The 215,891-nt window shown below is 66.3% G+C and carries 227 protein-coding genes, 7 tRNA genes, 1 pseudogene and 1 riboswitch (1 of these 236 cut by a window edge); of the genes and pseudogenes, 138 read left to right on the forward strand and 97 right to left on the reverse strand.

What is annotated here, in order from left to right; genetic code table 11:
• From recJ to ACR9FL_RS07795, 10 genes are all read left to right on the forward strand, one after another.
• A protein-coding gene (gene recJ / locus ACR9FL_RS07750) for a single-stranded-DNA-specific exonuclease RecJ (protein ID WP_436357915.1) crosses the window boundary here: on the forward strand, positions 1–597 show its 3' end. Its footprint begins 1,206 nt before the window's first position; the window shows 597 of its 1,803 coding nt (coding positions 1,207–1,803); its start codon lies beyond the left edge, outside the window; its stop codon occupies positions 595–597.
• 107 nt (positions 598–704) lie between these two features.
• A tRNA-Glu gene (locus ACR9FL_RS07755) sits at positions 705–779 on the forward strand.
• Between the two features lie 159 nt (positions 780–938).
• Positions 939–1,013: transfer RNA gene (locus ACR9FL_RS07760), tRNA-Glu, on the forward strand.
• 161 nt (positions 1,014–1,174) lie between these two features.
• Positions 1,175–1,720 (forward strand): cold-shock protein, encoded by a 546-nt coding sequence (locus ACR9FL_RS07765; RefSeq protein ID WP_436357916.1) that lies wholly within the window; start codon positions 1,175–1,177, stop codon positions 1,718–1,720.
• A gap of 26 nt (positions 1,721–1,746) precedes the next feature.
• On the forward strand, positions 1,747–2,217 hold the full coding sequence (locus ACR9FL_RS07770; RefSeq protein ID WP_436357917.1) for a DUF192 domain-containing protein: 471 nt from the start codon (positions 1,747–1,749) through the stop codon (positions 2,215–2,217).
• Positions 2,218–2,284: 67 nt separating this feature from the next.
• A tRNA-Pro gene (locus ACR9FL_RS07775) sits at positions 2,285–2,361 on the forward strand.
• 200 nt (positions 2,362–2,561) lie between these two features.
• Positions 2,562–2,939 (forward strand): hypothetical protein, encoded by a 378-nt coding sequence (locus ACR9FL_RS07780; protein ID WP_436357918.1) that lies wholly within the window; start codon positions 2,562–2,564, stop codon positions 2,937–2,939.
• On the forward strand, positions 2,936–3,379 hold the full coding sequence (locus ACR9FL_RS07785; RefSeq protein ID WP_436357919.1) for a phage pre-tape measure protein: 444 nt from the start codon (positions 2,936–2,938) through the stop codon (positions 3,377–3,379). Before ACR9FL_RS07780 ends, ACR9FL_RS07785 begins: the two co-directional genes overlap by 4 nt.
• On the forward strand, positions 3,372–3,968 hold the full coding sequence (locus ACR9FL_RS07790; protein WP_436357920.1) for a hypothetical protein: 597 nt from the start codon (positions 3,372–3,374) through the stop codon (positions 3,966–3,968). The genes ACR9FL_RS07785 and ACR9FL_RS07790 overlap by 8 nt, the downstream gene beginning before the upstream one ends.
• 84 nt (positions 3,969–4,052) lie before the next feature.
• Positions 4,053–7,016, forward strand: coding sequence for a phage tail length tape measure family protein (locus ACR9FL_RS07795; protein WP_436357921.1), 2,964 nt, complete (start codon positions 4,053–4,055; stop codon positions 7,014–7,016).
• Here ACR9FL_RS07795 and ACR9FL_RS07800 read toward each other — a convergent pair.
• Genes ACR9FL_RS07800 through ACR9FL_RS07810 form a run of 3 tightly spaced genes read right to left on the reverse strand, consistent with a single transcriptional unit; the run spans position 6,997 to position 7,737 of the window.
• Positions 6,997–7,281 (reverse strand): helix-turn-helix transcriptional regulator, encoded by a 285-nt coding sequence (locus ACR9FL_RS07800; RefSeq protein WP_436357922.1) that lies wholly within the window; start codon positions 7,279–7,281, stop codon positions 6,997–6,999. The two genes, ACR9FL_RS07795 and ACR9FL_RS07800, sit on opposite strands and share 20 nt — an antisense overlap.
• Positions 7,275–7,526, reverse strand: a complete 252-nt coding sequence (locus ACR9FL_RS07805; protein ID WP_436357923.1) for a helix-turn-helix transcriptional regulator — start codon at positions 7,524–7,526, stop codon at positions 7,275–7,277. Before ACR9FL_RS07805 ends, ACR9FL_RS07800 begins: the two co-directional genes overlap by 7 nt.
• Before the next feature lies 1 nt (position 7,527).
• A complete protein-coding gene (locus tag ACR9FL_RS07810) occupies positions 7,528–7,737 on the reverse strand; it encodes a hypothetical protein (protein WP_436357924.1) in 210 nt (69 codons plus the stop codon).
• Positions 7,738–8,135: 398 nt separating this feature from the next.
• Between ACR9FL_RS07810 and ACR9FL_RS07815 the strand changes: the two genes are divergently transcribed.
• Genes ACR9FL_RS07815 through ACR9FL_RS07835 form a run of 5 tightly spaced genes read left to right on the forward strand, consistent with a single transcriptional unit; the run spans position 8,136 to position 9,704 of the window.
• The gene (locus ACR9FL_RS07815) at positions 8,136–8,321 is read left to right on the forward strand and encodes a hypothetical protein (RefSeq protein ID WP_436357925.1); all 186 of its coding nucleotides are present in this window, start codon (positions 8,136–8,138) and stop codon (positions 8,319–8,321) included.
• Complete coding sequence (locus ACR9FL_RS07820; RefSeq protein WP_436357926.1) at positions 8,318–8,644, forward strand: hypothetical protein; 327 nt, start codon at positions 8,318–8,320, stop codon at positions 8,642–8,644. Before ACR9FL_RS07815 ends, ACR9FL_RS07820 begins: the two co-directional genes overlap by 4 nt.
• Entirely contained in the window at positions 8,641–8,886 is a 246-nt protein-coding gene (locus ACR9FL_RS07825) for a hypothetical protein (protein WP_436357927.1), read from the forward strand. The genes ACR9FL_RS07820 and ACR9FL_RS07825 overlap by 4 nt, the downstream gene beginning before the upstream one ends.
• Positions 8,883–9,131: a hypothetical protein gene (locus tag ACR9FL_RS07830; protein ID WP_436357928.1), complete on the forward strand. Its 249-nt coding sequence runs from the start codon at positions 8,883–8,885 to the stop codon at positions 9,129–9,131. Before ACR9FL_RS07825 ends, ACR9FL_RS07830 begins: the two co-directional genes overlap by 4 nt.
• 33 nt (positions 9,132–9,164) lie before the next feature.
• Complete coding sequence (locus ACR9FL_RS07835; protein ID WP_436357929.1) at positions 9,165–9,704, forward strand: hypothetical protein; 540 nt, start codon at positions 9,165–9,167, stop codon at positions 9,702–9,704.
• On the opposite strand, the gene ACR9FL_RS07840 is transcribed toward ACR9FL_RS07835, so the two are convergent.
• Positions 9,701–10,564: a KilA-N domain-containing protein gene (locus ACR9FL_RS07840; RefSeq protein WP_436357930.1), complete on the reverse strand. Its 864-nt coding sequence runs from the start codon at positions 10,562–10,564 to the stop codon at positions 9,701–9,703. The two genes, ACR9FL_RS07835 and ACR9FL_RS07840, sit on opposite strands and share 4 nt — an antisense overlap.
• Positions 10,565–11,170: 606 nt before the next feature.
• Between ACR9FL_RS07840 and ACR9FL_RS07845 the strand changes: the two genes are divergently transcribed.
• Entirely contained in the window at positions 11,171–11,371 is a 201-nt protein-coding gene (locus ACR9FL_RS07845) for a hypothetical protein (RefSeq protein ID WP_436357931.1), read from the forward strand.
• A 10-nt stretch (positions 11,372–11,381) separates the two neighbouring features.
• Positions 11,382–11,645 carry a hypothetical protein gene (locus ACR9FL_RS07850; protein WP_436357932.1) on the forward strand — a complete coding sequence of 88 codons (264 nt, stop codon included), beginning with the start codon at positions 11,382–11,384 and terminating at the stop codon, positions 11,643–11,645.
• Between the two features lie 53 nt (positions 11,646–11,698).
• Here ACR9FL_RS07850 and ACR9FL_RS07855 read toward each other — a convergent pair whose 3' ends face one another.
• The gene (locus ACR9FL_RS07855) at positions 11,699–11,947 is read right to left on the reverse strand and encodes a hypothetical protein (protein WP_436357933.1); all 249 of its coding nucleotides are present in this window, start codon (positions 11,945–11,947) and stop codon (positions 11,699–11,701) included.
• A gap of 185 nt (positions 11,948–12,132) precedes the next feature.
• Positions 12,133–12,522: a hypothetical protein gene (locus ACR9FL_RS07860; protein ID WP_436357934.1), complete on the reverse strand. Its 390-nt coding sequence runs from the start codon at positions 12,520–12,522 to the stop codon at positions 12,133–12,135.
• 438 nt (positions 12,523–12,960) lie between these two features.
• Here ACR9FL_RS07860 and ACR9FL_RS07865 point away from each other — a divergent pair, with 438 nt between their 5' ends.
• The 10 genes from ACR9FL_RS07865 (at position 12,961) to ACR9FL_RS07910 (ending at position 18,245) form a co-directional block, all read left to right on the forward strand.
• Positions 12,961–13,314: a hypothetical protein gene (locus tag ACR9FL_RS07865; RefSeq protein WP_436357935.1), complete on the forward strand. Its 354-nt coding sequence runs from the start codon at positions 12,961–12,963 to the stop codon at positions 13,312–13,314.
• Between the two features lie 13 nt (positions 13,315–13,327).
• Complete coding sequence (locus ACR9FL_RS07870; RefSeq protein WP_436357936.1) at positions 13,328–13,555, forward strand: hypothetical protein; 228 nt, start codon at positions 13,328–13,330, stop codon at positions 13,553–13,555.
• A 134-nt stretch (positions 13,556–13,689) separates the two neighbouring features.
• Entirely contained in the window at positions 13,690–14,391 is a 702-nt protein-coding gene (locus tag ACR9FL_RS07875; protein WP_436357937.1) for an SOS response-associated peptidase family protein, read from the forward strand.
• A 78-nt stretch (positions 14,392–14,469) separates the two neighbouring features.
• Positions 14,470–15,087: a hypothetical protein gene (locus tag ACR9FL_RS07880; protein ID WP_436357938.1), complete on the forward strand. Its 618-nt coding sequence runs from the start codon at positions 14,470–14,472 to the stop codon at positions 15,085–15,087.
• A 230-nt stretch (positions 15,088–15,317) separates the two neighbouring features.
• Positions 15,318–15,644 (forward strand): hypothetical protein, encoded by a 327-nt coding sequence (locus tag ACR9FL_RS07885; RefSeq protein WP_436357939.1) that lies wholly within the window; start codon positions 15,318–15,320, stop codon positions 15,642–15,644.
• A 736-nt stretch (positions 15,645–16,380) separates the two neighbouring features.
• Entirely contained in the window at positions 16,381–16,758 is a 378-nt protein-coding gene (locus ACR9FL_RS07890; RefSeq protein ID WP_436357940.1) for a hypothetical protein, read from the forward strand.
• Between the two features lie 2 nt (positions 16,759–16,760).
• Positions 16,761–17,384 (forward strand): hypothetical protein, encoded by a 624-nt coding sequence (locus ACR9FL_RS07895; protein WP_436357941.1) that lies wholly within the window; start codon positions 16,761–16,763, stop codon positions 17,382–17,384.
• Entirely contained in the window at positions 17,381–17,731 is a 351-nt protein-coding gene (locus ACR9FL_RS07900) for a hypothetical protein (protein WP_436357942.1), read from the forward strand. The genes ACR9FL_RS07895 and ACR9FL_RS07900 overlap by 4 nt, the downstream gene beginning before the upstream one ends.
• Positions 17,728–18,033, forward strand: coding sequence for a hypothetical protein (locus tag ACR9FL_RS07905; RefSeq protein ID WP_436357943.1), 306 nt, complete (start codon positions 17,728–17,730; stop codon positions 18,031–18,033). The genes ACR9FL_RS07900 and ACR9FL_RS07905 overlap by 4 nt, the downstream gene beginning before the upstream one ends.
• Positions 18,030–18,245: a hypothetical protein gene (locus ACR9FL_RS07910; RefSeq protein ID WP_436357944.1), complete on the forward strand. Its 216-nt coding sequence runs from the start codon at positions 18,030–18,032 to the stop codon at positions 18,243–18,245. The genes ACR9FL_RS07905 and ACR9FL_RS07910 overlap by 4 nt, the downstream gene beginning before the upstream one ends.
• A gap of 379 nt (positions 18,246–18,624) precedes the next feature.
• Here the strand turns inward: ACR9FL_RS07910 and ACR9FL_RS07915 are convergent, their stop codons facing one another.
• The 9 genes from ACR9FL_RS07915 to ACR9FL_RS07955 all read right to left on the reverse strand — a co-directional run bounded on the left by ACR9FL_RS07915 (position 18,625) and on the right by ACR9FL_RS07955 (position 30,249).
• On the reverse strand, positions 18,625–19,206 hold the full coding sequence (locus ACR9FL_RS07915; RefSeq protein WP_436357945.1) for a hypothetical protein: 582 nt from the start codon (positions 19,204–19,206) through the stop codon (positions 18,625–18,627).
• Positions 19,207–19,933: 727 nt separating this feature from the next.
• Complete coding sequence (locus ACR9FL_RS07920; protein WP_436357946.1) at positions 19,934–21,217, reverse strand: hypothetical protein; 1,284 nt, start codon at positions 21,215–21,217, stop codon at positions 19,934–19,936.
• 96 nt (positions 21,218–21,313) lie between these two features.
• Positions 21,314–23,926 (reverse strand): VapE domain-containing protein, encoded by a 2,613-nt coding sequence (locus tag ACR9FL_RS07925; protein ID WP_436357947.1) that lies wholly within the window; start codon positions 23,924–23,926, stop codon positions 21,314–21,316.
• 437 nt (positions 23,927–24,363) lie between these two features.
• Positions 24,364–24,933 (reverse strand): hypothetical protein, encoded by a 570-nt coding sequence (locus ACR9FL_RS07930; protein ID WP_436357948.1) that lies wholly within the window; start codon positions 24,931–24,933, stop codon positions 24,364–24,366.
• A 207-nt stretch (positions 24,934–25,140) separates the two neighbouring features.
• On the reverse strand, positions 25,141–25,368 hold the full coding sequence (locus tag ACR9FL_RS07935; RefSeq protein WP_436357949.1) for a hypothetical protein: 228 nt from the start codon (positions 25,366–25,368) through the stop codon (positions 25,141–25,143).
• Entirely contained in the window at positions 25,361–26,443 is a 1,083-nt protein-coding gene (locus ACR9FL_RS07940; protein ID WP_436357950.1) for a hypothetical protein, read from the reverse strand. The genes ACR9FL_RS07935 and ACR9FL_RS07940 overlap by 8 nt, the downstream gene beginning before the upstream one ends.
• Positions 26,444–26,868: 425 nt before the next feature.
• Positions 26,869–28,055 (reverse strand): IS3 family transposase gene (locus tag ACR9FL_RS07945; protein ID WP_138141362.1). Its coding sequence is split into 2 segments (ribosomal slippage): positions 26,869–27,794 and positions 27,794–28,055, totalling 1,188 coding nucleotides; the frame shifts between segments, so codons are not numbered across the junction.
• Between the two features lie 50 nt (positions 28,056–28,105).
• Complete coding sequence (locus ACR9FL_RS07950; RefSeq protein ID WP_436357951.1) at positions 28,106–28,987, reverse strand: hypothetical protein; 882 nt, start codon at positions 28,985–28,987, stop codon at positions 28,106–28,108.
• Complete coding sequence (locus ACR9FL_RS07955) at positions 28,984–30,249, reverse strand: tyrosine-type recombinase/integrase (protein ID WP_436357952.1); 1,266 nt, start codon at positions 30,247–30,249, stop codon at positions 28,984–28,986. The genes ACR9FL_RS07950 and ACR9FL_RS07955 overlap by 4 nt, the downstream gene beginning before the upstream one ends.
• Positions 30,250–30,711: 462 nt before the next feature.
• Here ACR9FL_RS07955 and ACR9FL_RS07960 point away from each other — a divergent pair, with 462 nt between their 5' ends.
• Positions 30,712–31,209 carry a lysozyme inhibitor LprI family protein gene (locus ACR9FL_RS07960; RefSeq protein WP_436357953.1) on the forward strand — a complete coding sequence of 166 codons (498 nt, stop codon included), beginning with the start codon at positions 30,712–30,714 and terminating at the stop codon, positions 31,207–31,209.
• Positions 31,210–31,307: 98 nt separating this feature from the next.
• Here the strand turns inward: ACR9FL_RS07960 and ACR9FL_RS07965 are convergent, their stop codons facing one another.
• Together ACR9FL_RS07965 and ACR9FL_RS07970 are read right to left on the reverse strand one after the other, a co-directional pair.
• Positions 31,308–31,721, reverse strand: a complete 414-nt coding sequence (locus tag ACR9FL_RS07965; protein ID WP_436357954.1) for a GFA family protein — start codon at positions 31,719–31,721, stop codon at positions 31,308–31,310.
• Positions 31,722–31,760: 39 nt separating this feature from the next.
• A complete protein-coding gene (locus tag ACR9FL_RS07970) occupies positions 31,761–32,480 on the reverse strand; it encodes a polysaccharide biosynthesis/export family protein (RefSeq protein ID WP_436357955.1) in 720 nt (239 codons plus the stop codon).
• 117 nt (positions 32,481–32,597) lie between these two features.
• On the opposite strand from ACR9FL_RS07970, the gene ACR9FL_RS07975 reads away from it, so the two are divergent.
• Both ACR9FL_RS07975 and ACR9FL_RS07980 read left to right on the forward strand, forming a co-directional pair.
• Entirely contained in the window at positions 32,598–34,043 is a 1,446-nt protein-coding gene (locus tag ACR9FL_RS07975) for a GumC family protein (protein ID WP_296172218.1), read from the forward strand.
• Positions 34,044–34,098: 55 nt separating this feature from the next.
• The gene (locus ACR9FL_RS07980; protein ID WP_296172219.1) at positions 34,099–34,800 is read left to right on the forward strand and encodes a hfsB; all 702 of its coding nucleotides are present in this window, start codon (positions 34,099–34,101) and stop codon (positions 34,798–34,800) included.
• On the opposite strand, the gene ACR9FL_RS07985 is transcribed toward ACR9FL_RS07980, so the two are convergent.
• Genes ACR9FL_RS07985 through ACR9FL_RS08005 form a run of 5 tightly spaced genes read right to left on the reverse strand, consistent with a single transcriptional unit; the run spans position 34,797 to position 40,420 of the window.
• On the reverse strand, positions 34,797–35,747 hold the full coding sequence (locus tag ACR9FL_RS07985) for a glycosyltransferase family 2 protein (protein ID WP_436357956.1): 951 nt from the start codon (positions 35,745–35,747) through the stop codon (positions 34,797–34,799). The two genes, ACR9FL_RS07980 and ACR9FL_RS07985, sit on opposite strands and share 4 nt — an antisense overlap.
• Positions 35,744–36,487 (reverse strand): polysaccharide deacetylase family protein, encoded by a 744-nt coding sequence (locus ACR9FL_RS07990; RefSeq protein WP_296172221.1) that lies wholly within the window; start codon positions 36,485–36,487, stop codon positions 35,744–35,746. The genes ACR9FL_RS07985 and ACR9FL_RS07990 overlap by 4 nt, the downstream gene beginning before the upstream one ends.
• The gene (locus ACR9FL_RS07995) at positions 36,484–37,416 is read right to left on the reverse strand and encodes a glycosyltransferase family 2 protein (RefSeq protein WP_436357957.1); all 933 of its coding nucleotides are present in this window, start codon (positions 37,414–37,416) and stop codon (positions 36,484–36,486) included. The genes ACR9FL_RS07990 and ACR9FL_RS07995 overlap by 4 nt, the downstream gene beginning before the upstream one ends.
• Complete coding sequence (locus ACR9FL_RS08000; protein WP_436357958.1) at positions 37,413–38,864, reverse strand: lipopolysaccharide biosynthesis protein; 1,452 nt, start codon at positions 38,862–38,864, stop codon at positions 37,413–37,415. The genes ACR9FL_RS07995 and ACR9FL_RS08000 overlap by 4 nt, the downstream gene beginning before the upstream one ends.
• Positions 38,864–40,420 carry an exopolysaccharide biosynthesis polyprenyl glycosylphosphotransferase gene (locus ACR9FL_RS08005; RefSeq protein ID WP_436357959.1) on the reverse strand — a complete coding sequence of 519 codons (1,557 nt, stop codon included), beginning with the start codon at positions 40,418–40,420 and terminating at the stop codon, positions 38,864–38,866. The genes ACR9FL_RS08000 and ACR9FL_RS08005 overlap by 1 nt, the downstream gene beginning before the upstream one ends.
• 136 nt (positions 40,421–40,556) lie before the next feature.
• On the opposite strand from ACR9FL_RS08005, the gene ACR9FL_RS08010 reads away from it, so the two are divergent.
• Positions 40,557–40,648: transfer RNA gene (locus tag ACR9FL_RS08010), tRNA-Ser, on the forward strand.
• A gap of 144 nt (positions 40,649–40,792) precedes the next feature.
• Positions 40,793–41,008 (forward strand): hypothetical protein, encoded by a 216-nt coding sequence (locus tag ACR9FL_RS08015; RefSeq protein ID WP_436357960.1) that lies wholly within the window; start codon positions 40,793–40,795, stop codon positions 41,006–41,008.
• Positions 41,009–41,020: 12 nt separating this feature from the next.
• Here ACR9FL_RS08015 and ACR9FL_RS08020 read toward each other — a convergent pair whose 3' ends face one another.
• Positions 41,021–41,245 carry a hypothetical protein gene (locus tag ACR9FL_RS08020; RefSeq protein WP_436357961.1) on the reverse strand — a complete coding sequence of 75 codons (225 nt, stop codon included), beginning with the start codon at positions 41,243–41,245 and terminating at the stop codon, positions 41,021–41,023.
• A 286-nt stretch (positions 41,246–41,531) separates the two neighbouring features.
• Here ACR9FL_RS08020 and ACR9FL_RS08025 point away from each other — a divergent pair, with 286 nt between their 5' ends.
• From ACR9FL_RS08025 to ACR9FL_RS08040, 4 genes are all read left to right on the forward strand, one after another.
• Entirely contained in the window at positions 41,532–42,929 is a 1,398-nt protein-coding gene (locus ACR9FL_RS08025) for an ammonium transporter (RefSeq protein WP_296172226.1), read from the forward strand.
• A gap of 129 nt (positions 42,930–43,058) precedes the next feature.
• On the forward strand, positions 43,059–43,736 hold the full coding sequence (locus ACR9FL_RS08030; protein WP_296172227.1) for a TorF family putative porin: 678 nt from the start codon (positions 43,059–43,061) through the stop codon (positions 43,734–43,736).
• Positions 43,737–43,854: 118 nt separating this feature from the next.
• Positions 43,855–44,157 carry an SCP2 sterol-binding domain-containing protein gene (locus tag ACR9FL_RS08035; protein ID WP_105562281.1) on the forward strand — a complete coding sequence of 101 codons (303 nt, stop codon included), beginning with the start codon at positions 43,855–43,857 and terminating at the stop codon, positions 44,155–44,157.
• A gap of 104 nt (positions 44,158–44,261) precedes the next feature.
• Positions 44,262–45,470: an acyl-CoA dehydrogenase family protein gene (locus ACR9FL_RS08040; RefSeq protein WP_296172228.1), complete on the forward strand. Its 1,209-nt coding sequence runs from the start codon at positions 44,262–44,264 to the stop codon at positions 45,468–45,470.
• Positions 45,471–45,537: 67 nt separating this feature from the next.
• On the opposite strand, the gene ACR9FL_RS08045 is transcribed toward ACR9FL_RS08040, so the two are convergent.
• Both ACR9FL_RS08045 and ACR9FL_RS08050 read right to left on the reverse strand, forming a co-directional pair.
• Positions 45,538–45,774: a hypothetical protein gene (locus ACR9FL_RS08045; protein WP_436357962.1), complete on the reverse strand. Its 237-nt coding sequence runs from the start codon at positions 45,772–45,774 to the stop codon at positions 45,538–45,540.
• Between the two features lie 60 nt (positions 45,775–45,834).
• The gene (locus tag ACR9FL_RS08050; protein WP_436357963.1) at positions 45,835–46,440 is read right to left on the reverse strand and encodes a sigma-70 family RNA polymerase sigma factor; all 606 of its coding nucleotides are present in this window, start codon (positions 46,438–46,440) and stop codon (positions 45,835–45,837) included.
• Between the two features lie 173 nt (positions 46,441–46,613).
• Between ACR9FL_RS08050 and egtB the strand changes: the two genes are divergently transcribed.
• Positions 46,614–48,761 carry an ergothioneine biosynthesis protein EgtB gene (gene egtB / locus ACR9FL_RS08055; RefSeq protein ID WP_436357964.1) on the forward strand — a complete coding sequence of 716 codons (2,148 nt, stop codon included), beginning with the start codon at positions 46,614–46,616 and terminating at the stop codon, positions 48,759–48,761.
• A gap of 69 nt (positions 48,762–48,830) precedes the next feature.
• Here the strand turns inward: egtB and ACR9FL_RS08060 are convergent, their stop codons facing one another.
• Entirely contained in the window at positions 48,831–49,061 is a 231-nt protein-coding gene (locus tag ACR9FL_RS08060) for a general stress protein (protein WP_296172232.1), read from the reverse strand.
• A 219-nt stretch (positions 49,062–49,280) separates the two neighbouring features.
• On the opposite strand from ACR9FL_RS08060, the gene ACR9FL_RS08065 reads away from it, so the two are divergent.
• Positions 49,281–49,556, forward strand: a complete 276-nt coding sequence (locus ACR9FL_RS08065; RefSeq protein ID WP_436357965.1) for a hypothetical protein — start codon at positions 49,281–49,283, stop codon at positions 49,554–49,556.
• 1 nt (position 49,557) lies between these two features.
• On the opposite strand, the gene ACR9FL_RS08070 is transcribed toward ACR9FL_RS08065, so the two are convergent.
• On the reverse strand, positions 49,558–50,259 hold the full coding sequence (locus tag ACR9FL_RS08070) for an MBL fold metallo-hydrolase (RefSeq protein ID WP_296172235.1): 702 nt from the start codon (positions 50,257–50,259) through the stop codon (positions 49,558–49,560).
• Positions 50,260–50,430: 171 nt separating this feature from the next.
• Here ACR9FL_RS08070 and tig point away from each other — a divergent pair, with 171 nt between their 5' ends.
• The 4 genes from tig (at position 50,431) to ACR9FL_RS08090 (ending at position 53,954) form a co-directional block, all read left to right on the forward strand.
• Positions 50,431–51,774, forward strand: coding sequence for a trigger factor (gene tig / locus ACR9FL_RS08075; RefSeq protein WP_436357966.1), 1,344 nt, complete (start codon positions 50,431–50,433; stop codon positions 51,772–51,774).
• Between the two features lie 109 nt (positions 51,775–51,883).
• Positions 51,884–52,804 carry a hypothetical protein gene (locus ACR9FL_RS08080; RefSeq protein ID WP_297933695.1) on the forward strand — a complete coding sequence of 307 codons (921 nt, stop codon included), beginning with the start codon at positions 51,884–51,886 and terminating at the stop codon, positions 52,802–52,804.
• A gap of 97 nt (positions 52,805–52,901) precedes the next feature.
• Positions 52,902–53,543, forward strand: a complete 642-nt coding sequence (locus ACR9FL_RS08085) for an ATP-dependent Clp protease proteolytic subunit (RefSeq protein ID WP_003165321.1) — start codon at positions 52,902–52,904, stop codon at positions 53,541–53,543.
• Positions 53,544–53,633: 90 nt separating this feature from the next.
• The gene (locus ACR9FL_RS08090) at positions 53,634–53,954 is read left to right on the forward strand and encodes a hypothetical protein (protein ID WP_436357967.1); all 321 of its coding nucleotides are present in this window, start codon (positions 53,634–53,636) and stop codon (positions 53,952–53,954) included.
• A 28-nt stretch (positions 53,955–53,982) separates the two neighbouring features.
• Here ACR9FL_RS08090 and ACR9FL_RS08095 read toward each other — a convergent pair whose 3' ends face one another.
• Entirely contained in the window at positions 53,983–54,630 is a 648-nt protein-coding gene (locus tag ACR9FL_RS08095) for an HAD-IB family hydrolase (protein WP_436357968.1), read from the reverse strand.
• A gap of 193 nt (positions 54,631–54,823) precedes the next feature.
• Here ACR9FL_RS08095 and clpX point away from each other — a divergent pair, with 193 nt between their 5' ends.
• From clpX to ACR9FL_RS08120, 5 genes are all read left to right on the forward strand, one after another.
• Positions 54,824–56,092: an ATP-dependent Clp protease ATP-binding subunit ClpX gene (gene clpX / locus ACR9FL_RS08100; protein WP_105562269.1), complete on the forward strand. Its 1,269-nt coding sequence runs from the start codon at positions 54,824–54,826 to the stop codon at positions 56,090–56,092.
• A gap of 146 nt (positions 56,093–56,238) precedes the next feature.
• Complete coding sequence (locus ACR9FL_RS08105) at positions 56,239–57,150, forward strand: intradiol ring-cleavage dioxygenase (protein ID WP_436357969.1); 912 nt, start codon at positions 56,239–56,241, stop codon at positions 57,148–57,150.
• A 175-nt stretch (positions 57,151–57,325) separates the two neighbouring features.
• Positions 57,326–59,725: an endopeptidase La gene (lon, locus tag ACR9FL_RS08110; RefSeq protein ID WP_436357970.1), complete on the forward strand. Its 2,400-nt coding sequence runs from the start codon at positions 57,326–57,328 to the stop codon at positions 59,723–59,725.
• 119 nt (positions 59,726–59,844) lie between these two features.
• Positions 59,845–60,120 (forward strand): HU family DNA-binding protein, encoded by a 276-nt coding sequence (locus tag ACR9FL_RS08115; RefSeq protein ID WP_105562267.1) that lies wholly within the window; start codon positions 59,845–59,847, stop codon positions 60,118–60,120.
• Between the two features lie 41 nt (positions 60,121–60,161).
• A tRNA-Val gene (locus tag ACR9FL_RS08120) sits at positions 60,162–60,238 on the forward strand.
• A 222-nt stretch (positions 60,239–60,460) separates the two neighbouring features.
• Here ACR9FL_RS08120 and ACR9FL_RS08125 read toward each other — a convergent pair.
• Positions 60,461–60,691 carry a hypothetical protein gene (locus ACR9FL_RS08125; protein ID WP_296172253.1) on the reverse strand — a complete coding sequence of 77 codons (231 nt, stop codon included), beginning with the start codon at positions 60,689–60,691 and terminating at the stop codon, positions 60,461–60,463.
• A gap of 883 nt (positions 60,692–61,574) precedes the next feature.
• On the opposite strand from ACR9FL_RS08125, the gene ACR9FL_RS08130 reads away from it, so the two are divergent.
• Positions 61,575–62,075, forward strand: a complete 501-nt coding sequence (locus tag ACR9FL_RS08130) for a pyridoxamine 5'-phosphate oxidase family protein (protein ID WP_436357971.1) — start codon at positions 61,575–61,577, stop codon at positions 62,073–62,075.
• A 189-nt stretch (positions 62,076–62,264) separates the two neighbouring features.
• Here ACR9FL_RS08130 and ACR9FL_RS08135 read toward each other — a convergent pair whose 3' ends face one another.
• Positions 62,265–63,104, reverse strand: a complete 840-nt coding sequence (locus tag ACR9FL_RS08135) for an AraC family transcriptional regulator (protein WP_436357972.1) — start codon at positions 63,102–63,104, stop codon at positions 62,265–62,267.
• A gap of 125 nt (positions 63,105–63,229) precedes the next feature.
• On the opposite strand from ACR9FL_RS08135, the gene ACR9FL_RS08140 reads away from it, so the two are divergent.
• Positions 63,230–64,465, forward strand: coding sequence for an MFS transporter (locus ACR9FL_RS08140; RefSeq protein ID WP_436357973.1), 1,236 nt, complete (start codon positions 63,230–63,232; stop codon positions 64,463–64,465).
• Between the two features lie 204 nt (positions 64,466–64,669).
• On the opposite strand, the gene ACR9FL_RS08145 is transcribed toward ACR9FL_RS08140, so the two are convergent.
• Positions 64,670–64,885, reverse strand: a complete 216-nt coding sequence (locus tag ACR9FL_RS08145) for a DUF6894 family protein (protein WP_436357974.1) — start codon at positions 64,883–64,885, stop codon at positions 64,670–64,672.
• A 235-nt stretch (positions 64,886–65,120) separates the two neighbouring features.
• Between ACR9FL_RS08145 and ACR9FL_RS08150 the strand changes: the two genes are divergently transcribed.
• From ACR9FL_RS08150 to ACR9FL_RS08170, 5 genes are all read left to right on the forward strand, one after another.
• Positions 65,121–65,699, forward strand: a complete 579-nt coding sequence (locus ACR9FL_RS08150; RefSeq protein WP_436357976.1) for a DUF4142 domain-containing protein — start codon at positions 65,121–65,123, stop codon at positions 65,697–65,699.
• A gap of 4 nt (positions 65,700–65,703) precedes the next feature.
• Positions 65,704–66,159 carry a hypothetical protein gene (locus tag ACR9FL_RS08155; protein ID WP_297934775.1) on the forward strand — a complete coding sequence of 152 codons (456 nt, stop codon included), beginning with the start codon at positions 65,704–65,706 and terminating at the stop codon, positions 66,157–66,159.
• A gap of 70 nt (positions 66,160–66,229) precedes the next feature.
• Entirely contained in the window at positions 66,230–66,442 is a 213-nt protein-coding gene (locus ACR9FL_RS08160) for a hypothetical protein (protein WP_296172084.1), read from the forward strand.
• A gap of 151 nt (positions 66,443–66,593) precedes the next feature.
• Positions 66,594–66,833, forward strand: a complete 240-nt coding sequence (locus ACR9FL_RS08165; protein ID WP_296172082.1) for a hypothetical protein — start codon at positions 66,594–66,596, stop codon at positions 66,831–66,833.
• Between the two features lie 80 nt (positions 66,834–66,913).
• A complete protein-coding gene (locus ACR9FL_RS08170; protein WP_296172080.1) occupies positions 66,914–68,998 on the forward strand; it encodes a catalase in 2,085 nt (694 codons plus the stop codon).
• Positions 68,999–69,010: 12 nt separating this feature from the next.
• On the opposite strand, the gene ACR9FL_RS08175 is transcribed toward ACR9FL_RS08170, so the two are convergent.
• Positions 69,011–69,514 (reverse strand): DUF4126 domain-containing protein, encoded by a 504-nt coding sequence (locus ACR9FL_RS08175; RefSeq protein ID WP_296172079.1) that lies wholly within the window; start codon positions 69,512–69,514, stop codon positions 69,011–69,013.
• A 143-nt stretch (positions 69,515–69,657) separates the two neighbouring features.
• On the opposite strand from ACR9FL_RS08175, the gene ACR9FL_RS08180 reads away from it, so the two are divergent.
• Positions 69,658–69,873 carry a hypothetical protein gene (locus tag ACR9FL_RS08180; protein WP_207821867.1) on the forward strand — a complete coding sequence of 72 codons (216 nt, stop codon included), beginning with the start codon at positions 69,658–69,660 and terminating at the stop codon, positions 69,871–69,873.
• 124 nt (positions 69,874–69,997) lie between these two features.
• On the opposite strand, the gene ACR9FL_RS08185 is transcribed toward ACR9FL_RS08180, so the two are convergent.
• Positions 69,998–70,843 (reverse strand): Crp/Fnr family transcriptional regulator, encoded by an 846-nt coding sequence (locus ACR9FL_RS08185; protein ID WP_436357977.1) that lies wholly within the window; start codon positions 70,841–70,843, stop codon positions 69,998–70,000.
• Positions 70,844–70,983: 140 nt separating this feature from the next.
• On the opposite strand from ACR9FL_RS08185, the gene ACR9FL_RS08190 reads away from it, so the two are divergent.
• Positions 70,984–71,754, forward strand: a complete 771-nt coding sequence (locus tag ACR9FL_RS08190) for a Crp/Fnr family transcriptional regulator (protein ID WP_296172075.1) — start codon at positions 70,984–70,986, stop codon at positions 71,752–71,754.
• 261 nt (positions 71,755–72,015) lie between these two features.
• Here the strand turns inward: ACR9FL_RS08190 and ACR9FL_RS08195 are convergent, their stop codons facing one another.
• Both ACR9FL_RS08195 and ACR9FL_RS08200 read right to left on the reverse strand, forming a co-directional pair.
• Positions 72,016–72,759, reverse strand: coding sequence for a Crp/Fnr family transcriptional regulator (locus ACR9FL_RS08195; protein WP_436357978.1), 744 nt, complete (start codon positions 72,757–72,759; stop codon positions 72,016–72,018).
• Between the two features lie 263 nt (positions 72,760–73,022).
• A complete protein-coding gene (locus ACR9FL_RS08200) occupies positions 73,023–73,196 on the reverse strand; it encodes a DUF1328 domain-containing protein (protein ID WP_296172073.1) in 174 nt (57 codons plus the stop codon).
• 384 nt (positions 73,197–73,580) lie between these two features.
• Here ACR9FL_RS08200 and ACR9FL_RS08205 point away from each other — a divergent pair, with 384 nt between their 5' ends.
• From ACR9FL_RS08205 to ACR9FL_RS08255, 11 genes are all read left to right on the forward strand, one after another.
• Positions 73,581–73,877, forward strand: a complete 297-nt coding sequence (locus ACR9FL_RS08205; RefSeq protein WP_296172071.1) for a hypothetical protein — start codon at positions 73,581–73,583, stop codon at positions 73,875–73,877.
• A 3-nt stretch (positions 73,878–73,880) separates the two neighbouring features.
• Entirely contained in the window at positions 73,881–74,699 is an 819-nt protein-coding gene (locus ACR9FL_RS08210) for a TIGR02587 family membrane protein (RefSeq protein ID WP_296172069.1), read from the forward strand.
• A 2-nt stretch (positions 74,700–74,701) separates the two neighbouring features.
• On the forward strand, positions 74,702–75,085 hold the full coding sequence (locus ACR9FL_RS08215) for a hypothetical protein (protein ID WP_296172068.1): 384 nt from the start codon (positions 74,702–74,704) through the stop codon (positions 75,083–75,085).
• A 218-nt stretch (positions 75,086–75,303) separates the two neighbouring features.
• Complete coding sequence (locus ACR9FL_RS08220) at positions 75,304–75,651, forward strand: hypothetical protein (protein WP_105562249.1); 348 nt, start codon at positions 75,304–75,306, stop codon at positions 75,649–75,651.
• A gap of 26 nt (positions 75,652–75,677) precedes the next feature.
• Positions 75,678–76,322 carry a hypothetical protein gene (locus ACR9FL_RS08225; RefSeq protein WP_207821852.1) on the forward strand — a complete coding sequence of 215 codons (645 nt, stop codon included), beginning with the start codon at positions 75,678–75,680 and terminating at the stop codon, positions 76,320–76,322.
• A gap of 212 nt (positions 76,323–76,534) precedes the next feature.
• A complete protein-coding gene (locus tag ACR9FL_RS08230; protein WP_207821849.1) occupies positions 76,535–76,840 on the forward strand; it encodes an energy transducer TonB in 306 nt (101 codons plus the stop codon).
• A 146-nt stretch (positions 76,841–76,986) separates the two neighbouring features.
• Positions 76,987–80,409: a response regulator gene (locus tag ACR9FL_RS08235; protein WP_436357979.1), complete on the forward strand. Its 3,423-nt coding sequence runs from the start codon at positions 76,987–76,989 to the stop codon at positions 80,407–80,409.
• Complete coding sequence (locus ACR9FL_RS08240) at positions 80,406–81,242, forward strand: CheR family methyltransferase (protein WP_296172061.1); 837 nt, start codon at positions 80,406–80,408, stop codon at positions 81,240–81,242. The genes ACR9FL_RS08235 and ACR9FL_RS08240 overlap by 4 nt, the downstream gene beginning before the upstream one ends.
• The gene (locus ACR9FL_RS08245) at positions 81,239–81,814 is read left to right on the forward strand and encodes a chemotaxis protein CheB (RefSeq protein ID WP_296172060.1); all 576 of its coding nucleotides are present in this window, start codon (positions 81,239–81,241) and stop codon (positions 81,812–81,814) included. Before ACR9FL_RS08240 ends, ACR9FL_RS08245 begins: the two co-directional genes overlap by 4 nt.
• Positions 81,811–82,950: a hybrid sensor histidine kinase/response regulator gene (locus ACR9FL_RS08250; protein ID WP_296172058.1), complete on the forward strand. Its 1,140-nt coding sequence runs from the start codon at positions 81,811–81,813 to the stop codon at positions 82,948–82,950. Before ACR9FL_RS08245 ends, ACR9FL_RS08250 begins: the two co-directional genes overlap by 4 nt.
• A gap of 114 nt (positions 82,951–83,064) precedes the next feature.
• Positions 83,065–83,727, forward strand: a complete 663-nt coding sequence (locus ACR9FL_RS08255) for a hemerythrin domain-containing protein (RefSeq protein ID WP_296172056.1) — start codon at positions 83,065–83,067, stop codon at positions 83,725–83,727.
• A 121-nt stretch (positions 83,728–83,848) separates the two neighbouring features.
• On the opposite strand, the gene pdeM is transcribed toward ACR9FL_RS08255, so the two are convergent.
• Complete coding sequence (gene pdeM / locus ACR9FL_RS08260; RefSeq protein ID WP_207821841.1) at positions 83,849–84,568, reverse strand: ligase-associated DNA damage response endonuclease PdeM; 720 nt, start codon at positions 84,566–84,568, stop codon at positions 83,849–83,851.
• Positions 84,565–87,027, reverse strand: coding sequence for a ligase-associated DNA damage response DEXH box helicase (locus ACR9FL_RS08265; RefSeq protein WP_207821839.1), 2,463 nt, complete (start codon positions 87,025–87,027; stop codon positions 84,565–84,567). Before ACR9FL_RS08265 ends, pdeM begins: the two co-directional genes overlap by 4 nt.
• 72 nt (positions 87,028–87,099) lie before the next feature.
• Here ACR9FL_RS08265 and ACR9FL_RS08270 point away from each other — a divergent pair, with 72 nt between their 5' ends.
• From ACR9FL_RS08270 to ACR9FL_RS08280, 3 genes are all read left to right on the forward strand, one after another.
• The gene (locus ACR9FL_RS08270) at positions 87,100–88,314 is read left to right on the forward strand and encodes an NAD(P)/FAD-dependent oxidoreductase (protein ID WP_296172053.1); all 1,215 of its coding nucleotides are present in this window, start codon (positions 87,100–87,102) and stop codon (positions 88,312–88,314) included.
• A 73-nt stretch (positions 88,315–88,387) separates the two neighbouring features.
• Positions 88,388–88,654, forward strand: a complete 267-nt coding sequence (locus ACR9FL_RS08275) for a SemiSWEET family sugar transporter (protein WP_409450305.1) — start codon at positions 88,388–88,390, stop codon at positions 88,652–88,654.
• Between the two features lie 223 nt (positions 88,655–88,877).
• Positions 88,878–89,069 (forward strand): DUF3008 family protein, encoded by a 192-nt coding sequence (locus ACR9FL_RS08280; RefSeq protein WP_105562386.1) that lies wholly within the window; start codon positions 88,878–88,880, stop codon positions 89,067–89,069.
• Positions 89,070–89,316: 247 nt separating this feature from the next.
• Here ACR9FL_RS08280 and ACR9FL_RS08285 read toward each other — a convergent pair whose 3' ends face one another.
• Together ACR9FL_RS08285 and ACR9FL_RS08290 are read right to left on the reverse strand one after the other, a co-directional pair.
• Positions 89,317–90,939: a cisplatin damage response ATP-dependent DNA ligase gene (locus tag ACR9FL_RS08285; RefSeq protein ID WP_314429802.1), complete on the reverse strand. Its 1,623-nt coding sequence runs from the start codon at positions 90,937–90,939 to the stop codon at positions 89,317–89,319.
• Positions 90,939–91,958, reverse strand: coding sequence for a ligase-associated DNA damage response exonuclease (locus ACR9FL_RS08290; RefSeq protein ID WP_207821829.1), 1,020 nt, complete (start codon positions 91,956–91,958; stop codon positions 90,939–90,941). The genes ACR9FL_RS08285 and ACR9FL_RS08290 overlap by 1 nt, the downstream gene beginning before the upstream one ends.
• 200 nt (positions 91,959–92,158) lie before the next feature.
• On the opposite strand from ACR9FL_RS08290, the gene ACR9FL_RS08295 reads away from it, so the two are divergent.
• Positions 92,159–93,052 (forward strand): SDR family oxidoreductase, encoded by an 894-nt coding sequence (locus ACR9FL_RS08295; protein WP_296172046.1) that lies wholly within the window; start codon positions 92,159–92,161, stop codon positions 93,050–93,052.
• An 18-nt stretch (positions 93,053–93,070) separates the two neighbouring features.
• On the opposite strand, the gene map is transcribed toward ACR9FL_RS08295, so the two are convergent.
• From map to ACR9FL_RS08315, 4 genes are all read right to left on the reverse strand, one after another.
• The gene (gene map / locus ACR9FL_RS08300; RefSeq protein WP_314429798.1) at positions 93,071–93,841 is read right to left on the reverse strand and encodes a type I methionyl aminopeptidase; all 771 of its coding nucleotides are present in this window, start codon (positions 93,839–93,841) and stop codon (positions 93,071–93,073) included.
• Positions 93,838–94,074: a ParD-like family protein gene (locus ACR9FL_RS08305; protein WP_296172043.1), complete on the reverse strand. Its 237-nt coding sequence runs from the start codon at positions 94,072–94,074 to the stop codon at positions 93,838–93,840. Before ACR9FL_RS08305 ends, map begins: the two co-directional genes overlap by 4 nt.
• A gap of 97 nt (positions 94,075–94,171) precedes the next feature.
• Positions 94,172–95,002 (reverse strand): metallophosphoesterase family protein, encoded by an 831-nt coding sequence (locus ACR9FL_RS08310; protein ID WP_207821820.1) that lies wholly within the window; start codon positions 95,000–95,002, stop codon positions 94,172–94,174.
• Complete coding sequence (locus ACR9FL_RS08315; protein ID WP_207821818.1) at positions 94,986–95,765, reverse strand: hypothetical protein; 780 nt, start codon at positions 95,763–95,765, stop codon at positions 94,986–94,988. Before ACR9FL_RS08315 ends, ACR9FL_RS08310 begins: the two co-directional genes overlap by 17 nt.
• Before the next feature lie 264 nt (positions 95,766–96,029).
• Between ACR9FL_RS08315 and ACR9FL_RS08320 the strand changes: the two genes are divergently transcribed.
• From ACR9FL_RS08320 to ACR9FL_RS08335, 4 genes are read left to right on the forward strand one after another with little or no spacing between them, the layout of a single operon-like run.
• Positions 96,030–96,452: a DUF2231 domain-containing protein gene (locus ACR9FL_RS08320; protein WP_296172041.1), complete on the forward strand. Its 423-nt coding sequence runs from the start codon at positions 96,030–96,032 to the stop codon at positions 96,450–96,452.
• Positions 96,452–97,759 (forward strand): PQQ-dependent sugar dehydrogenase, encoded by a 1,308-nt coding sequence (locus tag ACR9FL_RS08325; RefSeq protein ID WP_296172039.1) that lies wholly within the window; start codon positions 96,452–96,454, stop codon positions 97,757–97,759. Before ACR9FL_RS08320 ends, ACR9FL_RS08325 begins: the two co-directional genes overlap by 1 nt.
• A 57-nt stretch (positions 97,760–97,816) precedes the next feature.
• Positions 97,817–98,548 (forward strand): cytochrome c oxidase assembly protein, encoded by a 732-nt coding sequence (locus ACR9FL_RS08330; RefSeq protein ID WP_296172037.1) that lies wholly within the window; start codon positions 97,817–97,819, stop codon positions 98,546–98,548.
• Complete coding sequence (locus ACR9FL_RS08335; RefSeq protein WP_296172035.1) at positions 98,545–99,279, forward strand: cytochrome b; 735 nt, start codon at positions 98,545–98,547, stop codon at positions 99,277–99,279. Before ACR9FL_RS08330 ends, ACR9FL_RS08335 begins: the two co-directional genes overlap by 4 nt.
• On the opposite strand, the pseudogene ACR9FL_RS08340 reads toward ACR9FL_RS08335, so the two are convergent.
• Positions 99,275–99,961, reverse strand: a pseudogene (locus ACR9FL_RS08340) (c-type cytochrome); the annotation flags it as partial. The gene ACR9FL_RS08335 and the pseudogene ACR9FL_RS08340 overlap by 5 nt on opposite strands.
• 9 nt (positions 99,962–99,970) lie before the next feature.
• Here ACR9FL_RS08340 and ACR9FL_RS08345 point away from each other — a divergent pair.
• From ACR9FL_RS08345 to ACR9FL_RS08375, 7 genes are all read left to right on the forward strand, one after another.
• Positions 99,971–100,351 (forward strand): c-type cytochrome, encoded by a 381-nt coding sequence (locus tag ACR9FL_RS08345; protein WP_436357980.1) that lies wholly within the window; start codon positions 99,971–99,973, stop codon positions 100,349–100,351.
• Positions 100,352–100,361: 10 nt separating this feature from the next.
• A complete protein-coding gene (locus ACR9FL_RS08350; RefSeq protein ID WP_296172033.1) occupies positions 100,362–101,291 on the forward strand; it encodes a cytochrome c oxidase subunit II in 930 nt (309 codons plus the stop codon).
• Positions 101,288–103,834 carry a cbb3-type cytochrome c oxidase subunit I gene (locus ACR9FL_RS08355; protein ID WP_296172032.1) on the forward strand — a complete coding sequence of 849 codons (2,547 nt, stop codon included), beginning with the start codon at positions 101,288–101,290 and terminating at the stop codon, positions 103,832–103,834. The genes ACR9FL_RS08350 and ACR9FL_RS08355 overlap by 4 nt, the downstream gene beginning before the upstream one ends.
• Positions 103,831–104,130 (forward strand): hypothetical protein, encoded by a 300-nt coding sequence (locus tag ACR9FL_RS08360; RefSeq protein WP_296172031.1) that lies wholly within the window; start codon positions 103,831–103,833, stop codon positions 104,128–104,130. The genes ACR9FL_RS08355 and ACR9FL_RS08360 overlap by 4 nt, the downstream gene beginning before the upstream one ends.
• A gap of 55 nt (positions 104,131–104,185) precedes the next feature.
• A complete protein-coding gene (locus tag ACR9FL_RS08365; protein WP_296172030.1) occupies positions 104,186–105,427 on the forward strand; it encodes a putative DNA modification/repair radical SAM protein in 1,242 nt (413 codons plus the stop codon).
• Complete coding sequence (locus ACR9FL_RS08370; RefSeq protein ID WP_296172029.1) at positions 105,427–106,872, forward strand: UdgX family uracil-DNA binding protein; 1,446 nt, start codon at positions 105,427–105,429, stop codon at positions 106,870–106,872. Before ACR9FL_RS08365 ends, ACR9FL_RS08370 begins: the two co-directional genes overlap by 1 nt.
• Positions 106,873–107,254: 382 nt before the next feature.
• A complete protein-coding gene (locus ACR9FL_RS08375; protein WP_296172028.1) occupies positions 107,255–107,593 on the forward strand; it encodes a hypothetical protein in 339 nt (112 codons plus the stop codon).
• A gap of 208 nt (positions 107,594–107,801) precedes the next feature.
• Here the strand turns inward: ACR9FL_RS08375 and ACR9FL_RS08380 are convergent, their stop codons facing one another.
• The 3 genes from ACR9FL_RS08380 to ACR9FL_RS08390 all read right to left on the reverse strand — a co-directional run bounded on the left by ACR9FL_RS08380 (position 107,802) and on the right by ACR9FL_RS08390 (position 112,208).
• Positions 107,802–108,731, reverse strand: a complete 930-nt coding sequence (locus tag ACR9FL_RS08380; RefSeq protein ID WP_296172027.1) for an NAD(P)/FAD-dependent oxidoreductase — start codon at positions 108,729–108,731, stop codon at positions 107,802–107,804.
• Positions 108,732–108,836: 105 nt separating this feature from the next.
• A complete protein-coding gene (locus ACR9FL_RS08385) occupies positions 108,837–110,825 on the reverse strand; it encodes an AsmA family protein (RefSeq protein ID WP_296172025.1) in 1,989 nt (662 codons plus the stop codon).
• 279 nt (positions 110,826–111,104) lie between these two features.
• Positions 111,105–112,208 carry a winged helix-turn-helix domain-containing protein gene (locus ACR9FL_RS08390; RefSeq protein ID WP_314429784.1) on the reverse strand — a complete coding sequence of 368 codons (1,104 nt, stop codon included), beginning with the start codon at positions 112,206–112,208 and terminating at the stop codon, positions 111,105–111,107.
• Positions 112,209–112,296: 88 nt separating this feature from the next.
• On the opposite strand from ACR9FL_RS08390, the gene ACR9FL_RS08395 reads away from it, so the two are divergent.
• Positions 112,297–112,881 (forward strand): hypothetical protein, encoded by a 585-nt coding sequence (locus ACR9FL_RS08395; RefSeq protein ID WP_436357981.1) that lies wholly within the window; start codon positions 112,297–112,299, stop codon positions 112,879–112,881.
• Positions 112,882–112,989: 108 nt separating this feature from the next.
• On the opposite strand, the gene ACR9FL_RS08400 is transcribed toward ACR9FL_RS08395, so the two are convergent.
• Positions 112,990–113,871 (reverse strand): hypothetical protein, encoded by an 882-nt coding sequence (locus tag ACR9FL_RS08400; protein ID WP_296172022.1) that lies wholly within the window; start codon positions 113,869–113,871, stop codon positions 112,990–112,992.
• Between the two features lie 237 nt (positions 113,872–114,108).
• Between ACR9FL_RS08400 and ACR9FL_RS08405 the strand changes: the two genes are divergently transcribed.
• Complete coding sequence (locus ACR9FL_RS08405) at positions 114,109–114,255, forward strand: hypothetical protein (RefSeq protein ID WP_207821783.1); 147 nt, start codon at positions 114,109–114,111, stop codon at positions 114,253–114,255.
• A 123-nt stretch (positions 114,256–114,378) separates the two neighbouring features.
• On the opposite strand, the gene ACR9FL_RS08410 is transcribed toward ACR9FL_RS08405, so the two are convergent.
• The 4 genes from ACR9FL_RS08410 to ACR9FL_RS08425 form a co-directional block, all read right to left on the reverse strand.
• Positions 114,379–114,528: a hypothetical protein gene (locus ACR9FL_RS08410; RefSeq protein ID WP_207821782.1), complete on the reverse strand. Its 150-nt coding sequence runs from the start codon at positions 114,526–114,528 to the stop codon at positions 114,379–114,381.
• Positions 114,529–114,661: 133 nt separating this feature from the next.
• Positions 114,662–117,919, reverse strand: coding sequence for an error-prone DNA polymerase (locus tag ACR9FL_RS08415; RefSeq protein WP_296172019.1), 3,258 nt, complete (start codon positions 117,917–117,919; stop codon positions 114,662–114,664).
• Positions 117,916–119,445: a Y-family DNA polymerase gene (locus ACR9FL_RS08420; RefSeq protein WP_296172018.1), complete on the reverse strand. Its 1,530-nt coding sequence runs from the start codon at positions 119,443–119,445 to the stop codon at positions 117,916–117,918. Before ACR9FL_RS08420 ends, ACR9FL_RS08415 begins: the two co-directional genes overlap by 4 nt.
• A complete protein-coding gene (locus tag ACR9FL_RS08425; protein ID WP_296172017.1) occupies positions 119,360–120,118 on the reverse strand; it encodes an ImuA family protein in 759 nt (252 codons plus the stop codon). Before ACR9FL_RS08425 ends, ACR9FL_RS08420 begins: the two co-directional genes overlap by 86 nt.
• A 145-nt stretch (positions 120,119–120,263) precedes the next feature.
• On the opposite strand from ACR9FL_RS08425, the gene ACR9FL_RS08430 reads away from it, so the two are divergent.
• The 4 genes from ACR9FL_RS08430 to ACR9FL_RS08445 all read left to right on the forward strand — a co-directional run bounded on the left by ACR9FL_RS08430 (position 120,264) and on the right by ACR9FL_RS08445 (position 122,531).
• Positions 120,264–120,500, forward strand: coding sequence for a DUF5961 family protein (locus ACR9FL_RS08430; protein WP_207821776.1), 237 nt, complete (start codon positions 120,264–120,266; stop codon positions 120,498–120,500).
• A 92-nt stretch (positions 120,501–120,592) separates the two neighbouring features.
• The gene (locus ACR9FL_RS08435; RefSeq protein ID WP_296172016.1) at positions 120,593–121,453 is read left to right on the forward strand and encodes a Ku protein; all 861 of its coding nucleotides are present in this window, start codon (positions 120,593–120,595) and stop codon (positions 121,451–121,453) included.
• A 125-nt stretch (positions 121,454–121,578) separates the two neighbouring features.
• A complete protein-coding gene (locus ACR9FL_RS08440) occupies positions 121,579–121,785 on the forward strand; it encodes a hypothetical protein (protein WP_225910225.1) in 207 nt (68 codons plus the stop codon).
• 269 nt (positions 121,786–122,054) lie between these two features.
• A complete protein-coding gene (locus tag ACR9FL_RS08445; protein WP_296172015.1) occupies positions 122,055–122,531 on the forward strand; it encodes a hypothetical protein in 477 nt (158 codons plus the stop codon).
• Between the two features lie 232 nt (positions 122,532–122,763).
• On the opposite strand, the gene ACR9FL_RS08450 is transcribed toward ACR9FL_RS08445, so the two are convergent.
• A complete protein-coding gene (locus ACR9FL_RS08450; protein WP_296172014.1) occupies positions 122,764–123,243 on the reverse strand; it encodes a thermonuclease family protein in 480 nt (159 codons plus the stop codon).
• Between the two features lie 148 nt (positions 123,244–123,391).
• On the opposite strand from ACR9FL_RS08450, the gene ACR9FL_RS08455 reads away from it, so the two are divergent.
• From ACR9FL_RS08455 to ACR9FL_RS08465, 3 genes are all read left to right on the forward strand, one after another.
• Positions 123,392–123,991 (forward strand): JAB domain-containing protein, encoded by a 600-nt coding sequence (locus ACR9FL_RS08455; protein ID WP_436357982.1) that lies wholly within the window; start codon positions 123,392–123,394, stop codon positions 123,989–123,991.
• The gene (locus ACR9FL_RS08460) at positions 123,988–124,260 is read left to right on the forward strand and encodes a hypothetical protein (protein ID WP_314428910.1); all 273 of its coding nucleotides are present in this window, start codon (positions 123,988–123,990) and stop codon (positions 124,258–124,260) included. Before ACR9FL_RS08455 ends, ACR9FL_RS08460 begins: the two co-directional genes overlap by 4 nt.
• Positions 124,261–124,333: 73 nt before the next feature.
• On the forward strand, positions 124,334–124,654 hold the full coding sequence (locus ACR9FL_RS08465; protein WP_436358133.1) for a helix-turn-helix transcriptional regulator: 321 nt from the start codon (positions 124,334–124,336) through the stop codon (positions 124,652–124,654).
• A 250-nt stretch (positions 124,655–124,904) separates the two neighbouring features.
• Here ACR9FL_RS08465 and ACR9FL_RS08470 read toward each other — a convergent pair whose 3' ends face one another.
• From ACR9FL_RS08470 to ACR9FL_RS08500, 7 genes are all read right to left on the reverse strand, one after another.
• A complete protein-coding gene (locus tag ACR9FL_RS08470; protein ID WP_436357983.1) occupies positions 124,905–126,302 on the reverse strand; it encodes an amidohydrolase family protein in 1,398 nt (465 codons plus the stop codon).
• 39 nt (positions 126,303–126,341) lie between these two features.
• Complete coding sequence (locus ACR9FL_RS08475) at positions 126,342–127,133, reverse strand: MerR family transcriptional regulator (RefSeq protein WP_436357984.1); 792 nt, start codon at positions 127,131–127,133, stop codon at positions 126,342–126,344.
• A gap of 254 nt (positions 127,134–127,387) precedes the next feature.
• Entirely contained in the window at positions 127,388–128,134 is a 747-nt protein-coding gene (gene arsH, locus ACR9FL_RS08480) for an arsenical resistance protein ArsH (protein WP_296174417.1), read from the reverse strand.
• Entirely contained in the window at positions 128,131–128,571 is a 441-nt protein-coding gene (arsN2, locus tag ACR9FL_RS08485) for an arsenic resistance N-acetyltransferase ArsN2 (RefSeq protein WP_207821721.1), read from the reverse strand. Before arsN2 ends, arsH begins: the two co-directional genes overlap by 4 nt.
• Positions 128,568–129,653 carry an ACR3 family arsenite efflux transporter gene (gene arsB, locus ACR9FL_RS08490; protein ID WP_296174420.1) on the reverse strand — a complete coding sequence of 362 codons (1,086 nt, stop codon included), beginning with the start codon at positions 129,651–129,653 and terminating at the stop codon, positions 128,568–128,570. Before arsB ends, arsN2 begins: the two co-directional genes overlap by 4 nt.
• A complete protein-coding gene (arsC, locus tag ACR9FL_RS08495) occupies positions 129,653–130,075 on the reverse strand; it encodes an arsenate reductase (glutaredoxin) (protein ID WP_207821717.1) in 423 nt (140 codons plus the stop codon). The genes arsB and arsC overlap by 1 nt, the downstream gene beginning before the upstream one ends.
• Before the next feature lie 7 nt (positions 130,076–130,082).
• A complete protein-coding gene (locus ACR9FL_RS08500) occupies positions 130,083–130,418 on the reverse strand; it encodes an ArsR/SmtB family transcription factor (protein WP_207821715.1) in 336 nt (111 codons plus the stop codon).
• A gap of 429 nt (positions 130,419–130,847) precedes the next feature.
• Between ACR9FL_RS08500 and ACR9FL_RS08505 the strand changes: the two genes are divergently transcribed.
• Positions 130,848–131,258, forward strand: a complete 411-nt coding sequence (locus tag ACR9FL_RS08505; protein ID WP_105564496.1) for a DUF2177 family protein — start codon at positions 130,848–130,850, stop codon at positions 131,256–131,258.
• On the opposite strand, the gene ACR9FL_RS08510 is transcribed toward ACR9FL_RS08505, so the two are convergent.
• From ACR9FL_RS08510 to ACR9FL_RS08520, 3 genes are read right to left on the reverse strand one after another with little or no spacing between them, the layout of a single operon-like run.
• Positions 131,255–132,058, reverse strand: coding sequence for a DUF1295 domain-containing protein (locus ACR9FL_RS08510; RefSeq protein ID WP_105564497.1), 804 nt, complete (start codon positions 132,056–132,058; stop codon positions 131,255–131,257). The genes ACR9FL_RS08505 and ACR9FL_RS08510 overlap by 4 nt on opposite strands.
• Positions 132,055–132,693: a cadmium/peroxide/UV radiation responsive anti-sigma factor ChrR gene (locus tag ACR9FL_RS08515; RefSeq protein ID WP_296174428.1), complete on the reverse strand. Its 639-nt coding sequence runs from the start codon at positions 132,691–132,693 to the stop codon at positions 132,055–132,057. The genes ACR9FL_RS08510 and ACR9FL_RS08515 overlap by 4 nt, the downstream gene beginning before the upstream one ends.
• Positions 132,690–133,394, reverse strand: coding sequence for a sigma-70 family RNA polymerase sigma factor (locus ACR9FL_RS08520; protein ID WP_436357985.1), 705 nt, complete (start codon positions 133,392–133,394; stop codon positions 132,690–132,692). Before ACR9FL_RS08520 ends, ACR9FL_RS08515 begins: the two co-directional genes overlap by 4 nt.
• On the opposite strand from ACR9FL_RS08520, the gene ACR9FL_RS08525 reads away from it, so the two are divergent.
• Genes ACR9FL_RS08525 through ACR9FL_RS08545 form a run of 5 tightly spaced genes read left to right on the forward strand, consistent with a single transcriptional unit; the run spans position 133,393 to position 137,851 of the window.
• Positions 133,393–134,718, forward strand: a complete 1,326-nt coding sequence (locus ACR9FL_RS08525; protein ID WP_105564500.1) for an NAD(P)/FAD-dependent oxidoreductase — start codon at positions 133,393–133,395, stop codon at positions 134,716–134,718. The two genes, ACR9FL_RS08520 and ACR9FL_RS08525, sit on opposite strands and share 2 nt — an antisense overlap.
• Positions 134,715–135,518: a DUF1365 domain-containing protein gene (locus ACR9FL_RS08530; RefSeq protein WP_105564501.1), complete on the forward strand. Its 804-nt coding sequence runs from the start codon at positions 134,715–134,717 to the stop codon at positions 135,516–135,518. The genes ACR9FL_RS08525 and ACR9FL_RS08530 overlap by 4 nt, the downstream gene beginning before the upstream one ends.
• A 53-nt stretch (positions 135,519–135,571) precedes the next feature.
• On the forward strand, positions 135,572–136,795 hold the full coding sequence (locus ACR9FL_RS08535) for a class I SAM-dependent methyltransferase (RefSeq protein ID WP_428980001.1): 1,224 nt from the start codon (positions 135,572–135,574) through the stop codon (positions 136,793–136,795).
• A 20-nt stretch (positions 136,796–136,815) separates the two neighbouring features.
• Complete coding sequence (locus tag ACR9FL_RS08540) at positions 136,816–136,998, forward strand: lipocalin family protein (RefSeq protein ID WP_105564503.1); 183 nt, start codon at positions 136,816–136,818, stop codon at positions 136,996–136,998.
• Between the two features lie 52 nt (positions 136,999–137,050).
• Positions 137,051–137,851, forward strand: coding sequence for a DUF3313 family protein (locus ACR9FL_RS08545; RefSeq protein ID WP_436357986.1), 801 nt, complete (start codon positions 137,051–137,053; stop codon positions 137,849–137,851).
• A 228-nt stretch (positions 137,852–138,079) separates the two neighbouring features.
• On the opposite strand, the gene ACR9FL_RS08550 is transcribed toward ACR9FL_RS08545, so the two are convergent.
• From ACR9FL_RS08550 to ACR9FL_RS08570, 5 genes are all read right to left on the reverse strand, one after another.
• Positions 138,080–139,615: a tyrosine-type recombinase/integrase gene (locus tag ACR9FL_RS08550; protein ID WP_314428913.1), complete on the reverse strand. Its 1,536-nt coding sequence runs from the start codon at positions 139,613–139,615 to the stop codon at positions 138,080–138,082.
• A gap of 303 nt (positions 139,616–139,918) precedes the next feature.
• A complete protein-coding gene (locus ACR9FL_RS08555) occupies positions 139,919–140,941 on the reverse strand; it encodes a DUF2891 domain-containing protein (protein WP_436357987.1) in 1,023 nt (340 codons plus the stop codon).
• Between the two features lies 1 nt (position 140,942).
• Positions 140,943–141,908, reverse strand: a complete 966-nt coding sequence (locus ACR9FL_RS08560; protein WP_436357988.1) for a DUF979 domain-containing protein — start codon at positions 141,906–141,908, stop codon at positions 140,943–140,945.
• Positions 141,905–142,639: a DUF969 domain-containing protein gene (locus ACR9FL_RS08565; protein WP_436357989.1), complete on the reverse strand. Its 735-nt coding sequence runs from the start codon at positions 142,637–142,639 to the stop codon at positions 141,905–141,907. Before ACR9FL_RS08565 ends, ACR9FL_RS08560 begins: the two co-directional genes overlap by 4 nt.
• 45 nt (positions 142,640–142,684) lie before the next feature.
• Positions 142,685–146,311 (reverse strand): hydantoinase B/oxoprolinase family protein, encoded by a 3,627-nt coding sequence (locus ACR9FL_RS08570; protein WP_436357990.1) that lies wholly within the window; start codon positions 146,309–146,311, stop codon positions 142,685–142,687.
• Between the two features lie 461 nt (positions 146,312–146,772).
• Between ACR9FL_RS08570 and ygiD the strand changes: the two genes are divergently transcribed.
• A complete protein-coding gene (gene ygiD, locus ACR9FL_RS08575) occupies positions 146,773–147,528 on the forward strand; it encodes a 4,5-DOPA dioxygenase extradiol (RefSeq protein WP_436357991.1) in 756 nt (251 codons plus the stop codon).
• 21 nt (positions 147,529–147,549) lie between these two features.
• On the opposite strand, the gene ACR9FL_RS08580 is transcribed toward ygiD, so the two are convergent.
• A complete protein-coding gene (locus tag ACR9FL_RS08580; protein WP_436357992.1) occupies positions 147,550–147,909 on the reverse strand; it encodes a DoxX family protein in 360 nt (119 codons plus the stop codon).
• 167 nt (positions 147,910–148,076) lie between these two features.
• Positions 148,077–149,633, reverse strand: coding sequence for an AMP-binding protein (locus tag ACR9FL_RS08585; protein WP_436357993.1), 1,557 nt, complete (start codon positions 149,631–149,633; stop codon positions 148,077–148,079).
• Positions 149,634–149,830: 197 nt separating this feature from the next.
• Between ACR9FL_RS08585 and lipA the strand changes: the two genes are divergently transcribed.
• The 16 genes from lipA (at position 149,831) to gcvA (ACR9FL_RS08665) (ending at position 163,827) form a co-directional block, all read left to right on the forward strand.
• A complete protein-coding gene (gene lipA / locus ACR9FL_RS08590; protein ID WP_296174457.1) occupies positions 149,831–150,802 on the forward strand; it encodes a lipoyl synthase in 972 nt (323 codons plus the stop codon).
• 7 nt (positions 150,803–150,809) lie between these two features.
• Positions 150,810–151,262, forward strand: a complete 453-nt coding sequence (locus ACR9FL_RS08595; protein ID WP_296174459.1) for a type II toxin-antitoxin system RatA family toxin — start codon at positions 150,810–150,812, stop codon at positions 151,260–151,262.
• A gap of 5 nt (positions 151,263–151,267) precedes the next feature.
• Complete coding sequence (locus ACR9FL_RS08600) at positions 151,268–152,386, forward strand: NAD(P)/FAD-dependent oxidoreductase (RefSeq protein ID WP_436357994.1); 1,119 nt, start codon at positions 151,268–151,270, stop codon at positions 152,384–152,386.
• A complete protein-coding gene (locus ACR9FL_RS08605; RefSeq protein ID WP_436357995.1) occupies positions 152,383–152,943 on the forward strand; it encodes a sugar O-acetyltransferase in 561 nt (186 codons plus the stop codon). Before ACR9FL_RS08600 ends, ACR9FL_RS08605 begins: the two co-directional genes overlap by 4 nt.
• 122 nt (positions 152,944–153,065) lie before the next feature.
• Positions 153,066–153,248 carry a 50S ribosomal protein L32 gene (rpmF, locus tag ACR9FL_RS08610; RefSeq protein ID WP_105564516.1) on the forward strand — a complete coding sequence of 61 codons (183 nt, stop codon included), beginning with the start codon at positions 153,066–153,068 and terminating at the stop codon, positions 153,246–153,248.
• 116 nt (positions 153,249–153,364) lie between these two features.
• A complete protein-coding gene (locus tag ACR9FL_RS08615; RefSeq protein ID WP_436357996.1) occupies positions 153,365–153,979 on the forward strand; it encodes a hypothetical protein in 615 nt (204 codons plus the stop codon).
• Positions 153,980–154,076: 97 nt separating this feature from the next.
• Complete coding sequence (gene eno, locus ACR9FL_RS08620) at positions 154,077–155,354, forward strand: phosphopyruvate hydratase (protein WP_105564518.1); 1,278 nt, start codon at positions 154,077–154,079, stop codon at positions 155,352–155,354.
• A 148-nt stretch (positions 155,355–155,502) separates the two neighbouring features.
• Positions 155,503–155,823, forward strand: coding sequence for an FtsB family cell division protein (locus tag ACR9FL_RS08625; RefSeq protein WP_436358134.1), 321 nt, complete (start codon positions 155,503–155,505; stop codon positions 155,821–155,823).
• Positions 155,824–155,937: 114 nt separating this feature from the next.
• Complete coding sequence (pdhA, locus tag ACR9FL_RS08630; RefSeq protein ID WP_105564519.1) at positions 155,938–156,969, forward strand: pyruvate dehydrogenase (acetyl-transferring) E1 component subunit alpha; 1,032 nt, start codon at positions 155,938–155,940, stop codon at positions 156,967–156,969.
• A 3-nt stretch (positions 156,970–156,972) separates the two neighbouring features.
• The gene (locus ACR9FL_RS08635) at positions 156,973–158,310 is read left to right on the forward strand and encodes a pyruvate dehydrogenase complex E1 component subunit beta (protein ID WP_296174470.1); all 1,338 of its coding nucleotides are present in this window, start codon (positions 156,973–156,975) and stop codon (positions 158,308–158,310) included.
• Positions 158,307–158,624: a DUF5076 domain-containing protein gene (locus ACR9FL_RS08640; protein WP_296174472.1), complete on the forward strand. Its 318-nt coding sequence runs from the start codon at positions 158,307–158,309 to the stop codon at positions 158,622–158,624. Before ACR9FL_RS08635 ends, ACR9FL_RS08640 begins: the two co-directional genes overlap by 4 nt.
• Entirely contained in the window at positions 158,621–159,904 is a 1,284-nt protein-coding gene (locus ACR9FL_RS08645) for a pyruvate dehydrogenase complex dihydrolipoamide acetyltransferase (RefSeq protein ID WP_436357997.1), read from the forward strand. The genes ACR9FL_RS08640 and ACR9FL_RS08645 overlap by 4 nt, the downstream gene beginning before the upstream one ends.
• 16 nt (positions 159,905–159,920) lie before the next feature.
• Positions 159,921–160,400, forward strand: coding sequence for a glutathione peroxidase (locus ACR9FL_RS08650; RefSeq protein ID WP_296174476.1), 480 nt, complete (start codon positions 159,921–159,923; stop codon positions 160,398–160,400).
• A 2-nt stretch (positions 160,401–160,402) separates the two neighbouring features.
• The gene (lpdA, locus tag ACR9FL_RS08655; protein ID WP_436357998.1) at positions 160,403–161,809 is read left to right on the forward strand and encodes a dihydrolipoyl dehydrogenase; all 1,407 of its coding nucleotides are present in this window, start codon (positions 160,403–160,405) and stop codon (positions 161,807–161,809) included.
• Positions 161,810–161,875: 66 nt separating this feature from the next.
• Complete coding sequence (locus tag ACR9FL_RS08660) at positions 161,876–162,880, forward strand: cysteine synthase A (protein ID WP_436357999.1); 1,005 nt, start codon at positions 161,876–161,878, stop codon at positions 162,878–162,880.
• Positions 162,877–163,827, forward strand: coding sequence for a transcriptional regulator GcvA (gcvA, locus tag ACR9FL_RS08665; protein ID WP_296173761.1), 951 nt, complete (start codon positions 162,877–162,879; stop codon positions 163,825–163,827). The genes ACR9FL_RS08660 and gcvA (ACR9FL_RS08665) overlap by 4 nt, the downstream gene beginning before the upstream one ends.
• Positions 163,828–163,832: 5 nt before the next feature.
• Here the strand turns inward: gcvA (ACR9FL_RS08665) and ACR9FL_RS08670 are convergent, their stop codons facing one another.
• The 3 genes from ACR9FL_RS08670 to cobU all read right to left on the reverse strand — a co-directional run bounded on the left by ACR9FL_RS08670 (position 163,833) and on the right by cobU (position 165,182).
• Positions 163,833–164,294, reverse strand: a complete 462-nt coding sequence (locus tag ACR9FL_RS08670; protein WP_436358000.1) for an OB-fold nucleic acid binding domain-containing protein — start codon at positions 164,292–164,294, stop codon at positions 163,833–163,835.
• 176 nt (positions 164,295–164,470) lie between these two features.
• Entirely contained in the window at positions 164,471–164,632 is a 162-nt protein-coding gene (locus ACR9FL_RS08675; protein ID WP_436358001.1) for a hypothetical protein, read from the reverse strand.
• A gap of 31 nt (positions 164,633–164,663) precedes the next feature.
• A complete protein-coding gene (gene cobU, locus ACR9FL_RS08680; RefSeq protein WP_436358002.1) occupies positions 164,664–165,182 on the reverse strand; it encodes a bifunctional adenosylcobinamide kinase/adenosylcobinamide-phosphate guanylyltransferase in 519 nt (172 codons plus the stop codon).
• Positions 165,183–165,221: 39 nt separating this feature from the next.
• A riboswitch (cobalamin riboswitch) is annotated at positions 165,222–165,430 on the forward strand.
• Between the two features lie 132 nt (positions 165,431–165,562).
• On the opposite strand from cobU, the gene ACR9FL_RS08685 reads away from it, so the two are divergent.
• Genes ACR9FL_RS08685 through ACR9FL_RS08740 form a run of 12 tightly spaced genes read left to right on the forward strand, consistent with a single transcriptional unit; the run spans position 165,563 to position 176,841 of the window.
• Positions 165,563–167,521 carry a TonB-dependent receptor plug domain-containing protein gene (locus tag ACR9FL_RS08685; protein ID WP_436358003.1) on the forward strand — a complete coding sequence of 653 codons (1,959 nt, stop codon included), beginning with the start codon at positions 165,563–165,565 and terminating at the stop codon, positions 167,519–167,521.
• A gap of 4 nt (positions 167,522–167,525) precedes the next feature.
• The gene (gene cobD / locus ACR9FL_RS08690; protein ID WP_436358004.1) at positions 167,526–168,536 is read left to right on the forward strand and encodes a threonine-phosphate decarboxylase CobD; all 1,011 of its coding nucleotides are present in this window, start codon (positions 167,526–167,528) and stop codon (positions 168,534–168,536) included.
• Positions 168,533–169,381, forward strand: coding sequence for an ABC transporter substrate-binding protein (locus ACR9FL_RS08695; RefSeq protein ID WP_436358005.1), 849 nt, complete (start codon positions 168,533–168,535; stop codon positions 169,379–169,381). Before cobD ends, ACR9FL_RS08695 begins: the two co-directional genes overlap by 4 nt.
• Positions 169,378–170,361, forward strand: a complete 984-nt coding sequence (locus tag ACR9FL_RS08700; protein WP_436358006.1) for a FecCD family ABC transporter permease — start codon at positions 169,378–169,380, stop codon at positions 170,359–170,361. Before ACR9FL_RS08695 ends, ACR9FL_RS08700 begins: the two co-directional genes overlap by 4 nt.
• Positions 170,358–171,134: an ABC transporter ATP-binding protein gene (locus ACR9FL_RS08705; RefSeq protein ID WP_436358007.1), complete on the forward strand. Its 777-nt coding sequence runs from the start codon at positions 170,358–170,360 to the stop codon at positions 171,132–171,134. Before ACR9FL_RS08700 ends, ACR9FL_RS08705 begins: the two co-directional genes overlap by 4 nt.
• Positions 171,124–172,068 (forward strand): adenosylcobinamide-phosphate synthase CbiB, encoded by a 945-nt coding sequence (cbiB, locus tag ACR9FL_RS08710; protein ID WP_436358008.1) that lies wholly within the window; start codon positions 171,124–171,126, stop codon positions 172,066–172,068. Before ACR9FL_RS08705 ends, cbiB begins: the two co-directional genes overlap by 11 nt.
• Positions 172,056–173,531, forward strand: coding sequence for a cobyric acid synthase (locus ACR9FL_RS08715; RefSeq protein WP_296173774.1), 1,476 nt, complete (start codon positions 172,056–172,058; stop codon positions 173,529–173,531). Before cbiB ends, ACR9FL_RS08715 begins: the two co-directional genes overlap by 13 nt.
• Positions 173,528–174,571 carry a nicotinate-nucleotide--dimethylbenzimidazole phosphoribosyltransferase gene (gene cobT / locus ACR9FL_RS08720; RefSeq protein WP_436358009.1) on the forward strand — a complete coding sequence of 348 codons (1,044 nt, stop codon included), beginning with the start codon at positions 173,528–173,530 and terminating at the stop codon, positions 174,569–174,571. Before ACR9FL_RS08715 ends, cobT begins: the two co-directional genes overlap by 4 nt.
• Positions 174,568–175,335: an adenosylcobinamide-GDP ribazoletransferase gene (locus ACR9FL_RS08725; protein ID WP_436358010.1), complete on the forward strand. Its 768-nt coding sequence runs from the start codon at positions 174,568–174,570 to the stop codon at positions 175,333–175,335. The genes cobT and ACR9FL_RS08725 overlap by 4 nt, the downstream gene beginning before the upstream one ends.
• Positions 175,332–175,859 (forward strand): tyrosine phosphatase family protein, encoded by a 528-nt coding sequence (locus ACR9FL_RS08730; RefSeq protein ID WP_436358011.1) that lies wholly within the window; start codon positions 175,332–175,334, stop codon positions 175,857–175,859. The genes ACR9FL_RS08725 and ACR9FL_RS08730 overlap by 4 nt, the downstream gene beginning before the upstream one ends.
• Positions 175,856–176,464 (forward strand): cob(I)yrinic acid a,c-diamide adenosyltransferase, encoded by a 609-nt coding sequence (cobO, locus tag ACR9FL_RS08735; RefSeq protein ID WP_436358012.1) that lies wholly within the window; start codon positions 175,856–175,858, stop codon positions 176,462–176,464. Before ACR9FL_RS08730 ends, cobO begins: the two co-directional genes overlap by 4 nt.
• Positions 176,464–176,841: a DUF1636 family protein gene (locus tag ACR9FL_RS08740; RefSeq protein ID WP_436358013.1), complete on the forward strand. Its 378-nt coding sequence runs from the start codon at positions 176,464–176,466 to the stop codon at positions 176,839–176,841. Before cobO ends, ACR9FL_RS08740 begins: the two co-directional genes overlap by 1 nt.
• Here the strand turns inward: ACR9FL_RS08740 and mazG are convergent.
• Entirely contained in the window at positions 176,838–177,626 is a 789-nt protein-coding gene (gene mazG / locus ACR9FL_RS08745) for a nucleoside triphosphate pyrophosphohydrolase (RefSeq protein WP_436358014.1), read from the reverse strand. The genes ACR9FL_RS08740 and mazG overlap by 4 nt on opposite strands.
• Positions 177,627–178,991, reverse strand: coding sequence for an MFS transporter (locus tag ACR9FL_RS08750; RefSeq protein ID WP_296173782.1), 1,365 nt, complete (start codon positions 178,989–178,991; stop codon positions 177,627–177,629). It abuts the gene before it with no gap.
• A gap of 113 nt (positions 178,992–179,104) precedes the next feature.
• Between ACR9FL_RS08750 and ACR9FL_RS08755 the strand changes: the two genes are divergently transcribed.
• Positions 179,105–179,992, forward strand: a complete 888-nt coding sequence (locus ACR9FL_RS08755; protein ID WP_296173783.1) for a D-alanyl-D-alanine carboxypeptidase family protein — start codon at positions 179,105–179,107, stop codon at positions 179,990–179,992.
• A complete protein-coding gene (locus tag ACR9FL_RS08760) occupies positions 179,967–180,431 on the forward strand; it encodes a hypothetical protein (RefSeq protein WP_436358015.1) in 465 nt (154 codons plus the stop codon). The genes ACR9FL_RS08755 and ACR9FL_RS08760 overlap by 26 nt, the downstream gene beginning before the upstream one ends.
• Before the next feature lie 46 nt (positions 180,432–180,477).
• On the opposite strand, the gene hmpA is transcribed toward ACR9FL_RS08760, so the two are convergent.
• Complete coding sequence (gene hmpA, locus ACR9FL_RS08765) at positions 180,478–181,683, reverse strand: NO-inducible flavohemoprotein (RefSeq protein ID WP_436358016.1); 1,206 nt, start codon at positions 181,681–181,683, stop codon at positions 180,478–180,480.
• Between the two features lie 233 nt (positions 181,684–181,916).
• On the opposite strand from hmpA, the gene ACR9FL_RS08770 reads away from it, so the two are divergent.
• Positions 181,917–182,375 (forward strand): RrF2 family transcriptional regulator, encoded by a 459-nt coding sequence (locus ACR9FL_RS08770; protein WP_296173791.1) that lies wholly within the window; start codon positions 181,917–181,919, stop codon positions 182,373–182,375.
• A gap of 6 nt (positions 182,376–182,381) precedes the next feature.
• On the opposite strand, the gene ACR9FL_RS08775 is transcribed toward ACR9FL_RS08770, so the two are convergent.
• From ACR9FL_RS08775 to cysG, 10 genes are read right to left on the reverse strand one after another with little or no spacing between them, the layout of a single operon-like run.
• Entirely contained in the window at positions 182,382–183,797 is a 1,416-nt protein-coding gene (locus tag ACR9FL_RS08775; RefSeq protein ID WP_436358017.1) for an FAD/NAD(P)-binding protein, read from the reverse strand.
• Positions 183,794–184,822, reverse strand: a complete 1,029-nt coding sequence (locus ACR9FL_RS08780; protein WP_436358018.1) for a sulfate/molybdate ABC transporter ATP-binding protein — start codon at positions 184,820–184,822, stop codon at positions 183,794–183,796. The genes ACR9FL_RS08775 and ACR9FL_RS08780 overlap by 4 nt, the downstream gene beginning before the upstream one ends.
• Before the next feature lies 1 nt (position 184,823).
• Positions 184,824–185,690 carry a sulfate ABC transporter permease subunit CysW gene (gene cysW / locus ACR9FL_RS08785; protein ID WP_436358019.1) on the reverse strand — a complete coding sequence of 289 codons (867 nt, stop codon included), beginning with the start codon at positions 185,688–185,690 and terminating at the stop codon, positions 184,824–184,826.
• The gene (cysT, locus tag ACR9FL_RS08790) at positions 185,687–186,532 is read right to left on the reverse strand and encodes a sulfate ABC transporter permease subunit CysT (RefSeq protein ID WP_436358020.1); all 846 of its coding nucleotides are present in this window, start codon (positions 186,530–186,532) and stop codon (positions 185,687–185,689) included. Before cysT ends, cysW begins: the two co-directional genes overlap by 4 nt.
• Positions 186,529–187,554 carry a sulfate ABC transporter substrate-binding protein gene (locus tag ACR9FL_RS08795; RefSeq protein WP_436358021.1) on the reverse strand — a complete coding sequence of 342 codons (1,026 nt, stop codon included), beginning with the start codon at positions 187,552–187,554 and terminating at the stop codon, positions 186,529–186,531. Before ACR9FL_RS08795 ends, cysT begins: the two co-directional genes overlap by 4 nt.
• Positions 187,554–188,573, reverse strand: coding sequence for a cysteine synthase A (locus ACR9FL_RS08800; RefSeq protein ID WP_436358022.1), 1,020 nt, complete (start codon positions 188,571–188,573; stop codon positions 187,554–187,556). Before ACR9FL_RS08800 ends, ACR9FL_RS08795 begins: the two co-directional genes overlap by 1 nt.
• 58 nt (positions 188,574–188,631) lie before the next feature.
• Positions 188,632–189,708: a phosphoadenylyl-sulfate reductase gene (locus tag ACR9FL_RS08805; RefSeq protein ID WP_436358023.1), complete on the reverse strand. Its 1,077-nt coding sequence runs from the start codon at positions 189,706–189,708 to the stop codon at positions 188,632–188,634.
• Positions 189,695–191,362: a nitrite/sulfite reductase gene (locus ACR9FL_RS08810; RefSeq protein ID WP_436358024.1), complete on the reverse strand. Its 1,668-nt coding sequence runs from the start codon at positions 191,360–191,362 to the stop codon at positions 189,695–189,697. The genes ACR9FL_RS08805 and ACR9FL_RS08810 overlap by 14 nt, the downstream gene beginning before the upstream one ends.
• On the reverse strand, positions 191,362–191,646 hold the full coding sequence (locus tag ACR9FL_RS08815; protein WP_296173805.1) for a DUF2849 domain-containing protein: 285 nt from the start codon (positions 191,644–191,646) through the stop codon (positions 191,362–191,364). Before ACR9FL_RS08815 ends, ACR9FL_RS08810 begins: the two co-directional genes overlap by 1 nt.
• Complete coding sequence (gene cysG, locus ACR9FL_RS08820) at positions 191,643–193,046, reverse strand: siroheme synthase CysG (protein WP_436358025.1); 1,404 nt, start codon at positions 193,044–193,046, stop codon at positions 191,643–191,645. The genes ACR9FL_RS08815 and cysG overlap by 4 nt, the downstream gene beginning before the upstream one ends.
• 130 nt (positions 193,047–193,176) lie before the next feature.
• Here cysG and gcvA (ACR9FL_RS08825) point away from each other — a divergent pair, with 130 nt between their 5' ends.
• The 5 genes from gcvA (ACR9FL_RS08825) (at position 193,177) to fdxA (ending at position 198,301) form a co-directional block, all read left to right on the forward strand.
• Positions 193,177–194,106 (forward strand): transcriptional regulator GcvA, encoded by a 930-nt coding sequence (gcvA, locus tag ACR9FL_RS08825; protein ID WP_296173812.1) that lies wholly within the window; start codon positions 193,177–193,179, stop codon positions 194,104–194,106.
• 118 nt (positions 194,107–194,224) lie between these two features.
• On the forward strand, positions 194,225–195,031 hold the full coding sequence (locus ACR9FL_RS08830; RefSeq protein WP_436358135.1) for a ferredoxin--NADP reductase: 807 nt from the start codon (positions 194,225–194,227) through the stop codon (positions 195,029–195,031).
• Positions 195,032–195,140: 109 nt separating this feature from the next.
• The gene (gene cysD / locus ACR9FL_RS08835) at positions 195,141–196,085 is read left to right on the forward strand and encodes a sulfate adenylyltransferase subunit CysD (RefSeq protein ID WP_436358026.1); all 945 of its coding nucleotides are present in this window, start codon (positions 195,141–195,143) and stop codon (positions 196,083–196,085) included.
• Entirely contained in the window at positions 196,085–197,935 is a 1,851-nt protein-coding gene (gene cysC / locus ACR9FL_RS08840) for an adenylyl-sulfate kinase (RefSeq protein WP_436358027.1), read from the forward strand. Before cysD ends, cysC begins: the two co-directional genes overlap by 1 nt.
• A 27-nt stretch (positions 197,936–197,962) precedes the next feature.
• The gene (gene fdxA / locus ACR9FL_RS08845; RefSeq protein ID WP_296173820.1) at positions 197,963–198,301 is read left to right on the forward strand and encodes a ferredoxin FdxA; all 339 of its coding nucleotides are present in this window, start codon (positions 197,963–197,965) and stop codon (positions 198,299–198,301) included.
• A gap of 81 nt (positions 198,302–198,382) precedes the next feature.
• Here fdxA and ACR9FL_RS08850 read toward each other — a convergent pair whose 3' ends face one another.
• Complete coding sequence (locus ACR9FL_RS08850; RefSeq protein ID WP_436358028.1) at positions 198,383–201,694, reverse strand: autotransporter outer membrane beta-barrel domain-containing protein; 3,312 nt, start codon at positions 201,692–201,694, stop codon at positions 198,383–198,385.
• 303 nt (positions 201,695–201,997) lie between these two features.
• Between ACR9FL_RS08850 and ACR9FL_RS08855 the strand changes: the two genes are divergently transcribed.
• Positions 201,998–203,248 (forward strand): glycosyltransferase, encoded by a 1,251-nt coding sequence (locus ACR9FL_RS08855; protein ID WP_296173824.1) that lies wholly within the window; start codon positions 201,998–202,000, stop codon positions 203,246–203,248.
• A gap of 50 nt (positions 203,249–203,298) precedes the next feature.
• On the opposite strand, the gene ACR9FL_RS08860 is transcribed toward ACR9FL_RS08855, so the two are convergent.
• The 4 genes from ACR9FL_RS08860 to ACR9FL_RS08875 all read right to left on the reverse strand — a co-directional run bounded on the left by ACR9FL_RS08860 (position 203,299) and on the right by ACR9FL_RS08875 (position 206,502).
• A tRNA-Asp gene (locus tag ACR9FL_RS08860) sits at positions 203,299–203,375 on the reverse strand.
• A gap of 189 nt (positions 203,376–203,564) precedes the next feature.
• Positions 203,565–203,641: transfer RNA gene (locus ACR9FL_RS08865), tRNA-Asp, on the reverse strand.
• Positions 203,642–203,740: 99 nt separating this feature from the next.
• Positions 203,741–204,283 carry an N-acetyltransferase family protein gene (locus tag ACR9FL_RS08870; RefSeq protein ID WP_436358029.1) on the reverse strand — a complete coding sequence of 181 codons (543 nt, stop codon included), beginning with the start codon at positions 204,281–204,283 and terminating at the stop codon, positions 203,741–203,743.
• Positions 204,280–206,502, reverse strand: a complete 2,223-nt coding sequence (locus ACR9FL_RS08875) for a S9 family peptidase (RefSeq protein WP_296176359.1) — start codon at positions 206,500–206,502, stop codon at positions 204,280–204,282. The genes ACR9FL_RS08870 and ACR9FL_RS08875 overlap by 4 nt, the downstream gene beginning before the upstream one ends.
• 65 nt (positions 206,503–206,567) lie before the next feature.
• Here ACR9FL_RS08875 and ACR9FL_RS08880 point away from each other — a divergent pair, with 65 nt between their 5' ends.
• Positions 206,568–207,386 carry a trypsin-like serine peptidase gene (locus ACR9FL_RS08880; protein ID WP_436358030.1) on the forward strand — a complete coding sequence of 273 codons (819 nt, stop codon included), beginning with the start codon at positions 206,568–206,570 and terminating at the stop codon, positions 207,384–207,386.
• On the opposite strand, the gene ACR9FL_RS08885 is transcribed toward ACR9FL_RS08880, so the two are convergent.
• Together ACR9FL_RS08885 and ACR9FL_RS08890 are read right to left on the reverse strand one after the other, a co-directional pair.
• Positions 207,353–208,120: an energy transducer TonB gene (locus ACR9FL_RS08885; protein WP_436358031.1), complete on the reverse strand. Its 768-nt coding sequence runs from the start codon at positions 208,118–208,120 to the stop codon at positions 207,353–207,355. The genes ACR9FL_RS08880 and ACR9FL_RS08885 overlap by 34 nt on opposite strands.
• A 75-nt stretch (positions 208,121–208,195) precedes the next feature.
• Entirely contained in the window at positions 208,196–209,980 is a 1,785-nt protein-coding gene (locus ACR9FL_RS08890; RefSeq protein WP_436358136.1) for an acyl-CoA dehydrogenase, read from the reverse strand.
• Between the two features lie 123 nt (positions 209,981–210,103).
• Between ACR9FL_RS08890 and ACR9FL_RS08895 the strand changes: the two genes are divergently transcribed.
• Both ACR9FL_RS08895 and ACR9FL_RS08900 read left to right on the forward strand, forming a co-directional pair.
• Positions 210,104–210,655, forward strand: a complete 552-nt coding sequence (locus tag ACR9FL_RS08895; protein WP_436358032.1) for a cytochrome b — start codon at positions 210,104–210,106, stop codon at positions 210,653–210,655.
• Positions 210,652–211,572, forward strand: a complete 921-nt coding sequence (locus tag ACR9FL_RS08900; protein WP_436358033.1) for an L-threonylcarbamoyladenylate synthase — start codon at positions 210,652–210,654, stop codon at positions 211,570–211,572. The genes ACR9FL_RS08895 and ACR9FL_RS08900 overlap by 4 nt, the downstream gene beginning before the upstream one ends.
• Positions 211,573–211,584: 12 nt before the next feature.
• Here the strand turns inward: ACR9FL_RS08900 and ACR9FL_RS08905 are convergent, their stop codons facing one another.
• The 4 genes from ACR9FL_RS08905 to ACR9FL_RS08920 all read right to left on the reverse strand — a co-directional run bounded on the left by ACR9FL_RS08905 (position 211,585) and on the right by ACR9FL_RS08920 (position 215,872).
• On the reverse strand, positions 211,585–212,610 hold the full coding sequence (locus ACR9FL_RS08905) for a patatin-like phospholipase family protein (protein ID WP_436358034.1): 1,026 nt from the start codon (positions 212,608–212,610) through the stop codon (positions 211,585–211,587).
• Positions 212,611–212,737: 127 nt separating this feature from the next.
• On the reverse strand, positions 212,738–213,535 hold the full coding sequence (locus ACR9FL_RS08910) for a 3-hydroxybutyrate dehydrogenase (protein ID WP_296176374.1): 798 nt from the start codon (positions 213,533–213,535) through the stop codon (positions 212,738–212,740).
• A 65-nt stretch (positions 213,536–213,600) separates the two neighbouring features.
• On the reverse strand, positions 213,601–214,374 hold the full coding sequence (gene yaaA, locus ACR9FL_RS08915; protein ID WP_436358035.1) for a peroxide stress protein YaaA: 774 nt from the start codon (positions 214,372–214,374) through the stop codon (positions 213,601–213,603).
• A 94-nt stretch (positions 214,375–214,468) separates the two neighbouring features.
• Positions 214,469–215,872: an FAD-binding oxidoreductase gene (locus ACR9FL_RS08920; protein ID WP_436358036.1), complete on the reverse strand. Its 1,404-nt coding sequence runs from the start codon at positions 215,870–215,872 to the stop codon at positions 214,469–214,471.
• Between the last annotated feature and the right edge of the window lie 19 nt (positions 215,873–215,891).

The raw sequence follows: 215,891 nt of genomic DNA on the forward strand, positions 1-215,891 counted from the left end.
GTCATCGTCATCGGGGTGGACGCCGTCAACGGCGTGGGCAAGGGTTCGGGTCGGTCGCAGCCGGGCATGAACCTGGGGCGGGCTGTTCAGGCGGCGTGGAACGAGGGCGTGCTGATCGCCGGGGGCGGGCACGCCATGGCGGCGGGCCTGACGGTCGCCGCCGACCGCATCGACGAACTGAGGGGCTTCCTCAACGACCGCCTGTCGGGCGAGCGGGCCGAGGCCGTGGCCCAGGACTGGGTCGAGGTGGACGCCCTGATCGATCCGCGCGCGGCGACGCGGGACCTGTTCGAGGCCTTCGAGCAACTGGCCCCCTATGGTCCCGCCAATCCCGAGCCTCTGTTCGCCTTGCAAGGGGTTCAGGCGCGCGAGCCGGTCGCCATGAACGGCGGCCATGTGCGCTGCCGCTTGGTCGGGCCGGACGGGGCCTCGGTGCGGGCCATCGCCTGGCGCTGCGCCGACCTGCCCGGCGGCAAGGCGCTGCTGGCGGGGCAGGGCGGGTTGAACCTGGTCGGACGGCTGAAGGCCGACGACTGGAACGGTCGTCGCGGGGTGCAGTTCGAGATCGAGGACGTGGCCGACCCGCGCATGGCCTGAGGTTTGGGCGTTGCCGAGCGCAGGTCTTTGAAAAAGTCGCACAAACTGCACAGCAGGCGCTTGCAAGCGGCGGAATCGACGGCTATTACCCCGGTCCTCCGCGCAGCGGTCCCTTCGTCTATCGGTTAGGACGTCAGGTTTTCAACCTGAAAAGAGGGGTTCGACTCCCCTAGGGACTGCCACGCGGAGCTATTCTTTTCCCTGACATCGACAGCCTGCATCCGCCCGCCGAGGGCTGATTTCGTGTGCGATACACGACTGCGAAGTCTTTGTTCGGAAAGTTGAAAAACAGGCTTGCAACATCCGGGGGGCGGGGGTATCAGACCGCTCCTCCGCGCAGCGGTCCCTTCGTCTATCGGTTAGGACGTCAGGTTTTCAACCTGAAAAGAGGGGTTCGACTCCCCTAGGGACTGCCACGCGGAGCTATCCCCCACATCGTGAGCCGAAATCGCCCCTCAGGGCGAAATGTGCGCTTTTGTCGATTGATGGGCTTAAAATCGTCATTTTTGTTTTTCAGGACCTCACAGAACCGTGTTAATCATAGCCTCTGCACGCTTTGCAGGCGGGGGTTTGTGAGTTGTCGGACTACGATGAGATTGAAGCGCCGGACGTCGTTCTGATCGCCGGCACGGTGAAATGGTTCGATCCGGGCAAGGGCTATGGCTTCATTGTGCCCGATGAGCCCGACCTGACCGAGTTGAAGGACGTGCTGCTGCACGTCAGCAGCCTGCGCGACGGGGGTCACGAAGCCGCCGCCGAGGGCGCCGCCATCACCTGCGAATGCGCGCGTCGGGCCAAGGGCTGGCAGGTCGTGCGCGTGCTCGACCTGGGGCAGGGCGCGCCCCTGCCGATCCGCCGCGAGGCCCCGCGATCGACTTCGCCGCGCGCGATCCCGGAACTGACTGGCGGCGGGCCGCTGGAGACGGCCGTCGTCAAATGGTTCAATCGCACCAAGGGCTATGGATTCGTGGTGCGCGACGGCGCGGCCGGCGATATCTTTGTCCATGTGGAGACGCTGCGGCGCTGCGGGCTGGATGATCTGGTGCCCGGCGACGCGGTGCAGGTGCGGTTCGCCGATGGGCCCAAGGGCCTGGTGGTCGCCGAGATCAGACCGGGCGAATAGGTTTTCGCCCTTGAGGGGGCGAAGTCATGGGTTTCTCGCGTCGTATGTTGCTGGCCGTCGCCTTCGCGCTCGCGGCCTCGGCCTGTGCGCCCAAGGGGCCGGTGGATGCGGCGGGCCAGCCGTTGGAGCCGCTGAGCATCGTGACCTCTTCGGGCGAGCACAGGTTCATGGTTGAGATCGCCGACGACGACGCCGAGCGCGAGCGCGGCCTGATGTATCGCCCGCCGCTGGACGACGACCGGGGGATGCTGTTCCAGTTCCCGGCGGCCAGCGAGCAGAGCTTCTGGATGAAGAACACGCCCAGCTCGCTGGACATCCTCTACATCGACCCGCAGGGGCGCATCGTCTCGATCGCCAGCCACGCCACGCCCTATTCGGAAACGCCCCTGCCGTCGAACGGCGCGGCCAACGGCGTGCTGGAGCTGCGCGCCGGCCGGGCCGACGAGATCGGCGCCAAGCCCGGCGACCAGGTTCGCCACAGCTTCTTTCGTCCCTGACGGAGATTAAGGCGTTCAATGCGTTGCGGTGCGACGCCGCCCGTGCCATGAGGGCGCTCCATCGGATCGGGGTGTAGCGCAGCCTGGTAGCGCATCTGGTTTGGGACCAGAGGGTCGGAGGTTCGAATCCTCTCGCCCCGACCATGGAATTCAATGACTTAGCGCGCAATTGCGAGAGGCTTCTGCCCCTTGAGTCGCCACCGAGTCGCCACCAGCGGCAGGCAGTGAGAGCGCTGCAATCGCAGGTACCACCAATGATCCGCTGTAACCGAGACCGTTGCCCGATGGGGTAAGCGGTTACAGCCGTTTGCCGCACCGTCCTCAGGAAATCCTGTGGAGACGATATGGCAGCCTCAACCGATCCCACGAGCTTTGATTCGCCAAGCGAGGCCGTGCGCTTCCTCGTGGAGTGGGCCGTTCCGCACGCCCATGAGTTTGGGCGCGTGATCGACCAGTTCGTTGTCAGGCGGCCTGGCGGCGGATTCGATCTGCCCCAGGGCCGGGAAGCTGCCCTAAATCAAGCAATCAGTGGGGCGTACGCCCGCTTGGCCGCTGCCGGCCCGTTCACGGACGCCTTCGCAATCATCATGGCGGCCACGGCGATTGCCGACAGCCCCGCTGACAAGGCCTTCCTGACGGAACAACTAGCGATTCTCGCCGCCGGTGAGAGCGTCACTGCCGCGGCGACGCTCGCCATCACTGACGTGGGGGGCACCGCATGAGCGCCGCCAGCATGATCAGCACCAAGCGGATCGTGGTCGGCCAGGACGACGAGGGTGTGGAGATCGCCTTCGTCGTTCGCGGCCTGAGCCTCGCCGACATCGCTGCAGTGATGCGGGACGATGGCGGCGTGGCTCTGGCGGCCGTCTACACGCAGGCCCGGTCGTCCGGCTTCGGCGCAGACGCCGTCTCCGAAATGGCCGGTGACCTGCTGGAGGCGGTGCCGGAACTGGTGGCCCGCATCATCGCCCGCGCTGCCGGTGTGCCCGACCAGTGGGAGGACCTGATCGACATCAGCATCGGTCACAGCCTCGACCTGATCGACGCCATCGTCGGCCTGACCTTCACGTCGGACCGCGTCGTAAAAAAAGCGCTGGAGGTCGTCCGCCGATACGCCAAGGGCGCCTGGCCACACCCGATGACGGGAGCCGGAAATGACTGACGACGTCCAATACGTCTACGTGGTCGAGGGACTGGACCTCGACCTGGCTGACAAGGTGCCGGGGCAGGTCCGTAAGGCCGCCATGCGCGCCGTCAACTATGCATCGGCGAAGGGGCGCACTGCGTCAGGCCGCGCCATCCGCAACCACGCAAATCTACCAGCCGGTTACCTGACGGGCGCCGACGGACGCCTGCAGCTGTCGAAGGCGGCGTCAGCAGGCAACCTTGAGCGCGACATAACCGCCCGACGCCGGCCTACGTCGCTGGCCCGCTATTATAGCGGCGGCTCCAAGGCGCGCGGTGTCCGTGTGACGGTGAAGCCCGGTCACGCGAAATATCTTCGGCGCGGCTTCATCATGAAGCTGCGCTCCGGCGCGTCGGAGTCGAACAATAAAGGGCTCGCAATCCGCACGGACGGTGGCGCCCCCGCAGGTTCGTTCAAGGCCAAGAAGATCAACGACAACCTGTGGCTGGTCTACGGCCTGTCCGTCGACACGCTGTTCCGCCGCGTCATCGACGAAGTGTCGCCCGGCATTGCCGACGACATGGAAGCCGAGTTCTGGCGGCAACTGAACCTGGAAGGAGCTTGACCCATGGCGAATAACCGCGACGTCAAGCTGAAGGTATCTGCGGTCGACAACACTGGACCGGGCCTCAAGAAGGCCGAGGCCGCGATGCGCCGGTTCGCCACGGCTGCACAGGCGACGCAGGCTCGCCGTGCCGGTCGCGCTGCCGCAGACAAGGCCGCCGAGGAAGCCGCCGCCGCCTACGCCAAGGCCACGGCCGAGGCCACGAAGTTCGGCCGCCAGTTGAAGCAGATCGAGAACTGGTCGTGGTCTTCCGAGGTCGTCGAAGCCCCAGAGCAACTGGCCGAGAACTTCGAGCGCGCGCGCGAGGAAGCCCGCCGCACCAAGATCGAACTCGACAACGCCCGCGCTGGCGTCAGCCGGTTCAGTCAGGCCGGCGGCGGGCTGGCGGCGTTCGAGGCCAAGCTGGCGAACATCGGCGGCGAAGCCCGTCGCACCGACGGCGCCATCGACAATATGCGGACCGGCGTCGACCAGCTTACGGCTGCGCAGCGCAACGCCGTGGGGCAGGGCAACCGACTGGTCGACGTGATGCACCGTCAGGCCGCCGCCGCGCGCTCGGCAGGTTCTGCATCTCGTAGGGACGCAGGTCTCGCTGGCAAGGTCACCGACGCATACGCGACCCGAAACCAGCGCGGACCGCTCGGCCTGCGTCCCTACGAGATGCAGAACCTGGGCTACCAGGTGAACGACCTGGTCACACAGATCGGCAGCGGCACGCCCGTAATGCAGGCGTTCGCGCAGCAGGGCGGCCAGATCGCGCAGCTGTTCCCGAAGGCCACCATGACGATCCTGCGCATGGCCCCGGCCATCGCGCTCGTGGCCGCCGCCGTCGCCCCGTTCATCTCGGCCATGAACAAGGCCAACAACGAAGCCGCACGTCTGTCGGCCATGGAGACGCTGCTGAAGCGCTCCGGCAACGCCGCGTCCTACACGGCCCCGCAACTGGCTCGGGTCGCCAACGAGATGCAGGGGCTCGACGTCAAGGCCGACGAGGCGAACGCCGCCGTGTCGCTGTTCGTCCAGAAGGCGGTTGACCCCGCCTATCTGGATCGGTTCGCCAAGGCCACGGTCGACACCGCCAAGGTGTTGAAGATCGACATGGCCGACGCCGCCGAGAAGGTGACGACCGCGTTCACCGGCAACGCCGATGCCGTGATGGCGCTCGACGACGAAGTCGGGTTCCTGACGGAGTCCGAGCGCAAGCACATCGAGAAGCTGAAGGAGTCCAAGAAGGACGCCGAGGCGCGCACCTACGCGTTCGAGATCTTCGCCAAGAAGTACGGCGCGATTTCGGATGACATGGATGGTCCCTGGAAGCGGACGCTCGAAAACCTGAAGAACGCCTGGGGCGGCTTCGTCGACTTCGTGAACTTCATCGACTGGTCGAAGCTAAAGGGCGAACTGAACTGGATCGCCAGTAAACTGGCGGAGATCACGTCGGCGCTGCCGGGCGCCCGCAGCGCATCGGTTGACGTAGTCAATGATGACGTCTCGAAAGCCTACGCCCGCGTCGCGCAGAACTCGGCTACCGAAGCCCGACTGCGAGCGCAAGGTAACCGGCTAGGGGCAGATCAGGTCGCCCGCTCCATCCAGCAGGATCGCGGCGTCATCGCACTGGGCGAAACCCGCCTCGCCGGCATGAGCCTGATCAACGGCACCAGCGAACTGACGCGCCCACGAACCGCCGCTGACACTACCACCCGGCCGCCGGCCAATGCGAACACCTCGTCGCCCAAGGCCGACCGCAGCGGAGCGGACGACACCCGTCGCAAGGCGGACGAGCAAGCGAAGTTCGTGGCCTCGCTGCTAGAAGAGAACGACGCGCGCGCCTTCCAGATTTCGCTGATGGATGAGACCGAGCGTCGCCAGTTGGTGATGAAGGCGATGCGCGACGCTGAACTGGGCGCCGCCGCCGTCGGGCTCGAACTGACGCAGGCGCAGCGCGACACCATCGAGGAAGGCGTCACGCGCCTGTATGATGAGGGCAAGGCGCGCGAGGCGATCAAGATCATCGACCAAGCTCGGCTCGACCTGGCGACGGCCAAGGGTGAGATCGAGACGCGCGACGCCTTCATCCAGCGCAAACTCACCGAGGACCTGGCAGGCGCGACGGAGGACCAACGTGCGACCTATGCTCAGATCCTGGGCCAGAACTACGACCTGGAGGCGTCCAAGCGTCGCCAGAAGGAACTGGAAGAGGGCGTCACGGCGCTCGAACAGCAGCGCGCCGAACTGCAACGCCAGATTCTGTTCGCGCAGGAGACGGGCGACACGGCCGGCGCAGCCAGCCTGCAGATACAGTTGGAAGGGGTTAATACAGCCCTGCTTACAGCGATCCAGCGCATGCGCGAGTTTTGGATCGCGACAGGCGGCCCCGAAGCCCAGGCAGCACTCTTGGCACTGGATGGGGTTGAGCGGCGGATAAAGGGAACCGGCGGGACCGCCATCGTCACGGGTAAACAGATCAACGATGCTTTCGCGGGCACTGCGACATCGGCCCTCGATCAGTTCGCTCAGAACCTTGTCGATACGGGCAACCTCTTCGGATCGCTTCGGGACGCCTTCCTGCAGTTCGCAGCCGACTTCCTGCGCCAGATCGCGAACATGATCATGCAGCAGGTCATCCTAAACATGGTCGGCGGTGGATCGGCTGGTGGCGGGCAAGGCGGTCTCGGCGGCTTTATCGCGGGACTTGTGAGTGCGCCGACCAAACACACCGGCGGCCCGGTGAACAGCGGCGGTGGGCTACGAACGGTCGGCCCTTGGGATTTCGTCGGCGCTATGCGTTATCATGCGGGCGGCATCGCGGGCCTGGCGCCTGACGAGGTCCCGGCCATCCTGCTCCGCAACGAGGAGGTCCTGACCGAGGACGACCCCCGTCACCGCGCGAATGGCGGCCTGGGCGGCGGTGGCGGCAGCGTCAAGGTGACCAACGTCTTCGATCCGGGCGACATGCTGGACAAGGCGCTGTCCACGGAGGCCGGCGAACGTACCTTCCTGAACTTCGTCGGACGCAACAGCGGCGCGTTCAAGGCGGCCATCGGCTAGTCGGTCCCGAGGATGATTTGGGTGCAATCTGGTGCTGGCCTTGCGAGGGTCGCTTGCTGAGAATCCACTCCTCAACATCGGCCTCGAGCCACACCGCAACACGGTGCGAAATGCGACTCTGTCGAGGAAAAAATCCCTCCTGGATCCACCGATACAAGGTGCTCCGAGCGACCCCCACGCGCGTAAGCACCTCTGATATCCTTATGAGGCGATGTCGTAGCGGAGGCTCTGTCATTCCATTTCGGGCCCGCATGGGGGTCACCATGCAGGTGGTCTAGTCTGGCTGCGATAGCGTTGACATCGAGGTGCCCGAGCGTTCAGGCAAAGGCGCAGCCACTCCTCGACCTCGGCTTCAATCCAGACAGATACTTTGTATGAAACGCGTATCTGTTTCGGAAAGGTGCCGGCACCGATCCAGCGATAGATTTGCCGCCCGCAAACCCCCGTGCGCCTCGCCACCTCCGGCAACCTGATAAAGCACGGTGGCGGTGGCGCAGGAGGTTTTGCCATCTCAGATTCCTTTCATTGCCGCCTCTGCAAGGCGGAAAACAAACCCAGTCGTGTGGCCCAGTGTCATTCCGTTCTCGGACATCGCTCTGAGGCGACCGATGAGCAGCATAGGGTTTTCCGTGTCACGAGCTTCCGTGATCAGTCGGGTTGCTTCGTCATCGCCTTCGGCATTCTGTTCGGCCCAGGACTTGCTTGAGTTTTGAATGATCATGACTTCCTCGTTTTGAAAGCCGACCATCAGTCTTCGAACCTGGTGGCCGGGCGCTAGCGTGTTCGAAGACTGCCGAGGAAAGGCAGCGGGCAAAGCCCCACACCAGCACCCGACCATAGAGTCAGCCACTAAATCCTCCATCGCGTCTTCGAACGCGCCCACAACTGCTGTTGCGGTAATCTGATAGTCTCAGAAATCGCCTATTTGCGTCAATGATTATTTAAGTCTATTTAAACGTGACATTTGTTTATTTAGTATGTCTCAATTTTATTCGTGCGTGATGAATGGAGCGTCTTCCGTCGGTCCTGGACGTAAGAGACCAAGCCGGCGGCGCTATGGGCCGTTTGACGGGTGGCATCGCATCGAAGATGCTATTCGCAGTCTCGGGGGAGGGACCGATGACCGACGAGAACGACGAGAACGAAGAGCTGGACGAGTTGGATAAGCTCCTGGCCGATGCGCTGGAGCCGCGGGACGACTTGCCCATCCCGCCGCTGGATATGGAAGCGCTCGGGAGGGAGCTCATGTCCAGGGCGCGGCCGCCTGCACGGGACAACAAGGGCGGGGGCCGGAAGGGCGAATGATGAACGTCGCAGCAAACGCAGCCACTAACGTCGCCATCATGGCCGCTGTGATGCGCAAGCGGATGATCCAGCACTTCGAGAAGGCCGGAGCGTTCAGTGCTGAGACCGCGATTCCGTTGCCGCCGAAGCACCCGCGCTCCACGGTGAACGCCCTGATCAAGCACAAGGTGATCGTGCCGGCGGGGGAGGGCCTTTTCTACCTGGATCGCGAGGCAGACGCGCGGTCGCTGCGCGAGCAGGGCAAGGCCGCCATGGCTGTCCTTGGGATGCTGGTGCTGATCGGATTGATCGTCCTCGGCATGGTGCTGGTCGGGCGGGGATGAACCGCAAGCTCCTCCAACGCGAGGCGAAGAGCCTGCTTCAGCACATCGCGCAGTCGAAGCCGTTCGATTGGATCGCGACCGGCGCGCTCGTGATCATCCTGGCGTGGCCGAAGAAGGTGATCTGGCGCCCGTGGCCGGAATGGCTTGTGGTGACGGCAATGGTGATCGGCGTGGCGTTGGTTGCCGTTGGGGTGGTCAGGTGGCTGCTGAGCTTGAGAGCGGCGAAAGACTTAGAGCGATGACAGAGCCAAGCCGCGTAGCGGGGTCGAAATCGGCCATCCTCGCTTACGTCAACGAACTCAAAGCCGACAGGGACGCAGCGCGAGCAGCGCTGCACGCGATGATCAGCGGCGTCGAGTTGGTGCCAATGACCTCACCCGCTGACGCGGTGAAGGCAGTTGCCGAATACGAGAACCGCATCGCCACCTTGGACAAGCTGATTGCGCAGTATGAAGTTGAACTGGCGGCAGGCCGGTACGTCGACTAGCCGTTGATGGCGGATAACCTCGGGGGAGGAGTGATGAACGCAGCAGAGTTCAAAGAACTGGAGGGGCAGCGCATCCAACAGGTTTTGGGCGCGATAGGCGCGCTTCCGGCGGCCATGCTCGTCTTTGGTGATGGGCCTAGCACGGCAGCTGCAGGGGCTCCGCTATTTGTAGCGGCAATCGCGCTAATCGTTGGGTCGATCATGCATTGGAATTACACCGATGGCGCCTACCATTTGGACACCATCGAACACGATGTCCGATTGGTAGATCAGCCGAAGGTAGATCTGTGGCAGGAAGACCTTGAGCGCGCAGGGTATTGGTTCCAAGGCCTTACTTACTACTACGGCATTTCTAGCCTCATTTGCTCGGTTGCTGGGGTCGCAGCCGTATATTCGACGATCCGGCTCAGCGTGAGCGTTGAAATAGGTTTCTTAGCCGCCGGTGCCGTAACAATTGCCGTTTGCACTGAAATCGTTCTTTCGGGCAGACGTCGGAACCAGTTGCTCAAGCGCTGCCGGATACTCAACGGGCTGCCAAAGGGCGGAGAGGCCGAAGCCTCCCCTGGTGGTTAGGCGGCCGTTGGAATCGAACGAACGCGATCACGCTGTTCGAGGGCCGCAATGGCTCCGCTGGCTTCCGAGGCGCTGATAGCGTTCTTGGCCACGAGGCGTTTCAGGTATTCCGGCAGTTTGGTCGGAATGTAGATGTCTCGCAGCCAACGCCGGAATGCCGGCCAGCTATCCTCATGGTAGCAGAGGGGTGTTTGAGGGTTAGAGATCGCCTGAGCATAGAAGCCGGGATAAAAGTGTTCAAAGCGAAGCTCAGAACCAAACTGTTCCGCTAGCTTTTCAGCGCGCCAATGACGGGCCCAAACCTTCCCCACACTTATGTCGATTAGGATTTTGAGGCCGGGGTTAATCCCGCCGCGAATCAGGGCTGCATACAGATCCGCTGTTTCCCGGAACACGCAAAAATAACCCATCGGGACTCGGTCGTGGATTAGATCCAGACGCTCATTGAAAATTCGCCAGGCGCGCTCTGCGCGGTCGGCGCCTGTCATCCAATCTAGAACCCAGCGCGAAACCATGACCGCAAATCGTGCCGATGCCCATTGGGCCAAATGGGTGGATACCTGAGGGTGAACCCATGTCCCTCGCAGCTCGTTCGGACCGACCATGTTTTTGGAAACTAGGAGGTCTATGGGAATTCCCATGGACCCCGAGAGTTCGACCAAGAACTCTTGGGTAGAGGTCAAGCGCTCATAGTCAGCAAAGGCCTTGCCGGCAGCCTTGCACATCGCCGTCGCGTTAATGTAGCCGTCCGTAGCGCGCTGGGCGATGATCTCGCCACGGTAGTCGTGTGGAATGAGGTCGAGCCTCGGCTGAGCGTTGGCGGCGGGATTTTTCTGGACCGAGTCCGTGTTTTCAGACATGAGTGCGTGACACCTCGTGATGGCCAATGGCCGTTGCAGATGGACGGGCAGAGGGGCGCTCGACTGGTAATCAGTCCCCTCTGCTCGACTGCTGTTCGTCTTGTATGTGAATGAGAACGAAAGCAGCACGCGCAGTAGACGCAGAGCCGTGCTGCGGCGCAAGTGCAACCCAGTCCCTTATCCGACGCGAAATGACATAGGGCCTGTGGATAACGGGGGCAGCGCCCCGCTTGATCTCACCGAGCGTGGTTTTTGCTGTCCCGTTCCAGCGAGTCCGCCTCTTCGCGATACCGCTCAGCGATCCGTCCGAACCTATCCCGATCAGCTTTGAAGGGTGAAAGCCTGGCCATGTTCTCGGCGTTGCGCTGGAGCTGGCGGAGGTCGGATACGCGAGAAGTACGGGTCACTTTGATACTGAACTCGGAAACTGCGGTCGGGCGCAGGCCTCGGAGCAAGCCCTGAGCCTGTCGCCGATACGACCCGTCAGAGGGCTTGGATGACCTGCCAGTTCCGTCAGGCGTTTCAACAATATCGTGTAGCGCGGCCTTAGGAACGGCCCTGCACCCGAACGCCTGGTTTCCTGTAACCAAAATCAGAGAGGCCGATATGACCGACGTCCAACCAGAGCGCGATCAAGAGCAAGATCCGAACGCCACGACGCCACAGCCTGATGAGAACCCACAGCAGCGGGAGAACCTTCGAGACCAAGCCCAGCGTCAGCCCGGCAAGGGTGATCCGGTGCCGGCAAGCGGCGGCGATGGTGCGGCCGGCGCGGGTGGGCCCGGCGGCTTCGGCACCGGAAGCTGAGGGCTGAGTTATGACTGATACCCGACCCGACCCCGACCGTGATCCAAACCGGGCTCCGCCCGGGAAGGTGGATCAAGGCCGCCTGGGGCAAGGCGAAGACAGTCTGCAGAAGCAGGCCGCTCGCGAAACCACGCTGGATCAGAGCGGCGACAAGCAGTCTGCTGACTTCCTCTCGGACGAAAACGGCAACTTGACCAAGATACGAGCCGACACGGTTTCGGAGGGCGATCCGCAGGAGGCCAATCGTGGCAAGGGGCAGGAAATCCCCTCCTGAACTTCCGAAGCCCCCTCGCTATCACCCCGTCCGAAAGGGCGGGGTTTTTGCTGTCAGTCCTCATCCTCATCGTCTTCGTCATCGTCAGCGCTCAAGTCAGCGAACACTAGCTGCATCTCGACCCGCACCTCATCCATGGTCTGCTGAACCCATGCATGGAGCGCGCGAACCGTCTTGTCTGGGGACATGGCGTCAGGCGAGAACAGCCGCTCCATGACGTCCGTCAGCGCCTGGTTGCGACCCATGAGAACGCCCGCGCGGTAGATCGGATCGTCTGAGGCGTCGATTTCGTCGTCGTCCATGGCGGTGTCTCGGCAACTTGCGGGTGGCGCGCGCCCATCATAGCCTAAACACATTCCTTCGGGGATCAGCGGCCTGGCTTGTAGAATGATCCCCCCCCGGACGTTCTCGCCGGGCCGTTTTGCTGTTCAAATGAAAACGGCGACCCCAGATGGAGCCGCCGTTGCCGTCAAGATGTCGTGGTGGATCACTCGCCGGTTGCGATTGGTGCCAGCAGGAAGCTCGGGACCTGGAAGGTAAGGTTGGCGTTGGCCGGGTTGTCGCACTGCTTGGCGTCATAGAACGACATGAGGTGCACGCGCCGCTGCTCGACTAGCTGTTGAGCATCACGAGCGTTCAGATAGTTGCCGGCGGCGGCCGGCCAGAACAGGAGCACTGCGGCGACGTTGGCGCCGTTTACGCCCTTGTCGCTGTCCGCATCCCGCTTGATGGCGTCGAGTTTCGCGAACTCTTCTTTGAGCTGCGTGCAGTTCATCGCGCGGTCGCCCGGCTGCATGACGCTGACCTTCTCCGTCGTGGTGCATGCGGTGAGGCTTAGGCCAGCGCAGAGCGCGGCCGCGATAACGGTCTTTTTCATGAGATCCCCCCAGGATCGTTTTCCGTTCAACCCTCCGTCGAACGATAACCATGGCATATCACGACGTTCGCTAATGTCGAGTTAGGGCTACGCTGTCTTTGGCCGACGCTGTCCGTCAGAGCAGGTCACGCGGCCTTAGCGGCCACTGTTGATCGTGGAATCAGTTGTGTGGATAGAACGAACAAAGCATGAACATTGCACTAGGCGTGGCCGTAATCGGCGCCTTAGAGGTCATTCCGGGTCGGCAACCTTGGAGGATGAAATGCAGCATGAACAATTCCCGGCTCGTCCCGTCGAACAGCATCGGCTCATGGAGCGCATGGCTTCGGCCCGGATCAGCGATGAACAGGCGAGAGCGATCCTGACAAACCGCGAGGCGCACAGGGCTTTCATCGCGGGCTTGTGCTCTGGCATGTCTTACCCAGCCGGAAAACGGCCGTGAGCCGGTACAAGGGGCAGTCCAAGAAAGGTGCTATCGACGCTGCCGATCTGCGCGAAGTGGCGGACTGCTACCGCCGCGTTACCCGCATCCATGCGAGCCTGAACCCCGTCAGCGATCAGATCTTTCCGTTGATGGCTGCCTCGGCAACGCTGAAGGCCTGTTGGGCTGAACTGAGCGGCGCCGGGGGCATGGCGTGGACCTATCCTGGGGATGGTGTCCCGTTGGATGGCCTGGCCCCCGGTGCTGATCGGTCAGGCAAGCCGCGCGAGGCCACGCACATGTACCGCTTCGACTTGGATGATCGCCCGGCAGGGGAACCAAAGCCTGCGGCCAGTCCTGAATCCGCCTGATCAGGAGGATGCCATGAAGAAGCTTGTTCGAGCACAGGCGGGCGTGAAGCTGGAGCGGATCGAACGCCTGGCAGGGCGGCAGAGGGAAGTCTCGTTCAAGCTGTCAACGCATCGAACGGGCCAGCCCAGATTGATCATCGGAGAGGATGAGGCTCAGCGTGCTTTTGCGCGTGAGGTCGCGGCCTCTCTGGAAGACACGGTCGTTCAGGGACTGATCGAGCAGGGCGCTTTCGATCACTGACAGAAAGAAGCCCCCGCCTGAGAGGTCGGGGGCAAGGAGAGGGGTCCACGAAGAGCGGCGCCGATTGCCGGGCCACCGCTCATACAGCCGGCACTGCGATTGATGAACGGCGATTGTCGTGGGAGAGTTCCGGCATGTGCAATCTCTACCGACAGCGCAGCGGGCCCCAAGCGATCCTCGACCTGTCGCGCGCCATGCGTTCGGATGTCGGCAACATGGAGCCGCGCGACATCTACCCTGACTACGCGGCGCCGATCGTGCGCTGGGAGGGGGAGGATCGCATTATGACGACGGCGCGCTGGGGCATGCCCTCGTCGCGCAAGGCGCTGATGGATGCCGCGACCAAGAGGGCGGACAAGCTGCGGGCTAAGGGAAAGGACGTGGACTTCCCCAAACTGCTGGAGTTGCAGCCCGACAGCGGGACCACGAACGTCCGCAACACATCATCATCGCACTGGAAGCCCTGGCTGAAACCGGAGAACCGCTGCCTGGTCCCGTTCACGGCCTTCAGCGAGCCGGGCAGGGACGCCGAGGGCCGCTATCAGCCGGTCTGGTTCAAGCTGGCTGCCGATGATCCCGAGCCGCTCGCCTTCTTCGCCGGCGTCCACGTCCAGGACTGGACGTGCGTGCGCAAGGTAAAGGACGGCCCCGTGACCTGCGACCTGTTCGCCTTCCTGACGACCGAGCCAAGCGAGCCGGTGAAGTCGGTGCACCCCAAGGCCATGCCGGTGATCCTGACGGAGCCTGGCGAGATCGAAATGTGGATGTCGGCGCCGTGGGAGATCGCGAAGGAGCTGCAGCGGGCGCTACCAGACGCCGCGCTTGTGGTCATCTAGCCTGGCGGCTCCGATTTTGCCGATCAGGTGATGTGTGAGAGGCTCCGGGCGATGCCACAACCGCTTTTAAGGAAATACATGCTGGTGCGCTTCAATAGTGCAGCCATCGAGAACCGACCAGCAATTGGCGCGGCGATGATGGTGGTGGTGATTAAGTGGTCTGAGCTTGAGCACCGCTGGGGCATTTTGCTTGCGGAAATCCTCGGCGCCGAAGCGGCAGCCGGCGTGGCAATGTTCAATGCCGTCGAGAACGAATCCTCTCGCCGGCACCTTTTGACCGCCGCCTCAAACAAAAGACTATCTCTGAAATATCGCGAAGAGATGGATGCACTGATCAACGATGTACGAAAAGGTGCCAAACTACGAAACGATATAGCCCATGGGCAATGGGGGGCTGCCGACAACGATCCTGATGGTGTCGTGCTCGGCGATGGACGGTCTGCGGGTGAGGGCGTGGCCCGCTCGCACGCGGTTGAACATGGAATTGAAACGCTTCTCGGATCTGCGAAAGTCCCTCCGATGTTAATGCGCTACGATATACGCGACTTCCAGCAGGAGGCCGCACGGATCGACATCTTGATTGGTCGACAGATCGCTCTAACGGCGTCGATAAGAGCGCATCGTGAGGCGGCCAAAGCTGAGCGGAACCTCATTTTCGGTGTATTAGATGCCGTCGAGCAAAATTCGCTGCCCTAGCCCGGCAGTAATGGCCGCCACCACGTCCGCTCGGTGTTAGCCCGGCTTCGGTCGGGACTCCGCAGGACAGTACAGCCCCTTCAATCCATCTCCTCGAAGAAGCAACAGGGGCGATCCCCTCGGCCGCTCTAAGCCGGAGAGTTCAGCAAGCCAGGGAGACCGTTGGCGTTAGGTAGTGTTGCGGTCGCGGCTTTTCACCCCGAGACCGCCGTGCCAGTCTGCTTCTCCCGATGTCCGAGGGCCTGGCAATGCCGCGTAAAACGCGAACTGTCGAAAGTACCGAAGAATTCTACGAGCTGTTGCAAGGTCCGACGGGAACAGCGTTGCGAGCCACCGGCGTATTCCTCGAACGGAAGATGCGGGTGGCCAAAGTCACATGGGCGGATCTTAGCGATCAGGAGGTCGCGGACCTTTTCTTGGCCGCGTTCGCCGAGGCTGCGCCGCAGGCGTTTGACCATGTCGATCGGGCCACGGTCGATGAGGCTGTAGCGATCATGGCGTCCACGGTCGCTATGGAGATGGCCGCCACGGCTGACGGCAACGACACGATGAACTAACCACGCAGCTTGCATTACGGATGGCCCACACCATCTAAGGCTTGAGCTTCGGCTCGTTGAGCCCGTCTGAGTCCCAATGTGGCAGGCGGGCTTTTGCTTGTTCGACGGCCTCTATTCCTTGGCTGTCACGCCCAAACGCTTCGCCTCAGACGCAGCAATCGCCGCTAGGCCGTTCAACCCGGTGGATAGCTCAGCCAGGGCAGCTCTAGCCGCTGGATACTCGCGCCCTTCCGTTGCGGCGGCTTTAACTCGCAGCAATGTCCTTTGGTTGATGCCGGTAAGCCGGGACATAGGCGCCCCCCATTCACTTCCGAAAAGGCGTTCGCCGATGTCCGCGACCGACTGAGATGCGTACTGCGTGGCCAATGGGTTTCTCCGCCTGCCGGTGTCTGTATTGCAGACACTTAGTGCGCGCGAAGAACGTGTTCCGCAAGCACGGTTTCTTCGCGCCGCAAAACCCACCTGGATTATCTGGTCGCTCGAGGTCGCCACGAGTCTGATTTTCTTCGCGGGCGGAAGGGTTGGGCGGACCGAGCATCAATGCTCTGGGCGCGTCAGAGTTTCCTCGCGTGGGAGGAGGGCTCGGTCACCCCGGCCGTCGACCGGAAACGGGCGATCTATCGGCCGGCCGGCTAGGTCATCCTGCCAAGTGTCCGCTTGACAGACAGATGACGGTGTCTGATATTCAGACAGCTCTGGCGCTGTGCCGGGGCTTCAATCGGAAAGTACCGAGCCCATGACCGATATTTACGAACAACACGCCGCCGCCTTCTCTAAAGTCTCGGCGTTCGTCATCCTGGATCTTGAGGGCGAGCGCGTCGCAACCGTCGCCATCAAATACCCGCGCGACGGCGCCGGCCGCCTGTATGCCTATGTGCACCTGATCGGCGTCGAGATGGTCCGCGGTCACGCCAACGGGTACGGCTATGACAAGCGTTCGGTGGCCGTGGCGGCTGCTATTGCCAAGATCAAAGAGCCCGAAGGCCGTTCGGAGCATGACCTGCAGGTCAGCGGCTATCATGAGCTGATCACAGACGCCGCGCCGGCCATGGACTCCCGTGACTGGACCCAAGCAATCGAAGCCGCCGGCTTCCGCGTCCTGCAGGCGGTGTGATCATGCCGCAGTTTCAACTCAACACGTCGGGCGCCGTCGTCGCGCCGATCGGTTCCCACAACGCCAATACAGGCCCGCTCGCCTGGGCCAGTCTCGACGCCTTCACGCAGGGCTATATCGAGGCGCTGTTTTTCACGGAGGAGGAACAGCTTTGCGAGGAAAGCGACGGCGCCCGCAACATGCCGGACGTTGCTATCAACACGGCGACGATGGAGTCGCATTTTGTCGGCGGCGACTCGTTCGGTTTCAGTGACCTGGCGCCGGGCGCCCTGGCCCGCATCATTGCGGATTGCGAAGCCTTCCAACGCGTCAACGCCGCCGCGCTCGCCGAGGCATACGCCCGCGACTATGATGCGGAACAGGCCGGCCGCGACTATTGGTTTACGCGTAACGGGCACGGCGTCGGGTTCTGGGACCGTGACGCGCTCGAGCCTGACTCGGCTGAATATGAAGAGGCGACGGCCGCCATTGTCGCCGCTTGTCATGACAGCGTGGCATGGGGCCGCGCCGTTGACGCCCGCAACGTTCTGAAAGCCGAGTCCCTGGGCGAGCGTCTTAGCGCCGCCTGCCGCTATCAGGGCGTAGACGCGTACCTCGGCGACGACGGCAAGGTGCACCTGTCATGAGCCGCGCCCCTGAAACCCTGCCCGTCATCTTTCGGGCCGAATGGAATAGCCGGGAAAGCGGCACCGTTCACGTCACGGCCGTGTTTCCGACACTGCCCGGAACGTCAGACCCACACACGGCGACGTGTTACGCACATTTCGGGCAACACTCGGCCTGCAGCCATGGTTGGTACGCCATGACGCGCGCCGCGACGCCGGCCGAATATGCGCCGCTATTGCGTGAGCTGCAGGGCATTTATGAGCAAGGCGACGACGCCGTGTCGCTCAAAGTCGTCAAGCGCTGGACTCGTAACCATGACGACGCGCGCCGGGCTGAACTGACGCGCAGCAGGAGGGCTGCAGCATGAGCGCCCCCATGATCACCGGGCCTGACGGTAACGATAGACCCGCGCGCCTGGGCCTGACGGCTCGCGCCCTCGCCATGCCGCTCGAACGCGTCGCGGAAATCCTGACGTGGTGCGATGAGCCGGACCTGATCAGCGTGACCGGCGAACCGGCGCCGTGTTTCGACCCGCTCGACATCGCGGCGGCGCGGTTAGCTGGCGCACGGGACGTTGCTGAGCAGATGGCGTCGCCATCCTGGGCCATGGGTGAGGCCGCGCAAAACTCGATCAACCGCGCCATGGCGCAACTGGAGTCGGTGACATGAGCCGTCACGAATATTACAATCGCGAGCACTTCCCGCGTTTCATCGTCAACAATGGCAAATGGGACATTTGCGCCAATGAGACCGGCCATTGCGCCGCCATCCCTACGCCAGACGCGGAGGCGCGCGGATGCAAGGCGACCCATTTTGGTGATGCGCGATATGTAGCCGTGACCCTGGGTGTCACCGTCGAAACCCAAGCGGCTGCATCATGACACCCAACGCGTTCCGCGCCGCCGTAGAGGCCGATCTACGCCAAACGGGCCTGCCGATCACGGCCACCTATCGCGAGGGCAATGGTTACCTGGCGGCCTTCACGTCGCCGGACCTGGGCGGGGCGTTCGTGTCATACCGTGGCGGGCCTATTGAATGGACTCCCGCCGTCAACGTGGCGTCGGCCATGGGGCTCCAGCGAGACGGTTCGGCGCGGCGGCCTTACGGGGCGTACCTGCGGCGCCTGATGCTATGGGGATCTGCCGCCGTGCTGGCGTTCTGGGCCATATGCGCGGCGCTACCTGGGCCGTGATCTAGGGTTACAATCGAAGCTGTTTAGGGGGCGCCTGTCATGGGCGGCCCTTTTTTCGTGGATGGCGATCACGCAGCCGGACGGGGCCATTCTAGGCCGGCCGTAGGAAACTCAATCACCTGATCACCATCACGATAGATCGTGACCTGAACGCGCGTAACGTCTGCTGCCTTCGCGCCTGCTACCAGGCGGGCGGGATTGGTGAAGAAGAACATATTGGTCGAGCCGTCGCCGGCCCCAATGCCTCCGAACGACTGAGCCGGGCCGTCGCCGAAACGCACGGGGATCGCGCATTGTTCGTATGAGCGGCAAAGGATTTGCCCGTCACCCTTCAGCGTCACATATGCGTCGAGACCTTCGCCAGGCATGTCGCGGATACACAGTTCCGCTTGCACATCCGCATAGGGTGACGACTGGCGGACCCGATTGGTTGAGAGCGTGCAGGCGTACCGCCTCGCTCTGTCTGTCATGGGGTCGGCAGTCTCGCTGTAGGACCATGCCGCAGCAGGCGGGGGAGGGTTGCCGTACTCGACGTGCTCCACGCTTTCGGCAATGCGGCGCTGCGTGTCGCTGTATCCCGCGTACTTGTCGGGCGGCGCCTCAGTGCAGCCGGCAGCTACTAGGGCGATCAGGGCTAGGGCGCGGTTCATGGTGCGAACTATGGGCGAACGGCGTCATGTGAACAAGCCTGCTGACTGGCCACAGGTCACGCCCCGCCAGTGCGCACACGTCAAGGACGCACGCGCTATTTGGCCGCGTGGTCGCGCCTGGGCTGGGCGGCGACGTGAGAAGGCATAGGGGGCGAACGTCGCATACGATCTAACATCTGAATGATGCGATAGGATCTATGATTATCCACCTTGCGCCACGGTGGACACGAAAAGCCCAATTAAATCAATGGCCCGTCTGGCTTAAGGTACTCCCCAGATCAACGGCCGAGGGGGCGAGCGGCAAGGACCGCAGTTTTAGAGGGTTTTCAAAAGAAACTATAGCACTTAGCGACTCGCCCAATGTGCTTGAGCGGCTTTGCGGTGACTACACAGTGAGTTTTGTAGTCGGTTTTGTAGTTATGACGATGCTTCTGATTTAAAAGGGTATTTTTCCTAAAACTACAGAAACTACAGAAACTACAAAGTCTAGGGATAGGGAGAGCAGGGAAGGGGCTAACGGGCAGGCAAGTGGCAAATACCCCCGTAGCGGTAGAGTCTTAGAAAGGCGTGTAGTTTTGTAGTTCTGTAGTTTTTCTACATATTTTGATGGAAAAACAATAAGTTATGCCAACTACAAACTTCGGGCCTTTGTAGTTGATTTGGTTCAACTTGGTCGAACGGCACCCCCGCTGGAGATGCATGGTCAAAACCGCTGCCTGTCGACGTTCTAGCGGTTCAGCGAAGCCACGAGGAATCGGCCGAGCCGAGTCCAATACGCCCTGATCTCGCTCTCCATTGGTGCAAAGTCGGGCGAGTGAACATACCGCTGCATGCTCGCGACGGATATCAACTGATCGTTTTGCCTGAGGCGTTCCAGTTCGTCGAAATAGTCCTGGTCGATCATTTCTCGTTCAAGCAGGTGGCGTGCGACGGCACCAAGCTTGCGTGCCAGTTTGTCCTCCGCCCGTAGATCGTGCTCGGCCATGTAGCTTTCTACGGCGAGTTCCAGCAGAATCCTCATCATTGCAGAGATGGCGTTGGGATGGTCGGCGATCGTGAGAGTCTGGAGCTCTTCCCATATGGCCCTAACGCGCTGCTGAGCGGCGATCCATTGAATGTGGGCTGCGTTCTGGGGAATGAAGGTCGTCTGGGGCGGCGGAGGTGGTGGATTGCGACGGGGCCTGGGTGCCGCCCTATCAGCCGCCTCCTGTTCAGGTAGACGCGCAGGTTCTCTCGGCAACACCCCCTCGGCCTCGAGCTGATTCAGGTATCGGCGTTTGCCCTCATTGTTCCATAAATGGCCGAGGGTGACGCGCTGGTTCGCGAGGTCGCTGGTGATCCGGTGCAGCGCGTCGACCACTGCGCCGCCTTCGTGCGTGATGTGAAAACGCCGGCCGGCGGTGCTGATGCCGGTCCTATTGCGAAACTCTTCGGAGGATAGAAGCCGGGTCAGTGTCGACCAGGGAATGTTCCCCTCGGGAAGGCGGTCGTTGCCTGCGAGCAGGTTTTCGACTTCGGCAGCAACGTTGATGCCGCCACCTTGCCCGGTCCGGTCGACAAAGTTCAGCTTCGCGCGATCGTTCCAGCCCAACTGGCCGACCCCTTTTTGCGAGCCCGTGTGCCGGCGATAGATGATGTTGTCGATTACGTTTCGATCAGACTCAACTTGGCACGTAAGTTCGATCGCAATCGGTCTTTGGGCCTCGTTCCGCAGATCGGCGAAGAATGTGCGTAAGTCGGCCGACGGTGCGCGGTCCGGCTCAATCAGCAGTTTGAGGCAGGTGACGCGGCGGTTGCCGTCGAATACGACGTAGACGTCGTCCATCTCCATTACCAAGGGCGGATCGTACACCTTGCCGACTGAAGCGATGTCGGTAGCAAGGTTTCGCATCTGGACGTCATGAAGACGGAAAAGCTCTGCGATCGCGAGATCCTCATTCAGGACCTCGCCGTGGCGGTCATTGGCTCTGTTAACTCTAAGTCGTCCGACTTCAATGTTTTCGTATGCCACTATCACCCCCGCCCACCATTTCACCTCTAGGTGTAGACGGGTGACGAGGGTGCTGGAAAGCGCAACTTGACGTTCGTCGAGCGGAGGTCTCGCCCGTTAGGCCGCCTCAGGCAACGCGAGGCTTGTCACCCGCCGGTAAAGTCGCTGGTTGCCCCAGCTTTTAGTCGCGCGAGGCGTGGGTAGAGCCATCCACCCCGAGAGGCGTGACAGGGCTCGACCAATCTCGCGTGACTCTCTGCCACTTGCGGTGCCTCGCATGTTGCCGAGCATGGTCACCCAGATGTCGAGCACGCACACCTCATCGCGAAGGACAACATCATCGCCTGAGTGGCCATCGAAGCCCGTCTCTGAGCCAACGGGTTCTTCAAGCCATGCTTGGATCTGCCCCAGCAGCATGTCCTCACCGCCCAGTTCGCGCCGGCTTTCCTGCAGATCCTTTGCATAAGCCGCAGCAACCGGGTTCTTCATGTAGAGGGGGAGGGTGCCGGTCGGGTGCTCTTGACGCATGTGATCGTACATCGCCTTGGCCTCGGCCCAGATCTGATCGACCTCACCGGCGAGTCTGTCTGTGTCGATCTCCTCCACGCTGCAGGCGATCGGCCAGAACCGCCGGCCGCCTGTGTTGTCGCGCAGGTATTCGGTCTCGTTGGTGGAGCCCAGGAACACGCATTGTCGCTGAAATTCGGTCGCACGGCGGTCATAGGCCATCCGCACCTTGTCGGTCTGCCGGCTGATGAAGCCCTTTATCGTGGTGACCTCGGCCTTCGAAAAGCCGGACAATTCGGCCAGTTCCAGCAGCCAGGCACCCTGCATCCGCTCGACCATGCCCTTGGCGTCGTGGAAGTCGCCTTCGAGTTCGGCGAACCAGTGCTTAGCCAAAGTCCGGATGAACGTAGACTTACGTTTGCCTTGCACGCCCTCGAGGATGGGCACGAAATCGAACTTATGGCCGGGCTCGAACACGCGCGTCACGGCGCCAAGCAGGAAGAGCAGGGCGGCTTCGCGATGATACGGGTTGTCCTCGGCACCGACGTAGTCGACGAACAGGGTGGCCACTCGCCGCTGGCCGTCCCACTCCAGCCCGTTCAGGTAGTCGCGGATCGGGTGGAAGGCGTGCAGGTATGACACCTTGTCGACCGCCGCCTTGAGATCGCGATCGCTGGTCTTGAGACCGTAGCCGCCCTGACGATCGGGCGCCTCGAGGATCAGGCGAATATCGCTGTCGTGAGCATCCTTCCAATGGTCGCCGTTGATGGGGTCGCGCAGCCGCCAAATCGCGCCCTCCAATTGGCGCACTGGCTTGGGCGACTCCTTGCGCAGCTTCTGCCGCTTGGGCGTTCCGACCTGAACGACCTCTTGCGTGAACTCATTGAAGCCAATGACGCCGCGCAACCTTGCGTCGTGACGCAAGATTATCTCGACGTTGTGGAGGGTCGGCTTCGGGTGACCCTCTTCGTTGAGTTGCAGGAATGACTTCCACTCGGGGTCGTACTCGACAGGGGAGGGTTTTGTCGCCTCAGATACGCCCGGCGTGATCGGACTGGCGGTGATCGGTCCCAGCAGATCCTCGATGTCGTCAGACGGCGTCGGCGTTACCGACGGCACCAGCGCGACCGCCGTCGACGGCTCATCCGCCAGCAGATCCTCGACGTCATCGAAGCCGTCGTCGTCCATGAAGTCGTGCGCCTGGGCTAGGCGGTTCGTCGCCGCAGCCTGGATCAGCGACGCCATGCGAACGGGGTTGGCGTTCGGTTTGCCGAAGGACTTCCAGACGGCCTCCTGGTCCTTCATGTTGAACTTGTTGGGGTCGACCTCGACGACCTGGCGGGACCATTCGCACCAGCGATCGAAGCCGGCGTCGTCGCCGACGTACTCGTGGTGCAGCGCCATGCCGACGCGATACCAGCAGTCGCGATCCATGAGCCAGTCTTCGGGGAGGTCGGCCAACGTGGCGTCGATCTCGGCCGCGCTCAGGCCCATGGGCTCGGCGCGGAACATGGTCATCAGGTCGTCGTCATCGTCCGCGGCAGCAGCCTCGCCGACGCCCCACGACGCCACGACGTCAGACGGAATGATCGGGCCGACGCCGAGTTCGAGCAGATCGACTTCGATCTCACGACCCCAGATGTAGCGTTCGCCGGTATCGGGATGGATGGACGGCGGCAGCACAGCCTGCTTGGGGGCGCCAAACAGTTCGACCTCCCAGTCGTGCTTCTTCACCTCGCGGCCGAGGCGCGCGTCGAAGACCATGGAATAGCCGACAGACTTCGCCAGCTTCTTGGAGCGGAAGGGCTTGTCGGTGACGAAATAGAGGTGACGGCTCTCACCGCCGCTGCCGGACACCACGAAGGGCGCCGACCGGGCCGCAGGCCAGCGCTCGAGCAGGGCCGCCCAGGCGTCGTCGGCCTGTGCAGCGTCACGGATGTCGAGGTCGATAAGCGTCAGGTAGCCGCCAGCCACGCGGCTGTGTTCGCCGGGGCGGATGCCGAGATTGAAGTTGCGCCGATAGGCGGCGGTCAGTGACTCCATCGTATGAACGGGAGCACTGGACCACTCGTCGCCGACGGGGCGCTTGGAGCGCGGGTGTAGCCAGTGGACAGCGACGCCGGCCGCGATCAAGCGGCGAGCGGCGTCCAGCATCTCCCGGCGACCAGGCATGGGGGATTGGTCGGCCGCCGTAACGCGACCGTCGTCCTTGGCGGAAGACATTGGATTTTCCTTAGTGCTTGGACTGGCCGCTATGCGCCATCATGGATTCGACGGCTTCATGCTGCTCAGGCGGTACCAAATCCCAGTCGCCCACGATGGCGAACCGGGGTTCTGGGCCGTCTGTGATGACCAGCTCCGCAGCCATGGCAGCGACGGTACCCACGGTTTCGGCGATACGGCGACGTCCTTTGGTCTCACGGGCCGCGAGCAGGGCTGCTGTTGATAGAGACAGCCCTTGATCGACTAGCTCGCGGCGCCGGTTGGAACGCCAGTGACGCCATTCTGATGGGAGAGCCATTATCTGGTCACGAAGCTGATTTGGGCGACGACCTTCTTGGCTCGTTTGATGCCAGTACGCCGCAGTCGTCCTTTGAGGAGCGCGCGCTTCATTACGAGCGTAAAGGTCCGGCGACGCCAGCGGTGCAGAGCGGGAATCGTCACAGCGTAGCACCGGCAGCGTCAACGGCACGGAAGACGGCGTCGCGATGCTCAAGTCCGATATAGGATTCGTTCCGCCGCTTTGACAGAGAAGGCGCGAGCGAGGTCCTGAAGGCGGTGTCGCTGCTGGCACGTCGCAGAAGACTGAGCCTCGCGTCATTGACGGTTCCTCCCGCCGCCAGGACAGTGCGAGCAGTTTCCACCGCCTCCTGCGACAGTGGCGGTTCCACCGAGTTACTACGTTGCGCTACCTTTTCAGCCACGGGCTTGGGCGCAGACAACGCTGGCAGATCGTCTTCCGTGGAGGCGACTGTAGGCTTGGCGGCGGCGGTCGGTTCAGTAGGCGTCACACAGGCTACGCCAAACGATTGTTCGATTGCAGCATCCTCTAGCGACTTGAGCACACGCGCAGGTTTGTCCGAAAGCTTCATGTCTGCGAAGGACTGGTCAAGCGCCAACTCGTCCGGCGACCTATTTGCGGAGATCACTGCGGCAGGGTGCTTCTCGCCGACGTGCCTGGCGAAGGACTGATCGATAGCGACATCTTCAGCAGATTTGGCGTTGATCAAGAGTTTCTCTCCTTTTGGTGGGCCGGTGGGGTTTCTCGGCTTGGGAGGGCTGGTGCCTGTTGCCGCGAAAAGCGACGAGCCAGAACTCGGTCGGCTTTGCCGTTGACACCGAGTTCGCCTGGGCGGGTAAACTGAACCATGAAACCGGTCATGACTGTTCCGATGTGAGTGGTGGCAGTGCGCCGCTGAATCGACGGCTGCGGAAGATCAGTCCTCGAAAAGGCGAGCGTCGCGGTAGTCGAGATCTCGTGTAGCGGCATCCAACTGGACCAAGCGGTCGACCTGGTCATCGGGAGCCTCAAAGACTTCGCCCGGTTCGACGTAGATGACACGCGCTTTGGTCTTGGGCATGCCGTCGTCGTCGTAACCGACGATGTCTACAGCACCCGTGGGGTCGCCCAGCTGGACGGAGCAAAGCGCTAGAAGCTTAGTCATTATGAACCTCAACAGTTTCGGTGGAAGTAGTGGTGATTGCTGAGCTAACCGTCGCTTCGAAAGCGGAGGGGTTCAGCTCGGCGGGCGTGAACAGCGGCGGCAGTTCGCGCAGAAGGCGGCGCACCATCCGGCCGGGGGCCCGCAAGCCGGGATGGTTCACATCGGCTGCACTGAACTCTGAGCCGAGGACGCGCTCGCGTTCTGCATCGATAGCAACCAGCCTAGCCAGCGCCGGAGCCAGAGCGGCGAACTCCTGACGTACGCTCGTGATTGCAGCCAGATGGTGGGCGGCGGTCCGATCAAGCGTCGCAGCGATTAAATCCTGACGGGCGCCTTGAAGCGCCAAGCTGCACGCCTCGTGGCCGTTAGCAGCCAAGGGTATTGCCCGCTCTGTGGCGTCTATCTTCAGCCTGAGCTTGCGGATTTTCGCAGCCTCGGGCTGGCTGTCGCCAACATCGCCGCCGGCCAGAACGACCTCCGTTAGTCGCACGGCCATGGCTCCTTCGAACTTTCTTAGGGCCTCGCGATCTTTGGCAAGTGAAGATTTCAACTGCTGAACACGTACCGTCACGGACCCCGCTGCAGCCTCTGCAGCCTCGACGGCCCATAGCGCAGCCTCAAGATTTGTTTCGGCGTCGGCGATCGACAGCGCGACGTAAGGCTGTTTCTCGACAAGTTCAGCGGCTTGCTTCGACACCGGAGCCGCCGCCGCTACAGCATGTTGCAGCGAGACCTTGGTCACCGTTCTCCACGGTATGACTGCGCCACTCGACACGTCGATACTGAAACGAGAGACACCGCCACGACGGCCCTTGATATCGAACATGACGGTGTTCGCATCAGAACTGGCGGTCTGCCCGGACAAACGGCCAATGTCGGTTGTGAATTCAGGCACAATAGGACGGGTTGATCCGCGAGCCAGCATCGGCGACGTCGAGAAGCCGGACTGTAGACCGAACCATGTCGGGTGCCCCATCACGGCAATCGCAGCTGCCCGTTCGCCCAGCGTTGCTGAGACCGGCAGACTCTGAAGCTTGGACTGCACTGCCTCCAGAATGTCTCGCAGATCGGTCACGAATTTGTCCTCGCATTTTGGAGTCGCTCTAGAAGCCAGCTTTCAACCGAGTGGGGGCCGGTCATCGGGTACAGAATCTTGCGACCTAGCCGCAGGAACGGCGGGCCTTTTTCAGGGGTGTAAATCCTGATCTTCTTGAGGAAACTGGCAGAGACACCGGCTGCTTGGGCCGCGTCTCTCGTGGTGCCAAATGTCGCTTGCATATCCATCTCCAATCTCGTCTGGAGAAACATGCAGCGGTGGCCTGTAACGGCGAACGGGCTGCCGTCAGGAGCCCGTTACAGCGCCGCGCGCGGGATAGCCGTGTAGCTAGCCACGTGCCTGCGGTTCCGCAGAGGCGTGATTACGAGGACCGCATCGAGGCAAGGTGACGGCCCCATTTCATCCGAAATGATCCCGTTCAGCTGTGACGTGCCCCTGAATTTTCATCCAGCGGCGACCAGAGTCCTTGGGTTAGTTACGCCTCGCAGCGTGGGATGAGCAACAGGCCGGACCGCGCAGCTTTCATCCTGCGCAGCGGGTCGGCCTGTTGCGGTCAGACTGGCGGCAAAAGCCTCCGGGGTGAGGTAGCCGATCGATGAATGCGGCCGGCGGGTGTTGTAGTCCAGCGCCCAGGCGGCGACCTTCTGGCGGGCGTGGTCGAGGCCGAAGAACAGGCTTTCGTTCAACAGTTCGTCGCGCATCCGCCCGTTGAAGGATTCCACAAACCCGTTCTGGGTCGGCTTGCCCGGCGCGATGTAGTGCCAGTCGACGCCTTGATCCTGCGCCCAGGCCAGGATGGCCGTGGACGTAAACTCCGTGCCGTTGTCGCTGACGATCATGGCAGGACGGCCCCGCCGAGAGATCAGCGCTGTCAGCTCTCGCGCGACGCGGCGTCCCGAGATCGAGGTGTCGGGGATCGCCGCCAGGCACTCGCGGGTGACGTCGTCGACCACGTTGAGAATGCGGAAGCGGCGGCCCGTGGCGAACTGGTCGTGCACAAAGTCCAGCGACCAGCGGGCGTTCGGCCTGGCCTCGACCAGGATCGGCGCCCGCGTGCCTATGGCGCGACGACGTGAGCGGCGCTTGCGCACCGTCAGGCCTTCCTCGCGATAGAGCCGGTAGATCCGGTTCTTGCCCGAGGCCTCACCCTCACGTCGCAGCAGCACGAACAGCCGCCGATAGCCGAACCGTCGCCGCTCCACAGCCAGCGCGCGTAGCCGCTCCCGCAGCGCCGTGTCCGGCTGACGGCAGGAGCGATAGCGCACCGATTTGCGATCGGCCTTGATGATGGAGCAGGCCCGCCGCTCGCTGACGCCGAACGCCGCCTTCAGATGGGCGACGGCCTGGCGCATCGCCGCGGGCCTTACCACTTTTTTGAGAGCAGATCATTCAGCGCCGCCTTGTCGAGCATGGCGTCGGCCAGCAGACGTTTCAGCCGGCCGTTCTCGTCTTCCAGGGCGCGCAGGCGCTGGGCGTCCGACACGCTCATCCCGCCGAACTTGGCCTTCCAGGCGTAGATCGTGCCCTCCGACACGCCGTGCTTGCGCGCCAGCTCGCCCGCTTTGGCGCCGGCCTCGTTCTCCCGCAGGATCCCGATGATCTGCTCTTCCGTGAATCTCGCTCGTTTCATTCCGTCCGTCCTTTCAAGGGCCGGACTCTAGCTCCGCGTGGAGGAAATTCTCAGGGGCACGTCAGCTGTACTATCGTACCGCAGTCCCATGCAGCGCGAAATTCGACGCTCTCTCGTTCGTGCATACAGTCGCCTGCCAGTTGCGGTGCCTTGCCGCCCGAGTCCTGCTGAAGGCTGCATTCGAAATCTGTGCCGAGACAATCGACGCGTTCCCTTATGTGTGCGCATTCGTCCGGCAAAAGCAGTTCGTCGCGAAACCCGCCACCGACAACCTCCTCACGGATGAGGAGCTTAACAGCCGCCATGTGGCGCCCCTCCAGTGGGGCGACATTTCTTGGTTGGCTCCGAGCGGAACGCCGGATGACAATTCCCATAATTGCGCGTCGGTCGTCGACTGGCACGGGATTGGGCAGGAGGTACTTACCGCTTACATCATGCGTGAGATGGCGAGCTGCTCGTTCGAGGGAGGCAAGGAATGCGCTGTCTAGTCTTGCCTGCCCAGTCATGGTGTCTGGTGCCAGGAGCGCCACCTGCGAAGCGCTGAGCTGGCCATCTTTAGAGGCACCCACTGAACGCAATTCATCGTCGCTCCACCGGCCTGCCGCCTGAGCCTCGCGAGCTTGCCTGGCTGAAGTCGAAGCTTGAACTCGCAGAGACTCTGCTTCGCGCCGATCATCGCCGTGCCGACGAAGCCAATCAGCGTTGGATTGGGCGGCAGCGGTTTTCGATTGGGCACCGCCATTCCGAGCTGCCTCTTCGATCAGCGCTTGGAACTGATGCTCGATCCTGACCGCGGGCACATATTTCGGACGTTCAATCTTCTTAGCTTCGATGGCGAGAAGTATCGCCAGGCGCCGCCAGCCGTCCTCGTTTTCACTGCATCCGTAACGGTCCAAAAGATCCGCCAGGGTCTCATGCGCCGCGCTGATCATGACGCTATTCCCTTATTCAAAGCCAACTCTAGAGTCGTCGCAATGTGATCAGTCGCGGCCCTTTGGGGGTCATTGGCCAAATGAGCGTATCGAGCTGTGGTGGCAGCATGCCGATGCCCGAGCAGAGCCCCGATGATCGGCAATCCGATATTCGACGCCACCCCTACAGACGCGAATGCGTGACGAAGATCATGCAGACGGACGTCGGCGAGGCCGGCATGCGTTCGAAGTCGCGCCCAAGGCCGCTGGAGATCAGCACGGGGCTGGTCGTCGACGGAGCCCTCTGCGTACGCGCCCGCGATGACGAAGGTGCCTTTGCGGGGGAGGCCACTAAGCAGCTCGAGGGCGGGGGAGGAAAGCACGATCGTTTTCGCACCAGTTTTTGAATCCGGCAGACGAAGGACGCCTCGCTCGATATCTACTTCCGACCATCTAAGGTGAAGGATCTCCCGCAGTCTCGCCCCCGTAAATATGAGCAGTCGCACGGCCGCTACCGCGTACGGATCGAGGGAGGCGGGGGCTTTGGGAGCATGCTTAGAGGGCTTAACCGGGTTGATCCGGCGAGGCAGGCCTGTCGTCTCGGCTAGCCTTAAACTGGCGCCCAGCCTCGCGAGTTCGTCACTGCTGAGCAAGCGTTCGCGTGGCTTCTCTTTGAAACGTTCGATCCCGGCGGCGGGATTTTCATGCCGCCTCGGGAGAATACCCGTCTTGATCGCGTGTGCCCAAGCGGCACTAATCAGCTCGACGGATCTGTTCGCAGTCGTTGGGAGCCGCTTGCCGGTAAGTCTGTGCAGTCGCGCCACATCACCGTGCGTTATGCTGATCGCCTGGCGGGTGCCGATCTGGGGTTTGATGTGCAGCCTGGCAAGCAGCTCGAATGACTGCAGAGACTTTGCCTTGCGCTTCGGCCGTATGTGCTCACTCAGATACGCCTCGATGATCTCGGCCACTGTTTCAGCGCTACGCTGATCCGATTTGTCGCGCGCCGGATCTGCCCCCTGCGTGACGCGAGCAAGTTCGATCTTCGCCATGCTGCGGGCGACGTCGGCCTTGAGCGTTTCGGACACGCGGCCCAGCGTGAGGCGCTTCTTCGCAACTCGCCGTCCACCGGAGCCGGGCCGGTATTCTACAATCCAAGACTTCGCACCAGACGGGAACACGCGGACGCCGAATCCTTGCAGCTTCTCGTCGAAGTACGTCTTCACTTTGTGTTCTGGCTGGAGCGCCTCAACGCTCCGACGATCGATCTTGATGATTGCCAAGCGGGGCTCCTGAGTCGCCACCGAGTCGCCACGGCGCTGGGAAACGCCGGGACCCGTGGGGTCTCATGAGAATACTCAGGGAACGTCAGAACGCGAGTCGAAAGATCAAGAATCTGGTGTAGACTACTGTTTGGACTCGATTTTTGGGACGTATTGGGACCCATAGGCACTCATAGGGACTCATGGTCCCCAATCGACTTGGTTGTGGATAAATCTGGTTTGGGACCAGAGGGTCGGAGGTTCGAATCCTCTCGCCCCGACCATGGATTAGCCCGTTTGGGCCTGATCGGTTTTATAGCCGGTTTTACTGCGGGCGTTCGTGTTCTGGCCTCGTCCAGACGACCGATGCGGTCTGGCAGCCGTTCGTCTTTCTTGACGTATTTGCGGATCATCGCCGCCACCTAGTTCTCGGACCAATCGCTCAGCTCGCGGTAGAGCGGGATCGCCCGTCTCGAATGGTCATTGTCAGCCGCCGATGCCAGTATCGGGCGCTTGGTTCATTTAGGGGAGATTGCGATGGCGGCGTTGTTGGCTTTGTTCGGCGCGCTTTCGATCAGCTCGGCGACGGTTCAGGACGACTGGTCAGACGTCGATTGCACGAATGCAGGCTCGACGCTGGAGCAGAACGTCTGCGCAGGGCGCGATGTCAGGGCCCTGGAGGAGAACCTGCGCCTATACACCGACACCGCCTATGCGGTCCTGCGGGAGAACGACGAAAGAGATTCCGAGGCCTTGATAGCGGAAATCCGTGAAGGTGAGCGGCTGTGGCGGGCCTATGTGGAGGCGGCGTGCGGCGCCGTGGACACCTATTGGAAGCAGGGCACGATCCGTACAGTCATGGCCGCCAGTTGCGAGATGGAGCTGATCCGGGAACGCACCCACCACATCTGGCGCGAATATCTGACGCCGATGGAAGGGATGCCCCGCCTGGCCGAGCCGCCGCGCAGCGGTTTCCGCTGAGGCGGCGGGCGCAGGGCAAGGCGGCGCGAACGACTAGCGTCCACAACGTGTCGTGAGCGGTCATGACGAGAGCGAGCGTCGTGTTCAGGTAGATCAGTTCACGGCGCGTCTTCGTCGGTGGGAAGATCGGCGCCGTGGCGATACCAGGGGGCGCGGGAGGACCAGCATTCATGCAGGGAGGCGGTCACGCCGGGGTCGTCGTCGAACGAACCGCCTGGAATGATGACTTGTCGACCGCTGCGCGTGAAATGGGGCAGGGGCGAGCCGCAGGTCCTGCAAAATGCGGTCGCGAAGCTTCTCGCTGAGGGCAGGTCAAACCGAGCCGTCTGATCCTGGCCTCGGGTCCACCTGAAGGCGTCAGGGGCGACGACGGCGTTGGTGGTGAAGGATGCGCCGCTGGATTTTCGGCAGCGCGAACAGTGGCAGTTCACGAACATCTCGAACGGCGGCGAGACCTCGTAGGCGACCTTGCCGCATAGGCAACTGCCGCGAATGGCTGATTCTGATCTCATCGCACGAGGTTATCCGTGCGGCGGATTTCATCAATGCGGTCAGGTCGAGGCGTAGCCGCCGTTCAAGGCGTAGCTGAAGCCGATCGGCAGGGCGGAGCGGAACAGGGTGAAGAAGGCCGCCAGTTCGCCCAGGGTCGAGCGGGGCAGGAAGATGATGTCGCCGCGACGCAGGGCCACGACCTCGCTCTGGCGCGGGCGCAGATCGACCACGCGCATCATGCGCACGCCGCCGGGGCCACGTCGGATCAGGGCGGCCTGCTGGGCCTTGGCCGAGGGCAGGGCGCCGCCGGCCATGATGACCGCCTGATAGGCGTCGATGTCGCCCGGCATGTCGAAAACGCCCGGATTGCGAACCTCGCCGTCCACCCAGACCTTGAGCGGGCCGGCCAGACGCAGGGTCACCTCGACTTCGGGGCGTCTTAGCTGCGTGGCGTAACCCGCTGAAATATCGGCCTCGAGTTGTGACAGGGTGCGGTCGGCGGCCATGACGTGGCCGAGCAGGGGCAGGGAGACGCGGCCGTCGGGGCCGATCTTGAGCTGGCGCGTCAGCTCCGTGGCGGTCGGCGTCGCGACCTCGATCTCGTCGCCGGGATAGAGCAGGTATTCGGGCTCGATATCGGTCCAGTCGGCGAAGGGGATGTCCGGGAACTGATCCGCGCCCACGCCGTGGACCCGACGCCCATCATGCGCTGAGGCGCTGGCGCAGCCGGTCAGGCCGGCGGCGAGGCCCATCAGGACGAGACGACGATCAGGGATCATGGAGGTGATGACCAGGATTGAATTCGGATTAAGCTTAGGCTGAACGGTTATGGGTAACGGGTGGTTAACGTGCCACCGGCAAAGGTGTGCTCGACGATTCCAACGGATTGCCGGTTCATGCGTTCGACAGCCTATGCAGCCTCCCGACCGCGTTACGGCGTCCTCGACGTCGTGGTGCTGCTGTTCCGCGAGCTGTGGCTGATGATCTTGATCTTCGCCATCCTGTTCATCATCGGCGCCGCGGCGGCTCTGACGCTCAAGAAGACCTATACGGCGGGCGCCAGCCTGTTTGTCGGCGTGGGTCAGGAATATGTCTATCAGCCGCGCGTGGGCGCCACGGACCGCGGCGCGCCGCCCGCCGCCGGCGAGGTGGCGCAGTCGGAAGCCGCCATCCTGAACAGCCTCGAGGTCAAGCAGCGCGTCGTCCGCGCCCTGGGCGTCGAGACCTTTCAGGACGGCAAGCCGGCCACGGGCACGCCCGCTGAACAGGAGGCCGCCGCCGTGCGCGCCGTCAGCGCCGGCCTGGACGTGTCGGCGGCGCCGCTGAGCCCTGTCGTCGGCCTGACCTACAAGAGCGATGATCCCGACCTGTCGGCGCGGGTTCTGAACACGGTGATCGACCAGTATCTGACCTATCGTCGCGAGGTCTTCCAGGATCGCGCCACCCCGGCCATCCAGACCCAGCGTCAGACCTTTGAAGGCGAACTGGCGGACGCCGACCGGGCCTATGAGGCCTTCCTGAGCAGCAACAATATCGGCGACTTCGCAACGGCCAAGGCCACGCTGGCGGGCACCTATCAGTCGATCTTTGCTGAGCGGATGAATGTGCAGGCGCAGCTGAACCAGGCTTCGCAACGACTGGCGACCCTGGTGGCGCAGCAGAACCGGACGCCGGCGGAAATCGCTCTGCAACAGGACCTGAACATTTCGGCGCAGGACCAGATCCTGCAACTGCGGACCCAGCGCGAAACCCTGTTGTCGCGCTATCAGCCCGACGCCCAGCCGGTGCGCGAGATCGAGAACCAGATCGCCCAGCTTCAAGCCTATGTCGGCACGGGCACCGCCGTCGGCGCCAAGGAGGTCCGCACGGGCCCCAACCCGATCTGGGTCGAGCTGGAAACCACCCGTATCAACGCCCAGGCCGAGCGGGACGCCCTGGCCGCGCGCTTGTCGGTTCTGGACCGTCAGGTCGTCGATCTGCGGGCGCGTCAGGCCCGGCTGACCGAACTGGAATCGCGCAACGCCACCCTGTCCGGCAACCGCGAGGTCCTGTCGGCCTCGATCCGCGAGTTCCAACTGCGCGAGACCCAGAGCCGCGCCGACAACGAACTGGTCAAGGCGGGGGCGGACAATGTCACCGTGATCGAGCGCGCCCAGCCGCCGTCGCGGGGCAAGAGCATGAAGGCCGTGCTCTTCATCGCCGCCTTCCTGTTCGCCGGGTTCACGGCGCTGTGCGTCGGTCTGGTGCGGGTCTTCCTGCGCAAGGGCTTCTCGATGCCGTCGACCGCCAGTCGGACCCTGCAACTGCCGGTATTGGCCGTCGCGCCGATGAAGCGCGCCTGATCGCCGAATGGTCATGCTAGGCTGACGGCTTAGGGATGAGCGCGTAACCGATTCGATGGTCGATCTGACGACGGAAATGGCGGGACTGTGGGCGGCGCTGGGACCAGCGTCGGCCCATCGCGGTCGCGTGATCCAGTTCGTTTCGGCGACCAGCGGCGAGGGGACCTCGACCGTGGCGCGCGAGTTCGCGCGGCTGGCGGCGGTGCGCGCCAGAAAGCCCGTCTGGCTGATCGACGGCGACCTGGCCCAGCAGGGCCAGTTGGACGCGATCGCCGCGGAACCCGAGCGGTTCGGGCGCCTGGCGGCGCCGGTGAAGGCTTCGCCCGACGGTTCAGCCTTCTACGCCGTGACCCCGCCGATGCGCGGCCGAGACGGATTGCCCGTGCCGCCGGCGCGTCTGATGACGGCGCGAGCCTGTCTGGGCGGACGGTTGTTCGTCACGCGGTTCCATATGGAGCTGACCCGCGCCGGCCAACGGGTCGAGCCGCTGGGCGAGGCGCGCTACTGGGCGGCGCTGCGTCGCCACGCCGACACCGTGGTCATCGACACGCCCGCCGCCGACCGCAGCGACATGGCCATCACCCTGGCGCCCTTTATCGACGCCACCATCCTGGTGGTTGCGGCCGAGACCACGGCGGCTGGCGAACCGGTCGCTCTGAGGGACGAGATCGACGCCGTGGGCGGCCAGATCGCCGGGGTGGTGATGAACCGCTCGACCTGGTCGCCGCCCGCGATTCTGAAGCGCCTGGCGGGCTAGGTCGACTGCCGGTTCAGGCGGTCCAGTTCACGAGCGCCGTAAAAATGCGGCTCGAAACCCTTCATCCAGAACAGTTTTCCTAGGCCGCGCGCGCTGCGATCCAGCATGTCTGCGCGTTGCGGGCTAGCGATCAGCGTCAGGCCTGCGGCGGCGAGGGACCAGACGCCGGCCTGGACCGCGCCAATGACCATCCAGCGGGCGACGCTGGGCCAGTCGCGCGCGGCGGCGGCGGTCTGGCTGGGGCCTTGCCCATAGGCGAAGGCGCGGGTCAGGGCGTAGCGCAGCGTGGCGCGATGCGGAGGCGCGAACTCATCCACCCAGGCGTCGGCGGCCCAACCGAAACGACCGCCGCGCGAAGCCAGGGCTGCGAACAGGACGTCGTCCTCGCCGCCTGACTGGTCTGCGGCGGTGTTAAAGGGGGCGGCGCCTGGCAGGGCCGTCGCCCGCACCAGCAACGAGTTGCCGCAGCCGTGCGGGATGTCGATGAGCCCGCTGGCGGCGGGGCCTTCGCGGCCGAAGAAGCGTTCCAGATAGGGCGTGGTCCAACCGGTTCCGTCCGGCACGCGCCCGCGAATGGGACCGAAGACGGCGTCGGCTCCGGTTGCTGCCTGGGCGGAGAGCAGGGCGGCCAACCAGCCGGGCGAGGCGGCCTCGTCGTCGTCGAGGAAGGCGATGAGGGGGGCGGTCGTGGCGGCCAGGCCTTCGTTGCGCGCCGTAGCGACGCCGGGACGCGGAGCGTGACGCCAGACCAGCGGAAGCGAGGTTTCGGCGGCGAGGCGCGCCGTCAGTTCGCGCGAGCTGGCCTGGGGGTCGTTGTCAACGACGATGATCTCGCGCAGGCGATCCGTAACGCCCGCCTGGGCCAGAACCGACCGGACGGCGCGCTCCAGGCTGTCGGGCCGCCGCAGGGTAGGGATGATGACGGCGACGTCGGCCGAGGCGTTCATGCGGCCAGAACCTCGCCGACGGTGCGGATGTCGCAGCCGGCCGTTCGGGCGTGGTCGATCAGGCGATCAAGCGCGTCGGGCGTGCAGCCCCAGGGCGACGGGGTTTCGCGCACGTCGTGGGTGTAGAGGATGAGCCAGGCTCGCTCGGCCACGGCGCGGTCGATCCAGGCGCGGGTCAGCGCCTCGCCGTCGGGGCCTTCGATGCCGACGCCGGGCAGTTGGTTGCGGTCGCCGCCGTCATGGACCAGGGCCTTGTGCACCCCGCGCAGCGAGGCGTAGCGGGCGCCCAACTGCTTCTTGGCGCGGGGCGAAACCTCGCCATAGGGATAGGCGAAGTGAAGCGGGGCGGCGCCGAGGCCGCGCAGAGCGAGGTCGTTGGCGTCGAGATCCGCTTCCAGAGCAGCCGGGGCCGTGCGGTGGCAGTCGACGTGGTCGAGGGTGTGGCCGGCGACCTCATGTCCCTGATGGATCAGGGCGCTGATTTCGGCGGCGTTGGCGAAGCGCCCCATATGACCGTCCCGTCCGAACAGGCCGGCGCAGACGTAGAAGGTGCCGCGCGCGCCGTGCTTCTCCAGCGCCTGAGCCCCCGCATGGGCGGCGCTGGCGGGAATGTCGTCGAAGGTGAAGCTGACCACGGGGCGGTCCAGATCGAGCCGGGCGGGGCGTCGATGGGTCAGGCGGGCCAAACGGCGGCGCAGCTTGCCCTTCAGGCTGACGTCGGGGGTATAGGGCTGGATCATATCGCCTCCGCATAGAGGGCGACGCGGTAGAGCCGCAGGCTGAAGGCGCGAAGGCGGACGGGCAGGACAGAGGTCTGCGCCGCCCGCCGGAAAAGGGGGCGGATCGTCTTCAGGCCCGGCACGGCCTGCAGGCGGCGCGCGACGCGGTAGCTGGGATAGGCGGAGACGAAGTCGGGGTGCTTGGCCACGACGCGAGCGAAGTTGGGCGCCGACTGCTCGTACTTGGCGGCCAGGGTCTCGACGGTGTCCAGACCCATGTGGGTGGCGGGGTTGTCGATATGCTCGACCTTGAACCGGCGCGACACGCGCATGGCCCATTCCACGTCTTCCCAGCCCCAGCCGCTGAAGCCGGGGTCGAAGGCCTCGGTCTCGAACACGTCGCGGCGGACCAGAAGGTTCGAGGTGAAGACGTATTTTTCGGGCTGCAGGGCGCGCTGGTCGGCGGCGATGCAGTCGGATCGGGCGGCCATGTTGCGATGAACCGCGAAGCGGGCGTCGTCGGGAGCCTGCAGCAGGGAGAAGCCGCCGAAGGCCACGGCTGTTTCGCCCGCGCGGGCCAGATCGGCCCAGGTCTGCACGAAGCGGTCGTGATCCGGGCGCATGTCGCTGTCGAGGAACAGGAGGCTGGACCCCCGCGCGGCGGTCGCCAGCCGGTTGCGTCCGATGGAGCGGCCCTCGTTTCGTGACAAGGAGATCAGGCGGATCGGCAGGGCGCTGGCGTTGATCCGAGCGATCAGCCGAGCCGTCAGGCTCGCGTCGCCGGTGCCGTCGTCCAGCAGGATCAGCTCGGCGGCTCCGTCCAGCCCGTCGGCTTCACGGTCCAGGAGAGCGATCAGGGCGTCGGGATCGTCGCGCAGGAAGGGCACGAGGATCGACAGGGCCGGGCGGGCGGCTTTCCAGGCCGAGTTGTCGTGAACAATGGCGGTCATGCGGTCGCCCTGCGAGCCTGAATGGCGCGCAGCAGTCTTTGGGCCAGCTCGCGCACGCCGCCCGCGTTCAGTGCGAAGGCGCAGACGCCATAGACGGTCGCGCCGACCGAGGCGTCCAGCATCAACTCGGGGAAGCCGCCGATGGGCGGCAGGAACCAGACGGCCAGGGCCATGACGCCGCAGCACAGGGCGCACTGAGCCAGGGTGGTCCAGGGCGTCGGCAGGGGCAGGATGCGGCGCCCCATGGCCCAGGAGGCGACCAGGCCGACCGCGAAGCTGGCCGCGGTGGCCCAGGCGGCGCCCAGAACGCCAAACGGCGGGATCAGGACGATGTTGAGGATGACGTTGGAGATGGCCGGCACGCTCATGGCCGCCAGCAGCCAGCCGGTGCGACGGCCGAGGGTGAAGGCCTGATGGAAGTAATAGACCGTCATGCCGGCCAGCAGCGACGACAGGGCGATCCAGGGCGTGACCAGGGTGGCGGCGTGACGCAGGTCCTCGCCGATCATGAACTCCGACAGGGGGCGGGCGACCAGGGCCACGCCGACGGCGGCGGGCAATCCGATCAGGATCAGGGTCGAGGCCTGCTCGCGGGCCGCGGCTTGCAGTTGCTCGCGTCCGCCGCGCTCCAGCGCCATCACCAGGGCAGGCGTCCCTGCGGTTCCCAGCCAGATGAAGAGGACGTCCAGGGTGCGGTTGGCGATGCTGTAACCGGCGTGATAGGCGCCGACCGCCGCCTCATCCATGAACATGGCCAACAGGAAGCGGTCCGTCGACGCCAGCACCAGGGCCAGGCCGAGAGAGGCGGCGATGGGATAGCCGTAGACGGCGTAGCTTTTCAGCCGTTCGTGATCCACGACGCCGCTGCGCGCCTCGCGCAGTTCGCCAGGCAGGATGAAGGGCAGGGCGAACAAGGGGGCGATCAACAGGCCCGCCAAGGGCGAAGACGCGCCCCCGCCGGAAAGGGCGATGGCGGCGCCGACGCCGAAGCCGGCCAGGGTGTTCCAGATGTCGAGGCTGGCGGCCTTGCGCACCTCGCCCGCCGCCCGATAGCGCTCCTGCGCCAGCTTGGTCAGACAGCAAACGGGGATGCCGAGCAGGGCCACGCCGATGGGCAGGCGGAAGCTGTCCGGCATGGGCCAGAGCCAGATCACCAGAGCCGCCAGCGGCAGGAACAGGGCGGTCATGATGAAGGCTGTGCGATACAGGCTGGCGAAGTGGCTGGCCATGTCGGCGCCGTCGCGCTGGGCGGCCCAGAAGCGGGCCATGGCGGCCTCAAGCCAGCTGAAGGTCGCCACATGCGCCAGGGTCATGACCGAGAAGGCCAGGGCGTAGCGGCCGAAATCCTCGGCGCTGAGCAGGCGTGTATAGACGACGACGGCCAGGAAGCCGACGACGCCCTGAATGATATTGGCGGGCAGATAGCCCAGCACCCCACGCCAGAACATCAGCGCACCGACATCCGGTCGCCGAGCAGGACGGGGATGGTGACGGCGATGATCCAGAGGTCGAGCCAGAAGGACTGGTGCTCGATATAGTCGATGTCCAACTGGACCCGGCGTCGCACGTCGGGCGCGGTATGCATGGGGCCGCGCGAACCCTTGACCGCGGCCCAGCCGGTCATGCCGGGCTTGATCCGGTGGCGATGGGCGTAGTCGGCGACCAGGCGGGCGGACTCGATCTCGCCGGTCTTCATGCCGATGGCGTGAGGGCGAGGGCCGACCAGCGACATTTCGCCTCGCAGCACGTTCAGAAGCTGCGGCAGTTCGTCCAGGCTGGTCGCGCGCAGGAAGCGCCCGATGCGGGTGATGCGGTCGTCGTCCGCCGTCACCTGCCGGCTGGCCGTGGCGTCGGCGTCGGCGTGGCGCATGGTGCGGAACTTCCACACCACGATTTCTTCCTGATTGAAGCCGTGGCGGCGTTGTCGGAACATGGCCGGCCCGGGGCTGTCGAGGCGCACCAGCAAGCCGATGAGAAGCAGCAGGGGCGACAGCAGAATCAGGCCGACCGACGCCAGAACCATGTCCTGCAGGCGCTTGTTGAAAGCGCGCCGTTCAGGATCGACGGGACCCTCCAGCGGGGCCATCGGGGATTGCGCCAGCTTTTCGAGCGCGGCGTTGCGCTGCTCGGCGGTCTTGGGGTCGATCAGCAGGGTCAGGCGAATGGGCAGGGCGTTCAGGCGGGCGGTCAGGTCGCGCACGCGCGCCTCGGCCTTGGGGTCGATCGCCAGGACGATCTGGTCGATATAGGGGGTCAGCCGATGGTTCAGCAGGGCGTTGGCCTCGCCCAGCACCGGCACGCCCTCGACGGCGTCGGGCGAGCGCGCCAGGCGATCGTCGAAGACCCCGAGGACGTTGAGGTCGCGGCGTTGCAGCGCCTCCCGGATCAGGCGCTCGGCATGACGGGTGGCGCCGACGACGGCGATGTTGGGGGTTAGCGCCCCCTTGCGTCGCCAGTCGCCGACCAGAAGGCTCCAGACGGCGTGCAGAGCCAGCATCAGGCACAGCAGACCGAGGCTCCAGCGACCATATTCGGCCCAGGGCGCCGCTTCACCATGCAGGATTAAGCCGGTCGCAAAGGTCGCGGCGACGCCGCAGGCGACAACGGCGGCGACCGACGCCAGATGCGACAGGAGGCCGTGGCTCTTGTCGAACCGATAGAGACCGAGGGACCGGAGCAGGCCAAGCACGGCCAGGCCGCCCAGTATCAAGGGGATCGCGTCCGTCAGCCGGGCCGACAAGAAGGCTCCGCCCGACACCTGGGCGACGCCGACGGCCGTGGCGGCGATGAGACCCGCAATGTCCAGCCCGCGGAAATAGAAGACCCGAAGCCGGGTGGCGTTGCGCTGGCGCGTGTTGAGCCAGATGTCCGGCCGGAAGGGTCCGCGCCGCGCCCGGCCGGGAGCGGCGTGCGAATCACGCGCGACAGCAGCCGAATCGCGCGCTTGCCGCGTTCTGGCGCTGGGCGCGTCCGCTGCGGGAAGGAGGGTGTCTGCCGGCGACATGAGACGAACGTTGTGATCCTAGGCGAAGATTAGGGGCTATTTCCTTGCACGGCGGGTGTCTATCCCCCGTTAACGTGATTGATTGCGCTTAGCTTGTTGCGCGCCGTCAAATGACGGGCTATCCACGCCGCCTGCCGGAGACGTGGCCGAGTGGCTGAAGGCAACGGTTTGCTAAATCGTCGTACCCTGTAAGGGGTACCGAGGGTTCGAATCCCTCCGTCTCCGCCAGAAACCCCGCCTGGGGTTTCAGCCATCCCCTTCAAGCAAACTCAGAACATCGGACTTCTTGCGAGGGCCAGGTCAAAGGCTGCGCGGGAGCGCGTGACGGTTTGTCTGGCGATGCTAGGGTAAGGCTCCGTCAAAGGAGGTCTGATGCCCCGTCGCGCCCTGAAGATCCTGACTGTCCTTGCTGCCTGCTTCATGGTTTCGGGCTGCTATTCCTGCTCTCTCAATGGGGGATGGGAGGGGCAGATGAATCCATTCTGCGTTGAGGCGGGCTCCCTGGTTGAACCGATTGCGCTGCCGGACAGCGTGGCAAGCGCGTCGAGTGACGAGAGCCTGATCCGGGGGCGTCGAGGCGCCGCCTGATGTCGAGCGTATTCAGGCTTGGGATTTCTGTCGGCTCGCTGACCGCGCGTCGCCTGGAGCGGGCGAAGGGGCGGCCGAGGCGTCGAGGGGCTGGGCCAGGTCCCTGGCCGATACTCCGTTCTGACGCAGGATGCGGCGGGCGATATCGGGCGCGCCGATCAGGGGCATGGGCTGGCCGAAAGTCTCACGCCACAGGCGATTCAGATGGGCGTCGTCGGGGGACAGCTGGGGTTTCATGGCGCGCCTCGCGTCGGTGTTGCGCGGCATCCTAGACAGGAGCCGGGGCTCGCCGTCGTAAATGGCTGTAAAATCGCTGATCGTGGGTCGTTCTGTCGCATCTGGAGCTTGGTTTTTAGAGAAAAATTTCAAAATCGCTCAAGAATTCTCCATCCCGTTTCTAGATGGCGTCAATGGATGGTGACTTGTGGGTTAAAAATTCTCTGAGCGCTGCATTTTTCCTCTTGTCGATCTCGCAGATGCAATAAACAGTTCGCAACTGCGAAACGCATGAGGGGATACGCGCATGACGCAGTTCAAGAACAGCTTACCGGGGCTTGTCGCCCTGCTTTGTCTAACCGGCGGATTGTTCGCGGTGGGAGCGGCGCTCGCAGCGCCCGACGCCGCCGCCGTCGCCAATATCGCCAGTGCCGCTGTAACAGCGTCGGAGCCTGCTCCGGCGCTGTTTTCACATCAGGTTCCGCTTGAGCTCGATGCGGCGGGCACGGCCTGGCTGGGGACCTCCACCGCCCTGGTCCTGCTGATGACTCTGCCGGGTCTGGCGCTCTTCTACGGCGGCATGGTGCGCCGCAAAAACGTGATCGCCACCATCACCCAGTCTGTCGCCGCCTTCGCTGTGGTGTCGCTGACCTGGTTCATCGCCGGATACACTATCGCCTTCGGCACGAACGGCGACGCCGGGGTCAATCAGTACATAGGCAGTCTGGACGCCCTGTTCCTGAACGGGGTGACGGTCGATACGGCCCACAGCCTGCTGCCGGGCATACCGGAGTTCCTCTGGGTGTCGTTCCAGTTGACCTTCGCCATCATCACCCCGGCGCTGATCACCGGGGCCTTCGCCGAGCGGCTGAAGTACTCGGGCATGCTGCTGTTCACGGCCCTGTGGTCGCTGGTGGTCTATGCGCCGATCGCCCACTGGGTCTGGGGCGGCGGCTTCCTGGGCGCGCAGGGCGTGCTCGACTTCGCCGGCGGCGCGGTGGTGCACGTCAACTCGGGCGTGGCGGGCCTGGTCTGCGCCCTGTTCCTCGGGCCGAGGAAGGGTTACGGCGTCGAGCCCATCACGGCGCACAACCCGGTTCTGACGATGATCGGCGCCTCGTTGCTGCTGGTCGGCTGGATCGGCTTCAACGCCGGTTCGGCGGGCGCGGCCAACGGCCTGATGGGCGCGGCCCTGATCAACACCCTGCTGGCGGCGGCTGCGGCCTCGCTGGCCTGGAAGTTCGTCGAGGTGGTCTACAAGAAGAAGTGGTCGCTGATCGGCGTCCTGTCGGGCGTCGTCGCGGGTCTGGTCGCCATCACCCCGGCGGCAGGCTTCGTCGATCCCAAGGGCGCGGTCATCATCGGCCTGATCGCCGGTCCGGCCTGCTACGTCTCGTCGGTCTGGCTGAAGAAGCTGCTCAAGTATGACGACAGCCTGGACGCCTTCGGCCTGCACGGCGCGGGCGGTCTGGTCGGCGCCCTGCTGACGGGGGTCTTCGCCTCGACGGCGATCAACAGCCTGTCGGAAGGGGCCAATATCGGCGCCCAGGCCCTGGGTCTGGTCTGGACCATCCTGTGGAGCGCGGTCGGCACTCTGATCATCCTGCTGATCTGCAAATACACCACGGGCCTGCGCGTCACGGACGAGCAGGAAACGGAAGGCCTGGACGCCCACCTGCACGGCGAAGTGCTGGACGGCGTCTGAGGCTAGGGGGCGGGACGCGGCGCCTCCCCGCCGCGTCCCATTCCCCGACAACCGAGGCCCGGTCGCGCTCCATCAGCGGCCGGATGAGTAGGCGTAGCCAATAACAATCAGACTTTGAGGGGATATGTCATGAGAGTTGCACTTGCTTGCGTTTCACTACTGGCCCTGACCGTGGGGGCGGGTGCCGCTCAGGCGCAGTCCGCGCCGGAGGTGGCCTTCAATATCGGCGTGGTCAGCGACTACGTCTTCCGCGGGGCCAGCCAGACCGATGAGGACCCGGCGATCCAAGGCGGGATCGACGCCACCTTCGGTAGTTTCTACGCGGGAACCTGGGCGTCCACAGTGGACTTTGGCGACGATACCGACGCCGAGGTCGATCTGTATGGCGGCTATCGCACCGAGGCGGCGGGCTATGCGCTGGACTTCGGCGTCGTCGGCTACTTCTACGTCAATGAGCCGAGCGCGTCGGACTACACCTATGTCGAGTTCAAGGCGGCCGCGTCGCGGGCCATCGGGCCGGCGACGCTCGGCGCGGCGGTCTATTATTCGCCTGACTTCTTCGGCGTGGACGACGAGGCGACCTATCTGGAGGCGAACGCCGCCTATGCTCTGGCGGACAAGTGGACCGTGTCCGGCGCGGTCGGCCATCAGTGGCTGAACGTCACCGACGACTACACCACCTGGAACCTGGGTCTGGCCTATGCCCTGACCGACAATCTGGCGGTGGACGTGCGGTATCATGACACGGATGTGGACGGGCCGCTGACCGACGACCGCTTCGTGGTGGGGTTGAAGGCCGCCTTCTAGGGATCGGCAGGGGCGGCGACGCGGCGCGACCGGTCGCCGCTTTCCCTAGCGTGATCTTGGCGCCGCCTTCACAGCGGGCTACGCCTGCGCCTCAATCTTGCTCTTGGGAGAGACGCACATGGACCTGACCACCGTCACTGAACACATCCGCGGCGCCGTCGGCGACAACTCGGGTCTTGGCAAGACTGTCAAGCTGGACCTCGGCGACGTCGGCAAGATCTTCATCGACGGCGCTTCGGTGCCGAACTCGGTGTCGAACGACGACAAGCCCGCCGACGCCACCGTCTCGATGAAGTGGGACGACTTCATCGCCCTGTCGGAAGGCAAGCTGGACCCGATGATGGCCTTCATGCAGGGCAAGCTGAAGATCGCCGGCGACATGATGATCGCCCAGAAGCTGGCGCCGCTGCTGAAGCGCTGATGCGTTTCTGAGGACCAGAACAAGGACGGCGCGGCTCCATCGGGGCCGCGCCGTTTTGCTATCGGCGCTCGCAGAAGCGCGGTGAAGAGTTTGAGGACACGATCATGGATTTCGCCCCCTCCGAACGCGGCCTGATGTGGCGTGAGCGCCTGTCGAGCTTCATCGACGCCCATGTGGTTCCGGCCGAGGCGGAATACCGCGCCCAGGTTCACGCCAATCCCAAGGTCCAGGCCCCGGTCATGGAGGCGTTGAAGGCCAAGGCGCGCGAGGCGGGGCTGTGGAACATGTTCCTGCCGGGCGAGCACGGCGCCGGGCTGACCAATCTGGAATACGCGCCGCTCGCTGAACTGATGGGGCGGCGGCTGTGGTCGGCCGAGGTGTTCAACTGCAACGCGCCCGACACTGGCAACATGGAGGTCCTGCACATGTACGGCGACGCCGCGCAGCAGGAACGCTGGCTGAAGCCGTTGATGGCGGGCGAGATTCGTTCGGCCTTCCTGATGACCGAGCCCGAGGTGGCGTCCTCGGATGCGACCAATATCCAGACCAGCATCGTTCGCGACGGCGACCACTATGTGATCAACGGTCGCAAGTGGTGGTCGACCAACATGGCCCATCCCAACGTCGCCGTGACCATCGTCATGGGCAAGACCGACCCTGAGGCGGCGACGCACCAGCAGCAGAGCCAGATCATCGTGCCGACCGACACGCCGGGTTTCCGCGTCGAGCGGATGCTGTCGGTGTTCGGCTACGACGAGGCGCCGATCGGCCACGCCGAGGTGGTGCTGGAGAACGTCCGGGTGCCGGTCGAAAACCTGATCGCGGGCGAAGGACGGGGCTTCGAGATCGCGCAAGGGCGGCTGGGGCCGGGCCGCATCCACCACTGCATGCGCGTGATAGGCGCGGCGGAGCGGGCGCTGGAGCTGATGGTCGAGCGACTGTTGAGCCGCACCGCCTTCCGCAAGAGCCTGGCCGAGCATTCAGTGTGGGAGCAACGCGTGGCCGAGGCCCGCACCAATATCGAGATGTGTCGCCTGCTGGTGCTGAAGGCCGCCTGGATGATGGACGAGGTGGGGGCCAAGAACGCCAAGTCCGAGATCGCCCAGATCAAGACGGCGGCGCCGAAGATGGCGTTGCAGGTCATCGACGACGCCATCCAGGCCTTTGGCGGGGCCGGCGTGTCCGGCGACACGCCCCTGGCGGAGCTTTACGCCACGGTGCGGACGCTGAGAATCGCCGACGGTCCGGACGAGGTGCACAACCGCGCCATCGCGCGGCTGGAATACGCCAAGCACGGCGGGCTGCGCCGCTAGATGACAACGGGGCCGTGGCGGTCGCCAGGGCCCCGTTGTCATGCCGCCTGGATCCGGTCCCAGGCCGCTACTGCCGCTTGTCGGGCCGGAACACCTGATGGCGATGGTGCGAGCCGATGCCGCCTTCGGTCACGTCGCTGATGAAGAAGTTTTCGCTGTGGCGATGGGGCGGCTCGGCGCCGAAATGCTGGCTGATCCAGCGAGCGAAACCGGTCTTCTTGACCTGTGGCTCACTCGCCTGGGCGGGCGACGGCGCTTCTGGATCGACGGGGTTTCGGACTTCATTTTCCATGGGGTTCATCATGGTCGACTCTCCCGGTTTCTGAAAAAGGGAACCGAGAAAACGAGGGGTCGTTCCTCCTGCCTAGCTGTCGCCGTGGATTACATTTTGGTCAGCTTTGACAGGGGGTTCCATCTCCAGCAATAGGGCCAGACGATGGCGCGCGCGATTGACGCGGCTCTTGATGGTGCCGACCGCGCAGCCCGAGATATCGGCCGCTTCCTGATAGGACAGGCCGGCGGCTCCGACCATGACGATGGCCTCGCGATGCTCTGGCGGAAGGGCGTTCAGCGCGGCCTGGAGCGAGGTCAGTTCGGCGCTCCATTCCTGGCTGGCCTCGGCGGTCAGACTGGCGGCGTAGCGGCCCTCTTCGTCGGGCACTTCGCGGCGGCGTTTGGCGGCGCCGGTGTACCAGCTGTTCCTCAGGATGGTGAAAAGCCAGGCCCGCAGATTGCTGCCCGGCTCGAACCGCGCCCGGTGCGCCCAGGCCTTTGTCAGGGTCTCTTGCACCAGGTCGTCGGCGTCGGCGGCGTTCCGCGACAGGGTGAAGGCGAAGGCGCGCAACGAGGGCAGGAGGTCGGTGATCGCATGACGCCAGTCGACCGGATCTACGATGCCGATGGGGCGGCGAGAGGCTGCATAGCTCGGGCCATTGTCCTGCGGCCCGTCAGGCACGCGAACATGGGGCATGCAACGGGAATCCTGAAGCCGGGCGGCGCGATCCGACAGTGGAGGGCGCGTGGCGGAAACGCGGGCTCTGCGCGACCGTTCCGCGCGGCGACGCCCCTTGAACACACGGAACCGCGTGCGTCAGGCGGCATTCAAAAGAGCGGATGGATCAGCTTTCAGCGAGCATCGAGCGAATGAGCCACCCTCTCAGGGCTTCCCGGATCGTGGAGCAGGACGCGGCGGTCTATCGGCGAGTGAGGTCGCGGTTGCGGCGTCTTGCCGAAGGGCTGACGGCGGAGGACCTGGCGGCCCAGTCCATGCCGGAAGCCAGTCCGGGCAAGTGGCATCTGGGCCATGTCAGCTGGTTCTTCGAGGCGATGATCCTGGCGCGGCGGTTGGACTATGTTCCCGTTGATGAGCGCCTGAACCGGCTTTTCAACTCCTACTACGAGGCGTTGGGCGAACGGGTGGAGCGGGCCGAACGGGGGCTGATGACGCGGCCCTCGCTGGATCAGGTCATCGCCTATCGTGATGAGATCGACCGTCGCATGGAGGCGAGACTGGCCGAAGGCCTGGAAGACGATCTGGAACGCTATCTGTTCGACCTGGGGCTGCACCACGAGCAGCAGCATCAGGAGTTGTTCCTGATGGACATGCTGAACCTGATGTCGCGCTCGCCGCTGGACCCGGCGGCCTATGCGGTCGAGCCGCGAGAGAGCGTGGTCGAGGCCTGCAGGGGCGGCTGGGTTTCGTTCGAGGGCGGGTTGAGCGAGATCGGCGCCGGGGAAGGGGGCTTCGCCTTCGACAACGAGCGGCCGGCGCACAAGGTCTGGTTGGAACCCTTCTCGCTGGCGGCGGATCTGGTGACGAACGCCGACTGGATCGAGTTTATCGACGACGGCGGCTATCGGCGGGCCGAGTTCTGGCTGGCGGACGGTTGGGCGCGGGTGAAGGCGGAAGGCTGGACGGCGCCCCTCTACTGGCGCGAGGAAGTGGCCGGGTGGAGCGCCATGAGCCTGAGCGGGCGGCGGCCCGTTGATCCGGCGGCGCCGGTGCGGCACGTCAGCTTCTATGAGGCGGACGCCTTTGCCCGGTGGTCGGGGCGACGGCTGCCGACCGAGGCGGAGTGGGAGCATGTCGCCAGGACCGATGCCGGCGCCCTGTCCAACCTGACGGGCGAGGTCTGGCAATGGACAGCCAGCGCCTATGCCCCCTATCCGGGGTTCCGGCCGACCGAGGGGACGGCGGCGGAATACAACGGCAAGTTCATGGCCAATCAGATGGTCTTGCGCGGCGGGGCCTTCGCCACGCCAGAGGGCCATGCCCGTCCCAGCTATCGCAACTTCTACTATCCGCATCAGCGCTGGATGTTCGCGGGCGTGCGGCTGGCGACGGACGGGGCGCAGATCGAGGACGAGGGTGCGCATGACGCCTTTCGCCAGGATATGATCGACGGCCTGTCGCGTCGGGTGAAGGCCCTGCCGCCCAAGTGGTTCTATGACGCAGAAGGCTCGCGGCTGTTCGAGGAGATCACCCGCCTGCCCGAGTATTATCCGACGCGGCAGGAGGCGGCGCTGCTGCGGCGTGTTGCGCCTGAGTGGGCCGCGTGGTTCGGGGCAGGCGCGGTGCTGGTCGAGCTGGGGTCGGGGGCCAGCGAGAAGACGCGCATTGTGCTGGATGCGGCGACGGCCCTGGCGGCCTATGTCCCCATCGACATCAGTCCCACGGCGCTGAACGAGGCGGCCCTACGCATTCGCGCCGCCTATCCGGGGCTGAAAGTCCTGCCGGTGGTCGGCGATTTCGAGCATTTGACCCCGCCGCCGGCCGAGGCGGGGCCGGGGCGTCGGATCGGCTTCTTTCCCGGATCGACCATCGGCAATCTGACGCCAGAGGCGGCGGTCGCCTTGCTGCGGTCGGCGCGGGCGGTTTTGGGGGAGGGCAGTCTGTTCATCCTCGGCGTCGATCTGGTGAAGTCGCCTGAGATTCTGGTCGCGGCCTATGACGATGCTCAGGGGGTGACGGCGGCCTTCAACCGCAATCTTCTGGTCCGCGCCAATCGGGAGCTGGGCATGGATTTCGAGCCCGAGGCCTTTGCCCATGTCGCCGTGTGGAACCCCGAGCATTCGCGGATGGAGATGCACCTGAAGGCGACCCGGCCGATGACGGTGCATCTGGGCAAGCTGGCCTTCCGCTTCAACGGGGGCGAGACCGTCCACACTGAAAGCTCGCGCAAGTTCGACCAGGCGTCAGTGGCGGCGCTGGCTCAGGCGGCGGGTTGGGAGTTGGAAGCCTTCGAGGTCGGTCCAGATCCGGCGGTTGGACTGGCCCTGCTGACGGCCTGAGTCGGCCAGCGCGCAGCAAAAAGGCGGCGCAGCTTTGGACTGCGCCGCCTCAATGTCAGACGGAAAGGCTCAACCCTTGGGCGGGGCGTCGCTGTCGGTCTTGTTGCGCGAGCCGTGCGAGGCCTCGCCGCCCTTGCGGCCGGCCTGGGCCGCCAGGCTGCGATCCTGAGAGAAGCTGCGCTTCTCGCTGGGGACGCTGGCGCCGCCCTTGCGGGCGATCTCGCGCTGGCGTTCGGGGTCCATCGAGGCGAATCCTCGTTTGGAAACACCCGACCCGCGGGTGGGCTGACCTTCGGCCATTTCGGCTGTTCCTTTCAAAGACGGTGGCGCTTGCCGGAAAGAACCCGGCGCCGTCGATGCGGTTCCGAACAAGAACGATTTCCTTGTTCTGTAGGCGGCTGGTTTGGCGCGCGTGCGGAGGCGGCGTGGCGAGCGGGCGATCAGAGAGGCGCGTTCGATCAGGAACCCGCGGGACGTCGACGGGTTGAAAAACGACCCCTCAAAATCCGGAGATCGCTCATGGCAGAACCTCGCACATCCGCCTTGCCCGAAGACATCGTCAACGGCGCCTCGACCGAAGGGCTGAGGCTGGAAGAGGCGGCGGACGCCATCATCGCCAGAGGCGCCCAGCCGCGCCCGATCCACGAGGCGGTCCGCGAAGATGCGGCGGAGGCGCGCGCCTGGGCGGACCGACGAGTCAAGCGGGCGCGCGACGCCATTCGCGACGAGCCGATGCGAGCTTCGCTCTATGCGTTGGGAATCGGCGTGATTATCGGCCTGCTGGCCGCGCGCTAGATCAGGAGGGGCCTGACGCCGGTCGGGCGATGGGCGCGCGCGACATGGCCTGATCCGAGACATAGGGATTAGTCCGACGCTCGGCCCCAAAGGTCGAATGCGGGCCGTGGCCCGGCACGAAGGTCACGTCGTCGCCGAGCGGCCACAGCTTGGTGGTGATGGCGTGCAGCAGGGCGGCATGATCGCTGCGTGGGAAGTCGGTGCGGCCGATCGAGCCCTGGAACAGCACGTCGCCGACCTGCGCGAAGCGAGCCTCGCGGTTGAAGAAGACGACATGACCGGGCGTGTGGCCAGGGCAGTGGAGGACCTCCCAGGTCGTCTCGCCCAAGGTCAGCGTCTCGCCGTCGGCCAGGAAGCGCGTCGGGGTGAAGGTGCGGGCCTCGGGCAGGCCGTATTTCTGACCCTGGGTGGGAATCAGGTCGATCCAGAACTGGTCCTCGACATGGGGGCCAATGATGTCGACGCCGGTTTTTTCCTGCATGTCCGCCGCGCCGCCGGCGTGGTCGAGGTGGCCGTGCGTGATCCAGATAGCGTCCAGCGTCAGGCCGCGGCGCTTGATCTCGCCCAGAATCGCATCCGCCGAGCCGCCGGGATCAATGACGGCGGCCTTGTTGGTCTTGGTGCACCAGACGGTCGTGCAGTTCTGCTGCAGCGGCGTGACGGGCGTGATGAAGACGCCGATAGGGGCAGGGGACTGGCTCATGGCCTTTCAGATAGCGAGGCGGCGGCGGCAAAGGAACCCGCGCGCGTTGACCTTTCGGCCCCTTCTCGACATAAGGGCGGGCTTCGAGGCGCCGCTCCAAAAGGGCGGCCCTATTGCTTTATCCACCGCGCGCGCCGTTCGGCGTCGCCACAGAGCGTCAGAATCCCGACCATGCAAGTCGTCGAAAAGTCGAACGAAGGCCTCAGCCGCGTGCTCGCGGTGACCATCCCGGTAGCCGAGCTGAACGAAAAGCTGGAAGCGCGCATCAAGGAAGTTGCGCCCCAGATGAAGCTCAAGGGCTTCCGTCCGGGCAAGGTGCCGGCCGCGCACGTCAAGAAGACCTTCGGTCGTGACTTCATGGGCGAAATCATCAACGCCTCGCTGAACGAAACCAGCCAGAAGGCCCTGGACGAGGCCAAGCTGCGCCCGGCCGCCCCGGCCGAGATGAAGCTGATCTCGGACATGGACAAGGTCATCGCCGGTCAGGAAGACCTGGCCTATGAAATGTCGCTGGAAGTCATGCCCGACTTCACCCCGGTCGACCCCAAGACCCTGAAGCTGGACCGCCCGACCTACACCGCTTCAGACGAAGATCTGGACGAAGCCCTGAAGGAACTGGCCTCGCAGGCCAAGTCCTATGAGGACAAGACCGGCAAGTCGGTCAAGGCCGCCGAAGGCGACCAACTGACCATCGACTTCGTCGGCAAGCTGGACGGTGAAGTGTTCGAAGGTGGTTCGGCCGAGGACGCTGACCTGGTGATCGGCTCCAACCGCTTCATCCCGGGCTTCGAAGAGCAGCTGAAGGGCGCCAAGGTCGGCGAAGAGAAGACCATCGAGGTCACCTTCCCGGAAGAATACCAGGCCAAGAACCTGGCCGGCAAAGCCGCCACGTTCGACGTCAAGGTCAAGGCCATCAAGGCCGAAGCCGAAGCCAAGATCGACGACGAGTTCGCCACCCGCATCGGCCTGGAGTCGCTGGACAAGCTGAAAGAGCTGCTGAAGGCCAACCTGGACCAGCAGTACGCCGGCGCCGCCCGCTTCAAGCTGAAGCGCGCCCTGCTGGACCAACTGGACGAAGCTCACGACTTCGCCCTGCCGCCGAAGATGGTGGACGCCGAGTTCGAAGGCATCTGGGCCCAGGTGTCGGCTGACAAGGACGCCGGCCGTCTGCCGGAAGAGGACGCCAAGAAGTCGGAAGACGAACTGAAGGCCGAGTACAAGAAGATCGCCGAGCGCCGCGTGCGCCTGGGTCTGGTGCTGGCCGAAATCGGTCGCGCCAACAACGTCGGCGTGACGGACCAGGAACTGTCGGGCGCCATCATGGCCGAAGCCCGCAACTACCCGGGCCAGGAGAAGATGGTTCTGGACTTCTATCGCCAGAACCCGAACGCCGCCGCCCAGCTGCGCGCGCCCATCTATGAAGAGAAGGTCGTCGACCTGATCGTCGGCATCGCCGAGGTCACCGACACCCCGATCTCGAAGGAAGAGCTGCTCAAGGAAGAAGACGAGGGTTGATCGTCAAAAAAGAACCGCGTTACGGTTTTTTGATTCCGATCCAGACTACTGGAGTCGCATGATGAAGGGGCCGCGCAAGCGGTCCCTTTTTCTGTTGGCGGGATAGGTCATGTATTCGGCTCTCATAGCGGTTATGGCCGCAGCGATCTTGGGAGGGGCGCAGCGCGATGCGGCGGTCGTCTCCATGCCTCAGGAGGGGACTGAAAGTCCGACGGTGCTCAAAGATGTCGAGGTCCGTGCCGGCGAACTGCAAACGCGAGCGGAGAATTTTGTCGCTTCGGTCGCAGCCCCTCCTCGGAATATGACGCTGGGACGCTGGAGCGAGGAGGTTTGCATCGGCGTGGCCAATGCGACTCCGGAGGCAGCTCAATACGTGATTGATCGTGTTTCCAGTCTGGCGCTGGATCTCGGACTCCGCATCGGCCAGCCGGGGTGTCGGGCGGACATCATGATCGTGTTTGCCGACGACGCCTCGGCTGTGGCGCAGAAATTGGTGCGAGAGAATCCGCAGGGGTTCCGACCGCCAGGCGTTCTCGCAACCTTGAGCGAGCCTGCGCTTGAGGCGTTCCAGGTCCGGGAAAGACCGGTGCGCTGGTGGAATGTCAGCTTGCCGGTGGAGGCGGACACGGGAAACAGTCCTGTCGTGATGACGGTCGGCGAGCATGGTAGCGGCTTCGAGGTTCCCATCTTGCACGTCCGAAGCATGTCGCGTCTGCGGAGCGGGTTGCGCAATGACCTGAAGCGCTCCGTCGTGATTGTGGACGCCTCTCGTTTGGAAGGGCGGAGTTTAGCCAGCGTCACCGACTATGTCGCCTTGGTCGCCCTGGCCCAGGTCAATCCAGATGTCGATGTGACGGGGCAGGACAGCATACTGACCCTCTTTGATGAACGATCGGCCGCTGACCGTTTGACGGAATGGGACATGAGCTATCTGCGCGCCCTCTACAGCGTGGATAGAGATCGTCGAAATCCGTCTCATGAACAACGGGAGATCGGCCGTGAAATGGTCTTGAGCTACGCTGGTCGCTAGGTTCGGTCGCCTCGCGTCTTGCATCACCCTGTCCTCGACGCGATATGATCGAGGCTAAGCGGTGCGACTCATGCGCGCCATGTATCCGAGAGACCCCATGCGCGATCCGATCGACTACATCTCCAACAACCTGGTGCCGATGGTGGTGGAGCAATCCAGCCGCGGCGAACGGTCGTTCGACATCTTTTCGCGCCTGTTGCGCGAGCGGATCATCTTCCTGACCGGTCCCTTCGAGGACGGCATGGCTTCGCTGATCTGCGCCCAACTTCTGTTCCTGGAATCGGAAAACCCGAAGAAGGAAATCAGCATGTACATCAACAGCCCCGGCGGTCAGGTGACCTCGGCGCTCGCGATCTACGACACCATGCAATACATCAAGTCGCCGGTCTCGACCGTGGTCATGGGCATGGCCGCCTCTGCCGGTTCGCTGATCCTGACGGCCGGTGAAGCCGGCCAGCGCATCGCCCTGCCGAACGCGCGGGTCATGGTCCACCAGCCCTCGGGCGGTTTCCGCGGCACGGCTTCGGACATCGAGCGCCACGCCGAGGACATTATCGCCACCAAGCGTCGCCTGAACGAAATCTATGTCCAGCACACCGGCCGGACCTATGAGGAAGTCGAGCGCACCCTGGACCGCGACCACTTCATGACCGCCGAAGAAGCCAAGGCCTGGGGCATCGTCGACCACGTCTATGACAAGCGCACGCAGGCCGACGACGACGGCGTCAAAGCGCCCTGAGCCTGACGTTTAGGCTCTGAGATAAACGAGGCGGGGTCCGGCGACGGGCTCCGCCTCGAATCGTTTCAAGGCCCGTGCTATCAGGCCTTCATGCAGTACACGCGCGATTCCAAAGGCACGATCGAAGTCGACGGTGACATCTATGAGTGGGAGATTCGCCGCCAGCCTCAGCCCAAGTCGGGCGGGGTGTGGGAGGGAATGGCCGTCACCCTGCGCCTGGTCGACTTCAAGCGTGAGGCCATCATCCAGTTTCCGCCGCCGCTGCGTCCCAATGGGCGACCGGACGTTGAAAAGCAGCGGGTCAATGTGGATGCGGTGCGCAACGCCGTGGTCTCGGCGACGGAGGCGGGCTGGAACCCGACCTCGCGCGGCCGCGCCATGGTCTTTGACGTGGACGTCGACGGCCACTGACCGCCGGCACTGAGCGCCCGCTGATCTCTCAGGGTCGGCTGGTGAAGACCCGGAAGCCCTTTTCCTCGGCGATGGCGATCATTTCGGTGTCGCCGGAGGTGTCGCCGTAGGCGGCCGCCAGCATCATGTCGTCGCCGTAGGCTTCGCGAAGACGGCGCACCTTTTCCTCGCCCCGGCAGTTCGCGCCTGCGAAGGCGCCCGTGACGCGGTCCTGGGCGTCAAACACCAGTTGCGTGCCCAGCAGTCCCTCAGCGCCGAGTCTGCGGGCGAAGGGGGCGACGGTCGTTTCCGGCGAGGCGGTGACGATGACGCGGTGCGCGCCTTTCTCGCCCCAGGCCTTCCAGCAGGCGAGGGCGTCAGGACGCATGAAGCGGTCCCAGACCTGATCGGCATAGCGTTCTGCCTCGGCCTCCAGCGTCGCGCGCTCCACGCCGTGCAGGAATTCACGCACCGAGGCGGCCTTGATGCGTCCCCGGTCGCGGTCGCCCACATAGGCGGCGAGGGCGGGCGCCATCTTCGCCAGTCCGACGGCCCAGCCCGCTGCTCCAGCTCGCCAGCGCAGGAAGGCGGTGAAGCTGTCGCGAATCGTCAGGGTGCCGTCGAAGTCGAAGGCGACGATCTGGCGGTCCCCGACGAGGGACTGGCGAAACGATTGTGCGGCGCCCATGTCAGACATTAGCCTTGATCCCCTTAGAAACTGTCCTGTCCGTCCCTGTTCGTGCGTTGTCGCGTCGCAACAGGGTTGTGGCGGAACGTGTGATGGGTGATTGTCTTTTTTTGAAGACCTTCGTGCATAGATTCACGGATCAATGACGAGGTAAGCGCCTTCCGTCCCATGTCGGGCCGGATCGCGGGAGTGAGAAGGGTCTATGACCAAAGCCGCCGGCACCGACGCCAAAAGCACGCTCTATTGCTCGTTCTGCGGCAAGAGCCAGCACGAAGTCCGCAAGCTGATTGCGGGACCAACGGTGTTCATCTGCGATGAATGCGTCGAACTGTGCATGGATATCATCCGCGAAGAGCACAAGATCGCCTTCAAGACGACCAAGGACGGGGTTCCGACTCCGAAGGAGATTCGCGACGTCCTGGACGACTATGTGATCGGCCAGAGCCACGCCAAGAAGGTGCTGAGCGTCGCCGTCCACAACCACTACAAGCGCCTGAACCACGCGACGAAGAACAACGACGTCGAACTGGCCAAGTCGAACATCATGCTGATCGGGCCGACCGGCTCGGGCAAGACGCTGCTGGCCCAGACGCTGGCGCGCATCATCGACGTGCCCTTCACCATGGCCGACGCCACGACCCTGACCGAAGCGGGCTATGTCGGTGAAGACGTCGAGAACATCATCCTGAAGCTGCTTCAGGCCTCGGACTACAACGTCGAGCGTGCCCAGCGCGGCATCGTCTATATCGACGAAATCGACAAGATCTCGCGCAAGTCGGACAACCCGTCGATCACCCGCGACGTGTCGGGCGAGGGCGTGCAGCAGGCCCTGCTGAAGATCATGGAAGGCACCGTCGCCTCCGTGCCTCCGCAAGGCGGCCGCAAGCATCCGCAGCAGGAGTTCCTGCAGGTCGACACCGCCAACATCCTGTTCATCGTCGGCGGCGCCTTCGCCGGCCTTGAAAAGGTGATCTCGGCCCGTGGGGCAGGGGCCTCGATCGGCTTCGGCGCCAAGGTCAAGGAAATCGACGAACGCCGCACGGGCGACATCCTCAAGGGCGTCGAGCCGGACGATCTGATGCGTTTCGGTCTGATCCCCGAGTTCATCGGCCGTCTGCCGGTTCTGGCGACGCTGGAAGACCTGGACGAGGCGGCCCTGGTCACCATCCTGACCGAGCCGAAGAACGCCCTGGTCAAGCAGTACAAGCGCCTGTTCGAGATGGAGAACGTGACGCTGACCTTCACCGACGACGCCCTGTCGGCGGTGGCCAAGAAGGCGATCACCCGCAAGACCGGCGCCCGCGGCCTGCGTTCCATCCTGGAAGGCATCCTGCTGGAGACCATGTTCGAGCTGCCCACGTTCGAGGGCGTGGAGGAAGTCGTGGTCAACGCCGAGGTGATCGAGGGCCGCGCCCAGCCGCTGCTGATCTACTCGGAAGCCTCCAAGAAGAAGGCTGACGGCGCCGCCTGATAGGGCGCTCCTTAAAGCCTGAAATGAGCATTCGGCCCCGGAACACGCTTCCGGGGCCGTTTTCTTTGGTGATTTCCTCCGTCGGCGCGGCGGAAAGGGGCTGGATGGGCGTTGCAGGAGTCTCACAGGCGCATCAGGAGGCCAGCGTGACGAGCGACAGCCGTATTTCGATCCTTCCCAGCTCCAGGCTGACCCGCCGCATGGCGCTCAGCGGGGCCTTGGTCGGCGGCGTGGGCCTGAGCAGCGCCTGTCGCGGTCAGGAGCAGGCGGTCGAGGCGGCGACCGCGACTGGCATGTGCCGCGTCACGCCTCAGGTCACCGAGGGGCCCTACTGGATCGATCCCAAACTGGAGCGGTCGGACATCACCGAAGGCCGGGCCGGCGTGCCGCTGCGTCTGGCGATCACGGTGCTGGACGCCGCCACCTGTCGTCCGTTCGAGCGGGCGCGGGTCGATATCTGGCATTGCGACGCTCAGGGCGTCTATTCCGGTTTCGACAACCAGCCGGGTTACGGCTCGACCGTGGGGCAGACCTTCCTGCGTGGGCATGTCTTCACCGACGCGGACGGGGTCGCGCGGTTCGGCACCATCTATCCTGGCTGGTATCGCGGTCGGACGCCCCATATCCACGCCAAGGTCTTTCTGGACGACGGCGGGGTAGAGAACCTTCTGACCTGTCAGCTGTTTTTCCCAGACGCCTTGAGCGAGTTCATCTTCGTCAATGAGGCCGCCTACAAGCGGGACGAGGCGCGCGACACGCTGAACCGCTATGATGGGATCGCCCAGCAGCAGGGCTACGCCAACTTCGGTGCGATCAGCGAACAGGCTGACCATTACGCCCTGAGCCTGACCTTGGGCGTTGATCGCACGGCACGCAGCACCGAGACGCACATGGGCCCGCCGGGCGGCCCGCCGCCGGGAGGGGCGGGGCGAGACCGTCCGCCAGGCCCCCCGTCGGGCGGCGCAGGCGGTCGCATGGGCGGTCCTTCGGCCCAGACCCTCACCGAGGAGCAACGGCGTGACGCCCTGGCGCCGCGCGCCCGGAATGACGGCGCCTGATGCAGTCATATGTGGGCGGTTCCCTGGCGACGCTTGAACCGGGCGTCGTCTGAACCACATACTGAACGAAACGCCGCCGGAATCGGCGGGTCGTGTCGAGGGGCCAAGGCATTCGCGCCAGGGCGTTTCGGGACGACGGGCTGGAGATCCACGAAAGCCCTGGAAAGTACGCATCATGACCGAGAGCAAAATCCTCCCCGTCCTGCCGCTGAGAGACATCGTCGTCTTTCCGCACATGGTCGTGCCGCTGTTTGTCGGCCGCGAGAAGTCCGTGCGGGCCCTCGATGAGATCATGAAAGGCGACAAGCAGATCCTGCTCGCCACCCAGAAGAACTCTGTCGACGACGATCCGGCGGCGGACGCCATCTATCAGACCGGGGTTCTGGCCACCGTCCTGCAACTGCTGAAGCTGCCCGACGGCACCGTGAAGGTGCTGGTCGAGGGCAAGGGCCGCGCGCGCCTGGTCCGTTTCACTGATCGCGAGGACTACTACGAGGCCGAGGCCGTCGAGATCGCCGACGAAGAAGGCGACGCCTCGCAGAGCGAAGCCCTGCTGCGCGCGGTGATCGAGCAGTTCGAAAACTATGTGAAGCTGAACAAGAAGGTCCCGCCCGAGGCCCTCAGCTCCATCCCGCAGATCAACGACCCGTCCAAGCTGGCGGACAGCGTGGCCGCCCACCTGTCGGTCAAGATCGCCGACAAGCAGGGCTTGCTGGAAACCATCGAGGTGCCGGCGCGCCTGGAGAAGGTCTATGGCCTGATGGAGGGCGAGATCAGCGTCCTGCAGGTCGAGAAGAAGATCCGCTCGCGCGTGAAGCGCCAGATGGAGAAGACCCAGCGCGAGTATTATCTGAATGAGCAGATGAAGGCGATCCAGCGCGAGCTGGGCGAGACCGACGACACGCGCGACGAACTGCTGGAGCTCGAAAAGCGCATCCGCAAGACCAAGCTGTCCAAGGAGGCGCGCGCCAAGGCCGAGGCGGAGCTGAAGAAGCTGCGCAACATGTCGCCGATGTCGGCGGAATCGACCGTGGTGCGCAACTATCTCGACTGGCTGCTGTCCGTGCCGTGGGGCAAGGCCAAGACCAAGCCCATCGACCTGCAGAAGGCCGAGGACATCCTTGAAGAGGACCACTACGGCCTCGAGAAGGTCAAGGAACGGATCATCGAGTATCTGGCCGTCCAGGCGCGCACTGGCAGCCTGAAGGGCCCGATCCTGTGCCTGGTCGGACCTCCCGGCGTCGGCAAGACCTCGCTGGCCCAGTCCATCGCCAAGGCGACGGGGCGTGAATACGTTCGCATGTCGCTGGGCGGCGTGCGCGACGAAAGCGAGATCCGCGGCCACCGCCGGACCTACATCGGCTCCATGCCCGGCAAGATCATCCAGTCGATGAAGAAGGCCAAGACCACCAACGCCTTTGTCCTGCTGGACGAGATCGACAAGCTGGGCGCCGACTGGCGCGGCGACCCGTCCTCGGCCCTGCTGGAAGTGCTGGACCCGGCCCAGAACTCGACCTTCGGCGACCACTATCTGGAGGTCGACTATGACCTGTCGCAGGTCATGTTCGTGACCACGGCCAACAGCCTGAACATGCCGCAGCCCCTGATGGACCGGATGGAGATCATCCGGGTCAGCGGTTACACCGAGGATGAGAAGGTCGAGATCGCCAAGCGCCACGTCCTGCCCAAGCAGCTCAAGGACCACGGCCTGAAGGAAGGCGAGCTGATCGTCCCGGAAGAGACGATCCGGGAGCTGATCCGCTACTACACGCGCGAAGCCGGCGTGCGTTCGCTGGAACGCGCCCTGGGCGGTCTGGCGCGCAAGGCCGTGCGCGAGATGGCCAAGACCAAGGCCGTCTCCATCACCGTCGATGCGGCCAAGCTGGCCGAGTATGCGGGCGTGAAGAAGTTCCGCTATGGCGAGACGGGTTCCGAAGATCAGGTCGGCATCGTCACCGGTCTGGCCTGGACTGAGTTCGGCGGCGACATCCTGACCATCGAGGCGATCAAGATGCCGGGCCGCGGCCGCATGACCGTGACCGGCAACCTGAAGGAGGTGATGAAGGAGTCCATCTCCGCCGCCGCTTCCTATGTCCGCAGCCGTTCTCTGGCCTTCGGCGTCAAGCCGCCGGTGTTCGAGAAGACCGACATCCACGTCCACGTGCCGGATGGCGCCACGCCCAAGGACGGTCCCTCGGCCGGCGCGGCCATGACCGTGGCCATGGTCTCGGTGCTGACGGGCATCCCGATCCGCAAGGACATCGCCATGACCGGCGAGATCACTCTGCGCGGCCGGGTCACGGCCATCGGGGGCCTGAAGGAGAAGCTGCTGGCGGCGCTGCGTTCCGGCGTGAAGACAGTGCTGATCCCGCAGGAGAACGAGAAGGACCTCGAGGAGGTGCCGGAGAATGTGAAGTCGGCGCTGGAGATCATCCCGATCTCGACCGCCGACGAGGCGCTGAAGTGGGCCCTGACCGGCACGCTGACGCCAGTGGAATGGGACGAGGCGGCCGAGCCCTTGCTGCCCACGCCGCAGGCCGCGCCGACCCAGGACGGGACCGCCGTCAGCCACTAAGGCCGACGACATTCGGATCGAAAGCGCGCGGCCTGGGGAAACCCAGGCCGCGTTGCTTTTGACGTTCGCGTCAGGAAGGCCTTAAGTGCGCCCCTGGAATTTGCTGGGGAGCAGAACCAATGAACAAGACCGAGCTGATCGGCGTCATGGCCGAAGCGGCGGGCATTAGCCGCGACCAGGCCAAGCTGGCGCTGGAAGCCTTTACCGACAATGTGACCGCATCGCTGACGAATGGACGCGACGTGCGGCTGGTCGGCTTCGGCAGCTTCATCGCCGTCGAGCGCAAGGCTGGAACCGCTCGCAACCCGCAGACCGGCGAGGCCATCGCCCGCCCGGCGTCCCGCACCGCCCGATTCCGGGTTGGGGAAGGATTGAAAAGCGCCTTGAACGGCTGAACAGACACAGGCATGAAGCGCGTCTGACGCACGCGTCAAGAGGGCGGCTAGCTCAGCTGGTCAGAGCATCTCGTTTACACCGAGAGGGTCGGCGGTTCGAACCCGTCGCCGCCTACCATTTTCCCCTATAAAGTTCAGCGAGTTGCCGGAAATCGCGTAACGCCAATTGCTCTGAGTACGGAGCAATTTGAGGCAAGGGGGGCAATAGGGGGGCAGTTTCTGCGGATTTCGTTGAAACGTCCTGAAAGGGTTCTGGCCCCTTGGGTCCCGTTCGGACCCCAAGCAATTACCGCTTGAAGATAGTTTGCATGATCGGCGGGGGATGTTGTTGAGGCGCCGACTAGACGCCCGAGCCTGATCCATCGGCCCCGTCGAACCCAGTCGTGGCGATTGCTGCAGGGATTGAGGCCACGGTTTCATCGCCGTGGATCACATGCACCATGACGGCGCTAGCGTGCCGCGCCATCAGTTGCTTGGCTTCGCTGGTGGCGGCCTGGGCGCATTCGGCGTCCAGGACCTCGAGGTGTGAGGCGGTCGGGCCGCCAGTTTCGATCAAACAGAAGTAGACCACGGCAATCCTCTCAGACCAAAAGGCGGGAGTTTGCGGCGTGCGCCACCGGTCTCTTCCAGTTGCAGGCGCCTGGATGATCACGGCCCGCAATGCACCGAGGCTACACTGAAGAACGCTTGTGCGTCCTAACCTATGTTGGTCGCCAGATTGCGCTTTCGTGTTCCAGTGCCATTGTGAAGGTTGGGGTCGGTTTCCAGGCTCGGCGGTAGGACCTCTCCCCAACCCCTTTGCGCTATTCGCAATGCTTCAGGAGTGTCGATGAAGCGTTCTGGATGCAAGCTGCTGATCCTTATGATTTGCGCCACCGCCATCTTCACTCTGGTGAGCCTTGGCGTCCTCGCCCAAGGCATTATTGCGTTGGGATGAGAACCGCACCCGTCATACGGGCGTCGCTGGCTCCGGGACGCACAAGAGTATCCATCCGGTCATTTCGGAACGTCAGGATGACGATCGACGCTAATCCCCTATGACGGACCGCATTCCTGCCGATCAGGCTCGCAAGTCCACTCACTGGCAAAGGGGGAGGATGCTCATCCAACTCCCGTTTCGATTTGGAGATGACCGATGAACTTCGTTCTCTTCGGTCTTGGTGTTGTGTTCACCGCTATCGCCGTCGTCGCCATAAGACGGAGCAGGCGCAAGCCAGTCACGCCCAATCGCGATGAAGGTGACGACGACGGGGCGCCTGCGTCCACAGGGGACGACACCTGAAGTAAGGCCGAGGTGTATCGTCGAACCTCGCGATCTTATCTGCGCCTTGGCTGTGCCTTGAAAGCGTTTGATGGCGTATCCGCAGCGCCGGGTAGAGGCCGCTATGCCGCCTTATGTGCTCAGGAACCTGTTTCAGGCCGATCGGTTGATCGCTGACAAAAGGAGACGTTTCATGAGTGATCATCTGACTCCAGCCGAGGCGGAGACGGCGTTCTGGAAAAGCCTCAAGCAGTCCAATACGGGCATGCTCGGGATCGACCGACCAGGGTATCATCACCAGCCGATGACTGGATTTGGCGAGCCCGAAACCGGGACGATCTGGTTCTTCACACGCAACGACACGGACTTCGCTCGAGACGTCGCCGCCGGCGGTCAGATGGGAATGTTCTGCTACCAGGCCAAGGACGAGAAGCTTCAGGCCTGTATTCACGGGAGGCTGGCGATCGATCTGGATCGCGAGCGCATAGACCGCTTCTGGAACCCGGTCGTCGCGGCTTGGTATCCCGATGGAAAGGCCGATCCTCATCTGACCCTCATACGCTTTGATGCCGATGACGGGCGGGTCTGGGTTTCGGACACGGGCGTGCTCGGCTTCGGCTACCAGATTCTCAAGGCGAACCTGACTAAGAGCACGCCTGATGCTGGCGGCGTCGCGGACGTCAATCCGGGCTGACAAACCGTCGCAGGTGCCGCGAGAGAGTCCGATAGTTGGGCTTTCGACACAGAGGTCTGGTCCGCCCGCAGCCACTCGCGCGGCCTTGGCGACGGCGGGACAGGCTGAAGCGGCGCGCAGGAGCTTCAGCGCCGCATCTCGGATGGACCTGAGCCCGGCGGACCGGACCGCCGTGACGTCTCTACTGAACTAGGCGTCCGCCTCGGCGAGCTTTCTACGGGCTCGGGCTTGGGGGGCCGCACGTCCGGTCCGAACACTGGGGCCGGAATGGGGGAGATAGAGGCTCGGGGCGACCCCCACCTGGCGCTTGAACATGGTCGAGAAGTTGCCGGCTCCCTCGTAGCCGAGGTCAAGCGCGATGGTTGTGACGGCTTCGCCCGCCGCGAGCCGAGGCAGGGCGACGGCGAGACATGCCCTCTGCCTCCATTCTCCGAAGCTCAGTCCCGTCTCCTGTCGGAACAGACGCGTGAAGCGGCGCCGATTCATGGCGAGGCGGTCGGCGAAGCCGTCGATGGTGGCGTTTGCCTGGGGCCTGTTCAGAAAGGCCTGGCAGAGCTCGGCCAGGGCGGCGTGAGACGGGAAGGGGACGGCGAAGCCCGCCGGAGGCGCCTTGTCGATCTCGGTCAACAGCAGGCTCATGACGAGGCCGTCGCGGCCCGCGAGGTCGTATTCGGTGGGTACGTCGAAGGCTTCCAGAAGAAGCTGGCGCAGCAGCGGCGAGACGGCGACGACCTCGCAGGTCCTGGATCGGGCGGCGCATGCGCCGGCCTCGATCAGGACGCTGCGGGTTTGCACAGAACCGACCATCTTCACGGCGTGGGGCGTCTCGCCAGGTATCCAGACGCCGCGTTCCGGAGGCGCCACCCAGGCTCCGTGAGGCGTGCTGACCACCATGACGCCGCTGGCGGCGTAGAGAAACTGGGCCCGGCGATGGCGGTGCTCGCCCAGCTCGAAGGCGGGCGGGTATAGGCGGCCCAGAGCCACGACGGCTCTGGGGACTTCGTCCATGTCATCGCGTTGGAGCACCATGGATGGATTGTCCCAGACTCAGAACTGAATGTCTCGTCTATCGAAGTGGGATGCAGGTCAACTTGCTATAGCGGTCCATGAAGGGGTGGACGCGGGGCGTCGGCCCGATTGTATCGAGCGCGCTGATGACCATTCCGACAGACCTGACAGACGCCCAGCCGGTCCCCAATATGGCGACCTCGCCGCGTTTTCTGATCGGGATCGTCGGCGCCGTGGCCTTCGCCCACCTCCTCAACGACCTCATTCAGGCGGTCCTGCCCGCCATCTATCCGATGCTGAAGACGAAGTTCGCCCTGAGCTTCACCCAGATTGGCCTTGTGGCCCTGGTTTACCAGTTCACGGCGTCGCTGCTTCAGCCCTGGATCGGCATCTATACGGACAAGCATCCCAAGCCCTATCTGCTGCCCTGCGGGATGTTCGCCACCCTGATCGGGATCGGCCTGCTGACTACCGCCGGCAGCTTCGCCATGCTCCTTGTCGCCTCAGCGGTGATCGGGGTGGGGTCCGCCACCTTCCACCCGGAAGCCTCGCGTGTGGCCCGTCTCGCCTCCGGCGGACGGTTCGGCACAGCCCAGTCGACCTTCCAGGTCGGCGGCAACACCGGGTCGGCGATCGGGCCTCTGGTGGCCTCGCTGATCATCCTGCCCCTGGGCCTTACCGCTGTGGGATGGCTGGCGTTCGCTGCGGTGACGGCGATCTGGGTGCTCTTCGGCGTGACGCGCTGGCGGATCTGCAACCCCCACGCCATGGTCGCGGCCAAGACCCTGAGCGAAGGTCCCCAACTGAGCCGGGGCCGGATCATCGGCGCCCTGGCGGTCATCGCCGTGCTGATGTTCGCCAAATTCATCTACATCGGCGCCTTCACCAACTACTTCACCTTCTACCTCATCGAGCGGTTCGCCGTTTCGGTTCAGGATTCCCAGTTCCACCTGTTCGCCTTCCTGGCGGCCGTGGCGGCGGGAACCTTCGCCGGCGGCCCGATCGGCGACCGGATCGGCCGAAAGGCCGTGATCTGGCTCTCCTTCCTCGGGGCCGCGCCCTTCGCCCTGCTGCTGCCCTACGTCGATCTGGGGTGGACGACCGTCCTCTCGATCGCCATCGGCTTCATCATGTCCTCAGCCTTCGCAGCCCTGGTCGTCTATGCGCAGGAACTCGTCCCCGGCCGCGTCGGCCTGGTGTCAGGCCTGATGTTCGGTCTCATGTTCGGCATCGGTGGCATCGGCGCGGCAGGCCTCGGCCTGCTCGCGGACGCCAACGGCATCGTCTGGGTCTACAAGCTTTGCGCCGTACTGCCGCTGCTGGGCCTGATCACCGCCCTGCTTCCCGACATGAAGAATCTGGGAGCGGCGGGCCGAAGCTAGGAACGGGGCGAGCCTGGGCGTCCCTGCCTGAGAGGGGCCTATGTCGTCTTTCAGACATAGGGACCTGCGGGAGGTGAAGGACGTTAGATCTTTGCACTCTCCCTGGGAGGAGTCTGCAGGCGGCCGGCTTCGTGATTGCCCCCCTTTGGCGTAACCGGCCGCCTTCCTCCCGAAACTCCCGCTTTGCCGCGGCTGAGTGCGAGGTCAGGAAACCGAGGCCTCCACTCGACAGATTTCTCGCCCTGCGCATCTGACCACGACCTCGAGTGCGAAGGCTCCGCCGTCCCGGATGGGCTGCTCCCGCATCATCTCCGACAAGAACATGATGGCCTCACGGCGCGCGTCCCCGTCTGTTGCGGATACGCCCTGGAGGACCATTTCGGGCTCAGGCCCTCGAAGCGTGTAATCATAGGTCGCCATCGAAAAGCTCTACGCGCCGCGCGCCAAACCGTTCGTGGATGGCGGCTACCCGACACAAGGCCGAGAAGGCGTTGGAGCGTTGAGCGGCTCCAGGCTTCACTCAGGTTCCTGTGTCCTCTTCCCGACACAGGCTCCATCGCGGCGGGGCGGGAGTGAGAGAGGCGGACGGCCCTGAGGAGGAAACCCGATCGCCTGCGAGGCGCTTGAGGGATCACACATTCAGGAGATCACCATCATGCGTCGCGCCACGACCCTCGTCGCCTTTGCCGCTTTGGTCGCCGCCTGCAGCCCGCAGGGCGGGGAGAAAGCGGTCGACAAGGCCCAGGACGCTGTGTCCGCTCCTGTTGGACAGACGTCCGCCGCCACCATGGGGGCTAACCTGGCGAGCGCCTATGCGCCGTCCGCGGCCATGGGCGACATGTATGAAATCCAGGCGGCGGACATCGCGCTCGAGCGCGCGAAGCGAGCTGACGTCAAGGCTCTGGCGAGCATGATCAAGACCGATCACACAGCCGTCAGCACGGCCTTGAAGACAGCGGTCACGGCGGCGGCGCCTGATATCGTTCTCCCCACAGAGCTGGACCAGCGCCGCAAGGGTCTCCTCGACAATCTTCGCACCGCCGGCGTGAACGACTTCGACAAGGTCTATATCGATCAGCAGGTGGCGGCCCATGAGGAAGCCGTGACCCTGAACCGGGGCTTTGCGGACAATAGTGATGCGCCGGCCCTGGCGGCGCACGCCCGCACCGTCCTTCCCAAGATCGAGGCCCACCTTCAGAAGGCGAGGGATATCCAGACGGCCATCTCGGGATAGGCCAATGGCCCCGCGGCTGAAGGTCTTTGAATGGTCGGACGGCTTCCATCGCTTCACGGTGGCGGCTTCATCCCGTTCGAAGGCGCTGGCCGCATGGGGCATCCAGCAGGACATCTTCGCTTCAGGACTGGCGCGCGAGGCGGTGGAGACCGAAGACGAGGCTGCGGCGCGCGCCCGCCCGGGGACGGTGATCGAGCGAGGTCTCGCCGTGGACGTCGAGCAGATCGGCTCGCGACGGCCCCGCAGACGCGCGCCCGCGGGGCCGTCGCCGGCGCAAACACGGCGGATCGAGACCCTGGCGGTCGCGCTGCGGGACCTTGAGACATCCCATGCCGCGGCCTGCGCCCGGCTTGAGGAGGAAAGACGCAGGATCGAGGCCGAGTCGGGGGCGGCTGAGCAGAGGTTCAACAAGGAAAAGGCGGAACTCGTCCGGAAGCTGGAGGCCGCCAGAAAAGCCTGAGGAGTCCGCCGGACCCCGCGCTTCCCACCAGGGGAGCGAACTGCAGGGGATCCGGCGCCCGGAAAGCGCCATGCCCTATCTGGTCAGCTATGTGTGCAAGAATAACGACATGGCGACGAGCGTGTCAGACGAGGCGGCCGCCTTGCGACTGGCCGTAGCCTTCGAGGCTCAAGGCCTGGCCGGGGTCGCGATCCGGGACAGCCGCAGCGGGGAGGTCTACTCGATTCAGGCCTTCAGATCGTCCCGGCTTCCGGGCGGGTCGGGCAAGGCTCCCCTTGGCTGATCCTTCGTTTGCGGCCGCTTGTCGGGTCCCGCGAGGGGAGACGCGCTGCGGGCTTTGACTTCAGACGAGATCCGACGCCGCGCGCCGCCTCGGCCTCAGGGCTGGTGCAACGCCCCATCCGCCTTGCCGTTGTTCCTCCAGGGAGAAAGACATGAAGCATCTGACTGCGATGACGATCCTGGCCGTGCCGCTTCTCGCCCTCGGCGCTTGCGGAAGCCGCGACGCGGAGCGTGCGGCCCCTGAAGCCTCCTCGCTGGAGGCGGACGCGACGAGCGGCGTGGCGGGCGCAAATCCCGGTTCCACCCCGTCCACGGGGGTTGCCGACACCCCGGCCCGGCAAGTCGACCAGGCCGGGCAGGAGGGGGCGGTTGCACCGCCGCCGCAAAGATAGACGGGCGCTGGCCGCCTCCGCGCGCCCGCTCTTGCGGGCTTTCAACCCTGTCGCCGGACAACCTGACCGAAGGAAACCCCATGCCCAAGTCGCCCGTCGCAGACGCCCGCCCCGGTGAGGGCGGCGAACTCCACCAGACCGCCTCCACGCCTGAAGCCCGCCTTACGACAAACCACGGCGCGCCGGTCAGCGACGACCAGAACTCGCTCAAGCTTGGGCCCCGAGGTTCGACCCTGCTCGAGGATTTTGTGCTGCGTGAGAAGATCCAGCACTTCGACCATGAGCGTATTCCGGAGCGGATCGTCCATGCACGCGGATCGGCCGCCCATGGCTTTTTTGAACTCACCGAGAGTCTGGAAGACTACACAACGGCCAAAATCCTCACCGAGGTCGGAAAAAAGACAGAGGTCTTCACGCGCTTCTCGACGGTCGCCGGCGGCGCCGGTTCAGTGGATACGCCGCGCGACGTCCGGGGCTTTGCCGTCAAATTCTATACGTCCGAGGGCAACTGGGATCTGGTGGGCAACAATATCCCCGTCTTCTTCATCCAGGACGCGATCAAATTCCCTGATCTGATCCATGCCGTGAAGATGGAGGCGGACCGCGGCTATCCTCAGGCGGCCAGCGCCCATGACACCTTCTGGGACTTCATCAGCCTGATGCCGGAGAGCACCCATATGGTGATGTGGGCCATGTCCGACCGGGCCATTCCGCGATCGCTGCGCATGATCGAGGGCTTCGGCGTCAACACCTTCCGGCTGATCAACGCCAAGGGGGAGGCGACCTTCGTCAAGTTCCACTGGCGGCCCAGGCTTGGGACCCAGTCCACCTGCTGGGACGAGGCGGTCAAGATCGCCGGGGCCGACCCGGACTATCATCGGCGCGATCTGTTCGAGGCCATCGATCAGGGCGACTTCCCTGAATGGGAGTTCGCCGTCCAGCTGCTGAACCAGGCCGAGGCGGACGCCTTGCCGTTCGATATTCTCGACGCGACCAAGCTGATCCCGGAAGAGGATCATCCTCTGCGGGTCATCGGCCGCATGGTGCTGAACCGTAACCCTGACAACTTCTTCGCCGAGACCGAGCAGGCGGCCTTCCTGCCCACCAACATCGTGCCGGGCGTCGACTTCTCGGAGGACCCTTTGCTGCAGGGGCGGCTCTTCTCCTATCAGGACACCCAGCTGTCGCGGCTGGGGACCGTCAACTTCCATCAGATCCCGATCAACCAGGCCAAGGGCTGTCCCTTCCAGAACTTCCAGCGCGACGGCCATATGCAGACCCAGGTCTTCAAGGGGCGCGCCAACTACGAGCCGAATAGCCTGGCCGAGGCGGGAGAGGAGGGCGGGCCGCGCGAGGACCCGAAAGGCGGCTTCCGCACCGCCGCCGTGCCGATGGAGGGCGCGAAGGTCCGTCTGCGCGCCGAGAGCTTCGCCGATCACTACAGCCAGGCCCGGCTCTTCTTCCGCTCGCAGACGGAGATCGAACAGGCCCACCTGGCCAGCGCCCTCGTATTCGAACTGTCGAAGGTGACCCTCGAGCACGTCAGGGCGCGCGTCCTGGCCAATCTCCGCAATGTCGACGAGGATCTGGCCAAGCGCGTGGCGGGGGCCATGAACCTGCCTCTGCCCAAGGCGTCCGCGCCGGCCGCGACGCCCATCGACCTCGAACCCTCGCCGGCCCTCAGGATCGTCGGCAAGTATCCGGACAGCCTGAAGGGCCGCAAGGTCGCGATCCTGGTCGCTGACGGCTCTGACGGCGCGATCGTCGCGGCTGTCCGCAAGGCGGTGGAAGGCGACGGCGGCGCCGTCTTCATCGTCGCGCCCAAGATCGGCGGGGCGAAACTGGCGGACGGATCCCTTCTTCCCGCTGACGGCCAGTTGGCGGGCAGCCCGTCTGTCCTGTTCGACGCCGTGGCCGTCATCCTGTCGGGAGACGGATGCGCCCAGCTTCTGAAGGAGGGCGCGGCGGTGGACTTCCTCAGGGACGCCTTCGGTCACCTCAAGGCCATTGGCCACACGCGCGAGGTCGGCCCTCTTCTGGATCGGGCCGGGATCAAGTCTGATGAGGGGGTCGTCGACCTGTCTGCGGCCAAGCCGGGGGACTTCCTGCCGCCGGCCCGCACCCGGCAGTGGGCGCGGGAGCCAGCCGTTCGTACCCTGGCCTGATCCCTTTTCTGTTCAGGCGGAGGGCGGGTTTACCACCTCCCGCTGGACAGACGGCGTTCGACGTTTGGGACCTTCGCGAAGAATGAGGGTGGTTGCGGCCAGGGTCAGGAGGTCTTCGGCCAGGCCACTGCGTGTCTGGCCGAAACGGCGCATGGCGCGCTTGCGAAGCGCCAGGCCGGCATAGCCGCCCAGGATTGCGCCCGCGGCGCCCAGGGCAGCGGCGGATGCGCGTGAACTGCGAGGCGCCAAGGCGGCGCCCGCTATCCCTCCGGCGAACAGCCTGGCCGCCAGCCCGGGAGGGACGGTCCTGTCCGGTGCAGACCGCATCTTGTCGCCGAGCATTTCCCCGATCGCCAGAGCGCTGGCGGCGATCGCAGCGGACCTTTTGCCGATAACTGCTGGAGCGCCATTGTCGCGGGCGAGGCTGCCGGAACGCGCCGCCAGCGCCACGGCGGCGAGCGGCGTCATGGAGCGCTGGCCGGCGACCAGTCCGATAAGCAGGGGGCGAAGGTTCAAGGCGAGCTCCTTTTCGGTTTGGAGGGCCAGCGCCCGCAACGCCTGTGGGTTCCAAAGGCCCTGGACCTGACTTTGCGGCTCTGCGTCATCCGCTCAGGGAACCGTAGCCGTCGGCTTTCGCTCTCTCTTGCCACGGAGGAAACATGAACCAGATCCACGTTATCGAGCGCGCCTTTCAGATCGCCGACGAGAACCGCGCCTGCCTCAAGATTTCTGATCTTCAAGAAGCCCTGGCCCGCGAGGGCTACACGCTGAACGATTTCGCGCATCTCGACGGCTGGACCATTCGCGAGCAGTTGCGGGCTCGGATGAGGGCGCGTGCGGAGGCTCGCCCGGAGCTGAGAACCGCCCCCGCCTGACGTCGTTTCGCTCGGGCGGCGAAGGCCGTGGGCGCCAATCCAGCCCTCGAGGCTGGAAGGTCTGGGGACGTTGATCAAACGGGGGCTGGAGCCAGGCCTTGTAAGATTAGAGTCTGGCTGGGCCCTAGCCTGCGCGCGCCAATGGAGCCGAGGCGACCACGCCCTCCGGCTCGGCGACGTCGCGAGACGGTGAACCGGGATGCGCAGGCGACCAGGAGGCCGCTTCCGTAGCGAGACCTGTGCTCCGCACCGCCGACCGGGGTGTCGCTGAGACCGGCGCGACAGCTTCGCCGCAACCGCAGGAGGCCTGACGCAGGCCGACGAGATCGAGCACCTGGACCTTGCCTCGCCCGAAGCGCACGAGGTTCTGGCCCTGGAGACGGGCGGCGGCGGCGTTGACGCTGGTTCTCTGGACCCCAAGCATCCCCCCGAAATCAGCCTGGGTGAGAAAGAGCGGCGCGCCGTTTCCGCCGCAGTGGAGCCGAACCAGCCATTTGGCCAGCCTTTCGGGCACCAGGTGAGAGGCGTTGCACGCCGCCTCCGTCGCCAGGGCGTCAAGACGGGCGGTCGCATGACGCGCCACGAGACGGGTCAGCCATTCCCGGCCCATGGCCTCCACGAGGGGAGCGGCGGCGGCGCGGCAGACGACGGTGTCGATCAGGGCTCGCGCCTCCGGGCGACGGGCGCCCGGTTCAAGAGCCTGGTCCCAGCCGTGGACGGATCCGGCTGTCACCGCGGCCACGCAGATGCGGCCGCCGCCCGGGAAGAGGCCGACCACGCCCGAGAGGATGAAGTAGAGCCCGCCGTCGTTCGGCAGGACCTCGCCGGCCGCCAGCGACGCTCTGTGACCACAGGCCTCTATCCGGGCCTGAGCGTCAGCGGGCAGGGCCTGGAAGACCGGGTGATCCTGAACCTCAAGGCGAGAGCGAGGGGAAGAGGCCATGGCTGCTAGGCCGGTCGTGGTCTGCATGTCGCACTCCTAAGAGGGGGAGTGTGGCCCATGGCGCGGCGGTCGCCACTTACATGGGTTAGGAGGCCGGGGGCCGGTGAAACGCGTACGCGCGGCCGGGCGACACAAGGCCTACGGCGGAGGAACCGGGCGAGGGCTGGATGGTTTTGCAAGCGTTGCCGCAGTGGGCGGCGCGGAAATTGGAGGTCATCCTGATCAGTCCCCTGATCGACAAGCTGTCGCGTCGAGATTTCATCTCTGACGAGGAAAAGGCCGTTCTGGCGGACGTGGTCGCGCCGCCGGTCACCTTGAAGGCCGGCGACAACATCGTCGAACAATATGACCGCCCGTCCCGAAGCACGCTTCTGCTCGAAGGCTTCGCGGCGCGATATGTCGTGCTGATGAACGGCGCACGCCAGATCACGGAACTCAACGTCCCGGGCGACTTCGTCGACCTCCATAGCCTTCTCATGAGCCCGATGGATCATGGCGTGGTCTGTCTGACCGACTGTAAGGTGGGCTATTGCCCCCATGAGGCCCTGCGTTTCATTTCCCAGACCCAACCCCACCTGACGCGCCTGCTCTGGTTGGAAACCCTCATCGACGCCGCCGTGCACCGCCAATGGCTGGCGGGTTTGGGGCGGCGCACGGCTTTCGGGCGGTTCGCCCACTTCCTGTGCGAGGTCTATCTTCGTCTGGCCTCCGTGGAGCGAGCGGAAGGACATCGGATGGAACTGCCTCTCAGCCAGGCTATCCTCGCCGACGTGCTTGGCCTCTCGGCTGTCCACGTCAACCGATCCGTGGCCCAGCTCCGCGCCGACGGCCTTGTCGAATGGAGCGGACGCAACATCAGGATCCTGGATTGGGATCGGCTGGTGCGGGTGGCGGAGTTCGATCCGACCTATCTGCGCCTGGGACGCGATCCGGTCTGAGCCTGTCCGGGCCGCAGCCTCAGGGACGCCCGGAGCGCCGGGGCCAATGAGGATGGGGCAGGCGTCGGGACGTCCGCATGGCGGGTGTCCGGCCTAGCAAGAAGGCGACGAGACGCCGCCAGAGCTCTTCAGGTCGAGGCATGACCAGCCTCCTCGGCAAGGGCGCATTCTGATCCTGCTCCGGGCAAGATCAAACAACATGGGTTAACCCGGCCTCTGGCGGACGCGAGGTTCTCTCGTCCGCCGCGGCGAAGCCCGCCGTCAGAGGCTTGGACCGCAGTCGGCGCTCAGGTTGGCGGCCTGGGCCAGGCTCGTGAGGTTCTGCAGGACCGCCCGCCCGGCTCTGTAATCGACCAGGGCGTTGCGCCTGAGCTGCTGCAGGGTTCGGTTCATATGCACCGCGCTGAGGCCCAGGATGTCGGCAAGAATGTCCTGGGTCAGCGGCAGATGGAGCACCCCCGCCACGACGGGACCCAGACGCGCCTGGCGTTCGTGGAGCTCCAGCAGGAGATGGGCTGTGCGTTCGTAGGCGTTGAGCCGACCCAATCTTACGACCTGGCGCGCCATGCGCAGGCGTTCGGCCGTGCGGTAATGCCTCCAGGCTTCCAGCAGCGGCGGACTCTGCGTCCGCAGCTCGGACATGCCGGTCCAGAAGGCGGTGCCGTCGATCGTGACGACGTCCGTCAGGGCCCAGACCAGCATGTCGGTGTCGACCGCGCCGGATGCGACAATCATCTCGCCGGGCAGATTGAGGCCCACGATCTGGCGACGTCCGTCCTCCAGCATGGCGCCGCGTGCGGCCCAGCCCTTGAAGACCAGTCTTGCTTCATTGCGCTCCGGAGCCAGGATGACCGGGCTTCCCGCCGCATGGGTCTGCAGCACCCCGGTGAAGCAGTCCCGGATATAGGCGATGTCGTCGGCGCCAAGCGGCCCGAAACTGGACAGCATCCGCTCAAGCGATGCGGTGTGCCGGGTTTCGTGATGGGTTTCCGACTGATTCTTCATGGCCTTAGACCAACAGCATGGCTTCGGCGTTTTTGTTCTTCACATAGGTTGGTTTCGCGCGACTTGGCGCGCGGTTCTGAAGGCCCCGGACCCGATAGCCGGGCCCTCCTGTCTCAAGCGCATGTCGGCTCTTCGCGCCTCCGCTGTGAGACGGCGGGCAGGAAGACGGACGCCGCGACGTCTCCAGGGAGGGCCGCGGACTCGCCTGGCCGCCGTGTCCCCGAGGCGATCGGGAGGTTAGCCGTCGGCGGCCAGGCTCTCCTTCAGGTGATCTTCTTGGCGGCTGCGAAGCCCAGGAAGAGGAAGACCACGAAGACGATCAAGGCGAGGACGGCTAGGAATTTGGCGATCCCCGCAGCGGCGCCGGCGATCCCGCCGAACCCGAGAAGGCCAGCGACGATGGCGATGACCGCAAAGATAAGGGCCCATTTCAGCATACAAATTCTCCTTAAGCGCCGGAGCGAGCCCAACGTCGCCCCGTCACTCAGGGTTCCAGAGTTTGGCCAGGGGGCCGCGGGACCCGGCGCTTGGTCCAAGGTAATCCGGACCTCATGGCTCGAAGCGAGCGATGTCAGAAAAGCCCTGGGTCGGATTCCCGACCCAGATGACCGCCGGCGGAACCGGCGCCATGGCGGGCTGTTGGCCTCGATGCGGTCTCCCGGGGGGGAGGCCTGCTTGACGGCCCGGTTTGTCGTTCGCCCGCTGCGCGACAGATCGGGTCGCTTCAATCCGGCGAGGCTGCAGGTCCATCTGCTCGCGGGGGCGGCGAGGAACAGCCAGGCTGAGCCGGCGTTGCCCTATTGAGCCGTTTGAGAGGTCACATGATCCCCGAAGAAAGCCGCCGTCACGCCAAGGCCGCAGAAGCCGTCCGGGAGGGGCGCCCTGTCGCTGCTCGTTATGTCCGGGGCGGAAGGCGCGGAGCCCGGGTGCTCGCCATACTGGTCGCTTCCACGGCCGCGGTCGCCGTCCTGCTGCTCGCGATCTGGGCCGCAGCCAACGGCGTCTTCATCAATCAGAATCCGACAGACGCCCAGCAAGCGGCTGACGCCCGAGCCTTCGACAATGCAGGCCCGCCCGCGCCGGATGTTGCGACGGCTGCAGCGGCTGTCTCCGACTAGACCATGAGCGCCGTCGCCGCCCGCAAATCCCAGGAGGCCGGCTATGTTCGGGACCTGGGCCGCGCTTTCGGCGGCGCGCTGTTGTTCAGCTTGCCGCTTCTCATGACGATGGAGATGTGGGCCCTGGGGCACGCCGCGACGCCCGAGCGACGCCTGGCCTTTGTCGTCGTGTCCTTGCCTGTGCTTTTCGGGCTGGCCCATTATGCAGGCTTCTCCGCGCGTCGCGGGGCCTTGAACAACCTCCTCGACACCCTGACGGCGCTCGCGGCGGGCTTTGTCACAGCCGGCGGGCTGCTGGCCCTCTTCAATGTTCTGGACCACAGTTCCCTGGCCTCAGCCGTCGGTCAGGTCTCGCTGCAGGCCGTCCCGGCCGCGCTTGGGGCGCTTGTGGCCCGACGTCAGCTCTCGAACGGAGGGGGGGAGGGTGACGAGGATCAGGCCTCCTACCCCGGCGAGCTTTTCCTCATGCTGGCCGGCGCCCTCTACTTCGCCATGAACCTGGCGCCGACGGAAGAGATGCGGCTGATCGCCTATCGCACAACGCCCCTGGGGGCGCTCGGCGTCCTGCTCCTGTCCATAGTTCTTCTGCATCTCATCGTGTTTGAGGCGGGCTTCGCCGGTCAGGAGGAAAAGGAGTCTCCGCTGCGCGCCTTCATTGATTTCACTCTGCCAGGTTACGCCCTGTGCCTCGTCGCCAGTTTCGCCATGCTGTGGACCTTCGGCGGTCTCGACGGCCACGGGCTCCAGTCGCTGGTCGCCAATGTCGTCATTCTCGCCTTTCCCGCCGCCATAGGCGCGGCGGCGGCGCGGCTTCTGGTCTAGCCATGTCCAGCCGCAAGCTCTCTTCCAGCGCTTCGCAACCCTCGCGTCTTCAAGGCCTGTGCGCCCTGATCGGCCTGGCGGTGATCCTCGGCGTCATCGGGACCCTCGCGCGGGCCGTCGTGGTCGAGGCGAGGCCGCCTGACCTCATTGTCCAGGCAGAGTCGGTTCGAAGAGGCGCGGGCGGCTGGGTCATGGACGTGACCGTGGTGAACCGGGGCGACCTGACCGCCGCCGCCGTGGAGGTTGAAGGCGTAAGCGGGAGCGAAACAGCCAAGGCCACGCTCGACTATGTGCCCGGTCATGGGAGCAAGGCTGCGGCCCTGGTCTTCACCGGGGACGAGCGCCCGCGTGCGGCCTTGCGCGTCCTCGGCTGGTCGAGCCCGTGAGGGCGAGCGCCGTGCCCTGAGGTCGAAGGCGGCCGGCTTCCCGTGAGCGGCGTCATCCCTCATGGCCCCCCCTTGTGTCGGATAGAGGTCACATCCCGCTCCAGGCCAGGCGTGGCGGCGATAGCGAGCGATCAGGGCCATGAGGGGGGCGAAAGCGGTGGAACCCTCTTCCGGACGGGGGGCTTGTTTTTTCGCCATCACCAAAAAGGACAAGCCGAATGACGAGAGCGATCATCGCCTTGGGCGCGACAGTATTCCTGTTGGCTGCCTGCGGAGACAACAAGGCGGACGAGGGCCGTGTCGAAGGGCCGGTCGTTTCGGAATCCGAAGCCCCGCGCAATCCCGCCGTCGACACCGCGCCAGGCGGAGACGCGGCCCTGACGCCGGGCGCCAACTCCTTCACCGAAGCCCAGGCGCGCTCGGCGATCGAGAAGCAGGGCTATGCCGTGGTGGGGCCGATGAGCCAGGACGCCCAGGGCATCTGGAGCGCTACAGCGACGCGCAATGGCGCCGAGAGCAAGGTGTCGGTCGACTACAAGGGCGCGGTCAGCGCCTCCGCCAACTAAGAAACTAGATAAAGAAGGAGCTTCAAATGGCCGTGGTAACGCGACTTTTTGACAATCACAATGATGCGCTTGAAGCCGTGTCCGCCCTGGAGCGGGCCGGCGTCGCCTCCGACCGGATCAGCCTTATCTCCAATAATTCCGATAACTGGCATGACGGTCATGCCCATTCGGGAGACGGGCGCCGGTTCGGCGACATGAACGGCGACGGCGAGAACGACGTCGCCGAGGGAGCCGGGAAGGGCGCCGCGACCGGGGGCGTTCTGGGCGCCGGGGCGGGCGTGCTCGCCGGGCTGGGGATGCTGGCGATTCCTGGCCTGGGCCCCGTGGTCGCCGCAGGCTGGCTCGCTTCGACCGCGGTGGCGGCTGCGGCGGGCGCTGCGGTCGGCGGCGCCGCCGGCGGCTTGCTGGGCGCGTTGAAGGAGGCCGGCCATGACGAAGGCGAGGCCCAGGTCTACGCCGAAGGCGTCCGTCGCGGCGGGACCCTGGTGAGCGTCAGGACCGAGGAGTCTGATCGGGTCCGTGTCGAGACGCTTCTCAACGACCGGCGGGGGTTCGATTCCCTGTCGCGCGGCGCGGCCTACCGCGAGAACGGGTGGTCGGGGTTTGACGCGGCCGCTGAGCCCTGGAGCGCTGAGCAGATCGCCGAGGAAAGGGCGCGCTACAATCGATAGGGTTTGTCCAACGCCCTATGGAACCGATCGAGCCTGCTGAGCGGTGATGCGCTGCTTCAGGATCGAGGCCGGCCCCTCGTCGCAGGACGGGGGGCCGGCTGCCGTAAACGCCCGGTCGCAAGAGGCATCCAACCTCGCCTTGTTCGCCACAAGCGGCCGCGCCGTTGGAACAGATCGCGACCCGCCCGGTTAAGGAAACGGAGGGTTTTGCAATGATGATCCTGGCCTTGACCGCGGCCATCCTGCTGGATGCGTCGCCGAAGATCGACCGTCTCCCGAAGGTTGAAAGATCTGCCGCAGCCGCGCAGCATGAGGCGCCGGCCCCGCTTCTGACTGTGGCGGTGACCCTCGAGTGCACCGCGCGGGCCGCCGGGCGGGTCGAGGATTGCCGCGTCCTGGGCGAGACCCACCCCGGTCTGGGCTTCGCTGAGGCGGCCATCGCCCTGATGCGCGACGCCGAGGTCGAGCCGGGCCGCAAGGATTATCAGTTCGCCCGCACGATCCAGTTCACGCCCTGACATGATCGTTTTGCCGGCGTGCGCCGCTGGGGCGTGCGACCCATGGCCTCGGCCCAGGCCGAGAAAAACCAGCACAGGTTATTGCGCTGACGGCTCCGCCCTCTAGGCAGGGAGGTTCCCGTCGCTCACCCGAGGTCAGACTGCTGATGATGTTGTTCCGTCGCCCGCCCGCGGGCTCGAAGACCGAAGCCTGGTCCGCAGCAGGACTGGCCCTGGTTCTGGCCTTCTTTCTGGCGACAAGCGGGGTGGCCTGGTTCAATGTCCAGGTGCTGAGGGCGAATAATCAGCAGATCATTCACACCCATCAGGTGATCGTCGCCGTCGACGACCTTCTGTCGACGGTCCAGGACGCCGAGACCGGCCAGCGCGGCTATCTGCTGACGGGCAATCCTCTCTACCTGCAACCCTACGACATGGCTGCGGCCGCCGTGGAGCGGCGTCTGGAGGATGTGGCGCGCCTGACCCGGGACAACCCGGTGCAGCAGGCCCATCTGAGCCAGGTCCGCAGACATGTCGACGCCAAGATGACCGAGCTGGACGCCACCATCCAGGCGCGCCGAAGCGAGGGTCTGCAGGCCGCCGTGTCCAGGATGAACACGGATCGCGGCAAGGCGGAGATGGACGCCATCCGGAGCGAAGTGAATCTGATGAGGCAGGAGGAGCAGAAGCTTCGCCTAGCGCGCCTCGAGGAGATGGACGCCGCCTATCGCACAGCCCTGGTCAGCGGCGTCCTGTCCGGCCTGCTGGGCGCGGGCCTGACCCTGGGCATCTACGCCCTTATCCGGCGCAGCGCGCGTCAAAGGGCCCGCCAGGAGTGGATCCACAAGGGCCAGGTGGGGCTGGCGGACGCCATGATGGGCGATCAGTCCGTAGAACAGCTGGCGGCCAGCATCCTCGCCTATCTGGCGCGCTACGCCGATGTTCAGGCCGCCGCCCTCTTCAAGGGCGAGGGCGGCGTATTCCGGCGTGTCGCGGCACTCGGCGTTCCCGCCGACGCGCCTGTCCCGGAGCGCTTCGGTCCGCGCGAGGGCCTGCTGGGGCAGGTCGCCGCCGAAGGGCGCGCTCTGACGGTGCCCGAGGTGCCGGACAACTATCTGACGATCGGCTCGGCGCTGGGACGCTCCAAGCCCCGGCACCTCGTCATCGCCCCGGGCCGCGCTGACGGCGAGATCAACGCCGTTCTGGAACTGGGCTTCCTTCGTCTTCCCGACGAGCGTCTCCTCGCGCTTCTGGAGGAAACCGCGCCGCTGATCGGCACGGGATTGAGATCGGCACGCTACCGGGCCCGGTTGCAGGACATGCTGGAGGAGACCCAGCGGCAGTCCGAAGAACTGCAGGTCCAGAGCGAAGAACTGCGGGTCTCCAATGAGGAGCTGGAAGAGCAGGGGCGGGCCCTCAAGGAATCCCAGGTGCGTCTGGAACAGCAGCAGGCTGAACTGGAACAGACCAACAGCCAGCTCGAGGAGCAGGCTCAGGTGCTGGAAACCCAGCGCGATGATCTGGAGCGCGGATCCGCAGCCCTGGGGCTCAAGGCGAGGGAACTGGAGCGGGCCAGCCAGTACAAGTCCGACTTCCTCGCCAACATGTCCCATGAGCTGCGCACCCCGCTCAATTCCCTGCTGATCCTGTCGAAGCTCCTGGCCGACAACCCCGACGAGACCCTGTCGGAAGACCAGGTCAAATACGCCCGCACCATCCAGTCTTCGGGCAACGACCTGCTGACCCTGATCAATGACATTCTCGACCTGTCGAAGATCGAGGCCGGCCATATCCAGGCCCGTTCGGAGGCTGTGTCCCTGCAGCGCCTCGGCGATGACATCCGCCAGATGTTCCAGCCGGTGGCCGACGATCGCGGCCTCGCCTTCGAGATCGACCTGGGATCGGGCGATGACGGGCTCGAGACGGATCGCCAAAGGCTTGAGCAGATCCTGAAGAACCTTCTGTCGAACGCCTTCAAGTTCACCGAAAAGGGCAAGGTGATCCTGTCGATCTCGGAGGCCGGGCCGGACGAGGTGGCCTTCGCGGTTTCGGATACGGGCATCGGCATCGCCCCGGACCAGCAGGACAGCGTATTCGAAGCCTTCCAGCAGGCGGACGGCACCATCAGCCGCCGTTACGGCGGGACCGGCCTGGGCCTGTCAATCTCGCGCGAACTGGCGCGCCTGCTCGGCGGCCGTATTGGTCTGGAAAGCCGGGCCGGCGAAGGCAGCGTCTTCACCCTGATCCTTCCTCGGACCTATGACGCCTCGCGCGTGGCGCCCAGAGAAGCGCCTTCCGGCGTGGCTCCGATCCCGGCGGCCCGGGCTCCGACCCCTCGAGCGGCGGAGGCGGCGACGCTCGCCCGGGCCCTGGACGATGACCGCGATCATCTGGCCGGGACACGTCGCCTGCTTCTGGTCGTGGAGGACGACGATCGCTTCGCCGCCATTGTCCGGGACCTGTCGCGCGAGATGGGGTTCCAGTGCATTCTGGCCGGGACGGCCCAGGAGGCTCTCAAGCTCGCCAAGCGCTATCGGCCCAACGCCGTCGTGCTGGACATCGGCCTGCCGGACCAGTCCGGCCTCACCGTCCTCGACGTGCTCAAGCGCGACGACGACACCCGCCATATTCCCATCCATGTCGTCTCCGCCGACGATCATAGCCAGACCGCCCTGTCTCTGGGGGCCGTCGGCTATGTGGTGAAGCCCGTGGGACGCGAGGCCCTGGCCGAGGTGCTGCGATCGCTCGAGGAGAAGCTGACGCGAACCGTGCGGCGCGTCCTCATCGTCGAGGATGACGTGGTTCAGCGCGAAGCGGTCAGCAAGCTGCTGGAATCGGGTGATGTTGAGACCGTGGGCGTCGGCACGGCTGCGGAGTGCCTCGAGCAGCTCAAGAGCCAGACCTTTGACTGCATGGTCCTCGACCTGACCTTGCCGGACGCGTCCGGCTTCTCCCTGCTGGAGACCCTCAGCCGCGAGGGCGGGCAGGGCTATCCGCCGGTCATCGTCTACACAGGCCGCGACTTGTCGCCGGAGCATGAGCAGCAACTGCGTCGCTATTCCAACTCCATCATCATCAAGGGCGCCAAGTCGCCTGAACGGCTGCTCGACGAGGTTTCCCTCTTCCTTCACCAGGTGGTCTCGGAGCTGCCGCCCGAGCAGCAGAAGATGATCCGCAAGGCCCGCCATCGCGACGCCGTGCTGGAAGGGCGACGGATCCTCATTGTCGAGGACGATGTTCGCAACATCTACTCCCTGACCAATGTCCTGGAGCCGCGCGGCGCCCTTGTCGAGATCGCGCGCAACGGCAAGGAGGCGATCGAGCGCCTGGAGCAGTCCGCCGAAGATGCCGAGCAGGCGATCGATCTGGTCCTGATGGACGTCATGATGCCGGTCATGGACGGCCTGGCCGCGACGCGCGAACTCAGGAAGGATCCGCGCTGGCGCGACCTGCCCGTTCTGATGCTTACGGCCAAGGCCATGCCCGACGACCAGGAGCGCTGCATCGCGGCGGGCGCGAATGACTACATGGCCAAGCCGCTGGACGTGGACAAGCTGCTCTCGCTCGTGCGCGTCTGGATGCCCCGTTGAACGCCGTCGCGCCCCATGAGGTGGAGGACATAGAGATCCAGCTGCTGCTGGAGGCCCTGTTCCAGCGCTACCACTACGACTTCCGTCACTATGCGCGGGCCTCGATCAAGCGCCGCCTGCTCCAGGCGCGCAGCCATTTCGGTCTGCCCAGCCTGACGGCCCTTCAGGAGCGGGTTCTGCATGATCCGGAGATGTTGCCGCGGCTGCTGGGTTTCCTGACGGTCCAGGTCAGCGAGATGTTCCGGGACCCGGCCTATTTCCGGGCCCTGCGCGAGCAGGTGCTGCCGCACCTGCGGACCTATCCCTCCCTGAAGGTGTGGATCGCGGGATGCAGCGCCGGCGAAGAGGTCTATTCGCTGGCCATCCTGTTCCGGGAGGAAGGCCTTTTCGAACGGACGATGTTCTACGCCACGGACATCAATCCCGATGCGCTGCGAGCGGCGGAGGCGGGGGTCTATTCTCTGGATCGCATCCGCAAGTTCACCGAAAACCACCAGAAGTCGGGCGGGCGAACCTCGCTGTCGGACTACTACACCGCCGACTACGGCCGAGCGGTCTTCGACAAGTCCCTGCGGGCCAATGTCGTCTTCTCGGACCATAGCCTGGCGTCCGATGCGGTTTTCGGCGAAATGCAGCTGATCTCCTGCCGCAATGTGATGATCTATTTTGATCGCCCGCTACAGGACCGCGCCGTCGGCCTGTTCAAGGACTCGCTGGCTCGCAACGGCTTCCTGGGCGTCGGATCCAAGGAGAGCTTGCGCTTCTCGCGGCACGCCGGCGCCTTTGCCGACTTCGTGCCGGAAGAGAAGATCTATCGCAGGCGCGAGCCATGACGCCTCATCCCGCCCGCGCTGTCGTGATCGGCGCCTCGGCCGGAGGCGTGCAGGCTCTGCTCGCCCTCCTGCCGTCGCTTCCCGCCGACTTTAACCTGCCGATCCTGGTGGTCCTGCACGTGCCCGCCGACCGCAGCAATGTGCTGGCGCCCCTGTTTGCGTCCAAATGCGCGCTCACCGTGAAGGAGGCAGAGGACAAGGAGCCGGTGGAGCCAGGCGTGGTCTATTTCGCCCCTTCCGACTATCACCTCCTGGTCGAGGCGGACGGCGCTCTCGCCCTTTCGTCCGACGAGCTGGTCAACTACTCCCGCCCCTCCATCGACGTCCTCTTCGAAAGCGCCGCTGACGCCTACGGCGCCGGTCTGGTCGGCCTGGTCCTGACAGGGGCCAATGAGGACGGAGCGGCGGGACTGAAGGCGGTCGCCGCCGCCGGCGGTCTGACCTTCGTCGAAGACCCGGCCACCGCCCATGCCCGCCCCATGCCGGAAGCCGCCCTGCGCGCCTGTCCGGTCGCCCAAGTGATGTCGCTCGCGCGCATTCTCGAAGTTCTGAAAGGTCTAGGCCAGGCATGACGAGCCCTGACAAGCCGATCCATCTCCTTCTCGTGGACGATCTCGAGGAGAACCTCCTCGCCCTTGAGGCCCTGCTGAAGCGCGACGGCGTCGCCTGTCTCAAGGCCCGCTCCGGCGACGAGGCGCTGGAGCTTTTGCTGGTGCATGACGTCGCCCTCGCCCTGGTCGATGTGCAGATGCCGGGGATGGACGGTTTCCAGCTCGCGGAGTTCATGCGCGGCAACGCCAATGCGCGCCACGTGCCGATCATCTTCGTCACCGCCGGCAGCGCCGATCAGCAGCGGCGCTTCAGGGGCTATGAGGCCGGAGCGGTGGACTTCATCCAGAAGCCCGTCGAGACGGACATCCTGAAGAGCAAGGCGAACGTCTTCATCGAGCTCTACCGCCAGAGGCAGGAGATCCTGTCGCATCGGGACGAGCTCAAGGCCTATGCGGCGGCCCTCAGCGCCGCAGACCGGCGCAAGAACGACTTCATCGCCATGCTCGGACACGAGCTGCGCAATCCCGTCATGGCCTTCCGGGCGGGGCTCCAGCTGCTGGAGAGACAGAAGGATCCGGAAAAGAGCGCGCTGATCCACGCCCGAATGGAGGTTCAGGCCCACCATCTGTCGCGGTTGATCGAGGATCTGCTGGACGTCGCCCGCATCGACCAGGGCAAGATCTCGCTTCAGCGCGAGCGGGTGACGGTGCAGAGCATCATCGACTCGGCGGTCGACACCAGTCGACCCAAGATCGACGCGGGGCGCCACGACCTCACAGTCGAAGTTCCGGGCGCGCCGATCTGGCTCGACGGCGACTTCACCCGCCTCTCCCAGGTGGTGAGCAATCTGCTGACCAATGCGGCCAAATATACGCCGTCGGAGGGGCGGATCCAGGTGTCGGCCAACCGGGTCGAGGACCGGGTGCGGATTGATGTCGCGGACAACGGAGTCGGTGTGCCGCAGGAGATGCAGGTCCGGGTCTTCGATCTCTTCACGCAGTCCAAAGGGCCGGACGACCGGTCGCGCGAGGGTCTGGGGATCGGCCTCGCCTTGGTGCGCCAGCTGGTCGAAATGCATGAGGGCGCCGTCGAACTGGAGAGCGCCGGGGCGGGGGCGGGGAGCCGGTTCACGGTCTGGTTCCCGGTTGTCGGCTAGGCAGGCTGCGCCGGCTTTCGGACAGTCGGGAACCGGCTGATCGCCGAAAGGTTCGTACTGCGAATGCAGAGCTTGTCGGCCTCCGGGGGCGACGGCTCGAGAAAGGAGCAGTGCATGCGCAAATGGGTCTTGGGGAGCGAGATACGGGCGAAAGCCGGTGGAAAGGAACAGCGGGCGCAGGATCGCGTCCGGCCTGTGGCGCCCCGGAAGGCCAGGGCTGACGCCGTCGCCAAGGCGCGGGCTGTAGCGCCTGACCTGGCCGCGCGGATCGGCAGCACGCCCGCCACCAAATTCAGGGGGGATCCCGACATCTTCGGTCGGCTGGTCGAGGACCATGATCGCCATCGCGCGCTCCTGGCCATGCTGGAGGAGACGAAGGGGAAGTCTCCCGACCGCGAGCGCCTTTTTGTGGAACTGGTTCATGAGCTGAAGGCGCACGCCGCGGCAGAAGAACAGGCGCTCTGGTCCAGCGTGCTGAGAAACCCGGACACCACGGACTTCGCCCGCCACGCCATCGCCGAACACAAGGAGATCGATGACCTTCTCGCGGATCTGGCCGCGCGGGACATGGCGTCTCCCGGATGGATCCGTCGTTTCGCCGCCCTGCGAGAAGAATACCTCCATCACATCCGCGAGGAGGAGCAGGAGCAGTTTGTCGCCGCTGAAGAGGTGTTGAGCCTTGCGGATCGCCGCTTCATGCGGACGGTCTTCAACCGGCGCAAGCAGGAAGAGAAGGCGGCCGCCGAGGTCGAGAAGAAGATCCGCTTCAAGGCCTGAGATCGGTAATCCGGGGGGCGTCGTGGCGTGACATTGCAACAGGGACTGGCGTTCGGCCTCGTTGCGCTGACCTTCGGCGCCTCTATCTGGCGCCGGTTTCGCTATGATTTTGTAGCGGCGCTCAGCTAGCCAGGGACCTCTGATCGGGTCGCATTTTGTCAAAGGGGACCGCCGCAACGCGCCGCGCCAGGAGGTAGCCTGTGGGAGGAAGGCGAAAGAGGCCGGCGAAGGCTGGATCGCGCAGGTTGAGCCCCCCGGCATAGGCGCCGAAGGCCGGCAGGATCAGGCGGTTGCCGTCCGATGCGAAGCAGGGGCGGCGAACAGAGCCTGCGGCGCCCTTGACGCGTGCGCAGGGATGAAGGTGTCCCGCGACCTCGCCCTCCACGGGGCCAGGGCTGGGCTCGTGGCGAAGCGAAAGGCCTGCGACCTCGACCACGTCCGCTGTTTCGCCGCCCAGGTCGCCTGCGCCTTCGGGGTCGTGATTGCCGACGACCCAGATCAGCCTGACCCTTTCCGCCAAGGCCCTGAGGCGCGCGCGCTCTTCCTCGCCGATACGCGTCGGAGCCCCACCGTCATGGAGGGTGTCGCCGAGCAGGACGACGGTTCGGGGGGCGAGGATCGCGACCTCCCGCTCCAGCCGGTTGAGGGTTTCGCGCGTGTCATAGGGGGGCAGGAGCTGTCCGCGCGCGGCGTAGGCGGATCCCTTTTCGAGGTGCAGGTCGGCGACGACCAGGGTGCGTTCCGCCGGCAACCAGAGGGCGCCGGAGACGCGAAACACGACGTCGGTGCCGGCCAGTCGCGTTGCGAAGGCGCCGTCGTCGGCCAGGCTTGAGACGTTCAAGACATGGCCTCGTCAATCAGGGCGGCGTCCTCCAGCATCATGTCCGCGGCGGTGGTCCCAGGCGCACGCTCCTTGCCGATCTCCATCAGCAGGGGCACGGCGAAGGGCGAAACATGCGCAAGGCGCTCGACCCCGATCCGGCCCGAGATGCGTGTGAGAAACTCCCCCAGTCGCGCCAAGTCGAGAAGTCCGCGCGCCGCATCCTCGCGCGCGCAGGACAGGAGAAGGTGATCCGGATCATGTCGGCGCAGGGTGTCGTAGATCAGGTCGGCGGAGAAGGTCACCTGCCGTCCGTTCTTCTCGTGGCCGGGCATGCGGCGCTCGATCAGGCCGCTGATCAGCGCACATTCCTTGAAGGCGCGTCTCACCATGAAACTCTCGTCCAGCCAGGCTTCAAGATCATCACCCAGCATGTCCTGCTGGAACAGGGCGTCGAAATCGAGGCTGTCCATGGGCCGCAAGGACCAGACGCAAAGCGCATAGTCGTTGGCGAGGTAGCCGATCGGCCCGACCCCGGCCCGGTCCAGCCGACGTGTGATCAGCATGGCCAGGGTGGCGTGGGCCAGTCGGCCCTCGAAAGGATAGCAGACCATGTAGTGCCGTTTGCCGCGCCTGAAGGTCTCGACCAGGAGATCCTCTTCCCCGGGAATGCTTGAATGCGACTGCTGGGCGAACAGCCATTCGCAGACGTCGGGCGGCAGCCGCGACCATGAGGACTGGTCGCTGATCATCCGCCGGACCCGCCTGGCCAGGAAGGTGGAAAGCGCAAATCGGGAGCCGCCCCAGCTGGGAACCTTGGGCTGTTTGTCGTTCGAGCGGGTGACGATCGCATCCGTCGCCCTGACCCCTTCGAAGCGCCATATCTCGCCAGCGAAGAGGAAGCTGTCGCCCGGGGTCAGCTGTTCGAAATACCACTCCTCGGCCTGGCCGATCTTGCGCCCGGCGCCGCGTCGGCCCGCAAGCCGGATGTTGAGGGTCTGGGCGGCGACGATGACGCCGACATTCATCCGGTGGCGTCGCGCCGTCTCCTCATTGAGGACGCGCCAGCGGCCGTCGGGACCGCGTATGATCCTGCGGAAGCGATCATAGTTTCTGAGCGCATAGCCGCCTGTCGAGACGAAATCGACGACCTGCTCGAAGGCCTCCCAGGAAAGGCCTGCATAGGGCGCAGCCCGGCGCACCTCCTCATAGAGGTCCACAGGGTCGAAGGGCTCCGAACAGGCGCAGCCCATGACGTGCTGCGCGAGGACGTCTCTCGCCCCGATCCTGGGCGGATCCCCGTCGAGGGCGTTTTCAGCCACCGCCTCCGCCGCCGCCTGGCACTCCAGCATCTCGAACCGGCTGGCGGGAACCAGAATCGCGCGGGAGGCCTCGTCCAGCCTGTGGTTGGCGCGTCCGATCCTTTGCACCAGCCGCGAGGCGCCCTTGGGCGCCGCAAGCTGGATGACCAGATCGACTGCGCCCCAGTCGATGCCCAGATCCAGCGTCGAGGTGCAGACCACTGCTCTCAGTTCGTGGCGCGACATCGCCGCCTCGACCTTGCGGCGTTGCTCGGCTGAAAGGCTGCCGTGATGAAGGGCGATCGGCAGGTTGTCGTCATTGAGCCGCCATAGCTCCTGGAAAGCGAACTCCGCCTGCCAGCGGGTGTTGACGAAGACCAGGGTGGTGCGCGCCGTCTTTATGGTCTCATAGACTTCGGCCATGGCGTGCTGGGCGGTGTGACCGGCCCAGGGGACCCGGTTCTGCGACAGCAGAACCTCGAGCCGGGGGGGCGCCCCGGCCTGGCCAAGGATGATGTCGTCGCCTCGGTCCGACAGCCAGCGTCTGACGCGGGCCGGGTCGTCCACGGTGGCCGACAGACCGACGCAGCGGACGCCGGGCGCAAACGTCCTCAGCCGCGCCAGCCCCAATGAAAGCAGGTCCCCTCGCTTGGACCCGTGGATGGCGTGGATCTCGTCGATGATCACGCACTCCAGATCCTGGAAATAGTCGCGCGCGCCCTTCCAGGCGCAGAACAGGGCAAGCTGTTCCGGCGTGGTCAGTAGAATGTCCGGGGGGGATGTCCTCTGACGCTGGCGCCGGGCCTGGCCGGTGTCGCCCGTGCGTGACTCCACGAGGATGGGGAGATCCATGTCCCGGACCGGCATCAGGAGGTTCCGTTCGACATCGACCGCCAGGGCCTTGAGGGGGGAGATGTAGAGGGTGTGAAGGATCTTGCGGCCCTTGCGCGGGCCGCGTTCGGCGAGTTGCAGGAGGCTGGGCAGGAAGCCCGCCAGGGTCTTGCCGCCGCCTGTCGGCGCCACGAGCAGGACATCGGCGCCGGCTTTCGCCTTGTCGATCATGTCCAGCTGGTGGGGGCGCAAGGTCCAGCCGCGGTCCACGAACCAGTCGCGAAACGGCGCTGGAAGCTGGCGGGTCGGATCCGTTGCAGACGTCGTGATCCGGTGAGGCTTGGCCATGGTTTGAGCAACCCTCCACAGGAGCGCGCGTTCCCTGAAGCGGAGGCGCAGGCTGTGCGTGTCGGGGGTTGAATGGCGAGGTTGACACAGAAGCGCGACCTGAGAAGCGGGCGATCTCTCTGGGCGGACAGCCCTTTTACAGGGGCGCCGGTTCGCCCTCTAAAGCAGGCCGTTTCGGTCGATGTCGCCGTCGTCGGAGCCGGGATCAGCGGCGCCCTGATGGCGCACGAGCTGTCGCGCGACCACACGCTGGCCGTCCTTGATCGCAGGGCGCCTCTGATGGGATCGACCATCGCCTCGACCGCTCTGTTGCAATGGGAGATCGATCTTCCACTGGAGGCGCTTGGGAGGCGCATAGGCCGGCCGAAGGCGCAGCGGGCCTATCTGCGCTCGCGGCGCGCGGTCGATGACTTGAAACAGATCATCGCCCAGGAGGGTATCCGTTGCGGCTACCGGGATCGCGACGCCCTCTATCTTGCGGGCGACGCCTATGGCCGCAGAGCCCTCGAAAGCGAGGCCGCAGTGAGGGTCGACGCCGGCCTGGAGAGCTGCTTCCTGCCGGCGGATCAGGTTCGTGATCGGTTCGGGATCGACCGAACCGGCGCCATCCTCAGCGGCGGATCGGCCAGCGCCGATCCTGCTCAACTGACGGCGGGACTTCTACGGCGCGCCCAGGCCCGGGGCGCGAGGCTCTTCTCACCGGTCGATGTGATCGAAGCCGTGTCGGACCCCGACGGGGTGACCTTGCTGACAAGCACCGGTTTCGCTGTACGGGCTTCAGCGGTGGTCTTCTGTTGCGGTTACGAACGCCCCAAGGGCGTGACTGCGCCGGACTCCAGGGTGGTCTCGACCTGGGCGCTTGCGTCAACGCCCGGCTTTGCCGGTCCAGCCTGGCTGCGAGACACCCTCGTCTGGGAAGGATCAGACCCCTATCTCTACATGCGCACGAGCAACGACGGGCGATTGATCGTCGGCGGCGAGGATGAGGATTCTCCCACCGCCCATGCCAGCAGAGCGCTTCTGGAACGCAAGACGGCGCGCATCCTGGCCAAGCTGAAGGGCCTGCTTCCCGAGGTCGCGCTGGAGGTCGACTACGCCTGGGCCGGGGCCTTCGGAGAGAGCGCCAGCGGCCTGCCCCATATCGCGCCCGTACCGGGAATGGCCCACGCCTGGAGCGTCATGGGCTTCGGGGGCAACGGCATCACCTCCTCGGTGATCGCCAGCCAGGTTGTGGCGGCCTGGGTGAGGGGTGAGACCGACCCGGACGCGGACCTCTATCTTGCCTGACAGGGAGCCCGCGGGGGGCCGCGGCGTTAGGCTGACTCACTGCGGCCGGACCGGTCGAGTTCGGGACTGACCTATGATCTCCATGGCCGATGTGGTCGGCGTCGCCGCCGCCCTGTGCTCTGTCAGCAGTTTCGCGCCCCAGATTTACAAGATCTGGAAGGAGCGCGACGCCTCAAGCGTCTCGCTCAAGACCTACGCCCTGACCGTGAGCTGCTTCATTCTATGGGTATGCTACGGCCTGCTGACCGAGGCATGGCCCGTGACCCTCGCCAACGGCTGCGCCCTTGTCATGGCCAGCGGCGTCCTGATCATGAAATGGCGCTTTGAACGGAAGGGCTAGGGAGGGCCAACCGCGCTGGATCAATCAAGGTCGCGCGGCGGCTCGCCGCCTTCTGTCCGGTATCGGACTCTTGGGTCCTTATGCGCCATACCGCTACCGCGATCGGTCGGGTCGAGCCGGCGCAGCCCCTCAGGAACCCGGGTTTCGGGGGCGGGTTGAAAGAAGGCGTCTGACCGGCCTTTCGCTCGATCCGGCGATGATCTGACATCAGGGAGATTTCGACATGCCCGCCAAATCCGCAGCCCAGCAGAAGGCGGCGGGGGCCGCCCTGGCCGCAAAACGGGGCGATGCGCCGAAAAGCAAGCTTCGGGGCGCCTCGAAGTCCATGGAGGAAAGCATGACCCGCAAGGAGCTGGAGGAAATGGCTTCGACCCCTCGCAAGGGCAAGCCGGAGCACACGGGCAAGTCGGCGTGATCCCTGGTTCCTTTGACCTCTTCGCACACCTGGGAGACGCCTGATGACGCAACCGGACAAACCGGCCGAACGCACCGGCCGCGAGGCCGAGAATGAAAATCTGCGCCCGCCGGAACGGGCCGGACAGCCTCCGCGGCCGGCGACTGAACCCAGGGGCTCCAAGGCCTCCGGGCTTTCGACCGAAAGCCGGACGGATCCGGGCTCGGGCGAGCCCAATCCCCGAGACAAGGACAGCCGCTAGCCCAAGTCAGGGGGCGGCCGAGGGCGCATCGAGCATGGCTTCGAGGGTATGCAGCTCGTCCGCCTCCCTGGCCGGCTTGTCCCAGCGGATGCGGCTGATGCGGGGAAATCTCATGGCCACGCCGGACTTGTGGCGTTTGGACCTTTGCAGGCCCTCGAAGGCGACCTCGAGCACCAGCCCGAACTCGCGCGTCGCCGTGACGGAGCGGACGGGGCCGAAACGCTCGACCGTGTGCTCGCGCACGAACCTGTCGAGCTGTTTCAGTTCTTCATCGGTGAAGCCGAAGTAGGCCTTTCCTACCGGGGTGAGCACGTGGACGCCGTCGGCGTCCTCGGTCCAGACCCCGAAGGTGTAGTCCGAGTAGAAGCTGGAGCGCTTGCCGTGACCGCGCTGGGCGTACATCAGGACGGCGTCGATCAGATGCGGATCGCGCTTCCACTTGAACCAGGGGCCTCTGGGGCGGCCGGCTTCATAGACGCTGTCCAGCCTCTTCAGCATCAGCCCCTCCGCCGACTGCGGATCGCCCGGTGGCGGATCGGCGCGACGGGCCGCCAGGTCTTCCCAGGTCCGGAAGGGAACCAGGGGCGAAAGGTCGATGCGGTCTGAGCCGATTTCGGCGACGAAGCCTTCCAGGCGCTTGCGGCGCTCGGCGAAGGGCAGGGCGCGCAGGTCTTCCCCGTCGGCGGCCAGAAGGTCATACGCGCGCACGCCCGCCGGGTGACTGATCATCAGCCTGGCGTCCGCCGTCTTGCGGTTCAACCTTTGCTGCAGATCCCCGAATGGAGCGACCCGACCGTCGCGCAGCACCAGGAGCTCGCCGTCGATGACCCCCTCATAGGCCAAGGCGGCCACGACATCGGGAAAGGCGGCGGACACATCCTCGCCGGTTCGGCTGTAGAGGCGTTTGACGCCCCCTTCGCTGACCGCCTGGACGCGGATGCCGTCCCACTTCCATTCCGCGGCGTATTCGCCGGGGTCCAGCCTGGGCAGGTCGACGGCTTCGTCGATCGGTTGCGCCAGCATGACCGGGCGAAAGCGGCCGTGCGCCATGGCCGAGGGGCGCTCGGTCCTGCCGTCCAGCCAGGCCAGAAGGTCGGCATAGGGCGGGCTCTGGGCGTGCCAGACCTCCTGGATGTCGGCGACCTCGACCCCGCCGAAGTCCGCCGCCGCCTGCCAGGCCAGTCGCGCCGAGACGCCGACGCGCAAACCCCCGGTCACCAGCTTCAACAGAGCCCAGCGCCCGTCGGCGTCCAGGGCGTCCAGCCAGCCTTCCAGCAGGCCCTGAACCTCGCCGCGTTTGGCGGCGCTCAGGGCGTCGATCACCTCGGACAGTTCCGGCTCGCGGTTGGCGCCGTGGCGGGCCGGCCAGATCAGGGCGACGGTCTCCGCCAGATCGCCGACATAGTCGTAGGACAGGCGGAAGAGTTCGGGATCGACCCGCCCCTCGACGACCTGACGGATGACGGCCGGCTTGGCGGCGGTGAAGGACAGGGCGCCCGTCAGGGCGGCCAGGGCCCAGCCCCGGTCGGGATCGGGGGCGTCGGCCAGGTGGTCGCGGATCAGCCGGAGCTTGGCGTTGCGCGAGGCCGTGAAGGACAGCCGGTCGAGCAGGGCGGCGAAGGCGCGCATCAGTCGTCGTCCTCGTCTTCATAGCCGACCAGATGCAGGGCGCGCGCCGTCAGGCCCTGCAGTTCAGCCCAGCGGCGCAGGGCGTCGTCGCGGCCATGGGTGATCCAGGTTTCCTGGGGCGACAGTTCGGTCAGGGTGGCGGTCAACTCGTCCCAGTCGGCGTGGTCGGAGAGGATCAGCGGCAGCTCGACGCCGCGCTGGCGCACCCGCGCCCGCACGCTCATCCAGCCCGAGGCGAAGGCCGTGACAGGATCCGGGAAACGTCGGCTCCAGCGGTCGGCGATGGCGGAGGGCGGAGCGACGATGATGCGCCCGGCGAAGTCGGCCCTTGATCCCGTAGCCGGAGCCAGCGGTCCCAGGTCGACGCCGAAATGCTCATACAGCCGGTTCAGCCGTTCCAGGGCGCCGTGGACATAGATGGTCTCGTCATAGCCCGCCTCGCGCAGCAGCCGGATGAGGCGCTGCGCCTTGCCGAGCGCATAGGCGCCGACGAGATGGGCGCGTTCGGGGAACTGCTGCACCGAGCGCAGCAGCCGTCCGATCTCCTGCGTGTCCGGCGGATGGCGAAAGACCGGCAGGGCGAACGTCGCCTCGGTGATGAAGACGTCGCTCGGCACGGGCTCGAAGGCGGCGCAGGTGGGATCGCGGCGGCGCTTGTAGTCGCCGGAGGCGGTGATGGTCAGGCCGCCCTGACGGACGGTCGCCTGGGCTGATCCCAGAACATGTCCGGCCGGAGCCAGGGAGAGCTCGACGCCGCCGACCTTGAGCCGCTCGCCATAGGAGAGGGCCTGGGTGCGCCCGGCGAAGTCCGCGCCATAGCGCTCGCCCATGATGGCCAGGGTCTCGACCGTGGCCAGGACGGCGCCATGTCCCGCGCGGGCGTGATCGGCGTGACCATGGGTGATGACGGCCCGGTCCACCGGGCGCGGCGGGTCGATGTAGAAGTCGCCCCCCGGGCACCACAGGCCGGCGGGGGTGGGCTGGAGGACAGAGGCGAGACCTTGGCCGGGCGTGGGCATGCGCTTTCAGGCGTCTCCTGGTGACGGCCGTCGGCTGCGGCGACAAGCGCGCCGAGGACGGCAAGGGAGAACGCGGCGGGCCCGTCAGCGTTGCGAGGGTCGGGTCGGCGGCCGGGTGGAACGTCGCGAGGGACGAGGACATTAGATCGGCATCCCTGCGCCGCTCCTGGCCGGGACAGGCGCCACAACGAGGAAGACCCATGTCCGATCGCCTCGCCATGCAGGATCCGCGCAACCAGTATCCCCGACCGCCCTTTCCACGTCAGCCTCAGGCTGAACCCGGCCTGGCGGGCCGGATGATCCCTCGGCCCGACCATGGCGAGGACAGCTATGTCGGACATGGCCGTCTGAAAGGACGCCGGGCCCTGATCACGGGCGGGGATTCCGGCATCGGCCGGGCGACCGCCATCGCCTTTGCGCGCGAAGGCGCAGACGTCGCTATCGGCTATCTGCCGTCCGAGGAGGCGGACGCCGCAGAGGTGGTCGCCCTGATCGAGAAGGCCGGGGTGAAGGCCCTGGCCCTGGCCGGAGACGTCAGGGACGAAGCGTGGAATGCGGCCATGACGGCCCGCGTCGTCGAGGCGTTCGGCGGCCTGGACATCCTCGTCGTCAACGCCGGCCACCAGCAGTACCGGGAGGCGGTGTCGGAGGTCTCTACCGAGGATTTCGATGCGACGCTGAAGACCAACCTCTACGCGCTTCACTGGCTCTGCAAGGCCGCCGAGCCCCATCTGCCGCCAGGCGCATCCATCATCACCACCGCCTCGATACAGGCCTATGAGCCCTCTGACATCCTTCTGGACTACGCCACGACCAAGGCGGGGATCGTCGCCTACACCAAGGCCCTGGCCAGGCAGATGATCGAAAAGGGCGTGCGTGTGAACGCCGTCGCGCCGGGGCCCTTCTGGACCGTGCTTCAACCCAGCGGCGGTCAGCCCCAGGAGAAGGTCGAGCAGTTCGGGGCCCACAGCGCCTTCGGTCGGCCGGGGCAGCCGGTGGAGATCGCTCCGGTCTATGTCCTGCTGGCCTCCCAGGAAGCCAGCTTCGTCACCGGAGAGGTCTGGGGCGTGACCGGCGGGGCCGGGGTCGGCTGATCGACAGCCCGCCTGAATTCAGGCGGGCTGCCGCGCTTCGTCCGGTCGAAGGGTCAGGACCCGGACGCCGTCGCGGGTGACGGCGACGGTGTGTTCGAACTGGGCGGAGAGCTTGCCGTCGGTGGTGACGACGGTCCATCCGTCGTCCAGGGTCTCGACAGTGCGGCGGCCCTGGTTGAGCATGGGCTCGATGGTGAAGACCATGCCTTCGCGCAGCCTCAAGCCGCTTCCGGGCTTGCCGAAATGCAGGACCTGAGGCGCTTCGTGCATTTCGCGGCCAATGCCGTGGCCGCAGAAGTCGCGGACGATGGAATAGCCGTTCTTCGTCGCGTGCCGCTCGATGGCGTGGCCGATGTCGCCGAGCGTGGCGCCGGGGCGGACCGCGCGGATCCCCTTCCACATGGCCTCATAGGTGGTCTGGACCAGGCGGCGGGCGGGGCGGCCGACCTCGCCTATGAGATAGGTCTTGCTGGAGTCGGCGATGAAGCCGTCCTTCTCCAGGGTGATATCCAGATTGACGATGTCGCCGTTGAGCAGGATCTCGTCGGCGGACGGCACGCCGTGGCAGACGATCTGGTTGCGCGAGCTGTTGAGCACGAAGCCGTAGCCGTACTGGCCCTTGCTGGCCGGGCGGGCCTTCAGGTCATTGACGATGAAGGTCTCGACCAGGGCGTCGATCTGCAGGGTGCTCATCCCCGCCAGCGTCAGACCGTTCAGGTAGGTGAAGACCGAGGCGAGCAGGCGGCCCGCCTCGGCCATCAGTTCGATTTCGGCCGGGGTCTTGGTCATGCGGCGGCCGTCAGGCTGGAGGGAGCGAGGCCAGAGGCGTTGATGTCGGCGCCGACGCCGGCGGCCTTGAGTTCGCGCGCGGCCAGTTCCTGAAAGGACAGGCCCGGGTTCAACTCGCCCAACATGCCGATCCTGATCCAGAAGGCGGCCTGGGCGTTGATGGACCGGCATGAGGCCTTGCTGGCCCGGCGCAACTGCTCGTGCAGTTCGTCCTCGATGTTGACGATGCCCATGGGCTGATCCTCAATATATGTTTCGTATATGAAGCATATATTTAGGTGTCGGGAAGGGCAAGCGCGCGCGGTGATCCGCCCGCGCGACCCGGGCGCTTCAGACTTCGAAGACGCGGTAGGGCTTGTCGCCGAGGGTGCGCAGGACGGGCAGGGCGACATTATAGACCGGCACCCCGCGCGCGGTGCGGCCTTCCGGGGCGCCGCGGTGGGCATGGCCGTGGACCACCAGCTTGACGTTGTCGTAGCGGTCGACGACCTCGCCGAGACGCGAGGAGCCGAGGAAGGGGTGGATTTCGGGCGGTTCGCCGACCACCGTATCGACGACAGGCGAATAGTGGAGCAGAACCACGCTGCGTTCGGTTCGCAGGGTGCGGATCGAATTCTCGATCAGATTGGCGTCTTCGACGGCCTCCTGGACGAAGTGCTTGATCGAGGCCTCGCCGAACGGGCTGAGCATGTAGCGGCCGAAGCCGCCGACGAAGCCCTTGCCGCCGGCGAACCCCACCCCCTCGATCTCGTAGGACTCTCCGGTCAGCATCTTGACCCCGGCCTCCGACATCAGGCGCGACACCTCCTGGGGCTGTCCGCACTCATGCTCATGATTGCCCAGGACGCCGACCATGGGGATGCGGCAGGCGCGCAGGTCTTCCAGCAGGTTCTCGACCTCCGCGGTCTTGCCGAAATTGACCAGGTCGCCGCACAGGCACAGGACGTCGGCCTCTTCATGGACCTGGTCGAACAGGTCGCGGTAGACGCGGTGCGAGGTCTCGCCGACATGCAGGTCGCCGACGGCGGCGATGCGAAGCTTCTTGCCGGGGCCGGCTTCCATGCCGGGCTGCGGCGTCTGGGCGTCTGACGTCTTGGGGTCCGACGTCTGGGGGTCCGACGTGGGGGCCTCCGCTTTGGCGCGCTCAGTAGACGGGGTCATGGCGTTCCTCCAGGCCCTTGCCCACCACGTCGCCGAAGCCCCATTCGGTGATGTCGGCGATATAGTCGCGAGGGCTGAACAGACGCCCGCGACACACCCTGACGCGCGGCGCAGGCAGGTCGACCTGGGCTTCCAGCCGCTCCAGAAGTTCGGTCATCAGCCAGGCCGGCACGAGGCCGCGCTCGGTGGGATAGGCGAAGCGGAAGTTGAGCAGGTGGGCCATCAGGACCTCCCAGTAGAGGTCCATCTGGTCCAGCATGGACTTCCAGTCGATGGCGTCGGACTGCTTGAGGATGACGTGGTTCACATCGGCCCCGTCATAGCGATAGCGATCCTGGATGAAGACCTTGGACAGGATCAGGGCCGTGGGCGGGGTGATGGTCACCTCGTGGCCGTAGACCGTGATCCGGTCCTCGCCAAACCAGCTGTCCGACACCGCGATGGTCCCGTTCGACATGGCGAAGATGACGTCGAAGAAGTGTTTGTCGTCCTTCCACACCTTGGCGATCCAGCGCTCGTCCTCGACATCCGTCCGATAGCCGCGGGCCTGGAAGTAGGCGAGGATACGCGGGTAGTCGCCGGGTTTGCAGAAGACGTCCAGGTCCTTGGTCGGACGGCGGATGCCGGTATAGGCCGTGACCGCATAGGTGCCTGAAAGCAGGAAGGGCACGCCGGATTCCTTCAGCAACCTCAGGCTTTCCTCGTAGAAGGCCATGGCCTCGGGCGGCGGTTCAAAGGCGGGATCGGCGACCGTGTCGGACATGTGAGCGTGGGTTCCTGAACAGGGCAGGGGAACGGAGCCACGAAGGCTTGGGTTCCGCCGCGCCCCGTTGGGAACGGAGTTGAACAGGTCGATCAGGGCCCCGCGGCGAACTGGCTTCCCCTGTCGCTGCAAGGGAGCCTCAGCCTGGCGTAGCGTCGGTAGGGCGCGGCCGTCCGATCGAAACGACGCTGCACGGATGGAAGACGTGTGAACCATCTCACGGCCAGGCAGTTAGCCTAAGCTAGGCATTAGGGAGAGGGTGGCATGAGCATCCATGGACTATCGCGCGGATGGGGTCGACCTCTGCATCGTCTGCTGCTGGCGTTTCCGATCGGCCTGTTCACCTTCGCCCTGTTTACGGACATCGCCTATCTGAAGACCGCCGAGATCCAGTGGACGAACTTCTCGGCCTGGCTGATCACCGGGGCCCTGGTGTTCGGCGGGATCGCCGGCGTCTTCTCCATCGCCGATTTCGTTCTTGGCGCTCGTCGCCGTGGATCGCGCCGGGCCCTGATCCATCTGGCCGCGCTCGCCCTGGCCTGGGTGCTGGGGCTGTTGAACGCCTTCAAGCACAGTCAGGACGCCTGGAGCTCGGTCGGCGCCTTTGGCCTGACCCTGTCCATTCTTTGCACCCTGCTGGTCCTCGTCGCCGGCTGGATCGCCTATTCCGCGCGGGAGACCCTCTGATGAAAAAGACCCTCCTGGCCGCCGGCGTCGCAACGATCGCCATCTCGCTCGCCTTGGCCTCCTGCGGAAACTCCAGCGATCCGAAGCTGAACCAGACCGGCGCCGCCCCCGACCTGCCCAGGATCAACGAGACCCTGGTGCCGGCCATGAAGATCAGCCCGCCCGCCGGCTGGAACGGCGAGACGCCGACCGTGCCCCAGGGCTTCACCGTCAGCGCCTTCGCGACCGATCTGAAGATCCCGCGTCAGATGCTGGTCCTGCCGAACGGAGATGTCCTGGTCGCCGAGGGGCGCGGCGGTCATGCGCCGCGCCTGCGCCCCAAGGACGTGATCGCCGGCTTCATCAAGAAGCAGGGCAACACCAAGATCAAAGGGGGCGACCGCATCACCCTGCTGCGTGACGCCGACAATGACGGTGTCCCCGAACTGCGCTCTGTCCTGGTCGAGAATCTGGATGCGCCCTATGGTCTGGCCTATGTGGACGGCTACCTCTACGTCGCCGAACAGGGCGCGCTGACCCGTTTCGCCTTCCAGCCGGGGCAGACCGGCATCGCGACGCCGGGCGAGCGCGTGACGGCCCTGCCGTCCCGCATCAACCATCACTGGACCAAGTCCCTGACTGTCAGTGCGGACGGGACCAGGTTCTATGTCGGCATCGGCTCCAACTCCAATATCGGGGAAAGGGGGCTGGCTGTGGAGGAGGAGCGGGCGGTGGTCTGGGAAATCGACCGCGCAACCGGGGCGCGTCGCACCATCGCCACCGGCATCCGCAACCCGACCGCCCTGGCGATCGAGCCCACGACCGGTCTTGTCTGGTCGGTGGTCAATGAGCGCGACGAACTGGGCCCGCAGCTGGTGCCCGACTATCTGACACAGGTGCGCGACGGCGCCTTCTATGGCTGGCCCTACAGCTACTGGGGTCAGAACCTCGATCCGCGCGTGAGGCCGCAGAAGGCGGACATGGTCGCCAAGGCCGTCAAGCCGGACTACGCCCTGGGGTCTCATGTCGCCGCGCTCGGTCTGGATTTCGCGCGAAGCGGGGGCTTTGGCGGCCAATACGCCGACGGCGCCTTCATCGGCATGCACGGCAGTTGGAACCGCCAGGACCCCTCCGGCTACAAGGTCGCCTGGGTTTCGTTCAGCGGCGGTCGCCCGGTCGGTCGGCCCGTTGATTTCGTCACCGGCTTCCTCAAGGGCGGCGAGGCGCGCGGCCGCCCTGTCGGCGTGGCCTTTGATCCGTCCAAGAGGATTCTTCTGGTCGCCGACGACCTGTCCAACACGGTCTGGCGGGTCGCGCCCTCGCGCTGACAAGGCCAGGATCGCCGGCATGTTTGAACCGTCGCCGTCCTGGGTCGTTAGCCGACCATGACGATCACGCCCTGGACGCCCTACTGCGGACCCGCGCCCGACCCTGCGGATGTTCTGGGACGTTGGAACGGCGATCCCGTACTTCTCACGGGTCTGGGACTTCTCGTCGCGTGGGGCGTGTTTGGGGCGATAAAGAACCGTTCCGGGGCGCGCGCCCTGCTGGGGGCGGCGGGCGTCTTGGTCGTCGTCTTCATCTCGCCCCTCTGCGCCCTGAGTTCAGCCCTGTTCGCGGCGCGCACCCTGCACCACCTCCTGCTCCTGCTCGCTGCGGCGCCCTTGCTGGCTTTGAGCCTTCCCCGCCTGAAGACGCCCCGCCTGGGGCTGGCGACGGCGGTTCAGGCCATGGTCTTCTGGGCCTGGCACGCGCCCGATCTCTATGCCGCGGCGCTGTCGAGCGACGCCGTCTACTGGCTCATGCAGGTGACGGTCCTCGGCAGCGCCGTCTGGTTCTGGGCGGCGGTGCGGGCCTCCAACGCTCCCGCCGCTGTCATGGGGCTATTGGCGGCCATGCTGCTGATGGGCTTGCTGGGAGCCTTGATCGTCTTTGCGGGGGAGCCGCTCTACGCGCCGCATTTCGCTTCGACCCTGGCCTGGGGCATGACGCCGCTGGAAGACCAGCAGGGGGCGGGCCTGATCATGTGGGCGCCGGCGGCGGCGGCCTATCTTCTGGTCGCCCTGTGGCGGGTCGCCGGCCTGTTTGACGGCAGGGAGGCGGCGCGTCCGGCATGATCGACCGGCTCGTCGCGCAGGCGCTGGAGTGGGCGGCCGGCCATCATGACGAAGGTCGCTATTCGCCGGTCGCCATCCTCTTCCACTGGACCATGGCGGGCCTGGTCGTCTTCCAGCTCGGGTGGGGCTGGTGGATGGGGCGGTTGCCCGTCGGCGGCGCCAAGGCGGCGGCCTATGAGGTGCATTTCGCCATCGGCCTGCTGATGCTGCTGCTGGTCATCGGTCGGCTGTCCTGGCGGCTGGTCGCGCCCAATCTGATCAATGACGCCGACAAGCCGGGCTGGGAGAGCGTAGCGGCGCAGGTGACCCACTATGTCTTCTACATCTGCCTGTTCGGCCTGCCGCTGTCAGGATGGGCCATGGTCTCGGCCACAGCGCGCGACACGCAGCTGGCGGCGGCGGGCCTTGTCCCATGGCCCTTGCTGCCGATGCAGGATGTCTCGAACACCCGGCTATGGGCGATAGAAGCCGTCGCGGAATGGATGCACTGGGCCATGGTGGCGGCCTTGTTGCTGATGATCCCGATACACGCCGGGGCCGCCCTCAAGCACCATCTGATCGATCGGGACGACGTGTTTCACGCGATGCTGCCGGTCGCGCCGCAGCTGCGGCCGAAACGGACGCGGTGGCAGCGGCGCTGGCGGGCCCTGGAGAAACGGGTTGGTCGGACAGCCACCGGGCTATGGCGCGCGCTTCTGCGTCCGTCAGCCTCTGGACAGCGGCGGCCATGACGCCGCGAGGATCGTTGCGGCGCTTGCCCGACTTCCAGCGGTCGATCTGCTCCAGCGTATAGGCGGTTGGCTGGCCCGCGACGGCTGGCTGGCCTTCGCCGGCGCCCTGGCCGCTGGGGCCGTGACAGGATGCGCAGGCCGTGATCCCGCGCGAGAGGTCGCCTGTCCGCCAGATCGTCGGGGACGCGGCGACGGAAAGGGAGGCGCTCCCTGGCGGCGAAGTGGGCAGACCGGCGTAGAAGCCGGCGACGGCGCGTCGGCTGTCGGCGTCCAGATCCCTGGCTATGCGGGTCATGAGGTCGTCGGGCCGCAGGCCGCTGGCGTAGTCCTCCATCTGTTTTTGCAGATAGCCGGCGTCCAGTCCGGCCAGACGGGGCGTGGAGACGCCGTCGCCCTGACCCTGCAGTCCATGACAGGTGAAACAGGCGTTCGTCGCGCCGCCCGCGCCGCCGCCCATAGCGATGACCTGTCCGGTGGCCGAGAAGGCGCGGTCGGTCTCGCCCGGCGCGGCGTCGCACGCGACCAGACCGGGGCCGGCCAGGACGAGAGCGATAAGAGCGAAGGAAGGGAGGGCGCGCACCCCTTCCCAACACCGCCTTATGGCCCCGGTTCCAGGCGGGAACCCCTGAGGCTGCGACGGATTGGGTTCTGGTGAAGCTGGAAAGGGGCGGGATGCGATCATGTATGGACGATGCGGACCATAGGGGCCTTGCTGCTGGCGGGGGGGCTGTGCGCCGCCGCGACGGCCTGCGCCGACAAGGCGAATGCGCCGCGCGCCCTGGCCCAGGCCGACGACGGGCAGGGGCTGGCGCTGATCGAACGTCATGGCTGCGCCGCCTGCCACGCCATCCCCGGCGTGCGCTGGCCGAAGGGTCGAACGGGGGGCGATCTGGCGGGCGTGGGGGCGCGACCGATGATCGCGGGACGTCTGCCCAACCAGCCGGCGGTGATGACGGCCTTCGTGCGGGATGCGCCGGCCCTGCTGCCCGACACGGGAATGCCGCCCATGCCCTTGACCGACGCCGAAGCCCGCGACGTGGCGGCCTATCTCTATACGCTCGATGACGAGTGAGACGCCCGCCATGCTGAGCGGCTGGCCGCCCCCGGTGCTGGATCCGGCCGGCCCCTTCGCCGGGCCCGTGACGACGGTGGCCTGGGTCCTGTTCGTCATGGGGGCCGTGGTGCTGACCCTGGTGCTTATCGCCCTGGGCGTCGCCCTGTTCGGCCCTCGTCGCTGGAAGCGTCGCGTTGCGGGCGAGACGCTGGTCTGGATCGGCGGACTGGCCCTTCCCGTCGTCGTGCTGAGCGGCCTGCTGGTCTACGGGCTGAGCGTCACCGCCCGGGTGGCCGACGCGCCGCGACCGGGGGAAATGCGGGTGCGCGTCACCGGCGAGATGTGGTGGTGGCGGGTGGCCTATCTCGATGATCAGGGACGCGAGATCGTTCAGGACGCCAATGAGGTCCATATTCTCGCCGGCCGCCCGGTGGTGCTGGAGCTGGAGAGCGCGGATGTGATCCACAGCGTCTGGATCCCGCGCCTGGGCGGCAAGACCGACATGATCCCCGGGCGGCGCAACTTCATGCGCCTGCAGGCCGACGAGCCGGGCGTCTACGCCGGCCAGTGCGCGGAATACTGCGGCGGTCCCCATGCTCTGATGGGCCTTGTGGTGGTGGCCCATTCGCCGGCGGATTTTGCGGCGTGGCGTCTCAGGCAGGCCGCCCCGGCGACGGCGTCGACCCTGCCCGGCGCGGCGGTCTTCTCGGCCTCCGGCTGCGGCGCCTGTCACACCATCAGGGGCACGGAGGCCAATGGTCTCGCGGGGCCCGACCTGACCCATGTCGGATCGCGCCAGACCCTGGGGGCCGGCATCCTGCCCAATAACCAGGGGACGATGGCGGGCTGGATCGCCGACAGCCAGGGCATCAAGCCCGGCAATCGCATGCCCGCCTATCCCGTCCTGAGCGGGCAGGAACTGCGTGAGGTCGCCGCCTACCTGGAAAGTCTGAAATGACGTCGGAAACAGGCTTCGACGTCGCAAAATTCGACCGCTTTCCGACCACGGAGCCCAGACCCGAGGGCGAGCTGGAGCAGCTGGAGCAGGCCTGGTGCGGACCGCGTTCGCCCTGGGAATGGATCACGGCGACCAACAACAACATCATCGGCGTCTATTACGTCGGCGCGGCCATGCTCTTCTTCGTGCTGGCGGGGGTGCTGGCCCTGCTGATGCGGACCCAGCTGGCCCTGCCGATGACCGGCTTCCTGGCCCAGGAGACCTACAACCAGATCTTCACCATGCACGGCACGGTGATGATGTTTCTGTTCGCCGTGCCGGCGGTCGAGGCCCTGGGCGTCCTCTTGCTGCCGCAGATGCTCGGCGCGCGCGACCTGCCGTTTCCGCGGCTGGGGGCCTATGCCTTCTGGGCCTATCTGATCGGGGGGCTGGCCTTCTTCTGTTCCCTCTTCTTCGGCCTGGCCCCGGACGGCGGCTGGTTCATGTATCCGCCCCTGACCAGCACCACCTACTCGCCCGGGATCAACGCCGACTTCTGGCTGCTGGGCATCGGCTTTATCGAGATCTCGGCCATCGCCGGGGCCATAGAGATCATCGTCGGGGTGCTGAAGACGCGCGCGCCCGGCATGACCCTGGACAGGCTGCCGATCTTCGCCTGGGCCATGCTGATCTTCGCCTGCATGATCATCATCGCCTTCCCCTCCATCATCCTGGCCACCCTGCTGCTGGAGCTGGAAAGGGCGCTGGGCTGGCCCTTCTTCGATCCACTCAAGGGCGGCGACCCCATGCTGTGGCAGCACCTGTTCTGGTTCTTCGGCCACCCGGAGGTCTACATCATCTTCCTGCCGGCGGCGGGGGCCATGTCGACCATCATCCCGGCCATGGCGCGCACGCCGCTGGTTGGACACCCCCTGGCGGTCATGGCCATGCTGGCGACGGGCTTCATCAGCTTCGGCGTCTGGGCCCACCACATGTTCACCACGGGCATGCCGCAGATCTCGATCAATTACTTCAGCGCCGCCTCCATGGCCGTCAGCGTGCCGGCGGGCATCCAGGTCTTCGCCTGGATCGCCACCATGGCGGCGGGGAGGATGCGCTTCTCCACCCCGGGTCTTTTCGCCACGGGCGGGCTGGTGATCTTCGTCATGGGGGGACTGTCCGGCGTCATGGTGGCCATGGTCCCCTTCGACTGGCAGGCCCACGACAGCTACTTCATCGTCGCCCACCTGCATTATGTCCTGATCGGCGGGATGGTCTTCCCCCTGTTCGCGGCCATCTACTACTGGCTGCCCATGTCCAGCGCCCGGCCGCTGAGCGAGCGGTGGGGGCGTTGGATCTTCTGGCTGATGTTCGCCGGGCACAACATCACCTTCATGCCCATGCACCTGACGGGCCTGATGGGCATGCCGCGGCGGGTCTACACCTATCTGCCGGACCGCGGCTGGGACCTGCCCAACCTCGTCTCCACGCTCGGGGCCTTCATGTTCGGGCTGGCGGTGCTGCTGTGGGTCGTCGACATGGCCCGCAACTACCGACCCTTTGGCTCGCGTGAGGCCGGCAATATCCACGGCGGTCCCGGTCTGGAATGGCTTCCCAGCGGCTTCTATTCCGTGCGCTCAATCCCGGTGGTGAAGAGCCTCTATCCTCTGTGGGAGCAGAAGGGGCTGGCCAAGGACGTGGCGGCGGGCCGCTACTTCCTGCCGGGCGCGGCCCGGGGCGAGCGCCAGACCCTGGTCACCAGCCCGCTGAACGCCGAGCCGCAGTATGTGCTGCGGATCCCGAGGCCATCGGCCTGGCATGTTTTCGGGGCGGTCTTCACGGCGGGCTTCTTCCTGATCCTGACCATCCAGGCCTATGCCGCCGCCGTCGTCAGCGGGGTTCTGGCCATCTACTGCATCATGCGCTGGTGCTGGTTCCTGGACGCGCCGCATGCTCGCAAGACGACCGACATCGGGGCGTCGATCCGCGTGCCCAACTATGTGTCAGGTCCGTCCAGCCACGGCTGGTGGGCCATGGTGATCGTCCTGATCGTCGGCGGCATGGTCTGCCTGCTGGCCGGCTTCTCCTATGTCTTCCTGTGGAGCCGACGGCCGGACCTGTGGCAGGCCCCGCCGGCGATCAGTTCGCTCATGGCGTCCGTCGGCCTGCTGGTCGTGGCCGGGCTTTGCGCCGTCGCGGCGCCGCGGGCCGTGCGAATGGCGCGCGCCGGGTCGGTTTCGGCGGCGGCCGGCCTGCTGGTGCTGGCCTGCGTGGCGGCGATCGCCGCGATGTTCCTGGAGGGCAGGGCGTGGTGGGCGAGCGGCCTGCGGCCGGAGGCTTCCAGCCAGGGCGCTTCGGTCTACGCCCTGCTCAGTTGGGCCGGGACCTTCGCGGCTATCGGCGGCTTGATGGGCCTCTATGTCATGCTGAGGCGCTTGTTCGGCCGTCTGGCGGCTGAACGCCCTTCGACGGTGGACCTGATCAGCCTTTTCCTGGCCTTCACCGCAGCCCAGGCGATGGGCGTCATCCTCCTGGTCCGCCTCTTCCCGGGCGGCGGGGCATGAGGCGCTGGTTGAGGATGACCGGCGGCCTGCTGATATGGGCCCTGCACTTCGTCGGGGTCTATCTGATTTCCAGCGCCGCCGACGTCTGGTCGTCCAGCGAGGTCGGGAGCGCGCGCTGGACAGGACTGGCCTTCAGCGTGGGCTGTCTGCTCTGCGTCATCGCCCTGGCGGTCTGGCTCGACAGGGGAAGGCGCGAGGGCTCCCGCGCTGAGGCGTGGGAGCGTCGCGTGGGCCTGACGGGGGCTCTGGTCGCCGGGATCGGCGTCCTGTGGCAGACGGCGCCGCTGGCCTTCTGACCCAGGGTTTACGGCCACGCTGTACCTTGTCGAGATTGGAACGTATCATGAACAAATGGCGCGTATCGAACTTCGACGAAAGCTCTCCATCCTGTCCGATGCGGCCAAGTATGACGCCTCGTGCGCGTCGTCCGGCGCCCCCAAACGCAACTCCCTCGACGGCAAGGGGGTGGGTTCGACCGAGGGCATGGGGATCTGCCACGCCTATACGCCGGACGGGCGCTGCGTCAGCCTGCTGAAGATACTGCTGACCAACTTCTGCATCTACGACTGCGTCTACTGCATCAATCGGTCGTCTTCGAACGTCGAACGGGCGCGGTTCACGGTCGACGAGGTCGTCGACCTGACGCTGGCCTTCTACAAGCGCAACTATATCGAGGGGCTGTTCCTCTCATCCGGCGTCGTCCGCTCGGGCGACTATACGATGGAGCAGCTGGTCGAGGTCGCGCGCCGTCTGCGCGAGGACCATGATTTCCGGGGCTATATCCACCTCAAGCTGATCCCCGAGGCGGACGAAAGGCTGGTGGCGCTGGCGGGGCGTTACGCCGACCGTCTGTCGGCCAATATCGAGCTGCCGCGCGACGAGGCGCTTGGGCGACTGGCGCCTGAAAAGGATGCCCGCCTGATCCGCAAGACCATGGGACAGGTGCGGCTGAGGCTGGACGCGGCCAGGCCCGAGAAGAGGGACCGGGTCCGTCCGCCGGCCTTCGCGCCGGCGGGCCAGTCGACCCAGTTGATCGTCGGGGCGGACGGGGCGCCGGACACGGAAATCCTGGACCGCAGCGCCTCTCTCTATGGCGGCTACGGCCTGCGCCGGGTCTATTATTCGGCCTTCAGTCCCATTCCCGACAGTTCCAGCATCCTGCCGCTGTCGAAACCCCCGCTCATGCGCGAGCATCGCCTCTATCAGGCCGACTGGCTAATGCGCTTCTACGGCTTCACCGCGCCCGAGATCGGGGAGGGGGCGTCGGACGGCATGCTGGATCTGGGGGTCGATCCCAAGCTGGCCTGGGCGCTGAAGCGGCGCGACGTCTTCCCGACCGACGTCAATCTGGCCCCACGCGAAGACCTGTTGCGCGTGCCGGGGCTGGGGGTGAAGGCGGTGGATCGCATCCTGTCGGTGCGGCGCTACCGCACCCTGCGCCTGGAGGACGTGGCGCGCCTGACGCGTTCCATAGACAAGGTGCGCCCCTGGATCGTCGCCCTGGACTGGACGCCCGGAGGATTGACGGACGCCGCCGACCTTCGCGCCCGGCTGGCCCCCCGGCGCGCGCCGGAACAGTTGAGCCTGTTCTGATGCGCACCATCAGCCTGGCGAACGAGACGGACTTCGCTGGATGGAAGGCGGCTGCGCGCCGGCTGCGCCTTGCCGGGGTTGAACCCGCCAGCGCGCGCTTTGTCACGGCCGGATCGGTCCAGGGCGGGCTTTTCGACGCTGATGAGGGGCCGGGCGCGGTCGCCGTGGACGACGCCTTCGTCGTCCCTCGGGCCTTCATGGAAACGGCAGGCGACCTGATCCTGCATCGCGCGCCGGACCGGTTCGACCTGATGTACCGTTTGCTGTGGCGGCTGCGGGACGAGCCCGATCTGATGCGGGTGGTCTCCGACCCTGATGTCGCCGCCGCGGCCGAGCGGGTGAAGAACGTGCGCCGCGCCAGCCACAAGATGAAGGCCTTCGTCCGGTTTCGCGAGACAAGGGATGCGCAAGGCGACCGCTGGGTCGCCTGGTTCGAGCCGGCCCATCGCGTTCTGGAGAAAACCGCCCCCTTCTTCGCGCGACGCTACAGCACGATGCGATGGAGCATTCTTACCCCGGACGGGACCGCTCACTGGGATGGGGACGGGCTCGCCTTTGGCCCGCCGGGACGACAGGAGGAGGGGCCGCAAGACGACGAGGTCGAGGATTTCTGGCTCACCTACTACGCCTCGACCTTCAATCCGGCGCGTCTGCGTACGCGCATGATGCAGTCGGAGATGCCGAAGCGGTATTGGAAGAACCTCCCCGAGGCGTCTCTGATCCCCGAACTGGTGGCCTCTGCGGCGATCCGCACCGAGGTCATGGTCTCCGAACCTTCCTCTCTTCCCAATGAGAAGTTTCAGCGCCTGCGCCCGCCGACCGTAGATCGGACGTCGACCGATGAGCTTGTCGCTTTGGAACCGGCGGACCTGGAGCGAGGCGTGCAGAACTGCCGTCGCTGCCCCCTTTGGCGGGATGCGACCCAGGGCGTCTGCGGACAGGGACCGCGCGAGGCGCGTCTGATGATTGTGGGCGAGCAGCCGGGCGATCATGAAGACCTGGCGGGACAGCCCTTCCTCGGGCCGGCAGGGCAGGTTCTCGACGCCGCGCTCGCCGAAGCGGGCGTCCAGCGCGCAGAGGTCTACCTGACCAATGCGGTCAAGCACTTCAAGCATGAGCCGCGCGGCAAGCGCCGCCTGCACAGGACGCCCCACGCGGGCGAGGTCCAGGCCTGCCGTTGGTGGCTGGAACAGGAGCGAAGGCTCGTCCAACCGCGGCTGATCCTCGCCATGGGTGCGACGGCGGGGCTGGCGGTCCTGGGGCGAAAGCCCTCCATCATGGCGGAGCGGGGCGCGCTGGTTGAAACGCCGGATGGCGGGCGCGTCCTGCTGACGCTCCATCCCGCCTTTGTCTTGCGTGTGCCCGATCCTGAAGCCCGTCGCCGCGCCCATGCGACCCTCGTCGAAGACCTGAAGATGGCGAGGAGAGAAGCGGGGCTGGCTTGATGCGGTCCTGGGTTGTCCGCCCTCCTTCCAGGGGGCGGAGGCAGGATCGCGTCCTGGTCTTCTCTGCAGGCCAGCTGCTCCTGGCCGGTCGAAGACTGGGGGTGCAAAGGGCCAGCTTGATCAACTCTTCCTTCTCGTGGCGAACCTATGCGCTTGCCCCTCACCCTAGATGGTGGGGGGCGTTTTTTTGGATCAGCGATCAAGCGTGCGACCCCTGAATCTAACGGTCGAAGGATCGAACCTGGCTCCATAATCTGGGGGACGGTAGCGCCGCGCCCTTATGATCACCATCTATCTCAGGCCGACGCCCGGAAGGTGACTTTCCTTGACACGGGCTTTGACCTTTGCGGCAAGCCGTTCGGCCGCTTCCTTAAGGTACAACATGATAGAAGACGCCTACGTTCGACTTTACGCCCATGACTTTGTGCAGATGGCTGGCCGCTCCGAACTCGGCCAGAACGTACAGGGTGATGTCGAAAAGAGGCTGTCCGACGCTCGCGCTCACGCCGTCATCATGGATGATCGCAAGACTCCAGGCCATCTCAAAGCTCTGGTGGAACGATTGCGAGAACTCGCGCCCGAATTCTCAGGCCGCGTCATGTTGAAGGGCGCCAATCTCGAAGACGCTGCGGAGCGGCGGCTCGTCTTTCTGAACCGTATCGCCGATGCATTGGCTGGCGCTGCGCCTGCGTCGTCCTCGCGTGTGATCGCAGTCTCATAAGCGAGCGGGCTCGCGTTGTCGCTAGGCGCAAAGCTGGTGATGGAGCAATGGACGTAGCCGACCCGACGAAGTTCGCAACAAGTTCGCTCATGGGGCCGCAACGTGGCGGCTGGGCCGCCGTTCCTCTGAGTTCAGGAGGGCGCAGAGGAACTCGATGGCGGCATGCGCCGCCGCCGAGTCCGGCGCGGCCGTTGAGAAGCTGGCGGCTCTAATCCTTGTTCTGGAGCGTGTCCTGGTCCTGTTCACGCAGCCAGTTGTGGGCCTTGGTCGCCGCCACGGCGCCGTGGCCCATGGCGACGCTGATCTGGTCCAAGCCTTCCACGACGTCTCCGGCGGCGAAGACGCCGGGAACCCCGCTGTCGGCGACGCAAGCGGCCGTCACGCAACCAGCCTCGGTAAGGTCGATCCCGAGTTGCTGCGCCAGGCCTGAACGTGGCCGACACCCCAGCGCGGGATAGATGACGTCGAACTCCAGACGCGCGCGATCCTCGAGCAGGACGCCGATGTGATCTGGTCCGGGCGCCACAGCGATCAGGGCGCCCGTTTCCACCTTGATTTCGGCGGCGGCCAACTCCTGGACCTGGGCAGGGGCGAGTTCGGAATGGCTGAGCGGCATCAGGGTGATGTCGTTCGAGTATTGTCGCAGGAAGAGGGCCTCGCTGGCGCCGTTGGTGTCGCAACCGATCACGCCGATCCTTTTGTCCAAGTGCTCATATCCGTCGCAGACGGGGCAATAGCGAAGCACCCCCGCTCGGATCGCCGCCTCATGAACCGCGTCCGGCAGATCGACCTGGTTGAGATCTATCCCCGTAGCTAGAATGACGGCCCGGCTCTCTCGGGTCGAGCCGTCCTCAAGATTCAGGCGAAACCCGCCGGATATCGCTTCGACTGTAGTCACCTTCGCCTCTTCCACGACCGCGCCATACTGGACAGCATGGCGCGTCATGCGCGCGATCAGGTCGGGTCCCCGAACACCATCGGGAAATCCTGGAGCATTGTGCGTGAGGGGAATCCGGAGCGCGCGGCTGGACCCGTCGTGCAGCACGAGCGGGGCCCGACGGTATCTCGCCAGGTAGAGGGCTGCTGTCAGGCCTGCGGGCCCGGCGCCGATGATGACGATATCGCGTCCAGAGATCATTTCTTCAGTCACCGCCAGGAGACCATTTCGAGCTGTTGCGCCGTGCGAACAAATCGCGCGGGGCTGGGTTCCGTTTCTGGCGCGAGAGCCGGCGGGGCCATCAGTTCAACGGGCGCTGGCGATCAAGGCGCCGCAGTCGGCGTCTTCCGCCAGGCCAGGATCGATGAAGCCCAGCAGCGCCGCAACGGGGTTGACCAGGGTCGCCAAGGCGCCGACCAGGCCGCCCTGCGTCGCCACCGCTGAGGCGTCCACGCCAAGGCGCGGGGAGGCGAGGGGGCCACGGACCGTGATGGGCGCCCAGACCCGCAGAAGCCGCGGCTTCTTGGTTTCGCCGTCGAGCCTGAGGTTCAGCGTCTCTGCCCCCAAGTCGATGGTCCCTGTGCCCTGGGCCAGGACGACATCCGTGTCGATCACGAAGGTGCGGGAGGTGGCGACGCCGCCGACGACCGTGAACTCCGCCACGGCGCAGCGGATGTCGGAAGTCGACTGATCCCCCGACAGCAGCTTGCGCACGCCCGCGCCGACATTGATGCCCAGCAGTTCAGCGAAGGCAGACCGCATGCGTCCCTGGGGAACGACCAGGCTTATGGTCCCCTTGGAATTGGCCGCCAGCTCATGGATGGAGGCGCCGGGGCCTTCCAGCTTCGCCCGACCCAGGGCGCGGCCGGTCACGGTTGGCGCGCCGTCCCGCCCGGGAATGATCGACTCGAGCGGATAGCCGCTCAGACGGAAATCGATCGCGCTGTAGGGGGTGGACCGGTTGGCGTCGATCCGCGCCGTCCCGTTCAGTTCTCCACGATTGAAGGCGAAGGAGACGGGATTGAGCGTCAGTATGCCGTCCTTGAGGTCGGCGCCGAGGCTCACCTGCCGGATGTCGAAGGCGTTGGTCTTCACCGAACCGGCGCGATAGGTCAGGGCGCCGTCCATGGTGCGAAGCCGTTCTGTCCGCAGCGGGGCGTCTGGCAAGAGTTTGCCGGGCTTGCCGGAGGTCGCGACAGTGCCGCCGCTGGTGACCCGCGGACGGGCGCCCAGGACTGCCGCGAGGTCATCAATGTCCAGCGAGCGTGAGGTCAGGTCGGCGTCGACGCGGCGACGTTCGCCCACCTTGTTCACCTCCAGCCTACCCGACAGATCGGACGACCCGACCCGACCGCCGAAATCGGCGAAGCGGAAGAGGGAGCCGTTTCGGCTCAGGTTACCGCTCAGCTTGTAAGGGGGCGTGTTCGGCGTGGTGATCCCGGTGAGAAGATAGATGTCGGCCAGGTCCTGCCCCTCCAACTCAAGCACGGCGTTGAACCGTCCCAGGTCGAACGGGCGGGTAATGGCGCCCTTGGCCTGGAGCCTGGAGCCAGCCCCCGCGAGATCGGCGGTGAAGCCATAGGGTCGGTCGCGGCGAATATTGATGAAGGGGCCGCCCGTGACGCGAAGGGTCAGCGGCGCGCCGTTCATCGTCCCTTTGCCGTCGAGGAGGAAGCCGCTTTCGCCGTCCTCAGGGGAGCGCGCCTCGCGCGCCGTGATCATGGCGTCAAGCTTCATGCCCCGGCGCTGCTCATCCAGCGTCAGCCGACCTTCGTTGATCACCAAACTCTGGATGACGGGCAGCCTGGCCCCCTGACCGTCGTCGGGTCGGTCAGGATTCAGGTCCCAGCTGCGGCGTCCTTGATCATCAACGATCAGATGGACGACCGGGCGCGTCACGGTCAGGGAGGTCACTTCAATCTGGCCCAGGAACAGGCGCCGCAACCGAACCGCGACATCCAGCTGCTCGACCTCGGCGGTATTCTGGCCGCGCGCCCAGGCAGGGCCGCTGACGCTGAGCCGGCGCACGCTGGCCGACGGGGTCCAGCTGAACAGCCTGACATCGAGGTCGCCGTTCAACAGGACCTCGCGACCCGTCGAGGCGGACGCCGCGCGACCGATCGGGCCGCGAACCCAGTTCCAGTCGAACAGAACCAGGAACAACAGACAGCCAAGCGCCACGGCCAGGGTGATCCCCGCCGCGATGACCTCCGGCTTGCCGGGCTGACGGAGCGCCAGCCAGGCAGGGTCTTCGGCGACCACATAGGTCCTGAGGCTATCCGCCCTGTCTTTCACCAGACGCCATGCGGAGGTCCCGCCGGCACGGACGGACTGAAGGAATGATTTTGGGCCAGGTCGGTCGATCGGTTCGCCTCCGGTGAAGCTGACCAACGCCTGAGACGGCAAAGGGCGCCACGGGTTTGAAGCCCGACGGGAGGCGCGATCGTGATGGTGCTCGCCAGGGTGTCGGTCAGACGGGGCCTCGCCGCCGCTAGCCCGAAGTTTCGCCGCGTCACGGAGGTGCTCCAATGCAAAGCGGAGCGGGCTGTGCCGCGAGGACAATGGAGATCGAAACTAGATGGTCGGCCCCGCGCCGCGTTCGGCGTAACGGCGCCGCTCCAGTGTCAGCGCCAGCACCATGGCCGCGCCGAAGAGCGCGCCTTCAAGCCCGGCTGTAACGACCTGACTGGTCGGCCCAAACCCCGTTTCGCCGAAAAGAGGACCCAGGTGATCCATCCGGAGCCGCGCTCCCGGGAACTGCGCCGCCAGGGCCGCAAGACTTCCTCCCATGAGGCGACCGCCCAGAAGGGCGCTGATCACTCCGGCTGAACCGGTCAGGACGGCGCCGGCCAGGACCGCGACCCGTCGGCGCCGTGCCTGTGCGACCCAGACGCCCGCCCCGATTGATGCGCCGAGCAGCATGCCTTCGCCTGCGCCGGTCATTGCTCCGGGAGCTGAGCCGAAGAGGAGGGCGAAGGCGTCCAGTCCCGCCAGTCGGACCACGGCGCCCACGGCCAGGCCTCCGCAGGCGCCGCCGACGACAGACCACGACCCCCGCCATCGCGAGGTGAAGGCCGCGGCGCCCACGCCCAGTCCGACGCCTGCGCCGCCGATCATGCCGACAGCAGCGGTGAGAGCGGCGAGCACCAGTAATCCGGAAGCCGCCGCACCGGCGCCATCCGCCACGCCGACGAACCCGTAGGCAAGACCCCCCGCCAGACCCGCTGCTCCGCCGCCGATCAGGCCGGCGCGACCCTGACCAGCAAATCTCTCCACGGCCGTCCGTCGCGTCCGTTCGGCCGTCGGTATGGCTTCCCCCGGGTGAGACAATCCGGTTTCGGGGGCGACCGATGCGGCCGCATGGCCTCGCGACACCGCCGCCACGAAGCGATAGCCATGCCGGGGGGCGGTCTCAATGAACCGGGGCCGAGCAGCCTCGTCGCCCAGGGCCTTGCGAAGAGATCGGACGCACTGAGTCAACGCCTCCTCGGTCACCGGCGCGCCTTTCCAGACCTCTTCCAGAATGCGCCCCTTGGTGACGAGCCGGCCCTCTTCGCCGACCAGCAGGACGAGGGCGTCCAGATACCTTCCCGACAGTTCGACAGTCCGCCCGTCCTCGGTGAGGCGGCGGTTGTCCGGATCCAGCATGAAGCGATCGAAATAGTAGGCGTCCGCCACGATTTCAGGATTTCCTCATCTCGAGCTCAGGACTCTCACAGGCGACGTCCCCAGGGTTCCAGCCTCACTCAAGGCTGGAACCAAGGCAATGACCAGGACCATCAAACCGACTCGAAATGACCGTATGACCCAGAGGCTGCGCCTGCTTGGCTGGGCCCTGGTCGCCGCCCTCCTTGTCACGCCCGCCGTCGCCATGCGGTTCACTGCCGAGGTGCAATGGACGACGTCAGACTTTGTCTTCGCAGGCGTCATCCTGATCGGTGCGGGCGTCGTCGCCGAGCTTGCGGTGCGGGCGTCGAGCGACTGGTCCTATCGCATCGGGGCGGGTCTTGCCGTCCTCGCCTCCGTGCTGCTGGTCTGGATCAACGGGGCGGTGGGGATCATCGGGTCTGAGGATAATCCGGCGAACCTGGTCTATCTGGCCGTCATCGCCGCCGTCTTCATCGGCGCGGTCGCAACGCGTTTTCGCGCGGAGGGCCTGGCGCGGGTCATGATCTGCGCCGCCGTGCTTCAGGTGCTGATCGGCGCCGTCGCCGTGATGCGCGGCTGGGGAGAGGGTGCGGAAAACTGGCCACGGCCGGTTATCGTGCTCAGTATCATGTTTGCGCTGACGTGGCTGGCGTCAGCCAGCCTTTTCCATAGGGCGGAGCGCGCCTTGCAGTCCCCGGACTGATCGAACCGGTGAACTGACGGAAGGTCCGCCGCCTCAGGCGGCGTGTTGCCTGCCGGAGCGGAAGGAGCGTTTCAGCTCATGCCGTCCGAGGGCGTGGTCTGACCGTGTTCAGCGTCGCACTTTTGCTCGCGTCTCCAGCTCGCTGACGCGGCGCTCCAGATAGGCGCGCTCGTCCGTTGACGGGGTCAGGCGTTCATAGGCGGCGGCGAGACGGCTGAGGTCTTCCTGTTCGACACGCAACTGGGTCTGGGCCGCGGCGGAAAGGCCCGCGGAGGAAAGGGCCCTAAGGACAGCGTCAAGACGATTTCGCGGCGTCTGAACGGCGCCGCCGTAGCCGACGTCGCCGACGCGGGCGTCCAGGGCGTCAAGACGGGTATCAAGATCTTCGCGCTCGCGAGCGGTGATCTGGCCATCGCGCAGATAACCGGCTTCGACCTGGATCAGGGCGTTGTAGTCCGTCTTGAGACGTGTCCCTTCCGTACGGCTCAGGCGGCGCGATGAGACGGCGGCGTCAACGCGGCGATCAAAATCCGCCTTGCCGCCGGCGACGGAGGCGGTGTCCGATGAGGCGTCGGCGTACCGGCCGTCGGAGAGAACGCGAGTGAGCGCGCTGTAGCGGCTGGCGAGGTCCGAACGTTCTTCTGCTGTGAAACGGCGATCCGCTCCGTAGCGGGTCTCGAGATCCACAAGCGCCGCGTAGTCGCTCTTGAGTCGGGTTCCGGTCATTTGGCTGATCGCACCGGAACGGACGTCTGAATCGATGCGAGCGGTGAACTGGGCGCGCTGGGTCAGGAGCGGGGTGCGTCCGGCCGCCCATTGGGATTCAATGGACGTCGTGACGCCCAGCCGGTCGCCGAAAAGCGCGCCAAGAATGGCTCCGATCCGTTCCTGCTGCTGGGACGGCGCATCGACAGGGGTCTGCGCGGCTGCGGGGGAGGCGGCGAGCGCGAGAGCCAGGGCGGCGGCGGGCAGGCAGTGGGTTGCAGTCATGTTTTGCTCGTCACGGTGAAGGTTCCCCGATCAACGGCTGCACCGGCTGTCGGTTGCTCCGGGTATGTCGGACGCGCGAGGGGAACTGGGCGGCGCCGCGCGGCGCTTGTTCTTCATGAACACGGCAGCCGCGTTTCTTCTTGTCATGGTCTTCGCCGTCCCTGTGGCGGTCGGGCTTTCCCTCGCCAGCCGCGCCTTCAAGCGGTTGGGAAGAGGCTGGCGTCTTGGAGGCGAGAGATGAATTATGTTCTGGTCGCCCTCGGCGTTCTGTTCACCGCCATCGCGGTGGTGGCCATCAGGCGTAGCCGGCGCCAGTCCCAAAAATCGCCGCTGAATGAGGCGGAGCCCGGTGCTGCAGCCAGCGCGTCAGACCGCGAAACCTGATCCCATCTCGACCAGGGCGTCAGGGAAGAAACCTGAAGCGCGCTCGCCGTGGTCTGAACCAGGCGGGGATCAAGGGCGCGCCCTGAGAGGGGCCTTGAGACGGGCCCTGAGACGGGTTGCCTTCTAGTCCTGCTTTTCGGCCTGCTCACGGTAGCGCTGCGCGATCCTGTAGAAGCGCTCGCGGTCGGCGGTGAAGGGCGAGAGCCGGGCCATCCTTTCCGCCTCCTGTTGAAGGGCGCGCAGGGTGGCCGGGGTGGCAATGTTACGGGGCATGCGTCGGATACTCGTGAACGGTAGGGGGCGGTCGATGATCCCTGTCGCCTCGAAAAGGGCCGTGAGGCGCGGGATGTTCCTGCCCACGGGCGACTTTTGCGCATTGTGTCTTGTGCGCCGCATGCCTGTTCGATCAGCAGAAATCCCGGGATCGGACTTTGATCGTCTCCGGAGAGAGGTCTGGAATATAGATGTCGCGGACCTGAACCCCCCGCGGGGGCGCGGAGCGGGAATCGAGGCCGCTGCCCATGTGGGCTTCGTCGCCGCGGCCGTGAGGAAGACGGAAGGTCTGATCCCTCTCGCCTATGGAGGCCAGCAGGCCTGAGCCGTCATGGAGCTTCGTCGCGACGATGTGGACGACCTCGCCCTCGCGCTGGACCTTGCCGTCGACGACCAGCAGGCTTGAGGAGAGGACGACACGGCGCTGGGCCTCGTAGAGGCTGGGCCAGATGACGAGATTGGCGACCCCGGTCTCGTCCTCGATGGTGATGAACATCACCCCCTTGGCGCTGCCGGGCTTCTGCCGCACCAGGACCAGGCCCGCGATCCGTGTAAGGCGGCGATCGCGCATGGCCGTGCCGTCGGCGCAGGTCATCACGTGTCTGCGCAGAAGATCGCCCCGAATGAAGCTCAGGGGATGATCACGCAGCGTCAGGCCCAGATGGCCATAGTCTTCCACCACCTCCCGGCCGGGCGTCATCGGTCTCAGGTCGGGCAGGGCTTCCGGGACCTCGGCCTGGACCGATCCGTCACGGGCGTCGGCGGCCGCGAAAAGGGGCAAGGGGGCCTCCCTAAGGGCCTTGATGGCCCAGAGGGCCTCGCGCCTTTCGAGCCGCAACGACGGGCTGAAGGCGTCGGCCTCGGCCAGGCGGACCAGGCTGGCGGCGGGCGCGGCCGCGCGGCGCCAGAGATCGTCCACGGAGGTGAAGGGACCGTCCGACCTCGCCGCCATGATGCGGGCCGCGTCTGCATTGGCGAGGCCTCGCACCATCCTCAGGCCCAGGCGCACGGCGAAGTCCCCGTCACGGGCCCTTTCGAGGGTGCAGTCCCAACGGCTGGCGTTGACGCAGGCGGGGCGGATCTCGACGCCGTGTTCCCGGGCGTCCCGGACGATCTGGGCCGGGGCGTAGAAGCCCATGGGCTGGGCGTTCAGGAGGGCGGCGCAGAAGACGTCCGGATGATGGCGTTTGAGCCAGGACGAGGCATAGGCGATCAGGGCGAAGGAGGCGGCGTGGCTTTCGGGAAAGCCGTAGGAGCCGAAACCCTCGAGCTGGCTGAAGGTCTTTTCCGCGAACTCCGCGGTATAGCCGCGCTCGACCATGCCCCCGACCAGCTTGTCCTTGAAGTGGCTGACCCCGCCCGTGAACTTGAAGGTGGCCATGGCCCGGCGCAGCTGGTCGGCTTCAGAGGCGGTGAAGCCCGCGCATTCAATCGCGACCCGCATGGCCTGCTCCTGGAAGAGGGGGACGCCGAGGGTCTTGCCCAGCACCTTCTCCAGTTCAGGGCGGGGATAGTCGACCGGCTCGCGGCCTTCGCGGCGACGCAGATAGGGGTGAACCATGTCGCCCTGGATGGGGCCGGGCCGGACGATGGCCACCTGGATGACCAGATCATAGAAGGTGCGCGGCTTGATCCGCGGCAGCATGGCCATCTGGGCGCGGCTCTCGATCTGGAAGACGCCCAGGGTGTCGGCCTTGCGGATCATGGCGTAGGTCATGGGATCCTCCGCCGGAATGGTCGCCAGGTCGAGGGCCACGCCCTTGTGTTCGGCCAGCAGGTCGAAGCCGCGCTTCATGCAGCTCAGCATGCCGAGGGCCAGGACATCGACCTTCATGAACTTCAGGGCGTCGATGTCGTCCTTGTCCCATTCGATGACCTGGCGATCCTTCATCGCCGCCGGCTCGATGGGGACCAGGTCGTCCAGGCGGTCGCGGGTGAGGACGAAACCGCCGGGGTGCTGGCTCAGGTGGCGCGGGAAACCGATCAACTGGCGCGCAAGGTCAAGCGCCAGCCTCAGGCGGCGATCGCCGAGGTTGAGGTTGAGCCCCTCGACGTGCCGGGCCTCGACGCCCTCGCTGGAATAGCTCCAGATCTGGGAGGACAGGCCCTTGATGATGTCTTCCGACAGTCCCAGGGCCTTGCCCACGTCGCGCAGGGCGCCGCGGGACCGGTAGCGGATGACCGTCGAGCACAGGGCCGCGTGGCGACGTCCATAGGTCTCGAATATCCACTGGATGACGATCTCGCGGCGCTCATGCTCGAAATCGACATCGATGTCCGGAGGCTCCTTGCGCTCCTGGCTGATGAAGCGCTCGAACAGGAGGTCATTGCGTTCCGGGTCGATCGAGGTGACGCCCAGCACATAGCAGACCGCTGAATTGGCGGCCGAGCCCCGGCCCTGGCAAAGAATGTCCTGGCTGCGGGCGAAGCGAACGATGGCGTGGACCGTCAGGAAATAGGGGGCGTAGGCCATCGTCTCGATCAGGCGGAGTTCATGCTCCAGGCTCTTTCGGACCTTGTCGGGCAGGCCTTCCGGATAACGGGTCTTCGCGCCTTCCCAGGTGAGGTGCTCAAGGGCCTGCTGGGGCGTCATCCCGGGGAGGCTGGCCTCTTCGGGGTACTGGTAGGCCAACTCGTCGAGCGAAAAGCGGCACCGGTCGGCGATCTCAAGGGTTCGCGCCAAAGCCTCCGGCCAGGCCCTGAACAGGCGGTGCATCTCGACGGCCTGCTTCAGATGCCGGTCGGCCGATCGCTCGCGCCGGAAGCCGACGCTGTCGATGGTGCAGCCTTCGCGGATACAGGTGAGGACGTCCTGCAGAATGCGGCGGTCGGGATGGTGGTAGAGGACGTCGTTGACGACCACGGTCGCGACGCCGGCGTCAGCCGCCATGCATGCCAGCTCATGAAGACGCATCTGGTCGCGCGGGCGTCGGCGAAGGGTGAGGGCGACATGGGCGTTGGGGCCGAAGACCGCCTTCAACTGCTGAAGCCGACGGCGGGCGGCGGCGTCCGGGCGGTCAGGGACCAGCACGGCCACCAGGCCTTCGGCATGGCCGGCGAGGTCCTCCCAGTCCAGCAGACAACGGCCCTTGCCGCCTCTTCGCTTTCCCAGGGACAGCAGGCGCGTCAGGCGCGAATAGGCGGGCCGATCGGTCGGATAGACGAGGACCACGGCGCCGTCCGTCAGCTCGAGACTGCAGCCGACGATCAGGCGCACCCCCGTGGCCTTGGCCGCTTCATGAGCGCGGACGATTCCGGCCAGGCTGTTGCGATCAGTGACCGCCAGGGCTTCGAGACCGCAGGCGGCCGCCTCGGCGAACAGCTCCTCGCAGGCGCTGGCGCCCCTCAGAAAAGAGAAGTGGGAGGCGCATTGGAGCTCGGCGTACCTCATCCGAACCGCCCGTGGATGAACCAGGCCTGGGAACCGGTCCGGGCGTCCAGGCCATCTCCGGCCCGGAACAGCCAGAAGCGTTCACCGGCCTCGTCCTCGACCTGGAAATAATCCCGGACGGCCCACATCTCCGCGTCGCGCCGGCCCCACTCGCCGTAGATACGCTCCGGACCGTCTGCCCGCCGAATGCGTCGCCGCACGCCCCGCCAGGTAAAATGGGTCGGGGGATTGTCCGGCAGGAGCGCCATGGTCTGGACTGGCTCGGGCGAGGGAAAGAGACGCACGGGCCGCGGCCAGTCCGGAACCCAGGCGCCCGGGAGGGGGGCGGGGGCGGAAGCGGCGAGCGGGGAGGTCTTGCGGACCGATCGTTCCGGGACGTCGCTTTGCGCGGGCGCCATGCGGTAAAGGCTGCGGGCGCCGATGCGATTGGCGAGCAGATCAACCAGGCTGGAGATGTCGGGCGCCGCCTCGTTCGTCAGGCTGGAGGGGCTCGGCCGCCAGTCCAGCGGTTCGGCGATGGAGGCCGTCAGCGTCATCCGCTCTATGCCGAATCCGGGCGAGACGGTCTCGATCTTGTCCTGCAACAGTCGGGTCAGTCGACGACGGTCCCGCACGGGCCGGGCCGTGCCGACCCGGACGGCCTCGATGCGATGATCGACACGATGACAGAGCCAGTCGAGGCGTCGTGCGCCCAGGCCCTGTCCTTCCAGCTGGGTGCAAAGCGCGTCTGTCAGAAGGCCGACGTAGCGCGCCAGGGTTTCGGCTGCGCCTATGGGTTCGGCGAAGACCTGCTCCACCCGGATCTGCTCCGCCTCGATGACGGGAATGATGGGTTCGAAGGACCGGCCAAAGGCCTGGTCCAGGCGCTTGCCGGCCTCGGGGCCGAAGCGGAGCGTCAGGGGCGCGCGGGGCTGCCGTTCCAGATCCAGGATGGTCTCGAAACCCATGCGGCCCAGGGATTGGATGAGGTCCGGCGAAAGCCTCAGGGCGGCGAGGGGCAGGTCGGCCAGGTTTGGGCCGATCTCGCCCTCGGCGATGATAGCGGGTCCGCCATGGCGCGCTGCGGCATGGGCGGCGCCATAGGTGGGGGCGACGACGGCCCGGGCGCGGACGCCGGCCTCCGCCAGACGCGCTTCCAGGTCGGCCAGGAGACCCTCCTCTCCGCCGCGAAGATGGGCGGCGCCCGTGACGTCGATGGCGAGGCCATCGGGCGCATCAGCCGCGCAGACCGGGGCGTAGCGGCGCAGCGCCCAGAGGGCGAGCCGCTCAAGCGCGGCGGCGTCTTCGGCGGGAGCGGCGTCAAAGGGCTCGAGGCCAGGGACGAGAGCATGGGCCTGGACCGCGGCCATGCCGGGGCGCAACCCTAGGGCGCGGGCTGCAGGATTGCAGGCGGTGAGGATGCGTCGGCGGCGATCCCGTCCGACGAGGACGGTCGGCGTCTCAGGCGGCGGCGCGGCGGACCCTAGCCGCCGGCGCAGCCGATCGATCGGCCAGTTCGGCAGGTAGAGCGAGACGACCCTTTTCATCACAGGCTTCCAGAGAGAAATCGGCGCAGTCGCCGGAGCGACAGCGAAGCAGTTCGACGAACCAACGCGGGCGGCCGACGCCGGGCGCGGGGAGGGGCGAGGAGGGCTGGGCGGTCACCCGCCACCGGGTGACCGCCGCCGTCGGTTGACCGAAGTCGGCGGCCTCGCTCGCGCGCCGCCAGCGCCGTATCGCGATGGCGGTGACCCCCGAGCCTTCGGCGGCGAGCTGGAGGCGGCGTGAGGCGGTCATGGAGAGACGGGCGGTCTCCGCCACAACGGCGCCCAGACCGCCGTAGCGCAGGCCCTCCTCAAAACAGGCCATCAGGCTCTTCTCGTCGCCGGCCTCAAGATAGAGGACGCGCTCCGGCCCGAGCCCGACCTGCTGCAGGGCGGGGGCGAAGAGATCCGGGCGGGTCAGGCACCAGAGCACCTGGCCGGGCAGGCGGGCGGCTATGCCGGCCGCGAAGAGGGCGGCGATCGCGCCGTCCACCGCCCCGTCGCCGCCGCCGGCCACCTCGTGCAGGGCGCCGAGGGCGAGCCCGCCCTGGGGCAGAGCGGCGTCGACGACGGGGACGCCGAAGGGCAGGACGCCGGCGCGGGGGCGACCGGACGTTTCCAGGCTTTCAATGCGGGCGCGCAAGGCTGCCAGCTCGGCGACAGGCCGGACATGCATGACGGCCTCCTTTCCGAGGTCGATAATGTTCCTGTTATGTTCTGGTTCTCATTTCGAGACGGAGTCAATCAGGAGAAGGGCTTATCCCCCGTCGAATCATGGAATCCTTTTGCCGCCTGCCGCATTCATTTGAGGAGGAGAGCCCATGATCGAAGCTGAACAGCATCGCTATTTCGCCTATGCCGAGGGCGTGGGACGGGCCCACGGACATGTCATCGAGGCGCCGAGCTTCGAGGCCGCCGCCGTCGGATACACGGAAATCTACGCGCCGCCCGTGGACGCCGACGATGAGATCCGGGTTTTCGTGGCCGAGCTGGACGGCGGACGGGAACACTGCTTCGTCATCGACCTTGGCGACGGTCAGGCCGAACCCTGCGGCTGATGCGGGCGGGTCCGCCAGCCTGACGGAGCAAATCCCGGGGGACGGTGTTGAATCCGCGGCGGCGGGCGTGAGGTCCGCCAGGAGTTCGGATCATGGCCTTTCGCCCCACCTGGCAGGGACACCTGCGTCTGTCTCTCGTGACCTGCCCGGTCGCCCTCTATACGGCCGCCAATTCCGGCGGCGAGGTTCATTTCAACCTCATCAATCCGGAGACCAATAACCGCATCCGCATGGTGACGACGGATCCCGACACCGGGCCCGTCGAGCGGTCTTCCCTGGTCAAGGGCTACGCCGTCGCCAAGGACGAATACATTCTGCTCACCGACGAGGAGATCAAGTCGGTCAAGCTCGAGAGCACCAAGACGATCGATATCGAACGGTTCGTCCCCGCCGACGAGATTGATCGGCTTTACTGGGACAATCCCTATTATGTCGCCCCCGCCGGGGCGATCGCCGAGGAAGCCTTCGGCGTGATCCGTGAGGCCATGCGGTCGGAAGGCAAGATCGCCCTGGGCCGGGTGGTCCTGTCGACACGCGAGCGCCTTCTGGCGCTGGAGCCCCGTGACCAGGGGATTCTGGCCTATTCCCTGCGCACCCGAGGCGAGGTGCGGGACACCCGGGACGTCTTTGGCGCCATATCGGACAAACAACCCGATCCCGCCATGATCGATATCGCCCGGCGCATCATCGAGCAGCAGGCCGGGCCCTTTGATCCGGACCTGTTCGTCGACCGCTACGAAGAGGCGCTCAAGGCCCTGATCGCGGCCAAGCAGAAGGGCCAAAAGCCGGTGCGCTCGGCCGAGCCGGAAGACACCAATGTCGTGGACCTCATGGCCGCCCTTCGCGCCAGCCTCCAGGGGGCGGCTCCAAGGACCAAGGGACGCGGCCGGACGCCCAAGTCGGCCGCACCGGCCAAGACGTCTCGTGCCTCGCCTCGCCGACGCGCCAGTTGAGGGAGCAGGGGCCCTCCCATCCAGTCACGCCGGACGGGCGGTATTTCGTCGTCCGGGGGCGCCTTTGGCGATGCTCGAACCCGTCTCTCGCCGCCGAAGCGCGGCGGGGCCTCGTAGGGGACCTGATGCGCGCCCGCAGGGCGGTCAGGGACGCTCTGCGGGCCGGGGATGAACAGGCCCTGGCGCTCGCTCGAAGCGAGGTGGATGGGGCCAAGGTTTCACTGGGCGAAAGGGGGCCGCCCTGGTGGAGCGACGGCGCGCCTGACGTCAATCGCCGCCTGGCGCGCAACACCGCCTACGCGGCCTGGTTCGCCGGACTGAAGGACGGATGAGGGACGCAGCTTCAGGCGGACTGGCCCATGCCGTCGGGTCCTGCCCTTTTGCGCGACCCTGGACCCGGCTTCGTCGACATGGCCTCAAGGCCTCGGAGGGCCGCAGGGCGTGCGCCTGGTCTCCAGGTCGATCATCCCGCCGCCCGGAGGAAGCAGCGGCCGTCAGCGGCCTTTGCCAGGCTGTTTCGACAGGGCGGGAGCCTCGCATTGATAAGCGGAACCATTGCTTCGGCCGCGTGGTTTGAGCCGGGGCAACGAGGAGAAAGACCATGGACGAGCTCAAGAGATCTGATCCCAACGCCATCCCGCCGACCGGCCCTTCCGGCCGTCGCGTCGAAGAACGGATCATCGTTGAACGCGAGAGCAACGTGGCCCTGTGGTGGGTTGTGGGCATCCTTCTCGCCGCCGTTGTATTCGGTCTGATCTATGTCCTGACCCGTCCCGACGGAGGGATGACCGAAGCGGACCTTCGCACCGCCCAGGCGGAGGCCGCCGCCGAAAGCGCCCGCCAGAGCGCTGAGACCGCCATCGCCCAGAACCAAATCAACAGCAGCCGCGACAGCGTAGCGATCGCGCAGGCGCAAAGCGCCACGGCCCGTTCGGAAGCGCTCCGCGCCGCAGCAGAGGCTCGCGTGGCCGAAGCCCGGGCGGCGCCGCCGGTGGTGGTCGAGCGTCCTGCTCCGTCCACGCCGCCAGCGAACGATCCCGCCGTCGTGACCAGCACCACCCCCCAGCCGCAAAACTGACCCGGCAAGCTGCGGGGGCTCGCCAATAACCGTGCCTCCGCTCATTGGCCCTGGCCGGCTCGGCGCCGTCAGGGTTCTGGCCTGAAGTTCGCAAGGCGGCCGGCCGTTGGGGCGGGCGAGACTTCGGCGGCCAGGGGGCAGGTGTCTGGTTCGGGCGTCGGCGCCCGTGTCATGCTCTGACCACTGGGGCGGAATGTCTCGCCTCGCGCCCGTGGCGCCGCTCAATCTTCATTCAGCCTCTGCAGAGCGGGCGCTGTCTGTTGAACTTGTCCCAGATCACGGTGGTTCCGCTGCGCACCATGGCGCAGTTGATCTCTTCGCCGTCCGCTCTTCGGCATATGGCCGTGATGCGCCTGTAGCTTCGGCCGGTCACCTCGCAGGTCAGGCTCTTTCCCGCCACGAGTCGGTTCAGGGCGGCGGTCGCAGATGCGCCGCTGGCCGACGGGCAGGGATGCCCCGGCGAACAGGTCTCATCCGCTTCCCTGGCCGCGACGGCGTGAAGCCTGACCCTTGTGCCGTCCTTGCAGCGCAGGGTGTCGCCATCGTTCACATGGGCCACGTCGCAGACGAAGGCCGTCTCCGACGAAGCCAGCGGGAGGGCGGCCGGCGACGAGAGGGGCTCCGTAGCGTCCGCCACGGGCCGGTTTATGAGGACCAGGACGGCGATCGCCCCGATCAGCGTCGTCATGGCGAGGGCGCGCAGGCCGCGCATGCGAGGACCGGTGCGTCGGCAGGGTTTCCGTCTCATGGGGAGGGAGTCTAGGGGCGCCAGGTTTAGGCTCCGTGAGCGAGCCGCCAAAAGGGAAAGGAAGGGGGGGCCGGGGTGCTCCGATCCGGAGCGTGCACCCCAGGAGCCCGCCGTGTCGCCATCCCCTTCCGCTCTCCGACCGTCCTTGTCGCCGGACGCGACCATCGACGACGATATCGACCTGCTGGCCGGCCTGATTGGGCGAAGCCTGCGCCCGCCCGCGGCGAGGAACGCCGCCGCGAGCCTGATCGACGCCTTTGGCGGCCTGGCCGGAGTCGCTGCGGCCGACGAGGCGGCCCTGCGCCGTGGGGGGCTTGCGAAGGCGGCGGTCGCAGACCTGGGGCGTGTCCGGGCCTTAGGGATCGCCATGGCGCGGGAGGAGGCCTGCCAAAGGCCGGTCCTGTCGTCATGGTCCGCCCTGGTCGCCTATCTGCGCGCCGCCTTGGCCCATGCGCCGAGGGAGCAGTTTCGCACCCTCTATCTCGACAAGCGCAACATTCTCATCCGAGCGGAATGGCGGGCTGACGGCACCGTGGATCATGCCCCCGTCTATAACGCCGGGCCTGGTCGGGTGGCGCGCCTCGGGCGCGTGCCCGACATCGCCGAGACCCGCGCCTACGTCGAGACCGTGATCGCCTGCTACCTGGCGCTCGCCGCCGGGCGCGAGGTGCGCTCGTCGCGGGCCTGTCGAAGCCCGGAGGGCGGAGGATGACCGAGGTTCCGGACCTGGGATCGCCCGAAGGCGACGGCGACCTGCTCACGCGCAAGGAGGCCTCGGCCTACCTGGCGCAGTTCGGGGTGCGGCTGAAGCCGGCCACCCTGGCGCGGCTCTGGTCGGTCGGCGGCGATGGTCCGCCCTGTCGGCACGTCCGGGCCAGGCCCTATTACCCCAGGGGGATGCTACGGGACTGGGCGCTTTCCCAGATCTCCGAGGTGCGAAGCGGGGCGCCGGCGGCCGCCCAGGCGCGTCGTCGTGGCTGAGCAAGGCCAGGGCGATGCGGCGGCGGTCGGCGGGCCGCAGGACCGCCTGCTGGCCTGGGCGATCGTGCACGACATGACGGGTCTGAGCCGGTCGACAGCCTGGCGCCTGCAGCAGACGGGCGCCTTCCCGCATCCCGTCGCGCTTTCGCCGGGTCGTGTCGGCTGGTGGGAAAGCGAGCTGACGGCCTGGAAGCGGGCGCGGCCGCCAGGGCGTTTGCGCGCGCCCGCACGGCCCCGACTTCCAGGCACAGGGCCTCGCGCTAGGCGAACGCCTGGGGAGGCGCCCGCTGCGGTCCCCTCGTTGGAGCCGTCCGAGTCTCCCTTGCGCGTGTCGCCGGTGCAGGTTCGCAAGCGCCGTCCGGTGCATCCGGATCAGATTGATTTCGGCTTTTGAGAGGGGCCAACCCAGGCGAGGATCAACCATTGGCTCGTACGTCAGCCGCAGTCGGTTTCGTTCAATGGTGTGCCAGGGATCATGCCTCGTTTCCTGATGTCCGCAGCGGATCGATTGCCTTGGGCTGGGTGGCGAGAATCGACGTTGGCCTCGAGGCCGGAGCGCGGACGTCCCCAACGTCAGCTATGGGTGGGAAGCGGAACCCTGACCTGCTCTCCACCAAGGGGACCCGAATGTGGACATCAGCTGTTCATTGCACCGCTGCGCGCTTCAGCTCGTCAGGCAGATGCATACGTCCGTTTTCTACGACGGCGACGACCCGCGACAGGGCGTGGATGTCGAGAGACGGATCGGCCTCGAGAAACAGTATGTCGGCCTCCAACCCGACCGCTAGACGCCCGGTGCGATCCTCCATCTTCAGCGAGCGGGCGGCGTTGCTGGTCGCCATCGCCAGCACGTCCCAGGTCGGTACGCCAGCTTCGACGTGCAAGGCCGCCTCGCGGGCCAGACTGACGCCGGGCGATACGAAAGGGTTATTCATGTCAGTGCCGAGGGTCAGGGGCACGCCCGCTTCGTGCAGCATGCGAACAAGGCGTTCCACCTTGGGCCAGACGGCTTTCGCCCGGGCATAGTCTTCCGGTTCCCAGCCCAGATCGAAACGGAAGGCCGTGCGCCAATTCTCCACCATGCCGGGATCGGCCCAGTCTACATCCTTCTCGCGATAGGCAAGGTCGTCGCCGTTGAAGGCGAGGCTGAAGGCGATCAGGGTCGCGTCCACCGAAACCTTCCCGTCCGCCAGTGTCCGGATCATGGCTTGGATTTCGGGGCCGTCGAGATCGGCCTGCTCATACCACTCGAAGAAACCGTAGGCTCCGGGCCGACGCTCGGCCAAATAGCTGGCGCGTCTGTTGGCCGGCAGCAGATCCGGTGAAATCGGCATGGCGTGGACCAGAGAGTCGACGCCCAACTCAACCGCCTTTGTCCAGCTGACGTCGCCCAGGTGGGCAATGACAGGCACGTCAGCAGCATGCGCGGCGGCGATCCCCGCCGCCAGGTCCTCAGGGGTGAGGGCCTCGTACAGCTTGACGTAGTCCACGCCGGCCGCCGCCTGCGCCTTCACGAGGTCGGCCACGCCATGCACGTCATCAACGCGATCGACCAAGCCGGTCACGGGAAAGGCGGAGCGGTCGATCACCGCCCCCGCAATCCGAGCTTCCGGCCCCCTCAGTCGTCCTTGGGCGACTGCTTCGCGATAGGCGATCATGCGCGCCGTATCTCCGCCCGTGTCCCGGATCGTCGTCACCCCGGCCGCCAGCAGCATCAGGGCGTCATGACGGGTGATGGCGTCGTTTCCCGCCACTACCAGACTGACCTCGCCGTCCTCGTCGATCTTTGGCGCCACGGGCCCCAGGGTAATGTGGGCGTGGGTATCGAACAGGCCCGGCATGGCGAAGCGACCTCTCATGTCGGAGCGTATCGCCCCGATGTAGCGCTCCGGGACCAGGCCCTCGCCCATCGCTTCGATGCGTTCGCCGCGCACGACGATGTAGTGATCCGGCAGCCGGCGCTGCGTCACAGGATCGAGGATGGTGACGCCGGTATAGACGGTCGCGTCGGCAGCAAGGACAGGCGACGCCGCGCCGAACATCAGGACAGCGGCGAGAATCAGGGACTTGGTTCGCAAGGGTCAGACCTTTTGTGAGGGAGCGCCCCGCCGCTCAACGGCGTCGCGCAGGAATGTCAGGGCGTCTTTCAGGGTCGGGTCCGCCATCATGCGGACGGCGACACGACGCAGCGCGTCGGCTTGGCCTGTGTTCGCGGCGGGCAAGTCGAGCGCATCGGCCAGGGATAGCCAACGTTCAGCCAAGGCTTGGGCTCGACGTGATCCCGGCCCGCCTTCCGCTGCGGCGATGACGGCTTCAGCCAGCAGGTCGCGAATGCTTGCCTCAGTGGCTGGGTCAGCCCGGCATCCGTCGATGACGGCTTCGACAGCCGCCTGCTCTTCCCCGTCCAGCGTCGCCGCCTGGATGGCGGTCCGCACGTCAGTCAGCCCCAAGGCTGGCGCGGGCGCCAAGTCGCGCGCCAGCTCCAGCAACAGCGCATCCGTTATCCGCCCCTCGTTCACCAGTTGGTCCCGCGCCTGCTGAACCCGCTTCAGTTGATCGCGAGCGGCGCGTATATTCGTCGCCAAGTGCAGGGCCTGAAGCTCCATGATCCGGCCGATAGCCATATCGTCCCGATTGAGTACTTCTGCGATCTGCTTGAGCGACAGGCCCAGCGCCTTAAGCGCCAGAACCTGATGCAGGCGCGCGACGTGCTCGGGCCCATACAGACGCCACCCGCCCGCGCGCCGATCCGGCGTCAGCAGGCCAGCTTTCTCATAGACCCGAAGCGCCTTGATCGACGTGTTGGCCTCGCGCGCCAGTTCGCCAGGTCCCAGCCAGCGCGACCTGGTCGGTGATGAAGAGGTACTCGACATGAGGCCACCTTGGGACCGGCCCCAAGGTCCGGTGCAAGAGCCCAGCCCGCTTCATTTCCCTTGTATATCTAACCTGCGACGTTGCGCCTCAGCGTCAAAGGGGCAGTCGGCGGCGTCCGAACTGCTGCCATGAGTCATGGTCGGGACCTTCTGGGACATCCGTCTCAACGACCGCAATGGGTCGGCTTGCGAATTAGGCATCGTGCTTGAAAGCAGACTCCCGGCAGGCGTTGTCCTTGTGACTGCTCATGGCGCTAAGCCGACCGGATCGCGATGGCGGACAGGTCGTTAGCTGCGTCGATCGGTACGCCTGAAGCTTTCCGTTCGGAATAGCGGTCCACCAACTGCCCGGCATGGGCGCGGGTCAGGATGGTGAAGCGCACCAGTTCCTCCATGACGTCGACGATGCGGTCGTAGTAGCTGGACGGCTTCATTCGGCCGTCGTCGTCGAACTCCATGAAGGCTTTTGCCACGCTGGATTGGTTGGGGATGGTGATCATCCGCATCCAACGGCCGAGCAGGCGCAGCGTGTTGACCGCGTTGAAGCTCTGCGAGCCGCCCGACACCTGCATGACCGCCAGGGTGCGGCCCTGGGTCGGGCGCATGCCGCTCATGTTGAGCGGCAGGTGATCGATCTGAAGCTTCATGATCCCGGAGATCTGGCCGTGGCGCTCGGGGCTGCTCCAGACCATGCCTTCGGACCACAGGGCATGTTCGCGCAGTTCGTGGACGGCGGGATGGTCGTCGTAGTCGACTTGATCCGTCAGCGGCAGGTCGGAGGGATCGAAGATACGCGTCTCGCAGCCCATGAAGCGCAGAAGGCGGGCGGCTTCCTCGACGCAGAGGCGGGAAAAGGACCGATCCCGGAGCGAGCCGTAGAGCAGCAGGATACGCGGCGGATGATCGTTCAGGCCGAGGCCCAGCGCCGGACGGTTCGACAGGTAAGCCGGGTCCAGCGCGGGCAGGTGATCGGGATCGGGCAGGGCGCGAAGACGGGTCATTGGGTAGGCAACTCCTTGAACATGAATGCTGCCGAAGCCGGACACAGGGCGCTAAACTGCCTGGAGGCGGCGATGGCGGTCGGCGCGGCTGATCGGGGCAGGACTACGTAGCCCTGTCGCTGGAAGAAGGCGGTCGCCGTGGTCGTGAGCAGGTAGAGGGTGGTCGCCTTCTGCTCGGCCGCGCTGGCTTCCAGCCATGAGAGGACTTCCGCGCCCAGATCACAGCCGCGACGGGCGTCGACGACGACCATGGAGCGGATCAGGGCGTCGTGGCCGATCTGCTCTAGTCCGCCGTAGCCGATCAGTCCGGCATCGTCCTCGAAGCGGTAGAAACGACGGCCGGGTTGTTGGAGGTCATCCGTGGGCAAGCCTGCGGCTTCCAGTACGGCGATCAGGTCTGGGGTAGGTTCGGGGAGGGGCGTGGCTTTGAAGGTCATCGACAGACATCCTTCGGCGCGGTCGCTGGGAAATAGCGGCGGCCCAGCCACAGGGCGACCGAGACCAGCAGGATCAGCACCGGGACCTCGACCAGCGGGCCGATGACGGCGGCGAAGGCGACCGGCGAGGCCAGTCCGAAAGCCGCGATGGCGACGGCGATCGCCAGTTCGAAATTGTTGGATGCGGCGGTGAAGGCCAGGGCCGTGGCGCGCGGATAGTCCGCCTCGATCAGCCGCCCCATCAGGAAGCTGACCAGGAACATGACGAAAAAGTAGATCGTCAGGGGGATGGCGATGCGCAGGGCGTCCAGCGGCAGGGCGACCACCTCGCCGCCCTTCAGGCTGAACATGGCGACGATGGTGAACAACAGGGCGATCAGGGTGATCGGCGCGATGCGCGGCAGGAAGCGCGTCTCGTACCAGTCGTTCCCCTTCCTCGCGACCAGAGTCCGACGGGTCAGGAAGCCGCCGAGGAAGGGCAGGCCCAGATAGACCAGGACGGCCCCGGCGATGGTCCAGACGCTGACGTCGACCACGCTGGTCTCTAGCCCGAACATCGGCGGCAGAACGGTCAGGAACAGCCAGGCGTAGAGGCTGAAGAATGCGATCTGGAAGATCGAGTTGAAGGCGACCAGGCCCGCCACATACTGATTGTCGCCGCGCGCCAACTGGTTCCAGACCAGCACCATGGCGATGCAGCGGGCCAGACCGATCAGGATGACGCCGGTCATGTATTCCGGCTGATCATGTAGGAAGATGACCGCCAGCGCGAACATCAGCACCGGCCCCAGCACCCAGTTCTGGAACAGGGACAGGGCGAGCACGCGCCTGTCCGCGAAGACGCGCGGCAGTTCCTCGTACTTCACCCGCGCCAGCGGTGGATACATCATCAGGATCAGGCCGATGGCGATGGGGATGTTGGTCGTTCCGACCGACAGGCCGTCGATCCAGGCGGGAAGGCCCGGCACGACCGCACCCAGCAGCACGCCCAACGCCATGGCGGCGAAAATCCAAAGTGTCAGCCAGCGGTCGAGGAAGGACAGGCGGCGGTTCGGCTGCTCAGAGATTGCGGCGTCGACCATCAGCGGACCCTCCGGCCCTCAGCGTCGATGACGACTTCGCCGTCCTCCTTGGTGAAGGGCTTGAGCCCCTCCGCCGGCAGAATGTTGAGGACCGCCTCCGACGGCCGGCACAATTGCACCCCCAGCGGCGACACGACGATCGGGCGGTTCAGCAGGGTCGGATGGGCCTCGATGGCGTCGAGAAGCTGGTCATCCGTCAGGCCGGGATCGCCGAGGCCCAGTTCAGCGAAGGGCGTACCTTTCTCGCGCAGAAGGCTGCGCAGCGGAACGCCCATGCGCTTGACCAGCCCCGTGATCATGGCGCGGCTGGGCGGCGTCTTCAGGTACTCGATGACGTGCGGCTCGATCCCGACGTGGCGGATCAGGGCCAGGGCGTTGCGCGACGTCCCGCAGGCGGGGTTGTGATAGATGACGACGTCCATGACAGCCTCAGGCGCGGCAGGGGGTGAGTTCGGCCAGCAGCGGCTCGCACAGTTCAGCGCGGCCCTGGCAGCAGTCCTTGAGCAGGAACAGGACCAGCGCCTGGAGGCGATCGAGGTCCGCCCGGTAGATGATCGACCGACTACGGCGCTCCGAACTGATCAGACCTGCGCGGGACAGAACCCCGAGGTGCGACGACATGGTGTTAGCCGGCACGGCGAGGGCATCCGCGATCTCGCCGGCGGGCAGGCCTTCGGGCTCATGCCGGACCAGCAGGCGGAAGGTCTCAAGCCGCGTAGGCTGCGCCAGGGCGGCGAGGGCGAGAATGGCGGGTTCTGATTCCATAATTCCAATATAATGGAATTAATGCCGTCGTCAACTAAACCCGCAAGAAGGCCCGCTTGCATCCTGCCTGCCGATGTCGCTCATGGCTCTGAAGAGACTGATTTCCCTTCGCAAGATTCCGAGACCCTTTTCCGGGTGGAGCGCTCTCGGAAACGGTTGAGCAAGGAGGAATTTGTCGTTCGAGTGCTTCGTTGAGCAAGTGTCAGTTCGAAGTGTCGCCGTCGATATGGTTGGTCGCTCCATCTATCTTCGTCTGACTAGCTTCGGTGTTTCGCCGGGACCTAGCCGGCCGGCACGGTCGCCTCAGCGCGGTTTCGTCGACGACGTGCCCCCGGCGCTGACGCGTGTATCGACCTGCGGGATCGAAAGCTCGGGGCATCCGGCGCGGCGCGCCGTTCGTATAGGATTAGGAGCTGATGGAGCTGCGCCATGAATATCGCGATCGCCTACCTTCTGACCCTGGTCGCCTTCGCTGTGATCGACACGGCCTGGCTCGGGAGCATGGGGGATCGGCTATACCGCCCGTTGATCGGGTCAATGCTGGCTGACAACTTCAGGCTCGCGCCCGCCATCGCTTTTTATGCGCTCTATGCTGGCGGTCTCACCCTGTTCGCCGTCCTGCCTGGATTGGCCGAGGGCGGCTGGAAGAAGGCGTTGATCTGGGGCGGGTTGTTCGGCCTCTTCGCCTACGGAACCTATGACCTGACCAATCTGGCCACGCTGAAGACCTGGAGCCTGAAGCTGTCGCTGATCGACATGGCCTGGGGCGTGTGTGTCAGCGCCGGGGCGTCGTCGATAGCGTGCGCATTGGCGATGCGATTGCTTCGAACGCCTGTCTAGCGCCGGGGCGGTCGCGGGAAGAAGGCGCTGGTGCGGGCGACGTAGGCGGCGAAGGCTTCGGGGCGTGAGCGGCGCATATGGGCCTCCAGCAGCGGCACGCCCGATACCCGCGTCAGCAGCCAGTAGATATAGACAGGCCCGCTCAACGCCAACCAACCCCAGGGCCAGGCGCCGCTGAGTTCGATGGCGAACACCGGCCAGGCGCACCAGCTCAGCCATTCAAAGAAGTAGTTAGGGTGCCGCGACCAGCCCCAGAGGCCGACGTCGCAGACCTGCCCGCGATGGGCGGGATCAGCCTTGAAGGCCGCGAGTTGGCGGTCCGCGATGGTTTCGCCGAGCAGGGCGGACGCGAACATCAGGCCGGCCAGGCCGTCCTGCAAGGTCAGGCCCGGCGTCGGATTGCGCGCCGCCAGCAGGATGCTGAGCACCAGAAAGGCCGCGGCCCCGGCCTGCAACATGAGGAAACCAAACATCCTGGGCTGGAAGCTCGCGCCCCATTGGTCGCGCAGGTGGGCGTAACGCGGATCCTCGCTCTCATGAGCCGCGCGGGCGGCGATGTGCAGACCCAGCCGCAAGCCCCAAAGGCAGATCAACGCGGATGTCAGCCATTGGCGCGCGGATGGCGCTGCGTCGTCTATCGGAAACAGGGCGACGCCGACCCCCGCCGCGCCCAGACCCAGCGACCAGAAGGCGTCGGCCCAGCCGCCTTGGCCGGTGCGACGCTGGACAAGCCATGCAGCGGTCATCACGGCCACCATGAACAGCGCCGCCGCGCCCCAGAGCGGCAGCAGTCGGATCATAGCCGCACGAAGGGCTGCATCAGTCGGCCCAGCCATCCTTCGAGCTGGATCTGGCCGTCCAGGGCGACGACGCAGAGGCAAGGGCCGTCCGACACCACGCGCGGCTGGTGCAGAACCTCGGGGTCGGCTTCTTCCAGATCGCCGACGTCGAAGCGTTCGGTCTCGGTGGCGTAGGCGCCGGACAGGACGCAGGTCAGCTCGACCCCGCCGTGGGTGTGGCGCGGCGTTTCGCGCCCCGGACCGATCTCCAGCAGGATGACGCGGCAGTCGCCGTCGCGCGGAGCGTGGACGTCGCGCACTCGCAATCCCGGACCGATCCAGCGCCACCGACCCAGGGCGTAGCGGCGCAAGGGTTCGGGCAGTTCGGGCATGTCGTTGAGCGGCGCCGGGGCCTTTACCTCGCCCGCGCCGGTGTCGATCCGCGCCATGGCCCGCGCCAGGGCGTCGTCTGCCATGGGGGTGGGCGCGGCTTCGCTCAGGAACTCGCCGCCCACGGCCTGTAGCTGGCGCACCCAGGCGTCGTTGGCGGGGCGCAGGGCCAGATGCGCGGCGACCACCACGGCCTCGGGCGGGCTGAGGTTCCCCGCGGCATAGGCGAGGAGGCGTTCCTCGGAGGGGTTGCGAAGAGCCTTCATCGGGCGGCCTCCTCGGACGGTTCGAGGATCAGGCGCAGTTTGATCATGGCGTTGCGGATACGGGATTTGACGGTGCCCAGCGGCAGGTCGAGTTGGCGGGCGATTTCGGAATGGGGGCTGTCCATGAAGAAGGCGAGGCGCAGCACCTCGACTTGATCGGGTTTGAGCCGCGACAGGGCGTCGCGAACCCGCTCGGCGTCTTCGGACAGCACCAGAAGGTCGTCAGGTCGTTCGACCGTCTGTTCCGTCAGTTCGATCTCGGGGACGGGCAGGGGGCGGGCGTCGCGGCGCAGCATATCGAGCCGCCGGTTGCGGGCGATGGTGAAGATCCACGTGGCGGCCCGCGCCTTGCGCGCATCGAACAGGTCGGCCTTGCGCCAGACCGTCAGCATGGCGTCCTGGGCGAAGTCTTCGGCCGCGCCGGGCGTGGCGCCTGACTTGATCAGCCAGGCCTTCAGGCGGGGGGCAAAATAGCTGAACAGTTGGGCGAAGGCCTCGCGGTCGCGTCTCAGCGCCACGGCCTCGATCAGCCGGTCATGCACGAACGGATCGGGCGAGAGCGCGTCCAGGCTCATGCCGGACGCCCGCCGCGCAGGGGATGTGAATGACGAAGCCTCGGCATGCATGAAGCCTAATACGCTTCGTGGAAATGTCTGGATCATTCGCAATCCGATCGCGGCGCCGGTGCGTAATCGGGACATGTCCTATCCTGCCGCTGACAGTTTGAAGATCGCCGTGATCGGCTCGGGCGTGGCCGCCCTGTCGTCGGCCTGGCTGCTGTCGCAGCGCCATAGAGTGACGATCTATGAAAAGGCGGACCGTCTGGGCGGTCATTCCAACACGGTGACGGCGGGCGTGGCGACGGGGGTTGTGCCGGTCGACACCGGCTTTATCTGCTTCAACGACGCCACCTATCCCAACCTGATCGCCTTGTTCGCGCATCTGGGGGTCGAGACCCGCGCGACCGATATGTCGTTTGCCGTGTCGCTGGACGGCGGACGGTTCGAGTACGCCGCGCCCGGCCTGTTCGCCCAGCGCCGCAACGTCCTGCGTCCGCGCTTCTGGTCCATGCTGGGCGAGATCATGCGCTTCTATCGCGAAGCGCCGATCGATCTGGGCGACCTGACCGATCCCAATCTGACCCTGGGCGCCTATCTGAAGCGCGAGGGGTTCAGCGAGGCCTTTCGCGATGATCACCTGCTGCCGATGGCGGCGGCGATCTGGTCGTCGCCGGCGCATACGCTGATGGACTATCCTGCGGAGGCCTTCATCCGGTTCTGCGGCAACCACGGCTTGTTGAAACTGGTCGGACGCCCGCTGTGGCGCACTGTCGAGGGCGGCAGCCGGGTCTATGTCGAGCGCCTGGCGCATGAAATCGATGACGTGCGGCTGAACCACGGGGTGACAGGGGTGCGGCGCACGGATCAAGGCGTCATGGTCCACGACAGTGAGGGCGGCGTCGAGCGCTTCGACCATGTCGTCATCGGCGCCCATGCCGATCAGGCTCTGGCCATGCTGGCCGAGCCGACCGCGCGCGAGAAGGAGGTGCTGGGCGCCTTCCGCTACAGCCGCAACCTGACCGTCCTGCATACGGACGCGGGTCTGATGCCGCAACGCCGCCGCGCCTGGGCCAGTTGGAACTATATCGGGGCCGACGAGGGCCTGTGCGTGACCTACTGGATGAACAAGCTGCAAGGGCTGCCGGGTCAGGACCTGTTCGTCACCCTGAATCCGCCGCGCCCGCCCAGGCCGGACAGTCTGCTGCGCAGCGAGCTGTACGAGCACCCCATCTTCAACTCCGCCGCCATTCAGGCGCAGAAGCAGTTGTGGAGCCTACAAGGGCAGGGCGGCGTCTGGTTCTGCGGCGCCCACTTCGGCGCGGGCTTTCATGAGGACGGCCTGCAATCGGGTCTGGCCGTGGCCGAGCAACTGGGCGGCGTGCGGCGGCCGTGGTCGGTCCAGAACGAGAGCGGCCGCATTCATCTGTCGCCCGCCGCATCGAAGGTCGTGGAGCAGGCCGCGTGACCCAGGCCTCAGCCCTCTATCGCGGCGACGTCATGCACAGGAGGCTGCGGCCCCGGGCGCATCAGTTGAACTATCGCGTCTTCTGGCTGCTGCTCGATCTGGCCGAAATCGACGGGCTGGACCGACATCTTCGCCTGTTCTCGCGCAATCGGTTCAACCTGCTCTCCTTTCATGATCGTGATCACGGCGACGGGTCGGGAACGGCGCTGCGCCTTCAGATCGAAGACTTCCTCGCGCGCGCCGGGGTCGACATCGGCGACGGGCCGATCCGTCTGCTGACCATGCCGCGTGTACTCGGCTACGTCTTCAACCCGATCAGCCTCTACTACTGCCATCAGGCCGATGGCCGGCTGGCGGCCATGGTCTATGAGGTGACCAGCACCTTTGGCGTGCGCCACGCCTACGTCATCCCGGTGCGGAGCGAGGATCAGGCGGCGGGTCTGATCCGTCAGGGCGCGGCCAAGGCCCTCTATGTCTCGCCATTCATGGGCATGGAGATGGACTATGCGTTTCGCGGCCATACACCCGGAGAGAAGCTGGATCTGACGATTGACGGTCTGGACGCCGAGGGTGTCCTGATCACCGCCGCCATGTCCGGCGAACGACGACCGCTGCAGGACGGACAGTTGTGGGCGGCGGCGCTGGCCTTGCCGCTGATGACCTTCAAGATCATGGCCGCCATTCATTGGGAGGCGCTGAAGCTGTGGCTCAAGGGCGTGCGTCTGACCAGACAGCCGCCTCCAGCCCGGGAACCTTTCACGATCCAGCGACGGGCACGTGAGAGCCGTCTTGCGCGTTGATCTTTGGAAATCCCCGGGGCGCGCCGTCCTCCGCGCAAGAGTCGTCTGATCTCATGACCACCACCTTCTATGGCGAACGTAACGACAGGCGGACGGCGTCTCCGGTTTTCGCCCTGGTTATGCGCCTGCTATCCGCCAACTGGACCTGGGGGCGGTTGACCCTCGTCCTGCCCGACGGCGCTCGCCATCAGTTGACAGGCAGTGACCCCGGCCACGCCGCGGTCCTGACCATCCGCGACCCTCGGTTCGCCGCGCGCGTGCTGAAAAGCGGGGATATCGGCTTTGCAGAAGGCTACATGGCGGGCGAGTGGGACACCCCCGATCTGGCGATCCTGCTGGAGACCCTGGTCAACAACTACGACCACATCCGGCGCTTGTTCGACGGCAATCCGGTGATGAACTTGGTCAACTGGTTCGGGCATCGGTTGAACCGGAACAGTCGACGCGGCTCGCGCCGGAACATCCACGCCCACTACGACCTCGGCAACGCCTTCTACGGGGCCTGGCTGGACCCCTCGATGACCTATTCGTCCGCGCGGTATGAAGGGGCGGGGCAGTCCCTACAGGACGCACAGCGCGCCAAATACGCCTCTTTGGTGAGGATGATGGACCTGCAACCGGGGCATAGCGTGCTTGAAATCGGCTGCGGCTGGGGCGGTTTCGCCGAGTTCGCGGCGCGCGAGGTCGGGGCGGTCGTCACCGGCGTCACCATCTCGCGAGAGCAACATGACTATGCGCGCCGTCGCCTGTTCGAGGCTGGGCTGGCCGACCGTGCCGACATCCGGCTGATCGACTATCGCGATGTGGAGGGCCGGTTCGACCGCGTCGCCTCGATCGAGATGTTCGAGGCGGTCGGGCGCGAGTACTGGCCGACCTATTTCCAGAAGGTCCATGAGGTGCTGACGCCCGGCGGCCGCGCGGGCCTGCAAATCATCACCATTCAGGACGACCTGTTCGACGAGTATGACGCGCGTACAGACTTCATCCAGAAGTATGTTTTCCCCGGAGGCTGCCTGCCGTCCGAAGCGCGGATGGCGCCTGACATCTCCAGCGCGGGCCTGGTCGAGGCGGGGATCGTGCGTTTCGGCGGCGACTACGCCGAGACCCTCGCCGAATGGGCCCGACGCTTCGAAAGCGCCTGGGGCGAGATCGTCAGGACGGAGGCGAGCTTCGATGACCGCTTCCATCGCCTCTGGCGCTTCTACCTCGCCTACTGCGAGGCCGGCTTCCGGTCGGGCCGTACCGATGTGATCCAGATGGCCCTGCAGCGCGCCTGATCCTCAACCGTGGATTCCCGATGGCTTTGAGACGCGCGTCCATTCTCCTCGTCGTCGCGGCCGGCGAGCCGTCCGGCCGGTATCTGTGGCTGATGAGCCGGACGGCGAACCCCTCGGATGCGGTCAAGGCGACCATCATGACCCGCACGGCCGCGATCGGCTATGATCTCGCCCTCGTGCGCGAGACCCGGCATCTGCCGTAAATCTGATCACTCAATCCGTGCGTATTCCTCCGCAGAAGAGGGAGACACGAGGATGGCCGGCAAGGGGTTTCGCGGGATGGGGGCGGCGGTTCTGGCCATGGCCACGGGAGCCTGCGCCAGCGGCGCCGCGCCGTCGCACACTGGCTTTCTGACGACCTATGAAGGCCTGGCGCCCAGAACGGACGTGGTGCGCGCCTCGGTCTCGCAGCGGCGGGAAGAGGCCTTGGCTTCCAGCATCACCCGGCTATGGGTGGCGCCCGCCGAGGTCTTCGGCGTCAAGGATCCAGTGCTTTCTGATGACGACCGGCGCGCGGTGATGAACGAGGTGGATCGGCAGCTCTGCTACGAATTGAGCGAGCGGTTCGAGATTTTGGATCAACCCGATCCCCAGGCCGGAACGGTGCGCGTCGGCGTTACCTATATTCGGCCGACGCATCAGGCCGGCTCGGCGGCGGCTGCCGTCGCCAACTTCTTCATCCCCGGTCCGATCAAGGTGAGGGCGCCCGGCGGCACGGGCGGCCTCGGCGCGGAGGCCGAGCTGCTGGCGCCGGACGGTCGCCAGGCCGCCGCCATTGTCTGGCGGCGCGACGCCATGGTGGTGGGCACCGATAGGCCGTCGCTGTCGCGCATCGGCGATGCTCATCAACTGGCGGAGCCCCTGGGCGACATGGTAGGCGACGCCCTTGCGCCCAGTGACCGTGCGTTGCGCCCGAGACCTGACCTGGATCCCTGTCGGCGGTTCGGTCCGCGCGTACGGGTCGAAGGGATCCTCGCCGGCATCGCCACGGGCCTGTACGAACCCGGTCTGAGCGGCGGGCGGCGGGCTCCTGAAAGCGAAGCGGACAGCGACTGATCGTGTGGCTCATCAGGAGCAGCCCGGGTGAGCCCGCGCTCCTGGAAGGAGGCTGGCCGCCGCGGACAGTTGCGGGATGCCTTTGACTCAGGCGGCGACGCCGAAAGGGCGGCCACTGCCTGCTGTGACGGCCATGGCGAGCGTGCCCCAGAAACCACGCGTCACAGATCAGCCGGTGGGCGCCTGATCGGGGTCTGGCCGAACGTCCCCAGGTTTCGATTTCACCGTTCAGCCAAAGCCGTTGATCCACGCCTCCAGCTCCGACCAGTCATTGCGGCTGGCGAGGTCCAGGCCGACGGCTGACAGTAAATCGAGGTGGGTCTGTGATACCGAGCCCTCCCGACTAGCCGCCATGCACATCGTCAGCACCGCCTGCTGCGCCCTGCCGTCAGCGCAGAGCGCGAGTGCACGGACCTTGGCCGCCGCCAGGTCCTCGGTTCGACTGGGAGCAACGGCCTCGTCGGCAACCAAAGCAGAAGCTGCATCGGATCGCGTTCCGGTAAGGTGCTCCGACCATTTGACGAGAGCGCAGCGCTTCTCCGGTATATAGGTGTGACGGTCGTAGACGGCGGTGACTGCGGCGCCGTCTTTTGGCGTATGGCCGAGAACGAGCCCGACGATGAAACGGGTGACGCCGTAGCGCCCCGTCAAGGTGGTCGCACCCGTTCGTCGGACATCGTGAGGCGATCGGAGCGGTAGTTTTCTACGCTCGAAGATGCGGGAAAAGGTTCGCGTGATCGCCTGCTCGTCAATGCATTGATCGGCGACGCGCGGGGAGGGGAAAACGAAGGGGCTGTCGGGATCGAGCGCAAACGCCGCCGCAAGCACGGACAGAGCCTGAGGGCTCAACGGGACGACGTGCTGATGATTGGCCTTGGCCCGGTTGGCCGGGATCACCCAGAGCGCGGCGTCCAGGTCGAACTCTGACTTGCGCGCACCCGCGACTTCATTGCGGCGCGTCAGGGTGAGCATGAGCAACTGGATGGCGAGCGCCATCACGGGCTCCGGCCGTGCTGCAAGGCCGATGTTGAGGTAGCCCGGCGGCCGCGGCTGTACGCCGTCCCGCGCAATGTCCCAGACCAGCCGCAGTCCGGCGTCGTCCAGCATCCGGTCGCGGGAAACCAGGCCCAAAGGTCGAGCAAGCCCGACCACGGGGTTGGCGTCGACCATCTCTTCCTGAACACAGAAGGCCATGACGCTGTGAAGAAGCCCGCCAATCGAAGCCGCGCTGGCGGCGGAGAGGCGCCGCTCGGTCACGAGCGAACGCATGAAGGTCTTGACCTCCGCGCGCTTCAAATCGCGTGGCGCCGTCGTGCCGAGGGAAGACGAGATGTGACGCTTCCAAAGGTGGCGCTCGTTGGCGATCGTTCGAGGGCGTTTAGGTCTTCGGCGGCCGCCATGCAGACCTAACTCCGCTGCAGCCCAGTAGGTCTGCGCGACTTCGTCCAAAGTGTCCTGCGGCGGAGCGGGCAGTTGGGCGGCGGCGCGCGCCGCCACGGGGTCGACGCCCTTGAGAAGTTCCAACCTGAGTTCCGTCGCCTTTTGCCGGGCGTCGGCGAGCGACACCTCCGGATAGTCGCCGAGGATCACACGCCGTCGAGGTCCGTCTTTGATCGCGAATCGCACCTCGAACTGCCTCAGGCCCGACGGCCATACTCTGACGCTGAGGCCTCGCGCGCCAGAAACCCGGCGCTCGAATCGACACTCGAGCGGCTTTAGGCCGGCGATCTGGCGATCGGTCGTGATGATGACCTGGGTTGGCATCGCAGCAGCGTCCTGAGCAAATCAGACGCCGCCAGCCTACCATCTAGGGGGGCAATAGGGGGGCAGTTGGTGCAAGATTCGATGCAAACCGGTGCACAGGCGTGCAAATGCCAACTTCAATATATTCAGGAACTTAGGACTATATTGTAATGCGATGAAACACCCTGAAATGGCATTCGGGGCGATTTACACCGAGAGGGTCGGCGGTTCGAACCCGTCGCCGCCTACCATTTTACTTCGGCGCTGAAGGCTCCTTGCCAGCCCGTATCGCGCCTTCTTTTCTGCCCGCTGAGCGCGCAACCCTCACTCGAGCGTGATCAAGGCCAGCAGGGCGAAACTGGCGAGCCAGTGCTCGCCCATGTAGTCGCCGGTCACATGGGGCAGGGCGGCTTCAAGGTGGACCCCCGCCGCCTGTGCTCCGACCGTGCGGCGGGGGTCTTGGGCCGGCAGGGCGGCGATGATCTCGCGCCAGCACCAGCCACGGCTCAGATTCAGGCCGTCCAGGTGCGCGATCTTGCCGTCGGTGCGGTCGCTGACGCGGGCCGGAGACAGGAGCGTCGCGGGATGGCCGTCGCCCAAACGGGGCAGGAAGGCGTCGAACCAGGTCTGGAAATCGGACGCTGGCAAGACGCGCCGCATCAGCACGGCCTCCATCAACGCCGGCGACAGGAACTCGTCCTGCGACGGTTCCCAGGCCTGACAGTCGCGGTCCCCGGCGTGCCAGCGCAGGGCGGCGTCGCGGCAGGCGGCGGCCAGATCGGCGTCGTGGGCCTCGGCGTAGTCCAGCGTCAGCCGCAGGGCGAAGGCGGTGTTGTAGTGAGTTCCCGTTCGCACGGGGTAATCCGCCAGCGGCAGGAAGGTCTTGAACCTCTCGGCGAAGACCTGGGCCAGGGGCCGGAGGGTCTCGGCCCAGCGACGGCCCTCGTCGGTGTCGTGGCGTTCCAGTTCGGCGGCCAGCATCAGCAGCCAGGCCCAGCCATAGGGCCGCTCGAACCCCCGGCTTTCAGGGCGGGCCAGATAGGCGGCCTCGCCCGCGACGTTCTGCGGCGTGAACAGGTCGTCGGCCAGAGTGCGGATGGCGGACGCCTCGGCCATGTCGGGATGCAGGCGATAGAGGGTGAACAGGGTCCACCAGCCGTGGACGCAGGAGTGCCAGTCGAAGCTGCCGAAGAAGATCGGATGCATGTCGCGCGGCGTGCGGGCGTCCTGCGGTCCCGTCAGCACATGCATGATGTGGTTGGGATATTCCCGCGTCACATGGCCCAGGGCCGTGGCGGCGAAGCGGGAGGCCAAGTCAGCATTGGGGGCAGCGTCGATCTGGGTCATGTCAGAACCGGAAGGCGAGGAAATACATCAGGAACATATTGGCCACGAGCATGATGGCCGCCGTAGGGATCTGCGCGCGGATGACCCCGTTCAAAGGCGAGTTGCGGTCGGGCAGTTCCAGCAGGTTGGCCGGCACCACGTTGAAGTTGGCGGCCATGGGCGTCATCAGCGTCCCGCAGAAACCGGCCAGCATGCCGATGGCGCAGACGATGGCCGGATCGCCGCCGAACTGATGCACCACGATGGGCAGGCCGATGGCGGCGGTCATGACGGGGAAGGCGGCAAACGCATTGCCCATGATGATGGTGAACAGGGCCATGCCCGCGCAGTAGGCGAAGACGGCGAGGAAGGCCGAGGTCATGGGGATGACCCGCGCGATTAGGTCGCCGACCACCTGACCCACATCGGCGGCCAGGAAGACCGCGCCCAGGGACGCCAGCATCTGCGGCAAGAGGGCGGCCCAGCCGATGGAGTCCATCAGCCGCCGCCCCTCCTGCACCGGGGCCATGACCGGCGGGCGGAACCAGATCATGGCCGCGACCAGGGCGACGACGCAGCCCAGACCCAGCGAGATCAGCGTCGTCTGCACCGGCGAGATCAGCCAGGCGCCGGCGGGCGTGTGCTTGGCCAGCAGCGTGCCACCGACGGCGACCAGAGGCACCATCAGGGCTGGCACGAACAGGGCGTTCTTCCAGCGGGCAGCGCTGGCCTGACGCTGTTCAGGCGAGGTGGTGGCGGGCTTGCCGACGCCCAGCTTGCCGGTCGCGCCGATGACGACCAGGGCGATGACCAGCAGGCCGTTGCCGAACCCGCCCAGCCAGGAACCGAACAGCAGGGAGACGGCGATCAGGCCCCAGAACAGGGCGCTGCGGAACCGCGTCGGGTTCAGCGGATCGCGCAGGCTGAGGATGGAGAAGGCCGCGAACATCAGGCCGGTGGCGATATAGGCGTGCTCCAGCGTAATCATCGGCTGGCCTCCGCGTCTTCGACCACATCGGGGACTGCCATGTCCTTCTTCACCTGTCGGTCGAACATCAGCAGCCGCACGCCATGGACCAGGAAGGCGACGACGGCGGTGGGGATGGCCCACAGGGAGACGTGCAGGGCTTCGACCCGGATGCCCGCCTGCTCCAGGAAGCCGACGATCAGGACGATGGAGCCGATGGCGATGAAGATGTCCTCGCCAAAGAACAGTCCGATGTTGTCGGTGCCGGCGGCCATGCCGCGAATACGGAAGCGGGCCTTGTCGGTCAGGGGGCCGTGCCGGGTCTCGGCCGCGCCCTCGGCCATGGGGGCGATCAGGGGGCGCACCATCTGCGGATGGCCGCCTAGCGAGGTCAGCCCCAGCGCCGAGGTCGCTTGACGCACCAGCAGATAGATCAGCATCAGTCGCCCGGCCGTCGCCGCCTTGACCTTGGTGACCAGATCGCGCGCGCGTTCCTGAAGACCCGCGCGTTCCAGCAGGCCGATCACCGGCAGCACCAGCCAGGTGATGTGGAAGTAGCGGTTGTCGTTGAAAGCCTGACCAAAGCGCGAGATCGTGTCGACCCCGGCGGTCAGCAGACCCTGCGCATCCACGCCCGGCTCAACCGCCGCCAGCACCCCGGTCGCGATGGCCGCGACCAGAATGACGACCAGCGGATTGATCCGGGCGACAAAGCCCGCGACCACGATCAGAATCCCTAGAAGCACCAGCATGAACTTCGTCCCTCCCCGGACGAATGGTTGCGCGGTTCGGTCGGCTCAGGAAGCGTCTTTCGCGCCAAAGCCCCCGCCGCCGGGCGTTTCGATGATGAAGACGTCGCCGGGCGACATGGCGACCTCTGCGGTGGCCCCCAGCGCCTCGATGCTTGCGTCGGCCCGCTCGACCCGGTTGACCCCGACCGCGCCCGGTTCGCCGCCCGCGACGCCAAAGGGCGGCACGCGGCGGTGGTTGGACAGGATGGCCGCCGTCATCGGCTCCAGGAAGCGCACCCGTCGCACCGTTCCGTCGCCGCCGTGATGCAGGCCTTCGCCGCCCGAGCCGCGCCGGATAGAGAATTCCTCCAGCAACACCGGGAAGCGGGTCTCCAGCACCTCGGGGTCGGTCAGGCGGCTGTTGGTCATATGGGTCTGGACCGCGCTGGTCCCATCAAACCCCGGCCCGGCGCCGGAACCGCCGGCGATGGTCTCGTAATACTGACGCGCCTCGTCGCCGAAGGTGAAGTTGTTCATTGTGCCTTGGCTGGAGGCCAGGACGCCGAGCGCGCCATAGAGCGCATCCACCACAGCTTGACTGGTCTCGACATTGCCCGCCACGACCGCCGCCGGATAGCGCGGGTTCAGCATCGAGCCTTCCGGCACGATCAGATCGATGGGCTTCAGGCAGCCCTCGTTCAGCGGAATGGCGTCGTCCACCAGGGTGCGGAAGACATAGAGGGTGGCCGCCCGCGCGATCGACAGCGGTGCGTTGAAATTGGTCGGCAACTGGTCGCTGGTGCCGGTGAAGTCGACCACGGCGCAGCGCTTCTTCGTGTCCACGTCGATGCGCACGCGGATGACGGCGCCGTCGTCCATCTCATAGGCGAAGGCGCCGGGTTTCAGGGCGGCGATGGCGCGGCGGACGGCTTCTTCGGCGTTGTCCTGGACGTGGCCCATGTAGGCGGCGACGACATCGCGCCCGAACTCGCCGGTCATGCGGATCAGTTCATCGGCGCCGCGCGTGCAGGCGGCGACCTGGGCCTTCAGGTCGGACAGGTTCTGATCGACGTTGCGTGACGGCCAGGGGCCGGAGGCGAACAGGGCGCGGGTTTCGGCGTCGCAAAGCGTCCCGGCGTCCACCAGCAGGAAGTCGTCAATCAGCACCCCTTCGTCGTCGACGCTGCGCGAGTCCGCCGGCATGGAACCGGGGGTGATCCCGCCCACGTCGGCATGGTGGCCGCGCGCCGCGACGAAGAAGGCGGGCGCGTCGTCGGCGTCCAGAAACACCGGCATGATGACGGTGATGTCGGGCAGGTGGGTGCCGCCGTTGTAAGGCGCGTTCAGCATATAGACGTCGCCCGGCTTCATGCCGCGTCCGTCGCGCGCATCGCCGCGCGAGGCGATGACGGTGCGGATGCTCTCGCCCATCGATCCCAGATGGACCGGAATGTGCGGGGCGTTGGCGATCAGGGCGCCGCCCGCGTCGAAGACGGCGCAGGAGAAGTCCAGCCGCTCCTTGATGTTCACCGAATAGGCCGTGGCGCGCAGGGCCTCGCCCATCTGTTCGGCGCAGGCCATGAAGCGGCTGTTGAACACCTCCAGCATGATGGGATCGACGTCGGTGCCGATGGCCGTGCGGGCGGGCAGGGCGACGACCCGTTGCAGCAGCAGGTTGGCCGCCGCATCGACCGTGGCGCGCCAGCCCGGCTCGACCACGGTGGTGCCGGTGTCCTCCAGCAGGATGGCGGGACCGTCGACAGCGACGCCGGGCGTCAGGGCCTCGCGGCGATAGACAGGCGTGGCGCGGTCCTCGCCCGCCATGCGAACGGTCAGTTGCGCGACGGCGGTCAGTTCGGCGGCGCTGGCCGCGAGCGGCGCGGCGGGCGACTGATCCGAGCGTCCGACGGCCTCAACCTCTAGCGTCTCGACGACCAGGGCCTTGCCCTCGGCGAAGAAGCCGAAGCGGCGACGGTGCAGGGCCTCGAAGGCTTCAGCCATGGCGGCGGCGGGGCCAAAGGGGACGGTCAGGGGCGTGTCGGACCCGGCGAACTTGATCTCGGCGCGAGCAAGCGTCGAAACGGCCTCGAGGCTGAAGCCCTGGGCTTCCAGATCGGCCCGCGCCGCGCTGGCCAGTTCAGCGATGCGGTTGGCGAGGCTTGCATCCTGACCGGCGGCCAGAGGTGCTGCCACGGTGGTCTGGCGGATAGCGCGCACCTCGGCCAGACCCATGCCATAGGCCGACAGCACGCCCGCGAACGGGTGCAGCAGCACTTTCGTCATGCCCAGGGCGTCGGCCACCAGACAGGCGTGCTGTCCCCCCGCGCCGCCGAAGCAGTTCAGGACATAGCGGGTGACGTCATAGCCGCGCTGGATCGAGATCGAGCGGATCGCTTCGGCCATGTTCTGCACGGCGATGGTGACGAAGCCCTCGGCCAGGGCGCCGGACGTCGTGGCTCGGCCGGTAGTGGCAGTGACCTCGGCGGCCATGGCTTCGAACTGGGTCCGCACGGCCGCGGCGTCCAGCGGCTGATCGGCGTGGGGGCCGAAGACGGCGGGGAAGAAGTCGGGGCTGAGCTTGCCCAACATGACGTTGCAGTCGGTCACCGTCAGCGGCCCGCCGCGACGATAGGCGGCCGGTCCCGGCACGGCCCCGGCGGACTCCGGTCCGACCCGCAAGCGCCCGCCGTCGAAGCGGCAGATGGAGCCGCCGCCCGCCGCGACGGTATGGATGCTCAGCATCGGCGCGCGCAGACGGACCCCGGCCACCACGGCGTCGGAGGTCCGCTCATACTCTCCGGCGAAGTGGGACACGTCGGTCGAGGTGCCGCCCATGTCGAAGCCGATGACGCGGTCGAAGCCGGCGGCTTTGGCCGTTTCGGCCATGGCGACCACGCCGCCCGCCGGGCCCGACAGGATGGCGTCCTTGCCTCGGAAGGCGTCGGCCGCGGTCAGCCCGCCGGACGACTGCATGAACTGCAAGGGCGTGGCCTCGCCCAGATCGGCCCCGACCCGGTCCACATAGGCGCGCAGGACGGGCGACAGATAGGCGTCCGCCACCGTGGTGTCGCCGCGCCCGATCAGCTTGATCAGGGCGCCGACCTCATGACTGACCGACACCTGCTTGAAGCCGACCTCGCGCGCGATCTGGGCCAGCCGCGTCTCATGGGCGGTGAAGCGCCAGCCATGGACCAGGACGATGGCGATGGCCCGGAAACCTGCCGCATGGGCCGCTGCGAAGTCGGCCCGCGCCTTGTCTTCGTCCAGCGGGCGATCCAGCGCGCCGTCAGCGGTGACGCGCTCGTCGATCTCGACCACGCGATCATAGAGCTGATCGTTCAGGACGATGTGACGGACGAACAGTTCGGGCCGGGCCTGCCAGCCGATCCTGAGCGCATCGCCGAACCCGGCCGTGATGGCCAGCAGGGTCGGCTCGCCCTTGCGTTCCAGCAAGGCGTTGGTCGCGACCGTGGTCCCCATCCGCACCTCATCGACCAGGCCCGCCGCCAAGGGGCCGGGGGCGGCCTTCAGGATACGGCGAATGCCCTCGACCGCGGCGTCGGCGTATTGCTCGGGATTGACCGACAAGAGCTTGCCGGTCCGCAGGGCCCCGTCCGGCGCGCGCGCGACGATGTCGGTGAACGTGCCGCCGCGATCGATCCAGAAACGCCAGGACATGTTTGCGTCACCCATCTTCCGTTTCACGCCTGACACCAGCGCCGTGAATCAGGAGAGGATCGCCCATATGAGCGGCGTTTGGGACCCGTGATCTTGTCTGGCGGCGCTGTATTTCACGGCGTCTAGGTGGCAAGGTTGAGCAGAAGAATCACGCAGCAGGAGGCTGAGATGGCCATCGGCCGTGCAGGATTTGAAGTGTATCGCGGCCGAGGTCGGCATGCGCGGCGGATGAAGGCTTCATCGGGCGGCGTGCTCTTGAACCTTTTCATGGCGTGGCTGCGTCGAAGTGGCTAGTGGGGCCGAAAGGCTGAGCGAGCGCTCGCGAGGTCCCCGGTGGCGGGGATTTGATGCAACTTCGCCGGCAATCTTCTCTTCAGATACGAGCAGGATTCCCTGTGACCTCTTGCAGGAATGATCTGTCGCACTAGTTCTGTAACAGTGATTGGCGCAATAGGCGCCGCAGAAACGGTCAAGCCATGCGTCAGCCCGCTATCTTCTTTGGTCACGGTTCTCCGATGAACGCCCTGGGCGGTCCCTACGCGGATGCCTGGCGCGCGCTGGGGGAGGCGGTCGGCAAGCCCAAGGGCGTTGTCATGGTTTCGGCCCATTGGGAGACGCGCGGGCTGGGCGTGACGGCGCAGGAGCGGCCGGAAACCATCCATGATTTCGGAGGTTTCCCGGCGGAACTTCATGCCATGCAGTATCCAGCGCCCGGCTCGCCTTCGCTGGCGGCGCGGGTGGCCGAACTGACTGGGGCGCAAGCGACGACGCAATGGGGTCTGGATCACGGGACCTGGTCGGTGCTGGCCCATGTCTGGCCCGAGGCCGACGTGCCGATTGTCCAGTTGTCGCTGGACCGCACCCTCGACGCGCGCGCCCATTATGAACTGGCGAAGAAGCTTCAGCCCTTGCGAGACGAGGGGGTCCTGATCGCCGGCTCAGGCGACTTCGTACACAATTTGCGGACGTGGAAGCGCGACGGCGGGGCGCCCTATGACTGGGCTGTCGACTTCAACGAGGCGGTGAAGCGCGCCTTCGTGAACGGCGACCACGAGGCCCTGATCGACTGGGTGAATCTGGCCGAGCAGGCCCAACTCAGCGTGCCGACCGACGAACACTATCTGCCGCTGCTCTATGTGGCGGCTCAGCAGGCGCCGGGCGAGGCGGTCAGCTTCTTCACCGACGCCATCGAAGGCGGATCGATCTCCATGACCGGCGCCCGGATCGGCTGATCCAGGCGCCGTCTCTGGCCGTCAGCGGCGGCGGCCGCCGCGCATCATGCTGTCCAGGGCGATCGGGCCGGGACCGGCAAAGAACAGGTAGAGGAAGACGAAACAGTAGAGCGCCGCAAGTTCGCCCCCGTTGTTGATCGGGTAGGGGCTCTGCGGCGCGTGCACCATCCAGTAGGCCACGGCGGTGAAGCCGGACAGGATGAAGGCTGTCGGGCGGGTGAACAGACCCAGGATGATCAGGACGCCGCCGACCAGCTCAATAGGCCCGGACCAGCCGGCCAGGGTGGACAGGCTGGAGACATCGAACGCGCCGCCATGCCCGCCGGGCGGAAAGCCCAGGATCTTCTGCGCGCCGTGTTGAAGCAGCAGCAGCCCGGCCACGATCCGCAGAACGCTTTGGAATCGCGGGGCCCAACCCGAAATAGACGCTGCACTCGCCATATGTCTTTCCTCCCGATGGCGCACGACCGCCGGTTCCGCAAACCGGATCGACGCAAGGCGCAAAGGCGGAGGTTAGGCGAAGTCGCGGGCTCTGCAAGCCGTCCCGATCAGCCGGCCTTCGACGCGTCCTCAACCAACTTCTGGATGGCGACATAGTCGGTCTTGCCTGTGCCCAGAACCGGAATGGCGTCCAGCTTGATGATCTTCTTCGGCACCGCCAGCTCCGGCGCGCCGTTTTCGCGCGCCCACTCCGAAAGACGCGCGGATTCGGCGCCGGCATGGTCGGTGACGAGGATCAGACGCTCGCCCTTCTTGCTGTCGGGCACGGAAACCGCCGCGTGGCGATGCTCGGGCCAGACGGCGCCGGCCATGTCCTCGACCGCCAGCAGGGAGACCATTTCCCCGCCGACCTTGGCGAAGCGCTTCACCCGGCCGAGGATGGTGATGTAGCCCTCGTCGTCGATGTCGACGATGTCGCCGGTGTCATGCCAGCCGCCTTCCAGCGGTTCGATGCCCTCGGGATTGTTGGGCGAGATATAGCCGGCCATGACGTTGGGGCCGCGCAGATACAGGCGGCCGCCGCCCTCGATGCCCTCGACCTTGTCCAGGCGGTATTCCATGCCCGGCATGATCTGGCCGACGGTGCCGGGGCGGTTGCGGTCGGGATGGTTCACAGCGACCACAGGCGCGGCTTCGGTCGCGCCATAGCCTTCCAGCAGTTCGACGCCGCCGAACTTGGTGTTGAACATCTGACGCGTCTCGTCGCGGACCTTTTCGGCCCCGGCGACGGCGAACTGCAGGGTGGCGAAGTCGCCCGGTTCGGCCACGCGGGCGTACTGGTTCAGGAAGGTGTCGGTCGCGAACAGGATCGAGGCCTTCACCTGGGGCAGCAGGTCGGTGATCTGCTTGGCGTGCAGGGGCGAGGGGTATTCGAACGCCTTCATCCCCTGCAGCAGCGGCAGGATGACCCCGCCGGTCAGGCCGAAGCAGTGGAAGGTCGGCAGCGGGTTGAACATGACCCACTCAGGCTTCAGGTCGATGTGAGCAGCGACCTGACGGGCGTTGGCGACCAGATTGCGCTGGCTCAGCACCACGCCCTTGGGCGCACCGAAGCTGCCCGAGGTAAAGAGGACCACGCCCGGCGAATCGGGATCGGTCTTCACGCGGAAGCGGCGCGGGGCCATGCCGGCGCTCAGGCCATACAGTTTGTCGGCCAGGCCGATGGTCTTGCGTACGTCGTCCAGCCAGATGATCTCGGCGACCTCGCCGAGGGCTTCCATCAGGTCGTCCAGCTTGGCCTGGGTGACGAAGCGCTTGGCCGACAGGATCCTGGTGACGCCCGCCGTCTTCAGCGCCGCCTTCAGATTGGCCTCGCCCGAGGTGAAGTTCAGCATGACCGGCACGCGTCCGAAGGCGTGCAGGCCGAAGAAGGTGACAACGACGCCTGCACTGGAAGGCAGCAGGACGCCGACGCGCTCGCCCGGCTTCGTCATGGCCGCGATCTTGCGGCCCAGCACGAAGGCGGCGCGGATCAGGCCGGTGTAGGTCAGGGGATGACGATCCTGGTCTTCCAGGATCTCCTTGTCGCCAAAGCGGGCGCGCGCGTCGATCAGCGCGTCGAACAGGGATTCATCATAGACCTTGGGGTCCAGTGCAGCCCGCAAGCACGTCCTCCTTCGGAGAGCTCTCAGCGGCCCTCTCGGTTACAAGAGGCCGGAACCTAGTGACGTAAGGTCGCCTTGAAAAGATGCGTAACGTCGCGTGAACGTCGCATCTCCATCACTGAAACCGTCTGTGGCTTGCCATTGGCGGTCGGAAAGCCGACATACCGCCCTTCTGCACAGGAGCCAGACCGCCGGCTATGGTCACGCTGATCGACACCCTGACGAAGAAGCCTTCCGAGCTGCGTCACCCGGAAAAACAGAATCGCCCGGAATCGGCGGTGCTGAAGAAGCCTGACTGGCTGCGCGTGAAGGCGCCCGGTTCGGGCCAGTATAACGCGACCAAGGACATCGTCCGCTCCAAGGGGCTGGTGACGGTCTGCGAGGAAGCCGCCTGCCCGAACATCGGCGAGTGCTGGAGCCAGAAGCACGCCACGCTCATGATCATGGGCGACACCTGCACGCGCGCCTGCGCCTTCTGCAACGTCAAGACGGGCCTGCCGCAGGCCCTGGACCCGGAAGAGCCGGCCAAGGTCGGCCTGGCCGTCCAGCAGATGGGTCTGAACCACGTGGTCATCACTTCGGTGGACCGCGATGACGTAGCCGACGGCGGCGCCGCCCACTTCGCCGAAGTGGTGCGCCAGATCCGCCTGCAGGCGCCCAACACCACCATCGAGATTCTGACGCCCGACTTCCTGCGCAAGGATGGCGCGGCCGAGGTGATGATCGACGCCACGCCCGACGTCTTCAATCACAACCTCGAGACGGTTCCGCGCCTCTATCTGAAGATCCGGCCGGGCGCTCGCTACTTCCACTCCCTGCGCCTGCTGCAGATGGTCAAGGAGCGCGACCCGAACCAGTTCACCAAGTCCGGCATCATGGTCGGCCTGGGCGAGACCAAGGAAGAGGTCATGCAGGTGATGGACGACATGCGCTCCGCCGGCGTCGACTTCATCACCATCGGCCAGTACCTGCAGCCGACGCGCAAGCACGCCGCCATCGACCGCTTCGTCACGCCCGAAGAGTTCAAGGCCTATGAGGCCATCGCGCGCGCCAAGGGCTTCCTGATGGTGTCGTCGTCGCCGCTGACGCGGTCGTCGCATCACGCCGGGGACGATTTCGCCCGTCTGAAGGCCGCGCGTCAGGCGCAGGCAGGCCGCTCGGCGCGTTAAGCTCTGAATGGCGGTCCATCGCGTTACACGCATTCTTCCCTATGCGCCTGAAGACCTGGCCAAGCTGGTCGCGGGCGTCGAGGCCTATCCAGAGTTCGTGCCCTGGATCACCTCCATGCGCGTCTGGAACCAGCGCGACGAGGCGCCGGGCGTGCGTCTGCTGGACGCCGAGGCGGGGGTGGGCTTCGCCTTCCTGACCGAGCGATTTTCGACCTGGGTGCGTCACGACATTCACGCGCCAAAGGTCGAGGTCGGTCTGATCCGCGGCCCGTTCAAGCATCTGAAGAACCGCTGGGAGTTCCATCCGCATCCCGAGGGGACGCGTCTGGAGTTCTTCATCGACTTCGCCTTCAAGTCGCGCATGCTGGACATGATGCTACAGGCGAATTTCGACCGCGCGGTCGACAAGCTGATCCAGTGTTTCGAGGGCCGCGCCAAGGCTCTGTACGGCAAGAGGTAGGACCCATGACTGCGCCTTTCGACTTCGATGCGACGGTCGTGGGGGCGGGGGCTGTGGGGCTGGCCTGCGGGCGGGCGCTGGCTAGGCGCGGCCTGTCGGTCTTGGTGCTGGAGAGCGAGCCCCACATCGGTCAGGGCGTCTCCTCGCGCAACTCCGAGGTCATCCACGGCGGGCTCTATTATCCGACCGGCTCGCTGAAGGCGAAGTTCTGCGTCGAGGGGCGGCGCGCGCTCTACGATTTTCTGACAAGCCACAAGATCGACCACTGGAAATGCGGCAAGCTGGTGGTGGCGACCGAGGAAGTCGAGGTCGAACGCATCGAGGCCATCTTCCAGCAGGCGACCACCAATGGCGTCGAGGGGCTGGAGCACCTGACCGGCGCCCAGGCGCGGGCGCTGGAGCCCGAACTGAACGCCCACGCCGCCATCCTGTCGCCTGAGAGCGGCGTCTTCGCCAGTCATGACTACATGCTGGCTCTGCAGGGTGAGATCGAGGACGCAGGCGGCTCGGTCGTCGTCTCCACGCCGTTCGAACGGGCCGAGTCCTTGCTGGGCGGCGGGTTCCGCGTCACGGCGGGCGGAGAGGGCGGGGCGGTGCTGACGACGCGGCTGCTGGTCACCGCGCCCGGCCTGTCGGCCCAGAGCGTCGCGGGGGCGATCGACGGTTATCCCGCCAGCGATGTTCCGACCCGCCATCTGGGCAAGGGGATCTATTTCCGCCTGACGGGGCCTGCGCCCTTCAATCGTCTGATCTATCCGCCGCCCATCGCCGGGGCGCTCGGCACCCACTACCGCAAGGACCTGGGCGGGCAGGGGGTGTTCGGTCCGGACCTGGCCTATGTCGAGACCGAGGACTATTCGGTCGATCCGGCCAAGGCGGGCGAGTTCGCCCATTACATCCGCCGTTTCTGGCCGGGGGTGACGGTCGAGCGCCTGACGCCTGACTACGCCGGTATCCGGCCGAAGATCCATGGCCCCGGCGAAGCACAACCGGACTTCCAACTGCATGGGCGCGAGCACCACGGCATCGACGGCCTGATGGCCCTGTTCGGCATCGAGAGCCCTGGCCTGACCAGTTCCCTGGCCATAGGCGAGGCTGTGGCCGAGGCGCTGTGCAAGGCATGAGCATGACTGAGCGTGAGAAGATGCTGGCGGGTCTGAACTACGACCCTGGCGATTCCGAACTGGTCGCTGGCCGGGCGCGTGCGGTCGGCCTGACCATACGAATCAATCAGGAGCCGGATCGCGAGAAACGTCGCGCCCTGGTCAATGAACTGGTCCAGGCGACCGACGGACGCGCGGCGATCATGCCTGGCTTCTTCTGCGACTATGGCGACAACATCCGCTTTGGCGTGCGGGCCTTCGTCAACGCCAACAGCGTCTTTCTGGACTGCGCCCAGATCACCATCGGCGACGATTTCCAGTGCGGTCCTGGCGTCCAGCTTCTGACGCCCGAACACCCGCTGAGCGCGGCGGAGCGGCGTTCTGGCGTGGAAAGCGCCCGCCCTATCTGTATCGGGAACGACGTCTGGATTGGCGGCGGGGCGGTTGTTCTGGCTGGCGTGACGGTTGGAGATCGGTCTGTGATCGGCGCCGGATCGGTCGTGACGAAGGATGTTCCGGCCGATGTCGTGGTCGCTGGAAACCCCGCCAGGATCATCAAGCGGCTGTCATCCGACTGACACCCTTGAAATCGGTTGCGGCTTCATGCATAAGCCCGCCCTCGCGTGGCGGCTCTTATCGGGGGGCCGCCGCTGTTGTTTTCGCGTCTTCACGGCGCACCGACTTAGAGATTGAGACGGACATGGCCGTTCCGAAGCGCAAAGTATCCCCCTCGCGTCGCAATATGCGTCGTGCACACGACGCCCTGGGCGCCAACACCTATGTGGAAGACAAGGACACCGGCGAGCTGCGCCGTCCGCACCACATCGACCTGAAGACCGGCATGTACAAAGGCCGTCAGGTCATGACCCCGAAGGAAGACTAAAGTCTTCACGACGGTCCCGGCTACGGCCGGACGATAGAATTCAGCGGCGCGCGATGTCATCGCGCGCCGTTTTCGTGCGTTATGCGCGGCGAAGCTGAACCCCTGGAGCGCTCCGCATGATCCGCAACGCCGTCCTCAGTTCCGTCGCCCTGTTGGCCCTGGCCGCCTGCAGCGCCCCCGAAACCGCCAAGACGTCGGAGGAAAAGCCCCCCGAATCAGTCGCTTCGGCGGTAGCGCCTGACGCCACCTCGAGCCCGGTGCTGACGCCCCAGGGCTATGGGCCGTTGAAGATCGGCATGACCCAGGCCGAGGTGGACGCCGCGGTCGGTCCGCCGCCCGTGAACGCCGCAGAGGCCGAGCCCTCGGAATGTCGTCAGTATCATCCGCCGCGCGCGCCCGAGGGCCTGCTGGTCATGACGGAGAAGGGCGTGCTGACGCGTCTGACCGCCATCAAGGGCTCGTCGGTCAAGACGACGGACGGCGCGGGCGTCGGCGACGACGGCGAAGCGTTGAAGGCCCGCTATGGCGCGTCGGCGCGTTTCAGTCCGCACAAGTATGAGGCGGCTCCGGCGGGCTATCTGACCACCTGGCCGGGGGCGGACGCTCTGCTGGGGACCTATGTCGCAGATCCTGCCGCGCGCGGTCTGGTGTTCGAGATCGGTGGCGACGGCAAGGTCGCCTTCATCCATGCGGGCGGCCCCAGCATTCAGTATGTCGAGGGCTGTAGCTGAGGCCCTGACGAAGGAAGGCGCGCCGCCGGTTGGCGATTCGGTGATGGCTGGTCTAAACCGGGGGCAGAACTTCTCCTCCTGACAGAGCGCCTTCCACATGACCGACATCGCCGACATCGTCGCCCGCCAGATCATCGACAGCCGGGGCAATCCGACGGTCGAGGTGGACGTCACCCTGGAAGACGGCAGCTTTGGCCGCGCCGCCGTGCCCTCGGGCGCCTCGACGGGCGCGCATGAAGCCGTCGAACTGCGCGACGGCGACATGGACATGTGGGGCGGCAAGGGCGTCCAGAAGGCGGTCGACGCCGTCAACGGCGAGATCTTCGACGCCCTGTCGGGCATGGACGCCGAGGACCAGCGCCGTCTGGACGAAGCCCTGATCGAACTGGACGGCACCGACAACAAGGCTCGCCTGGGCGCCAACGCCATCCTGGGCGTCTCCCTGGCCGCGGCCAAGGCCAGCGCCATCAGCTCGAACCTGCCGCTGTATCGCTACATCGGCGGTGTCTCGGCCCGCGTCTTGCCGACCCCGATGATGAACATCATCAACGGCGGCGCCCACGCCGACAATCCGATCGACATTCAGGAGTTCATGATCCTGCCGACCGGCGCCGACAGCTTCTCGGACGCCCTGCGCATGGGGGCTGAAATCTTCCACGCCCTGAAGAAGGCGCTGAAGGATGCCGGCCACAACACCAACGTCGGGGACGAGGGCGGCTTCGCTCCCAACCTGGCCTCGGCCGAAGAGGCTCTGGCCTTCATCACCAAGGCGGGTCAGGCGGCCGGCTATCTGGCCGGCGAGGACTTCCACCTGGGCCTCGACGTGGCCTCGACCGAGTTCTTCAAGAACGGCAAGTACAACCTGACGGGCGAGGGCAAATCCTTCGACGCTGACGGCATGGTCGGCTATCTGGCCGATCTGGTGGAGCGTTTCCCGATCGTCTCGATCGAGGACGGCTGCGCCGAAGACGACTTCGACGGCTGGAAGCTGCTGACGGACCGTCTGGGCGACCGCGTTCAGCTGGTCGGCGATGACTTGTTCGTGACCAACCCGCGTCGCCTGGCCGCCGGTATCGGCGAGGGCCTGGCCAATTCCATCCTGATCAAGGTCAACCAGATCGGCACCCTGTCTGAGACCCTGGACGCCGTCGATATGGCCCACCGCGCCGGCTACACCTCGGTGATGAGCCACCGTTCGGGTGAAACCGAGGACTCGACTATCGCCGATCTGGCCGTCGCCACCAACTGCGGACAGATCAAGACCGGCTCGCTCGCTCGTTCGGACCGGACGGCCAAATACAACCAGCTGCTGCGTATCGAAGAGATGCTGGGCGACCAGGCCGCCTATTTCGGCGACGGCATGCTGCTGAAATAAACCTTCTCACGAAGAAGTGCGTGACGCCGTCTCCGACCTCGGAGGCGGCGTTCGCAATTACGGCCAAGCTACGGTTCGTTAGGCATTTTCGGTCAGGATCAGGAAACCGTGTTCACGCTCAGAAGGAGCGTCAGTCGTGCCCGAGCAGATGAAGCCCTATCTTCCGTCCGCCTTCCTGCTGTTCCTGATCGTCTATCTGGGCGTTCAGGCCCTGACGGGGCAGCGCGGCTTGCTGAGCGGGGGCGAGCGGGACGCGCTTCTCGCCAAACGGGAGGCGCAGTTGGCTCACTTGACCGAGCAGCGCCGGGATCTGGAAGTTCGAGTGCGTTATCTGCGGACCGAGAGTCTTTCAAAGGACCTGCTGGAAGAACGGGCGCGAGCGGTGCTCGGCTTTGCCGATCCACGCGACTACGTGGTTCGCCTGAGCGCTCCGGCGGCGCACAACCCTGACGTGATCCGCGCCTCCTGAACTATTGTTACAGCTTGACCGGCTCGCTTTGCGTTTCGGGAACGAAGGCTGCTAAAGCCCCTTTCCGTAACGATAAGAGTCCCTGACAATTGGGGCGCAGCCGGGAGATGCCGGATGGCGAAAGCCGCCGCTCAGAAATCATCGTCCAGTGCGGGCGACAACAAGATTCCGAACACGCCTCAGGCTTCGAAAGAAGACCTGCTGCGCTTCTATCGCGAGATGGTCCTAATCCGCCGCTTCGAAGAGCGCGCGGGCCAGCTTTACGGCATGGGCCTGATCGGCGGCTTCTGCCACCTCTACATCGGCCAGGAGGCCGTGGCGGTGGGCGTTCAGGAGAGCGTCAAGCAAGGCCACGACAAGATCATCACCGGCTACCGCGACCATGGCCACATGCTGGCCGCGGGCATGGACCCGAACGCCGTCATGGCCGAGTTGACCGGCCGCATCGGCGGCTCGTCCAAGGGCAAGGGCGGCTCGATGCACATGTTCGACGTGCCGACCGGCTTCTATGGCGGTCACGGCATTGTCGGCGCCCAGGTGGCCCTGGGCACCGGCCTGGCCTTCGCCGGCAAGTATCGCGGCGACGACTCGGTGGCCTTCGTCTACTTCGGCGACGGCGCCTCGAACCAGGGTCAGGTCTACGAGAGCTTCAACATGGCTCAGCTGTGGAAGCTGCCGGCCATCTACATCATCGAGAACAACCAGTACGCCATGGGCACGAGCATCGAGCGCTCGTCGTCCACGACCGAGCTGTTCATGCGCGGCGCCAGCTTCGGCATTCCGGGCGAGCAGGTCGACGGCATGGACGTCCTGGCCGTCCGTGACGCCACCGCCCGCGCCGTGGCCCGCGCCCGCGCCGGCGAAGGTCCCTATATCCTCGAGGTGAAGACCTACCGCTATCGCGGCCACTCCATGTCGGATCCGGCCAAGTACCGCACCAAGGAAGAGGTGGACGAGGTCAAGAAGACCCGCGACCCGATCGACCACCTGAAGATGCTGCTCGCCGCCGCCAAGGCGACCGAGGAAGAACTGAAGGCCATCGACAACGAGGTGAAAGCCATCGTCGCCGAAGCCGTGCAGTTCGCACAGGAAAGCCCAGAGCCGGACCCCTCCGAGCTCTATACTGACGTCTACGTGGAGGCCTGATCCGTGACCGACATTCTGATGCCGGCGCTGTCCCCCACGATGGAAGAGGGCACGCTGACCAAGTGGCACATCAAGGCGGGCGACACCGTGTCGGCCGGCCAGGTGATCGCCGAGATCGAAACCGACAAGGCGACGATGGAAGTCGAAGCCGTCGATGAAGGCGAAGTGCTGGAGATCCTGGTGCCGGAAGGCTCCGAGAACGTGAAGGTCAATACGCCGATCGCCCGTCTGGCCGGCGAAGACGCCGCGCCTGCTCCCGCGCCCAAGGCCGAGGCTGCGCCCGCCGCCGCCCCGACGAGCGCCGCCGCTCCGGCTGCGCCCAAGGTCGAACTTCGTGATCCGGAAATCCCGGCCGACGCCAAGCTGGTCAAGACGACCATCCGCGACGCCCTGCGCGACGCCATGGCCGAGGAAATGCGCCGCGACGACCGCGTCTTCCTGATGGGCGAGGAAGTCGCCCAGTATCAGGGCGCCTACAAGGTCAGCCGTGACCTGCTGCAGGAGTTCGGCGACCGCCGCGTGGTCGACACCCCGATCACCGAGCACGGCTTCGCCGGTCTCGGCGTCGGCGCCGCCATGGCGGGTCTGAAGCCCATCGTCGAGTTCATGACGTGGAACTTCGGCATGCAGGCCATCGACCACGTGATCAACTCGGCCGCCAAGACCCTCTACATGTCCGGCGGTCAGATCCGCGCCGACATCGTCTTCCGTGGCCCCAACGGCGCCGCTAGCCGCGTCGGCGCCCAGCACAGCCAGGACTACTCGGCCTGGTACGCCCAGGTTCCGGGCCTGAAGGTCATCGCGCCCTATGACGCCGCAGACGCAAAGGGCCTGCTGAAGGCCGCCATCCGCGACCCGAACCCGGTTGTCTTCCTCGAACACGAAATGCTGTACGGCACCGAGTTCGACGTGCCGGACGTCGAGGACTATGTCCTGCCGATCGGCAAGGCCAAGGTTCGCCGTGAAGGCACGGACGTCACCATCACGGCCCACAGCCGCATGGTCGGTTTCGCCCTTCAGGCCGCCGAGAAGCTGGCCGAGGAAGGCATTTCGGCCGAGGTCGTCGACCTGCGCACCCTGCGTCCGCTTGATCACGAAACCATTGTCGAAAGCGTCAAGAAGACCAGCCGTCTGGTCTCGGCCGAAGAAGGTTGGGGGCCGATGGGCGTCGGCGCCGAGGTCGTAGCCCGCGTGATCGAGCACGCCTTTGACTATCTGGACGCCCCGCCGCTGCGCGTGCACCAGGAAGACGTGCCTCTGCCCTACGCCGCCAACCTGGAAGCCTTGTCGCTGCCGGGCGTGGACAAGATCATCGCCGCCGTGAAGCAGGTGATGGCGTGACCGACGCGCATGATCTGACGATAGACACTCAATCGCTGCCGGTTCCAGATCAGGTTTTCAGCCAGCCGCTGGATCGTGTCGTCGAGTTGGCCCGGATTTGGTGGTCTGGTGATCGGCCTGAAATGGTCATTCGGCCGGCTGCCCAGGATCCGATGTTGATCGGTATCGTTTTGTCCGACTTGGCGTGGCATTTTTCGAATGCCTACGCCGCTGGTCCTGGCTTGGACCAGAAAGAGACGCTGGAAAGAATTTTGGCGGGCTGGGAAGACGGTCATCGTCTGAGGACTGAACAGCAGAACGGAGGCGCCCAATGACCGATATTCTTATGCCGGCCCTGTCGCCGACCATGGAAGAGGGCGTTCTGGCCAAGTGGCACGTCAAGGTCGGGGACGTTGTCTCCGCCGGCGACGTCATCGCCGAGATCGAGACCGACAAGGCGACGATGGAAGTCGAGGCCGTCGATGAGGGGGAAGTGCTGGAAATCCTGGTGCCGGAAGGTGCCGAGGGCGTGAAGGTCAACACCCCGATCGCCCGTCTGAAGGACGAGGGCGGCGTTGCTGCGCCCAAACCAGCCGCCAAAGCCGAAGAAGCTTCGAAGGCTGTGGCCACACCGGCCGAAGCCACCAAGGCTGCGGCGCCGGTCGCCCCCGCCCCGGCAGCGCCGAAGTCTGACAGCGGCGAACGCATCTTCGCCTCGCCCCTGGCCCGTCGCATCGCCGCCCAGAACGGCGTCGATCTGAAGTCGATCAAAGGCACTGGCCCGCACGGTCGTATCGTCAAGCGCGACGTGGAGGGGGCTCCGAAGGGGGCGGCTCAACCCGCCGCCTCGACGGCGACCGCCGCCGCGACCTCGGGCATCGCCCCGCGTCAAGCACAGTCGCTGGCCCAGATGGGCATTCCGGACGGCAGCTACGACCTGATTCCTCTGGACGGGATGAAGAAGGCCGTGGCGCGCCGCATGGTCGACAGCATCCAGAACGTCCCGCACTTCCCGCTCTTCATCGACGTCGAGATCGACCAGCTGATGGCCGTCCGCGCCAAGGTGAACAAGATGCTGGAGCCGCAGGGCATCAAGGTCTCGGTCAATGACTTCGTCATCAAGGCCGCGGCCCTGGCGCTGAAGATCGTGCCGGAGGCGAACGCCTCCTACACGCCTGAGGGCATCGCCATGCACCACAACGCCGACGTCTCGATGGCGGTGGCGATCGACGGCGGCCTGATCACCCCGATCATCAAGAAGGCCGAGACCAAGGGCCTGGCGCAGATCGCGACCGAGTCCAAGGACTTGGCCAAGCGCGCCCGCGAACGCAAGCTGAAGCCCGAAGAGTTCCAGGGCGGCACCTTCTCGGTGTCCAACCTGGGCATGTTCGGCATCAAGTCGTTCAGCTCGATCATCAACGAGCCGCAGGGCTGCATCATGAGCGTGGGCGCCGGCGAGCAACGTCCGGTCGTCAAGGACGGCCAACTGGCTGTGGCCACGGTCATGACTGTGACCCTGACCTGCGATCACCGCGTGGTCGACGGCGCGACGGGCGCTCGCTTCCTGCAGGCGTTCAAGCCGCTGATCGAAGATCCCGTGGCGATGCTGGCTTAAGGGGAGGGGTGAGGTCATGACCTCGGTCTATGACTTCTCCGCCCGCGCCATCGACGGCACGGACGTGGCGCTGGACCGCTTTCGCGGGCAGGCGCTGCTGATCGTCAATACGGCGTCCAAGTGCGGCTTCACCGGTCAGTATGACGGGCTGGAGAAGCTGCACCGCGACTTCGCCGACGCGCCGTTCGAGGTTCTGGGCTTTCCCTGCAACCAGTTCGGCCAGCAGGAGCCGGGCAGGGCGGCGGAAATCGCCGCCTTCTGCGCCACCAGCTTCGACGTCACCTTCCCCCTGTTCGACAAGGTGGAGGTCAACGGGCCGAGCCGGCACCCGCTCTATGCCTGGTTGACCAAGCAGAAGCGCGGCTTCCTGGGCTCCCAGGCCATCAAGTGGAACTTCACCAAGTTCCTGACCGACCGCGAAGGCCGCGTCGTCGCGCGCTATTCGCCCCAGACTGAACCCGCGGCCATCAAGGCCGACATCGAGAAGTTGATCTGATCATGGCTGCTGAATTCGATCTCGTCGTCATCGGTTCGGGCCCCGGCGGTTACGTCGCGGCGATCCGCGCCAGCCAGTTGGGCCTGAAGGTCGCCATCATCGAGCGCGAGAACCTGGGCGGCATCTGCCTGAACTGGGGCTGCATCCCGACCAAGGCCCTGCTGAAGTCGGGCGAGAAGTTCGAAAGCCTGAGCCACCTCAAGGAGTACGGCCTGTCCGCCACGGGCGCGGCCTTTGACTTCGACGCCATCATCCAGCGCTCGCGCGGGGTCGCGGCGACGATGAACAAGGGCATCGGCTTCCTGATGAAGAAGAACAAGATCGAGGTGATCGAGGGATCGGCCACGCTTGAGAAGGGCGCTGTCGCTCCCAAGGTCGTCGTGGCCCTGAAGGCCGGCGGCACGCGCGCCATCGAGGCCAAGACCGTCATGCTGGCCGTCGGCGCCCGCGCCCGCGCCCTGCCGCAGATCGGCCTGGAAGCCGACGGCGACAAGATCTGGGCCTACCGCGATGCTCTGGCGCCGAAGAAGCTGCCCAAGACTTTCGTGGTCATCGGCTCGGGCGCCATCGGCATCGAGTTCGCCAGCTTCTATCGCGCCCTGGGCGCTGAAGTGACTGTGGTGGAAGCCGTCGATCGCATCATGCCGGTCGAGGACGAAGAGGTCTCGAAGGCCGCGCAGAAGTCGTTCGAGAAGCGCGGCATCAAGTTCAAGGTCGGCGCCAAGGTCACGAAGGTGTCCAAGGATTCCAATGGCGTGAAGGTCGCTGTTGAAGTAAACGGCAAGGCCGAAACCCTGGAGGCTGAGGTCTGCATCTCGGCCGTGGGCATCACCGCCAACACCGACGGCATCGGCCTGGAGGCGTTGGGCGTCGAACTGGACCGCGGTCACATCAAGACCGACAGCCACTGCCAGACCAACGTCAAGGGCCTCTACGCCATCGGCGACTGCGCCGGCGCGCCCTGGCTGGCGCACAAGGCCAGCCACGAAGGCATCCACGCCGCCGAGCACATCGCCGCCTACAAGACCCCGAACGTCCATTCGCCCATCGCCGGCTGCACCTACGCCCAGCCTCAGGTCGCCTCGGTCGGCGTCACCGAGCAGGGCGCACGCGCCGACAAGCGCGAGGTCAAGATCGGCCGCTTCCCGTTCCGCGTGAACGGCAAGGCCGTGGCGGCGGGCGAGGTCGACGGCTTCGTCAAGGTCATCTTCGACGCCAAGACCGGCGCCCTGATCGGCGCCCACATGATCGGCCACGAAGTGACCGAGATGATCCAGGGCTACGTCACCGCCATCACCATGGAAGCGACCGAGGAAGACATCCACGGCATCGTCTATCCGCACCCGACCATGTCGGAAGCCATGCACGAGGCGGCTCTGGACGCTTACGGACGCGTCATCCACATCTGATCCGGTTGTTAGAAAATCTGAACTGTGGCTAAGAGGGGCGCCCTCTCTCCACGGTTCGGATTTTCCATGATCGTCGCGCCTGATGTTCTCGGCCTGATCGGCAATACGCCTCTGGTGCGCCTTAAGGGCGCGTCGGAACTGACCGGCTGTGAGATCCTGGGCAAGGCCGAGTTCATGAATGTCGGCGGGTCGATCAAGGATCGTGCGGCGCTCAGCATTATTCGCAAGGCGCGGGCGTCGGGCGCGCTGAAGCCCGGCGGCGTCATCGTCGAGGGCACGGCGGGCAATACCGGCATCGGTCTGGCCCTGGTCGGGGCGGCCCTGGGCCACCCGGTCGTCATCGTCATGCCGCGCAGCCAGACGGACGAGAAGAAGCGGGCGGTTCGCCTGCACGGCGCGCGTCTGATCGAGGTCGATCCGGCGCCCTTCGCCAGCCCCAATCACTTCGTCGCCTATTCCCGCCGACTGGCCGAGGAACTGAACGAGAGCGAGCCGGCCGGCGCCTTCTACGCCGATCAGTTCGACAACCTGGCCAACCGCCAAGCCCACTATGAGGCCACGGCCCCGGAAATCTGGAAGCAGACGGATGGGAATATCGACGGCTTCATCTGCGCCGTCGGCTCGGGCGGGACCCTGGCCGGATGCGCCGCCTACTTGCGCGAACAGAAACCCGAAATCGCCATTGGTCTGGCCGACGTGCCGGGCGCCGCCCTCTACAGCTGGTTCACCGAGGGCGTGCTGAAGGGCGAGGGCAGTTCGATCACCGAGGGCATCGGGGTCAACCGGATCACCGGCAATCTGGAGGGGCTGGCGGTCGATCATCCCTATCGCATCGAGGACGCCGAGTTCCTGCCCATCCTGTTCGATCTGGTGAAGAACGAGGGCCTGTCGCTGGGCCCGTCCAGCGGGGTCAATATCGCCGGGGCCATCCGCATGGCGCGCGATTTGGGGCCGGGCAAGACCATCGTCACCGTCCTGTGCGACTCCGGCCAGCGCTATTCCAGCAAGGTCTATGACCCCGCCTTCCTGACCGCGCGCGGCCTGCCGACGCCGGAGTGGCTGAACCGATGAGCCGCAAGAAAGACGTCGCTGTCGACAGTCGCATCCCGCCGCTGAACGCCCTGAAGGCGTTCGAGGCGGCGGCGCGTCGCCTGAACATCACCCGCGCTGCCGAGGAGTTGTCGGTCACGCCTGGCGCCATCAGCCAGCAGATCCGCATTCTGGAGGAACACGCAGGCGCGCCCCTATTCCACCGCGAGGGACGTCAGATCGCCCTGACCGAACTGGGGGCCGAGCTCTATCCGTTGCTGCACGACGGCTTCGACTACCTGAAGCGGGCCGGGGACCTGCTTTATCGTCCTGACCGTCGTCACGCCCTGGCCGTCAGCGTCCCGCCGTCCTTCGCCGCCAAATGGCTGGCCCCGCGCATCGCCCGGTTCGCGGCGGCCCACCCGGAGGTGGAGGTCTGGATGTCGGCTGACATGCGGCTGGCCGACGTCGGCGGCGGGCGGGTGGATGTGGCGGTCCGCTATGGTCGAGGCGACTATTCCGGCGTGCGGTCCGAGCCTCTGCTGTCGGCGGATGTGACCCCGGTGTGTAGTCCGGCCCTGCTGACGGGTCCCAAGGCGCTGAAGCGTCCGTCCGATCTGGCCCAGCATGTCCTGATTCATCTGCGCGCCAGCGAAATGGAAGAGCCACGCCCGGACTGGGCCGCATGGCTGAAGGCCAAGGGGATCGACGCCATCGACGCGACAGCCGGCCCGCGCTTCGACCAGACGGCCCTGGCCATCGAGGCCGCCGCCCATGGCCAGGGCGTGGCCTTGGCGCCCTACGCCTTCGTGGCTGAGGATCTGGCTTCGGGGCGACTGGTGTCGCCGTTCGCGGACGGCGCCTTCGCCACCGATATGGCCTATCACGTCCTGACCCGTCGCAGCGGCGTATCCGAACCGGCCCGCGCCTTCGTCCGCTGGATGAAGGCAGAGGTTCAGGCGGCGGAACAGCGGGTGGACGACCTCTGATCGGATCAGTGGAAGTCCCGCGAGCCGGGCAGGATACGCACATCGCGCGGATGTCGATGCGGGGGATGGCGCGGCGGTTGCGGGTGGGCGACGATGTCGGCGCGGGCCAACTCGATCTCGGTTTGATGATCCTCTGACAGGCGGGACAGTTCGGCGCTGCGGTCGATGATGCGGCGGGCGACGACATGGACCACGCCCTCAGGGCTTTTCTCGACCACGCCTTCGACTTGCATCAGGCGGGCGCCCATGATCTCTCGCCGAAACTGGTCCAGCATCCGCGCCCACAGCACTAGGTTGGTGATGCCGGTCTCGTCTTCCAAGGTGACGAAGACGGCGTTGCCCTTGCCCGGCCGCTGACGCACCAGGACCACGCCCGCGACCTTCACCAGGGAGCCGCCGTGCCGGCCTTCCGTCGCGGCGCAGGTCAGCACCCGATCGGCGGCGAAGACGGGACGCAGGACAGCCATGGGGTGGGCCTACAACGACAGGCGCGCGGTCTGATAGTCGGCGGCGACGTGCTCGCCCAGCGGCATCAGGGGCAGATGGGCGTCGGGCTCCGCGCCCAGTTCGCGGGCGCCGCGCTCGCGCGCCTCGGCGGCGGCGAACAGGGCAGGGGATCATCGTCGGGAAGGCGACGCACCGCCTACAGCGCCTGGCGACGATCCTGGCCCAGGGAGCGGAAGGCGTCGGCGGGGATGGAGGCGTAGAGGTCGTGCACAACCCCTGTGGCCAGCGGCGCGAAGACGTCGTCGTCTCCCTCACGCGCGACCGTCTCGACGCGATGGTCGCCGGATCGATCTAGCACCTCCAACCGGATTTTCAGCGCCGCCAGCGCGTCAGGTGTGCAGGTCCAGCTTCAACCCGGCGACGATCAGGCAAGCGCTGTCGGCGACAGCGGCGATCCGTTGGTTCAACCGTCCGGCCTCGTCACGGAAGCGGCGGCCCAGGGCGTTGTCGGGCACCAGGGACCAGCCGACCTCATTGCTGACCACCCACAGGCTGGCGGGGCAGCTGGCCAGCGCGGCCGTCAGATCATCGACGGCGGCGGACAGGTCGTGATCCCCCAGCATCTGATTGCTGAGCCACAGGGTCAGGCAGTCGATGACTGCGACGTCGTCGGCGGTCAGGTCGCGAACGGCGGCGGCCAGATGCAGCGGCGCTTCCAACGTGCGCCAGTCGCCGCCGCGTTCGGCGCGGTGACGGTCGATGCGGTCGCGCATCTCGTCGTCAAAGGCCTCGGCCGTGGCGATCATCAGGGGAGGGCGGCCCGATACCGACGCCGCCAGTTCGGCCTGCCTTTGGGCGTAGCCGCTCTTGCCCGAGCGGGCGCCGCCGAGGACCAGGGTGATGGCCATGCTTCGTCTCTCCGGTTGACCTGTGGGGCGCGCGGTCCTACTGCCACGGTCGCGTCAGGTTCCCCGAAAGGGGATCAAAAGGGAACGGAGTGTGAAACTCCGGCTGTTCCCGCAACTGTAAGCGGCTAGCCCGCGCGTCATACGCCACTGGCGGTTCGGAAGGCCACGGCCTGAACGACTTCTGGGAAGGCGACGCGCACCGGCCTTGATCCGCGAGCCAGGAGACCTGCCTGTCGCCGTCGTTCTCCGCGCGGTCGGGATGTGCCGAGCGGTCGAGGCAACTCGTGTGACGACAGTCGTAAACCAGCCGCGTCAGCGGCCGCTTTCGCTCATCCGGGCGTTGGTCGGTCCGGCGCGGCGTCGTCATATGGAGAACCGGAATGAACCGGACCGCATTCGCTACCCTGGCCGCCGCCAGCCTTCTGGCCGCCGCGCCTGCTTTCGCTGCCGAAGTCACCGACCAGCAGGCCGCCGCGCCTGACGTGGCCGGTCGCGCCGGCGCCACCGCCGTGGCCGACGTCATCGTCACCGCCAACCGTTCGGCCCAGCCGATCGAGCGCGTCGGCGCTTCCGTCACCGTCCTGACCCAGACCGCCATCGAGGCGCGCCAGACCCCCGCCGTGGCCGAACTTCTGGCCCAGACGCCGGGCGTCAGCTTCACCCGAAACGGCGGCGTCGGCACGTCCACGGGCGTCAATATTCGCGGCGCCGAGAGCCAGCACACCGTCGTCCTGATCGACGGGGTCAAGCTGAACGACCCGTCCTCGACCCAGGGCGGCTTCAACTTCGGCAACCTGCTGGTCGGTGATACGGCCCGCATCGAGGTGCTGCGCGGCGCCCAGTCGACCCTGTGGGGCAGCCAGGCCATCGGCGGCGTGATCAATATCGTCACGGCCGAACCGACCGAGGCTCTGCAAGGCTCGCTCGACGCCGAGGCCGGCGCGCGCGGCACCACCTATTTCCGCGGCGGCATCGGCGGCGCCAACGACCGCCTGAGCTGGCGTCTGGCCGCCAGCCGCTATGACACTGACGGCTTCTCGGCCTTCGCCAAAGGGACAGAGGATGATGGCTATACCAACACCGGGCTGTCGGGCCGTCTGAACCTCAAGATCACGGACGCGGTGTCGCTGGATCTGCGCTCGGTCTGGTCGAGCGGTCAGAACGACTTCGACGCCTTCAACGGCGACAGCCGCGAATACGGCAAGACCCAGGAGCTGGTCGCTTACGCAGGCCTGAACTTCGACCTGCTGGACGGCCGGTTTCGCAACCGCATCGGCTACGCCCACACCGACACGGATCGCCGCAACTTCAACCCGGACAACAAGGTCCAGACCCTGACCTTCGACGCCGAGGGCCAGAACCGCCGCTGGGAATACCAGGGCGCCTTCGCCTTCACCGAGGCCCTGAACGCGACCTTCGGCCTGGAGCACGAGAAGTCGGAGATGAAGACCCGCTCGCCCGGCGACTGGAACCCGAACCCGGCCTTCGGTCGCGGCGAGGCCGAGTTGAACAGCGCCTATGGCCAGGTGCAGTGGACGGTGCTGGACGGTCTGACCCTGACCGGCGGCCTGCGCTACGACGACCATGCACAATACGGCGACAACCTGCTGGGTCAGGTCGCGGCGGCCTGGGCCCTGAACGACGGCGAAACCGTCGTGCGCGCCAGCTGGGGCCAGGGCTTCCGGGCGCCGGGCCTCTATGAGCTCTACAGCGAGTACGGCAATTTGACGCTGCAGCCGGAAGAGTTCGACAGCTGGGAAGTCGGCGTCGAGCAGCGCCTGTTCGACCGCGCCGTCGTCTCGGCGACCTATTTCAACCGTCAGGCCGACAACGAGATCCGCTACAACGGCTGCTCGACGCCCTCGACGGACCCGCTGTGCACCGTCAACGGCGCGGGCCGCTGGGGCTATTACCGCAACGTCCAGAAGACCGAGGCCCAGGGGGTCGAGCTGATCGGCCGCGTGGATGTGACGGAGCGCCTGAACCTCAGCGCCAACTACACCTGGACCGACGCCAAGAGCGCATCGGGCGCCACGGACGGCAAGCGTCTGACACGCCGCCCTGAACACATGGCCAACGTCGCAGCCGACTACGCCTTCGCCTTTGGCCTGAAGACGGGCGTGGCTGTGCGCTATGTCGGCGAGACGTTCAACAACGACGCCAACACCGTCGTCGTGGGCGAATACACCCTGGTCGACCTCCGGGCCTCCTATCCGATCAACGACAACCTCGAAGTCTATGGTCGGGTCGAGAACGCCTTTGACGAAGACTATCAGACGGTCCTGAACTACGGCACGGCTGGTCGTGGCGTGTTCGGCGGCGTTCGCGTCCGGTTCTGATCCGATGCAGGACGCCGCGTTTCTGACGACGGCGACCCGACACGGCGGCGGTCTGCTGAAGGCCGCCGCCGCCTGTCCCGACGCGCCGCGACCCTGGCTGGACCTGTCCACCGGCATCAATCCCGAGCCGTGGCGTGGGCCGCGTGCGGCGGAGGCGGAACTGAACCGTCTGCCCGATCCCGGCGCCCTGGTCGCGTTGGAAGCGGTCGCGGCGTCCGCGTTCGGCTGTGCGCCGGATCGGATGGCGGCGACTGCCGGGGCCGAAGCGGCGATCCGTCTGCTGCCCCTGTTGCTGGGCGTGCGCTCGGTCGAGATCGTCGGTCCAACCTATGGCGCCCATGCCGAGTCCTGGCGGGCGGCGGGCGTGGCGACGCGTCTGATCGCAGCGGATCAGGCGGCGGCGTCGCAGGCGGGCGTGCTGGTCATCGTCAACCCGAACAATCCCGACGGTCGCTTGACCCGGCGCGCCGACCTGATCGCCATGGCTCGTGCGCGCTCGGCGGTGGGGCGTTGGCTGGTGGTGGACGAGTCCTTCATCGAATGCGCGCCAGACGACAGCGTGTCGGACGTGGTCGAGCCGGGCCTGATCGTCCTACGCTCGTTCGGCAAGTTCTATGGACTGGCGGGGGTCAGGCTGGGCTTCATGCTGGCGGCGCCGGATCTGGTGCAGCACTTGCGCGCCCTTCTAGGGGATTGGCCCGTTGGCGCCGACGCCCTGACCATGGGGCGGGGCGCCTATGCCGATCTGGATTGGCGCGCGCGGACCGAAAGGGCTCTGGCCGAGCGCACGGACCGGCTCGACGATCTGCTGGCGGAGGCGGGGTTTCAGATCGTCGGCGGGACAAGCTTGTTCCGCATGACGCGCACGCCGCACGCCGCGCGCTGGTTCCAGCATCTGTGCGAGGCCGGTATTCTGACGCGACCCTTCGCTCATACGCCCGATGGTTTGCGTTTCGGCGTGCCGACCGAGCGCGACTTCCCGCGTCTGCAACGCGCGCTGGAGGCCTTCGCATGAGCGCGACACGGCGAGGAGCCTTGATAGGCGCGGGGGCCGCGCTCATCGTCGCGCCGGCCGTGGCGAAAGCCGCGCCGCGCCGCGTGGTGTCGCTGAACGCCTGCCTCGACGCCATCCTGGTCCACGTCGCCGACCGAGGGCAGATCGCCGCCCTCAGTCACTATGCGCGCGAGCCGGTCGGTTCGACCATTTCCGAGGTGGCCAAGACCCTGCCCTATACATGGGAGACGGCGGAGGAGGTCATCGCCCTGCGGCCTGATCTGGTGTTGACCAGTCGCCACAGCGCCCTGGCCACCCGCAACGCCCTCGGCCGGATGAATATCCCGACCGAGCTGTTCGCCGTGCCCGACAGCGTGGCGGCCAGTCTGGGCCAGGTGCGCGAGGTGGCGCGTCTGGTCGGTCGCCCGGCGCGCGGCGAGGCCCTGATCGCTCGCATCGAGGCCGCCATCGCCGCCGCCGCGCCGCCGCCTGGATCGCAACCGCTGAAGGCCCTGATCTATCAGCCCAACGGCTTCGCCGCCGGGCGCGGCACCCTGATGGACGAGATGATGACCCGCGCGGGGTTCGACAACGTCGCCGGGCGCTATGGCCTGGGCAAATGGGGCAATGTCCCGGTCGAGCGACTGCTGGCCGATCCGCCGCAGGTCCTGCTCAGCGGCACGCCCGCCTTGGGCTCGCGCACCTGGGCCGATCGGGTGATGCGTCACCCGGCGCTGGCCTCGCTGTCTAGGCGGATGGTGCAGGCGCAACTGGACGAGAAGCTGCTCTATTGCGGCGGCCCGGTGCTGATCCAGACCGCCGCCGCCCTGGCTCAGGCGCGCCGGACGGCGCTGGAGGCCCTATGACCTTGCCGAGATCCTTGACCCTGATCGGACTGTTGGTCCTGATCGTCGTCCTGTCCATCGCCAGCATGAGCGCCGGGCGCGTCTGGATACCCTGGAGCGACTGGGCCGCCCAGCGCGGTGATCCGGCCTGGGCTATCCTGTTTGAACTGCGCCTGCCGCGCACCATCCTGGCCCTGATGGTCGGTGCGGTGCTGGGCCTGACCGGGGCGGCGCTGCAGGGCTATACGCGCAATCCGCTGGCCGATCCGGGGATGCTCGGCGTCTCGACCATGGCGGCGCTGGGGGCGGTGCTGACCTTCTATCTGGGGGCGGCGGCCAGCGCGCCGTGGGTGCTGCCGGTGGCGGCCATGGTGGGAGCGGGCGCGGGCGTCCTGTTGCTGCTGGCTCTGGCGGGGGCGACCAGCAGCGTCGTCACCTTCATTCTGGCGGGCGTGGTGATCCAGACCATGGCCGGCGCCGGGGTGGCGCTGGCGTTGAACCTGGCGCCCAACCCCTGGGCTGTGAACGAGATCGTCAACTGGCTGATGGGCTCGCTGGCCGACCGCAGCATGGTCGAGCTGAAGCTGGCGGCGCCCGGCATGATCCTGGGCTGTCTGCTGCTGATGACCCAGGGGCGGACGCTGGACGCCCTGACGCTGGGCGAGGACGGTGCGCGGTCGCTGGGCGTAAGGCTGGACATCGGTCGCCTGATGCTGGCGCTCGGCGCGGCTCTGGCGGTCGGGTCGGCGGTGGCGGTGACGGGGTCGATCGGCTTCGTCGGCCTGATCGTGCCGCATCTGCTGCGGCCCCTGATCGGCGCCCGGCCCAGCGGCCTGCTGCTGCCCTCGGCTTTGGGCGGGGCGGCGCTTGTGCTGGCGGCGGACATACTGGTGCGGCTGACGCCGTCGGCGGCCGAGATCAAGCTGGGCGTGGCCATGGCGGCTCTGGGCGGACCCTTCTTCCTCGCCCTGTTGATCGGCATGCGGAGGAAGCTGGCATGAACCTTCTGAGCGCGGAGAACCTGTCCGTCCGTCTGGGCGAGAAGACGGTCCTGAACGGCGTCAGCGCCGCCTTCGCGCCGGGGCTGGTGACGGCGGTGGTAGGGCCGAACGGGGCGGGCAAGTCGACCCTGCTGGATTGTCTGGCGGCCCTGAGAAAGCCCGACGCCGGGCGGGTGACGCTAGGTGAACGCCCTTTGCGTGATCTGCCGCCACGTGAGCGGGCGCGCCGCATCGCCTACCTGCCCCAGAATGCCGAGATCGCCTGGGCGGTGGACGGTCGCACCTTCATCGGTCTGGGCCGGACCCCCTATGTCGGGGCCTGGGGGTTGAGGGCGGACGATCATGCAGCCGTGGATCGCGCCATGGCCGTGACCGGTGTGGGGGGCTTCGCCGACCGCGTGGTCTCGACCCTGTCGGGCGGCGAGCGGGCGCGGGTCCTGATCGCGCGGGCGCTGGCGGGCGATCCGCAATGGCTGTTGGCCGACGAGCCGCTGGCCGGGCTCGATCCCGGCCATGTGCTGGACGCCTGCGACCTGTTTCGGCGGCTGGCGGACGAGGAGGGGCGGGGCGTAGTCCTGACCTTGCACGATCTCGACGCGGCGTTGCGCGTGGCCGATCGGGTCATCGTCTTGGCCGAGGGGCGGGTGCTGGCTGACGCGGTCCCGGCCGAGGCCTTGTCGCCCGCCGTGCTGAAGGCGGCCTATGGCGTTGAAGCGCGCACGCTGGAGGGGGCGCGCGGCCCGGTGCTGGAGATGGTCGGTCGTGCCCGCTAGCGTCGCGACGCCCTGGATCGTCGCCGGCGCCCTGCTGGTCGAGGGCGCGGTCGGCTGGCCGCGTCGCCTGAGCCATCCGGTCGTATGGATCGGCGGCTTGATCGCGACGCTGGAGCGGCGCTGGAACCGCCCAGAATGGTCGGCAAGGACGCGAAGGGTTCTGGGCGTCCTGACCGTCATGATCCTGGTGGTCGTGGCGGGCGGAGCGGGCTGGGGCGTCGAGCGCTTGGCCGCCACGGCGTCCTTCTGGCCGGGCCTGGCGATACTTGTGATCTGGGGGGCGACGGGGATGGCGGCGCGCAGCTTGTTCGAGCATGTTCGCGCGGTTTCCCGTCCACTAAGCGTAGGCGACCTGCCCGCCGCGCGGCTGGCGGTCGGCATGATCGTCGGCCGCGACGTCGAGGCGATGGACGAGGGCGAGGTCGCCACCGCCGCGCTGGAAAGCCTGGCCGAGAGTTTCTGCGACGGGGTGGTGGCGCCCGTCTTCTGGTTTGTCATCGGCGGCCTGCCGGGGCTGTTCGCTTACAAGGCGATCAACACTGCTGACAGCATGATCGGCCACATGGAGCCGCGGTGGCGGGCTTTCGGCTGGGCGGCGGCGCGGACCGACGACGTGATGAACTGGGTTCCCGCGCGGATTGCGGGGGCGCTGATCGCGCTCGGCGGCTGGCAGGGTTGGCGCATCATGTGGCGCGATGCAGGCAAGCACGCTTCGCCCAACGCCGGCTGGCCAGAAGCCGCCATGGCCGGAGCGCTTCGCGTTCGATTGGGCGGTCCGGTTCGCTATGAGGGCGTCATGACCTACCGACCTGATTTCGGAGACTGGGCGCACCCGCGCGCCCATGATCTTCATCGCGGCCTTCGTGTCTATGGCGTCGCCTGTGTCGTTCTGATGCTGATTCTGATCGCCGGAGGCTTCGCATGGCCGCGTTGATGATCCAGGGCTGCGGTTCGGACGTGGGGAAGTCGGTGCTGGTCGCGGGCCTGTGCCGTCTGTTCGCCAATCGCGGCCTCACGGTACGGCCGTTCAAGCCGCAGAACATGTCCAACAACGCCGCCGTCACCGTGCCCGACGCCGAGGGGCGCGTGGGCGAAATCGGGCGCGCCCAGGCGCTGCAGGCCCTGGCCTGCCGCACGCCGCCAAGCGTGGACATGAACCCGGTGCTGCTGAAGCCGCAGAGCGATACGGGTGCGCAACTGGTCGTTCGCGGTCGGGTCGAGGGCGTCTGGCAGGCGGCAGGCTATCAGGACCGCAAGGCTGCGCTGCTGGACGTGGTGCTGGACAGCTTTCGTCGTCTGGAGGCCGAAGCCGATCTGGTGATCGTCGAGGGGGCGGGCAGTCCGGCCGAGACCAATCTGCGCGCCGGGGACATCGCCAACATGGGCTTCGCGCGGGCCGCTGGCGTGCCGGTCGTCCTGGTCGGCGACATTGACCGGGGCCATGTGATCGCCGCCCTGGTCGGCGCTCGCGCCGTGCTGGACGAGGCGGATGGTGAAATGATCAAAGGTTTTTTGATCAACAAGTTCCGGGGTGATCCTGCGCTGTTTGATCAAGGTCGCGCCGAGATAGAGCAGCGCACCGGGTGGGCCGATCTGGGCATGGCGCCCTGGCTGGCCGATGCCCGGTCCTTGCCGGCTGAGGACGCGGTGGTTCTGGATCGCACGGCAGGGCCGGGGGCGGAGCGCCGCGTCCGCATCGTCGTGCCCATGCTGTCGCGCATCGCCAACTTTGACGATTTTGATCCATTGAGACACGAACCGGGCGTGGACTTCGGCTTCGTTCCGCCGGGACAGGCTCTGCCGGGCGACGCCGATCTTGTCATCCTGCCAGGAACCAAGGCCACGTTGGCCGATCTGGCCTTCTTGCGGGCGCAGGGCTGGGACGTGGACATCGCGGCCCACGTTCGGCGGGGTGGACGCGTTCTGGGCGTCTGCGGCGGCTATCAGATGCTGGGCCGGACGATCAGCGACCCCGACGGGATCGAAGGCGTCGCCGGGGCGGCGCCGGGGCTCGGGTTGCTGGACGTTGAAACGGTTCTGGCCGGGGACAAGACCTTGCGACGCGTCGAAGGGCAGATGGCGGCCTCGGGCGGCGCCTTCGAGGGCTATGAAATCCATATCGGCCGCACAGACGGCCCTGACGCTGCACGTCCGGCAGCCTGCATCGGCGATCAACCGCACGGCGCGACCTCGGCGGACGGCAAGATCACGGGCCTCTATGTCCACGGACTGTTCGACCGGCCCGAGGCGCGGGCGGCCCTGTTGGCCGAACTGGGAACGGAGTCGAGCGGCGTCGATCAGACCGTTCGCGTCGATCAGGCCCTGGACCGTATCGCCGCCGTTCTGGAAACGCATTTCGACATTGCGGCGCTGAGCCGGATCGCAGGCCTGACATGAGTGACTTGACCGACCTTCTGACCGTGCCTGTTCTGGATCGGTCATTGCAGGGCGCGCTGAAAGCCGCGCTGAACGGCAAGGCCAAGCCGCCAGGCGCGCTCGGCCGGGTCGAGGAACTGGCGCTGAGGTTGGGCCTGATCCAGGGACGGCTGATCCCCTCGGCAGCGCGACCTGTGCTACTGGTGTTCGCGGGGGATCATGGCCTGACGCGCTCGGGCGTGGCGGCTTTTCCCTCGGGCGTGACCGTGGCCATGGTGGATACGCTGCTGGCGGGCAGGGCCAGCGCCAACGCCTTCGCCCGCGTGGTCGGGGCCGAGGTCCGGGTGATCGACGCGGGGGTGGCGGCGGACTTGTCTGGGCGCACCGGTCTGGTTCAGGCCAAGGTCGCGCCTGGAACAGAGGACGCCTCGGTGGAGCCGGCGATGACCCTTGCTCAGGCCGAGATTGCCCTGCTGGCGGGAGCGCGGGTAGCCGACGAGGCCATCGCCGACGGCGCGAACCTGATCGCATTGGGCGAAATGGGCATAGGCAACAGCGCCTCGGCGGCCCTGTTGATGCACCGGCTGGCGCCCGCGCCGCTGGGCGACTGCGTGGGGGAGGGAGCAGGCCACTCGCCGGAGGGCATGGCGCGAAAGCGCGCCGTCCTGGCCCAGGCGGCGGCGCGGTCGGTCGCGACGGCGCCGCTCGAGGTTCTGACTCAGTTCGGCGGGTATGAGATCGCCATGATGGCCGGGGCGCTCCTGGCGGCGGCAAGGGCCGGGGTTCCGGTGCTGGTCGACGGTTTCATCGGAACGGCGGCGGCCCTGCTGGCGGTGCGCCTGGCGCCGAATGCACGCGACTATTGCCTGTTCGCCCACGCCTCGGCTGAGGCGGGGCATCGGTTGATGCTGGAGGTTCTGGAGGCCCGGCCTCTGCTGCAACTGGACATGCGGCTGGGCGAGGGGACTGGCGCGCTTCTGGCCGTGCCTCTGGTTCAGGTCGCCTGCGCCCTCTTGTCCGAGGTCGCCGAACTGGCCGACGTGCTGGAGGCGGCGGGTTGATCCGGCGCGAAGCGCGCCTGTTCGTCTGCGCAGTTCAGTTCCTGACCCGCGTTCCGACGCCGCAACTCGCCGGTTTTCAACCGGAATGGATACAGCAAAGCGCGCGCTATTATCCGCTGGTCGGTCAGTTGGTTGGCGGTGCAGCGGCGCTGGTCCTCTATGGCGCGGCCCAGGTCTGGAGCCCGTGGATCGCGGCGCTGCTGGCCGTGGCCGCGGGGGTCGTCTTGACCGGGGGCTTTCACGAGGACGGCCTGGCCGACACAGCGGACGGGTTGGGCGGGGGCCTGACGCGCGCGCGGCGCCTGGAGATCATGAAAGACAGTCGGCTGGGCTCCTATGGGGCGCTAGCGCTGGGGCTGACGCTGGCGCTGCGCGTGGCGGCCCTGGCCATGCTGGCGCAGTTTTCGCCCTTTTTTGCAGCCGCCGCCTTGTTGGCGGCGCATGGCCTGGGACGCGCGGCGGCGGTCGGAGCCATGACGGTCATGCCCTATGGCGGAGACCCCGGCATGGCCAAGGAAGGCAGGCCTGATAGCGCCTCGCTGCTGGGCCTGACCGTGGCCGTGCTGATCGCTTTGTGGCCCCTGGTCTTCTTTTCGCCGGCTACGGGGGCGAGCGGCTTGGCCCTGGGCCTAGTGTTTGGCGCGGTTCCGGCCTGGCTGGCATGGCGGCTGATCGGGGGGCGGACCGGGGACGTCCTGGGCGCGGTGGAACAGGCCTTCGAAGTCGGTTTCCTCTTGGCCGTCGCCGGGATGGCGGTCGGATGAAGCTGATCGTCGCGCCCCTGCATGAGGTCGCCGAGTTGGCGACCCGGTATCTGCCGTCGCATCTGATCAGCCTGGCCTCGCCGGGCCATATCGACGCGACGCTGAGAGACGCCCCGCGGCATCGCCTGGACCTCAGATTCAACGATATAGCCGAGCCTCGCGTGGGGCTGACGCCGCCGACTGAGGCGGATGTCGCTGCCCTGCTGGCCTTCGCCGCAAGCTGGGACGGGGCGCGGCCTCTGCTGATCCATTGTTGGGCGGGGGTCAGCCGATCGACAGCGGCGGCCTATGTCATCGCCTGCGCTCGCTCGGAACCGGGCCGAGAGACAGCGTGGGCCGGACGCCTGCGCGCCATCGCCCCGACCGCCACTCCGAACCCTCTGATCGTGAGCCTGGCCGACCGCCTATTGACGCGCGACGGGACCATGAGCCGCGCCATCGCCGCCATCGGGCGGGGTGCGGAGACCGCTTGGGGGGAAGCCTTCGAACTCGACCTGTCGTCCCAAGGAGCCGCATCCCTATGACCGAAGCCGATCTGAACGCCCGCCACGCCGAGAAGATGAAAAAGGTTCAGGCCGCCCGCGCCCGGATGATGGCGACCAAGACGGTCGAACGGGGCTTGATCATCGTCCATACTGGAACCGGCAAGGGCAAGTCGACGGCGGCCCTGGGCATGGTTTGCCGTATGATCGGCCATGGCATGAAGACGTCGATCATCCAGTTCATAAAGGGGGCGATGGAGACGGGCGAACAGAACCTGTTCGACGCCTTCCCCGATCTGGTCGAGATGCGCCCGATGGGCGAGGGCTTTACCTGGGACACCCAGGATCGCGCGGCCGACATCGCCAATGTCCGCAAGGCCTGGGAGGCGGCCAAGGCGCGGATCATGGATCCCGAGTGGAAGATGGTGGTCTGCGACGAGCTGAACATCGCCCTGCGCTACGATTATCTGCCGGTCGAAGAAGTGCTGCAGGTCCTGGCTGCGCGTCCGGCCGACACCCACGTCGTCATCACCGGCCGCAACGCCCCCGACGTCTTGATCGAGGCCGCGGATCTGGTCACCGACATGCAGATGGTGAAGCATCCCTTCCGTAGCGGGGTGAAGGCGCAGGCGGGGGTCGAGTTCTGATGACGGCGCGTCTGGTCGTCTGTACGACCTGTCGTTTCTCTGCCGATGAGCCGACCGACGCCGCCGGTCTATCTGGGGGACGCCGTTTTCTGGATGCTGTCTCAGCGGCGGTAAAGGGCGTCGATGATCTGCGTGTCGAGGAGCAGGCCTGTCTGTGGGCCTGTGTCAGCCATTGCGCCGTCTACCTGTCCGAGGCGGGCAAGCCGGCTTATCTGGCCGGGCGTTTCGCGCCGACGCAGGAAGCGGCCCAGGCTGTGACCGCCTTCGCTCGCCTCTACGCCGCCAGTCCGAACGGCGCGGTGGCCTATCGCGACTGGCCCGAGTGCATGAAGGGCCATTTCATCGCGCGCCTGCCGCCCGATCCGCTTGAAGCCTAGCCCCGTTCCGCGACTTTTGCGGCGTCCCACAGGGCGTCCATCTCGGCCAGGTCGGACTGTTCCGGCGTGCGGCCGTCCTTGGCCAGTTCGGCTTCGATGAAGCCGAAGCGACGGACGAACTTGGCGTTGGCGGCGCGCAGGGCGTCTTCGGGCTCGACCTCCAGCTTGCGGGCCAGGTTGGCGACGACGAACAACAGGTCGCCCAGTTCCTCGCGCGCCTTGTCCTTGTCGCCGGCGGCGATCTCGACGCGCAGTTCCTCGACCTCTTCGGCCAGCTTGTCGAAGACCTCGTCGGTCGAGGGCCAGTCGAAACCGACACGACCGGCCCGCTTGGTCAGCTTGGCCGCGCGGGTCAGGGCGGGCAGGCCGACGGGCACGTCGTCCAGCACGCCATGCTGTTCCTTGGCCTTGCGCTCGGCGGCCTTGATGTCCTCCCAGCGGGCCTTCTGGGCGGAGCCGCTGGGCTTGGCTGCTTCGTCGGCGAAGACGTGCGGGTGGCGGCGGATCAACTTGTCGGCCATGGCCTCGGCCACGTCGTCGAAGGCGAAATGCCCGGCTTCCTCGGCCATGCGGGCGTGAAAGACGACCTGGAACAGCAGGTCGCCCAGTTCGACCTTCAGCTCCTCCATGTCGGCGCGCTCGATGGCGTCGGCGACCTCGTAGGCTTCCTCGATTGTATAGGGGGCGATGGTCGCGAAGGTCTGTTCGACATCCCAGGGGCAACCGCCGTTCGGATCGCGCAGGCGAACCATGATCTCTTTCAGGCGGTCGACGGAGTGGGTCATTCAGGCGGTCCCGGCGTCGCGAAGGGCAAGCGCCTCGCGAATTTCATCATGCCGTTTGGGCGTCAGGGGATAGCCCCGCAGCACCCAGGCGGCGCCCGCCAGTAGCAGGCCCGGCACGGCGATGAACAGGATTTGCAGCATCAGCAACGAAAACTCGCTGTTGCCCTCCGGTCCCGGCAGGGCCTTGAACCCCACCCATTGCAGGATCAGGTAGGGGATCAGCGCCACGACGTGGCCGATCTTGGTAGTGGCCGACAGGATGGAGAACATCAGGCCGGTGCGGTCCACGCCGGTCTCCAGCCGCACCTCATCGCCCGCGTCGGCCATCATGGCCCGCAGCAGGAACAGTCCCGCCGCATAGGGCAGGCCGGCGATGAACATGACGGCGGCGGTCACGGCGAAGTTGCCGCCAGGGACCAGGGTCGCGGCGATATAGAGACCGGCGAAGATCAAGCTGGCGACGGCCAAAGCCCTGTCCTTGCCGATCTTGGTGGCCAGCCAGGCCCAGATCGGCGCCCCGACCAGACCCGCTACGAAATAGAACAGCATGAAGAGCGAGGCCTGGGTGTGGTCGTAGCCCTTGATCTGGCCGAAGAAGAAGAACAGCAGCGAGCCGGTGATGCCGGGCGCGACGCCCAACAGCAGGTCGGCGATCAGCAGCTTGCGCACTGTCTTCATGCCGAACAGCGCCAGATAGGCACCGGGTCCGCCGTGCGGTGGGGCGCCGACGTTGACCGGTTCCGGCACGGCGACCATGGCCAGACCGATGGTGACGGGCAGGGCGATCAGGATGGCCCAGCCCATGATGCGAACGCCGTCGGCGTAGTCGCCGATGCCGGACTTCACCACTACGGTCGGCAAGATCAGGATCAGGATGACGCCGATGATGTTGAACACCTGCCACCAGCCATAGACGCGGCTGCGCTGGTCGTACTGGGGCGCCAGAACCGCCGCCCAGCCGAGTTGGCCCAGGGTGCCGATCGAGAAGCCGAGGTAGAGGACCAGCAACCAGGCGAACAGATAGGCCGGCCCGGCGCCCGGTTGGACCAGGACGAACATCATCAGGGCCGACAGCATCAGGATCGGCGTCGACAGCGCCATCCATGGCCGGTAGCGGCCGAACTTCGTCTTGGTCTTGTCCATGCCCCAGCCGATGAAGGGGTCGAAGACGATGTCGATCAGCCGCACCGCCATGAAGACAGCGGCCACTACGCCCAGTTCAAGACCGACATGGGTAGCGTAGAACTCTGGCAGGGTGACGGGCAGGGCCACGCCAAAGGCCGCCAGGGGCAGGCAGGGCCCGGAAAAGGCGGCCAGAACGGCATTGGACCGGCGAGGGGCGTCAGCGGCGGCGGCAGATGACATGGGGCGTCCAGGCATGGTCGGCCCTGAGTCGGCCGCAGCTTCACCATGCCGGTTTTCGACGACGGCGCGAAGTCGGGCTTGCGGTCAGGGGAAAGCTGGGGCCTGCTGTCCTTATGTCAGTGCGATTTGCGATCCTTGCCGCCGCCTTCGTGGCGGTCATCGGCGGCGCCGGAGCGGCTCAGGCTCGAGACGCCGCCGCAGCCGACGGCGGCGCCCAGATTTGCGACCGGCCGACCAGCGCCTGGGACGGAGCGGCCCAGGCCAACGGCATTTCGCTCTACACTCTGGAATGGTCGCCGTTCGGGGCGCCGGAATGGGGCTGGGAGACCTATACCCCCTTGATCCAGCGCGAGATCGGCACGCCGTGCGACCCGGCCTCGCCTGCCTTCGCGGAGGCCCTGGCCGGGTTCCAGGCCCGGCGCGGGCTGACGGCGACGGGGCAGTTCGATCAGGCGACCTTTCAGGTGTTTCGCGGTCTGTGGCAGGAGCGCCGTCCCTTCGTCATGGCGCGGGTGAGGGGGGAATGCCCTGAACCGCCGCCGATCAACATGCTGGGCTACCTCGATCCAGCAGAAGAACATGCCCAGCGCATGACGCGGTTGCTGCGCCGCGACGTGCTGGAGGCCTATCGCCGCATGGCCGCCGCCGCCCGCGCCGAGGTTCCCGCCATCGCCGCCGACCCCGAACTGATGCAGATCTTCTCAGGCTTCCGCGATCCGGAGGCCGACGCCGCGAGATGCGCCGCGCAGGGCAATTGCGACGGAGTGCGTCGCGCCGTCTGTTCACCGCATAGAACCGGAACGGCCGTCGATATTCACGTCGGCCACGTCGCCGGCATGGGGGTGGATTCCACCGATCCGCTGAGCCGCCGCCACATGGCCCAGGGACCGGCCTATCGCTGGCTGGTGGCCAATGCTTCGCGTTTCGGCTTCACCCCCTATGTATTCGAGCCGTGGCATTGGGAATGGACCGGATATGATACGGCCGCTGGCGGACGGTGAGGCGGCGCTGGCGCGCGAGGTCTTCGGCGCGGCGCTGAGGCTGGACGACATCCGTTTCCTGGGCTCGCCCTGGCCGTTTGATCGGGCCTTCGTGCCTGGCGCCTGGTTCGGGCGCGACTGGATCGTCTGGCCCAAGAAGACGCTGGAACCGGACCTGTCGCGCGCGCCGCTACGGACCCAGGCCGTCTTCATTCATGAACTGGTCCATGTCTGGCAGGCGCAGAACGGGCTGAATCTGCTGTTGAACAAGCTGCGGGCGGGCGACGGTCCCGCCGCCTACGCCTATCCGCTGGACGACCTTTGCGACTGGACCGGGCTGAACATCGAGCAGCAGGCCATGGTGGTGGAGCACCGCTTCATCCTGTCGCGCGGCGGCCGGGCGCCGGCGACCCAGGCCTTCTATGACCGGGTCTGCCCGTTGGCGCGACAGACCCTGTAGAGCCACGCCTGACGGACGAAGCGTCAGACGCGGCTCCACCACAGCGTCAGGCGGCGAGGTTTTCGTCGGCGGGGCCGAAGAACTCGTAATGGATCCGATCCGTCGGCACGCCGGCGGCGGCAAGGTCCGACACCAGGGCGCGCAGGAAGGGGCGGGGTCCGCACAGATAGTAGTCCGCCTCATGGATCGGCGTCTGCTCGGCCAGCCAGGCGCCTGAGATCACGCTTTGTCGATCATGGCGCGCGGCGTCGTTCGCTGCGGCGGTTTCATAGAAGACCGTGCTGCGGGCCTTGGGGTGGGCGGCGGTCAGGGCGCGAACATGCTCGCCCATGGCGTGGGAGGCCGCGTCGCGCGCGCCGTGGACATAGTGGACCTCGGCATCCAAATTCTCGGCGACGATGGTCTCCAGCATGGAGACCATCGGGGTCAGGCCGACGCCGCCGGACAGCAGGACGACGGGCCGTTGCGGCGCTTCGGGCAGGAAGAAGTCGCCGGCCGGGGCGCCGACCTTCAACACCATGCCGACGCGGGCGTTGTCGTGCAGCCAGCCGGAGGCCAGTCCCTTGTCCTCGCGCTTCACCGAGATGCGATAGGTTTCGTCGTTCGGCGCGCTGGAAATGGAGTAGTTGCGCTTGACCGGGGCATGGCCGGGCACATCGAACCAGAAGGTCAGATACTGACCGGGGCGGTGACGCAGCACCGGGCCCCCGTCCTTGGGCTTCAGCACGAATGAGGTGATGACCGAGCTTTCGGGACGCACCTCGATCACTTCAAAGGCCCGCCAGCCGTTCCAGCCGCCTTCGGCCGCCGCCAGACTCTCATAGAGCGCCGCTTCGCGGGTGATCAGGATGTTGGCCAGGAACCAATAGGCCTCGCCCCAGGCGGTCATGATCTCGTCGGTCGCCGCATCCCCTAGGACGTGGGCGATGGCTCCCAGCAAGGCGTTTCCGACGTGCGGATAGTGTTCGGGCAGAATCTGGAGCCCTACGTGCTTCTGGGCGATGCGCTCGACCGCGGCGGCCAGGGCGCCGAGGTTATCGATGTTGCTGGCGTATGCCAGAATGGCGCCGGTCAGGGCGCGCGGTTGCGATCCTGTGTCGCCGTGGTGTGACTGGTTGAACAGGTCACGAATCTCGGGGTTCTGGAACATCCGCGAATACATTTCGCGGACGATGTCGAGGCCGTGAGCTTCGAGGGCGGGAACGGTGGCTTTGACAAGCGCGATCGTGCGCTCGCTGAGGGCTTCGGCCATCAGAGGTCTCCAGAGTAGGGGTGTGAGGGTAGGGGAAGCGGCTAGGCTTTGCTGTCGGGCGCTCTGCAGTCGGACGGACCGTCTGTCACACGGTTGTAGCTACGCCCTGGGTCGTTCATCGGCCTTGCCTAAAACATGCATCAACAATGCATCTATAGACCTGCGTTTGAAACAAGCAAACGAAATGCATATAAAATGCCGTGCGGCGAGGTGACGCGTGATCGGAGAGCCTGATGCGCCTGACGCGCTACACTGACTATGCGATGCGGGTGCTGCTCTATCTGGGGGCGCGGCCCGAGCGTCTGTGCTCGATCTCCGAAATCGCGGGAGCCTACGACATTTCCCAGAACCACCTGATGAAGGTGGTCAGCGACCTCGTGAACGCCGGCTATCTGGTCAGCGTGCGCGGGCGGTTCGGCGGGGTGCGATTGGCCAGGGCGCCCATCGAAATCAATATCGGCGCTGTGGTCCGGCACACGGAAGACGGCTTTGATCTGGTCGACTGCGGCAGTTGCATCATCGCGCCCGCCTGCGGCCTGACCGGTGCGCTGCATCAGGCCCTGGCTGCCTTCATGCAGGTGCTGGACGGTTATACGCTGGAGAGCCTCCTCAGCCGGCGCGCTGATCTGTCGGGTCTGTTCGATCAGGCGGGCAGTCGCGTCCCAGCGTTGGGCGACGTCGGCTCGAGCTGATCCTGTTCACGCGGTGAGGGCGTTGTCGTGGGCCGATCCGGCCAGATGCAGGGCCGTTCCTGAAAAATCGCCAAGCGACGCCGTGTCTTTCCGGATGGCGTTTACGACGTGGCAGGCCAGGCTCACGGCCTGTTCGCGTAGATCGGGAACGGCGGTGGACTCCCAGAACAGGCCGCGTGTCAGGGGGCCGATGGCGAAGAGGCGATCGTGGACCAGCATTCGGCCGTCGATCAGCCGCCCCTGCGGATCAACCGCGAGGCCTAGCCCGAGCGGCGCGGGAGCGGCCAGACCCTGCTTCAGCAGGTCGGTCAGAAGTGGTTCCTTGCTGTGCGCGACGTCGCCAGTAGGGCCGGAGCAGTTGATGACCGCGTCGAAACGGTAGGGGCGAGGCTGCGAGTCGCCCCGGTGCTTCAGCACGACCTCGACCTCGTCCTTGTCGCGCCTGAGCGCGGTGATGCGGGCGGCCGTGATCTCAAGCTCCTCTGACGCCAGCATGGCCGTGACCTCGCGGGCGACGCCAGGGGCCAGACGGTGGCGGTGATTGTCCCATAGCGCGCGCAGGTGGCGCAGGAAGCGGCTGCGTTGAGGCAGGGGCCAGGAAGACCATAGATCACGTGCGGAATGACGCACGTCATCGACGACTGTGCGCCAGTCGTCGACGCGGGCGGCAGCCCGAGCTTGTCTGAACACCTCGGCCGGACTGCCGACATAGGTGCGTCGGCGCGGCGGCATGGTCGTCGAACCGTGGCTGCGTGGCAGCAGGCCGTGGCGCGAGACTGCAGTGAAGCGCCGGCCGGGACGACGCAGGGCGATGGCGGCGTCCACCATGGTCAGGCCGGCCCCGACCAGCAGGATGTCGCTGGCGTCGTCGGGCAAGGCGTCCAACGCCCTCCACGGATCGCTCAGGTAACGGCCCGAGTCGACCAGATCTGGGTCGAGGCCGGACGGTGCGGCGGGGCTGAGATTGCCCTGAGCCAGGACCACGGCGTCGGCTGTCGTCGAACTGCGGCCATCCAGCATGATCTTCCAGCCGCCCTCATGGGGACGGATGGCGCTGACCTCGCTTCGGATCAGGGTCAGGCGCGCGCCGTCGCGGTCGGGACGCAAGGCCTGATCCAGCAGATGCGCCAGATAGCGGCCGTAGTCGCCGCGCGTGATGAAGTCGTCGCGGGCGAACCAGGCGGGCTGCTCGGCCATCCAGTCGGCCAGATGGCGCGGCTGGTCGGGAAAGGCGCTCATGTTCGATAGGCGGACGTTGAGCAGGTGCTTGGGGTTGCCGGTGGCATAGGCGGGGCCGAGGCCGAAGACGCCGCGTCGTTCGATCAACTGCACTGAGACGTCGGGCGACATGCGCAGGAGGTTGAGGGTGGTCAGCAGGCCGCTGAAGCCAGCGCCGATGACGGCGACCGTCGGCCCGCTCATGCGCTTTTCGCCAGGACATGGAAACGACGGGGATGCAGGCGGACCGACGCGCCGGGCGGCAGGGTCGTCAGAGGATCGCCGACGGGCCGTTCCAGTTCCAGGCGACGGCCATGCAGGGACACCGCCACGCGGGCGCGGTCGCCGCGCCTCAGGCTGGACAGGACCACGCCGACCAGACCGCTGTCGGCGGCCTCCAGATCTTCCGGACGGATGCAGAGGAAGGCGTCGCCGGCGGCGGCATGCGAGGGGGCGCGCCAGTCGCTCGACACGACCTCGCCGCGCGCCACGGTGGCATCAAGCTGCAAACCCTCGCCGAGGAAGTCATGGACGAAGGCCGAAGCAGGACGGTCGTAGAGGGATTGCGGCGTATCGACCTGTTCGATGCGGCCCTGGCGCAGGATGGCGACACGGTCGGCCAGTTCCAGAGCCTCCTCCTGATCGTGGGTGACCAGGACCGTCGTCACGCCCGTCTGTTCGTGGACCTGACGCAGCCAGCGACGCAGGTCGCGACGGACGCGTGCGTCCAGGGCGCCGAAGGGCTCGTCCAGCAGCAGCAGGCGCGGCTCGATGGCCAGGGCGCGGGCCAGGGCGACGCGCTGGCGCTGACCGCCGGACAGCTGGCTGGGATAGCGGCCGCCGAAGCCCTCAAGCTGGATCAGGCGCAAAAGGTCCTGAACCCGTTCGGTGATCTCGGCGCGGCCGGGGCGCGATCCGCGCGGGCGCACCTTCAGGCCAAAGGCGATGTTGTCAGCCACGGTCATGTGGCGGAACAGGGCGTAGCTCTGGAACACCATGCCGACGCGGCGCTCGCGCGGGCTGAGGGCCAGGAAGTCCTCGCCGTTGAACAGCACCTGTCCGGCGGAGGGGCGGTCCAGTCCGGCCATGATGCGCAGAAGCGTGGTCTTGCCAGAGCCGGACGGGCCGAGCAGGGCCAGGAACTCGCCGTCGCGGACCGTCAGGCTGACGTCGTCGAGGGCGGGCAGGCCGTCATAGGCGCGGGTGATGGATTGGATGTCGAGGGTCATGTCAGCGCCGCCCCCTCGCGGCGAGGTCGTCGGCGTGGCGGTGCTCGAGGAAGGACTTCAGCACCAGGGTCACGAGCGCCAGAACCGCCAGCAGGGCGGCGGTCGCGAAGGCGCCGACGAAGTCGTACTCGTTGTAAAGAATCTCGACGTGCAGCGGCAGGGTGTTGGTCAGGCCGCGTATATGGCCGGACACGACCGAGACGGCCCCGAACTCGCCCATGGCGCGGGCGTTGGCCAGCAGCACGCCGTAAAGCAGGGCCCAGCGCACGTTGGGCAGGGTGATGAAGAAGAAGATGGCGGACGGACGCGCGCCCAGCGTCAGGGCGGCCAGTTCCTCGTCCGATCCTTGCTGCTGCATCAAGGGGATCAGTTCGCGCGCCACATAGGGCAGGGTCACGAGGATGGTCGCGAGAATGATGGCGACGGGCGTGAACATGATCTGCAGCCCGGCCGCGTTCAGCCAGGGCGCGAACCAGCCCGAGGCGCCAAACAGCAGGACCCAGACCAGGCCCGAAATGACCGGCGACACCGATAGCGGCAGGTCGATCAGGGCCATCAGCAATGTCTTGCCGATGAAGTCGAACCGGGTGACGCACCAGGCGGCGGCCAGGCCGAAGACGGCATTCAGAGGCGTGGCGATCGCCGTGGTCACGAGGGTCAGCCGGGCGGCCGCCCAGACGTCGGGCTGAGACAGGCTGGCGACGGCGGCGCCCGCGCCCTTGCGCAGGGCTTCGACCAGGATGACGCCCAACGGGGCCAGGACGATCAGGACCAACCACAGCAAGGCCAGGCCGATCAGCAGGCCGCGGCCCAGGCCTCGTCTGGGCGAGACGGAGGCAGGGGCGGAGGGAAGGGCTTCAGCCGTCATGCGCCCCGCCTCGCAAGAGCTGTCTGCAAGCCGTTGAAACTCAACAGAATGAGGAAGGACAGGCACAGCATGGCCAGGCCGATGGCGGCGGCGCCGGCGTAGTCGAACTGCTCCAACTGGGTGACGATCAGCAGGGGGGCGATTTCTGACCGCAGCGGCATGTTGCCGGCAATGAAGATGACCGAACCGTATTCCCCGACCCCGCGCGCGAAGGCCAGGCCGACGCCGGACAGCAGAGCGGGCAGGATGGCGGGCAGGATGACGCGCGTGGCGGTCTGAAGCGGCGAGGCGCCCAGGGTCTCGGCTGCCGCCTCAACCTCCTGATCCAGGTCCTGAAGCACGGGCTGGATGGAGCGGACGACGAAGGGCAGGCCGACGAAGACCATGGCCACGACCACGCCGACGGGGGTGTAGGCGATCTTGATCCCCAGCGGCGACAGCAGGCCGCCGATTGGGCCGTTCTGGGCATAGAGGGCGGTCAGGGCGATACCCGCGACCGCCGTCGGCAGGGCGAAGGGCAGGTCGATCACGGCGTCGGCCAGTCGCTTGCCCGGAAACTCATAGCGGGTCAGCACCCAGGCCAGCAGGCCGCCCATCACGGCGTTGACGACGGCGGCGACTGCGGCGGCGACGAAGCTGAGCCTGAGGGCCGCCTGGGCGCGCGGCGAGGTGATGGCCGCGACGACTCCGTCCAGCCCGTTCTCCCACGGCCTGATCGCCAGGGCGGCCAGGGGGATGAGGACGAACAACGACAGATAGGCCAGGGTGAACCCCAGCGAGAGGGAGAAGCCGGGCAGGGGGCTGTGCGCCTTCCAGACTAATGGGCCGGCCTGTCGGGTCATGGTCGTCGGCCGGGTTGATAGATCTGATCGAAGACGCCGCCGTCGGCGAAGTGGCGCTTCTGCGCGGCGCTCCAGCCGCCGAAGTCGGATATGTCGGCCAGCGTCAGGTGCGGGAAGCGATCGGCAAAGCGCGCCGCGACGGCCGGGTTGCGCGGGCGGTAGTAGTGCTCGGCCGCCAGGACCTGGGCCGGTTCGTCGTAGAGCTGAGCCAGATAGGCCTCGGCGCGATCGCGCGTGCCCTTCTGGTCCACGACCTTGTCGACCACCGCCACCGGCGGTTCGGCCAGGATGGAGAAGGGCGGAGCGATGATGTCGACCTGATCCGGGCCCAGTTCGCGCGCGGCCAGGAAGGCCTCGTTCTCCCAGGCCAGCAGGACATCGCCGATGCCGCGCTGGACAAAGGTGGTGGTCGATCCGCGCGCGCCGGTGTCCAGCACCGGAACGCGACGGAACAGTTCGGTGACGAAGGCTTGCGCCGATTGCTCGGTCCCGCCTGGACGGCGCAGGGCGTCGGCCCAGGCCGCCAGATAGTTCCAGCGCGCCCCGCCCGAGGTCTTGGGATTGGGCGTGATGACCTCGACGCCTGGCTTCAGCAGGTCGGGCCAGTCGTGGATGGCCTTGGGGTTTCCCTTGCGGACCAGAAACACGATGGTCGAGGTGTAGGGGGCGGCGTTGCTCGGCAGACGGGTCTGCCAGTCGGGCTTGATCAGGCCGCGCGCGGCGATCTCGTCGATGTCGGAGGCCAGGGCCAGGGTGACCACGTCGCCGGGCAGGCCGTCGATGACGGCGCGGGCCTGCTTGCCCGATCCGCCGTGCGACTGCTCGATGGCGAAGGGCGCGCCGCCCTTTTCACGCCAGCGGGTGAGGAAGGCTTCGTTATAGGCGCGGTAGAACTCACGCGTCGGGTCATAGGAGACATTGAGCAGGGCGGCCTCGGCCCCCTTGGTCTGTGCGCACCCAGTGAGAGCTAAAGCTCCAGCGCTGAGCAGAAGACCGCGCCGATCCGGCATGAAGTTCGCCATTACGCCACCTCCCGCACATCTTCGGCGATCCATTGCGGGGTCGGCAGGCCCTTGCTGCGCAGGAAGGCCGGGTTGAACAGACGCGAGGCGTAGCGCGTGCCCGGGTCGCACAGGACGGTGACGATGGTCTTGCCCGGCCCCAGGTCGCGGGCCAGGCGCACGGCGCCGGCCAGATTGACCCCCGACGACCCGCCCAGGGACAGGCCTTCGTGGGTCACGAGGTCGAACAGAATGGGCAGGAATTCAGCGTCTTCCACGCGATAAGAGAAGTCCGGTGTTAAGCCTTCTAGGTTTCCGGTTATGCGGGCCACGCCAATGCCCTCGGTGATCGAACTGCCTTCGCCGGTCATCTGGCCCTGGGTGAACCAGTTGAACAGGGCCGCGCCCGCCGGGTCGGCCAGACCGATCTTCACCGCCGGATTGCGCTCGCGCAGGAAGGCGGCGACGCCGGACAGAGTGCCGCCGCTGCCGACAGCGCTGATGAAGGCGTCGACCTTGCCCCCTGTCTGCTCCCAGATCTCGGCGGCGGTGCCCTCATAGTGGGCTGCGCGGTTGGCGGTGTTGTCGAACTGGTTGGCCCAGAAGGCGCCGTGGGGTTCGCTGAGGTTCAGCTTGCGCGCCACCTCCTCGGAATAGTGGACGAAGTGGTTGGGGCTGGAAAAGGGGGCAGCGTCCACCTCGATCAGACGTGCACCCAGGGCCCGGATGGCCAGCTTCTTCTCTTCCGATTGGGTGCGCGGCATGACGATGACCACGCGGTGGCCGAGCGCCGCCCCGACCAGGGCCAGGCCGATGCCGGTATTGCCCGCCGTGCCCTCGACGATGACGCCGCCGGGGCGCAGGGCGCCCGAGGCCTTGGCCTTCTGCACGATGGACAGGGCGGCGCGGTCCTTGATGGACTGGCCGGGGTTGAGGAATTCCGCCTTACCCAGAATCTCACAGCCGGTGGCGTCCGACAGGCGGTTCAGGCGGATCAGCGGCGTGTCGCCGATGAGGTTGACGATGCTGGCGATGGACACGGTATGTCTCTGAAATCAGGTCTTGAAATGGGAACGGGTGAAGGGGCTGTGGTCAGCGTCAACAGACCGGCGCCAGGCTCCGTCCGTGGATGCCGCACTCAGTCTTTTCCTGGCCCGCCCAGCGGCCGTCGCGGGCCTCTTCGTCGGGCTCGACCGCGCGGGTGCAGGGCCAGCAACCGATGGAGGGGTAGCCCTGCTCCACCAGGGGGTGCCGGGGCAGTTGGTGATCGCGGAGCCAGCCCTCAATCTGCTGGACCGACCACTGGGCCAGAGGATTGACGGTCAGCACCCCGCCGACGGCCTCGAACGGCATGAGGTCGGCGCGCTGGGGGTTCTGATAGCGTTTGCGGCCCGTGATCCGCGTGTCGAACCCGGCGAGGGCCTGGGCCAGGGGCTGGACCTTGCGAACGGCGCAGCAGGCGTCGGGCGCTCTGCGCCACAGGTCACTGCGCGGGTCGGCCGTGGACAGGGCGGCGGCGTCGGGGGTGATGTCGCGCACATCGGTCAGGCCGAGGCGGCTCGCCAGGTCGCGGCGATAGGCTAGGGTTTGGAAGAAGTGTTGACCGGTCTCGAGGAAGACGACCGGAAGGTCGGGCCGCACCCGCGAGATCAGGTGCAACAGCACCGCCGCCTCGGCCCCGAAGGAGGAGATGGCGGCGGCCTTGCGGCCCAGCGCCGGGTCCAGAACGGCGATCAGCAGGTCTTCGGCGTCAGCCTCGCCCCATTGGGCGTTGAGACGCGCGGCCAGCGCGACGGCGTCGTCGTTGGCGGATGCGGCATGACGCTGACGCCAGACCAGCCGGTCGTCGCCGGACGCGGACTGATAGGCCGCGCTGAAGACCTGATCCATGCGTCGCCAGGGGGCGGCGTCAGCGCCGGGCGCCAGTTCGACCGCGTCAAAACCGCTGCGACGCAGGTGCCGGACCTGATCGGGCAGGACCTTGCCGGCGGCAATCAGGCGGCCCTGGTAGCCCTGACCGCGCAGGATGGCGGCCAGCGAGAAGCCGCGTCCGTCGCGAAAGGCCTCGAACTCCAGGATCAGGCTGTCGTTGGCCGCCGCCGCCGCGCGGATGTCTTCCTCGGGCGTCGATACGCTCAGGCGGACGCCGTCCTGGGCTTGCTCAAGCAACTGCATCGATCGGCTCATAGATGGCGGTGCGGAAGGGATCGGCGCCGAGGCGGCGGACGGTGTCGACGAACAGCTCGCCGTCGTGGCGGACCTCCAGATAGCGATCCAGCGCACGGGCGATGGCGGGGGCGACCTCGTCGGCGGGCAGGCTGCGGCCGACGATTTCGCCCAGCGCCGCCTGCTCGTCCGGCGAGCCGCCGACCGTGATCTGATAGTATTCCTCGCCCTTACGATCGACGCCGAGGACGCCGATGTGGCCAACGTGGTGGTGGCCGCAGGCGTTGATGCAGCCGCTGATGTTGATCCGCACCGGCCCCAGTTTTTCCTGCAGGTCCGCGTTGGCCAGCTGGCGCGACAGGGCCTGGGCCACCGGGATGGAGCGGGCGTTAGCCAGGCTGCAATAGTCCAGGCCGGGGCAGGCGATGATGTCGGTGGCCAGATCGGCGTTGGCGGTGGCCAGACCGGCCTCGCGCAGTCGACTCCATACAGCGTGGGCGTCCTCCAGCCGGACATGGGGCAGGACGAGGTTCTGCTCATAGGAGGCGCGGACCTCGTCGAACGAGAAGCGCGCGGCCAGATCGGCGACGACCTCCATCTGCTCCGCCGTGACGTCGCCGGGGACGCCGTCGACCGGCTTCAGCGAGACGATGATCGCGCCATATCCCGACTGCTTGTGATCGCGCAGGTTCGAGCGGGTGAAGCGGGCGAACTCCAGGTTCAGGCGGCGCGCGGCGTCATAGGCGGGGCTGACGGCGGGCAGGGCCTTGAACGGCGGCGGGGTGAAATAGGCCTGGATGCGGGCCAGTTCCTCGTCGGGAATACGCAGGTCTTCATGGCGCAGGATGGCGAATTGGCGCTCGACCTCCTCGCGGAAGGCGTCGATGCCGATGGCGGCGACCAGGATCTTGATCCGCGCCTTGTGGATGTTGTCGCGCCGCCCCAGCAGGTTGTAGGCGCGCAAGATGGCGGTCAGATAGGCCAGCAGGGAGCGGCCGGGCACAGCCGAGGCAATCTCTTGCGCGATGTGGGGCAAACGCCCCTGACCGCCGCCGACGAAGACGCGGAAGGCCGTCTGACCGTCCTCGCCGCGCACGATCTGAAGGCCCACGTCGTGGGTGCGGATCGCCGCCCGATCCTTGGGCGCGCCGACGATGGCGATCTTGAACTTGCGCGGCAGGAAGGAGAATTCCGGGTGGATGGTCGACCATTGGCGGATGATCTCGCACCACGGACGCGGGTCTTCGATCTCGTCGGCGGCGACGCCCGCGAAGACATCGGTCGTGACGTTGCGGATGCAGTTGCCGGAGGTCTGGATGGCGTGCATCTCGACCTCGGCCAGATCGCTGAGGATGGCGGGCAGGTCCTGCAGCGCGGGCCAGTTGAACTGGATATTGGTGCGGGTGGTGAAGTGGCCGTAGCCCTTGTCATAGGTGCGGGCGACATGGGCCAGCTGGCGCATCTGGCGGCTGTTCATGACGCCGTAAGGGACGGCGATCCGCGCCATATAGGCGTGCAGTTGCAGATAGACGCCGTTCATCAGCCGCAGGGGCTTGAACTCATCCTCGGTCAACGCGCCGCTGTTGCGGCGATCAACCTGATCGCTGAACTCGGCGATGCGCTCGCGGACCAGGGCGGCGTCAAACTCGTCATAGCGGTACATCAGGCGATCTCGTTTTGCGCGTGGTCGAGGCTGTGGCCGACGGTGGGGCCGGCCGAGCGGATGCGCTCCTTCAGCCGGTCGCGACCGGCGGGGGCGCGGCCCTCGACCTCGATCAGGTAGGGATTGACGAAGACGGCCGGGCGCGACTGGGCCTGAGCCAAGGCGGCCTCGGCGGCCTCGGCGTCCAGGGGGCGGGCGGCGTCGATGGTCTCGACCACGGCGTCGGCCTCGCCCAGATAGATGACTCGGCCGTCGTTCAGCCGGTTGGCGGTCAGCAGTTTCATGCCGCGGCCTCGATCATGGCGTGCTCGTCGCTGGCGACAGCCAGGGCGGCGGTTTCGCCGATGAACAGCAGGGCGGGGCCCGTCAGGTCCATGCGGGCGACCAGGGCGGCGAGGTCGTCGAGACGACCCTTGAAGGTGCGCTGATCCGGGCGGCTGCCGTTCTCGACCACCGCGACCGGGGTGGCCCCGTCACGACCGGCGGCGATCAGGCTGGAGGCGATCTCCTTGGCCTGACCCAATCCCATATAGACGGCCAGGGTGTGGTTCGGCGCGGCCAGACGGGTCCAGTCGGCGCCCTGACCGCCCGGTTTGGCCTGGCCGGTGACGAAGGTCACGGCCTGGGCGTGGTCGCGGTGGGTCAGGGGCAGGCCGGTCGAAGCGGCGCAGGCGAGGGCGGCGGTGATCCCCGGCACGACGATGGCCTCGATCCCGGCGGCGCGGACGGCCTCCAGTTCCTCGCCACCGCGTCCAAAGACGAAGGGATCGCCGCCCTTCAGGCGCACGACGCGGTGGCCGGCGCGGGCCTCCTCGATCATCAACTGCTCGATCTGATCCTGAGGCACCGAATGGTCGCCGCGCGACTTGCCGACATAGATGCGTTTGGCGTCGCGGCGGGCGCGGTCCAGCACCTCGGCCGAGACCAGCTTATCGTGGATGATGACGTCGGCGTCCTGCAGGGCGCGCAGGGCCTTCAGCGTCAGCAGCTCGGGGTCGCCAGGCCCAGCGCCGACGATGTGGACGATGCCTGGGGCGGCCTCACTACGCGGCGTTGCGGCGACGTTGAGCAGGCGAACCATCTCGCGGCGGGCCTCGGCCATGCGGCCGTCGGCGGCGAGGTCGGCGGCGGGGCTGCGGAAGGCGCGCTCCCAGAAGCGACGACGGTCGAGGAAGTCGGGGATGGATTCCTTCACCGCCCCGCGCAGCTCGCCCGCCAGCCGCGCGACCGAAGCCACGCCTTGCGGCAGGACGGCTTCAATACGCGAGCGCAGGTCGCGGCCCAGGATGGGGGCGTTCCCGCCCGTCGCCACGGCCACGACCACCTCGTCGCGGTCGATCAGGGCCGGGGTGTGGAAGTCGCTGAAGCCGGGCTGATCCACGATATTGGCCTGGGCCCCGAGCTGGCGCGCGGCTTCGGCGATGCGGCGGGCCAGGGCCACGTCATGCAGGGCGATGAAGACTAGGCGGGCGCCGGTCAGGTCGTCGGCGTCGGGAGTGCGCATGATCGGTGTCGGCGCACCGGCCGGCGTTTCCAGCAAGGCGGGCGCGCCGTCAGGGGTGAACCAGACCAGATCGGCGGGGCTGTTCAGGAACAGGCGCAGCTTCGCCAGGGCCGGTTCGCCCGCGCCGACGACGACGATTTTCGTCTCGTCCAAGGGGATGGATGCCAGAAAGACGCGCATCGGCCTGTTCCATGATCTGCTGTCATCCGCTGGCGCTGTTGCGTGGCGGCTCGACATTCAGCATCCGTCGTGCACGATCCTTCCACAAACCAGATTGTCTTCGCCGCCCTGATAGGTTTTCTACAAGCGCATGGTTCGACCGCTTTTGCCCCTCAACGCCCTGCGTGCTTTTGAAAGCGCGTCGCGGCATCTCAACTTCTCGCGGACGGCGGATGAGCTGTCGGTGACGCCGGGGGCGGTCAGCCAGCAGATCCGCCTGCTGGAGGAGATCATCGGCGGGCCACTGTTCACGCGTGAGGCGCGCGGACTGCAACTGACGGAACTGGGCCGGGCGGCCACGCCTCTGCTGCGCGAGGGGTTCGAGCGGCTGATGGACGCCTCGGCCATCCTGCGCGAACCGCCGCTGAACCGGACGGTGGCGATTAGCGTGGCGCCGTCCTTTGCGTCCAAGTGGCTGATGCCGCGCATGGATGATTTCCACGCCGCCCACCCGGACATCGAGGTATGGATTTCGGCGGACATGGAGCCGGTGACGGTCGGCAAGGGCAAGGTCGATCTGGCCATCCGCTATGGCCCGGGCGACTATCCGGGCCACGTGGTCGAGCGCCTGCTGACCGAGACGGTGATCCCCGTCTGCTCGCCCGCCCTGATGGCCGCGCCGCATCCGATCCGCACCGCCGAGGATTTGGCCCGGCACACCCTGCTGCACGACATGTCCGAAGACGGCGACGCCTCGCGCCCCGACTGGGCCATGTGGCTGAAGGCCCGGCACGCCAGCCATGCCGATGCGCGGCGCGGCTCACGCTTTGACCAGTCCAGCATGTTGATCGAGGCGGCGGCTGCGGGGCGGGGCGTGGCCCTGGCCAAGCGCAGCCTGGCCCAGGCGGACCTCGCCACCGGGCGTCTGGTCGCGCCCTTCCCGGACGGCAGCCAGGTGCTGGGTTTCGCCTATTTCGTGGTCATGCCGCGGGACCGCCCGGCCTCGCCAGGAACCAAGGCCTTTGTGGCCTGGCTGAAGCGGCAGGCCATCGACTACGACAACAATCTGGACCAGCTATAAATCGACCAGCAGATTTTCTGCAGGCTCGAAACAGGATTGATCGTTTCCACGGCGAGCGCGTCCCGCCCTATGTCGAAGGCCTTCAAACAGGAGGTCGATCGTGAGCGAAGTCGCAGTTCTGGAACGTTCCCGTGTCGCGGCGCCCGCGCCCTGGACCCCGCAACGGGTGCGCTGGGTGCGGCGCTGGACCGATCATCTGTTCAGCTTCGCCATCGACCGGCCTGAGGATTTCCGCTTCCGCTCTGGCGAGTTCGTGATGATCGGCCTGCCGTCGCTGGACGGCGCGGGCAAGCCGACGCTGCGGGCCTATTCCATCGCCAGCCCGTCGTGGTCGGACGAGCTGGAGTTCTTCTCCATCCGCGTCGAAGGCGGGCCGCTGACGTCGCGTCTGGTCGATATCCAGCCCGGCGACGAGGTGCTGCTGGGCAGGAAGCCGACCGGGACCCTGGTGCTGGACGCTCTGAAGCCGGGGCGTCGTCTGTTCCTGATCGGCGCCGGCACCGGCCTGGCCCCCTGGCTTAGCGTAGCGCGCGACCCTGAGACCTATGAGCGGTTCGAGCAGGTGGTGGTCACCCATACGGTGCGTCAGGTCGCGGACCTGGCCTATCGCGACTTCCTGCAGAGCGAGTTGTTCGAGGACCCACTGGTGGGCGAGCAGGCGCAAGGACGGCTGACCTATTATCCGACGGTGACGCGCGAGGCGTTCGAGCGGCCGGGGCGGATCACTGATCGTATCGTCAGCGGCGACTTCTTCCGCGACCTGGGGCTGGAAGGCCGGTTCGATCCGGCCCTGGACCGGGTCATGCTGTGCGGCTCGACCGCCATGATCCGCGAGACGGCGGCCCTGCTGGAAAGCCACGGCCTGAGCGAAGGCTCGAACGCCGAACCCGGCGACTATGTGCTGGAACGCGCCTTCGTCGGCTAGGCCATCAGATTTTCTATCGGTCGGCGCGAGATCATATCGTTCGACGCGGACCGGCCCTCCACGCTTCAAATATCCCACGTTCAAGACGACCAGTGAGGACCGCAGTTTTATGCAGGCGACCGTCGAAAAGCAGAGAGACGCCACCGCGCGCCGCGTCCTGCCCCCGCATCTACGCCAGCTTGAGGCCGAGGCGATCGAGATCCTGCGCGAGGTGGCGGCGACCGCCCGCAACCCGGTCATGATGTATTCGATCGGCAAGGACTCCGGCGTCCTGCTGCATCTGGCCGCCAAGGCCTTCTATCCAGGACGGCCGCCTTTTCCCCTGCTGCACGTCGACACGACGTGGAAGTTCCGAGACATGATCACTCACCGTGACCATGTGGCGGGCCTCTATGGCGCGCGGCTGCTGGTACACACAAACCACGAAGCACTGGCGCGCGGGATCAGCCCGATCACCTCGGGATCATCGATCCACACCCAGGCGATGAAGACCGACGCCCTGAAGCAGGCGCTGGACCTGCACGACTTTGACGTCGCCATCGGCGGCGCCCGGCGCGACGAGGAGAAGTCGCGGGCCAAGGAGCGCATCTTCTCCTTCCGGGGGGCGGACCACAGCTGGGACCCGCGTCGCCAGCGGCCCGAGTTGTGGCGGCTGTGGAACTCCAGCCTGGGGCCGGGAGAGAGCCTGCGCGTCTTCCCCCTGTCGAACTGGACCGAGCTGGATGTGTGGGAATACACCCAGGCTGAGGGCATCCCGGTCGTGCCGCTCTATTTCTCGGCCCTGCGCCCCGTGGTGGTGCGCGACGGCGCTCTGATCGTGCGCGACGACGAGCGGTTGCCGTTGCGGGAGGGCGAGACGCCCGAACTGCGCCGCGTCCGCTTCCGCTCCTTGGGCTGCTATCCTTTGAGCGCCGCCGTGGAGTCCGAGGCCGATGATCTGGACGCCGTCATTCGCGAGCTGCGCGTCAGTCGTCAGTCGGAGCGTCAGGGCCGCCTGATCGACGCCGACGAGACCGCCTCGATGGAGCGCAAGAAGCGCGAGGGCTACTTCTGATGGACGGCGCCGTGACGGCCTTCCCGCCGCAAACCCAGCGAGCGGAACGCGACCTGCTGCGCTTCCTGACCTGCGGCTCGGTGGACGACGGCAAGTCCACTCTGATCGGGCGGCTGCTGTTCGAGACGGGACAGGTGCCCGAGGACCAGTTGGCGACGCTGGAACGCGACTCGCGCCGCTTCGGCACGGATGGGGCGAACCTCGACTACGCCCTGTTGCTGGACGGGCTGGAGGCCGAGCGCGAGCAGGGCATCACCATCGATGTGGCCTATCGCTATATGTCCACGCCGCGCCGCAGCTTCATTGTCGCCGATACGCCGGGGCATGAGCAATATACCCGCAACATGGCCACGGGGGCCTCGACCTGCGACGCCGCCGTGGTGCTGGTCGATGCGGTCAAGGGCGTCACGGCCCAGACGGCGCGCCACAGCCGCATCGTCGCCCTGTTCGGCATTCGCCACGTCATCCTGGCGGTCAACAAGATCGACCTGTTGGCGCATGATCCGTCGGTGTTCGCGCGCATTCGCGATGCCTATGCAGAATTGGTCGCTGACCTGGGTTTCCGCTCGGTGACGGCCATTCCGGTCAGCGCGCGCCGGGGCGACAATCTGACGGCGCCGTCCGCCGCCACGCCTTGGTATGACGGCCCCAGCCTGATCCGGGCGCTTGAGGACCTGCCTGTGGCCGACACCGGCGTGGCGCGGCCCTTCCGCCTGGCGGTCCAGTATGTGAACCGGCCCGACGCCGATTTTCGAGGCTACGCCGGGACCATCGCCTCGGGCGAGGTGAGGGTGGGCGACGCCCTGGCGGTCTGCCCCAGCGGGCGCACGGCCCGGCTGGCGCGCATTCTGCTAGGCGACGTCGAGGCGGTTCAGGCCCGCGCGGGCGACGCCGTGACCCTGGTGCTGGACGAAGATGTGGACGTGGCGCGCGGCGACGTCCTGGCTCCGGCCGACGACCGCCCGGCGGCCTCGGACCGGCTGGATGTTCGTCTGCTGTGGATGGGGGATCAGCCCTTTGATCCGGCCGGGCGCTATCAGGTCAAGCTGGGCGCTCGGACCCTGCCGGCGCGACTGAGCCTGTCGGACGCCGCCGTCGTCCTGGCGCCCAATGAGGTGGCGGACGGGCGTCTGACCCTGCCGTCGCCGGTGGCCGTGGACGCCTTTCGAGACGATCCGGCCCAGGGCGCCTTTGTCCTGATCGACCGGGTGACGGGCGTCACGGTCGCGGCCGGCGTGGTCGTCAGCGCACCCGATCAGGCGGCCCACATCCATCACAGCCCCGCCGCTGTCTCGCGTGAGGCGCATGAGTTGCTGAACGGTCATCGCGGCGGCGTGGTCTGGCTGACCGGTCTGTCGGGGGCGGGCAAGTCCACGGTAGCCCAGGCCCTGCAACAGAGCCTGCATGGGCGCGGCTGCCGCACGGTCCTGTTGGACGGCGACAACCTGCGTCACGGGCTGACCCGCGATCTCGGCTTCTCGGACGCGGACCGCGCCGAGAACGTGCGCCGGACGGGCGAGGCGGCGCGGTTGTTCGCCGAGACCGGCGTGATCGCCATCTGCGCCCTGATCTCTCCGCGTCAGGCGGATCGGGACGCGGTGCGGGCGCGGTTCGACGACGATCGCTTCGTCGAGGTCTTCGTGGACGCTTCGTTGGAAAGCTGCCGGGCGCGCGATCCCAAGGGCCTGTATGCGCGGGCCTCAGCCGGGGCCATCGCAGGCTTCACCGGCATCGCCGCCCCCTATGAAGCGCCCCGTGCGCCCGATCTGACCCTGGCCACCGAACAGTTGTCGCCCGCGTCGGCGGCCGATGCTGTGCGCCGTCTTCTTGAGGAACGCGGCTGGCTGTAGGCCGCCGCCACGACTGGATCATCCCCTGTGACCTATCTCGTCACCGACGCCTGCGTGAAATGCAAGTTCATGGACTGCGTCGAAGTCTGCCCGGTGGACTGCTTCTATGAGGGCGAGAACTTCCTCGTCATCTCGCCCGACGACTGCATCGACTGCGGAGTTTGTGAGCCCGAATGCCCAGTCGACGCCATCGTGGCGGACACCGAGGACACGCCGGACGGCAAGTGGCTGACCATCAACGCAGACTACGCCAAGGTCTGGCCCAACATCACGGTCAAGGGCGAGCCGCCGGCCGACCGCGCTGACTATGAGACCGAGACCGGCAAGTTCGAGAAATACTTCAGTCCCGAGCCGGGCGGCGGCTAGCTCAAGTCAATTGGGGAAGTTGCAAACAAAAAGGCCGCCGGGGTGTCCGGCGGCCTTTCCGTTTGCTCGGTATCGATCAAATCAGAACTTGAAGCTGGCCCGCAGCAGCAGCGTGTAGCGGACATAATCTTCCAGCAACTCGGCGTCGCCGGTGATGGCGAGCATGCCCAGATCGTTGCCGATGTTCAGGCGGAAGCCAAGGATGGGGCCGCCGCCTTCGATGCTGGCGGGGTCCAGAGTAAAGGCGTCGCCGCCAGAGGCGAAGCGTGCGATGGTCGAACCGGCATCGACCGAGAAGTTCTGACGCCAGCCCACACGGACTTCAGGACGGATCCAGCCGTTCTGGCCAAAGCCGTAGCCGATGTTCACAGCGGCGACGCCGGAGAACATGTGGCCGTCGCGTTCGTCGATCTCGAGATCGAAGCCGTCTCCGCCGCCCTTTTCAGTGCGGGCGTCTTCGCTCAGCGAGAAATACTCGCCGTAGACTTCAGGACGGACATTCAGGCGACCGAAGTGACGTTCGTAGGAGGCGCCGCCTGCGGCGGCCAGGGTGAAGCCGTGCCAGTCGGACTCGTTCTTCAGGTTGATGCCGTCCGCGACCAGCTTGCGCGTGGCGTTGAACGAGGCGTAACCGCCTGCCGCGCGCGCCCAGGTCGTCCAGTACTGGCCTTGAGCGCGCCAGTAAAGACCGAGCTCCAGCAGGTTGGCCGACAGGACCTCTTCGGCCGCAGCCTCGGGGTCTTCCAGGTCGGACGAGGTGAAGGCGGCCGTGATGCCGATGGCGCCCATGTTGGTGCCGCGCTCGACGCCGCCCGCGACGCCGAAGCCTTCGGAACGGAAGCCGTAGGAGTCAGTCTTGTCCTTGTCGGCGTAGAAGTTGATTTCCTGAACCCAGGCGCTGGTCTCGCCGGGGGCCGCCGAGGCGTTGCGGCCGGTCAGCGCGCGGGTGACGGCGTCGACGCCGCTGGCCAGGGAGAGCAGGGGGCCGCCCGAATGGTCAGGCAGCAGTTGTTGATAGACGTTGAAGAAGCCTTCGCGATCCGTCTGGTTCAGGATCGCCGCGCGGATCAGTTCATTGTCCGCCAGGCCCGCGTAAAGCGCGTCATAGGCCGAGGCTTCCGCCTTGATCATTCCAGCTTCTTCGGCGGTGCGCCGGCTGGCTTCGATGGTGATTTCGCCGAGGGCTTCATCGACGTTTGCGTTGACGACGAAAGCGTAGGGAGAGTTGGACTGCAACAGGTCCTGGTCGATCGTTCCGACGTTCAGATCGCCTGCCTTGATGACATTGAAGCTGGTTGTGCCTGTGGCGTCGATCAGCGAGTCGAAGCGTACGCCCAGACCGGCGCCATCGGCCAGATTGGCGGCGCCGGTGACGTTGAACTTGAACTCGTCGGGTTTGGAGGCGTCCAGCGTGACGATCAGATTGCCGTCCGTGCCGACGTTCAGGCTACTGACATCAACCTGGCTGGTCTGACGCGCGTCCAGCGTGCCCTTGGAGATGTCGATGTCCAGCAGGCCATCGGCGTTGCTGATCGCGCCGCGCACGACGGCGCCGCCCGAGATAGACAGGCGGTCTGCGCCAGCGCCGAACGAGATGTCCCCTTGAACCAGGCCGTTCTGAATGTCGAGCAGGTCCGCGCCCGATCCCAGTTTGATGTCGCCATAGGTCGCCGGTTCGCGAGAATCCGTCACGCCGTCCCCGTCGGTGTCAGGATCGGAGGCAGTGGCCTCGCCGGTGATCCCCTTCTGGGTGAAGGTGACGCCGGACGTGTTGGCGCTGACGTCGATGGCTGTCGCCTTGCCGGTGATAGGATCGCCAGCGTCGTTGGCCGAGACATTGGCCTGGATCGAGCGGGTGTTGGTGATCGAGGTCAGGGTGCCGCTGAGGTCGGCGATGGCCGTCGTATTGGCCGTGCCGCCGCCCGTCGTAACCGAGATGACGCCGTCATTGTTGAGAGACGATACATTGGCGCCGGCTTCGATTCGAACGCCAGTGACCTGATTTGCACCATCGGTGGCGGAGGCGGCGCTGATGGTGCCTGTGTTAATCAATGTCGGCGTGGTGGCGCCCGCCGCGAAGCGAATGGCCGTGGCGTCGGCGTTGTTCGCTAGAACAGCGACAGAGCCTTCGTTGCGCACGCCGCCTTCGATGGTCACGGCCTGGCCGCCCGCGACGCCGAACTGCAGCGCAGTCGGCGCGACGTCGTCATAGACGCCGATACCGAAGACATCCCCACGATTGATGAAGCCATAGGCGTTGTCGCCCGATCCGGCGACGCCCAAGGTTACGGCATTGCTGGTTGAGCCAACGACCACGGCAGGCGCGCCGCCATAGGTCGTGATCTGAGGTTTGCTTTCATTGGCGTCCGGCAGGCCGTCGCCGTCGCGATCCGTATCATCGCGGTTCTTGACGCCGTCGCCGTCGTCGTCCTCATCGCCGTTCTTGACGCCGTCGCCGTCGTCATCGCCTTCGATTCCATTGGTTCCATAGCTCGGACCGGTATCGAACAGCACGCCCTTGGCTACGTTGGCGCCGATGCTGACGGCGGAGCCGCCCTGCAGCAGATCGTCGGCGTCCAAGTCTTCGAGATACAGAACTTCGGCGGAAACAGTACCGGTAGTCGGCGTGTCGGCTGGACGCGAAGTGTAGCGGTACCCGGTTGAGACGATCGTGCTGTGAATCGCGACGCGGCCATCAACATCGCCATCCACGGCTACGCCGACGGCGTTCTCGCCACGGACCGAAACGCTTCCCAGGACACTGACGTCGCCGGTGACAGGGCCTGTGACGCTGATTCCGCGTGCATTGTCGCCCACGACATTGACGCTGCCCAGATTGGTCAGGTTGCCCACCAAGGGCGCCTCAACCGAAACGCCGTAGGAGTTGTTGCCCTCAACGAGAATCGAGCCGGTCGATTCGATCAGGATGTTGCCCGTCTTGGCGGCGGGACCCGTGACCCGCACGCCATAGCGGTTCGAACCCGATGCGAAGGGGCCGTCGGCGTCGCCGTCCTTGTCGGTGTCCACATATTCTTCGATGTCGTCAGTGATGGAGATGGAGCCGCCGACCGTGATCGAGCCGGTCGTCCCGCCTTGAGCGAGGATGCCCGTGGCGCCGTCGGCGGCCTTGGCCATCTTGATCGACGAACCGCTGTCCATATCCACGCTGTTGTTCGAATCGACCGTCACCGCTGCGCCGCTGGTCACGGCGATCGACCCGCCCGTGGCGAAGCGAACATTGTCCGGCGCGGTTCCTGTGGCGGTGGAGGTCGAAATCGGCGTGGTGCGGGCCGTCGAGATGACGGTCTCGGGAGTCGGCGTCGTTTGCGCCTGAACGCCGGCAGCGGCCATCAAGGGGGCGATCGCTACTGCGGTCGCAAGCAGAATACGCATTAGATAGAAACCCCTCGTGGACACACGCGCAACGACGTCAGCCGTCCGTCTATCAGGCTCGGCGTCGCCACGCCCCAAGTTTCTCGAATTTGAGGCGATTGCAAGGCCTGGCGTAGGCAGGCCCAGGTGAACGGGACCTGAAGAACTGCATTCGGTGGGATATGTTCCGGGTTCGTCAAAAGGACGCTTGAGCGGAGCAGTTTCCGGCGCTACGGGCGATTCATGGTGAGTTCCAAACGTAAGCGTCGCATCCAAAGTCGCTCCGGTCGCGTTGCGGCGTTGAGATCTGGAAAGGCCGCCTTGATGACGATGAGCGATATCGATGTTCAGGAGGGCGAACTGCGCCTGATCCCCGGCCTGGATGAGGAAGTCGCTGAAACTCTTAGGATACTGAAGGCCTCGACCGCCGATCCACGCCCGCGCCTGGTGGACACCACCATGTTGTTCGCCCCCCGTTCGGGCGGGGTGAAGCGCTATCTGCTGTCCAAGAAGGCCTGGCTGGAGGCGAATCGACCTTCGGTGGCCCACACCCTGGTCGTGCCGGGGGCCAAACATAAGGCGGGAACAGACGGGATCGTCCAGTTGCATGCCGCCAAACTGCCTTTCGGCGATGGCTATCGCTGGCCCAGCTCGGTCCGCCGTTGGGGCGCCTGGGTGGCCTCGATGAACCCCGCCGTGATCGAGGCGGGCGATCCCTATACGCCCGGACAGGGCGCTCTGGAGGCCGGTCAGCGAGCCGGCTGTCCGGTCGTCGGCTTCTGCCACTCTGACCCGGCGGGTCTGGCGGCGCTGCATTTCGGGGAGTGGGCCAAGAAGCCGGTCGAGAAGCGTTGGGCCAGGCTGTTCTCGCAGTTCGATCGCGTCGTCTCGCCCAGTCGATTCATCGCACGCCGACTGGAAGAGGCTGGCGTCGGCGGCATTGTTATTCGCCCCCTGGGCGTCGAGGTGGACACCTTCCGCCCAGATCGCCGTGATCGTGACTGGTTGCTGAAAAAACTGGGTCTTGGCGCGGACGCTCGCCTGCTGTGCTTCGCAGGTCGCCCTGCCAAGGAGAAGAACGTCGACGTTCTGATCGACGCGGTGCAGCGCCTGGGCGCGCCCTATCACCTGGTGCTGGTCGGGGCCGGGGCCGGGATGCCGCCCGAGGATCGTGTCATCTCCCTGCCCTATGAGAAGGACCCCAAGGCCGTGGCGCGGATCATCGCCAGCTGTGACGCCTTCGTTCACGCCAACGACAAGGAACCGTTCGGCCTGATCGTGCTGGAGGCCATGGCTTGCGGGCGACCGGTCGTGGGCGTCAACGCCGGCGGCGTGGCTGAGACGGTCGATTCCAGCGTGGGGCAGTTGGCGCGTTCAGCCGATCCCGCCGACTACGCCGAGGCTATTGAAGCTCTGTTCGAGCGCGACATCGAGGCTCTGGGCCAGGCGGCGCGGGTGAAGATGGTCGAGCAGTTCGCCTGGAACCGCGTCTTTGAGGACCTGTCGATGCTCTATGGCGAGTTGAGCGGTCGTTCCGAGTTCGTCATGCCGCAAGAGGTTGCGCCGCTGAACTAGGGGAGGGTCTGTTCGTCGGGGCGGGGCGCGCCATTCTCTTTGCAGAAGAATGGCGCGAGTGACGGGGCTCGAACCCGCGACCTCCGGCGTGACAGGCCGGCACTCTAACCAACTGAGCTACACCCGCATTTCCCTCCACGAGGAGGAGAAGGGCCGAATAAGGGCGACTCGCGACTCGGTCAAGCGAGGACCATCAGTCAGGCTGAAATACCAACGCGTGCAGAACCTGCGCCTTGAGGTGCGGTCGTGACAGGCGGCTAACATGAACTGGATTGTGGGGGAGGCGGGGGCGCGCCATTTTCTTCGTTGAAGAAAATGGCGCGAGTGACGGGGCTCGAACCCGCGACCTCCGGCGTGACAGGCCGGCACTCTAACCAACTGAGCTACACCCGCGTTCCCCTCCGCGAGGAGGAGAAGGGCGGATTAAGGGCGACTCATGATCCGGTCAAGCGCAATATGCGAATGTGCCGAAATTAGCTGAAAAATCAGCCTCTAGCGCCCGCAGTCTAGGCCGGGCGCGTCGGGAGCGGCGGTCGCGCCCAGACCCAGCGCCTTCTGCATGAAGACCACGTCGCGCCAGGCGTCGAACTTCCATCCGGCGGCGTGGAAGACCCCGACGTGTTCAAAGCCGGCGGCGGCGTGCAGGGCGATGGAGCCGGCGTTGGCGCTGTCGCCGATCACGGCCACCATCTGACGCATGCCCAGGGCCTCGCAGGCGCTCAGCAGGGCGTCCAACAGGGCCTTGCCGACACCGCGCCCGCGAAACGCCTCGGCCACATAGATCGAGTCCTCGACCAGGAAGCGATAGGCGGCGCGCAGGCGGTAGGGCCCGGCATAGGCGTAGCCCGCGACCTGACCATCGATTTCGGCGCTCAGGACCGGCAGGCCCAGCGCAGCGGGCGCGGCCAGGCGCGCCCTCATCTCATCGGCTGTGGGGACGTCCAGCTCGAACGTCCCCGTGCCGTGCAGCACGCTGTCGGCGTAGATGGCCGTGACGGCGGCCAGGTCGGCGTCCGCGAACGGCCGGATGATCACGCCTTTTCCCAGCCCTTCTCGACCGCCCAGACGGCGAAGGCGTAGTCGTGGGCGATGTCCTTCAGATAGTCGAACCGGCCCGACGAGGCGAAGTGGCCCGCCTCCATGTTGATCTTCAGCAGCACCGGCTTGCCCGACGTCGAGGCAGGCCGAAGCTTGGCCACCCACTTCTCGGGCTCCCAATAGGTCACGCGCGGGTCAGACAGGCCGCCAGTCGCCAGCAGGGCCGGATAGGGCTTGGCCTCGATCTGGTCATAGGGGCTGTAGCTCAGCATGTAGTCGTAGGCTGCGGCGTCCTCGAGCGGGTTGCCCCACTCAGGCCACTCCGGCGGCGTCAGCGGCAGGGAGGTGTCGCTCATGGTGTTGATGACGTCGACGAAAGGCACGCCGCCGATCACGCCGGCCCACAGTTCGGGTCGCATATTGGTGATGGCGCCCATCAGCAGGCCGCCCGCCGAGCGTCCCTCGGCCACGATGTTTCCGGCCTTGGTGTAGTTGCGCGCGATCAGGTGGTCGGCGGCGGCGGTGAAGTCCGTGAAGGTGTTCTTCTTGGTCATCCGCCGGGCGTCCAGGAACCAGCCCCAGCCCTTGTCCGAGCCGCCGCGGATATGGGCGATGGCGTAGATGAAGCCGCGATCCACCAGCGACAACCGGTTGGTCGAGAAGCTGGCGGCGATCGGGATGCCATAGGAGCCGTAGCCGTAGAGCAGCAGGGGCGCCGAGCCGTCGACTGGCGTCTCCTTGCGGCGCAGCACCGTCACCGGCACCAGTTGGCCGTCCGAGGCCGGGGCGTTCAGGCGTTCGACCACATAGTCCGCCGGATTGTGGCCCGAGGGTACTTCCTGAACCTTGCGCAGGGTCCGCTCGCGGGTCTTCAGATCGTAGTCATAGGTCGAGGTCGGCGTGGACGGCGAGTTGTAGCCATAGCGCATGACCGTGGTGTCGAACTCCGACGCCCCGCCCAGCGACAGGGCGTAGGCGGGCTCATCGACGGCAATTTCATGCTCGGCGCCGGCGCGATCACGGATGACGATCTTCGTATTGGCGTCGGCGCGTTCCTGACGGCCCAGATAGTCCTTCACCAGGGCCACGCCCTCGATGAAGCGGCCGGGCGTGTGGGGGATTAGGTCTTTCCAGTTGGCCTTGGTGGGGGAACTAGTTGGAGCTTCGACCACCTTGAAGTCGATGGCGTCGTCGGCATTGGTGCGGATCACCCAGCGGTCGCCCCAGTGATCCAGGTCGTAGAGGCGGCCGACGTGGCGGGGTTCGACCACCACGGGCGTCGCCGTCGGGGATGCGCCCGGAATGATGCGGCCTTCCGAGGTTTCCTGATTGCCGATGCCGATGACGATGAAGGCGTCGTCGGAGGTGCGGCTGACGCTCTGGAACATGCCGTCGTCGGTTTCTTCATAGACCAGGGTGGTCTCGCCGCCGCGCGCCGGGCGGCGGAAGATCTTGTCCGGGCGGCCGTTGTCGTCGCGGTTGGTCCAGAAGATCCACTGGCTGTCGGGCGAGAATGTGAAGTTCTCGGTCGCGGATTCGATGGGGTTGGGCAGGACCTCGTCGGTCGCCAGGTCCTTGACGTAGATCTTGAAGACCTCGGAGCCTTGCGCGTCTTCGGCATAGGCGAACAGGGCGTGGTCGGGGCTGTGCTCGGTGGCCGAGACTTCCGAGTAGGCCTTGCCCTCAGCCAGGGCGTTGCAGTCCAGCAGGAGTTGAGGCGTCGGGGCCTTGATGAAGTTTTTGGTCACAGGCTGGCCGTCGACCATCCATGTCCCCTGACGCTCGACCCGCATATAGCGCGGGTGCTGCTCGCCGGTGCGGTATTCTGTGAAGTACTCCCAGGCGCCGATGGCGGCGGGGACGGAGCTGTCATCCTCCTTGATGCGGCCCTTCATCTCCTCGAACATCGCGGCCTGCAGCGGCAGGGTCGAGGCCATCATGGCTTCGCGATAGGCGTTCTCGGCGGTCAGGTGCTCCTTGACGTCGGCCTTGATCAGCGACGGGTCGCGCAGCACGGCCTGCCAGTTGTCGTCCTTCATCCACTGATAGTCGTCGATGCGGACACGGCCCAACTGCTCGATGCGGACGGGGACCTTCTTGGCGACGGGCGGTTGGGGCAGGGACATCGAGGCTCCGGTAGTCGAACGGGCGAGTGCGGGGGAGGCGGCGGCGAGGCCGACAGCGGCGGTCGAGGCGATCAGTTCGCGGCGATTCATGGATATGGCTCCCCTGTGGTTCGGCGGGACCTTGTGCCTGCCGACGGGCCGCGTCAAATGGCGGAATGATCTCTCAGGATGTTCCGCCCGCACCGCCCGCCGCCGTCGCGCCCGTTCCCTGGGACCTGACGGTCGGCATGATCAACGCCACGGTGCAGTTGGATCAGCCGCTGAACGAGAGTTCGCGCAAGGTCGGCACCGGCTTTCTGATCTCGGCGCCTCGTCCCGACGGCACGCCTCGGGTCGTGCTGGTGACGGCGGCGCACGTTTTCAACGTCATGCCAAACGCCGAGGCGCGCATCGGCTGGCGCACCGCCGAGGCGGACGGCGCCTGGAAGTTCTCCCCGGCCAACCTGGCGATCCGCGACCCCGACGGAACGCCGCTGTGGACCCAGCACCCCGAACGCGACGTGGCCGTCATGGAAGTCGCCGCGCCCGCAGCCTTCGCTCAGGCCGCGATTCCACTCGGCTGGCTGGCGGACGACACGACCTTTGACCGCTGGCGGGTGGGGCCGGGCGATGAACTGATGGCCCTGGGCTATCCGCACGGCCTTTCGGCGAACAAGGCTGGCTTCCCCATCCTGCGCCTGGGCCGGATCAGTTCTTGGCCGCTGACGCCGATCCGGCACTTCCCCATCTTCCTGCTGGATTTCGCGGTGTCGCAAGGCAACTCAGGCGGGCCGGTCTTCTGGACGCCCGCCGTTGATCGCCTGCCCGGCACGCCGACGCCGGACCATCCTTACATCGCCGGGGTGCTGGTGCAGGAGGTTCAGGGCGGCGGAGAGGGGCTGGAACTGGGCGTGGTGGCCCACGCCCAGTATGTGCGCGAAGCGATTGCGCTGCTGGATGTTCAGGGTAGAGCGACGGCGGGGCCGCAGTCGTAGCGGGTGCAGTATCGGCGGCGAAGTTCGATATTGGCTGCCTGAGCATCAAAATAGCCGCTCTTGGCGGATTGAAGTTCGGCTACCCAGTCAGACCAGTCTGCAGGCTCTTCCGACGGCATGCGGTCAAGGCCGCGCCGCGCCAGCACGCGAGCCATGGCCAAACTCAATGTCCGGAAAGACATGTCGTCGCGGAATAGCTCATCGACCCAGTCTCGAACCGTGTCGCGCATAGCTGTCGGCATGTCCTGAAGGCCCCATCGCGCGTCTGAACGATAGGCGGGGTCGAGGAGCACCCGGCGCGCATAGACTTCGCCCGCTGCGCGTTGGGCTGGAGACGGCTCCGGACCTTCCCAGGAGGGCGGCGGAGGGAAGGGATCGGAATCTATGCTGAAGGGGACACGGACCGAGATGTCCGATTCCACCGCGCTATTCTCGTCTCGCGCTGGCGACAGGCGGCCGCGTTCGACAATGGCGACAGCGATGGGCTCGAAACCCAGTCCGGTCGGACGCGAGGACACGGCCTGACAATCGACAGGGTGACCTTCGTCCGACACGCGGCACTCAACCTGAACTTCGCTGGTGATCCCTAGTATTGAGGCAAACAGCGGGTATTCGTCCGGCGTGGGGGAGGGCGGCTCGATCCAAGTCGGAGGCGTCGTCAACTCCGACGCATCGGGCGACGAGGTCGCCGCGAGGCTCTGCGGCGCGATCGCAATCGCCAGCGCGAACGCCAAAACTGATCCAGTCGTCATACGAACACCTCCCGCGCCATGTTGGCACGGGAGGCGCGGCGATCTCAATAACCGTTGTTAGCCAGCGAGGGCTTCGACGCTGAGCCCTTGCAACAGGTCGCCGCCCTGGCCCACGGCGGCCAGGCGGCTGGAGACGTGGCCGAGGACGTTGGCGGCGTAGAGTTCGTAGAGGTCCAGCTTGCCCTGTAGCCAGACGGGATCGCCGTTCCCGGCGTCGAGGCGGGCCTTGGCGGCCAGGGCGCCCTTGGCCAGCATCCAGCCGCCGACCACGTCGCCCATCAGCTTCAGATAGGCGTCGGCGCCAGCCAGAACGTCGGCGGCGCCGTCAGCGGCGGCCTTGCGGTCCAGCAGCCAGAGTGTGGCGTCCTCGACGGCCTCGATGGCCGTGGCGAGGCGTTCGACGGGCTTGCCGGTGTAGAGGCGGTCGATCTGGGCCAGGGTGGCCTTCATGTCCTCGATCAGGGCCTTGGCCGAGTCGCCGCCGTCCATCGACAGCTTGCGCCCGACCAGGTCCATAGCCTGAATGCCGTTGGTGCCTTCGTAGATCGGGGTGATGCGGGCGTCGCGATAGTATTGGGCCGCGCCGGTTTCCTCGATGAAGCCCATGCCGCCGTGAACCTGAACGCCCAGGGAGGCGACCTCGCAGCCGACGTCGGTGGACCAGGCCTTGGCGATGGGGGTGAACAGGTCCTCACGGCCCTTCCACGTCTTGCGCTCGGCCTCGGTGGCGGCGTGCTTGGCCAGGTCGGCGGCGACGCCGGTGGACAGGCAGATGGCGCGGGCGGCGGCGATCTTGGCCTTCATGACGCCCAGGGTGCGGCGCACGTCGGGGTGGTCGAAGATCGGGGCGTTCTTCTCGCCGGTCCAGACGCTGCGGCCCTGACGGCGCTCCAGGGCATAGGCCAGGGCGTGCTGATAGGCGCGCTCGGCCACGCCGACGCCCTCGACGCCGACGGCCAGGCGGGCGGCGTTCATCATCACGAACATATGGGCCAGGCCCTCGTTCGGGCGGCCGACCAGTTCGGCGCGGGCGCCTTCATAGGCCATGACGCAGGTGGGCGAGGCGTGGATGCCCAGCTTGTGCTCGACCCCGACCGGATGGAAGGCGTTGCGCTCGCCCAGCGAGCCGTCGGCGTTGACCGCGAACTTGGGCGTCAGGAACAGGCTGATGCCCTTGGGACCGGCCGGGGCGTCGGGCAGGCGGGCCAGCACCAGGTGGACGATGTTGTCCGTGGCGTCGTGGTCGCCCCAGGTGATGAAGATCTTCTGGCCGTTCAGGGCATAGGTGCCGTCGCCGTTCGGCGTGGCCGTGGTGGTCAGCGCGCCCAGGTCGGACCCGGCGTGCGGCTCGGTCAGCACCATGGCTCCGGTCCATTCGCCGCTGACCAGCTTGGTCAGATAGGTGGCCTTTTGATAGTCGGTGCCGACCGCTTCCAGGGCTTCGATCGAGGCCAGGGACAGCATGGGGCAGAGGCCAAACGCCATGTTGGCGGCGTGGACGGTCTCATAGGCCGCCAGCTCCAGCGCCTTGGGCAGGGCCTGGCCGCCGGCCTCGACCGAGGCGGTCAGGCCGGTCCAGCCGCCCTCGGCGAACTGGCGATAGGCGTCGACGAAGCCAGGGGCTGCGGTGACGGCGCCATTTGCGTATTTGGCGCCGGCCAGGTCGCCCGGACGGTTCAGCGGGGCCAGGACCTGTTCCGAAAACTGACCTGCGGCCTCCAGCACTGCGCCCAGGACGTCGGCGTCGTAGTCGGGATACGCGCCGGTGGCGGCGACCTGATCAATGCCGGCGACGGCTTCCAGGGCGAAGGCGAGGTCACGGACGGGGGCGCGGTAGCTCATGGCGGTCTCCAGAATCTTCAACATGCTTCTGACGCCCCAGCGGTCGCTGATGCAAGGGCGCTTGGACTTTGGTCGCGGTTCGCGCCACTCTCTGCCTCAGTGCCGTCGCGGAAGGAAAGACCCTTGGCCGAGCCTCGAAATCGCTATTCGACCGTGTCGCTGATCCTGCACTGGGTCATCGCCGTGGCCGTGGTCGCCCAGGTGGCACTGATCATGGCCCATGACGCGACCGAGGGGCCGCTGTCGCGTGAGTTCGTGCAGATTCACAAGGCGGTCGGCCTGACCATCCTGGTCCTGACCCTGGGGCGAATCGGCTGGCGGCTGGCCAATCCGCTGATCGCCCTGCCGGTCGAGATGCCGAAATGGGAGCGAATTTTGGCGCGGACGACGCAGATCGCCTTCTACGTCGTCCTGCTGGCCATGCCGCTGACCGGGTGGCTGGCGTCGTCGGCTGGCGGGCGCGAGATCAGCTGGTTCGGCCTGTTCCAGTGGCCCCTGCTGCCGGTCGGCGGCGGGCGCGAGGCGGCGGGCCAGTTCATGGATGTCCACGGCGCGGTGGCCAAGCTGCTCTATCTGTTGATCGCCCTGCACGTCGTGGGGGCGCTGAAGCATCAGTTCATCAACCGGGACAATGTGCTGCACCGCATGATCCCCCTGATCCCGCGCCGGCCATGAAGGGCGACACCCCCGAAATCGCCGCCGAGGCGCTGAAGACCGGACGGCTGGTCATGCTGCCGACCGAGACGGTCTATGGACTGGCGGCCGACGCCTCGAACCCCCAGGCGGTGGCGCGCATCTTCGAGGCCAAGGGAAGACCGCGCTTCAACCCCTTGATTGCGCACGTCGCCAACGCCCTGGACGCCGAAAGCATCGCCGTCTTCGACGACCGGGCGCGGGCCCTGGCCGAGGCCTTCTGGCCCGGCCCTCTGACCATTGTGGCGCCGGTGCGGGACCGCGAGCGGGTCTGTGATCTGGCCCGCGCCGGTCTGGACAGCGTGGCCGTTCGGGTGCCGGGGCATCCTAGGGCGCGGGCCGTGATCGCGGCTTTCGGCGGGGCCGTGGTCGCTCCCTCGGCCAATCGCTCAGGACGACCCAGCCCCACGACCTTTGACGACGCCCTGGAAGAGACCGGCCATGCGGTCGGCGCCGCCGTGGACGGCGGACCCTGCGCCGTCGGCGTGGAGAGCACTGTCGTGTCCGTGCTGGACGGGCAGGTCGCCCTGCTGCGCCCCGGTTCCGTGACGCGCGAGGAGATCGAGGCCGTGGTCGGCCCACTGGCCGAGAACGGGCAAGGGCATCGCTCGCCCGGTCGGCTGGCGCTGCACTATGCGCCCGACGCCCCGGTGCGGATCGAGGCCGAGGCGGCGAAGAACGGCGAAATCCTGTTGGGCTTCGGTCCTGACGCCGGCGAGCCGCGATGGAGCTTGAGCCCGAGCGGCGACCTGCGCGAGGCGGCGGCCAATCTGTTCCGCCTGCTACGCGAGGCGGACCGCACCAAGCCTGCGGGCATCGCCGTGTCGCCCATCCCGCACAAGGGGCTGGGCGAGGCGATCAACGACCGACTGCGTCGCGCGGCAGGCTTTGTTGGTTAGACGAAGCGGGGGCTAGAGGAAGCGGGCCTTCAGATTGACGCTGGAGGCCTTGCCGACCTGGGGCGCACAGGTGTCCAGCCATTGCTCCGCCGCCTGACGTCCGCGCGACTTCAGGTCGTTGAGGAAGCTCCATTCGGTGTCGAACTTGGTCGACAGCGACAGGCTGCCCAGCCAGTCGTCGACCTCTATGGCGTGCATGCGGACGGCGCGATGGCGGTCTTCGTTGCGGCTGAGTTTGCCCTCGGCGATCAGGTCCTGGACGAAGGCGACGGCGCGCAGTTCGGCGACCAGGGGTGCGTTGAACAGGATCTCGTTCAGGCGATCCATGATTTCGCCCGCCTCGCGCGGGGCCTCGTCGCGGACGAAGGGGTTGAGTGGCAAGAGCAGGATGTCGTCGGGCGTGTCGGCGTAGAACAGCGGCCACAGCGCGGGATTGGCCAGATAGCCGCCGTCCCAGTAGGGCTCGCCCTCGATCTCGACCGCCTGGAACAGGTGGGGCAGGCAGGCCGAGGCCAGCAGGACATCGGGGGTGATCTCGGCTGAGCGGAACAGGCGTGAGCGCCCGGCGCGAACCGCCGTGGTCGAGACGATCAACTGGATGTCTGAGCCCCGCACCGCCTCGAAATCGACGGCGGTTTCCAGCACCCGCTTCAGCGGGTTCAGGTTGAAGGGGTTGAACGAATAGGGGCTCATGGACATGGCGAGGGTTTCCCCGGCCTTCCACATGGGCGTGTCCTTCAGCCAGTCGGGCGTCAGGGTCTTGGACCAGATGGCGCTGTCGCCGAAGACGTTGCGGCCGCCGGATTGGTTGACCTCGCGCCACAACCGGTCGAGCGCCGCGCGGCCGCCGTCAGCGCCGCCCTGTTCCAGGCCGGTGATCAGGGCTGCAGCATTCATCGCCCCGGCGGAGGCGGCGGTGACGGCGCGGATGTCGAGGATGTCAGCTTCCAGCAGCCGATCCAGCACGCCCCACTGAAAGGCGCCGTGCGAGCCGCCGCCCTGAAGCGCCAGGCAGATGGGTTTGCGTTTTGTCGCCATGCCTCACTCCGTCATCCCGGCCGCAGCGTAGCGGAGAGCCGGGGCCGCCAGAAGCGCCGTCGCCGGACGTTGTGTCCTGGGCGGTCCTGGATAGCGGTTGCGCCGCTTCCGGGATGACGCGAGTGCGTTATTGCGCGGTCCAGCCGCCATCGACTGAGAAGTGAGACCCGTTGGCCGAAGCCCCGAGGTCGGACACCAGATAGAGGAAGATGCCCGCCAGTTCGTCGGTCGTGACGAAGCGCTTGGTCGGCTGCGAGCCGAGGATGACGTTCTTCATCACGTCTTCGGGCGTCATGCCGCGCGTGCGGGCCTGATCCTCGATCTGCTTGGCAACGATGGGGGTCTCGACGAACCCGGGGCAGATGGCGTTGCAGGTGATGTTCTCCTGCGCCAGTTCCAGGGCCACCGTCTTGGTGAAGCCGATCACGCCGTGCTTGGCGGCGACATAGGCCGACTTGAACGGGCTGGCGACCAGACCGTGGGCTGAGGCGATATTGACGATGCGACCACGTCCCTGGGCCTTCATGATCGGGATCGCCGCCTTGGTGGCGTAGAAGGTCGAGGACAGGTTGATCGAGATGATCTTTTCCCACGCCTCGGCGGGGAAGTTCTCGACGGCCTCTACGTGCTGGATGCCGGCGTTGTTGACCAGGATGTCGAGGCGGCCGAGCTCGCGATGCGCCGTGGCCACCATGTCGGCGATCTGATCCGGCTGGGTCATGTCGGCGGGATGGTAGAGGACGCGAACGCCCGTCTCGGCGGCCAGGTCGGCACGGGTCTGTTCGATGACGGCGGGGTCGCCCAGGCCGTTCAGAACCACGTCGCCGCCGCATTGAGCGACGGCGCGCGCCAGAGCCAGGCCGATGCCGGACGTCGAGCCGGAGACGACGGCCACCTGGCCCTTGAGATCGTTCATGGCGAACATGCGGAGAGAACCCGTGAATTAGCTATGCTGCAACGCAGCCTAACCGCAGTCGTTCAATCTGGCGATCAGGAATTTCCTTCCCTGATGAATATCCAGTCCGCGTCCGTCGAAAGCGCCTTGTCGAAGCGGTAGCCGTCGCGGTCGAAGGCCTTGAGATCGGCGGCCTTTTCGATGCGGTTCTCGATGGCGTAGCGGGCCATGGAGCCGCGCGCCTTCTTGGCGAAGAAGGAGATGATGCGGGCCTCGCCGTCCTTGCGCTCCTTGAAGTGGGGCGTGACCAGCGGCAGCTTCAGCGCCTTGGCGTCGACGGCGCCGAAATATTCCTGACTGGCCAGGTTCACCAGCGTCCGGTCGGCCAGCGGCTCGGCGTCGGCGTTCAGGCGCTGCGAGATGCGCTCGCCCCAGAAGTCATAGAGGTTGGCGCCGCGCTTGGTCTTCAGACGGATGCCCATCTCCAGGCGATAGGGCTGGATGGCGTCCAGCGGGCGCAGCAGGCCGTAGAAGCCCGACAGGATACGCAGGTGATCCTGGGCCCAGGCCAGGTCAGCGGGGGCCAGCGAGCGCGCGTCCAGCCCGTCATAGACGTCGCCGGCGAAGGCGAAGACGGCCTGCAGCGCACCCTCGGACGTTTCGTTGTCGAAGGACTGGAAACGCTCGTAGTTGAGGTCCGCCAGGGCGTCGGAGATCGACATCAGACGGCGCAGGTCGGCGCGGCTCAACTTCTTGGTGACCTTGGCCAGTTCCGCCGTTTCATCGGCGCAGCGACGCGGGGTCGACGGCACCTCGAGGGCAGGGGGCGTGAAGTCCAGCCGTTTGGCCGGGGACAGGACGATCAGCAAGGCGACACAGGCTCCGAAACATCGGGAAGCGGGCCTCATAGGCCGCTTCCGTGACGATTTGAACCTTTGGCGGCGTCACATGCGGTCGTGAGGCCTAGAAGAGGACCGCCGGATTCATGATCCGCTGCGGGTCGACGGCCTGTCGGATCGCCTGCATGGTCGCGATCTCCAGCGGGGACTTGTAGCGCCGCGCCTCGTCGGTTTTCAGCCGTCCCAGGCCGTGTTCGGCCGAGATGGAGCCGTTGTAGCGGGCCACCACGTCGTGGACGACTTCGGAGCCTTCCATCCAGCGGGCGATGAAGGCGGGCACGTCCTCGCCAATGCCGGGGATCACATCATAGTGAAGGTTGCCGTCGCCGACATGGCCGAAGACCGAGACCCGGCAGCCGGGGTGGAACTTCTCGACCGCCGCCGTGGCCTCGTCGATGAAGTCGGCGATGCGGGAGACCGGCACCGAGACGTCATGCTTCCAGCCGCCGCCCTCGGGCTTGAGCCCCGCCGAGTGTTCCTCGCGCAGACGCCAGAAGGCGGCCTTCTGGGCGTCGTTCTGGGCGATGGCGGCGTCGACGATCAGGCCCTCCTCGAAAGCGTTGGTCAGCAGCCGCTCCATGGCCGAATCGGCGCCGCCGGGCTCGCCCGAGGTCAGCTCGATCAGGACGTACCAGGCGGGCGTGGATTCCAGCGGTTCGCGCGTGTCGGGAATGTTCTTGAGCACCAGGGCCATGCCCAGGCGCTTCATCAGTTCGAAGGCCTCGACCCCGCCGCCGGTCTCGGCCTTGGCGCGGGCCAAGAGGGCCACGGCGGCGTGGTGGCTTTCCAGGCCGACGATGGCCGTGGCGCGGCTGCGCATGATGGGGAAGAGCTTCAGGGTCGCCGCCGTGACGACGCCAAGCGTGCCCTCGGCGCCGATGAACAACTGCTTCAGGTCATAGCCGGTGTTGTCCTTGCGCAGCCGCTTCAGGCCATTGAAGACCTGACCGTCCGGCATGACCGCCTCAATGCCCAGCACCAGATCGCGCATCATGCCGTAGCGCAGGACGGCGGTGCCGCCGGCGTTGGTCGAGATGACGCCGCCGATGGTGGCCGAGCCTTCGGCGGCCAGGCTGAGGGGGAAGAAGCGGTCCTGCTCCTTGGCCAGTTGCTGAGCCTCCAGCAGGGTGACGCCGGCCTCCAGCGTCATGGCGTCGTCCAGCGGCGTGACGTCGCGCACGGTTCGCAGCTTGCGCGTGGACAGAAGCACCTCTCCGAACGGGATCTGGCCGCCGACCAAGCCAGTGCCGCCGCCCTGGGTCACGACGGCGACGCCGTGGCGGGCGCAGATTTCGATGGCCTTGGCCACTTCCTCGGTCGTGCGGGGTTGCAGCAGGATCGGGGTTTCGCCGGTCCAGCGCCCGCGCCATTCGGTCAGCCAGGGCGCCATGTCGTCGGCGTCCGTGGTCCATGCGCCGGGCAGGGCGGATTTCAGCTCTTCGATGGCGGCGGGCGTGGGGAGGGTCATATCCGCCTTGTGGCAAAAG

Source organism: Brevundimonas sp. CEF1, from assembly GCF_051353055.1.
Classification (GTDB): Bacteria; Pseudomonadota; Alphaproteobacteria; order Caulobacterales; family Caulobacteraceae; genus Brevundimonas.

Excerpts from the sequence above, each read along its gene's own strand:
- ACR9FL_RS07770 (WP_436357917.1), top strand. The coding sequence starts at position 1,747 with ATGGGTTTCTCGCGTCGTATGTTGCTGGCCGTCGCCTTCGCGCTCGCG.
- ACR9FL_RS07780 (WP_436357918.1), top strand. The coding sequence starts at position 2,562 with ATGGCAGCCTCAACCGATCCCACGAGCTTTGATTCGCCAAGCGAGGCC.
- ACR9FL_RS07785 (WP_436357919.1), top strand. The coding sequence starts at position 2,936 with ATGAGCGCCGCCAGCATGATCAGCACCAAGCGGATCGTGGTCGGCCAG.
- ACR9FL_RS07790 (WP_436357920.1), top strand. The coding sequence starts at position 3,372 with ATGACTGACGACGTCCAATACGTCTACGTGGTCGAGGGACTGGACCTC.
- ACR9FL_RS07795 (WP_436357921.1), top strand. The coding sequence starts at position 4,053 with ATGCGCCGGTTCGCCACGGCTGCACAGGCGACGCAGGCTCGCCGTGCC.
- ACR9FL_RS07800 (WP_436357922.1), bottom strand. The coding sequence starts at position 7,281 with ATGGTGACCCCCATGCGGGCCCGAAATGGAATGACAGAGCCTCCGCTA.
- ACR9FL_RS07805 (WP_436357923.1), bottom strand. The coding sequence starts at position 7,526 with ATGGCAAAACCTCCTGCGCCACCGCCACCGTGCTTTATCAGGTTGCCG.
- ACR9FL_RS07810 (WP_436357924.1), bottom strand. The coding sequence starts at position 7,737 with ATGATCATTCAAAACTCAAGCAAGTCCTGGGCCGAACAGAATGCCGAA.
- ACR9FL_RS07815 (WP_436357925.1), top strand. The coding sequence starts at position 8,136 with ATGACCGACGAGAACGACGAGAACGAAGAGCTGGACGAGTTGGATAAG.
- ACR9FL_RS07820 (WP_436357926.1), top strand. The coding sequence starts at position 8,318 with ATGATGAACGTCGCAGCAAACGCAGCCACTAACGTCGCCATCATGGCC.
- ACR9FL_RS07825 (WP_436357927.1), top strand. The coding sequence starts at position 8,641 with ATGAACCGCAAGCTCCTCCAACGCGAGGCGAAGAGCCTGCTTCAGCAC.
- ACR9FL_RS07830 (WP_436357928.1), top strand. The coding sequence starts at position 8,883 with ATGACAGAGCCAAGCCGCGTAGCGGGGTCGAAATCGGCCATCCTCGCT.
- ACR9FL_RS07835 (WP_436357929.1), top strand. The coding sequence starts at position 9,165 with ATGAACGCAGCAGAGTTCAAAGAACTGGAGGGGCAGCGCATCCAACAG.
- ACR9FL_RS07840 (WP_436357930.1), bottom strand. The coding sequence starts at position 10,564 with ATGTCTGAAAACACGGACTCGGTCCAGAAAAATCCCGCCGCCAACGCT.
- ACR9FL_RS07845 (WP_436357931.1), top strand. The coding sequence starts at position 11,171 with ATGACCGACGTCCAACCAGAGCGCGATCAAGAGCAAGATCCGAACGCC.
- ACR9FL_RS07850 (WP_436357932.1), top strand. The coding sequence starts at position 11,382 with ATGACTGATACCCGACCCGACCCCGACCGTGATCCAAACCGGGCTCCG.
- ACR9FL_RS07855 (WP_436357933.1), bottom strand. The coding sequence starts at position 11,947 with ATGGACGACGACGAAATCGACGCCTCAGACGATCCGATCTACCGCGCG.
- ACR9FL_RS07860 (WP_436357934.1), bottom strand. The coding sequence starts at position 12,522 with ATGAAAAAGACCGTTATCGCGGCCGCGCTCTGCGCTGGCCTAAGCCTC.
- ACR9FL_RS07870 (WP_436357936.1), top strand. The coding sequence starts at position 13,328 with ATGAAGAAGCTTGTTCGAGCACAGGCGGGCGTGAAGCTGGAGCGGATC.
- ACR9FL_RS07875 (WP_436357937.1), top strand. The coding sequence starts at position 13,690 with ATGTGCAATCTCTACCGACAGCGCAGCGGGCCCCAAGCGATCCTCGAC.
- ACR9FL_RS07880 (WP_436357938.1), top strand. The coding sequence starts at position 14,470 with ATGCTGGTGCGCTTCAATAGTGCAGCCATCGAGAACCGACCAGCAATT.
- ACR9FL_RS07885 (WP_436357939.1), top strand. The coding sequence starts at position 15,318 with ATGTCCGAGGGCCTGGCAATGCCGCGTAAAACGCGAACTGTCGAAAGT.
- ACR9FL_RS07890 (WP_436357940.1), top strand. The coding sequence starts at position 16,381 with ATGACCGATATTTACGAACAACACGCCGCCGCCTTCTCTAAAGTCTCG.
- ACR9FL_RS07895 (WP_436357941.1), top strand. The coding sequence starts at position 16,761 with ATGCCGCAGTTTCAACTCAACACGTCGGGCGCCGTCGTCGCGCCGATC.
- ACR9FL_RS07900 (WP_436357942.1), top strand. The coding sequence starts at position 17,381 with ATGAGCCGCGCCCCTGAAACCCTGCCCGTCATCTTTCGGGCCGAATGG.
- ACR9FL_RS07905 (WP_436357943.1), top strand. The coding sequence starts at position 17,728 with ATGAGCGCCCCCATGATCACCGGGCCTGACGGTAACGATAGACCCGCG.
- ACR9FL_RS07910 (WP_436357944.1), top strand. The coding sequence starts at position 18,030 with ATGAGCCGTCACGAATATTACAATCGCGAGCACTTCCCGCGTTTCATC.
- ACR9FL_RS07915 (WP_436357945.1), bottom strand. The coding sequence starts at position 19,206 with ATGAACCGCGCCCTAGCCCTGATCGCCCTAGTAGCTGCCGGCTGCACT.
- ACR9FL_RS07925 (WP_436357947.1), bottom strand. The coding sequence starts at position 23,926 with ATGTCTTCCGCCAAGGACGACGGTCGCGTTACGGCGGCCGACCAATCC.
- ACR9FL_RS07935 (WP_436357949.1), bottom strand. The coding sequence starts at position 25,368 with ATGACTAAGCTTCTAGCGCTTTGCTCCGTCCAGCTGGGCGACCCCACG.
- ACR9FL_RS07950 (WP_436357951.1), bottom strand. The coding sequence starts at position 28,987 with ATGATCAGCGCGGCGCATGAGACCCTGGCGGATCTTTTGGACCGTTAC.
- ACR9FL_RS07965 (WP_436357954.1), bottom strand. The coding sequence starts at position 31,721 with ATGAGATCAGAATCAGCCATTCGCGGCAGTTGCCTATGCGGCAAGGTC.
- ACR9FL_RS07970 (WP_436357955.1), bottom strand. The coding sequence starts at position 32,480 with ATGATCCCTGATCGTCGTCTCGTCCTGATGGGCCTCGCCGCCGGCCTG.
- ACR9FL_RS07975 (WP_296172218.1), top strand. The coding sequence starts at position 32,598 with ATGCGTTCGACAGCCTATGCAGCCTCCCGACCGCGTTACGGCGTCCTC.
- ACR9FL_RS07980 (WP_296172219.1), top strand. The coding sequence starts at position 34,099 with ATGGTCGATCTGACGACGGAAATGGCGGGACTGTGGGCGGCGCTGGGA.
- ACR9FL_RS07985 (WP_436357956.1), bottom strand. The coding sequence starts at position 35,747 with ATGAACGCCTCGGCCGACGTCGCCGTCATCATCCCTACCCTGCGGCGG.
- ACR9FL_RS07990 (WP_296172221.1), bottom strand. The coding sequence starts at position 36,487 with ATGATCCAGCCCTATACCCCCGACGTCAGCCTGAAGGGCAAGCTGCGC.
- ACR9FL_RS07995 (WP_436357957.1), bottom strand. The coding sequence starts at position 37,416 with ATGACCGCCATTGTTCACGACAACTCGGCCTGGAAAGCCGCCCGCCCG.
- ACR9FL_RS08000 (WP_436357958.1), bottom strand. The coding sequence starts at position 38,864 with ATGTTCTGGCGTGGGGTGCTGGGCTATCTGCCCGCCAATATCATTCAG.
- ACR9FL_RS08005 (WP_436357959.1), bottom strand. The coding sequence starts at position 40,420 with ATGTCGCCGGCAGACACCCTCCTTCCCGCAGCGGACGCGCCCAGCGCC.
- ACR9FL_RS08015 (WP_436357960.1), top strand. The coding sequence starts at position 40,793 with ATGCCCCGTCGCGCCCTGAAGATCCTGACTGTCCTTGCTGCCTGCTTC.
- ACR9FL_RS08020 (WP_436357961.1), bottom strand. The coding sequence starts at position 41,245 with ATGAAACCCCAGCTGTCCCCCGACGACGCCCATCTGAATCGCCTGTGG.
- ACR9FL_RS08025 (WP_296172226.1), top strand. The coding sequence starts at position 41,532 with ATGACGCAGTTCAAGAACAGCTTACCGGGGCTTGTCGCCCTGCTTTGT.
- ACR9FL_RS08030 (WP_296172227.1), top strand. The coding sequence starts at position 43,059 with ATGAGAGTTGCACTTGCTTGCGTTTCACTACTGGCCCTGACCGTGGGG.
- ACR9FL_RS08035 (WP_105562281.1), top strand. The coding sequence starts at position 43,855 with ATGGACCTGACCACCGTCACTGAACACATCCGCGGCGCCGTCGGCGAC.
- ACR9FL_RS08040 (WP_296172228.1), top strand. The coding sequence starts at position 44,262 with ATGGATTTCGCCCCCTCCGAACGCGGCCTGATGTGGCGTGAGCGCCTG.
- ACR9FL_RS08045 (WP_436357962.1), bottom strand. The coding sequence starts at position 45,774 with ATGATGAACCCCATGGAAAATGAAGTCCGAAACCCCGTCGATCCAGAA.
- ACR9FL_RS08050 (WP_436357963.1), bottom strand. The coding sequence starts at position 46,440 with ATGCCCCATGTTCGCGTGCCTGACGGGCCGCAGGACAATGGCCCGAGC.
- egtB (WP_436357964.1), top strand. The coding sequence starts at position 46,614 with ATGAGCCACCCTCTCAGGGCTTCCCGGATCGTGGAGCAGGACGCGGCG.
- ACR9FL_RS08060 (WP_296172232.1), bottom strand. The coding sequence starts at position 49,061 with ATGGCCGAAGGTCAGCCCACCCGCGGGTCGGGTGTTTCCAAACGAGGA.
- ACR9FL_RS08065 (WP_436357965.1), top strand. The coding sequence starts at position 49,281 with ATGGCAGAACCTCGCACATCCGCCTTGCCCGAAGACATCGTCAACGGC.
- ACR9FL_RS08070 (WP_296172235.1), bottom strand. The coding sequence starts at position 50,259 with ATGAGCCAGTCCCCTGCCCCTATCGGCGTCTTCATCACGCCCGTCACG.
- tig (WP_436357966.1), top strand. The coding sequence starts at position 50,431 with ATGCAAGTCGTCGAAAAGTCGAACGAAGGCCTCAGCCGCGTGCTCGCG.
- ACR9FL_RS08080 (WP_297933695.1), top strand. The coding sequence starts at position 51,884 with ATGTATTCGGCTCTCATAGCGGTTATGGCCGCAGCGATCTTGGGAGGG.
- ACR9FL_RS08085 (WP_003165321.1), top strand. The coding sequence starts at position 52,902 with ATGCGCGATCCGATCGACTACATCTCCAACAACCTGGTGCCGATGGTG.
- ACR9FL_RS08090 (WP_436357967.1), top strand. The coding sequence starts at position 53,634 with ATGCAGTACACGCGCGATTCCAAAGGCACGATCGAAGTCGACGGTGAC.
- ACR9FL_RS08095 (WP_436357968.1), bottom strand. The coding sequence starts at position 54,630 with ATGTCTGACATGGGCGCCGCACAATCGTTTCGCCAGTCCCTCGTCGGG.
- clpX (WP_105562269.1), top strand. The coding sequence starts at position 54,824 with ATGACCAAAGCCGCCGGCACCGACGCCAAAAGCACGCTCTATTGCTCG.
- lon (WP_436357970.1), top strand. The coding sequence starts at position 57,326 with ATGACCGAGAGCAAAATCCTCCCCGTCCTGCCGCTGAGAGACATCGTC.
- ACR9FL_RS08115 (WP_105562267.1), top strand. The coding sequence starts at position 59,845 with ATGAACAAGACCGAGCTGATCGGCGTCATGGCCGAAGCGGCGGGCATT.
- ACR9FL_RS08130 (WP_436357971.1), top strand. The coding sequence starts at position 61,575 with ATGAGTGATCATCTGACTCCAGCCGAGGCGGAGACGGCGTTCTGGAAA.
- ACR9FL_RS08135 (WP_436357972.1), bottom strand. The coding sequence starts at position 63,104 with ATGGTGCTCCAACGCGATGACATGGACGAAGTCCCCAGAGCCGTCGTG.
- ACR9FL_RS08140 (WP_436357973.1), top strand. The coding sequence starts at position 63,230 with ATGACCATTCCGACAGACCTGACAGACGCCCAGCCGGTCCCCAATATG.
- ACR9FL_RS08145 (WP_436357974.1), bottom strand. The coding sequence starts at position 64,885 with ATGGCGACCTATGATTACACGCTTCGAGGGCCTGAGCCCGAAATGGTC.
- ACR9FL_RS08150 (WP_436357976.1), top strand. The coding sequence starts at position 65,121 with ATGCGTCGCGCCACGACCCTCGTCGCCTTTGCCGCTTTGGTCGCCGCC.
- ACR9FL_RS08155 (WP_297934775.1), top strand. The coding sequence starts at position 65,704 with ATGGCCCCGCGGCTGAAGGTCTTTGAATGGTCGGACGGCTTCCATCGC.
- ACR9FL_RS08160 (WP_296172084.1), top strand. The coding sequence starts at position 66,230 with ATGCCCTATCTGGTCAGCTATGTGTGCAAGAATAACGACATGGCGACG.
- ACR9FL_RS08165 (WP_296172082.1), top strand. The coding sequence starts at position 66,594 with ATGAAGCATCTGACTGCGATGACGATCCTGGCCGTGCCGCTTCTCGCC.
- ACR9FL_RS08170 (WP_296172080.1), top strand. The coding sequence starts at position 66,914 with ATGCCCAAGTCGCCCGTCGCAGACGCCCGCCCCGGTGAGGGCGGCGAA.
- ACR9FL_RS08180 (WP_207821867.1), top strand. The coding sequence starts at position 69,658 with ATGAACCAGATCCACGTTATCGAGCGCGCCTTTCAGATCGCCGACGAG.
- ACR9FL_RS08185 (WP_436357977.1), bottom strand. The coding sequence starts at position 70,843 with ATGCAGACCACGACCGGCCTAGCAGCCATGGCCTCTTCCCCTCGCTCT.
- ACR9FL_RS08190 (WP_296172075.1), top strand. The coding sequence starts at position 70,984 with ATGGTTTTGCAAGCGTTGCCGCAGTGGGCGGCGCGGAAATTGGAGGTC.
- ACR9FL_RS08195 (WP_436357978.1), bottom strand. The coding sequence starts at position 72,759 with ATGAAGAATCAGTCGGAAACCCATCACGAAACCCGGCACACCGCATCG.
- ACR9FL_RS08200 (WP_296172073.1), bottom strand. The coding sequence starts at position 73,196 with ATGCTGAAATGGGCCCTTATCTTTGCGGTCATCGCCATCGTCGCTGGC.
- ACR9FL_RS08205 (WP_296172071.1), top strand. The coding sequence starts at position 73,581 with ATGATCCCCGAAGAAAGCCGCCGTCACGCCAAGGCCGCAGAAGCCGTC.
- ACR9FL_RS08210 (WP_296172069.1), top strand. The coding sequence starts at position 73,881 with ATGAGCGCCGTCGCCGCCCGCAAATCCCAGGAGGCCGGCTATGTTCGG.
- ACR9FL_RS08215 (WP_296172068.1), top strand. The coding sequence starts at position 74,702 with ATGTCCAGCCGCAAGCTCTCTTCCAGCGCTTCGCAACCCTCGCGTCTT.
- ACR9FL_RS08220 (WP_105562249.1), top strand. The coding sequence starts at position 75,304 with ATGACGAGAGCGATCATCGCCTTGGGCGCGACAGTATTCCTGTTGGCT.
- ACR9FL_RS08225 (WP_207821852.1), top strand. The coding sequence starts at position 75,678 with ATGGCCGTGGTAACGCGACTTTTTGACAATCACAATGATGCGCTTGAA.
- ACR9FL_RS08230 (WP_207821849.1), top strand. The coding sequence starts at position 76,535 with ATGATGATCCTGGCCTTGACCGCGGCCATCCTGCTGGATGCGTCGCCG.
- ACR9FL_RS08235 (WP_436357979.1), top strand. The coding sequence starts at position 76,987 with ATGATGTTGTTCCGTCGCCCGCCCGCGGGCTCGAAGACCGAAGCCTGG.
- ACR9FL_RS08245 (WP_296172060.1), top strand. The coding sequence starts at position 81,239 with ATGACGCCTCATCCCGCCCGCGCTGTCGTGATCGGCGCCTCGGCCGGA.
- ACR9FL_RS08250 (WP_296172058.1), top strand. The coding sequence starts at position 81,811 with ATGACGAGCCCTGACAAGCCGATCCATCTCCTTCTCGTGGACGATCTC.
- ACR9FL_RS08255 (WP_296172056.1), top strand. The coding sequence starts at position 83,065 with ATGCGCAAATGGGTCTTGGGGAGCGAGATACGGGCGAAAGCCGGTGGA.
- ACR9FL_RS08265 (WP_207821839.1), bottom strand. The coding sequence starts at position 87,027 with ATGGCCAAGCCTCACCGGATCACGACGTCTGCAACGGATCCGACCCGC.
- ACR9FL_RS08270 (WP_296172053.1), top strand. The coding sequence starts at position 87,100 with ATGGCGAGGTTGACACAGAAGCGCGACCTGAGAAGCGGGCGATCTCTC.
- ACR9FL_RS08275 (WP_409450305.1), top strand. The coding sequence starts at position 88,388 with ATGATCTCCATGGCCGATGTGGTCGGCGTCGCCGCCGCCCTGTGCTCT.
- ACR9FL_RS08280 (WP_105562386.1), top strand. The coding sequence starts at position 88,878 with ATGCCCGCCAAATCCGCAGCCCAGCAGAAGGCGGCGGGGGCCGCCCTG.
- ACR9FL_RS08285 (WP_314429802.1), bottom strand. The coding sequence starts at position 90,939 with ATGCGCGCCTTCGCCGCCCTGCTCGACCGGCTGTCCTTCACGGCCTCG.
- ACR9FL_RS08290 (WP_207821829.1), bottom strand. The coding sequence starts at position 91,958 with ATGCCCACGCCCGGCCAAGGTCTCGCCTCTGTCCTCCAGCCCACCCCC.
- ACR9FL_RS08295 (WP_296172046.1), top strand. The coding sequence starts at position 92,159 with ATGTCCGATCGCCTCGCCATGCAGGATCCGCGCAACCAGTATCCCCGA.
- map (WP_314429798.1), bottom strand. The coding sequence starts at position 93,841 with ATGACCAAGACCCCGGCCGAAATCGAACTGATGGCCGAGGCGGGCCGC.
- ACR9FL_RS08305 (WP_296172043.1), bottom strand. The coding sequence starts at position 94,074 with ATGGGCATCGTCAACATCGAGGACGAACTGCACGAGCAGTTGCGCCGG.
- ACR9FL_RS08310 (WP_207821820.1), bottom strand. The coding sequence starts at position 95,002 with ATGACCCCGTCTACTGAGCGCGCCAAAGCGGAGGCCCCCACGTCGGAC.
- ACR9FL_RS08315 (WP_207821818.1), bottom strand. The coding sequence starts at position 95,765 with ATGTCCGACACGGTCGCCGATCCCGCCTTTGAACCGCCGCCCGAGGCC.
- ACR9FL_RS08320 (WP_296172041.1), top strand. The coding sequence starts at position 96,030 with ATGAGCATCCATGGACTATCGCGCGGATGGGGTCGACCTCTGCATCGT.
- ACR9FL_RS08325 (WP_296172039.1), top strand. The coding sequence starts at position 96,452 with ATGAAAAAGACCCTCCTGGCCGCCGGCGTCGCAACGATCGCCATCTCG.
- ACR9FL_RS08330 (WP_296172037.1), top strand. The coding sequence starts at position 97,817 with ATGACGATCACGCCCTGGACGCCCTACTGCGGACCCGCGCCCGACCCT.
- ACR9FL_RS08335 (WP_296172035.1), top strand. The coding sequence starts at position 98,545 with ATGATCGACCGGCTCGTCGCGCAGGCGCTGGAGTGGGCGGCCGGCCAT.
- ACR9FL_RS08345 (WP_436357980.1), top strand. The coding sequence starts at position 99,971 with ATGCGGACCATAGGGGCCTTGCTGCTGGCGGGGGGGCTGTGCGCCGCC.
- ACR9FL_RS08350 (WP_296172033.1), top strand. The coding sequence starts at position 100,362 with ATGCTGAGCGGCTGGCCGCCCCCGGTGCTGGATCCGGCCGGCCCCTTC.
- ACR9FL_RS08355 (WP_296172032.1), top strand. The coding sequence starts at position 101,288 with ATGACGTCGGAAACAGGCTTCGACGTCGCAAAATTCGACCGCTTTCCG.
- ACR9FL_RS08360 (WP_296172031.1), top strand. The coding sequence starts at position 103,831 with ATGAGGCGCTGGTTGAGGATGACCGGCGGCCTGCTGATATGGGCCCTG.
- ACR9FL_RS08365 (WP_296172030.1), top strand. The coding sequence starts at position 104,186 with ATGGCGCGTATCGAACTTCGACGAAAGCTCTCCATCCTGTCCGATGCG.
- ACR9FL_RS08370 (WP_296172029.1), top strand. The coding sequence starts at position 105,427 with ATGCGCACCATCAGCCTGGCGAACGAGACGGACTTCGCTGGATGGAAG.
- ACR9FL_RS08375 (WP_296172028.1), top strand. The coding sequence starts at position 107,255 with ATGATAGAAGACGCCTACGTTCGACTTTACGCCCATGACTTTGTGCAG.
- ACR9FL_RS08380 (WP_296172027.1), bottom strand. The coding sequence starts at position 108,731 with ATGATCTCTGGACGCGATATCGTCATCATCGGCGCCGGGCCCGCAGGC.
- ACR9FL_RS08395 (WP_436357981.1), top strand. The coding sequence starts at position 112,297 with ATGACCAGGACCATCAAACCGACTCGAAATGACCGTATGACCCAGAGG.
- ACR9FL_RS08400 (WP_296172022.1), bottom strand. The coding sequence starts at position 113,871 with ATGACTGCAACCCACTGCCTGCCCGCCGCCGCCCTGGCTCTCGCGCTC.
- ACR9FL_RS08405 (WP_207821783.1), top strand. The coding sequence starts at position 114,109 with ATGAATTATGTTCTGGTCGCCCTCGGCGTTCTGTTCACCGCCATCGCG.
- ACR9FL_RS08410 (WP_207821782.1), bottom strand. The coding sequence starts at position 114,528 with ATGCCCCGTAACATTGCCACCCCGGCCACCCTGCGCGCCCTTCAACAG.
- ACR9FL_RS08415 (WP_296172019.1), bottom strand. The coding sequence starts at position 117,919 with ATGAGGTACGCCGAGCTCCAATGCGCCTCCCACTTCTCTTTTCTGAGG.
- ACR9FL_RS08420 (WP_296172018.1), bottom strand. The coding sequence starts at position 119,445 with ATGAAAAGGGTCGTCTCGCTCTACCTGCCGAACTGGCCGATCGATCGG.
- ACR9FL_RS08425 (WP_296172017.1), bottom strand. The coding sequence starts at position 120,118 with ATGCATGTCCGGCCTGTCGCCGAGCTGGCAGCCTTGCGCGCCCGCATT.
- ACR9FL_RS08430 (WP_207821776.1), top strand. The coding sequence starts at position 120,264 with ATGATCGAAGCTGAACAGCATCGCTATTTCGCCTATGCCGAGGGCGTG.
- ACR9FL_RS08435 (WP_296172016.1), top strand. The coding sequence starts at position 120,593 with ATGGCCTTTCGCCCCACCTGGCAGGGACACCTGCGTCTGTCTCTCGTG.
- ACR9FL_RS08440 (WP_225910225.1), top strand. The coding sequence starts at position 121,579 with ATGCGCGCCCGCAGGGCGGTCAGGGACGCTCTGCGGGCCGGGGATGAA.
- ACR9FL_RS08445 (WP_296172015.1), top strand. The coding sequence starts at position 122,055 with ATGGACGAGCTCAAGAGATCTGATCCCAACGCCATCCCGCCGACCGGC.
- ACR9FL_RS08450 (WP_296172014.1), bottom strand. The coding sequence starts at position 123,243 with ATGCGCGGCCTGCGCGCCCTCGCCATGACGACGCTGATCGGGGCGATC.
- ACR9FL_RS08460 (WP_314428910.1), top strand. The coding sequence starts at position 123,988 with ATGACCGAGGTTCCGGACCTGGGATCGCCCGAAGGCGACGGCGACCTG.
- ACR9FL_RS08465 (WP_436358133.1), top strand. The coding sequence starts at position 124,334 with ATGACGGGTCTGAGCCGGTCGACAGCCTGGCGCCTGCAGCAGACGGGC.
- ACR9FL_RS08470 (WP_436357983.1), bottom strand. The coding sequence starts at position 126,302 with ATGTTCGGCGCGGCGTCGCCTGTCCTTGCTGCCGACGCGACCGTCTAT.
- ACR9FL_RS08475 (WP_436357984.1), bottom strand. The coding sequence starts at position 127,133 with ATGTCGAGTACCTCTTCATCACCGACCAGGTCGCGCTGGCTGGGACCT.
- arsH (WP_296174417.1), bottom strand. The coding sequence starts at position 128,134 with ATGACCCGTCTTCGCGCCCTGCCCGATCCCGATCACCTGCCCGCGCTG.
- arsN2 (WP_207821721.1), bottom strand. The coding sequence starts at position 128,571 with ATGACCTTCAAAGCCACGCCCCTCCCCGAACCTACCCCAGACCTGATC.
- arsB (WP_296174420.1), bottom strand. The coding sequence starts at position 129,653 with ATGGTCGACGCCGCAATCTCTGAGCAGCCGAACCGCCGCCTGTCCTTC.
- arsC (WP_207821717.1), bottom strand. The coding sequence starts at position 130,075 with ATGGACGTCGTCATCTATCACAACCCCGCCTGCGGGACGTCGCGCAAC.
- ACR9FL_RS08500 (WP_207821715.1), bottom strand. The coding sequence starts at position 130,418 with ATGGAATCAGAACCCGCCATTCTCGCCCTCGCCGCCCTGGCGCAGCCT.
- ACR9FL_RS08505 (WP_105564496.1), top strand. The coding sequence starts at position 130,848 with ATGAATATCGCGATCGCCTACCTTCTGACCCTGGTCGCCTTCGCTGTG.
- ACR9FL_RS08510 (WP_105564497.1), bottom strand. The coding sequence starts at position 132,058 with ATGATCCGACTGCTGCCGCTCTGGGGCGCGGCGGCGCTGTTCATGGTG.
- ACR9FL_RS08515 (WP_296174428.1), bottom strand. The coding sequence starts at position 132,693 with ATGAAGGCTCTTCGCAACCCCTCCGAGGAACGCCTCCTCGCCTATGCC.
- ACR9FL_RS08525 (WP_105564500.1), top strand. The coding sequence starts at position 133,393 with ATGTCCTATCCTGCCGCTGACAGTTTGAAGATCGCCGTGATCGGCTCG.
- ACR9FL_RS08520 (WP_436357985.1), bottom strand. The coding sequence starts at position 133,394 with ATGTCCCGATTACGCACCGGCGCCGCGATCGGATTGCGAATGATCCAG.
- ACR9FL_RS08535 (WP_428980001.1), top strand. The coding sequence starts at position 135,572 with ATGACCACCACCTTCTATGGCGAACGTAACGACAGGCGGACGGCGTCT.
- ACR9FL_RS08540 (WP_105564503.1), top strand. The coding sequence starts at position 136,816 with ATGGCTTTGAGACGCGCGTCCATTCTCCTCGTCGTCGCGGCCGGCGAG.
- ACR9FL_RS08545 (WP_436357986.1), top strand. The coding sequence starts at position 137,051 with ATGGCCGGCAAGGGGTTTCGCGGGATGGGGGCGGCGGTTCTGGCCATG.
- ACR9FL_RS08550 (WP_314428913.1), bottom strand. The coding sequence starts at position 139,615 with ATGCCAACCCAGGTCATCATCACGACCGATCGCCAGATCGCCGGCCTA.
- ACR9FL_RS08555 (WP_436357987.1), bottom strand. The coding sequence starts at position 140,941 with ATGACCCAGATCGACGCTGCCCCCAATGCTGACTTGGCCTCCCGCTTC.
- ACR9FL_RS08560 (WP_436357988.1), bottom strand. The coding sequence starts at position 141,908 with ATGATTACGCTGGAGCACGCCTATATCGCCACCGGCCTGATGTTCGCG.
- ACR9FL_RS08565 (WP_436357989.1), bottom strand. The coding sequence starts at position 142,639 with ATGCTGGTGCTTCTAGGGATTCTGATCGTGGTCGCGGGCTTTGTCGCC.
- ACR9FL_RS08570 (WP_436357990.1), bottom strand. The coding sequence starts at position 146,311 with ATGGGTGACGCAAACATGTCCTGGCGTTTCTGGATCGATCGCGGCGGC.
- ygiD (WP_436357991.1), top strand. The coding sequence starts at position 146,773 with ATGCGTCAGCCCGCTATCTTCTTTGGTCACGGTTCTCCGATGAACGCC.
- lipA (WP_296174457.1), top strand. The coding sequence starts at position 149,831 with ATGGTCACGCTGATCGACACCCTGACGAAGAAGCCTTCCGAGCTGCGT.
- ACR9FL_RS08595 (WP_296174459.1), top strand. The coding sequence starts at position 150,810 with ATGGCGGTCCATCGCGTTACACGCATTCTTCCCTATGCGCCTGAAGAC.
- ACR9FL_RS08600 (WP_436357994.1), top strand. The coding sequence starts at position 151,268 with ATGACTGCGCCTTTCGACTTCGATGCGACGGTCGTGGGGGCGGGGGCT.
- ACR9FL_RS08605 (WP_436357995.1), top strand. The coding sequence starts at position 152,383 with ATGAGCATGACTGAGCGTGAGAAGATGCTGGCGGGTCTGAACTACGAC.
- rpmF (WP_105564516.1), top strand. The coding sequence starts at position 153,066 with ATGGCCGTTCCGAAGCGCAAAGTATCCCCCTCGCGTCGCAATATGCGT.
- ACR9FL_RS08615 (WP_436357996.1), top strand. The coding sequence starts at position 153,365 with ATGATCCGCAACGCCGTCCTCAGTTCCGTCGCCCTGTTGGCCCTGGCC.
- eno (WP_105564518.1), top strand. The coding sequence starts at position 154,077 with ATGACCGACATCGCCGACATCGTCGCCCGCCAGATCATCGACAGCCGG.
- ACR9FL_RS08625 (WP_436358134.1), top strand. The coding sequence starts at position 155,503 with ATGAAGCCCTATCTTCCGTCCGCCTTCCTGCTGTTCCTGATCGTCTAT.
- pdhA (WP_105564519.1), top strand. The coding sequence starts at position 155,938 with ATGGCGAAAGCCGCCGCTCAGAAATCATCGTCCAGTGCGGGCGACAAC.
- ACR9FL_RS08645 (WP_436357997.1), top strand. The coding sequence starts at position 158,621 with ATGACCGATATTCTTATGCCGGCCCTGTCGCCGACCATGGAAGAGGGC.
- ACR9FL_RS08650 (WP_296174476.1), top strand. The coding sequence starts at position 159,921 with ATGACCTCGGTCTATGACTTCTCCGCCCGCGCCATCGACGGCACGGAC.
- lpdA (WP_436357998.1), top strand. The coding sequence starts at position 160,403 with ATGGCTGCTGAATTCGATCTCGTCGTCATCGGTTCGGGCCCCGGCGGT.
- ACR9FL_RS08660 (WP_436357999.1), top strand. The coding sequence starts at position 161,876 with ATGATCGTCGCGCCTGATGTTCTCGGCCTGATCGGCAATACGCCTCTG.
- gcvA (WP_296173761.1), top strand. The coding sequence starts at position 162,877 with ATGAGCCGCAAGAAAGACGTCGCTGTCGACAGTCGCATCCCGCCGCTG.
- ACR9FL_RS08670 (WP_436358000.1), bottom strand. The coding sequence starts at position 164,294 with ATGGCTGTCCTGCGTCCCGTCTTCGCCGCCGATCGGGTGCTGACCTGC.
- cobU (WP_436358002.1), bottom strand. The coding sequence starts at position 165,182 with ATGGCCATCACCCTGGTCCTCGGCGGCGCCCGCTCGGGCAAGAGCGGC.
- ACR9FL_RS08685 (WP_436358003.1), top strand. The coding sequence starts at position 165,563 with ATGAACCGGACCGCATTCGCTACCCTGGCCGCCGCCAGCCTTCTGGCC.
- cobD (WP_436358004.1), top strand. The coding sequence starts at position 167,526 with ATGCAGGACGCCGCGTTTCTGACGACGGCGACCCGACACGGCGGCGGT.
- ACR9FL_RS08695 (WP_436358005.1), top strand. The coding sequence starts at position 168,533 with ATGAGCGCGACACGGCGAGGAGCCTTGATAGGCGCGGGGGCCGCGCTC.
- ACR9FL_RS08700 (WP_436358006.1), top strand. The coding sequence starts at position 169,378 with ATGACCTTGCCGAGATCCTTGACCCTGATCGGACTGTTGGTCCTGATC.
- ACR9FL_RS08705 (WP_436358007.1), top strand. The coding sequence starts at position 170,358 with ATGAACCTTCTGAGCGCGGAGAACCTGTCCGTCCGTCTGGGCGAGAAG.
- ACR9FL_RS08715 (WP_296173774.1), top strand. The coding sequence starts at position 172,056 with ATGGCCGCGTTGATGATCCAGGGCTGCGGTTCGGACGTGGGGAAGTCG.
- cobT (WP_436358009.1), top strand. The coding sequence starts at position 173,528 with ATGAGTGACTTGACCGACCTTCTGACCGTGCCTGTTCTGGATCGGTCA.
- ACR9FL_RS08730 (WP_436358011.1), top strand. The coding sequence starts at position 175,332 with ATGAAGCTGATCGTCGCGCCCCTGCATGAGGTCGCCGAGTTGGCGACC.
- cobO (WP_436358012.1), top strand. The coding sequence starts at position 175,856 with ATGACCGAAGCCGATCTGAACGCCCGCCACGCCGAGAAGATGAAAAAG.
- ACR9FL_RS08740 (WP_436358013.1), top strand. The coding sequence starts at position 176,464 with ATGACGGCGCGTCTGGTCGTCTGTACGACCTGTCGTTTCTCTGCCGAT.
- mazG (WP_436358014.1), bottom strand. The coding sequence starts at position 177,626 with ATGACCCACTCCGTCGACCGCCTGAAAGAGATCATGGTTCGCCTGCGC.
- ACR9FL_RS08750 (WP_296173782.1), bottom strand. The coding sequence starts at position 178,991 with ATGTCATCTGCCGCCGCCGCTGACGCCCCTCGCCGGTCCAATGCCGTT.
- ACR9FL_RS08755 (WP_296173783.1), top strand. The coding sequence starts at position 179,105 with ATGTCAGTGCGATTTGCGATCCTTGCCGCCGCCTTCGTGGCGGTCATC.
- ACR9FL_RS08760 (WP_436358015.1), top strand. The coding sequence starts at position 179,967 with ATGATACGGCCGCTGGCGGACGGTGAGGCGGCGCTGGCGCGCGAGGTC.
- hmpA (WP_436358016.1), bottom strand. The coding sequence starts at position 181,683 with ATGGCCGAAGCCCTCAGCGAGCGCACGATCGCGCTTGTCAAAGCCACC.
- ACR9FL_RS08770 (WP_296173791.1), top strand. The coding sequence starts at position 181,917 with ATGCGCCTGACGCGCTACACTGACTATGCGATGCGGGTGCTGCTCTAT.
- ACR9FL_RS08775 (WP_436358017.1), bottom strand. The coding sequence starts at position 183,797 with ATGAGCGGGCCGACGGTCGCCGTCATCGGCGCTGGCTTCAGCGGCCTG.
- ACR9FL_RS08780 (WP_436358018.1), bottom strand. The coding sequence starts at position 184,822 with ATGACCCTCGACATCCAATCCATCACCCGCGCCTATGACGGCCTGCCC.
- cysW (WP_436358019.1), bottom strand. The coding sequence starts at position 185,690 with ATGACGGCTGAAGCCCTTCCCTCCGCCCCTGCCTCCGTCTCGCCCAGA.
- cysT (WP_436358020.1), bottom strand. The coding sequence starts at position 186,532 with ATGACCCGACAGGCCGGCCCATTAGTCTGGAAGGCGCACAGCCCCCTG.
- ACR9FL_RS08795 (WP_436358021.1), bottom strand. The coding sequence starts at position 187,554 with ATGGCGAACTTCATGCCGGATCGGCGCGGTCTTCTGCTCAGCGCTGGA.
- ACR9FL_RS08805 (WP_436358023.1), bottom strand. The coding sequence starts at position 189,708 with ATGCAGTTGCTTGAGCAAGCCCAGGACGGCGTCCGCCTGAGCGTATCG.
- ACR9FL_RS08810 (WP_436358024.1), bottom strand. The coding sequence starts at position 191,362 with ATGTACCGCTATGACGAGTTTGACGCCGCCCTGGTCCGCGAGCGCATC.
- ACR9FL_RS08815 (WP_296173805.1), bottom strand. The coding sequence starts at position 191,646 with ATGAAACTGCTGACCGCCAACCGGCTGAACGACGGCCGAGTCATCTAT.
- cysG (WP_436358025.1), bottom strand. The coding sequence starts at position 193,046 with ATGCGCGTCTTTCTGGCATCCATCCCCTTGGACGAGACGAAAATCGTC.
- gcvA (WP_296173812.1), top strand. The coding sequence starts at position 193,177 with ATGGTTCGACCGCTTTTGCCCCTCAACGCCCTGCGTGCTTTTGAAAGC.
- cysD (WP_436358026.1), top strand. The coding sequence starts at position 195,141 with ATGCAGGCGACCGTCGAAAAGCAGAGAGACGCCACCGCGCGCCGCGTC.
- cysC (WP_436358027.1), top strand. The coding sequence starts at position 196,085 with ATGGACGGCGCCGTGACGGCCTTCCCGCCGCAAACCCAGCGAGCGGAA.
- ACR9FL_RS08850 (WP_436358028.1), bottom strand. The coding sequence starts at position 201,694 with ATGCGTATTCTGCTTGCGACCGCAGTAGCGATCGCCCCCTTGATGGCC.
- ACR9FL_RS08855 (WP_296173824.1), top strand. The coding sequence starts at position 201,998 with ATGACGATGAGCGATATCGATGTTCAGGAGGGCGAACTGCGCCTGATC.
- ACR9FL_RS08875 (WP_296176359.1), bottom strand. The coding sequence starts at position 206,502 with ATGAATCGCCGCGAACTGATCGCCTCGACCGCCGCTGTCGGCCTCGCC.
- ACR9FL_RS08880 (WP_436358030.1), top strand. The coding sequence starts at position 206,568 with ATGATCTCTCAGGATGTTCCGCCCGCACCGCCCGCCGCCGTCGCGCCC.
- ACR9FL_RS08890 (WP_436358136.1), bottom strand. The coding sequence starts at position 209,980 with ATGAGCTACCGCGCCCCCGTCCGTGACCTCGCCTTCGCCCTGGAAGCC.
- ACR9FL_RS08900 (WP_436358033.1), top strand. The coding sequence starts at position 210,652 with ATGAAGGGCGACACCCCCGAAATCGCCGCCGAGGCGCTGAAGACCGGA.
- ACR9FL_RS08905 (WP_436358034.1), bottom strand. The coding sequence starts at position 212,610 with ATGGCGACAAAACGCAAACCCATCTGCCTGGCGCTTCAGGGCGGCGGC.
- ACR9FL_RS08910 (WP_296176374.1), bottom strand. The coding sequence starts at position 213,535 with ATGTTCGCCATGAACGATCTCAAGGGCCAGGTGGCCGTCGTCTCCGGC.
- ACR9FL_RS08920 (WP_436358036.1), bottom strand. The coding sequence starts at position 215,872 with ATGACCCTCCCCACGCCCGCCGCCATCGAAGAGCTGAAATCCGCCCTG.